The 230,686-nt window shown below is 60.3% G+C and carries 193 protein-coding genes, 6 tRNA genes, 3 rRNA genes, 1 other RNA gene and 3 pseudogenes (2 of these 206 only partly in view); 127 read left to right on the top strand and 79 right to left on the bottom strand.

All coding sequences use genetic code 11. The annotated features are described in order from the left end of the window. The 14 genes and pseudogenes from tsaE to PVV54_RS02700 form a co-directional block, all read left to right on the top strand. On the top strand, positions 1–133 hold the 3' portion of the coding sequence (gene tsaE / locus PVV54_RS02635; RefSeq protein ID WP_446731449.1) for a tRNA (adenosine(37)-N6)-threonylcarbamoyltransferase complex ATPase subunit type 1 TsaE. Its footprint begins 320 nt before the window's first position; only the last 133 of its 453 coding nucleotides appear in the window; its start codon lies beyond the left edge, outside the window; the stop codon is at positions 131–133. Between the two features lie 11 nt (positions 134–144). Then, the gene (locus tag PVV54_RS02640; RefSeq protein WP_274908475.1) at positions 145–1,575 is read left to right on the top strand and encodes an N-acetylmuramoyl-L-alanine amidase; all 1,431 of its coding nucleotides are present in this window, start codon (positions 145–147) and stop codon (positions 1,573–1,575) included. Further along, complete coding sequence (mutL, locus tag PVV54_RS02645; protein WP_274908476.1) at positions 1,575–3,473, top strand: DNA mismatch repair endonuclease MutL; 1,899 nt, start codon at positions 1,575–1,577, stop codon at positions 3,471–3,473. The genes PVV54_RS02640 and mutL overlap by 1 nt, the downstream gene beginning before the upstream one ends. A 1-nt stretch (position 3,474) precedes the next feature. Further along, entirely contained in the window at positions 3,475–4,446 is a 972-nt protein-coding gene (miaA, locus tag PVV54_RS02650; RefSeq protein ID WP_274908477.1) for a tRNA (adenosine(37)-N6)-dimethylallyltransferase MiaA, read from the top strand. A 94-nt stretch (positions 4,447–4,540) separates the two neighbouring features. Then, on the top strand, positions 4,541–4,801 hold the full coding sequence (gene hfq / locus PVV54_RS02655; protein WP_274908478.1) for an RNA chaperone Hfq: 261 nt from the start codon (positions 4,541–4,543) through the stop codon (positions 4,799–4,801). 12 nt (positions 4,802–4,813) lie between these two features. After that, positions 4,814–6,115, top strand: coding sequence for a ribosome rescue GTPase HflX (gene hflX / locus PVV54_RS02660; protein WP_274908479.1), 1,302 nt, complete (start codon positions 4,814–4,816; stop codon positions 6,113–6,115). A gap of 96 nt (positions 6,116–6,211) precedes the next feature. Next, complete coding sequence (gene hflK / locus PVV54_RS02665; protein WP_274908480.1) at positions 6,212–7,393, top strand: FtsH protease activity modulator HflK; 1,182 nt, start codon at positions 6,212–6,214, stop codon at positions 7,391–7,393. Next, positions 7,393–8,262, top strand: a complete 870-nt coding sequence (gene hflC, locus PVV54_RS02670) for a protease modulator HflC (RefSeq protein WP_274908481.1) — start codon at positions 7,393–7,395, stop codon at positions 8,260–8,262. Before hflK ends, hflC begins: the two co-directional genes overlap by 1 nt. Before the next feature lie 302 nt (positions 8,263–8,564). Beyond that, entirely contained in the window at positions 8,565–9,752 is a 1,188-nt protein-coding gene (locus PVV54_RS02675; RefSeq protein WP_274908482.1) for an ATP phosphoribosyltransferase regulatory subunit, read from the top strand. Between the two features lie 56 nt (positions 9,753–9,808). Beyond that, on the top strand, positions 9,809–11,101 hold the full coding sequence (locus PVV54_RS02680; protein WP_016489441.1) for an adenylosuccinate synthase: 1,293 nt from the start codon (positions 9,809–9,811) through the stop codon (positions 11,099–11,101). A 199-nt stretch (positions 11,102–11,300) separates the two neighbouring features. After that, positions 11,301–13,235, top strand: coding sequence for a methyl-accepting chemotaxis protein (locus PVV54_RS02685; protein WP_274908483.1), 1,935 nt, complete (start codon positions 11,301–11,303; stop codon positions 13,233–13,235). Between the two features lie 161 nt (positions 13,236–13,396). Continuing rightward, a pseudogene (locus PVV54_RS02690) lies at positions 13,397–14,361 on the top strand (IS110 family transposase). Positions 14,362–14,895: 534 nt separating this feature from the next. Continuing rightward, a complete protein-coding gene (locus PVV54_RS02695) occupies positions 14,896–15,384 on the top strand; it encodes an Hcp family type VI secretion system effector (RefSeq protein WP_274908484.1) in 489 nt (162 codons plus the stop codon). 11 nt (positions 15,385–15,395) lie between these two features. Further along, positions 15,396–16,379: a hypothetical protein gene (locus PVV54_RS02700; protein ID WP_274908485.1), complete on the top strand. Its 984-nt coding sequence runs from the start codon at positions 15,396–15,398 to the stop codon at positions 16,377–16,379. 790 nt (positions 16,380–17,169) lie between these two features. On the opposite strand, the gene PVV54_RS02705 is transcribed toward PVV54_RS02700, so the two are convergent. From PVV54_RS02705 to PVV54_RS02720, 4 genes are all read right to left on the bottom strand, one after another. Beyond that, on the bottom strand, positions 17,170–18,735 hold the full coding sequence (locus PVV54_RS02705; protein ID WP_274908486.1) for an ABC transporter permease: 1,566 nt from the start codon (positions 18,733–18,735) through the stop codon (positions 17,170–17,172). After that, entirely contained in the window at positions 18,735–19,748 is a 1,014-nt protein-coding gene (locus tag PVV54_RS02710) for an iron ABC transporter substrate-binding protein (protein WP_274908487.1), read from the bottom strand. The genes PVV54_RS02705 and PVV54_RS02710 overlap by 1 nt, the downstream gene beginning before the upstream one ends. Positions 19,749–19,905: 157 nt before the next feature. Then, positions 19,906–19,992 (bottom strand) — tRNA-Leu (locus tag PVV54_RS02715). A gap of 85 nt (positions 19,993–20,077) precedes the next feature. Further along, a tRNA-Leu gene (locus PVV54_RS02720) sits at positions 20,078–20,164 on the bottom strand. Between the two features lie 271 nt (positions 20,165–20,435). Here PVV54_RS02720 and rnr point away from each other — a divergent pair. From rnr to PVV54_RS02760, 8 genes are all read left to right on the top strand, one after another. Then, positions 20,436–23,015, top strand: a complete 2,580-nt coding sequence (gene rnr, locus PVV54_RS02725; protein ID WP_274908488.1) for a ribonuclease R — start codon at positions 20,436–20,438, stop codon at positions 23,013–23,015. Next, positions 23,012–23,758 (top strand): 23S rRNA (guanosine(2251)-2'-O)-methyltransferase RlmB, encoded by a 747-nt coding sequence (rlmB, locus tag PVV54_RS02730; protein ID WP_274908489.1) that lies wholly within the window; start codon positions 23,012–23,014, stop codon positions 23,756–23,758. The genes rnr and rlmB overlap by 4 nt, the downstream gene beginning before the upstream one ends. Positions 23,759–24,015: 257 nt before the next feature. Next, positions 24,016–24,441 carry a 30S ribosomal protein S6 gene (rpsF, locus tag PVV54_RS02735; RefSeq protein WP_013974420.1) on the top strand — a complete coding sequence of 142 codons (426 nt, stop codon included), beginning with the start codon at positions 24,016–24,018 and terminating at the stop codon, positions 24,439–24,441. A 28-nt stretch (positions 24,442–24,469) separates the two neighbouring features. Next, positions 24,470–24,700, top strand: a complete 231-nt coding sequence (rpsR, locus tag PVV54_RS02740; RefSeq protein WP_003249563.1) for a 30S ribosomal protein S18 — start codon at positions 24,470–24,472, stop codon at positions 24,698–24,700. Between the two features lie 33 nt (positions 24,701–24,733). Then, entirely contained in the window at positions 24,734–25,597 is an 864-nt protein-coding gene (locus PVV54_RS02745; RefSeq protein ID WP_274908490.1) for a hypothetical protein, read from the top strand. Between the two features lie 20 nt (positions 25,598–25,617). Continuing rightward, on the top strand, positions 25,618–26,064 hold the full coding sequence (gene rplI, locus PVV54_RS02750; protein ID WP_003249568.1) for a 50S ribosomal protein L9: 447 nt from the start codon (positions 25,618–25,620) through the stop codon (positions 26,062–26,064). A 111-nt stretch (positions 26,065–26,175) separates the two neighbouring features. After that, the gene (dnaB, locus tag PVV54_RS02755) at positions 26,176–27,573 is read left to right on the top strand and encodes a replicative DNA helicase (RefSeq protein ID WP_274908491.1); all 1,398 of its coding nucleotides are present in this window, start codon (positions 26,176–26,178) and stop codon (positions 27,571–27,573) included. Positions 27,574–27,681: 108 nt separating this feature from the next. Next, entirely contained in the window at positions 27,682–29,982 is a 2,301-nt protein-coding gene (locus tag PVV54_RS02760; RefSeq protein WP_274908492.1) for a YgiQ family radical SAM protein, read from the top strand. A gap of 120 nt (positions 29,983–30,102) precedes the next feature. On the opposite strand, the gene PVV54_RS02765 is transcribed toward PVV54_RS02760, so the two are convergent. Next, a complete protein-coding gene (locus PVV54_RS02765; protein WP_274908493.1) occupies positions 30,103–30,690 on the bottom strand; it encodes an LOG family protein in 588 nt (195 codons plus the stop codon). 346 nt (positions 30,691–31,036) lie between these two features. Here PVV54_RS02765 and azu point away from each other — a divergent pair, with 346 nt between their 5' ends. Continuing rightward, on the top strand, positions 31,037–31,486 hold the full coding sequence (azu, locus tag PVV54_RS02770) for an azurin (RefSeq protein ID WP_016501867.1): 450 nt from the start codon (positions 31,037–31,039) through the stop codon (positions 31,484–31,486). Positions 31,487–31,554: 68 nt separating this feature from the next. Here azu and nadE read toward each other — a convergent pair whose 3' ends face one another. Further along, positions 31,555–32,382, bottom strand: coding sequence for an ammonia-dependent NAD(+) synthetase (gene nadE, locus PVV54_RS02775; protein WP_274908494.1), 828 nt, complete (start codon positions 32,380–32,382; stop codon positions 31,555–31,557). Between the two features lie 3 nt (positions 32,383–32,385). Continuing rightward, positions 32,386–33,591 carry a nicotinate phosphoribosyltransferase gene (gene pncB / locus PVV54_RS02780; RefSeq protein WP_274908495.1) on the bottom strand — a complete coding sequence of 402 codons (1,206 nt, stop codon included), beginning with the start codon at positions 33,589–33,591 and terminating at the stop codon, positions 32,386–32,388. A gap of 484 nt (positions 33,592–34,075) precedes the next feature. Here pncB and PVV54_RS02785 point away from each other — a divergent pair, with 484 nt between their 5' ends. From PVV54_RS02785 to PVV54_RS02810, 6 genes are all read left to right on the top strand, one after another. Then, entirely contained in the window at positions 34,076–35,212 is a 1,137-nt protein-coding gene (locus PVV54_RS02785; protein WP_274908496.1) for a branched-chain amino acid ABC transporter substrate-binding protein, read from the top strand. A gap of 154 nt (positions 35,213–35,366) precedes the next feature. Next, on the top strand, positions 35,367–36,281 hold the full coding sequence (locus PVV54_RS02790; protein ID WP_274908497.1) for an ABC transporter permease subunit: 915 nt from the start codon (positions 35,367–35,369) through the stop codon (positions 36,279–36,281). Positions 36,282–36,283: 2 nt separating this feature from the next. Further along, entirely contained in the window at positions 36,284–37,585 is a 1,302-nt protein-coding gene (gene livM / locus PVV54_RS02795; protein ID WP_274908498.1) for a high-affinity branched-chain amino acid ABC transporter permease LivM, read from the top strand. Beyond that, positions 37,582–38,457, top strand: a complete 876-nt coding sequence (locus tag PVV54_RS02800) for an ABC transporter ATP-binding protein (protein ID WP_274908499.1) — start codon at positions 37,582–37,584, stop codon at positions 38,455–38,457. Before livM ends, PVV54_RS02800 begins: the two co-directional genes overlap by 4 nt. Further along, entirely contained in the window at positions 38,454–39,170 is a 717-nt protein-coding gene (locus PVV54_RS02805; protein ID WP_274908500.1) for an ABC transporter ATP-binding protein, read from the top strand. The genes PVV54_RS02800 and PVV54_RS02805 overlap by 4 nt, the downstream gene beginning before the upstream one ends. Positions 39,171–39,765: 595 nt before the next feature. Beyond that, a complete protein-coding gene (locus PVV54_RS02810; RefSeq protein WP_274910378.1) occupies positions 39,766–40,533 on the top strand; it encodes an SDR family oxidoreductase in 768 nt (255 codons plus the stop codon). Between the two features lie 118 nt (positions 40,534–40,651). Here PVV54_RS02810 and PVV54_RS02815 read toward each other — a convergent pair whose 3' ends face one another. From PVV54_RS02815 to PVV54_RS02825, 3 genes are all read right to left on the bottom strand, one after another. Then, the gene (locus PVV54_RS02815) at positions 40,652–41,749 is read right to left on the bottom strand and encodes an AGE family epimerase/isomerase (RefSeq protein WP_274908501.1); all 1,098 of its coding nucleotides are present in this window, start codon (positions 41,747–41,749) and stop codon (positions 40,652–40,654) included. Positions 41,750–41,822: 73 nt separating this feature from the next. After that, positions 41,823–42,455 (bottom strand): TetR family transcriptional regulator, encoded by a 633-nt coding sequence (locus tag PVV54_RS02820; RefSeq protein WP_274908502.1) that lies wholly within the window; start codon positions 42,453–42,455, stop codon positions 41,823–41,825. 122 nt (positions 42,456–42,577) lie between these two features. Then, complete coding sequence (locus PVV54_RS02825; protein ID WP_274908503.1) at positions 42,578–43,075, bottom strand: phage infection protein; 498 nt, start codon at positions 43,073–43,075, stop codon at positions 42,578–42,580. A 309-nt stretch (positions 43,076–43,384) separates the two neighbouring features. On the opposite strand from PVV54_RS02825, the gene PVV54_RS02830 reads away from it, so the two are divergent. After that, a complete protein-coding gene (locus PVV54_RS02830; RefSeq protein ID WP_274908504.1) occupies positions 43,385–45,448 on the top strand; it encodes an AsmA family protein in 2,064 nt (687 codons plus the stop codon). A 50-nt stretch (positions 45,449–45,498) separates the two neighbouring features. Here the strand turns inward: PVV54_RS02830 and PVV54_RS02835 are convergent, their stop codons facing one another. Together PVV54_RS02835 and PVV54_RS02840 are read right to left on the bottom strand one after the other, a co-directional pair. Beyond that, positions 45,499–46,815 (bottom strand): bifunctional DedA family/phosphatase PAP2 family protein, encoded by a 1,317-nt coding sequence (locus PVV54_RS02835; RefSeq protein ID WP_274908505.1) that lies wholly within the window; start codon positions 46,813–46,815, stop codon positions 45,499–45,501. Positions 46,816–46,818: 3 nt separating this feature from the next. Next, on the bottom strand, positions 46,819–47,505 hold the full coding sequence (locus tag PVV54_RS02840) for a DNA-3-methyladenine glycosylase (RefSeq protein ID WP_274908506.1): 687 nt from the start codon (positions 47,503–47,505) through the stop codon (positions 46,819–46,821). 204 nt (positions 47,506–47,709) lie between these two features. Between PVV54_RS02840 and PVV54_RS02845 the strand changes: the two genes are divergently transcribed. The 13 genes from PVV54_RS02845 to PVV54_RS02905 all read left to right on the top strand — a co-directional run bounded on the left by PVV54_RS02845 (position 47,710) and on the right by PVV54_RS02905 (position 60,109). Beyond that, entirely contained in the window at positions 47,710–48,981 is a 1,272-nt protein-coding gene (locus tag PVV54_RS02845) for a glutamate-5-semialdehyde dehydrogenase (protein ID WP_274908507.1), read from the top strand. After that, on the top strand, positions 48,950–49,642 hold the full coding sequence (nadD, locus tag PVV54_RS02850) for a nicotinate-nucleotide adenylyltransferase (RefSeq protein ID WP_274908508.1): 693 nt from the start codon (positions 48,950–48,952) through the stop codon (positions 49,640–49,642). The genes PVV54_RS02845 and nadD overlap by 32 nt, the downstream gene beginning before the upstream one ends. A gap of 45 nt (positions 49,643–49,687) precedes the next feature. Next, on the top strand, positions 49,688–50,110 hold the full coding sequence (gene rsfS, locus PVV54_RS02855) for a ribosome silencing factor (RefSeq protein WP_274908509.1): 423 nt from the start codon (positions 49,688–49,690) through the stop codon (positions 50,108–50,110). 9 nt (positions 50,111–50,119) lie between these two features. Further along, the gene (gene rlmH / locus PVV54_RS02860; protein ID WP_008090421.1) at positions 50,120–50,587 is read left to right on the top strand and encodes a 23S rRNA (pseudouridine(1915)-N(3))-methyltransferase RlmH; all 468 of its coding nucleotides are present in this window, start codon (positions 50,120–50,122) and stop codon (positions 50,585–50,587) included. A gap of 16 nt (positions 50,588–50,603) precedes the next feature. Then, complete coding sequence (mrdA, locus tag PVV54_RS02865) at positions 50,604–52,493, top strand: penicillin-binding protein 2 (protein WP_274908510.1); 1,890 nt, start codon at positions 50,604–50,606, stop codon at positions 52,491–52,493. 38 nt (positions 52,494–52,531) lie between these two features. Next, entirely contained in the window at positions 52,532–53,635 is a 1,104-nt protein-coding gene (gene rodA / locus PVV54_RS02870; protein WP_274910379.1) for a rod shape-determining protein RodA, read from the top strand. Positions 53,636–53,652: 17 nt separating this feature from the next. Next, positions 53,653–54,663 carry a lytic murein transglycosylase B gene (gene mltB / locus PVV54_RS02875; protein ID WP_274908511.1) on the top strand — a complete coding sequence of 337 codons (1,011 nt, stop codon included), beginning with the start codon at positions 53,653–53,655 and terminating at the stop codon, positions 54,661–54,663. Then, positions 54,663–55,661: a septal ring lytic transglycosylase RlpA family protein gene (locus PVV54_RS02880; RefSeq protein WP_274908512.1), complete on the top strand. Its 999-nt coding sequence runs from the start codon at positions 54,663–54,665 to the stop codon at positions 55,659–55,661. Before mltB ends, PVV54_RS02880 begins: the two co-directional genes overlap by 1 nt. Before the next feature lie 251 nt (positions 55,662–55,912). Next, positions 55,913–57,073 carry a D-alanyl-D-alanine carboxypeptidase family protein gene (locus tag PVV54_RS02885; RefSeq protein ID WP_274908513.1) on the top strand — a complete coding sequence of 387 codons (1,161 nt, stop codon included), beginning with the start codon at positions 55,913–55,915 and terminating at the stop codon, positions 57,071–57,073. Between the two features lie 75 nt (positions 57,074–57,148). Further along, positions 57,149–57,424 carry a DUF493 domain-containing protein gene (locus PVV54_RS02890; RefSeq protein WP_274908514.1) on the top strand — a complete coding sequence of 92 codons (276 nt, stop codon included), beginning with the start codon at positions 57,149–57,151 and terminating at the stop codon, positions 57,422–57,424. Continuing rightward, on the top strand, positions 57,424–58,071 hold the full coding sequence (gene lipB, locus PVV54_RS02895; RefSeq protein WP_274908515.1) for a lipoyl(octanoyl) transferase LipB: 648 nt from the start codon (positions 57,424–57,426) through the stop codon (positions 58,069–58,071). The genes PVV54_RS02890 and lipB overlap by 1 nt, the downstream gene beginning before the upstream one ends. A gap of 2 nt (positions 58,072–58,073) precedes the next feature. Further along, positions 58,074–59,090 carry a lipoyl synthase gene (gene lipA / locus PVV54_RS02900; protein WP_274908516.1) on the top strand — a complete coding sequence of 339 codons (1,017 nt, stop codon included), beginning with the start codon at positions 58,074–58,076 and terminating at the stop codon, positions 59,088–59,090. 80 nt (positions 59,091–59,170) lie between these two features. Further along, positions 59,171–60,109 (top strand): S66 peptidase family protein, encoded by a 939-nt coding sequence (locus tag PVV54_RS02905; protein ID WP_274908517.1) that lies wholly within the window; start codon positions 59,171–59,173, stop codon positions 60,107–60,109. A 114-nt stretch (positions 60,110–60,223) separates the two neighbouring features. Here the strand turns inward: PVV54_RS02905 and PVV54_RS02910 are convergent, their stop codons facing one another. From PVV54_RS02910 to leuS, 5 genes are all read right to left on the bottom strand, one after another. Beyond that, complete coding sequence (locus PVV54_RS02910; protein ID WP_274908518.1) at positions 60,224–61,540, bottom strand: lytic murein transglycosylase; 1,317 nt, start codon at positions 61,538–61,540, stop codon at positions 60,224–60,226. A 60-nt stretch (positions 61,541–61,600) separates the two neighbouring features. After that, a complete protein-coding gene (gene arfA / locus PVV54_RS02915; protein WP_274908519.1) occupies positions 61,601–61,765 on the bottom strand; it encodes an alternative ribosome rescue factor ArfA in 165 nt (54 codons plus the stop codon). Between the two features lie 113 nt (positions 61,766–61,878). Beyond that, a complete protein-coding gene (gene holA / locus PVV54_RS02920) occupies positions 61,879–62,916 on the bottom strand; it encodes a DNA polymerase III subunit delta (RefSeq protein WP_274908520.1) in 1,038 nt (345 codons plus the stop codon). Between the two features lie 37 nt (positions 62,917–62,953). Beyond that, on the bottom strand, positions 62,954–63,559 hold the full coding sequence (locus PVV54_RS02925; protein WP_274908521.1) for an LPS-assembly lipoprotein LptE: 606 nt from the start codon (positions 63,557–63,559) through the stop codon (positions 62,954–62,956). A 60-nt stretch (positions 63,560–63,619) separates the two neighbouring features. Continuing rightward, on the bottom strand, positions 63,620–66,226 hold the full coding sequence (leuS, locus tag PVV54_RS02930; protein ID WP_274908522.1) for a leucine--tRNA ligase: 2,607 nt from the start codon (positions 66,224–66,226) through the stop codon (positions 63,620–63,622). A 227-nt stretch (positions 66,227–66,453) separates the two neighbouring features. On the opposite strand from leuS, the gene PVV54_RS02935 reads away from it, so the two are divergent. Both PVV54_RS02935 and PVV54_RS02940 read left to right on the top strand, forming a co-directional pair. Then, a complete protein-coding gene (locus PVV54_RS02935) occupies positions 66,454–66,765 on the top strand; it encodes a hypothetical protein (RefSeq protein WP_274908523.1) in 312 nt (103 codons plus the stop codon). A gap of 134 nt (positions 66,766–66,899) precedes the next feature. Next, positions 66,900–67,661 carry a YdcF family protein gene (locus tag PVV54_RS02940; protein WP_274908524.1) on the top strand — a complete coding sequence of 254 codons (762 nt, stop codon included), beginning with the start codon at positions 66,900–66,902 and terminating at the stop codon, positions 67,659–67,661. 129 nt (positions 67,662–67,790) lie between these two features. On the opposite strand, the gene lnt is transcribed toward PVV54_RS02940, so the two are convergent. Genes lnt through PVV54_RS02960 form a run of 4 tightly spaced genes read right to left on the bottom strand, consistent with a single transcriptional unit; the run spans position 67,791 to position 71,646 of the window. After that, positions 67,791–69,308 carry an apolipoprotein N-acyltransferase gene (gene lnt, locus PVV54_RS02945; protein ID WP_274908525.1) on the bottom strand — a complete coding sequence of 506 codons (1,518 nt, stop codon included), beginning with the start codon at positions 69,306–69,308 and terminating at the stop codon, positions 67,791–67,793. A gap of 8 nt (positions 69,309–69,316) precedes the next feature. Further along, positions 69,317–70,156: an HlyC/CorC family transporter gene (locus tag PVV54_RS02950; RefSeq protein WP_274908526.1), complete on the bottom strand. Its 840-nt coding sequence runs from the start codon at positions 70,154–70,156 to the stop codon at positions 69,317–69,319. 25 nt (positions 70,157–70,181) lie between these two features. Beyond that, positions 70,182–70,655 carry an rRNA maturation RNase YbeY gene (gene ybeY / locus PVV54_RS02955; protein WP_274908527.1) on the bottom strand — a complete coding sequence of 158 codons (474 nt, stop codon included), beginning with the start codon at positions 70,653–70,655 and terminating at the stop codon, positions 70,182–70,184. After that, positions 70,648–71,646, bottom strand: a complete 999-nt coding sequence (locus tag PVV54_RS02960; RefSeq protein ID WP_274908528.1) for a PhoH family protein — start codon at positions 71,644–71,646, stop codon at positions 70,648–70,650. Before PVV54_RS02960 ends, ybeY begins: the two co-directional genes overlap by 8 nt. 196 nt (positions 71,647–71,842) lie before the next feature. Here PVV54_RS02960 and PVV54_RS02965 point away from each other — a divergent pair, with 196 nt between their 5' ends. After that, complete coding sequence (locus PVV54_RS02965) at positions 71,843–72,169, top strand: DUF1820 family protein (protein ID WP_274908529.1); 327 nt, start codon at positions 71,843–71,845, stop codon at positions 72,167–72,169. 6 nt (positions 72,170–72,175) lie between these two features. On the opposite strand, the gene PVV54_RS02970 is transcribed toward PVV54_RS02965, so the two are convergent. From PVV54_RS02970 to PVV54_RS02985, 4 genes are all read right to left on the bottom strand, one after another. Beyond that, on the bottom strand, positions 72,176–72,721 hold the full coding sequence (locus tag PVV54_RS02970; protein WP_274908530.1) for a tetratricopeptide repeat protein: 546 nt from the start codon (positions 72,719–72,721) through the stop codon (positions 72,176–72,178). Positions 72,722–72,931: 210 nt separating this feature from the next. Next, positions 72,932–74,215: a glutamate-1-semialdehyde 2,1-aminomutase gene (hemL, locus tag PVV54_RS02975; protein ID WP_274908531.1), complete on the bottom strand. Its 1,284-nt coding sequence runs from the start codon at positions 74,213–74,215 to the stop codon at positions 72,932–72,934. A gap of 17 nt (positions 74,216–74,232) precedes the next feature. Next, positions 74,233–74,856 (bottom strand): thiamine phosphate synthase, encoded by a 624-nt coding sequence (thiE, locus tag PVV54_RS02980; RefSeq protein WP_274908532.1) that lies wholly within the window; start codon positions 74,854–74,856, stop codon positions 74,233–74,235. A gap of 14 nt (positions 74,857–74,870) precedes the next feature. After that, on the bottom strand, positions 74,871–75,668 hold the full coding sequence (locus PVV54_RS02985) for a hydroxymethylpyrimidine/phosphomethylpyrimidine kinase (RefSeq protein ID WP_274908533.1): 798 nt from the start codon (positions 75,666–75,668) through the stop codon (positions 74,871–74,873). A gap of 265 nt (positions 75,669–75,933) precedes the next feature. On the opposite strand from PVV54_RS02985, the gene PVV54_RS02990 reads away from it, so the two are divergent. From PVV54_RS02990 to PVV54_RS03005, 4 genes are all read left to right on the top strand, one after another. Beyond that, entirely contained in the window at positions 75,934–77,925 is a 1,992-nt protein-coding gene (locus tag PVV54_RS02990; RefSeq protein WP_274908534.1) for a sensor histidine kinase, read from the top strand. Positions 77,926–78,034: 109 nt separating this feature from the next. Next, the gene (locus PVV54_RS02995; RefSeq protein WP_274908535.1) at positions 78,035–79,687 is read left to right on the top strand and encodes an acyl-CoA dehydrogenase family protein; all 1,653 of its coding nucleotides are present in this window, start codon (positions 78,035–78,037) and stop codon (positions 79,685–79,687) included. A gap of 81 nt (positions 79,688–79,768) precedes the next feature. Further along, positions 79,769–81,232: an AMP nucleosidase gene (gene amn / locus PVV54_RS03000; protein WP_274908536.1), complete on the top strand. Its 1,464-nt coding sequence runs from the start codon at positions 79,769–79,771 to the stop codon at positions 81,230–81,232. A gap of 6 nt (positions 81,233–81,238) precedes the next feature. Next, a complete protein-coding gene (locus PVV54_RS03005; protein ID WP_274908537.1) occupies positions 81,239–81,880 on the top strand; it encodes a pseudouridine synthase in 642 nt (213 codons plus the stop codon). A 55-nt stretch (positions 81,881–81,935) separates the two neighbouring features. Here the strand turns inward: PVV54_RS03005 and PVV54_RS03010 are convergent, their stop codons facing one another. Continuing rightward, on the bottom strand, positions 81,936–82,139 hold the full coding sequence (locus PVV54_RS03010; protein WP_023378567.1) for a DUF2788 domain-containing protein: 204 nt from the start codon (positions 82,137–82,139) through the stop codon (positions 81,936–81,938). Between the two features lie 18 nt (positions 82,140–82,157). Beyond that, positions 82,158–82,634, bottom strand: coding sequence for an Lrp/AsnC family transcriptional regulator (locus tag PVV54_RS03015; RefSeq protein WP_016712159.1), 477 nt, complete (start codon positions 82,632–82,634; stop codon positions 82,158–82,160). Positions 82,635–83,026: 392 nt separating this feature from the next. Here PVV54_RS03015 and PVV54_RS03020 point away from each other — a divergent pair, with 392 nt between their 5' ends. Then, a complete protein-coding gene (locus tag PVV54_RS03020) occupies positions 83,027–83,812 on the top strand; it encodes a DUF6515 family protein (protein WP_274908538.1) in 786 nt (261 codons plus the stop codon). 2 nt (positions 83,813–83,814) lie between these two features. Here the strand turns inward: PVV54_RS03020 and PVV54_RS03025 are convergent, their stop codons facing one another. Further along, positions 83,815–84,234, bottom strand: coding sequence for a polyribonucleotide nucleotidyltransferase (locus tag PVV54_RS03025; protein WP_274908539.1), 420 nt, complete (start codon positions 84,232–84,234; stop codon positions 83,815–83,817). A gap of 116 nt (positions 84,235–84,350) precedes the next feature. Here PVV54_RS03025 and hrpB point away from each other — a divergent pair, with 116 nt between their 5' ends. The 5 genes from hrpB (at position 84,351) to dsdA (ending at position 92,388) form a co-directional block, all read left to right on the top strand. Then, positions 84,351–86,879: an ATP-dependent helicase HrpB gene (gene hrpB, locus PVV54_RS03030; protein WP_274908540.1), complete on the top strand. Its 2,529-nt coding sequence runs from the start codon at positions 84,351–84,353 to the stop codon at positions 86,877–86,879. Positions 86,880–87,129: 250 nt separating this feature from the next. Then, on the top strand, positions 87,130–88,368 hold the full coding sequence (locus PVV54_RS03035) for an MFS transporter (protein ID WP_274908541.1): 1,239 nt from the start codon (positions 87,130–87,132) through the stop codon (positions 88,366–88,368). An 80-nt stretch (positions 88,369–88,448) separates the two neighbouring features. Further along, entirely contained in the window at positions 88,449–89,357 is a 909-nt protein-coding gene (locus tag PVV54_RS03040) for a LysR family transcriptional regulator (RefSeq protein WP_274908542.1), read from the top strand. A gap of 121 nt (positions 89,358–89,478) precedes the next feature. Next, positions 89,479–90,999 carry an amidase gene (locus PVV54_RS03045; RefSeq protein WP_274908543.1) on the top strand — a complete coding sequence of 507 codons (1,521 nt, stop codon included), beginning with the start codon at positions 89,479–89,481 and terminating at the stop codon, positions 90,997–90,999. A 36-nt stretch (positions 91,000–91,035) separates the two neighbouring features. After that, positions 91,036–92,388, top strand: a complete 1,353-nt coding sequence (dsdA, locus tag PVV54_RS03050; protein ID WP_274908544.1) for a D-serine ammonia-lyase — start codon at positions 91,036–91,038, stop codon at positions 92,386–92,388. A 16-nt stretch (positions 92,389–92,404) separates the two neighbouring features. Here dsdA and PVV54_RS03055 read toward each other — a convergent pair whose 3' ends face one another. From PVV54_RS03055 to PVV54_RS03065, 3 genes are all read right to left on the bottom strand, one after another. Next, positions 92,405–92,887, bottom strand: coding sequence for a hypothetical protein (locus PVV54_RS03055; RefSeq protein WP_274908545.1), 483 nt, complete (start codon positions 92,885–92,887; stop codon positions 92,405–92,407). A gap of 44 nt (positions 92,888–92,931) precedes the next feature. After that, positions 92,932–93,444 (bottom strand): hypothetical protein, encoded by a 513-nt coding sequence (locus PVV54_RS03060; RefSeq protein ID WP_274908546.1) that lies wholly within the window; start codon positions 93,442–93,444, stop codon positions 92,932–92,934. Positions 93,445–93,535: 91 nt separating this feature from the next. After that, positions 93,536–94,192, bottom strand: coding sequence for a YciC family protein (locus PVV54_RS03065; protein ID WP_274908547.1), 657 nt, complete (start codon positions 94,190–94,192; stop codon positions 93,536–93,538). A gap of 155 nt (positions 94,193–94,347) precedes the next feature. On the opposite strand from PVV54_RS03065, the gene PVV54_RS03070 reads away from it, so the two are divergent. Both PVV54_RS03070 and PVV54_RS03075 read left to right on the top strand, forming a co-directional pair. Next, a complete protein-coding gene (locus PVV54_RS03070) occupies positions 94,348–95,091 on the top strand; it encodes a DUF2076 domain-containing protein (RefSeq protein ID WP_274908548.1) in 744 nt (247 codons plus the stop codon). Positions 95,092–95,156: 65 nt separating this feature from the next. Next, positions 95,157–95,636 (top strand): LabA-like NYN domain-containing protein, encoded by a 480-nt coding sequence (locus PVV54_RS03075; protein WP_274908549.1) that lies wholly within the window; start codon positions 95,157–95,159, stop codon positions 95,634–95,636. Positions 95,637–95,700: 64 nt separating this feature from the next. Here PVV54_RS03075 and PVV54_RS03080 read toward each other — a convergent pair whose 3' ends face one another. Further along, positions 95,701–96,168 (bottom strand): Lrp/AsnC family transcriptional regulator, encoded by a 468-nt coding sequence (locus PVV54_RS03080; protein ID WP_274908550.1) that lies wholly within the window; start codon positions 96,166–96,168, stop codon positions 95,701–95,703. 153 nt (positions 96,169–96,321) lie between these two features. On the opposite strand from PVV54_RS03080, the gene yedA reads away from it, so the two are divergent. Both yedA and PVV54_RS03090 read left to right on the top strand, forming a co-directional pair. Beyond that, a complete protein-coding gene (gene yedA / locus PVV54_RS03085) occupies positions 96,322–97,242 on the top strand; it encodes a drug/metabolite exporter YedA (RefSeq protein ID WP_274908551.1) in 921 nt (306 codons plus the stop codon). Positions 97,243–97,297: 55 nt separating this feature from the next. Next, positions 97,298–98,629, top strand: a complete 1,332-nt coding sequence (locus PVV54_RS03090) for a DEAD/DEAH box helicase (protein ID WP_274908552.1) — start codon at positions 97,298–97,300, stop codon at positions 98,627–98,629. A 179-nt stretch (positions 98,630–98,808) separates the two neighbouring features. Here PVV54_RS03090 and PVV54_RS03095 read toward each other — a convergent pair whose 3' ends face one another. Further along, complete coding sequence (locus PVV54_RS03095) at positions 98,809–100,050, bottom strand: TIGR03862 family flavoprotein (protein ID WP_274908553.1); 1,242 nt, start codon at positions 100,048–100,050, stop codon at positions 98,809–98,811. Positions 100,051–100,200: 150 nt separating this feature from the next. Then, positions 100,201–101,115, bottom strand: coding sequence for a histone deacetylase family protein (locus PVV54_RS03100; RefSeq protein WP_274908554.1), 915 nt, complete (start codon positions 101,113–101,115; stop codon positions 100,201–100,203). Positions 101,116–101,227: 112 nt separating this feature from the next. On the opposite strand from PVV54_RS03100, the gene PVV54_RS03105 reads away from it, so the two are divergent. From PVV54_RS03105 to PVV54_RS03120, 4 genes are all read left to right on the top strand, one after another. Then, positions 101,228–101,800 carry a GNAT family N-acetyltransferase gene (locus PVV54_RS03105; protein WP_274908555.1) on the top strand — a complete coding sequence of 191 codons (573 nt, stop codon included), beginning with the start codon at positions 101,228–101,230 and terminating at the stop codon, positions 101,798–101,800. Positions 101,801–101,889: 89 nt separating this feature from the next. Next, positions 101,890–102,759 carry an acyl-CoA thioesterase II gene (gene tesB, locus PVV54_RS03110; RefSeq protein ID WP_274908556.1) on the top strand — a complete coding sequence of 290 codons (870 nt, stop codon included), beginning with the start codon at positions 101,890–101,892 and terminating at the stop codon, positions 102,757–102,759. After that, positions 102,756–103,346, top strand: coding sequence for an HAD family hydrolase (locus PVV54_RS03115; protein ID WP_274908557.1), 591 nt, complete (start codon positions 102,756–102,758; stop codon positions 103,344–103,346). Before tesB ends, PVV54_RS03115 begins: the two co-directional genes overlap by 4 nt. Positions 103,347–103,475: 129 nt before the next feature. Next, positions 103,476–104,486 carry a zinc-dependent alcohol dehydrogenase family protein gene (locus PVV54_RS03120; RefSeq protein ID WP_274908558.1) on the top strand — a complete coding sequence of 337 codons (1,011 nt, stop codon included), beginning with the start codon at positions 103,476–103,478 and terminating at the stop codon, positions 104,484–104,486. Positions 104,487–104,495: 9 nt separating this feature from the next. Here the strand turns inward: PVV54_RS03120 and PVV54_RS03125 are convergent, their stop codons facing one another. After that, complete coding sequence (locus PVV54_RS03125) at positions 104,496–105,194, bottom strand: FadR/GntR family transcriptional regulator (protein WP_274908559.1); 699 nt, start codon at positions 105,192–105,194, stop codon at positions 104,496–104,498. 264 nt (positions 105,195–105,458) lie between these two features. Here PVV54_RS03125 and PVV54_RS03130 point away from each other — a divergent pair, with 264 nt between their 5' ends. Both PVV54_RS03130 and gudD read left to right on the top strand, forming a co-directional pair. Further along, positions 105,459–106,811: an MFS transporter gene (locus PVV54_RS03130; RefSeq protein WP_274908560.1), complete on the top strand. Its 1,353-nt coding sequence runs from the start codon at positions 105,459–105,461 to the stop codon at positions 106,809–106,811. Between the two features lie 19 nt (positions 106,812–106,830). Then, positions 106,831–108,186, top strand: a complete 1,356-nt coding sequence (gene gudD, locus PVV54_RS03135; protein WP_274908561.1) for a glucarate dehydratase — start codon at positions 106,831–106,833, stop codon at positions 108,184–108,186. Positions 108,187–108,277: 91 nt separating this feature from the next. Here the strand turns inward: gudD and PVV54_RS03140 are convergent, their stop codons facing one another. Further along, positions 108,278–109,165 carry a LysR substrate-binding domain-containing protein gene (locus PVV54_RS03140; protein ID WP_274908562.1) on the bottom strand — a complete coding sequence of 296 codons (888 nt, stop codon included), beginning with the start codon at positions 109,163–109,165 and terminating at the stop codon, positions 108,278–108,280. Between the two features lie 102 nt (positions 109,166–109,267). Here PVV54_RS03140 and PVV54_RS03145 point away from each other — a divergent pair, with 102 nt between their 5' ends. From PVV54_RS03145 to PVV54_RS03160, 4 genes are all read left to right on the top strand, one after another. Next, entirely contained in the window at positions 109,268–110,221 is a 954-nt protein-coding gene (locus tag PVV54_RS03145; protein WP_274908563.1) for a 2-hydroxyacid dehydrogenase, read from the top strand. A gap of 70 nt (positions 110,222–110,291) precedes the next feature. After that, positions 110,292–111,635: an MFS transporter gene (locus PVV54_RS03150; RefSeq protein WP_274908564.1), complete on the top strand. Its 1,344-nt coding sequence runs from the start codon at positions 110,292–110,294 to the stop codon at positions 111,633–111,635. Positions 111,636–112,018: 383 nt separating this feature from the next. Beyond that, positions 112,019–113,410: a GABA permease gene (gene gabP, locus PVV54_RS03155; protein WP_274908565.1), complete on the top strand. Its 1,392-nt coding sequence runs from the start codon at positions 112,019–112,021 to the stop codon at positions 113,408–113,410. 233 nt (positions 113,411–113,643) lie between these two features. Further along, on the top strand, positions 113,644–116,043 hold the full coding sequence (locus tag PVV54_RS03160) for a TonB-dependent siderophore receptor (protein WP_274908566.1): 2,400 nt from the start codon (positions 113,644–113,646) through the stop codon (positions 116,041–116,043). 68 nt (positions 116,044–116,111) lie between these two features. Here the strand turns inward: PVV54_RS03160 and PVV54_RS03165 are convergent, their stop codons facing one another. After that, on the bottom strand, positions 116,112–116,375 hold the full coding sequence (locus tag PVV54_RS03165) for a DUF3077 domain-containing protein (protein WP_274908567.1): 264 nt from the start codon (positions 116,373–116,375) through the stop codon (positions 116,112–116,114). Positions 116,376–116,483: 108 nt separating this feature from the next. After that, positions 116,484–116,726, bottom strand: a complete 243-nt coding sequence (locus PVV54_RS03170) for a hypothetical protein (protein WP_274908568.1) — start codon at positions 116,724–116,726, stop codon at positions 116,484–116,486. A 1,001-nt stretch (positions 116,727–117,727) separates the two neighbouring features. Here PVV54_RS03170 and PVV54_RS03175 point away from each other — a divergent pair. Together PVV54_RS03175 and PVV54_RS03180 are read left to right on the top strand one after the other, a co-directional pair. Next, positions 117,728–120,268 carry a DEAD/DEAH box helicase family protein gene (locus PVV54_RS03175; RefSeq protein WP_274908569.1) on the top strand — a complete coding sequence of 847 codons (2,541 nt, stop codon included), beginning with the start codon at positions 117,728–117,730 and terminating at the stop codon, positions 120,266–120,268. A gap of 44 nt (positions 120,269–120,312) precedes the next feature. Then, positions 120,313–122,346 carry an N-6 DNA methylase gene (locus tag PVV54_RS03180; protein ID WP_103443753.1) on the top strand — a complete coding sequence of 678 codons (2,034 nt, stop codon included), beginning with the start codon at positions 120,313–120,315 and terminating at the stop codon, positions 122,344–122,346. Between the two features lie 204 nt (positions 122,347–122,550). On the opposite strand, the pseudogene PVV54_RS03185 reads toward PVV54_RS03180, so the two are convergent. From PVV54_RS03185 to PVV54_RS03235, 11 genes and pseudogenes are all read right to left on the bottom strand, one after another. Continuing rightward, positions 122,551–122,883 (bottom strand): annotated as a pseudogene (locus tag PVV54_RS03185) (hypothetical protein). Next, positions 122,880–123,860 (bottom strand): integrase domain-containing protein, encoded by a 981-nt coding sequence (locus PVV54_RS03190; protein WP_182408761.1) that lies wholly within the window; start codon positions 123,858–123,860, stop codon positions 122,880–122,882. The pseudogene PVV54_RS03185 and the gene PVV54_RS03190 overlap by 4 nt, the downstream one beginning before the upstream one ends. A 320-nt stretch (positions 123,861–124,180) precedes the next feature. Beyond that, complete coding sequence (locus PVV54_RS03195) at positions 124,181–125,578, bottom strand: YfjI family protein (RefSeq protein WP_103443756.1); 1,398 nt, start codon at positions 125,576–125,578, stop codon at positions 124,181–124,183. A gap of 964 nt (positions 125,579–126,542) precedes the next feature. Continuing rightward, the gene (locus PVV54_RS03200; RefSeq protein WP_274908570.1) at positions 126,543–127,799 is read right to left on the bottom strand and encodes an integrase domain-containing protein; all 1,257 of its coding nucleotides are present in this window, start codon (positions 127,797–127,799) and stop codon (positions 126,543–126,545) included. Between the two features lie 187 nt (positions 127,800–127,986). After that, positions 127,987–128,378: a transfer-messenger RNA gene (ssrA, locus tag PVV54_RS03205) on the bottom strand. 99 nt (positions 128,379–128,477) lie between these two features. Next, positions 128,478–128,774 (bottom strand): hypothetical protein, encoded by a 297-nt coding sequence (locus PVV54_RS03210; protein WP_274908571.1) that lies wholly within the window; start codon positions 128,772–128,774, stop codon positions 128,478–128,480. A gap of 202 nt (positions 128,775–128,976) precedes the next feature. Continuing rightward, positions 128,977–129,225 (bottom strand): DUF3077 domain-containing protein, encoded by a 249-nt coding sequence (locus PVV54_RS03215; protein WP_274908572.1) that lies wholly within the window; start codon positions 129,223–129,225, stop codon positions 128,977–128,979. A 4-nt stretch (positions 129,226–129,229) separates the two neighbouring features. After that, positions 129,230–129,499, bottom strand: coding sequence for a hypothetical protein (locus tag PVV54_RS03220; RefSeq protein WP_274908573.1), 270 nt, complete (start codon positions 129,497–129,499; stop codon positions 129,230–129,232). A gap of 449 nt (positions 129,500–129,948) precedes the next feature. Then, on the bottom strand, positions 129,949–132,759 hold the full coding sequence (locus PVV54_RS03225; protein ID WP_274908574.1) for an FAD-binding and (Fe-S)-binding domain-containing protein: 2,811 nt from the start codon (positions 132,757–132,759) through the stop codon (positions 129,949–129,951). Between the two features lie 75 nt (positions 132,760–132,834). Then, positions 132,835–133,980, bottom strand: a complete 1,146-nt coding sequence (gene lldD, locus PVV54_RS03230; protein ID WP_274908575.1) for an FMN-dependent L-lactate dehydrogenase LldD — start codon at positions 133,978–133,980, stop codon at positions 132,835–132,837. Between the two features lie 63 nt (positions 133,981–134,043). Continuing rightward, entirely contained in the window at positions 134,044–135,714 is a 1,671-nt protein-coding gene (locus PVV54_RS03235) for a lactate permease LctP family transporter (protein WP_274908576.1), read from the bottom strand. A 255-nt stretch (positions 135,715–135,969) separates the two neighbouring features. Between PVV54_RS03235 and PVV54_RS03240 the strand changes: the two genes are divergently transcribed. Beyond that, on the top strand, positions 135,970–136,737 hold the full coding sequence (locus tag PVV54_RS03240; RefSeq protein WP_274908577.1) for an FCD domain-containing protein: 768 nt from the start codon (positions 135,970–135,972) through the stop codon (positions 136,735–136,737). 103 nt (positions 136,738–136,840) lie between these two features. On the opposite strand, the gene smpB is transcribed toward PVV54_RS03240, so the two are convergent. Then, complete coding sequence (gene smpB / locus PVV54_RS03245; protein ID WP_152955908.1) at positions 136,841–137,323, bottom strand: SsrA-binding protein SmpB; 483 nt, start codon at positions 137,321–137,323, stop codon at positions 136,841–136,843. 163 nt (positions 137,324–137,486) lie between these two features. On the opposite strand from smpB, the gene PVV54_RS03250 reads away from it, so the two are divergent. Then, complete coding sequence (locus PVV54_RS03250) at positions 137,487–137,921, top strand: type II toxin-antitoxin system RatA family toxin (RefSeq protein WP_274908578.1); 435 nt, start codon at positions 137,487–137,489, stop codon at positions 137,919–137,921. Positions 137,922–137,986: 65 nt separating this feature from the next. Here PVV54_RS03250 and bamE read toward each other — a convergent pair whose 3' ends face one another. Continuing rightward, positions 137,987–138,523, bottom strand: a complete 537-nt coding sequence (gene bamE, locus PVV54_RS03255) for an outer membrane protein assembly factor BamE (RefSeq protein WP_274908579.1) — start codon at positions 138,521–138,523, stop codon at positions 137,987–137,989. Between the two features lie 97 nt (positions 138,524–138,620). Here bamE and fur point away from each other — a divergent pair, with 97 nt between their 5' ends. Further along, a complete protein-coding gene (gene fur / locus PVV54_RS03260) occupies positions 138,621–139,025 on the top strand; it encodes a ferric iron uptake transcriptional regulator (RefSeq protein ID WP_008096237.1) in 405 nt (134 codons plus the stop codon). Positions 139,026–139,085: 60 nt separating this feature from the next. Here fur and recN read toward each other — a convergent pair whose 3' ends face one another. After that, the gene (recN, locus tag PVV54_RS03265; protein ID WP_274908580.1) at positions 139,086–140,759 is read right to left on the bottom strand and encodes a DNA repair protein RecN; all 1,674 of its coding nucleotides are present in this window, start codon (positions 140,757–140,759) and stop codon (positions 139,086–139,088) included. Between the two features lie 191 nt (positions 140,760–140,950). Here recN and grpE point away from each other — a divergent pair, with 191 nt between their 5' ends. The 8 genes from grpE to PVV54_RS03305 all read left to right on the top strand — a co-directional run bounded on the left by grpE (position 140,951) and on the right by PVV54_RS03305 (position 151,320). Then, complete coding sequence (grpE, locus tag PVV54_RS03270) at positions 140,951–141,505, top strand: nucleotide exchange factor GrpE (protein ID WP_274908581.1); 555 nt, start codon at positions 140,951–140,953, stop codon at positions 141,503–141,505. A gap of 101 nt (positions 141,506–141,606) precedes the next feature. Next, on the top strand, positions 141,607–143,532 hold the full coding sequence (gene dnaK / locus PVV54_RS03275; RefSeq protein ID WP_274908582.1) for a molecular chaperone DnaK: 1,926 nt from the start codon (positions 141,607–141,609) through the stop codon (positions 143,530–143,532). Positions 143,533–143,734: 202 nt separating this feature from the next. Continuing rightward, on the top strand, positions 143,735–144,859 hold the full coding sequence (gene dnaJ, locus PVV54_RS03280; RefSeq protein WP_274908583.1) for a molecular chaperone DnaJ: 1,125 nt from the start codon (positions 143,735–143,737) through the stop codon (positions 144,857–144,859). Between the two features lie 13 nt (positions 144,860–144,872). Continuing rightward, complete coding sequence (gene dapB / locus PVV54_RS03285; protein ID WP_274908584.1) at positions 144,873–145,676, top strand: 4-hydroxy-tetrahydrodipicolinate reductase; 804 nt, start codon at positions 144,873–144,875, stop codon at positions 145,674–145,676. A gap of 273 nt (positions 145,677–145,949) precedes the next feature. Then, positions 145,950–147,086 carry a glutamine-hydrolyzing carbamoyl-phosphate synthase small subunit gene (gene carA / locus PVV54_RS03290; protein ID WP_274908585.1) on the top strand — a complete coding sequence of 379 codons (1,137 nt, stop codon included), beginning with the start codon at positions 145,950–145,952 and terminating at the stop codon, positions 147,084–147,086. Positions 147,087–147,192: 106 nt separating this feature from the next. Then, entirely contained in the window at positions 147,193–150,414 is a 3,222-nt protein-coding gene (carB, locus tag PVV54_RS03295) for a carbamoyl-phosphate synthase large subunit (protein ID WP_274908586.1), read from the top strand. Further along, complete coding sequence (gene greA, locus PVV54_RS03300) at positions 150,411–150,893, top strand: transcription elongation factor GreA (RefSeq protein WP_189654514.1); 483 nt, start codon at positions 150,411–150,413, stop codon at positions 150,891–150,893. The genes carB and greA overlap by 4 nt, the downstream gene beginning before the upstream one ends. Further along, positions 150,871–151,320 carry a hypothetical protein gene (locus PVV54_RS03305; RefSeq protein WP_012053750.1) on the top strand — a complete coding sequence of 150 codons (450 nt, stop codon included), beginning with the start codon at positions 150,871–150,873 and terminating at the stop codon, positions 151,318–151,320. Before greA ends, PVV54_RS03305 begins: the two co-directional genes overlap by 23 nt. A 12-nt stretch (positions 151,321–151,332) precedes the next feature. Here PVV54_RS03305 and yhbY read toward each other — a convergent pair whose 3' ends face one another. After that, the gene (gene yhbY, locus PVV54_RS03310; protein WP_003249945.1) at positions 151,333–151,641 is read right to left on the bottom strand and encodes a ribosome assembly RNA-binding protein YhbY; all 309 of its coding nucleotides are present in this window, start codon (positions 151,639–151,641) and stop codon (positions 151,333–151,335) included. Between the two features lie 102 nt (positions 151,642–151,743). On the opposite strand from yhbY, the gene rlmE reads away from it, so the two are divergent. The 16 genes from rlmE (at position 151,744) to PVV54_RS03390 (ending at position 167,714) form a co-directional block, all read left to right on the top strand. Continuing rightward, entirely contained in the window at positions 151,744–152,370 is a 627-nt protein-coding gene (gene rlmE, locus PVV54_RS03315; RefSeq protein WP_274908587.1) for a 23S rRNA (uridine(2552)-2'-O)-methyltransferase RlmE, read from the top strand. Positions 152,371–152,573: 203 nt separating this feature from the next. Then, on the top strand, positions 152,574–154,478 hold the full coding sequence (ftsH, locus tag PVV54_RS03320; RefSeq protein WP_274908588.1) for an ATP-dependent zinc metalloprotease FtsH: 1,905 nt from the start codon (positions 152,574–152,576) through the stop codon (positions 154,476–154,478). 8 nt (positions 154,479–154,486) lie between these two features. After that, positions 154,487–155,338, top strand: coding sequence for a dihydropteroate synthase (gene folP / locus PVV54_RS03325; protein ID WP_274908589.1), 852 nt, complete (start codon positions 154,487–154,489; stop codon positions 155,336–155,338). A gap of 16 nt (positions 155,339–155,354) precedes the next feature. Beyond that, positions 155,355–156,695 (top strand): phosphoglucosamine mutase, encoded by a 1,341-nt coding sequence (glmM, locus tag PVV54_RS03330; protein ID WP_274908590.1) that lies wholly within the window; start codon positions 155,355–155,357, stop codon positions 156,693–156,695. A gap of 66 nt (positions 156,696–156,761) precedes the next feature. After that, entirely contained in the window at positions 156,762–157,517 is a 756-nt protein-coding gene (gene tpiA / locus PVV54_RS03335; RefSeq protein ID WP_274908591.1) for a triose-phosphate isomerase, read from the top strand. A 4-nt stretch (positions 157,518–157,521) separates the two neighbouring features. Beyond that, positions 157,522–157,917, top strand: a complete 396-nt coding sequence (secG, locus tag PVV54_RS03340) for a preprotein translocase subunit SecG (RefSeq protein ID WP_274908592.1) — start codon at positions 157,522–157,524, stop codon at positions 157,915–157,917. Between the two features lie 21 nt (positions 157,918–157,938). Beyond that, positions 157,939–158,024: transfer RNA gene (locus PVV54_RS03345), tRNA-Leu, on the top strand. 100 nt (positions 158,025–158,124) lie between these two features. Continuing rightward, positions 158,125–158,201, top strand: a tRNA-Met gene (locus PVV54_RS03350). 130 nt (positions 158,202–158,331) lie between these two features. Next, on the top strand, positions 158,332–158,790 hold the full coding sequence (gene rimP, locus PVV54_RS03355; RefSeq protein WP_274908593.1) for a ribosome maturation factor RimP: 459 nt from the start codon (positions 158,332–158,334) through the stop codon (positions 158,788–158,790). Between the two features lie 59 nt (positions 158,791–158,849). Continuing rightward, positions 158,850–160,331 (top strand): transcription termination factor NusA, encoded by a 1,482-nt coding sequence (gene nusA, locus PVV54_RS03360; protein ID WP_274908594.1) that lies wholly within the window; start codon positions 158,850–158,852, stop codon positions 160,329–160,331. A gap of 27 nt (positions 160,332–160,358) precedes the next feature. After that, a complete protein-coding gene (gene infB / locus PVV54_RS03365; protein ID WP_274908595.1) occupies positions 160,359–162,893 on the top strand; it encodes a translation initiation factor IF-2 in 2,535 nt (844 codons plus the stop codon). A gap of 116 nt (positions 162,894–163,009) precedes the next feature. Then, positions 163,010–163,408 carry a 30S ribosome-binding factor RbfA gene (rbfA, locus tag PVV54_RS03370; RefSeq protein WP_274908596.1) on the top strand — a complete coding sequence of 133 codons (399 nt, stop codon included), beginning with the start codon at positions 163,010–163,012 and terminating at the stop codon, positions 163,406–163,408. Positions 163,409–163,411: 3 nt separating this feature from the next. Next, positions 163,412–164,329 carry a tRNA pseudouridine(55) synthase TruB gene (gene truB, locus PVV54_RS03375; protein WP_274908597.1) on the top strand — a complete coding sequence of 306 codons (918 nt, stop codon included), beginning with the start codon at positions 163,412–163,414 and terminating at the stop codon, positions 164,327–164,329. 150 nt (positions 164,330–164,479) lie between these two features. After that, the gene (gene rpsO, locus PVV54_RS03380; protein ID WP_016391796.1) at positions 164,480–164,749 is read left to right on the top strand and encodes a 30S ribosomal protein S15; all 270 of its coding nucleotides are present in this window, start codon (positions 164,480–164,482) and stop codon (positions 164,747–164,749) included. 249 nt (positions 164,750–164,998) lie between these two features. After that, complete coding sequence (gene pnp / locus PVV54_RS03385) at positions 164,999–167,104, top strand: polyribonucleotide nucleotidyltransferase (protein ID WP_274908598.1); 2,106 nt, start codon at positions 164,999–165,001, stop codon at positions 167,102–167,104. A 259-nt stretch (positions 167,105–167,363) separates the two neighbouring features. Then, a complete protein-coding gene (locus tag PVV54_RS03390; protein ID WP_105948687.1) occupies positions 167,364–167,714 on the top strand; it encodes a BON domain-containing protein in 351 nt (116 codons plus the stop codon). Positions 167,715–167,793: 79 nt separating this feature from the next. Here the strand turns inward: PVV54_RS03390 and PVV54_RS03395 are convergent, their stop codons facing one another. Continuing rightward, entirely contained in the window at positions 167,794–168,096 is a 303-nt protein-coding gene (locus PVV54_RS03395; RefSeq protein ID WP_274908599.1) for a putative quinol monooxygenase, read from the bottom strand. Between the two features lie 60 nt (positions 168,097–168,156). Here PVV54_RS03395 and PVV54_RS03400 point away from each other — a divergent pair, with 60 nt between their 5' ends. Beyond that, on the top strand, positions 168,157–168,570 hold the full coding sequence (locus PVV54_RS03400; RefSeq protein ID WP_274908600.1) for a VOC family protein: 414 nt from the start codon (positions 168,157–168,159) through the stop codon (positions 168,568–168,570). 118 nt (positions 168,571–168,688) lie between these two features. On the opposite strand, the gene PVV54_RS03405 is transcribed toward PVV54_RS03400, so the two are convergent. The 13 genes from PVV54_RS03405 to dksA form a co-directional block, all read right to left on the bottom strand. Beyond that, on the bottom strand, positions 168,689–171,619 hold the full coding sequence (locus PVV54_RS03405; protein ID WP_274908601.1) for a DUF748 domain-containing protein: 2,931 nt from the start codon (positions 171,617–171,619) through the stop codon (positions 168,689–168,691). Between the two features lie 78 nt (positions 171,620–171,697). Then, positions 171,698–172,567: an oxygenase MpaB family protein gene (locus tag PVV54_RS03410; protein ID WP_274908602.1), complete on the bottom strand. Its 870-nt coding sequence runs from the start codon at positions 172,565–172,567 to the stop codon at positions 171,698–171,700. Positions 172,568–172,607: 40 nt separating this feature from the next. Continuing rightward, on the bottom strand, positions 172,608–174,542 hold the full coding sequence (acs, locus tag PVV54_RS03415; RefSeq protein ID WP_274908603.1) for an acetate--CoA ligase: 1,935 nt from the start codon (positions 174,540–174,542) through the stop codon (positions 172,608–172,610). A 175-nt stretch (positions 174,543–174,717) separates the two neighbouring features. Beyond that, a complete protein-coding gene (gene pgi, locus PVV54_RS03420; protein ID WP_274910380.1) occupies positions 174,718–176,382 on the bottom strand; it encodes a glucose-6-phosphate isomerase in 1,665 nt (554 codons plus the stop codon). A 176-nt stretch (positions 176,383–176,558) separates the two neighbouring features. After that, the gene (gene panC, locus PVV54_RS03425; protein ID WP_274908604.1) at positions 176,559–177,422 is read right to left on the bottom strand and encodes a pantoate--beta-alanine ligase; all 864 of its coding nucleotides are present in this window, start codon (positions 177,420–177,422) and stop codon (positions 176,559–176,561) included. Next, positions 177,419–178,219, bottom strand: coding sequence for a 3-methyl-2-oxobutanoate hydroxymethyltransferase (panB, locus tag PVV54_RS03430; protein ID WP_274908605.1), 801 nt, complete (start codon positions 178,217–178,219; stop codon positions 177,419–177,421). Before panB ends, panC begins: the two co-directional genes overlap by 4 nt. 251 nt (positions 178,220–178,470) lie before the next feature. After that, positions 178,471–178,950 carry a 2-amino-4-hydroxy-6-hydroxymethyldihydropteridine diphosphokinase gene (folK, locus tag PVV54_RS03435; RefSeq protein WP_274908606.1) on the bottom strand — a complete coding sequence of 160 codons (480 nt, stop codon included), beginning with the start codon at positions 178,948–178,950 and terminating at the stop codon, positions 178,471–178,473. After that, positions 178,947–180,335, bottom strand: a complete 1,389-nt coding sequence (locus tag PVV54_RS03440) for a polynucleotide adenylyltransferase PcnB (protein ID WP_274908607.1) — start codon at positions 180,333–180,335, stop codon at positions 178,947–178,949. The genes folK and PVV54_RS03440 overlap by 4 nt, the downstream gene beginning before the upstream one ends. Before the next feature lie 712 nt (positions 180,336–181,047). Further along, the gene (locus tag PVV54_RS03445) at positions 181,048–182,493 is read right to left on the bottom strand and encodes a sigma-54-dependent transcriptional regulator (protein WP_274908608.1); all 1,446 of its coding nucleotides are present in this window, start codon (positions 182,491–182,493) and stop codon (positions 181,048–181,050) included. Between the two features lie 4 nt (positions 182,494–182,497). Continuing rightward, positions 182,498–185,473 carry a sensor histidine kinase gene (locus tag PVV54_RS03450; RefSeq protein WP_274908609.1) on the bottom strand — a complete coding sequence of 992 codons (2,976 nt, stop codon included), beginning with the start codon at positions 185,471–185,473 and terminating at the stop codon, positions 182,498–182,500. Continuing rightward, a complete protein-coding gene (locus PVV54_RS03455; RefSeq protein WP_003250005.1) occupies positions 185,457–185,633 on the bottom strand; it encodes a hypothetical protein in 177 nt (58 codons plus the stop codon). Before PVV54_RS03455 ends, PVV54_RS03450 begins: the two co-directional genes overlap by 17 nt. A 226-nt stretch (positions 185,634–185,859) precedes the next feature. Continuing rightward, positions 185,860–186,747 carry a tRNA glutamyl-Q(34) synthetase GluQRS gene (gene gluQRS / locus PVV54_RS03460; protein WP_274908610.1) on the bottom strand — a complete coding sequence of 296 codons (888 nt, stop codon included), beginning with the start codon at positions 186,745–186,747 and terminating at the stop codon, positions 185,860–185,862. A gap of 63 nt (positions 186,748–186,810) precedes the next feature. Continuing rightward, positions 186,811–187,257: an RNA polymerase-binding protein DksA gene (gene dksA / locus PVV54_RS03465; protein ID WP_274908611.1), complete on the bottom strand. Its 447-nt coding sequence runs from the start codon at positions 187,255–187,257 to the stop codon at positions 186,811–186,813. A gap of 210 nt (positions 187,258–187,467) precedes the next feature. Here dksA and PVV54_RS03470 point away from each other — a divergent pair, with 210 nt between their 5' ends. Next, a complete protein-coding gene (locus PVV54_RS03470) occupies positions 187,468–188,640 on the top strand; it encodes a pyridoxal phosphate-dependent aminotransferase (protein WP_274908612.1) in 1,173 nt (390 codons plus the stop codon). After that, positions 188,640–189,353, top strand: coding sequence for a DNA/RNA nuclease SfsA (gene sfsA, locus PVV54_RS03475; RefSeq protein ID WP_274908613.1), 714 nt, complete (start codon positions 188,640–188,642; stop codon positions 189,351–189,353). The genes PVV54_RS03470 and sfsA overlap by 1 nt, the downstream gene beginning before the upstream one ends. Here the strand turns inward: sfsA and PVV54_RS03480 are convergent. Beyond that, positions 189,343–189,660 (bottom strand): Rieske (2Fe-2S) protein, encoded by a 318-nt coding sequence (locus tag PVV54_RS03480; protein ID WP_274908614.1) that lies wholly within the window; start codon positions 189,658–189,660, stop codon positions 189,343–189,345. The genes sfsA and PVV54_RS03480 overlap by 11 nt on opposite strands. Positions 189,661–189,809: 149 nt before the next feature. On the opposite strand from PVV54_RS03480, the gene PVV54_RS03485 reads away from it, so the two are divergent. Genes PVV54_RS03485 through PVV54_RS03500 form a run of 4 tightly spaced genes read left to right on the top strand, consistent with a single transcriptional unit; the run spans position 189,810 to position 193,395 of the window. Beyond that, complete coding sequence (locus tag PVV54_RS03485) at positions 189,810–190,694, top strand: heme/hemin ABC transporter substrate-binding protein (protein ID WP_274908615.1); 885 nt, start codon at positions 189,810–189,812, stop codon at positions 190,692–190,694. A 50-nt stretch (positions 190,695–190,744) separates the two neighbouring features. Beyond that, complete coding sequence (locus PVV54_RS03490; RefSeq protein WP_274910381.1) at positions 190,745–191,728, top strand: FecCD family ABC transporter permease; 984 nt, start codon at positions 190,745–190,747, stop codon at positions 191,726–191,728. After that, positions 191,728–192,495 (top strand): heme ABC transporter ATP-binding protein, encoded by a 768-nt coding sequence (locus PVV54_RS03495; protein ID WP_274908616.1) that lies wholly within the window; start codon positions 191,728–191,730, stop codon positions 192,493–192,495. The genes PVV54_RS03490 and PVV54_RS03495 overlap by 1 nt, the downstream gene beginning before the upstream one ends. A gap of 12 nt (positions 192,496–192,507) precedes the next feature. Then, entirely contained in the window at positions 192,508–193,395 is an 888-nt protein-coding gene (locus tag PVV54_RS03500; protein ID WP_274908617.1) for a ChaN family lipoprotein, read from the top strand. A gap of 170 nt (positions 193,396–193,565) precedes the next feature. On the opposite strand, the gene PVV54_RS03505 is transcribed toward PVV54_RS03500, so the two are convergent. Together PVV54_RS03505 and PVV54_RS03510 are read right to left on the bottom strand one after the other, a co-directional pair. Next, a complete protein-coding gene (locus tag PVV54_RS03505; protein ID WP_274908618.1) occupies positions 193,566–193,844 on the bottom strand; it encodes a TfoX/Sxy family protein in 279 nt (92 codons plus the stop codon). 179 nt (positions 193,845–194,023) lie between these two features. Beyond that, the gene (locus PVV54_RS03510) at positions 194,024–195,586 is read right to left on the bottom strand and encodes a bifunctional aminoglycoside phosphotransferase/ATP-binding protein (protein WP_274908619.1); all 1,563 of its coding nucleotides are present in this window, start codon (positions 195,584–195,586) and stop codon (positions 194,024–194,026) included. A gap of 117 nt (positions 195,587–195,703) precedes the next feature. Between PVV54_RS03510 and mrcB the strand changes: the two genes are divergently transcribed. From mrcB to recD, 17 genes are all read left to right on the top strand, one after another. After that, complete coding sequence (gene mrcB, locus PVV54_RS03515; RefSeq protein ID WP_274908620.1) at positions 195,704–198,025, top strand: penicillin-binding protein 1B; 2,322 nt, start codon at positions 195,704–195,706, stop codon at positions 198,023–198,025. Positions 198,026–198,040: 15 nt separating this feature from the next. Next, positions 198,041–198,829: a tetratricopeptide repeat protein gene (locus PVV54_RS03520; RefSeq protein ID WP_274908621.1), complete on the top strand. Its 789-nt coding sequence runs from the start codon at positions 198,041–198,043 to the stop codon at positions 198,827–198,829. Further along, on the top strand, positions 198,829–199,161 hold the full coding sequence (locus tag PVV54_RS03525) for a YqcC family protein (RefSeq protein WP_274908622.1): 333 nt from the start codon (positions 198,829–198,831) through the stop codon (positions 199,159–199,161). The genes PVV54_RS03520 and PVV54_RS03525 overlap by 1 nt, the downstream gene beginning before the upstream one ends. A 408-nt stretch (positions 199,162–199,569) precedes the next feature. Further along, entirely contained in the window at positions 199,570–201,294 is a 1,725-nt protein-coding gene (locus PVV54_RS03530) for an acetolactate synthase 3 large subunit (protein ID WP_274908623.1), read from the top strand. A gap of 1 nt (position 201,295) precedes the next feature. Further along, positions 201,296–201,787 (top strand): acetolactate synthase small subunit, encoded by a 492-nt coding sequence (gene ilvN, locus PVV54_RS03535; RefSeq protein ID WP_003250040.1) that lies wholly within the window; start codon positions 201,296–201,298, stop codon positions 201,785–201,787. A gap of 55 nt (positions 201,788–201,842) precedes the next feature. Next, positions 201,843–202,859: a ketol-acid reductoisomerase gene (gene ilvC / locus PVV54_RS03540; RefSeq protein ID WP_003250043.1), complete on the top strand. Its 1,017-nt coding sequence runs from the start codon at positions 201,843–201,845 to the stop codon at positions 202,857–202,859. 150 nt (positions 202,860–203,009) lie between these two features. Then, positions 203,010–203,852 carry a CDP-diacylglycerol--serine O-phosphatidyltransferase gene (gene pssA, locus PVV54_RS03545; RefSeq protein WP_274908624.1) on the top strand — a complete coding sequence of 281 codons (843 nt, stop codon included), beginning with the start codon at positions 203,010–203,012 and terminating at the stop codon, positions 203,850–203,852. Positions 203,853–203,930: 78 nt separating this feature from the next. Next, positions 203,931–204,944 (top strand): protein-methionine-sulfoxide reductase catalytic subunit MsrP, encoded by a 1,014-nt coding sequence (gene msrP / locus PVV54_RS03550; RefSeq protein ID WP_274908625.1) that lies wholly within the window; start codon positions 203,931–203,933, stop codon positions 204,942–204,944. Beyond that, positions 204,944–205,552, top strand: a complete 609-nt coding sequence (gene msrQ / locus PVV54_RS03555) for a protein-methionine-sulfoxide reductase heme-binding subunit MsrQ (RefSeq protein WP_274908626.1) — start codon at positions 204,944–204,946, stop codon at positions 205,550–205,552. Before msrP ends, msrQ begins: the two co-directional genes overlap by 1 nt. A gap of 476 nt (positions 205,553–206,028) precedes the next feature. Next, a 16S ribosomal RNA gene (locus PVV54_RS03560) occupies positions 206,029–207,565 on the top strand. 85 nt (positions 207,566–207,650) lie between these two features. Beyond that, a tRNA-Ile gene (locus PVV54_RS03565) sits at positions 207,651–207,727 on the top strand. A 23-nt stretch (positions 207,728–207,750) separates the two neighbouring features. Then, positions 207,751–207,826: transfer RNA gene (locus tag PVV54_RS03570), tRNA-Ala, on the top strand. A 238-nt stretch (positions 207,827–208,064) separates the two neighbouring features. Then, positions 208,065–210,956 (top strand): 23S ribosomal RNA (locus PVV54_RS03575). 147 nt (positions 210,957–211,103) lie between these two features. Beyond that, positions 211,104–211,219: ribosomal RNA gene (rrf, locus tag PVV54_RS03580) — 5S ribosomal RNA — on the top strand. Together the 16S, 23S and 5S rRNA genes with 2 tRNA genes alongside form the textbook arrangement of a ribosomal RNA operon. A 111-nt stretch (positions 211,220–211,330) precedes the next feature. Beyond that, positions 211,331–214,786, top strand: coding sequence for an exodeoxyribonuclease V subunit gamma (gene recC, locus PVV54_RS03585; RefSeq protein ID WP_274908627.1), 3,456 nt, complete (start codon positions 211,331–211,333; stop codon positions 214,784–214,786). Then, positions 214,783–218,454, top strand: a complete 3,672-nt coding sequence (gene recB / locus PVV54_RS03590) for an exodeoxyribonuclease V subunit beta (RefSeq protein ID WP_274908628.1) — start codon at positions 214,783–214,785, stop codon at positions 218,452–218,454. The genes recC and recB overlap by 4 nt, the downstream gene beginning before the upstream one ends. Beyond that, positions 218,451–220,526, top strand: a complete 2,076-nt coding sequence (gene recD, locus PVV54_RS03595; protein WP_274908629.1) for an exodeoxyribonuclease V subunit alpha — start codon at positions 218,451–218,453, stop codon at positions 220,524–220,526. The genes recB and recD overlap by 4 nt, the downstream gene beginning before the upstream one ends. Positions 220,527–220,541: 15 nt before the next feature. Here the strand turns inward: recD and PVV54_RS03600 are convergent, their stop codons facing one another. Beyond that, complete coding sequence (locus PVV54_RS03600; protein ID WP_274908630.1) at positions 220,542–221,495, bottom strand: LysR family transcriptional regulator; 954 nt, start codon at positions 221,493–221,495, stop codon at positions 220,542–220,544. A gap of 132 nt (positions 221,496–221,627) precedes the next feature. Here PVV54_RS03600 and PVV54_RS03605 point away from each other — a divergent pair, with 132 nt between their 5' ends. Together PVV54_RS03605 and mmsB are read left to right on the top strand one after the other, a co-directional pair. Continuing rightward, the gene (locus PVV54_RS03605) at positions 221,628–223,154 is read left to right on the top strand and encodes a CoA-acylating methylmalonate-semialdehyde dehydrogenase (protein ID WP_274908631.1); all 1,527 of its coding nucleotides are present in this window, start codon (positions 221,628–221,630) and stop codon (positions 223,152–223,154) included. A 10-nt stretch (positions 223,155–223,164) separates the two neighbouring features. Continuing rightward, on the top strand, positions 223,165–224,055 hold the full coding sequence (mmsB, locus tag PVV54_RS03610) for a 3-hydroxyisobutyrate dehydrogenase (protein ID WP_274908632.1): 891 nt from the start codon (positions 223,165–223,167) through the stop codon (positions 224,053–224,055). 499 nt (positions 224,056–224,554) lie between these two features. On the opposite strand, the gene PVV54_RS03615 is transcribed toward mmsB, so the two are convergent. Together PVV54_RS03615 and PVV54_RS03620 are read right to left on the bottom strand one after the other, a co-directional pair. Further along, a complete protein-coding gene (locus PVV54_RS03615; RefSeq protein WP_274908633.1) occupies positions 224,555–225,526 on the bottom strand; it encodes a hypothetical protein in 972 nt (323 codons plus the stop codon). A gap of 10 nt (positions 225,527–225,536) precedes the next feature. After that, positions 225,537–226,025, bottom strand: coding sequence for an Hcp family type VI secretion system effector (locus PVV54_RS03620; RefSeq protein WP_274908634.1), 489 nt, complete (start codon positions 226,023–226,025; stop codon positions 225,537–225,539). A gap of 320 nt (positions 226,026–226,345) precedes the next feature. Between PVV54_RS03620 and PVV54_RS03625 the strand changes: the two are divergent. Then, a pseudogene (locus PVV54_RS03625) lies at positions 226,346–226,486 on the top strand (3-hydroxyisobutyrate dehydrogenase); the annotation flags it as partial. Between the two features lie 72 nt (positions 226,487–226,558). On the opposite strand, the gene PVV54_RS03630 reads toward PVV54_RS03625, so the two are convergent. The 5 genes from PVV54_RS03630 to dmeF all read right to left on the bottom strand — a co-directional run bounded on the left by PVV54_RS03630 (position 226,559) and on the right by dmeF (position 230,096). Then, positions 226,559–226,951, bottom strand: coding sequence for a hypothetical protein (locus tag PVV54_RS03630; protein WP_274908635.1), 393 nt, complete (start codon positions 226,949–226,951; stop codon positions 226,559–226,561). Beyond that, positions 226,948–227,925 (bottom strand): hypothetical protein, encoded by a 978-nt coding sequence (locus PVV54_RS03635; protein WP_274908636.1) that lies wholly within the window; start codon positions 227,923–227,925, stop codon positions 226,948–226,950. Before PVV54_RS03635 ends, PVV54_RS03630 begins: the two co-directional genes overlap by 4 nt. 10 nt (positions 227,926–227,935) lie before the next feature. Next, the gene (locus PVV54_RS03640; RefSeq protein ID WP_274908634.1) at positions 227,936–228,424 is read right to left on the bottom strand and encodes an Hcp family type VI secretion system effector; all 489 of its coding nucleotides are present in this window, start codon (positions 228,422–228,424) and stop codon (positions 227,936–227,938) included. A gap of 298 nt (positions 228,425–228,722) precedes the next feature. Continuing rightward, positions 228,723–229,067 carry a cupin domain-containing protein gene (locus PVV54_RS03645; RefSeq protein ID WP_003258412.1) on the bottom strand — a complete coding sequence of 115 codons (345 nt, stop codon included), beginning with the start codon at positions 229,065–229,067 and terminating at the stop codon, positions 228,723–228,725. 96 nt (positions 229,068–229,163) lie between these two features. Next, entirely contained in the window at positions 229,164–230,096 is a 933-nt protein-coding gene (dmeF, locus tag PVV54_RS03650; protein ID WP_274908637.1) for a CDF family Co(II)/Ni(II) efflux transporter DmeF, read from the bottom strand. Between the two features lie 70 nt (positions 230,097–230,166). Between dmeF and PVV54_RS03655 the strand changes: the two genes are divergently transcribed. Then, positions 230,167–230,442: a metal/formaldehyde-sensitive transcriptional repressor gene (locus tag PVV54_RS03655; RefSeq protein WP_274908638.1), complete on the top strand. Its 276-nt coding sequence runs from the start codon at positions 230,167–230,169 to the stop codon at positions 230,440–230,442. 15 nt (positions 230,443–230,457) lie between these two features. Here the strand turns inward: PVV54_RS03655 and PVV54_RS03660 are convergent, their stop codons facing one another. Continuing rightward, positions 230,458–230,686, bottom strand: partial view of a phosphatidate cytidylyltransferase gene (locus PVV54_RS03660; RefSeq protein ID WP_274908639.1) — the 3' portion only. 704 nt of this gene lie beyond the right edge of the window; 229 of the gene's 933 nt are visible here — the last part of the coding sequence; its start codon lies off the right edge, out of view — the gene reads right to left on this strand; its stop codon occupies positions 230,458–230,460.

Raw genomic sequence — 230,686 nt, forward strand, 5'->3', positions numbered from 1 at the left:
GGGCGTTTTGCCAAAGCCCGACCTGACCATTACCATAAGCCCCCAAGCGGGCGGACGCTCGCTGATCCTTTCGCCGCAGGGGGCTCGCGGCGAGGCCTGGTGCACTGCGCTGGCCGAACACAATAAACAGTAAGTGGGGTAGGTATGCGCATACGCGCACTGGTCGCTGTGGTTGGGCTGCTGCTGACAGCGGTGACCGTTGACGCTCTGGCCGTCACGCAAGTCAAGAGCATGCGCCTGTGGCGCGCACCAGACAACACACGGCTGGTCTTCGACCTGTCCGGTCCTGTGCAGCATAGCGTCTTCACCCTGAGTGCGCCTGATCGGTTGGTCATCGACATCAACGGTGCGACGCTGGCTGCGCCGCTGAATGTCTCTACATCCAACACCCCGATCAACAGCGTGCGCTCTGCCCAGCGCACGCCCACCGACCTGCGTGTGGTGGTTGACCTGAAAAAATCGGTCACGCCCAAAAGCTTCACGCTTGCGCCCAATGCGCAGTACGGCAACCGCCTGGTAGTCGACCTGTACGACCAAGAAGCCGACGCCATTGCCGCCACCGCGCCGGTCACGCCGCCGACGCCCCCGGCAACGCCAGCGACCACGCCAGCCGTACCTGTATCGCCGGCCCAGCCTGCTATCAAGCTGCCGCCCGCGCCAAGTGGCAAACGCGATATCGTGGTTGCTATCGATGCGGGGCACGGCGGTGAAGACCCGGGTGCTTCGGGCTCGCGTGGCCAGCACGAGAAAGACATCGTGCTGCAGATCGCCAAGGAGCTGCAGCGCCAGATCAACACCGAAAAGGGCTACCGCGCCGAGCTGACCCGCACCGGTGACTATTTCATCCCGCTGCGCAAACGCACCGAGATCGCCCGCAAGAAGGGCGCCGACCTGTTCATTTCCATTCACGCGGACGCTGCACCTTCCCGTGCTGCGTTCGGTGCGTCGGTGTTCGCCCTGTCGGACCGTGGCGCCACCTCGGAGACGGCGCGTTGGCTGGCCGACACGGAAAACCGCTCTGACCTTATTGGCGGTGCCGGCAACGTAAGCCTGGATGACAAAGACCGCATGCTTGCAGGTGTGCTGCTCGACCTGTCGATGACCGCCACCCTCAGTTCCAGCCTCAACGTCGGGCAAAAAGTGCTTGGCAACATGGGGCAGGTCACTTCGCTGCACAAGCGCCGCGTCGAGCAGGCCGGGTTCATGGTGTTGAAGTCGCCAGACATTCCGTCGATCCTCGTCGAAACCGGGTTCATTTCCAACAACAATGAAGCCGCCAAGCTGGCCACGCGCAGCCACCAGCAGGCATTGGCCCGCTCGATCCACACGGGCGTGCGTCAGTACTTCCAGCAAAACCCGCCACCAGGCACCTACATCGCCTGGCTGAAAGACAGCGGCAAAATTGCCCAGGGTCCGCGTGAGCACACCGTGCGCCCGGGTGAAACCTTGGCGATGATCGCCGTGCGCTATCAGGTCAGCGTGGCCAGCCTGCGCAGCACCAACAGCCTCAAGAGTGATGAGCTGAAGGTCGGCCAGCAGCTGGATATCCCCGCCACCACCTTGGCCTCGCAATAATGAGTGGCGGTTCGCGTATTCAGCTGCTCAGCCCGCGGCTGGCCAACCAGATTGCCGCCGGTGAGGTGGTCGAGCGCCCGGCCTCTGTGGCCAAAGAGTTGCTGGAGAACAGCCTCGACTCCGGTGCCCGGCGTATTGACGTGGAAGTCGAGCAGGGTGGCGTGAAGCTGCTGCGTGTGCGTGATGACGGCGGCGGCATTTCGGCAGACGACTTGCCGTTGGCTTTGGCCCGTCACGCCACCAGCAAGATTCGCGAACTGGAAGACCTTGAAGGCGTGCTGAGCCTTGGCTTCCGGGGTGAGGCGCTGGCTTCGATCAGCTCGGTGGCCCGCCTGACCCTGACATCGCGTACTGCCAATGCCGGTGAAGCCTGGCAGGTTGAAACCGAAGGCCGCGACATGACCCCGCGTGTGCAGCCTGCTGCACACCCTGTGGGCACCTCTGTTGAAGTGCGCGACCTGTTCTTCAATACCCCGGCACGGCGCAAGTTCCTCAAGGCCGAGAAGACCGAATTCGACCACTTGCAGGAAGTCATCCGGCGCCTGGCGCTTGCCCGCTTCGATGTTGCCTTCCACTTGCGCCACAACGGCAAGAGCATCCTTAGCCTGCACGAAGCCCATGACGACACCGCGCGTGCCCGGCGCGTCGGCGCCATCTGTGGCCCCGGCTTCATGGAGCAGGCGCTACCGATCGATGTGGAGCGCAATGGCCTGCGTTTGTGGGGCTGGGTTGGCCTGCCGACGTTTTCGCGCAGCCAGGCAGACTTGCAGTATTTCTTCGTCAATGGCCGTGCGGTGCGAGACAAGCTGGTTGCCCACGCAGTGCGCCAGGCCTATCGGGACGTATTGTTCAATGGTCGTCACCCGACCTTTGTGCTGTTCCTGGAGCTAGAGCCGAACGGCGTCGACGTCAACGTCCACCCTACCAAGCATGAAGTGCGCTTCCGTGAGGGGCGTTCGGTGCACGACTTCCTCTATGGCACGTTGCACCGTGCATTGGCCGATGTGCGCCCGGAAGATCAGCTTGCTGCCCCGGCCGCCGCGGCCGAGATCGTGCGCCCTACAGGCCAGCAGGCCGGTGAGTTCGGGCCTCAGGGTGAAATGCGCCTGGCCTCGCCCGTGCTGGAACAGCCTCAGGCAGCGCGGCCTTCGATTTCCAATGGTGGCAGCGGTGCCGGTTATCAGTATCAGTACACGCCGCGTCCGTCTCAGCCGCTTCCCGCCGCGGAAACTCAGGCTGTTTACCGCGAGTTCTACAAGCCTCTGGACGGCAGTGCTGCTGTACCCAATGCGCTACCGGAAAGCCAAGGCGACATTCCGCCGTTGGGCTACGCACTGGCGCAGCTCAAAGGGATCTACATCCTCGCCGAAAACGCCGTCGGCCTGGTGCTGGTAGACATGCATGCCGCCCACGAGCGCATCATGTACGAACGCCTCAAGGTAGCCATGGCCAGCGAAGGCCTCAGCGGCCAGCCGCTGCTGGTGCCGGAAACCCTGGCCTTAAGCCAGCGCGAAGCCGACTGCGCCGAAGAGCATGCCCAGTGGTTCCAGCGCCTTGGCTTCGAGTTGCAGCGCTTGGCCCCCGAGACGTTGGCCATTCGCCAGATCCCGGCATTGCTCAAGCAGGCCGAAGCCAATCGCCTGGTGCAGGATGTGCTCGCCGACCTGATGGAGTATGGCACCAGCGACCGCATTCAGGCTCACCTGAACGAACTGCTCGGCACCATGGCCTGCCACGGCGCGGTGCGTGCCAATCGCCGCCTGGCCATCCCTGAAATGAATGCCCTGCTGCGTGACATGGAAAACACCGAGCGCAGCGGCCAGTGCAACCATGGCCGCCCGACCTGGACCCAAATGGGCCTGGACGACCTGGACAAACTTTTCCTGCGCGGTCGATGACATGAGCAGCAAGCCCCCAGCAATATTCCTCATGGGCCCGACCGCGGCCGGCAAGACCGACCTCGCCATCGAGCTGACCAAGGTGCTGCCCTGCGAGTTGATCAGCGTCGATTCGGCACTGGTCTACCGCGGCATGGACATCGGCAGCGCCAAGCCTTCAAAGGAAATCCTGGCAGCCCATCCACACCGGCTGATCGATATCCTCGACCCGGCCGAGAGTTATTCCGCTGCGCAGTTTCGCGCCGATGCCCTGGAGGCCATGGCCGATATCACCGCGCGCGGAAACATTCCGTTGCTGGTTGGTGGCACCATGCTTTATTACAAGGCATTGCTGGAAGGCCTGGCCGACATGCCTGCCGCCGATGCCGCCGTGCGTGCGGAGCTGGAGGCTCAGGCCGAGGCGCTTGGCCTGGCCGAGTTGCACCGGCAGTTGGCCGAGGTAGACCCGGTTTCGGCCGCCCGCATCCACCCCAATGACCCTCAGCGGCTGATCCGTGCCCTTGAGGTCTACCGGGTAAGTGGCGAAAGCATGACGGCCCATCGCCAGCGTCAATTCGCGGAAAGTAGCGGCGCAGACGCAGGCGCTGACACACATTTGCCCTATACTGTCGCGAGTTTGGCGATTGCTCCTACAGATCGTCACATTTTGCATCAGCGAATTGCGTTACGATTTTCGCAGATGCTGGAACAGGGCTTCGTCGACGAGGTCCGATCGCTGCGAGCCAGAAGTGACTTGCACGCCGGGCTGCCGTCTATACGGGCAGTGGGGTATCGGCAGGTCTGGGATTACCTGGACGGCAAGCTGACTGAGAATGAGATGCGTGAACGCGGTATCATTGCTACCCGGCAGCTGGCCAAGCGGCAGTTCACCTGGTTGCGTGGCTGGCCCGACGTACACTGGCTGGATAGCCTGGCCTGCGACAATCTGTCCCGCACCTTGAAATACCTTGGGGCCATCTCCATATTGAGCTGAGTCCCTGCTGATTGCCGTCTATTCTTGCGAAGGGGCGGCCTAACTTATCGATTTCCTTGATTTTCTATTATTTATCCTTACAGGAGTGCGGCATATGTCAAAAGGGCATTCGCTACAAGACCCTTACTTGAACACCTTGAGAAAAGAAAAGGTCCCGGTTTCGATCTATCTGGTCAACGGGATCAAGCTGCAGGGCTCGATCGAATCTTTCGACCAGTTCGTGGTGCTGTTGAAAAACACCGTCAGCCAGATGGTCTACAAGCACGCCATTTCGACCGTCGTACCTGCTCGTCCGGTTCGCCTGCCAAGCCCGTCCGATGCCGACGGCAGCGACAGCGAGCCAGGCAACGCCTGATAGGAGCCTGCATTGTTCTTTGAGCGCCACGGTGGTGGTGAGCGGGCGATGCTCGTTCACTTGGAAGGTCAGAACCCTGAGGCGCGCGAAGACCCGCAGGAGTTTCAGGAACTGGCATTGTCGGCCGGGGCCGACATCGTTACGTTGGTCACGGTTGCAAGGCACCAGCCTACAGCCAAATACCTGATTGGCAGCGGCAAGGTCGAGGAATTGCGCGACCTGGTCAAAGCCGAACAGGTAGACCTGGTGATTTTCAATCACACCCTCACGCCCAGTCAGGAGCGCAACCTCGAACGTGTCTTCGAGTGTCGCGTGCTCGACCGCACGGGGCTGATCCTCGACATCTTCGCCCAGCGGGCGCGTACCCATGAAGGCAAGCTGCAGGTTGAACTCGCCCAGCTCGACCACATGAGCACGCGGCTGGTACGCGGCTGGACCCACCTTGAGCGTCAAAAGGGTGGTATCGGCTTGCGTGGCCCGGGTGAAACACAGCTCGAAACCGACCGCCGCCTGTTGCGCGTGCGTATTCGCCAGATCAAATCACGTCTTGAGAAGGTGCGCAGCCAGCGCGAGCAGGCTCGCCGTGGGCGCAAGCGCGCGGACATTCCTTCGGTGTCGCTGGTGGGTTACACCAACGCCGGCAAGTCCACGCTGTTCAACGCCCTGACCGAATCCGAGGTTTATGCGGCCGATCAGTTGTTCGCCACCCTCGACCCGACCTTGCGCCGGCTTGAGTTGGCCGACCTGGGGCCGATCGTGCTGGCAGACACCGTGGGCTTCATTCGCCACCTGCCGCACAAGCTGGTTGAAGCTTTTCGGGCTACGCTCGAAGAGTCGAGCAACTCTGACCTGTTGCTGCATGTGATCGACTCCCACGAGCCTGAGCGCATGGAGCAGATCGAGCAGGTGTTGGCGGTGTTGGGCGAGATCGGTGCCGAAGGCTTGCCGATCCTTGAGGTCTATAACAAACTCGACCTGCTCGAAGATGTCGAGCCGCAGATCCAGCGTAACGCCGACGGCAAGCCGGAGAGGGTCTGGGTATCGGCACGCGATGGGCGTGGTCTGGAGCTGGTTGGCCAGGCGATTGCCGAGTTGCTGGGGGATGATCTGTTTGTCGGTACCCTGTGTCTGGAGCAGCGTTTTGCCCGCTTGCGCGCGCAATTCTTTGCCTTGGGTGCCGTGCAAAGTGAGGAGCATGACGAAGAAGGGCGCAGCCTGCTGAGTGTGCGACTGCCCATGGTCGAGTTGAATCGCCTGGTCAGCCGTGAAGGCATGGAGCCGCAAGTGTTTGTCGAGCAACACACTTTGCAATAAAAGCCCGGCGAGGTTGCCGGGCAGCAATGGTAGGCATTCTGTAGCATTGGACGGCGCGCCGTGGGCGCGTCTTTGCTTTATCAGATGGAGAGCGCTATGGCTTGGAACGAGCCGGGTGGCAACTCGAACAATCAGGACCCCTGGGGCGGTCGTCGCGGTGGCGGCGGCGGTGGTGGCGACAAGAAAGGCCCACCAGATCTGGACGAGGCCTTCCGCAAACTGCAGGACAGCCTCAATGGCATGTTCGGCAGTGGCAAGAAACGTGGTGGCGGTGACCGCAATGTCGGCAAAGGTGGCGGCTATGGGCTGCTGGGCATTGGCCTGGTCGTGCTGGCGGCTATCTGGCTGTACAGCGCCGTGTATGTGGTCGACGAACAGGAGCAGGCCGTGGTGCTGCGCTTCGGTAAGTACTATGAGACGGTCGGTCCCGGCCTGAACATCTACTTCCCGCCGATTGATCGCAAGTACATGGAAAACGTCACGCGTGAGCGTGCCTACACCAAGCAGGGCCAGATGCTGACCGAAGACGAGAACATCGTCGAGGTGCCGCTGACCGTCCAGTACAAGATCAGCAATCTTCAGGACTTCGTGCTCAACGTCGACCAGCCTGAGGTGAGCCTGCAGCACGCGACCGACAGTGCCCTGCGCCACGTGGTGGGTTCCACCTCGATGGACCAGGTGCTGACCGAAGGCCGTGAGCAGATGGCCGTGGATATCCGCGAACGCCTGCAGCGCTTCCTCGACAACTACCGTACCGGTATCACCGTCACCCAGGTCAACGTACAAAGCGCGGCAGCCCCGCGTGAAGTGCAGGAAGCCTTCGACGACGTGATCCGTGCCCGCGAAGACGAGCAGCGTGCCCGCAACCAGGCTGAGTCCTACGCCAATGGCGTGGTGCCGGAAGCCCGTGGTCAGGCGCAACGCATCATCGAGGACGCCAACGGTTACCGCGACGAAGTCATCGCCCGCGCCAAGGGTGAGGCTGATCGCTTCACCAAGCTGGTCGCCGAGTACCGCAAGGCGCCTGACGTGACCCGCCAGCGTCTGTACCTGGAGACCATGCAAGAGGTGTACAGCAACACCAGCAAGGTCATGGTGGCCACCAAGGACGGGCAGAACAACCTGCTCTACCTGCCACTGGACAAGATGGTCGAAGGCAGCCGCAACGCGTCGGCGCCGGTCAGCAGCGTATCGCCATCGGCCAACGATGCCGCCGCGCGCGCCGCGCAAGACCTGCAACAGCAACAGCAGCAGCTGCGTACTAGGGAGAGCCGCTGATGAGCAATAAATCGCTGATCGCCCTGATCGCCGCTGTGGTTCTGGGCATTGTTGCCTGGAACAGCTTCTACATCGTGTCCCAGACCGAGCGTGCGGTACTGCTGCGCTTCGGTAAGGTGGTCAAGGCGGATGTCCAGCCTGGCCTGCATGTGAAGATTCCGTACGTCAACCAGGTGCGCAAGTTCGACGCCCGCCTGATGACCCTCGACGCCCCGACCCAGCGGTTCCTGACCCTGGAGAAGAAAGCGGTGATGGTCGACGCCTACGCCAAGTGGCGCGTCAAGGACGCCGAAATCTTCTACACCGCAACCTCCGGCATGAAGTCGATCGCCGACGAGCGCCTGTCTCGCCGACTGGAAAGCGGCCTGCGTGACCAGTTCGGTAAGCGCACCCTGCACGAAGTGGTCTCCGGTGAGCGTGATGCGTTGATGGCTGACATCACCGCATCGCTGAACCGTATGGCCAGCAAGGAGCTGGGTATCGAGGTCATCGATGTGCGCGTCAAGGCCATCGACCTGCCGAAAGAAGTAAACCGCAGCGTGTTCGACCGTATGAGCACCGAGCGTGAGCGTGAAGCCCGCGAGCACCGCGCAAAGGGTAACGAGTTGGCCGAAGGTATTCGCGCCGATGCCGACCGTCAGCGCCGTGTGCTGTTGGCTGAAGCCTATCGTGAAGCTGAAGAAACCCGCGGTGATGGCGACGCACAGTCGGCTGCCATTTACGCCAAGGCCTACACCCAGGACGCTGACTTCTATGCGTTCTACCGTAGCCTGCAGGCGTACCGCGAAAGCTTCTCCAGCAAGAGCGACGTGCTGGTCCTGGACCCGAAGAACGAGTTCTTCCGGTACCTGGACAAGAGCAGGCCGTAACGCGCAGCACCCGTTTCACCTTCGCGAGCGCCCCGCCTGGCAGCTAAAACACCAGGCGGGGTGCATCCTGAATGAAAAGGGGTGTATGATGCGGCAGCCGGGAAATTTCCCGGCTTTTTTGCGTCTGAAAGGTTGATTGGCAAAACGCCAGTTGACGGTTTGGTCAGGTCGCAAGGCAATTCGAGGGTATTGGGTACGGTGGCTGCGCTGGGATCAGTGCTGCCCGCTGCTGTGCGCCAGTGCCTGCTTTACTGACGGCTCGCCTGCTGGCAAGCCGCCCGGACCAGAGGGGAAATGGCGTAATGGCAACGGTAGACCGCTGGCTGCTGCCAGATGGCATCGAGGAAGTACTGCCACCTGAAGCTGCGCGCATCGAAATCGCGCGCCGCCAGGTGTTGGACCTGTTCCAGAGTTGGGGATACGAGCTGGTCGTCACCCCGCATATCGAGTACCTGGAGTCGCTGCTGACCGGCGCCGGCCAGGACCTGGATCAGCGCACCTTCAAGGTAGTCGACCCGCAGTCGGGCCGCCTGATGGGCTTCCGCGCCGACTTCACCCCGCAGGTGGCGCGCATCGACGCCCATACCCTGCGCCGTGAGGGCCCGAGCCGCCTGTGCTACGCCGGCAGCGTGCTGCATGCGCAGCCACGTGCCCTGTCCACCTCGCGCAGCCCGATTCAGTTGGGTGCCGAGCTGTACGGCGACGCCAGCCCTACCAGCGATGTCGAAGTCATCAGCCTGATGCTCGCCACGCTGCAACTGACCGATGTACCAGATGTACACATGGACCTCGGCCATGTCGGTATCTACCGCGGCCTGGCCCGTGCCGCAGGCTTGTCTGGCGCAGTCGAGCAGCAGTTGTTCGACGCGCTGCAGCGCAAGGCTGTGGATGAAGTCGAGGCGCTGACCGCTGACCTGCCGAAAGACCTCGGCAACATGCTGCGCGCGTTGGTAGAGCTGTGCGGTGGCCGCGAAGTGTTGAACGAAGCTCGCGTGCGCCTGGGCCGTGCCCCGGCCAGCGTGCTGGCTGCGCTGGACGACCTGCTGGCCATCGCTGACCGGTTGGCATCGCGCTTCCCGGAGCTGCCGTTGTACTTCGACCTCGGCGAGCTGCGCGGTTACAACTACCACACCGGCGTGGTGTTCGCCGTGTTCGTGCCGGGCGAAGGCCAGTCCATCGCCCAAGGCGGGCGCTATGACGACATCGGTGCCGATTTTGGCCGGGCACGCCCGGCCACCGGATTCTCCACGGATTTGAAGACCCTGGTCACACTGGGGCGAGCGGAGGTCGTATTGCCAACTGGCGGCATCTGGATGCCCGACAGTGGTGACGCGGCCCTCTGGCAGCAGGTCTGCCAGTTGCGCAACGAGGGCCAGCGTGTGGTCCAGGCTCTGCCTGGCCAGCCGTTGAGTGCTGCTCTCGAGGCGGATTGTGATCGGCAATTGATTCAGCAAGACGGGCGCTGGCAGGTTCTGCCACTGGCCCAGTGAGTTTCTGCGTCGGCAGTAGGCCGGCAACCAAGTTTGCGTGAATGAGGACCAATGTAATGGGTAAGAATGTCGTCGTCCTGGGCACCCAGTGGGGTGATGAGGGCAAAGGCAAGATCGTCGATCTGCTGACCGAACATGCTGCCGCCGTCGTGCGCTACCAAGGTGGCCACAACGCGGGCCACACCCTGGTGATCAACGGTGAAAAAACCGTTCTGCACCTGATTCCGTCCGGCATCCTGCGTGAAGGCGTACAGTGCCTGATCGGCAACGGCGTGGTCGTTGCCCCGGATGCCCTGATGCGTGAAATCACCAAGCTGGAAGAGAAGGGCGTGCCTGTGCGCGAGCGCCTGCGCATTAGCCCGGCTGCTCCGCTGATCCTGTCGTACCACGTGGCGCTGGACCAGGCCCGTGAAAAAGCTCGTGGCGAAGCCAAGATCGGCACCACCGGCCGCGGCATCGGCCCAGCCTACGAAGACAAGGTTGCGCGTCGCGGCCTGCGCGTTGGCGACCTGTTCCACCGCGAGCGTTTCGCTGCCAAGCTGGGTGAGCTGCTGGACTACCACAACTTCCAGCTGGTGAACTACTACAAAGAGCCGGCCATCGACTTCCAGCAAACCCTGGACGAGTGCATGGCCTACGCAGAACAGCTCAAGCCGATGATGCTCGACGTCACCGCCGAGCTGCACAACCTGCGCCGCGCCGGCAAGGACATCATGTTCGAAGGTGCCCAGGGCTCGCTGCTGGACATCGACCACGGTACCTACCCGTACGTGACCAGCTCCAACACCACTGCCGGCGGTATCTCCACCGGTTCCGGCGTTGGCCCGATGTACCTGGACTACATCCTCGGTATCACCAAGGCCTACACCACCCGTGTTGGTTCCGGCCCGTTCCCGACCGAGCTGTTCGATGAAACCGGCGCTACCTTGGCCAAGCGTGGCCACGAGTTCGGTTCCACCACCGGCCGTGCTCGCCGTTGCGGTTGGTTCGACGCCGTCATCCTGCGCCGCGCCATCGACGTCAACAGCATCTCGGGCATCTGCCTGACCAAGCTGGACGTACTGGACGGCCTGGAAACCATCAACATCTGCGTTGGCTACAAAAACGAGAACGGTGCCGTTATCGACGCGCCTTCCGATGCCGACAGCTACATCGGCCTGGAGCCGGTGTACGAAGAGATGCCAGGCTGGAGCGAGTCGACCCTGGGTGCCAAAACGCTTGAAGAGCTGCCGCAGGCCGCGCGCGATTACATCAAGCGCATCGAAGAGCTGGTTGGTGCGCCGATCGACATCATCTCCACCGGCCCGGACCGCAACGAAACCATCGTGCTGCGTCATCCGTTCGCCTGATCTGCCTGACAGGCTGATCTGACGCCGTAGCCCTGCAAGGGGCTGCGGCGTTTTCATTTGCGGAACTTGCCCGCGGACAGGCGCCCCTGGTTGCTCAACCTTGGCGCATATCCCTGCTGCCCCCGGCACAACCCTTGCTGTAAGAAAGCTCTGTAGATGCCATCAAAATAATGGCGCCAGAAAGCACGAGGGTTTCACCGTGTCTGCCATCCTTTCACTGTTACGAAGCCGCCTGTTGCGGCCTGTGTTTGTTGCCCTGGGTATCGCCCTTTTGGTGCAGGTGCTAGTTGCGGTTGCGCTGACCCGAAGCACAATCACTTCCCTTGAGGCCGACCTGGGCGAACGCCTGGGCAATGACAGCCGCAAGCTTGCCGGGGATCTTGAGCAAGCCGGGCAGGACGTCCGGGCCGGGCTCGATAGCTTGTCCAGCAACACTCGGCAGCGCCTGGGTGAAGGGCTGTCCACGCGCTTGCAGCAAGAGCAGCAGCAATTGCGTGCAACGCTTGAGAAAAACCTCAAGGATTCCGCCAACGACATGGCCGAGCTGCTGGCTTCGGTCGCCCCGCGGGCGATCTGGGACAACGACGTCCCCACGCTGTCCGACTTTGCCCGCCGTGCCCAGCGCAATCCAAACGTGCTGTTCGTGATCTACGACGATGCCCAGGGCCAGCACCTGACGCGTTACCTCAACCGGCAAAATCCGATCAACCAGGCATTGATGGAGAAAGGCCAGGGCGAGCGTGCCTTGGACAAAGTGCTCGACGCCGCCCGCCGTGATCCATCCGTGTACTTTGTCGAGGCGCCGATCAGCCCCAATGGCGCGGAAATCGGCAAAGTCTTGATGGGTGTATCCACTGCCGGGGTCGAACAGGAGCTCAAAGCGCTGGATCAACGGTTCAATGCCCTGATCGCCAGTGGTGGTCAGTTGGTGGGCGATAGCCTGGGGGCGGCAGCCGCAGAGAGCGGAAAAGCTTTGCGCGAGCGCCTGGAAACTGCCCAAGGCAGTGCAGCGGCCATGCAGGCAAATACGGCACAAACCGTGCGCGAGGCAGCAGCTGAACTGCGCTGGCGTATTGGCCTGGGGCTGGTGATTGTGGGCTTGGGTGTGCTGCTGGTGGTGGCCGTGGTGCTAGGCCGCCGTGTGCTGAGCAAGTTGCGATTGCTGATCGTAGCCCTCAATGACTTGGCCGCTGGCGAAGGGGATTTGACCAAGCGCGTGAACCTGGACAGCCGCGATGAAATCGGCGACATGGCCTCGGCGGTCAACCGTTTCGTCGACAAGTTGCAGCCTATTGTTCGCGAAGCTGGCGAAGTGGCTCAGCGCACCGGTGTGGAGATCGGTGCCATGGCGCAGCGCAATGCCGGTGCCGATGCCGCTGCAGCCCTGCAGCGCGACGAAGTGGCCGCCAGCCTGCGTGACCTGTCGAGCATGGCTGACGAGGCCCAAGCCGAAAGCCATGCCATGCAGGCGGCGCTGCAGCAGGTGGTGGACATCCGCCAAGCGACCGATGACAACAGCCGCTCTTCGACGCAACTGGCCGGCCTTATCGAAAACCTGGCCGGGCAGGTGGATGCCGGTTCGCAGGTCATCGAGCGCCTAGCCAAGCAGAGCGAGCAGATCGAAGTGGTGCTCACCGTGATTCATGGCATCGCCGAGCAGACCAACCTGCTGGCACTCAACGCTGCCATCGAGGCGGCACGGGCGGGTGAGACCGGCCGCGGCTTTGCCGTGGTGGCAGACGAAGTGAGAGCGCTGGCGAGCAAGACGCAAAGCTCCACCGGCGACATCCAGGCACACATCGCGGCCCTTCAAAAAGGCGCCAAGGAAGCCGTGGCCACCATCAGCCAGGCGGGCATCAAGGCCAATGAGGGCCTGCTGGTGCTGCGTGACAACGAGCGCCGCCAGCAGTCGGTGCAGGTCGCGGTCGAGCAGGTGCATGCGGCCATTGGCCTGGCGACCCGGGCGGCCGAACAGCAGGCGCATGGTGCACAGGCAGTACGTGGGCGGGTGGAGAACATTCATGCCCAGGCCGAACGGTCGGCCGAGGTGGTGATGCAGACCACGGCCAGCAGCAAGGTGCTGGATGACCTGGCGGCGCAGCTGCGGGCAAGCCTTGGGCAGTTCCGCGCCTGACCAGTGCTCAGCCCCTGAGTTTCACGCGGCACCTGTAATCGATGGACTCGCCCCCGCCGAGGCATCACAGTGCCACGGTGGCGTTCGAAGAAGCCAACGGCAGCGAGGGCGAGACCATGAAAAAGCATAGTTCGAAGCACGATTCCCTGTCTTCCACTGATGTGGAGCTTTGCACAACCATCTGCGTAGACCTGGCCAAACAGGTCTTCCAGTTAGCAGGCGAGGATGCTACCGGTCGGGTGATCTACGAAGATCGCATCAAATCCCGACAGGCTTTCCATGATTTCCTACTCAAGGTGCCAGTGACGGCGTGGCCGAGCACCGCAGTGGCGCCAAGAACGACCGTAACGACGCTCATGCCATTTTGCGCGCTGGTCGCGACAGCAGCATCGCCTCGATACCGGTCAAGAGCACCACAGCACTGACTATTCAGGCGCTGCACCGTATCCGGCGCGGCAACATCAAGCGACATACAGCGCTGGGTAATCAGATGCGTGGCTTGCTGCTTGAGCATGGTGTATCCATGCCCCAAGGTGATACCGCGATCAGTACACATGTACCGCGAGCTCTTGAGGATGCCTCCTTGCCCCTGCCTGATTTGTTGCGCGAGTTGCTCGATGAACTGCTAGCTGACTGGCTCTTTCTGAGTGAGCGCATTGCGACGCTAAGTGCGCGGCTCGAAGCGACAGCCCAAGAGGATAAGGTCGCACAACGGTTGATCACCATTCGTGGTGTCGGCCCCATCATCGCCACGGCGATCGTGGCGAAAGAGACAGAACCTGCACGCTTCGCCAGTGGCCGGATGTTTTCTGCTTTCTTCGGTGTCGTGCCCGACCAGCACAGCAGCGGAAACAAAATCAGGCTGGGCAGAATGAGCAAGCGAGGTGACGGCTACATACGCAGCTTGATGATTCAAGGCGCGCATGCTGTCTTGAGTCAGCTAAAGCCTGATTCCGATCAGCCAGATGATCGCCGCCTCTTGCGCTGGCTATCCCGCCTTGGGCGCAAGGAGGCGGCGATCAGACTGGCTAATCGAAATCTGCGCATTATTTGGTCACTGCTGCAAAGTGATCAGGTTTATCAACGCAAACCGAAAGGTCATGAGGAGGCTGCCATGAGCAGCTGATCAACCGAGCAATGCCACCGGGGCGCTGCGCGCCCCAACCCCTGCTAGTGAACATTGCCCCTTGGTAAGACCGTCGCAGAGAAATGCCTCCGCTCCTACAGGCCCGGCAACATTATGGCCTCAATGTAAACGGCAAACTGCGAGCTCACCACGATGTTGGCCAGAAGCGAAAAGCTTCCTCGAATAGGCCTGATACATAGATGCAACCGGGTTCCTATGTTCAAAAAGCAGCTAGACAGTGTGGGCGAGTCCATACATTAGGAGCGGCCTTGCCGGGGCGCCGGACCGGTCGGAAAGGGGGGCGAAGCGCCCCCAAGATTTGCGCATCACGCTGGTATTTTCGGGGCCGCTCTGCGGCCCTTTCCGACCGGTCCGGCGCTCCGGCAAGGCCGCTCCTACACAGAGCGTGTAACAGGATGAGTAAAAATGTAGGAAATTTCTGAAATAGGCGTCGATCTCCTTGAAACCATTGCGACTGCTGTCCCCAAGGCCTAGCCTCGTCAGCTCACCAATCGTTTACAAGGAACAGTAACCATGGCCTTCGACGCCTACCTTCAAATCGCCGAAATAGCCGGTGAGTCCAAAGACGCCCAGTACCCCAACTGGATTGAAATCCTCGGCTATACCTTCGGCACCAGCCAAAGCACCTCCGCCACCGCCAGCTCCGCAGGGGGCGCCACGTCAGGGCGCATTGCCCTCAGCAATCTCACCTTCACCAAATACCTCGACAGCGCCAGCTGCAAACTGCTCCAGGCCAGTTGCACTGGGCAGCACCTCAAAGAGGTAAAGCTGGTGATCTGCCGCGCCGGTGGCGACAAACTCAAGTACTACGAAGTGGTGCTCGAAGAAGTGATCATCGCCGACTACGCCCAAAGTGCCCACAACGGCGTACCCACCGAAGTCGTGCAGCTCGACTACGGCCGTATCAAAACCACCTACACCCGCCAGCAGCGCCGCGATGGCAGCGGGGGCGGCAACATCACCGGCGGCTGGGACCGCATCGGCAACAAGACCTTTGCGTGAGGGAAAACGCCATGGCCGAAGCACGCAGTTTCATCAACCCCATCGCGCAGAACTACGCAACGCTCAAGCGCAACACCCCGATGAACGCCAATCAAGCCACCAAATTCGATGTGCTGAACGCGCACATCGTCAACACGGTGGTGTTCGCCGGTGAGCTGGTGATCGTCGGCGACCCCAGTACCCCGTCCTGCACCAGCCATGAGGCGTACCTCATGGCCAAGGCGGTGAGCATTCACCACGACATCGTGTTCAACGGCGGCGGCGTTGACGGGTTTCTGCTGGATAACTTCGAAATGCTGCAGAGCTTGTTGGCCCATGCCTCCATGGGGGTGGGGATTGCCACCGATGGCTGGGCCAAACACCTGAAGGCGATCGAGAAGACGCTGGAGCAGATCGAGCAGTTGCATCGACAGTACATGGGCAGCGGCACCCTCCGCGCGCGTGATGAGTTTTATGCCAAGCGCACGGCGCTGTTCATGCAGCTGGATGAGCAGCTTGGGAAGTTGGCCGCTTATGGTTCCGGGCTGCGCAGGCAGGGTGCGACGAAGCGGATACTGCAGATATCGACCAAGCGGTATTTGAGTGCGGGAGAGATAAAAGGGTATGCCGAGAAGATGACGGGGGTGGCGAGGGCGGCCAACTTGGTTCAGAAGGGGCTGTACGTTGGATTGGCGCTGGATGTGACTGCAACCGCACTTTCGATTCGCAAGGCATGTACTGAAGGGCGTGAAGAGGAATGCAGGAGAGCTAGGTACGTTGAGGTAAGCGCGTTGGCCGGAGGTTTAGGCGGAACCTCCCTTCTTGGTGCCTTAGGAGGCGCGGCAGCGACTACAGTGTGTTCATTTGTACTCGGCATTCCGACAGTCGGGGCAGGAGCCTTGGCATGTGGGGTTGTAGGTGGTCTCGTAGGGGGAGCCGTAGGGGGTGACAAAGGCAAGGAGGCAGGTGAATGGTTTGGAGAGGTAATTTACGAGGCGGTATACGACAATGACTGATTTTGCGATGAATATGACGACTGTGGTTTTTCTACTGACGGGAGTAGTCGCGCTGCTACTCTTTGTATTTGTAGGTGTGCGCTATCTTGACCAAATCGAAGGCGTGCTGTCGAGAAGCAAGTTTGTGTCAGGAAATAAGAGCCTGTACTCAAGCGCGGGGCTCATTGGGAAAATCATGCGGATATGCACAGTCTCAGTGTTGTTATCTATGCCTCGTATATTTGCGCGCAAGGGGTTGGTGGAAATTGAGCAGATAACTAAACTTCCTGGGTTTTTGAGGGGGTTCTTAGTTTTGAATTGGTGGATTTTGTTTGTTTCAGGGGTGGCCTTTCTGTGTTTTTCTTCGTTCTAAAGGTTCCTTGAGTGTTTAATCTATGTATGGGCTAGCCTTACATTGCAAGGCTGATCAAGGGGGCGCAGTACTGCATAAGCGCCCATGACCTCAGCAGGAATCATTAGGCCAAATATCATGAGCGCGAACCACCCAGGATGGCGCTTAGAGTCCTGGTAGATCTTGGCGAGGTAGAGCGCTTTGCGATTAAGTGGAAAGGGATGCTAATTGCTCTCAATATATTAGCGTTTTCCTTGTTGTCTGCTGCGTTTGTGCTTGGCGGTTGGATATTTTTTACGATAGCCATTGTTCGAAAGTTTAGGTGTAAGTTTTGGATGTTTTTTGGTGCCAGGTAGTGTTGTGGCGGGACTGGGATAGTTCGGCTGAGAAATGCTGGTTGCGTTTTTTAAGGATTAGCAAGAATCTGCCCCGGGCCGGATGGTAGCTCGGGGCGTTTTCTCAAGCCTTATTCAAATACATCCGCGTAGTCAGCAGATACACCGGCAACCCCGAAACCACAATCAACAACGCCGCATACGGCGCCGCCGCCGCGAACTCAACGTTGGCAGTATGCGCCCAGACCTCGGTGGCCAAGGTGGTCATGCCGGTCGGGCTGAGCAGCAGGGTGGCGGTCAGTTCCTTCATGGCGTCTAGGAACACCAGTGCGAAGGCGGCCGCCATGGCCGGGAAGATGATCGGCAAGGTAACACGGCAGAACGCTGCGAAACTGCTGGCGCCCAGTGTGCGCGCGGCTTCTTCGAGGGTAGGCGAAGCCTTGTTCAGCGCAGTGCGCACCGGTGCCTGAGCCAGTGGCAGGAACAGCAGCGCATAGGCCAGCAGCAACAGCGCGGTGGTCTGGTACAGCGCTGGCACGTAGTGCAGCGAGAACACCACCAGCGACAGGGCGATTACCAGGCCGGGCAGGGCATGCAGCAGGTAAGGCAGGCGTTCGGCCCATAGGGCCAGGCGGCCTTTATAGCGCACCACCAGGAAGCTGATCGGAAGGGCCAGCAGTACACAGAACCCGGCACCTCCCAGCGACACCGACAGTGAAGTCAGCAGAGCTTGGGCAATTGCGCCCACCGGGAAGGCAGCGGACGAACCGACGCTCAACCAGTAGCCGAGCATGGCCAAAGGAATGCCGCTACCCAGTATCGCCAGCCCCAGGCAGAAGAGTTGCGCCAACGGCATCCAGCCGCGCAGCCGTACCGGTTGCCCGCGACGTGCCACGCCCTGGCCAATGCGCACATGGCGGGCTTTGCCGCGCACGCGCAGCTCCAGCCACAGCATCAGCAGGCACAGCGCCAGCAACACTGCCGAGAGCATCGCCGCGTTGGCGTTGCTGAACTCCAGTTCGAACTGCTGGTAGATCGCCGTGGTGAAGGTTTGCAGGCCAAGAATCGACAGTGCGCCGAACTCGACCAGCATGTGCAGGGCGATCAACAGCGCGCCGCCGAGGATCGAAGGCCACAACAAGGGCAGGGTGATCTTGACGAACACGCCCCAGCGGCTACAGCCCAGCGTGCGCGCCGACTCTTCAAGCGAAGTGTCGAGGTTGCGCAGGGTGGCCGCCACCGGCAGGAACACCAGCGGGTATTTGGACAGGGCCATGACCATGATTGCCCCGCCCAAACCTTCAAAGTCCGAGCTCAGCGAAACCCAGGTGAAGCTGCTGACAAACGATGGCACGGCAAACGGCAGGCACAGCACCACGCCCCACAGCCTGCGGCCTGGCAGGTTGCTGCGCTCCAACAGCCAGGCCAGCGCCAGCCCGACCACCATGCACGCCAGTGTCACCCCTGCCATCAGCATCAGGGTGTTGCGCATCAGGCCCCATACAAACGGGCGCCAGAGCAGGTGAAAAGCCTCCCGCCAGCCGGCTTCCCAGGCTTTCATGGCCACGTACAGCAAGGGCAGCAAGCTCATTGCCACCAGGAAAAGCACAGGCAGCACCACCCAGATGGAGGGGCGCTTGCGGCGCGGTACGAAGCGTACCGGCACCGGCTCGGACAGGGCGGCAGTCATCAGAGCAGACCGACCTCACGTTCAAGTTCGATGGCTTCCTCGGCATTGCCCAGGTCGGCCGGCGAAATTTTCGGCGGGCGCAGGTCTTCGAACGGCTTCAGCCCACGGTCGGACACCATGCCTTTGTGCAGCGGGTACTCGGCGGTGGTCTGGGTGATCACGCGCTGGCCTTCTTCGCTGGCCATCCAGTTGAGCAGGGCCTGGGCTTCTTTCGGGTGCTTGCTGGCCTTGACCACGGCGGCACCGGAGATGGTCACCAGGTTGCCGGCATCACCGTCGGCCAGGTAGTACAGCTTGGAGTCCAGCTTGCCGCGCTCACGCTCCAGTGCGTACCAGTAGTAATTGTTCACCAGCACGGCATCCACTTCGCCTTTTTCGACGGCTTTGAGGGCAACCATGTTGTTGGTGTAGGTCTTGCCGAATGCCTTGAGGCCGGTCAGCCATTCTTCAGTGGCTTCGCGCCCGTGCATCTTCAGGATGGCCACGGCCTGCTCCTGGAAGGCACCGCTGGTCGGCACGTAGCCGACGCGGCCTTCCCACTCAGGGCTCGCGAAGTCCATCACGGTGGTCGGCAGGTCTTTTTCGTCGACTTTCTTCGGGTTGAACACCACGATGCGGGTGCGGGCGGTGATGCCCATCCAGGTGCCGTTGGCGCCTACGTATTCCTTGGGCATCATGTTCAGGGTGGCATCATCGATCTTGGCCAGCAGGCCCACTTCACCCAAGTTGTTCAGGGGTGGTGATTCCTCGGTGTAGATGATGTCGGCAGGCGAGCGGTCGCCTTCTTCGATGATCTGGCTGGCCAGCTGGTTGCTGCTGCCCTTGCGGATATTGATGTGGATGCCGGTCTTGGCCTCGTAGGCCTTGGCAATGGCGTCGCCGATTTCTTTGTGCTGGCCGTTGTACATGGTCAGCGTGACCGGTTCGTCTGCCAGGGCGGCCGGAGCGCCGATCACCAGGCTCAGAACAGCGGCGGCCAGGGTGCGCATCAGCGGTTGCGGGCGGATCGTCATGCGGGTACTTCCTCGCTTACGGCTACATATTTGGAAACAATGGTAAACGAAATCGTTTCTCAAGTGGCCGGGTGACAAGAAATTCATGGGCGAATGGGGGAGGGGTAATAAAACGCAGGCAAGAAAAAACCCACTAGCAAGCTAGTGGGTTTTTGTATGGTGCCCAGGAGAAGACTCGAACTTCCACGACCGTTAAGTCACTGATACCTGAAACCAGCGCGTCTACCAATTCCGCCACCTGGGCAAAGCTTTGCAACATCTGTTGATGCGATCATCGATCGCTTCACACAGTAGTAACAGATCCTTGGTCATCTGTTACTTGAAAATTTTGGTGCCCAGGAGAAGACTCGAACTTCCACGACCTTGCGGTCACTGATACCTGAAACCAGCGCGTCTACCAATTCCGCCACCTGGGCACACATTCGAGATTACAAGATGCTTTACAGCGCCGTTCATCTCTACTACAACTTCGGGGTTGTCCGTCGTTGTGGTGCGCACTATACGGACGAGCCTGAGGGCTGTAAAGCCCCCAATCAAAAAAAAATTCAAAAAATTCAACTTGTTGATTCCATGGGCCTATTGCCGCACCCCGACCTTGCTGCCGGGGCTGTCCAAGGCTGACATTTCCGGTTTCAATACGCCTATGCCAGAATTCCTATCTATATACCCCAAGGTGAACCCCTTCTGATGGCCGATTGGCAATCCCTCGATCCCGAGGCCGCTCGCGAAGCGGAAAAATACGACAACCCTATCCCCAGCCGTGAGCTGATCCTGCAGCGCCTTGCCGACCGTGGCGAACCGGCCGCACGCGAGGAGCTGGCGGCCGAGTTCGGTCTTTATGAAGAAGACCAGATCGAAGCCCTGCGCCGCCGCCTGCGTGCCATGGAGCGTGACGGCCAGCTTATCTATACCCGGCGCGGCACTTATGCCCCGGTAGATAAACTGGACCTGATCTGTGGCCGTGTGTCGGGCCACCGCGACGGTTTCGGCTTCCTTATCCCTGACGACGGCAGTGAGGACCTGTTCCTCAGCCCCTCGCAGATGCGCCTGGTGTTCGACGGTGACCGTGGTTTGGCCCGTGTATCCGGCGTAGACCGCCGTGGCCGTCGCGAAGGTGTGCTGGTCGAAATCATTTCCCGCGCTCACGAAAGCGTGGTCGGCCGCTACTTTGAAGAAGGTGGCATCGGCTACGTAACGCCGGACAACCCGAAGATCCAGCAGGAAGTGCTGGTGACTGCCGGGCGTAACGGCGGTGCCAAGATCGGCCAGTTCGTCGAAATCAAGATCACCCACTGGCCAACCCCGCGCTTCCAGCCGCAGGGTGATGTGGTCGAAGTGATCGGCAACTACATGGCGCCGGGCATGGAAATCGACGTGGCGCTGCGCAGCTACGACATTCCGCACGTCTGGCCGAAAGACGTGATCAAGGAAGCGCGCAAGTTCCGCTCTGAGGTCGAAGAAAAAGACAAAGAGAAGCGCGTCGACCTGCGCCATCTGCCGTTCGTCACCATCGACGGCGAGGATGCCCGCGATTTCGACGACGCCGTTTATTGCGAACCGCTCGGCAAGCTGCGCCTGTTCTCGGGCGGGTGGCGCCTGTACGTGGCCATTGCAGACGTGTCCAGCTACGTGCGCCTGGGCTCGGCCCTGGACGTGGAAGCACAGAATCGCGGTAACTCGGTGTACTTCCCCGAGCGCGTGGTGCCGATGCTCCCCGAAGAGCTGTCCAACGGCCTGTGCTCGCTGAACCCGCACGTCGACCGGCTGGCCATGGTCTGTGAAATGACCATGAACAAGCTCGGCCAGATGGTCGATTACCAGTTCTATGAAGGTGTGATCCACTCTCATGCCCGCCTGACCTACAACAAGGTCAGCAGCATGCTCGAACATGCCCGTACCCGCGAAGGCAAGGCGCTGCGCGAGGAGTACAAGGAAGTCCTGCCGGACCTCAAAAACCTGTACAACCTCTACAAAGTGCTGGTTGATGCCCGTCACACCCGCGGTGCCATCGATTTCGAGACCCAGGAAACCCGCATCATCTTCGGTGACGAGCGCAAGATCGCGGAAATCCGCCCGACCGTGCGCAACGATGCCCACAAGCTGATTGAGGAATGCATGCTGGCGGCAAACGTCGCCACCGCGGCGTTCCTGCAGAAGCATGGGGTGCCAGCCCTGTACCGTGTGCATGATGGCCCGCCGCCGGAGCGCCTGGAAAAGCTGCGTGCGTTCCTGGGTGAGCTGGGTTTGACCCTGCACAAGGGCAAGGACCCGTCGCCGAAGGATTACCAGGCGCTTCTGGCGAGCATCGCAGGGCGCCCGGACTTCCACCTGATCCAGACCGTGATGCTGCGTTCGCTGAGCCAGGCGGTGTACAGCACCGACAACAATGGCCACTTCGGTTTGAACTACGAGGCGTATACCCACTTCACCTCGCCGATCCGCCGTTACCCGGACCTGCTGGTGCATCGGGCCATCCGCAGCATCATCCGTTCCAAGGTCGATACCCCGCACGTCAAGCGTGCTGGCGCCATGAGCATCCCCAAGGCGCGCATCTACCCGTATGACGTAAACACGCTCGATCAGCTAGGTGAACAGTGCTCGATGACCGAGCGCCGTGCCGACGAGGCCACCCGCGACGTAGTCAACTGGCTCAAGTGCGAGTTCATGAAAGACCGCGTCGGCGAGACTTTCCCGGGCGTGATTACTGCAGTGACCGGCTTCGGTTTGTTCGTCGAACTGACCGACATCTATGTGGAAGGCCTGGTGCACGTCAGTGCGCTGCCGGGCGACTACTACCACTTCGATCCTGTGCACCACCGCTTGTCGGGCGAGCGCACCGGGCGCAGCTTCCGCCTGGGCGACACTATCGAAGTCAAAGTCATGCGCGTCGACCTTGACGAGCGCAAGATCGACTTCGAAGTGTCCCAGCAGCAGCTCAGCGCGCCGATTGGCCGCAAGGGGCGTGGCGCCGCTGCTGCTCCGGAGCAGGCCGAGCCGCAACCGGAAGTGCAAGCCAAGGCAACGCCGAAGCCACGCAGCCGCAAGAGCGAAACCGCCGAAGCGTACTTCCCGAAAGACGCCGTGCAGCGTAACGCCGAAGTGCGCAAGAGCCGCGAAATGAAGAAGGCGCTGATGAGCGAGGCGCGCACTGGCGGCCACGCCGGCAGCAAGTCGGAAAAAGGCGCCAAGCCTTCCGGCAAGCCGACCAAGCACCGTAAAGGCCCGTCGAAGTCCGGCGCGCCACGCAAGAGCAAGAAACAGTCATGAGTCAGCTGGAAAAAATCTACGGCGTGCACGCTGTGCAGGCCTTGCTGCAGCATCACCCCAAGCGGGTCAAGCAGATCTGGCTGTCGGAAGGGCGTAGCGAACCTCGCGTGCAGGCTCTGCTGGCGCTGGCCGCGGAGAACCGCGTGCCGGTCGGCCAGGCTGAGCGCAAAGAGCTGGATGCCTGGGTCGAGGGCGTGCACCAAGGCGTGGTTGCCGAGGTGAGCCCGAGCCAGGTGTGGGGTGAACTGATGCTCGAAGAGCTGCTTGATCGCACCGAAACCCCGCCGCTGATCCTGGTGCTCGATGGCGTCACCGACCCGCACAACCTTGGCGCTTGCCTGCGTACCGCCGATGCTGCCGGTGCCACGGCGGTGGTGGTGCCCAAGGACAAGTCGGCGACCCTGACGCCGGTCGTGCGCAAGGTGGCTTGCGGCGCCGCGGAAGTGATCCCGCTGGTGGCCGTGACCAATCTGGCGCGCACGCTGGAGAAGTTGCAGCAGCGCGGGCTTTGGGTGGTTGGTACCGCCGGCGAGGCCGAGCAGGAAATTTACCAGCAAGACCTCACCGGCCCGCTGGTGATGATCATGGGTGCAGAAGGGAAGGGCATGCGCCGCCTGACCCGCGAGCACTGTGATTTTCTGGTGAAGTTGCCGATGGGCGGTAGCGTGAGCAGCCTGAACGTTTCTGTGGCGACCGGCGTTTGCCTGTTCGAGGCCGTGCGCCAACGTCAAGCCAAGCGCTGATCCGGACAAATCCGCTCCTGCACAAATCGTGTAGGAGCGGATTCATCCGCGATACAGGCGACGCGGTCGCCAATATGTTTCAGGCTGTTCAAATATTCGCCAATTGCCTTGCTTGTAGGCCCCGCCTTCTCTACAATTGCGCCCCTTGCCGAGCTGGCAGGCGCGTATGTGCCTCCCCTCCGTGCAAGACATACAGTGTCATTCACTCCTTGTCTGACCAGATTCGCTGGCAGACTACTAACCCGTAAGGAGCATTCATGCGTCATTACGAAATCATCTTCCTGGTTCACCCGGACCAGAGCGAGCAAGTCGGCGGCATGGTTGAGCGTTACACCAAGCTGATCGAAGAAGATGGTGGCAAGATCCACCGCCTGGAAGACTGGGGCCGTCGTCAGCTGGCCTACGCAATCAACAATGTTCACAAGGCTCACTACGTGATGCTGAACGTTGAGTGCACCGGCAAGGCCCTGGCCGAGCTGGAAGACAACTTCCGCTACAACGATGCCGTTATCCGTAACCTGGTCATCCGTCGCGACGAAGCCGTTACCGGCCAGTCCGAGATGCTGAAGGCTGAAGAGAACCGCAGCGAGCGCCGTGAGCGTCGTGAGCGTCCTGAGCATGCTGAATCCGCCGACGGCGACGACAGCAATGACAGCGACTCCAGCGATAACGCTGACGAGTAATCCACGGACCTTTAGAGGAGCCTATTAAATGGCACGTTTCTTCCGTCGTCGTAAATTCTGCCGCTTCACTGCTGAAGACGTGAAAGAGATCGACTTCAAAGATCTCAACACCCTGAAAGCTTACGTATCCGAAACCGGCAAGATCGTTCCAAGCCGTATCACCGGTACCAAAGCTCGTTATCAGCGTCAGCTGGCTACCGCTATCAAGCGCGCCCGCTTCCTGGCCCTGCTGCCCTACACCGACAGCCACGGCCGCTGAGACCGGGTCGTCGACAAGTAGTAAGGGATAAGCATGCGAGCGTTGGCAAGTTTCATCATGCGCGGTCGTGTGCAGGCCACCCTGGTGGTGGTCATCAGCGCGGTATTGCCGCTGCTGTTCTGGTTGAGTGCCGCCGCCGGTAGCCTTGTGCTGCTGCGGCATGGTTTCAGGAATGCTTCAACGGTCATCGCCGGCGGCCTGCTGGCCGGGCTGGCCGTATGGTTCATGGGCGACCCCATCACCTTCATGGTGATCGCGGGTGCCTTGGGCCTGGCCGCCATGTTGCGTGCCGAGCAACCCTGGAGTCGTGTGTTGGTAGCCAGTGCTGTCTTTGCCGTGGCTTTCAGCCTCGTGCTCGACCAGGCATTGGCCCAGACCTTTGATGTGCTGGCCAAGGCATTTGCCGAAGCCATGCCGAAGATCGAAGGGCAACCGGTGCTCTCCGATGAGCTGATCCGCCCTGTGCTGGTCGCTTCAACGGCAGTGACAGTGCAATTGTTCAGTGTGCTGGCCTTGGTGCTGGCGCGCTACTGGCAGGCAGCGTTGTACAACCCTGGAGGCTTCGGCCGCGAATTTCGCGCGCTGAGGTTGCCAAAGCAGACCATGGCGGTCTTGGTGGCAGTGATGGTGGTGGCCCCGTTCATCGGGACGCAGTTCATCATCCTGGCATCGGCATCAAGCCTGGTTCTGGTGCTGGCCGGCATCGCTTTGATGCATGGGCTGGTGGCACAGGGGCGACTGGCCGGTTTCTGGCTGGTGGGCATGTACGTGACGTTGCCGCTGATCATGCAGCTGATTTATCCGTTACTCGTGGTTTTGGCCATTGTCGACAGCCTGATTGATTTTCGCGGTCGCAAATCCCCTCAGGGGGATGATTCCGCGAACGGTGAAGGTTAAAAGTTAAGAGGTTTTACCAAATGGAACTGATCCTGCTGGAAAAAGTCGCTAACCTGGGCAACCTGGGCGACAAAGTAAAAGTTAAGGCTGGTTACGGCCGTAACTTCCTGCTGCCATTCGGCAAGGCCACCGTTGCCAACGCCGCTAACCTGGCTGCATTCGAAGAGCGTCGCGCCGAGCTGGAAAAAGCCGCCGCTGACAAGAAAGCTTCGGCTGAAAGCCGCGCTGCCCAACTGGCCGAGCTGGAAGTGACCATCACTGCCACCGCTGGCGACGAAGGCAAGCTGTTCGGTTCGATCGGCACCCACGACATCGCTGACGCCCTGACCGCCTCCGGCGTTGAAGTGGCCAAAGCTGAAGTTCGTCTGCCGAACGGCACCATCCGTCAGGTTGGCGAATACGACGTAGCCGTGCACCTGCACAGCGACGTTGAAGCCACCGTACGTGTGGTTGTCGTAGCTGCCTAAGCTGCGCTGATCGGCTGGTCCCTTTCGGGATAGCCGGTTAACATCGGGCACGGTCCTGTTTTACAGGCCGTGCCCTTTGTCTTTTTCATCCTCCAGAATTCTTTCGTGGCCATGAACGAGATCACCAACCCCGAACAGCTCGACCTGCAGACCGCTGCCCTGAAGGTGCCGCCGCATTCCATCGAGGCCGAACAGGCCGTGCTCGGTGGCCTGATGCTGGAAAACAGTGCCTGGGAGCGGGTGCTGGACCAGGTTTCGGATGGCGACTTCTATCGGCATGACCACCGCCTGATCTTCCGCGCCGTACAGAAGCTTGCGGACGCCAACCAACCGTTTGATGTGGTAACCCTGCACGAACAGTTGGACAAGGAAGGCGTATCTACCCAGGTCGGTGGCCTGGCCTACTTGGCCGAGCTGGCCAAGAACACGCCGTCGGTGGCCAACATCAAGGCGTACGCCGCGATCATTCGCGAGCGCGCCACGCTGCGCCAACTGATCAGCATCAGTACCGACATTGCCGACAACGCCTTCAACCCGCAAGGGCGCAACGCCGCAGAGATCCTCGACGACGCTGAGCGGCAGATTTTCCAGATCGCCGAGGCCCGGCCAAAAACCGGTGGCCCGGTGGGTGTCAACGAACTGTTGACCCTGGCCATCGACCGTATCGACACGCTGTTCAATTCCGACAGTGACATTACCGGTGTCTCCACCGGCTTTACCGACCTGGACGAGAAAACCAGCGGCTTGCAGGCTGCCGACCTGATCATCGTCGCGGGCCGTCCGTCGATGGGTAAAACCACCTTCGCCATGAACCTGGTGGAAAACGCCGTGTTGCGTACCGACAAAGCGGTATTGGTGTTCTCCCTCGAGATGCCAGGTGAATCGCTGATCATGCGTATGCTTTCGTCGCTTGGCCGCATCGACCAGACCAAGGTGCGTTCCGGCCAGCTCGACGATGACGACTGGCCGCGGTTGACCTCGGCAGTGAACCTGCTCAATGACCGCAAGCTGTTCATTGACGATACCGCCGGTATCAGCCCGTCTGAAATGCGCGCACGTACCCGCCGCCTGGCCCGTGAGCATGGCGAAATCGCGATGATCATGGTCGACTACCTGCAGCTGATGCAGATCCCTGGGTCGGCGGGCGACAACCGTACCAACGAAATTTCCGAGATTTCCCGCTCGCTCAAGGCCCTGGCCAAGGAATTCAACTGCCCGGTCATTGCCCTGTCGCAGCTGAACCGCTCCCTTGAACAGCGGCCCAACAAACGCCCGGTCAACTCCGACTTGCGTGAATCGGGTGCAATCGAGCAGGACGCCGACGTGATCATGTTCGTGTACCGGGACGAGGTGTACCACCCGGAGACCGAACACAAGGGTGTGGCGGAAATCATCATCGGCAAGCAGCGTAACGGCCCCATCGGTTTCGTGCGCCTGGCGTTCATCGGTAAGTACACCCGCTTCGAGAACCTCGCGCCGGGCATGTATAACTTCGACGACGACGAGTAACGGGGCTTCAGGCCCCTGAGAAATCCGACAGTCACCGTCGGATTTGGTCAAAATTTGTGCTATATTCCGCGCCCGCGATTTTCCTGCACACCAGAACCGGTCACTGACATGCAAGCAGCCAAACCACTCTACGACTATCCCAAGTACTGGGCCGAATGCTTCGGGCCAGCACCCTTCCTGCCGATGAGCAGGCAGGAGATGGATCTGCTCGGCTGGGATTCCTGCGACATCATCATCGTGACCGGCGATGCGTACGTCGACCACGCGTCGTTCGGCATGGCCATCATCGGCCGCCTGCTGGAGGCCCAGGGCTTCCGCGTGGGCATCATTGCCCAGCCGAACTGGCAGTCGAAAGAAGACTTCATGAAGCTTGGAGAGCCGAACCTGTTCTTCGGTGTCGCCGCCGGCAACATGGACTCGATGATCAACCGCTACACCGCCGACAAGAAAATCCGCTCCGACGACGCCTATACCCCGGGCGGCCTGGCCGGCAAACGCCCGGACCGCGCCAGCCTGGTGTACAGCCAGCGTTGCAAGGAAGCCTACAAGCACGTACCAATCGTGCTCGGCGGCATCGAAGCCTCGCTGCGTCGCATCGCGCACTATGACTACTGGCAGGACAAGGTTCGCCATTCGATCCTGATCGATGCCAGCGCCGACATTCTGCTGTATGGCAACGCCGAGCGGGCCATCGTCGAAGTGGCCCAGCGCTTGTCGCAAGGTGAAAGCATCGAGTCCATCACTGACGTACGCGGCACCGCGTTCGTGCGCCGTGACACGCCGCAAGGCTGGTATGAGATCGACTCCACGCGCATCGATCGCCCTGGCCGCGTCGACAAGATCATCAACCCGTACGTGAACACCCAGGACACCCAGGCCTGTGCCATCGAGCAGGCCAAGGGCGACCAGGAAGACCCGAACGAAGCCAAGGTCGTCCAGATCCTCGACAGCCCGAGCGTGACCCGTGAAAAATCGGTGATCCGCCTGCCATCGTTCGAAAAAGTGCGTAACGACCCGGTGCTGTATGCCCACGCCAACCGCGTGCTGCACCTTGAAACCAACCCGGGCAACGCCCGTGCACTGGTGCAAAAGCATGGCGAAGTGGATGTGTGGTTCAACCCGCCACCCATCCCCATGACCACCGAAGAAATGGACTACGTGTTCGGCATGCCTTACGCCCGTGTGCCGCACCCGGCCTATGGCAAGGAGCGCATCCCGGCCTACGAGATGATCCGCTTCTCGGTGAACATCATGCGTGGCTGCTTCGGTGGTTGCACCTTCTGCTCGATCACAGAGCACGAAGGCCGCATCATTCAGAACCGCTCCCACGAGTCGATCCTCAACGAGATCGAGGAGATGCGCGACAAGGTGCCAGGCTTTACCGGCGTGGTGTCCGACCTTGGTGGCCCGACCGCGAACATGTACCGCATCGCGTGCAAGAGCCACGATATCGAGAAGCACTGCCGCAAGCCGTCCTGCGTGTTCCCCGGCATTTGCGAAAACCTCAACACCGACCACAGCTCGCTGATCGAACTGTACCGCAAGGCCCGCGCCTTGCCGGGTGTGAAGAAGATCCTGATCGCTTCGGGCCTGCGCTACGACCTGGCGGTAGAGTCGCCGGAATACGTCAAGGAGTTGGTAACCCACCACGTTGGCGGCTACCTGAAGATTGCCCCGGAGCACACCGAGCGTGGCCCGCTGGACAAAATGATGAAGCCGGGTATCGGCACCTACGACCGCTTCAAGCGCATGTTCGAGAAGTTCTCGAAAGAAGCGGGCAAGGAGCAGTACCTGATCCCGTACTTCATCGCCGCGCACCCGGGCACCACTGACGAAGACATGATGAACCTGGCCCTGTGGCTTAAGGGTAACGGCTTCCGTGCCGACCAGGTGCAGGCGTTCTACCCGTCGCCGATGGCCTCGGCCACGGCCATGTATCACTCGGGCAAGAACCCGCTGCGCAAGGTTACGTACAAGAGCGAAGGCGTGGAAATCGTCAAGAGCGAGGAACAGCGCCGCCTGCACAAGGCGTTCCTGCGCTACCACGACCCGAAAGGCTGGCCGATGCTGCGTGAGGCCTTGGAACGCATGGGCCGCGCCGACCTGATTGGCCCGGGCAAACACCAGCTGATTCCGCTGCACCAGCCGCAGACCGACAGCTACCAGAGCGCTCGCCGCAAGAACTCGACCCCGGCTGGCAGCCACAAGGTGGGCAAGGACCAAAAAATTCTTACCCAGCACACTGGCCTGCCACCGCGCGCCAGCGATGGCAGCAAGCCGTGGGACAAGCGTGAGAAGGCCAAGGCTGAGGCGTTTGCGCGCAACCAGCAGGCGGCCAAGGAGCGTAAGGAAGCGGCCAAGGGTGGTGGCAAGGGCAAGAAGCCACGCCAGCCTGTCATTCCGCGCTAATTGGTCCATTTGGGGCTGCTTTGCAGCCCATCGCGGCTAAAGCCGCTCCTACCCGAGCGTGTTCACCTTTGTAGGAGCGGATTCATCCGCGATGGGCTGCAAAGCAGCCCCATAGCAGCGTCAGTCAGGCTTCTTGTCGACCCACTTCGGCACAACCGGTGATTCAAACCGTTCCATCCCGTCCAGCAGCTCATCCGCCTGCTCGCCCAGCAGCAACATCGCCCGATGTTGCGGCCGCACAAAGCCTTCCTCGACGATATGGTCCAGGAACCCGCCGAGCTTCTCATAGAAGCCGTTGACGTCGAGCAGCCCCAGCGGCTTGGCGTGATACCCCAGTTGCCCCCAGGTCCACACCTCGAACAGCTCCTCCAGCGTGCCCAGCCCGCCAGGCAAGGCAATGAAGGCATCGCTCAGCTCAGCCATGCGGGCCTTGCGCGCATGCATGCCGTCGACCACCTCCAGGCGAGTGAGGTTTTTATGGCCGATCTCAGCGTTCATGAGGCTTTCAGGGATGATCCCGATCACCTCGCCGCCGGCTGCCATGGCGGCGTCGGCCACCGTGCCCATCAGGCCGACCGCGCCACCACCGTAAACCAATGTCAGCCCACGGCGAGCGATGGCTTGGCCCAGTGCAACGGCCGCTTCGCGGTAAGCAGGGTTGGCGCCGACACTGGCGCCGCAGAACACACAAACGGAACGTACAGGCATTGCTCATCTCCAGTCACATGCGTGCACAGGGTAAGGCCGATGCCTGCCGGTTCCAAGGGGTGTTCACTCCGGGCGGGAGAACTCGCACGCGGCGCCGGTAGCGCCGTGAGCATAGGCAGCGAGCAGGCTGTTCATGAAACTTGAAAGGGACATTGCAGTTGCTCCTAAATGAGAGGTTGTCCCATCGTCTATTAAAAGGGCATGATGTGCCCTTGGATTGTTTGTATACAATCGATTGAACAATTCTACTGGCTGGCCACTTGACACCCCTTTGACGCATATCAGCGAGGGGGGCAAGGGTTTCAGGCAGTCTCGCAATTGATAAACCCTGCCAAGGAGATTCATGATGTTTGCGAAAGCTGTAGCGGTATCCCTGCTGACCCTCGCCAGCGCCTCTGTCTTCGCTGCCGAGTGCTCGGTGACTGTCGAATCGACGGACCAGATGTCCTACACCACGAAGGAATTTACCGTCGACAAGAGCTGCAAAGAGTTCACTGTCAAGCTGACCCACTCCGGCAACCTGCCGAAAAACGTCATGGGCCATAACCTGGTGATCAGCAAGACTGCCGACATGCAGGGCATTGCCACCGAAGGCATGACCCAAGGCATCGACAAAGGCTATTTGAAGGAAGACAACGCCAACATCATCGCCCACACCGCGATGATCGGCGCGCCTGAGAAAGAAACCGAAGTGAAGTTCGACACTTCCAAGCTGGAAGCCGGTGGCGATTACAGCTTCTTCTGCACCTTCCCGGGGCACATCTCGATGATGAAGGGCAAGGTCGTCGTCAAGTAAACGAAGGCTGACGCTGAACCCTGTGGGAGCGGCGAACCGCCGCGCCCACAGGTCTTTCTATAACCTGATCACGGCGCAAACGGCAGTTCACGCTTGTGCTGCGTCTTGCGGTAAGTCGCCACGATAATGTCGAACGCCTCCTGCTCAACCGGCAACCCATGCAGGAACGCATCGATCTGCGCGTAAGTCACGCCATGTGACGCCTCGTCCGGCTTGCCAGGCGCGAGGTCTTCCAGATCCGCAGTCGGCACCTTTTCCACCAGCGCTTGCGGTGCACCAAAGCTACGCGCTATCGCCCGAACTTGATTCTTCACCAGCCCGCTCAGCGGTGCCAGGTCGCACGCACCATCACCGAACTTGGTAAAGAAGCCCATCACCGCTTCCGCGGCATGGTCAGTCCCGATCACCAACCCTGCGCGGGCGCCGGCGATGGTGTACTGGGCCACCATGCGCATACGCGCCTTGGTGTTGCCTACCACGAAGTCGACCAGCGTCGGCGAACCGCCTTCCAGTGCCTTCACTTCGAGCGCCAGCGCACGTACCGCCGGGGCAATGTCGATCGTGTGCACTTCATCGGCCCTGATCACTTCCAGGCACGCCTGGGCATCGTGCTCGTCATGCTGTACCTGATACGGCAGGCGTACTGCAATGAAGCGGTATGCCTGGTCGCCGGTGTCAGTGCGCAGTTCGTTGATGGCACGCTGGGCAAGCAGGGCGGCGGTCATGGAATCGACGCCGCCGCTGATGCCCAGCACCAGCGTCTTGAGCCGGGCGTTGGCCAGGCAATGCTTGATGAACGCCACGCGCCGGGCGACTTCGGCTTCCAGCGCGGCGGCGTCGGCGAACGGCGGCTGCACCTTGAGCGCCTGGGCAATCTCTTGCTGAACGGCTTGCATGGGTTACTCCTTGCTGGGAACTTTGAATACGTGACGCAGGTAGCGGACGAAATTTTCGTCACGGCATTGGGTCTTGGCGGCTTCGTCCGAGATTTTCGCCACTGGCGAGCCGTTGCAGTCGGTCATTTTAAGCACGATGTTCATCGGCGCCACACCAGGGATGTCGCAGGTGAGGTTGGTGCCAATGCCAAAGCTCACATTGATGCGCCCGCGCAGGGCACGGAAGATCTCCAGTGACCGGGTGAGGTTCAAGCCATCGGAGAACACCAGGGTTTTGGTCATCGGGTCGATACCCAGCTTCTGGTAGTGGGCGATGGCCTTCTCGGCCCAGGCCACGGGTTCACCTGAGTCGTGACGCAGGCCGTCGAACAGCTTGGCGAAGTACAGGTCGAAATCGCTGAGAAACGCATCCATTGTGATGCAATCGGTCAGGGCGATGCCGAGCAGGCCACGGTACTCGCGCACCCAGCAGTCCAGTGCGGCGATCTGGCTGTCGATCAGCCGGGGGCCGAGTTGCTGGTGCGCCATGAGCCACTCGTGAGCCATGGTGCCCAAGGGCTTGATATCCAGTTTCCATGCCAGGTTGACGTTGCTGGTACCTACGAAGCGCGCGGGGAAGTCATCGCGTAGCACCCGCACCACCTCTTCCTGCACGCGGCTGGAGAAGCGTCGTCGGGTGCCGAAGTCCGCTACCTGCAGCTCGGCCAGCTCGTCTTCGTTGGCGTGGGCACGCAGCCAGTCGAACTTGCGATACAGCTGGTCGCGCGCCTCTGCCAGGCGCATGCGCGGGTGAAGGTGGCGGTTGCGTACTTCGCTGATGATCGCAAGCAGTGGCACTTCAAACAGCATCACATGCAGCCAAGGGCCTTTCAGGCGCAGGATCAGCTGATCGTTCTCGATACCGATGCGTACATAGCGCAAGTTGAAGCGGAACAGGCCGAGAAAGCGCAGGAAGTCAGGTTTGAGGAAGCTGATGCGTTCGAGGAAGGCCAGTTGGCCGGCGTCCAGCGTGAGTTCGCTGAGCAGGTCGAGCTGATGGCGGATCTCGTCGAGGTAGGGGCGCAGGTCCTCGCCATTACGGCAGCGGAACTCCCATTCCACGTCGGCGTCCGGGTAGTTGTGCAGCACGGCCTGCATCATGGTGAGTTTGTAGAAGTCTGTGTCGAGCAGGTTGTGCACGATGCGCTCGGCGAATGCGCTCTCGCTCATCTAGGGGCTCCGGAAGCGGCGTTTGGTGGACATTGTGCCAGTCTTTGGCGGTTGTTGGGGGTGTGCTGGCCCTATCGCGGATAAATCCGCTCCTACAGGTGCCGCTTAGGGGCAATTCATCCGCGACAGGGTCAAAACAGGTGTTTTTCCGTGCACGAGCTAGCCTTGAAACGGTGCCCCCTGTAGCAGTCGCGCACCAGCGGTGTGCACTTCGGTGACGTCTGCTGTTACAGGGAGGTTGCACGTAAACACTTGCCGGGGTTGCAATGATGGCACCGCTGGGTTGCTCCTTGTCTGTACGTGTGGTGGCGCCTGCCGCGTGGCAGACGGTTGCACGTGCAGTAAAGAAACGGCCGTTGGTCGTGTCAGCGCTTTCCTCACAATGTGTTACTCCAAAAGACAAAACCGATGGCACGGCCCTTGCTCGGAGCACAGGGCTGAGAAGTTGTAGTGCCAACCAAAAAAACTCTAGGAGCACCACCTCATGTCGCAGACGTTTTACAAGAAAGGTTTCCTGGCTCTTGCCGTAGCTACGGCACTGGGTGTTTCTTCGTATGTTCAGGCCGACGTCAAGATCGGTGTAGCGGGCCCCATGACCGGGGCTAACGCAGCGTTTGGCGAGCAGTACATGAAAGGTGCGCAGGCAGCGGCCGACAAGATCAATGCCGCTGGCGGCGTCAACGGTGAAAAAATCGTTCTGGTCAAAGGCGATGACGCCTGCGAACCCAAGCAGGCCGTGGCTGTGGCCAACCGTCTGGTCGACCAGGACAAGGTAGTAGGTGTCGTTGGCCACTTCTGTTCTTCCAACACCATCCCTGCTTCCGAGGTGTATGACGAGGCCGGTGTCATTGCCATTACTCCTGGCTCCACTAACCCGCAAGTTACCGAGCGTGGGTTGAGCGCCATGTTCCGCATGTGCGGCCGTGATGACCAACAGGGCATCGTTGCCGGCAACTACATCGTCGACGTGCTCAAGGGCAAGAAAGTGGTCGTGTTGCACGACAAGGACACATACGGCCAGGGCCTGGCCGATGCCACCAAGGCACAGCTCGAGAAGCGCGGCGTGAAGCCGGTGCTCTATGAAGGCCTGACCCGTGGCGAGAAGGACTTCAGTGCCGTGGTTACCAAAATTCGGGCTGCTGGCGCCGATGTGGTCTACTTCGGCGGCCTGCATCCGGAGGCCGGCCCACTTGTGCGCCAACTGCGCGAGCAGGGCCTGAAGGACGTGGCATTCATGTCTGACGACGGCATCGTGACCGACGAACTGGTAACTACCGCAGGCGGTGCTCAATACACCGACGGCGTGTACATGACCTTTGGCGCCGACCCGCGCCTGCTGCCAGACAGCAAGGTGGTGGTGGAAGAGTTCCGTAAAGCCGGTACTGAGCCTGAAGGTTACACCCTGTATGCCTATGCCTCCGTCCAGGCATTGGCCGCCGCGTTCAACGGCGCCAAGTCCAACAAAGGCGAAGACGCCGCCAAGTGGCTCAAGGCCAACCCGGTCAAAACCGTCATGGGCGAGAAGAAGTGGGACAGCAAGGGCGACCTGACCGTATCCGACTACGTGGTCTACCAGTGGGACGCCAACGGCAAGTACCACCAGCTGGATAAACAACAATAACAACGGCCAACGGCCCGGGCGCCATGCCCGGGCCAGTGCCCCGCGGTACCTGTCTTTATTCGTAGATCTGCACAGTTCTGCGCTGCGAGGGCCGCTGTATCCAAGGCCCGCCGTGGTCGGCGCTCGTGCAATCTCCATCAGGTGAGATTGCGTTATGGATGGTATTTTCCTGCAGCAACTGGTCAATGGCCTGACCCTTGGGTCGGTCTATGGCCTGATCGCCATCGGCTACACAATGGTCTATGGCATCATCGGCATGATCAACTTCGCGCACGGCGAGGTGTATATGATTTCCGCGTACCTCGCGGCAATCAGCCTGGCATTGCTGGCCTATTTCGGTATCGAGTCGTTCCCGTTGCTGATGTTGGGCACGCTGTTGTTCACCATCGTGGTCACGGGCGTTTACGGCTTCACCATCGAACGCATCGCGTACAAACCCCTGCGTAACTCCACCCGCTTGGCACCGCTGATCAGCGCCATCGGTATTTCGCTGATCCTGCAGAACTACGCGCAAATCAGCCAGGGTGCCCGCCAGCAAGGCGTACCAACCCTGCTTGAAGGTGCTTTGCGCGTCGAAGTGGGCACAGGCTTTGTGCAACTGACTTACACCAAAATTTTCATCCTTGTAGCCGCATTCGTTGGCATGGGCCTGCTCACCTATGTGATCAAGTACACCAAGCTCGGCCGCATGTGCCGTGCGACCCAGCAAGACCGCAAGATGGCATCCATCCTCGGCATCAATACCGACCGGGTGATCTCCTACGTGTTTGTCATCGGCGCGGTGATGGCTGCCCTTGCGGGCGTGCTGATCACCATGAACTACGGCACCTTCGACTTCTACGCCGGCTTCATCATTGGCATCAAGGCATTCACCGCCGCGGTGCTGGGCGGCATCGGCTCGCTACCTGGCGCGATGCTCGGGGGGATTATCCTGGGTATTTCCGAGTCGCTGTTCTCTGGCCTGATCAACTCCGATTACAAGGACGTGTTCAGCTTCTCGCTGCTGGTGTTGATCCTTATTTTCCGCCCACAAGGCCTTCTGGGTCGCCCGCTCGTGGCTAAGGTGTGAACATGTCCGCTGCCAATACTGCCGTCGTTAGCGAAACCAAAGGTTTCGACCTTAAACGCAGCCTGCTGGAGACCATTGTCGCCGGCCTGCTGGCACTCATCGTGTTTGGCCCGGTCGTCGGCGTGGTGCTCGACGGCTACAGCTTCAACGCCGAACCCCGCCGTGTGGCCTGGCTGGTCGGCGGGGTGATGCTCGGGCGCTTCGTGCTCAGCCTGTTCCTGCAAACCGCTGCCGGGCAGCGTATGCTGCAAGGCTTCGATAGCGGTGGCTCGGGCGTGCATGTGAACGCGCCGGACTACAAGTCGCGCCTGCGTTACATCATCCCTGCGCTGATCGTGATCGCCATCGTGTTCCCGATCTTTGCCAATAAATACCTGCTCACCGTGGTCATTCTCGGGCTGATCTACGTACTGTTGGGCCTGGGCCTGAACATCGTGGTAGGCCTGGCAGGCCTGCTCGACCTGGGTTACGTGGCGTTCTATGCCATTGGTGCCTACGGCCTGGCGTTGGGTTACCAATACCTCGGGCTGGGTTTCTGGACCGTGCTGCCGCTGGCGGCCATTGCTGCCGCGTTGGCGGGGTGCATACTCGGGTTCCCGGTTTTGCGCATGCACGGCGACTACCTTGCCATCGTGACCTTGGGCTTTGGTGAAATCATCCGCCTGGTGCTGAACAACTGGCTGTCGTTCACCGGCGGCCCTAACGGCATGCCGGCGCCGTCGCCAACCTTCTTCGGCCTGGAGTTCGGCCGCCGTGCCAAGGACGGCGGCGTGCCGATCCACGAGTTCTTCGGGTTCGAATACAACGCCAACCTCAAGTTCGTGTTCATCTATGCCGTACTGTTCCTGGTCGTGCTGGCGGTGCTGTACGTTAAGCACCGGTTGACCCGCATGCCGGTAGGGCGTGCCTGGGAAGCGCTGCGCGAAGACGAAATCGCCTGCCGATCGATGGGCCTGAACCACGTGCTGGTCAAGCTCTCGGCCTTCACCCTCGGCGCCTCCACCGCAGGTTTGGCCGGGGTGTTTTTCGCAACCTACCAAGGCTTCGTCAACCCTTCGTCATTTACCTTCTTCGAGTCGGCGCTGATCCTGGCCATCGTGGTGCTGGGCGGCATGGGGTCCACCGTGGGCGTGGTGATTGCCGCCTTCGTGCTGACCGTGGCACCGGAGCTGCTGCGCAGCTTCTCGGAATACCGGGTGCTGCTGTTTGGTGTGCTGATGGTGCTGATGATGATCTGGCGACCGCGGGGGCTGATCCGCATCAGCCGTACCGGTGTGACCCCACGCAAAGGAGTGGCGCCATGAGCGACGAAGTCATTCTCTCGGTCGACAACCTGATGATGCAGTTTGGCGGTATCAAGGCGCTCAGCGATGTCAGCCTGAAGGTCAAACGTAACCAGATCTTCGCCTTGATCGGCCCTAACGGCGCAGGCAAGACCACGGTGTTCAACTGCCTCACCGGCTTCTACAAGGCCAGCGGCGGGCGTATCGAACTGAACGTGCGTGGCAGCCACACCAATGTCATCCAGTTGCTGGGCGAGCGCTTCCAGCCAGCAGACTTCATTTCGCCCGCCCGCTTCGTCAACCGCATGTACTACAAGATGTTCGGCGGTACCCACCTGGTCAACCGCGCAGGTTTGGCCCGCACGTTCCAGAACATTCGCCTGTTCAAGGAAATGTCGGTGGTTGAAAACCTGTTGGTGGCCCAGCACATGTGGGTGAACCGTAACCTGCTGTCGGGTGTGCTCAACACCAAGGCTTACCGCAAAGCTGAAAGCGATGCGCTGGATCATGCCTTCTACTGGTTGGAGGTGGTTGACCTGGTCGATTGCGCCAACCGCCTGGCTGGCGAACTGTCCTACGGCCAGCAGCGCCGCCTGGAAATTGCCCGGGCCATGTGTACGCGGCCGAAGATCATCTGCCTGGACGAGCCGGCCGCCGGCCTCAACCCGCAGGAAACCGAAGCACTGAGCCGCATGATCCGCGTGCTGCGTGACGAGCACGACATTACCGTGGTGCTGATCGAACACGACATGGGCATGGTCATGAGCATTTCCGACCACATCGTCGTGCTCGACCACGGCAATGTGATCGCAGAAGGTGCGCCACAGGATATTCGCAACAACCCGACGGTGATCGCCGCCTACCTGGGTGCCGATGAAGAGGAGCTGGTATGAGTGCGCCCATTCTCGAGTTGAAGGACCTGGACGTGTTCTACGGGCCGATCCAGGCCTTGAAGAAGGTCTCGATGCACATCAACGAAGGCGAGACGGTGAGCCTGATTGGCGCCAACGGTGCCGGCAAGTCGACCCTGCTGATGTCGATTTTTGGCCAGCCGCGTGCGGCGGCCGGGCATATCGTGTATCGCGGCACCGACATCACCCGCAAATCCTCCCATTACATTGCTTCCAACGGCATCGCCCAGTCGCCGGAGGGCAGGCGGGTTTTTCCCGACATGACCGTTGAGGAAAACCTGATGATGGGTACCATCCCGATTGGCGACAAACACGCTGACGAAGACATGCAGCGCATGTTCGAACTGTTCCCGAGGTTGAAGGAGCGGCGTAACCAGCGGGCCATGACCATGTCGGGTGGCGAGCAGCAGATGCTGGCTATTGCCCGGGCGCTGATGAGCCGGCCGAAGCTGTTGCTGCTGGACGAGCCTTCGCTGGGGCTGGCGCCGATCGTGGTGAAGCAGATCTTCTCGACCCTGCGCGAGCTGGCCAAGACGGGGATGACCATTTTCCTGGTTGAGCAGAACGCCAACCACGCGCTGAAGCTGTCGGATCGGGCTTATGTGATGGTCAACGGGCAGATCCGCATGACGGGGACGGGGCAGGAGTTGCTGGTCAACGAAGAGGTGCGTAACGCCTATCTGGGCGGGCACTGAGTTTTATGGAGGGCCGCTTTGCGGCCCTTTGCATATGTGGACAAGTTGTCGCATAGCTTTCTTAAGTTTCTGCACAATCCTCTCGCAAACCATTGTTTCCACAGCCCGTATGTTTTCCACGATTAATGTGGAACCGCCTGTGGAAAACATGGTTGCATCTTCACCAAAGCCTTTAACTGCGGGGCCTTCAAGGTGTTGATCATTATTTGATCGAATAGCGTTTGTGCCCGATTCCCGTGAGGTTTCAAGTGAATAGCCTCACCCCTGAATTACGCCTTAAAGGCTGTGGATAAGTCTGTGGGAAAGCCTTGGACAGTCCGCTGCAGGCGGCATGCTTGCAAGCCTAGGGCCATCACGGAAAAGGCGCCCCGCGACCATGGAGAGCTGAAAGGGTTCCGCCGCACAGACAAGTTGCCCCCAATCTGTGGGGAAAGCCTTGTGGATAAGGTGCGCATAGCTATGTTCAGGCCTTCTAGCGCGGGCCTTTCAGGCTTATGAACAAAAAATGACCAGTTGCTTGAATGGCTTGCCCCGAACGCCTGTGGAAGGCATGCTGCAAACCCTGCCGATGATTATCCACAGCGAGGAACAGAGCATGACGTCCACCGTATTCATCACGGGTGCCACATCCGGGTTTGGCGAAGCTACTGCTCGCCGCTTCGCCGAAGCTGGCTGGAAGCTGGTGCTCACGGGGCGGCGCAAGGAGCGGCTGGATGCGTTGTGCGCCGAGCTGTCGGAAAAGACCGAGGTGCATGGTCTGGTGCTGGATGTGCGGGATCGCCAAGCAATGGAGCAAGCGATTGCCAACCTGCCGGCCGGCTTCGACAAGCTGCGCGGCCTGGTCAACAACGCTGGCCTGGCGCTGGGCGTGGACGCGGCGCAGAACTGCAGCCTCGACGACTGGGAAACCATGGTCGATACCAACATCAAGGGCCTCATTTACACCACTCGGCTGCTGCTGCCACGCCTGATTGCCCATGGCCGTGGGGCTTCGATCCTCAACGTTGGGTCAGTGGCGGGCAACTACCCGTACCCGGGCAGCAACGTGTATGGCGGCACCAAGGCCTTCGTAGGCCAGTTTTCCCTGAGCCTGCGCTGTGACCTGCGTGGAACTGGCGTGCGCGTCAGCAATATCGAGCCGGGCCTGTGCGAGAGCGAGTTCTCACTGGTGCGTTTCGGTGGTGACCAGGCCAAGTACGATGCGACTTACGCAGGTGCAGAGCCGATCCAGCCGCAGGATATTGCCGAGACCATTTTCTGGATCTTGAACCAGCCGGCGCACATCAACATCAACAGCCTGGAACTGATGCCGGTGAGTCAGGACTGGGCTGGGTTCTCGATTGATCGGTCGGTCAAGGGCTGAAGATAAGCTTGGAAGCCGATCGCGGCGGTCCGACGCCTCGGTAAATCCGCTCCTACAGGTGCTGCACCCCAACCTGTAGGAGCGGATTTATCCGCGACGTCGGACCGCCGCGAAGGCATCAGGCCAGGCGCTGCAAACCTTCCAGGCAGGTCGCCAGGTGATAGGGCGTTGTCGAAGGCATGTCATGTCGGCTTACCGTCCCCTCGCCATCCCGGCATTCATACCAGCCACCGTCATGCAAAAAACGCTGTTCCAAGGCGCTCAGTTGCGCGGCCAGTTTTGCATCGGACCCCGAACGTAACCCCAGCGCCCGCAGATACTCCGCCTGCGCCCAGATCCGCTGCGTGGCATCCAGCACTGTGCCATCCGCTTCCAGCGCTGCCAATACAGCCCCATCCCTCACGCCACACTGTTCGGCATACCCGAACGCACGGTCGACGGATTCATGCAATGGCGTGCCGCGTAGCAGCGGCGAGGTGTCCAGCAAGTAGAACCACTCGAACTGATGCCCCGGTTCAAACCAGTTATCCACAGTACCGCGTGGTTTTTCCAGCATCAGCCCGTGTTCAGGGTCGATAAAATCTGCCTGAAGTGCGTCGCAGAGTGTCAACAGCGCCTGCTTCGCGCCGTCATCTTCACGCACCGCCAGCACTTGCAGGAAAGCTTCGGCCAAGTGCATCTGCGGGTTCTGCAGCGGGCCGCTGCCAAGATCCGACCAGTCTTCGCCCAAGCTGGCTTCGTACAGGCCGTCATCCCGGGCAAACTGCTCAGCAACGATTTCCAGCGCCGCGTTCAGCGCCGACTCCACGAGGCCCTCACGCACTTTGCCCCAGTAATGCGCGCAGGCAAACACGATGAACGCGTGGGTGTACAAGTCTTTGCGCCGGTCCAACGGTTTGCCTTCAGCGTCGATGCTGTAGAACCAGCCGCCGTGCTCGGCATCATGGAAATGCCGCTGCAGCGAACGGAACAACGCCGCGGCACGTTCTGCGGCGCCGGGTTGTTCGATGCGGCTGCTGAACAGGTACAACTGGCGGGCGCACGCCATGGCCCGGTAGCGCTGCACGGGCAGCGGGTTGTGCTGGGCGTCCAGGGCCTCATAGGGCAAGGCCATGTCAGCATTCCAGCCCGGGCCCTGCCACAGCGGCACGATACGTTCGGCAAAGTGCTGGTTGAAACGGGCCAGTGCGGGCGGGGTGGGGCGGGCGTTGGGCATGAAAGCGCTCGTCAGGGTCGGGCAGTGCGCCATGGTAGCAGAACTGGGGTTGAGGGTTGCTGTGCGGGCCCGATCAGCCGGGATTGCCCAATCCTTGCCAATGCCGCGCACCTACGAAGATAAAGCGCAGTTGCTGGGTAATCTTTTCCTGCGCGGTCAATGCCTGAGGATAACCCGTCTCCGGGTTATCAATCAGCTCAGGCAGCGTGGCGAACACGGTTTTCACCACCAGATCCGCCATCACCGCCAATGCAGCATTGTCCAGGTGCTGCCAGCGCTTCATGCGCGCAAGGTCGGTAGCCAGGTCGTCGCTGATGTCCTGACGCAGGCGTGCAATGGCTTGGCGCACCGCTTGCGAGCCACCGTACTGCTCGCGGGCGAGAAACAGGAACTGTGTGCGGTTGGCGGCCACCACATCAAGGAAGATGCGCACCGATGCGTCGGTGATGCCACCCAGTTCGAATTCGTTATGCCGCACCAAGCGGATGGTCTGGCGGAATGTGGCATCGATCTCCGCCACCAAGGCAAGGCCCAAGGCGTCCATGTCGGGAAAGTGGCGATAGAAACCGGTGGGCACGATACCGGCGGCCTTGGCCACTTCACGCAGGCTGATGCTGCCAAAGCCGCGACCGCTCTCCATGAGCAGGCAGGCAGCGTCAAGCAAGGCCTGGCGGGTTTGTAGCTTCTGTTCGGCGCGCGGCAGCATGGGGAAGAATTCTGAGGCGGTAAAGCTGGGCACTCTAGATAAAAAAACGAAGCCCGGTCAATGGACCGGGCTTGGAGGGGAGCAGGCGCTGTGACATCGGTTGTTCTTTTCGGCCATGGCGATCAGCTCACGCGGCTGATTTCAACCAGACGATCCGAGCCACCTTCAGCGACGCGGCCAGTGCGTTCGATCAAGCGATCCGAGCCACCTTCAGCGACGCGGCCAGTGCGTTCGATCAAGCGATCCGAGCCACCTTCAGCGACGCGGCCAGTGCGTTCGATCAGGCGATCCGAGCCACCTTCAGCGACGCGGCCAGTGCGTTCGATCAGGCGATCCGAGCCACCTTCAGCAACGCGGCCAGTGCGTTCGATCAGGCGATCCGAGCCACCTTCAGCAACGCGGCCAGTGCGTTCGATCAAGCGATCCGAGCCACCTTCGGCAACGCGGCCAGCACGCTCTTGCAGGCGATCAGCACCGCCTTCGGCAACAGTTTTCAGCGGTTGGGCAATTTCAGCGGCGCTGGAGCGCGATTCGGCGGTCAGGTGCTGATCAGCAGCTGGCAGGGCGAAAGCGTTGGCAGCGAGTATGGACAGGGTCAGGGTCAGCAGTGGGCGTTTCATGGTTCGGTGCTCCTCTCGGGGGCTGGAAAGTGGGTACGGAGCCAATGCTACGCCCGGCACCGCCAGAGAGAAGTTCATATGGGTAATGGTAACAATCGACGTTATTAATGGAGGTTCAAGAAGGCTCTGTTTCAACTGTTTCGGGTTGGTTTGTGGCTATTTGATGGCGCGCTTGTTGAATAATCTGCAACTTGGCATTCAAGAGAAATGGCCCAAAAAACTTCGCTATCATGTGGGCGATTGGATAAAACCCCACGGGTTTTCATCAGTCCGAGTTAGTGAGTGCACGCCCGTCAGGAGACCCACGCAATGACGCGTCCCGCCAGAATTTTCGTCTGGACCCTTACCAGCCTGCTGACCCTGCTGGCGATACTGGTGGTGATCATCGCCACCTTCGACTGGAACCGCGTCAAGCCGCTGCTCAACGAGAAAGTCTCCGAAGCGTTGCACAGGCCGTTCGCCATCAATGGCAACTTGGCCGTGCAATGGCGCACCGAGCCGGAGGAAGGGGGCTGGCGTGCCTGGGTGCCGTGGCCGCACTTCATTGCCGAAAACCTGACCTTGGGTAACCCCGACTGGCTGAAAGAGCCGCAAATGGTAGGCCTTGAGCGGGTAGAGTTTCGCCTGGCCCCCTTGCCACTGATGTTCCAGCAGATTGTTATCCCTCGTATTGACCTGAAAAAGCCTACCGCCAGCCTCACGCGCCTCGCAGACGGGCGTGCCAACTGGACGTTCGACTTCGGCCCCAAGGATGAAAACGCCGAGCCTTCCAACTGGCAACTGGATATTGGTGCGATCGGTTTTGACCAGGGCAACGTCAGTTTTGACGACCAGACCCTCAAGACCAGCATGAAGGTACAGGTCGACCCGCTCGGCAAGCCGATCCCGTTCAGTGAAATCGTCGGCAAGGCCAGCGCGGACAAGGCCGGTGCCCAGGATTATGCGTTTGGCTTCAAGGCCCAAGGCCGCTACAAGGGCCAGCCGGTGTCCGGGAACGGCAAGATCGGCGGCTTGCTGGCGCTACAAGATGCCAAACAACCGTTCCCCTTGCAGGCTGATGTGCGCATTGCCGATACCCACGTGGTGCTCGCCGGCACCCTGACCGACCCGCGCAACCTCGGCGCACTGGACCTGCGGCTGCGCCTGTCCGGTGCCAGCCTGGGCAACCTCTACCCGTTGACCGGTGTGACCTTGCCTGACACACCGGCCTATTCCACCGACGGCCACCTCACCGCCAACCTGCACGCTGCCGAAGGCGCGACCTTCAACTACCAGAACTTCAATGGCAAGATCGGCGACAGTGACATCCATGGCGACCTCGCGTTCGTTGCCAGCCAGCCACGGCCCAAGCTCTCGGGCAAACTGGTCTCCAACCAGTTGCTGTTCAAAGACCTGGCACCGCTTATCGGCGCCGACTCCAACGCCGAGCAGAAGGCCCGCGGCGGAGCCAGCAAACAACCTGCAAACAAAGTGTTGCCGGTGGAAGAGTTCCGCACCGAACGCTGGCGGGCCATGGATGCCGACGTCACCTTTGCAGGCAAACGTATCGTCCACAGTGAGAAGCTGCCCTTCAACGATTTGGCTGCCCATGTGATCCTCGAAGACGGCTTGCTGCGCCTGGAACCGCTGCGCTTTGGCGTGGCCGGGGGGAATCTGGCGTCCAACATTCGCCTTGATGGCCGAAGCGTGCCGCTGCAAGGGCGTGCCCAGCTGACGGCGCGCGGGTTCAAGCTCAAGCAACTGTTCCCCACCTTTGCCCCCATGCAAACCAGCTTTGGCGAGCTGAACGGCGATGCCGACATCAGTGGCCGAGGCAACTCGGTGGCCGCTTTGTTGGGCACCGCCAATGGCGACCTGCGCATGTTGATCAACGATGGCGCCATCAGCCGTGGCCTGATGGAAATTGCCGGGCTCAATGTGGGTAATTATGTGGTCGGCAAGCTGTTTGGCGATGAAGACGTGCAGATCAACTGTGCGGCAGCCGATATCGGCATCAAGGACGGGTTGGCGACAACGCGGTTGTTCATCTTCGATACCGAAAACGCCATCATCTACATCAATGGCACGGCCAATTTCGCCACTGAGCAGCTGGATTTGAAGGTCAACCCTGAATCCAAGGGGGTAAGGCTGTTCTCTTTGCGTTCGCCGCTATATGTGCGCGGGCCGTTTGCCAAGCCCAGCGCCGGGGTTCAGGCGTTGCCGCTGGCCCTGCGTGGCGCGGGGATGGTGGCGCTCGGGGTAGTTGCCGGGCCTGCGGCCGGGCTGCTGGCGCTGGTGGCACCCAGCAGTGGGGATGAGCCGAACCAGTGCACGCCCCTGTTGCAGCAGATGAAGGCAGGCAAGGCGCCGGCGGCGGTGAAGGGGCGTAAATAGAGGGTGGCAGTACTGGCCCTTTCGAGGCGCCAGTACATACCGCCTCGCTCTCAGTACTGATACCTCAGCAATGCCTGTGGCAACGCATGCAGTGCAAAGAACGCCAGTAATGCCACACAGGCCGGCAACACCAGCCACCACACCCGCTGGGGCAGGGCATTCAATGGCTCGCGGTATTGCACCAGCGTCAGGCTCACCGCCGACACGCAACAGGCCAGTAGTGCACCGGCAATAATGTCCGTTGGCCAGTGCACCCCCAGGTACACCCGCGACAACGCGATCGCCAGCGCCGGAATGCAACCCAGCAGCACCCAGGTCAGGCGCATGCGTGGCGGTTGACCGCGCCCGGCAAGCAAAGCCAGCACAATAAAGAACGCGAACGAGGCCGAACTGTGCCCGCTTGGCATGCTGTAACTGGTGAGCGGTTCTGTCAGCACCTCCGGGCGAGCCCGGGCGAACAGCCACTTCAGCGTGCCGTTTGCCAGGGCTGTGCCCATCAGCGCGCCACCGGCGAACAGGGCATGACGCCACTGGCGGGCGAGTAGCAGCAAGCCGGTGAGCAGGCCGCCAAGGAAGAACTGCGTGCGGAAATCGCCCAGGCGGGTCACCAGTACGACGATGCCGTCGATGGCTTGGCTGCGGTGCTCCTGTACCAGGGTCATAACCCCTTGATCGAACTCATGCAGGTAGGGCCAACCGAGGAACAATGCCAGCAGCGCCAGGAAGCTCAAGCCAGCAATCAAACGGGTGCCATGGCGCTGGTCGCGGATGCTGCTGTTCAGCCCCAGGCCGACAAGCACGGCCAGCGTGCCGGCGATGATGCCAGCATCCAGCCAGAAACCTTCGGGCAGCGGCAGGCGCATGGCTGCGCCGGTGGCCCAGCCCGGCAACAGGTAAGCAACCGACCAACCGGCCCCCGCCACGATGCTGACGGCGATGAAGCGCGGCAGAGGCATGTCGAACATGCCTGCGACCATTGGCAGCATCGGCCGCAGCGGGCCGATGAAACGGCCTACCAGCAAGCTGGCGATGCCATACCGCTGGAAGTAAGTCTCGGCGCTGCCGATCCATTCGGGGTGGTGGCGCAGCAGCGGCAAGCGGCGGATGTTCTGGTGGAAGTACTTGCCGATGGTGTACGACAGCGCGTCACCCAACAAACCACCCAGAAACCCAAGCAACAGCGTTTCGCCCAGGCTGAATGCACCGCTACCGGCCAGCACGGCAACGGCAAACAACAGTACCGTACCCGGTACGATGATGCCGGCAATGGCCAGGCATTCGATGCAGGCCACCAGGAAAATTGCCAGGCCAAGCCACTGCGGGTTCGCGCCAAGCCAGCCGGTCAGGCTGTCGAGCCATTGGCCCATGGTTCAGCTTCCTTCTTCGATGATGGAGAAATCCTGCCCTTCGACTTGCCCCCGGCGTAGCGGGTTCCGGGTGCAGAAGCGGGCGTACTCGGCGTCGACGAACCGGTAGGGCAGGTGCTCGTCGCGGCCGTGGGGAATGCCCAGGCGAGCCGCCTGGATCACGCGGGGCACGGCAATGCCGCAGTCTTCGACATACAGCCGCTCAGGGTCAAAACGTTGAGCGTCCCAATGGGGAACCTTCAGGCCCATGGCACGGCACAGCAGGGTCTGGCCGGCGCACAGGCGCTGCGCCGGGCGCAGGTTGCCGCTGGCGTCGGGGTTGTTCAGCTGCATTTGCGCCAGGCTATTGGCATCGGAGATGGCATCGATCCAGGGATAGGCCGATTTGATCAGTACCGCGTTGCCGGGGCCATGGGCGCTGAAATTGAGCGAGTCGCCACCCCGGGCGTAATACATATAGATGTGCCCGCCATCAAGAAACAGCGCCTTGCGCTTTTCCGTGTAGCCCAACGACGCGTGGCTGCCTTTGTCGGCCAGATAATAGGCCTCGGTTTCGATGATTCGCGCGGCTAGCCACAGTTCGCCGTGGCGATGGCGGATGACTTTGCCCAGCAGGGCCTTGGCCAGCGTCTGGGCATCGCGGTCGAAAAAGCTGTCGGGCAGGGCGCGGCTGGGGCAGGGGGCGGGCATGCTTACAGTTCGTGGCGATAAAGGCAGGGATGATAGCAACGAATGACTTAATCAAGGCTGAATCAGGACACTTCGATACCCGCCGTTACATCTTTCCTATGGCTTGCGGCAGCTCAATTTCGACCATCCGCCACCCGCCGCTGGGCGTATACCTGCGCGACAGTTATAATCAGCCGATTTCCCCTTCGCCAAGACACCGAACCCATGACTGAGTCCGTTCTTGACTACATGACCCGCTTGGGTCGCGCCGCTCGCCAGGCCTCCCGGGTGATCGCCCGCGCCAGCACCGCGCAGAAAAACCGCGCCCTGCAGGCCGCCGCCGATGCCCTGGACGCCGCGCGCGCCGAGCTTGCCGCAGCCAACGAACAGGACCTGGCCGCCGGCCGTGCCAACGGCCTGGAGCCCGCACTGCTGGACCGCCTGGCCCTGACGCCAGCGCGGATCGACGGCATGATCACCGGCCTGCGCCAGGTGGCCAGCCTGCCGGACCCGGTCGGCGCCATCCGCGACATGAGCTATCGCCCGTCGGGCATTCAGGTCGGCAAGATGCGCGTGCCGCTGGGGGTGATCGGGATCATCTACGAGTCGCGCCCCAACGTGACCATCGACGCCGCGAGCCTGTGCCTGAAGTCGGGCAATGCCACCATTCTGCGTGGCGGCTCCGAGGCCATTCACTCCAACCGCGCCATCGCCACCTGCATTCAGCGTGGCCTGGCCGAGGCCGGTTTGCCTGCGGCGGTGGTGCAAGTGGTCGAAACCACCGACCGTGAAGCAGTCGGCGCGCTGATCAGCATGCCCGAGTTCGTCGATGTGATCGTACCGCGCGGCGGCCGTGGCCTGATTGAGCGCATCAGTCGCGATGCCCGCGTGCCGGTGATCAAGCACCTGGACGGTATCTGCCATGTTTACGTGGCCGAACACGCCGACCTGGACAAGGCCTGGAACGTGGCATTCAACGCCAAGACCTATCGTTATGGCATTTGCGGCGCAATGGAAACCCTGCTGGTCGACCAGCGTGTGGCCGAGGGCTTCCTGCCGGAAATGGCCCGTCGCTTCCATGAAAAGGGCGTAGAACTGCGCGGTTGCGAGCGCACGCGTGCAATCGTCGATGCCAAACCGGCCTCGGAAGACGATTGGCACACGGAATACCTCGACGCCATCCTGTCGATCCGCGTGGTCGACGGCCTGGACCAGGCCATCGAACACATCAACCACTATGGCTCGCACCACACCGATTCGATCATCACCGAACACCAGGGCCAGGCCCGGCAGTTCATGGCTGAAGTCGATTCGGCGTCGGTGATGCTCAACACCCCAACCTGCTTCGCCGACGGCTTCGAGTACGGCCTGGGTGCGGAGATCGGCATCTCTACCGACAAGCTGCACGCTCGCGGCCCGGTCGGCCTGGAAGGCCTGACCTGCGAGAAGTACGTAGTGATCGGCGATGGTCAACTGCGCGGCCAGGGGTCCTGCTGAGTTGAGCAAAACCCCGGCAGCCCGGCGCATCGGCATTCTTGGCGGTACGTTCGACCCCGTGCACATCGGCCACCTGCGCAGCGCGCTGGAAGTGGCCGAGTTCATGGGGCTGGACGAGCTACGCCTGCTGCCCAACGCCCGGCCGCCTCACCGCGACACCCCGCAGGTGGCGGCCCAGGCCCGGCTGGCCATGGTGCGCGAAGCCGTGCAGGGCGTTGAACGCCTGAGCGTGGATGCCCGTGAGCTGGAGCGCGACAAGCCGTCGTACACCATCGATACGCTGGAGTCCATTCGCGCCGAACTGGCTGCCGATGACCAATTGTTCCTGGTGCTGGGCTGGGATGCCTTTTGCGGCCTGCCGGGTTGGCACCGCTGGGACGAGTTGCTGCAACACTGTCACATCCTGGTGCTGCAACGCCCGGATGCCGACGTTGAACCCCCTGATGAGCTGCGCAACCTGCTGGCTGCGCGCTCCGAGAGCGATCCCACCGCCATGTCCGGCCCGGCGGGGCATATTTCGTTCGTCTGGCAGACACCGCTTGCGGTGTCGGCTACACAGATCCGACAGCTGCTGGCCAGCGGCAAATCGGTGAGGTTCCTGGTGCCGGACGCCGTACTGGCCTACATAGAGGCGCACGAACTGTATCGTGCACCTAACTGACGGTGCCTGCGGGTGCCTCATCCAAACGAGTTGAAAGAGTTTTATATGAGCAAGCAGAAAATCAATGGCGAAGATCTGGTCAAACTGACCATCAGCGCGCTGGAAGACGTCAAGGCCCAAGATATCCAGGTAATCGACGTGCGCGAAAAGCACAGCCTGACCGACTACATGATCATTGCCACCGGTACCTCCAACCGCCAGATCAACGCGATGCTGGAAAAGGTCCGTGAAACGGTCAAGAAAGAGGGCGCGCAGCCACTGGGCGAAGAAGGCAAGGGCGACAGCGACTGGGTACTGCTGGACCTGAACGACGTCATCGTGCACATGATGACTGCCGCCGCTCGCCAGTTCTACGACCTGGAGCGCCTGTGGCTGGGTGCCGAGCAAAGCCGTGCCGCCGATGCCAAGCACCACAGCCCGGAAAACGCCAGCGACTACTTCACCGACAAGCTCAAAGACCGGGAATAAGGAAACGTCGTGCGTCTGCGCCTGATCGCGGTCGGCTCGCGCATGCCCAAGTGGGTGGAGGAAGGCTGGCATGAATATGCCAAGCGCCTGCCCCAGGAGCTGTCGCTTGAGCTGGTGGAAATCCCGCTGAACACCCGTGGCAAGAATGCCGACGTCGCCCGCCTGATCCGTCAGGAGGGCGAGGCCATGCTGAGCAAGGTTCAGCCTGGGGAACGCATTGTCACCCTCGAGGTCCATGGCAAGCCCTGGAGTACCGAGCAGCTGGCAACCGAGCTGGACCGCTGGCGCCTGGACTCGCGCACGGTAAATTTGATGGTGGGCGGCCCGGAAGGGCTGGCGCCTGAGGTGTGCGCGCGTGCCGAGCAACGCTGGTCGCTGTCGCCGCTGACCCTGCCGCACCCGTTGGTAAGGATACTCATCGGCGAGCAGATTTACCGCGCCTGGACGGTTTTGTCCGGGCACCCTTACCACAAATGAGCCTGTAAGCAGTCCGATGTCGCAGCCGATTCGTCTCAAGGACCACGAGAAAGACGCCCGCCTGGTGCGTAACCGCGTCGTGGTCGGCGCGGTGGCGATCATGCTGCTTATTTGCGTGCTGATTGCCCGGCTGTACTACCTGCAGATCATCCAGTACGACTATCACTCCACGCTTTCGGAAAACAACCGGGTGCATGTGCAGCCGATTCCGCCTACGCGTGGGCTGATCTTCGACCGCAACGGAGTGATCATCGCCGACAACCGGCCCAGCTTCAGCCTGTCGATGACCCGCGAACGTGCGGGTAACTGGCAGCAAGTGCTGGACAGTATCGTCGAAGTGCTGGAGTTGACGCCGGAAGACCGCACGCTGTTCGAAAAGCGTATGCGGCAGGGTCGTAGGCCGTTTGAGCCCGTGCCGATTCTGTTCGAGCTGAACGAAGAGCAGATCGCACGCGTGGCGGTAAACCAGTTCCGCCTGCCCGGTGTGGAGGTGGTGGCGCAACTGGTGCGTCACTATCCGCAGGGTGCGCATTTTGCCCATTCGGTCGGTTATGTGGGGCGCATCAACGAGAAAGAGCTGAAAAGCCTCGATCCGGTGAATTACAGCGGCACCCACCATATTGGCAAAACCGGCATCGAGCGCTTCTACGAAGACGAATTGCACGGCCAGGTGGGTTACGAAGAGGTCGAAACCAACGCCCGGGGCCGCGTGCTGCGGGTGCTCAAACGCACCGACCCCAAGCCCGGCAAGGACATCGTGCTGAGCCTGGACATCAAGCTGCAGGAAGCCGCCGAAGCCGCGCTGGCTGGCCGCCGTGGCGCAGTGGTGGCGCTGGACCCGCGTACGGGCGAGGTGCTGGCGATGGTCAGCCAACCGAGCTTCGACCCTAACCTGTTCGTGACCGGTATCAGCTTCAAGGCCTACGCCGAGCTGCGCGACTCGATCGACCGGCCCTTGTTCAACCGCGTGTTACGCGGCCTTTATCCGCCGGGTTCGACCATCAAGCCCGCGGTAGCCATTGCAGGCCTGGACAGCGGTGTGGTCAATGCAGGTAGCCGGGTGTTCGACCCGGGCTATTACCAACTGCCCAATTACGACCACAAATACCGTAACTGGAACCGCAGCGGTGACGGCTGGGTGGACCTGGATACCGCGATCATGCGCTCCAACGACACCTACTTCTACGACTTGGCTCACAAAATGGGCATCGATCGGTTGTCGAGCTACATGAACAAGTTCGGCATCGGCCAGAAGGTTGCCCTCGACATGTTCGAAGAGTCGGCAGGCCTGATGCCGTCCCGCGAATGGAAGCGCGCCACCCGTCGACAGGCCTGGTTCCCGGGGGAAACCCTGATTCTGGGGATCGGTCAGGGCTACATGCAGGCCACCCCGCTGCAGCTCGCCCAGGCCACCGCGCTCATCGCCAACAAGGGTGTGTGGAACCGCCCGCACCTGGCCAAGACCATCGAAGGCCTGCCGCCGGTAGACCCGAACCCGATGGAAAACATCGTCCTGCGCGACAGGTCGGACTGGGCCAAGGTTACCCATGGCATGGAGCAGGTGATGCACAACGCCCGTGGTACAGCGCGCAAGGCTGCGCTCGGCGCCCAGTACCGCATCGCCGGCAAGAGCGGCACCGCCCAGGTCGTGGCGATCAAGCAAGGCGAGAAGTACGACCGCAACAAACTTCAGGAACGCCACCGCGACCACGCGCTGTTCGTTGCCTTCGCCCCGGCTGACGATCCGAAGATCGTGGTATCGGTGATGGTTGAGAACGGTGAGTCCGGCTCTGGCGTTGCCGCCCCCGTGGTTCGGCAGATCATGGACGCCTGGCTGCTCGATGAGAGCGGCCGGCTCAAGCCCGAATTCGCTCCTGCCACCGTTGCCCAGGAAACGGCCCCGTGATGAACAACTTCGATCGCATGCTCTCCAGCGAGGACGTGATGCGTCGGCGCGCCAGCTTCCTGCAGCGCATCCATATCGACGGCCCCTTGCTGATCATCCTGCTGACCCTCGCGGCTGGCAGCCTGTTCGTGCTTTATTCGGCCAGCGGCAAAAACTGGGACCTGCTGCTCAAGCAGGCTACCTCGTTCGGTATTGGCCTGGTGTCGATGTTCGTCATTGCCCAGCTCGAGCCACGCTTCATGGCGCGGTGGGTGCCGCTGGCCTACCTGGCCGGGGTGTTCCTGCTGGTGGTGGTGGACGTCATGGGCCACAACGCCATGGGTGCCACGCGCTGGATCAACATCCCCGGGGTGATCCGGTTCCAGCCCTCGGAATTCATGAAGATCATCATGCCAGCGACCATCGCCTGGTATCTGTCCAAGCGTACGTTGCCACCGCAGCTTAAGCACGTGGCCATCAGCCTGGTGCTGATCGGCGTGCCGTTCATCCTCATCGTGCGCCAGCCTGACCTGGGCACTGCACTGCTGATTCTGGCCTCCGGTGCCTTCGTGCTGTTCATGGGCGGGCTGCGCTGGCGCTGGATCATCAGCGTGCTGACAGCTGCCGTACCCGTGGCAGTGGCCATGTGGTTTTTCGTGATGCACGACTACCAGAAGCAGCGCGTGCTGACCTTCCTGGACCCCGAGAGTGACCCGTTGGGCACAGGCTGGAACATCATCCAGTCCAAGGCGGCCATCGGTTCGGGTGGCGTGTTCGGCAAGGGCTGGCTGCTGGGCACCCAGTCGCACCTGGACTTCCTGCCTGAAAGCCATACCGACTTCATCATTGCGGTGCTGGGCGAAGAGTTCGGCCTGGTCGGCATCTGCCTGTTGCTGATCGTCTACCTGCTACTGATCGGTCGCGGGCTGATGATTACTGCCCAGGCGCAGACCCTGTTCGGCAAGCTGCTGGCGGGCAGCCTGACCATGACCTTCTTTGTGTACGTATTCGTCAATATCGGCATGGTGAGCGGCCTGCTGCCCGTGGTGGGCGTGCCGCTGCCCTTCATCAGTTATGGCGGAACTTCGTTGGTGACGCTGCTGTCAGCGTTTGGCGTTTTGATGTCAATCCATACCCATCGAAAATGGATTGCACAGGTTTGAAAAAGGTGAAGACATTCATGCAAGCAGTGCGTAACTGGGCTGCCCGTTGTGCGCCGTGGATCGGTGCGGTGGGCCTGTTCGGCGCTGTCCAGCAGGCCAACGCCGGCGACTATGACGGCTCGCCCCAAGTGGCCGAGTTTGTTGGCGAAATGGTCCGCGACTACGGCTTTGCCGATGAGCAATTGATGGGCGTGTTCCGCGAGGTACAGCGCAAGCAGTCGATCCTGGACGCCATTTCGCGCCCGGCCGAGCGTGTCAAACCGTGGAAGGAATACCGGCCGATGTTCATCACCGACGCGCGCATTGCCCGTGGTGTGGACTTCTGGCGCCAGCATGAAGCCGTGCTGGCCCGTGCCGAGCAGGAATATGGTGTGCCGGCGCAGTACATTGTCGCGATCATTGGCGTTGAAACGTTTTTTGGCCGCAATACCGGTAACTTCCGCGTGATTGATGCCTTGTCGACACTGGGCTTCGATTACCCGCCCCGTGCCGAGTTCTTCCGCAAGGAACTGCGTGAGTACCTGCTGCTGGCGCGCGATGAGCAACTGGACCCGCTTACCCTCAAAGGTTCCTACGCAGGGGCAATGGGCCTGCCGCAGTTCATGCCCAGCAGTTTCCGTAATTACGCCGTGGACTTCGACGGTGACGGCCACATCAATATCTGGAATAACCCCGACGATGCCATCGGCAGTGTTGCCAGCTACTTCAAGCGCCACGGCTGGGTGGCAGGCCAAGGCGTGGTCAGCCGCGCCCAGGTCAGTGGCACACGGGCCGACGAAGGCCTGACCACAGGCATCGAGCCTGTGAAAACGGTGGGAGAGTTGCGGGCGCTGGGCTGGTCGAGTCATGATGCGCTGCGCGATGATCTGCCGGTAACCGCCTTCCGCCTGGAAGGCGACAACGGCCCCGAATACTGGATGGGCCAGAAGAACTTCTACGCGATCACTCGCTACAACCGCAGCGTGATGTATGCCATGGCGGTGCATCAGCTTTCGGAACAGCTGGTCCAAGCACGGGGCGTCAAGTAATGCGCGCAATTTTCTCTGCCAATACCTTCAAGCTGATGGCCTGCATGACCGTTGGCATGCTGCTGGTCAGTTGCTCGTCCAGCCGCCCGCCTGCCCAGCAGAGCGGCAACACGGTGCGCTCGCAGCCGGGGTTGGACATCAACCGGGCCCACAAGGACGGCGCGCCGTGGTGGGATGTGGATGTAAACAAGATCCCGGATGCCACGCCGACTGTGCACACAGGCAACTACAAGGCCAACCCATACACGGTACTGGGCAAAACCTATTACCCCATGCAGGACTCGCGCAACTACCGCGCCGAGGGCACCGCATCGTGGTACGGCACCAAGTTCCATGGCCAGAACACTGCCAACGGTGAGCTTTATGATCTGTATGGCATGAGCGCGGCGCACAAGACCTTGCCGCTGCCGGCTTATGTGCGGGTGACCAACCTGGCCAATGGCCGCAGCGTGATCCTGCGTGTCAACGACCGTGGCCCGTTCTATTCCGACCGCATCATTGACCTGTCCTATGCCGCTGCCAAGAAGCTTGGTTATGCCGAGAGCGGTACTGCGCATGTGCGCGTCGAGGGTATCGACCCGCAGCAATGGTGGGCCCAGCGTGGCCAGCAGCCGCCGCTGATGCTCAAGGAGCCGCAGGCCGCCCAGACGCAGGCGATTGCCGCCAATACCGGGCGTGTCGAGCAATGGACGCCACCGCCGCAACAGCATGCGGCACCAGTGGTGCCGGTGCAGGTGGGCGGTAACAATGTGCCAGCCAGCAACGGCGGCAGCTTCCTGCAGGTGGGCGCTTTCGCCAACCCGGACGCGGCCGAATTGCTGCGCTCCAAATTGAGCACCATGGTCAGCGCGCCGGTGTTCATCAGTTCGGTCGTGCGTAACCAGCAAACCCTGCACCGCGTACGCCTTGGGCCAATCAACAGCCAGGGCGAAATCCAGCAGGCGCAAAACAGCATCCGCCTGGCGAACCTTGGCCAGGCCAAGCTGGTCACAGACTGACTCGACCTGCAAGCTGCAAGATAAGAGCGGGCCAATAATGGCTTGGCTCTTCGCTTGTGGCTTGAAGCTCCAAGCTGTCGGTTTTGTCATGAATTGCCCTGCGCAGCCATGTACAATGTCGGCTTTTGCCCGCAGCGACATCCTGTCGCACTTTGCAGGCCCGGCCTCAGGCCGCAAAAACTAGACTGACTGGCGCTGGGCACACGATGTGGCCCACGAAACATCAGACCATTAGCGATTTAGAGAGACGGATGAACATCACCAAACTTGCCAAACGACTTTGCCTGCCCGTATTGCTGCTGATCACGCCGGTTGCGTTCGCCGCCGAGCAGATGATGCCTGCTGCACCGCAACTGGCCGCCAAGTCCTACGTACTCATGGACGCGTCCAGCGGTAACGTGCTGGTCGAGAACAACGGTGACGAGCGTCTGCCGCCAGCCAGCCTGACCAAGCTGATGACAGCCTACATCGCCACCCTGGACATCCGCCGTGGCCAGATCGGCGAAAACGACCCGGTCACCGTCAGCGAAAACGCCTGGCGCACCGGCGGTTCGCGCATGTTCATCAAGGTGGGCAGCCAGGTTACCGTCAGCGACCTGCTGCACGGCATCATCATCCAGTCGGGTAACGACGCCTCCGTCGCCCTGTCCGAGCACATCGCCGGCAGCGAAGACGCGTTCGCCGACATGATGAACAAGACCGCCGCCGACCTGGGCATGAGCAACAGCCACTTCATGAACCCGACCGGCCTGCCGAACCCGGAGCACTACTCTTCGGCTCACGACATGGCCCTGCTGGCCCGTGCGATCATCAACATCGATCCGGCGCACTACGCCATCTACTCGCAGAAAGAGTTCTTCTGGAACAACATCAAGCAGCCGAACCGCAATCTGCTGCTGTGGCGTGACAAGACGGTCGACGGCCTGAAAACCGGCCACACCGAAGAAGCTGGCTACTGCATGGTCGCTTCTGCCGTACGTGATGGCCAGCGCCTGATCGCCGTGGTGTTCGGCACCAACAGCGAGCAGTCCCGTGCTGCCGAAACCCAGAAGTTGCTGACCTACGGCTTCCGCTTCTTCGAAACCCAGACCTTCTACCAGAAGGGTACCGAGCTGACCAAAGCCCCGGTATGGAAGGGCGCCACCAGCGAAGTCAAGGCTGGCCTGGCCAACGACCTGACCATGACTATGCCTAAAGGCCAATTGAAGCGCCTGCAGGCTTCGATGACCATGAACCCGCAACTGACCGCGCCAATCGCCAAAGGTGACGTGATCGGTAAAGTGGAAGTCAAACTGGACGAGAACGTGGTTCACAGCGCCGACCTGATCGCCCTCGATGGCGTTGAGGAAGGTGGTTTCTTCCGCCGTATGTGGGATAGCATCCGTCTATTCTTCTACGGGTTGTTCAACTGATATCGTGACCTGCACGCCCCCGCATGATCTGGCGGGGGCGTTGTTGTTGCCACGGCTTACGAGGCCGTTTCCGCCATGAGCGAACCTGACGTCAAGTCGCACAAAATCGAATTCCCCTGCGCCGATTACCCGATCAAGGTCATCGGCGATACCGTTGTCGGCTTCAAGGACACGGTTATCGAGATCCTGAGCAAGTACGCCAAGGTCGACCTTTCCACCCTGGCCGAGCGCCAGAGCAAGGAAGGCAAGTACACCACGGTGCAATTGCACATCATTGCCGAAAGCGAAAACCAGCTGCACGACATCAACAGTGCCTTGCGCGCGACCGGCATCGTGAAAATGGTGCTTTGATGTCGCTTTGTCTCGGTTTTCGCGATCTTGGCCTGCAGCCCTATGAACCGGTGCTGGAGGCCATGCGTCGCTTCACCGAGCAGCGCAGCCCGGACAGCCAGGATGAAATCTGGCTGGTCGAGCACCCCGCGGTCTTCACCCAGGGCCAGGCCGGCAAGGCAGAGCACCTGCTGGTACCGGGCGACATCCCGGTGGTCAAGACCGACCGCGGCGGCCAAGTGACGTACCATGGCCCCGGGCAGCTGGTCGCCTACTTGCTGCTGGATGTACGCCGCCTGGGCTTTGGCGTGCGCGAGCTGGTAAGCCGCATCGAGCAGACGCTGATCGACTTGCTCGCCAGCTATGGCGTCACTGCTGCCGCCAAGCCCGATGCGCCGGGTGTCTATGTCGATGGAGCGAAAATCGCCTCCCTCGGCCTGCGAATCCGCAACGGCCGTTGTTTCCACGGCCTTGCTCTGAACGTGGACATGGACCTTGCGCCATTCCGCCGAATCAACCCCTGTGGGTATGCGGGGCTGGCCATGACCCAGCTACGTGACCTGGCAGGCCCGATCGAACTCGACGAGGTCAGGACAAGGCTGCGCGGACAGCTGGTCAAGCACCTCGACTATGCTGAGCAGACGACCCTGACGGGCGGAATCGACTGAATATGACAACTGTGCAAGAAGCCGTGCCGAACCTGATACCCACCCAGGATGCCACCCCGCGCCCCGCGCCGAAGAAGGTGGAAGCTGGTGTAAAACTGCGTGGCGCCGACAAGGTCGCGCGTATTCCGGTGAAGATCATCCCAACCGATGAGCTGCCGAAAAAGCCTGACTGGATTCGCGTGCGCATTCCGGTTTCCCCGGAAGTCGACCGTATCAAGCAACTGCTGCGCAAGCACAAGCTGCACAGCGTGTGCGAAGAGGCCTCCTGCCCGAACCTGGGTGAGTGCTTCTCGGGCGGCACTGCAACCTTCATGATCATGGGTGACATCTGCACCCGTCGCTGCCCGTTCTGCGACGTTGGCCATGGCCGGCCAAAACCGCTGGACCTGGACGAGCCGAAGAACCTGGCCGTGGCGATTGCCGACCTGCGCCTGAAGTACGTGGTAATCACCTCGGTGGACCGCGACGACCTGCGTGACGGCGGTGCCCAGCACTTTGCCGACTGCATCCGCGAAATCCGTGCGCTGTCGCCGGGCGTGCAGCTCGAAACCCTGGTGCCGGACTACCGTGGCCGCATGGACGTAGCGCTGGAAATCACCGCGCAGACGCCGCCGGACGTGTTCAACCACAACCTGGAAACCGTACCGCGCCTGTACAAGGCCGCGCGCCCGGGTTCGGACTACGACTGGTCGTTGGACCTGCTGCAGAAGTTCAAGCAAATGGTCCCGCATGTTCCGACCAAATCGGGCCTGATGCTCGGCCTGGGTGAAACTGACGAAGAAGTGATCGAAGTGATGCATCGCATGCGCGAGCATGAGATCGACATGCTGACCCTCGGCCAGTACCTGCAGCCGTCGCGTAGCCACCTGCCAGTACAACGCTTCGTGCACCCGGATACCTTTGCCTGGTTTGCCGAAGAAGGCTACAAAATGGGCTTCAAGAACGTCGCGTCGGGCCCGCTGGTGCGCTCGTCCTACCATGCCGACCAGCAGGCGCACGAAGCCAAGATCAAGCTCTGATCCTGGCGTGAGCCGTACATGCCGATGCGCGTCGAAAGGCGGCATCGGCATTTTTGTTTCTGCAGCTGCAAGGAGTTGCGATGAACTGCGTCGAAGACCATGAAACCCTGCTGCCCAAGGCGCTACCGGCCAATGCCTGTTTTGCCATCGTTGCCCCGGCCGGATCCGCGCGGCTTGACGCGCAGAAGGCCAGCCAGTGGTTTGCCGACCGGGGGTACCGTTGCTGCATCTACCCGGGCGTTGACCATGCCCAGGGTTACCTGGCAGGTTCTGATGAGCAGCGCCTGAAAGACTTGCACGCAGCCTTTGCCGACCCTGATGTCGATGCCATTTTGTGTATGCGCGGCGGTTACGGCAGCATGCGTTTGCTTGACGGGCTCGATTTTGAGCTGATTCGGCGCAACCCCAAACCGCTGATCGGATACAGCGATATCACCGCGTTGCATACGGCCATCCTGCGGCATGCCGGGTTGATAGCCTTCCACGGTGCAATGTTGAATGCCGATTTGCTGGGCGCCAAGCTACAGCCGACCGAGTCGTCGCTGATTGCGCAGCTTGGTGGGCATCTGGGGCAGGGCGATGAAATTGTCCATCCGGCTGATTTCCCCCTCAGTTGTATAGTGCCAGGTGTGGCCAGTGGGCGGCTGGTGGGCGGTAATCTGTCGATGTTGGGGGCGACGCTGGGGACGTTGGCTGAAGTGGCTACGCAGGGCAGCATTTTGTTCATCGAGGACGTCAACGAGCCGCTTTACCGGGTGGACCGGTTGCTGACCCAGTTGCGCCTGGCGGGCAAGCTGCAGGGCATCAAGGGTGTGCTGGTGGGGGATTTTGCCGGGATCACGGTGGCGGCGTTGAGGCCGTTGCTTGTGGATATCTTTGGGCCGCTGGGCGTGCCGGTGCTGGCCGGGTGGCGCAGTGGGCATTGTGATCCGAATGTGTGTTTGCCGTTGGGGGCTGAGGTGAGTCTGGACAGTGAGCGGATGGCGTTGGTGTTGCTGCAGGATTTGTTCAGGGCTTGAGGTTTTTGGGGCCGCTTTGCGGCCCATCGCGGATGAATCCGCTCCTACAAAGGCGCAGCCCACCCTGTAGGAGCGGATTCATCCGCGATGGGCTGCAACGCAGCCCCAGGTCCATCAACGCTTGCGCAGGCTATCCAGCAGCTTGTGCGTCGGATACCCATCCGCCGGCCACCCCAGCGCCTGCTGGGCATTGCGGATCGCTTTACGGGTATTGGCCCCAATGATGCCATCCGGGTTACCCGCCTCATGCCCGCTGGCATTCAGCAAATTCTGCAACTCCAACCGCTCGCTACGGCTCAGCGGCAGGTCATCCTTCGGCCAGCTACCGGCAATGAAGCCCCAGCCGGTAAAACGATCCCCCAGCAAACTCACCGCCAGTGCGTACGACGACGAATTGTTGTACTTGAGGATGGCGCGGAAGTTGTCCAGTACCAAAAACGCCGGGCCACGGGCGCCAGCTGGCAGCAGCAGGGCGGCCGAAAGTTGGCTGCTGTTCGCTGGCAACTGAGTGCCTGCCGGCAGTTTTACGCCCAGTTGCATCCACTCGCTGACCGGCTTGCGTTGCGCGCCATCAGCCAGCCACCAGTCGAAGCCTGCCGGCACCTGAACTTCAAAGCCCCACGGTTGGCCGCGCTTCCAGCCCGAGCTTTGCAAGTAGTGGGCGGTAGATGCCAGGGCGTCAGGGGTGCTTTTCCAGATATCCCGGCGGCCGTCGCCGTCGAAGTCCACCGCATGGGTGTTGTAGGTAGTCGGGATGAATTGCGTCTGGCCCATGGCGCCGGCCCAGGAACCGAGCATGGCTTCGGGCTGGATGTCACCGTGCTGGATGATCTGCAGGGCAGCAATCAGCTGGTCCTGCGCGAACTGCGGGCGACGCCCCTCGTAGGCCAGGGTTGCCAGCGAGCGGATGACCGATTTGCTGCCCTGGAACTGGCCAAAGTTGCTCTCCATGCCCCACACCGAAACCAGCACCTGCCGGTCGACGCCGTAGCGTTGTTCGAGGCGGCTGAGCAGTTCGGCATTCTGCTCCAGCAGCTTCTTGCCATTACGCACACGCAGCGGCGACAGGGCGCCATCGAGGTATTCCCACACCGGGCGGGTGAATTCGGGCTGGCTGCGGTCGGCTTTGATCACGTCCATGTCTGGCGTGACGCCAAGGAATGCGCGATCGAACGTGGAGGCTGAGATGCCGGCTTGCAAGGCCTGCTGGCGGAACCCGGCCTGCCATTGGGCGAAGGTTTGCAGCGGCTGGATTTCGGTGCTCACGTCTGGCGTGGCGGTGGGCAGGGTTACCACGGGTGCGGGCTGGGCAGGGGCCAGCGGCAGGGCGTCGGCGGCGGTGGGTTTCTCCGCGCAGGCGACGAGCAGGATGAAGCTGGAGGCCGCGATCAGTTGGCGGGATTTCCAACGGGGGAGGAGACTCAATGGCATGCACAGATCCAGAAATTCAGGTCAGGTGACGACCATATCATGCCTGCGCTTTCGATGCTTTCATGCGGCCAAAAAGTAAGAAACCTCCCAGTCTCTCGACTGGAAGGCTTCGCGGCGGTAGCTGCCTTTGCCCTTTTCTGGCCGTTCCTGGCGGCAACGGAACAGCGGTTGGGCGATGATGGATTTGGCCTTGTTGGGGCCGTGCTTTTTCGGCTTTTTGCTCATGGTGGTGCTCCCGCGGGTGGGTGAATTGCGGGGCGGACTTTAGGGCTTGGCGCAGGGTGGGGCCAATTGATTGTGTGTATGGCTGAAATCATGGGGCTGCGAAGCGGCCCCAGCTATTCTGAAGGCAACACCAACCGCTGCCCTGCCATCAAAAGAGTCAAGCGCGACAACCCGGTCCAAGGCGAGCCTTCCGCCTGCCCCTTGATCTGCGCATCGATGCGCTGGGCATCCTGCAGCAACTGCGCCCACCGCTGTGCCGACAAACGTTGCAGGGCTTTACTGACCAACGGTCGGCGTTTGTCCCACACGGGCGGCCGGGCCTGGCTGAAAGCCTTGTCCAGCGGCACACCTTGGCTGAACTGCTGCGCCAAACCCGCCAACAGCCGCAATTCACGGGCCAGGGCCCAAAGAATCACAGGCGGCTCCACCCCCTCACCACGCAGGCCTTCAAGCATGCGCAAGGCATGGGCGGCCTCACCATTGAGAATGGCATCGACCAGGCCGAATACGTCAAAGCGTGCGCTGTCGGCCACGGCTGCCTGCACCGTTTCAACGGTGATCTGATTGCCTTCGGCCAGCAGTTTGAGCTTTTCGATTTCCTGGGCAGCGGCCAGCAGGTTGCCTTCGACCCGGGCGGCAATCAGGTCGACCGCATCACGCTGGGCACTAAGGCCCGCCTGGGACAGGCGCTGATTGATCCACTGCGGCAACTGCTGGGCGTCCACCGGCCAGATCTGGATGAATTGGCAGTGGCTACCTTCGATCAGTGCCTTGCCCCACTTGGTCTTCTGCGCGCTGCCGTCGAGCTTGGGCAGGCTGATCAGCAGCAGGGTGTCTTCGGCGGGGTTGGCGCAATATTCCATCAGTGCCGCAGCACCTTTGTCCCCCGGCTTACCGGAGGGCAGGCGCAGTTCCAGCAGGCGGCGCTGGGCAAACAGTGACAGGCTGGCACCGGCCTGGAGCAGGGTACCCCAGTCGAAGTTGGCGTCGGCGCTGAACACCTGGCGTTCGTCGAAGGCTTGCTGGCGCGCGGCGTTGCGGATGGCGTCGGCAGCTTCCTGGCACAGCAGCGGGTCGTCGCCACTGACCACGTAGACCGGGGCCAAAGTGCCTTGCAGGTGCTTGTTGAGTTGGGCGGGGGCGAGTTTCATGGGAAACAGACGGGGCACCGAAGTGCCCCGTACGGGCTTATTTGCCCAGGATTTCCAGCGGCGACTGCTGCGGCGTTTCCGCCTGTTGACGGCGTGCAGCCTCCAGCGCCGCGGCCTCGGCCTGGGCGCGTTCGTCGGCTTTACGCTGCAACTCGTCCAGCTGAGCCGGGTTGAGGTTTTGCAGGCGGGTCATCATCGCCTGTACCAGGTCGCGGCGCATGACTTCGCGGGCCTGGGTGGCCTCTTGGTCGGAACCGGTGATGTTGCCACCGTCACGCACGTAAATCTTGCGCACTTCCACCTTGTCGCTCAGCAGTTCGAGGTCGTTCAGGCCCAGAATGCTGTAGTTGAGAGTGGTGGTGAGCTCGTACTCGGCGGTGCGGCTGCCGCTGGCGTAGCTGGCTGAACGCTCGTCTTCACGCTCGTTGGTCAGGCGCAAGCGGTATGGTGCACCGGTGTGCACGTTCACGCCGCTGCGTTCGAGGGCCGCGCGCAGCTGGGCCACGGTCTGGCCGTAGGCATTGCGTGCGCTGACGTCCATTTCCTTGATGCTCAATTCGTTGGTGCCGGTGCCGCGCAGCTGGAAACCGCAGGCGCTGAGCATGACCGCCAGGCCTATTACCAGCAAATTGCGTTTGATCATGTTGTTGCTCCCTTGTGGGCCTTGACCGCCCACCCGCATCGTTACGGGTGGGCGTTGCCATCAGTTGGCTACGATGTTGACCAGCTTGCCCGGTACCACGATGACCTTGCGGATGGTCAGGCCATCGATGAAACGCAGGACATTTTCGTTGCTGCGGGCGGCGGCTTCGATTTCTTCGCGGCTGGCGGCGGCCGGCATTTCGACCTGGCCACGCAGCTTGCCGTTGACCTGAACCACCAGGGTAACGGTGTCCTGTACCAGCGCAGCTTCATCGACTGCAGGCCAGCCAGCGTCGATCACGGCTTGATCGTGGCCCAGCGCCTTCCACAGCTCGTGGGAGATGTGCGGGGTGATCGGGGCCAGCAGCAGGGTCACGGCCTCCAGGCCTTCCTGCAGCAGCGCACGGTCCTGTTCGGTGCCCTGCGGGGCCTTTTCCAGCACGTTCATCACGGTCATCACTTGAGCGATGGCTGTGTTGAACTTGTGGAACTGGCCCACGTCGGTGCTGGCCTGCTTGATGGCGGCGTGGATAGCACGGCGGATGGCCTTCTGCTCGTCGCTCAGGGCGGCGATGTCCAGTTTGCCCGGCAGCCCTTGGCTGACGTGGGCCTGGGCCAGGCGCCAGACACGGCGCAGGAAGCGGCTGGCACCTTCTACGCCAGAGTCGGACCATTCCAGGCTCATGTCGGGCGGCGAGGCGAACATCATGAACAGGCGGCAGGTGTCGGCACCGTAGGCGTCGATCATCGACTGCGGGTCGACGCCGTTGTTCTTCGACTTCGACATCTTCTCGGTGCCGCCGATTTCCACTGGCAGGCCGTCGGTTTTCAGGCGTGCGCCAATGATCTTGGCCTTGGCATCACGCTCGATTTCGACATCGGCCGGGTTGAACCAGTCCTTGCCGCCGTTGCTGGCCACGCGGTAGTAAGTCTCGGCGACCACCATGCCTTGGGTCAGCAGATTCTTGAACGGCTCGTTGGAGGTGACCAGGCCCTCGTCACGCATCAGCTTGTGGAAGAAGCGTGCATACAGCAGGTGCAGGATCGCGTGCTCGATACCACCGATGTACTGATCGACCGGCAGCCAGTGGTTGGCCGCTTTCGGGTCGACCAGGCCTTTGTCGTAGTTCGGCGAAGCGTAGCGGGCGAAGTACCAGGACGATTCCACGAAGGTGTCCATGGTGTCGGTTTCGCGCTTGGCTGCAGTGCCGCATTTAGGGCAAGTGCAGTCGTAGAACTCTGGCATGCGCGCCAGCGGCGAACCGGCGCCGTCCGGCACCACGTTTTCTGGCAGCGTGACTGGCAGTTGGTCTTCCGGTACTGGCACGTCGCCGCAGGACGGGCAGTGGATGATCGGGATCGGGCAGCCCCAGTAGCGCTGGCGGCTGATGCCCCAGTCGCGCAGACGGAACTGGGTACGCGATTTGCCCAGTTCCTTGCGGATCAAGGCCGCTTCGATGGCGTCGAAGGCGCCCGCGAAGTCCAGGCCGTCGAACTCGCCGGAGTTGATCAGTTGGCCATGCTCGCCATAGGCAGCCAGCCACTCGCTGCCGACTTCGTCGCCCGCGCTGGTGCGCACCACGGCTTTGACCGGCAGGTTGTACTTGTGGGCGAACTCGAAGTCACGCTCGTCGTGGGCCGGCACGGCCATTACAGCGCCATCACCGTAGTGCATCAGCACGTAGTTGGCTACCCATACCGGCAGCTTCTCGCCGGTCAGCGGGTGCTCGACCAGCAGGGAAGTGGCCATGCCTTTCTTCTCTTGCGTGGCCATGTCGGCTTCGGCAACGCTGCCGCTTTTGCATTCGTCGATGAACGCCTGCAATGCCGGGTTGCCCTGGGCTGCCTGAGTGGCCAGCGGGTGCTCGGCGGCGACGGCGACGTAGGTGGCGCCCATCAGCGTGTCTGGGCGGGTGGTGAAGACCTTCAGGGCACCCTCGTGGCCGATGGTCGCCTGGTCGTACGGGAACTGCACTTCCATGCCGCGCGACTTGCCGATCCAGTTGCGCTGCATGGTCTTGACCTGTTCAGGCCAGCCCGGCAGCTCGTCGAGGCTTTCCAGCAGCTCGTCGGCGTAGTCGGTGATGCGGAAGTAGTACATCGGGATTTCGCGCTTCTCGATCAGCGCGCCCGAACGCCAGCCGCGGCCATCGATGACCTGCTCGTTGGCCAGTACGGTCTGGTCCGCCGGGTCCCAGTTCACGGTACCGTTCTTGCGGTAGATGATGCCTTTTTCGAACAGGCGGGTGAACAGCCACTGCTCCCAACGGTAGTAGTCAGGCTTGCAGGTGGTGACTTCACGTGCCCAGTCGATGGCAAGGCCCAGGCTCTTGAGCTGGGTCTTCATGTAGTCGATGTTTTCGTACGTCCACTTGGCCGGGGCGACGTTGTTCTTCATCGCCGCGTTTTCCGCGGGCATGCCGAAGGCGTCCCAGCCCATCGGTTGCAGGACGTTTTTGCCCAGCATGCGCTGGTAGCGGGCAATCACGTCGCCGATGGTGTAGTTGCGCACGTGGCCCATGTGTAGCTTGCCGCTCGGGTACGGGAACATCGACAGGCAGTAGTACGTGTCCTTGCCTGGCTGTTCGGTAACAGCGAACGATTGTTGCTCGTCCCAGAACTTCTGGGCGGCGGCTTCGATATCACGGGGCGTGTATTGTTCGTGCATGGCTACTTTTTGGCTGAGAGAAAAGAGACCTTGATCCAGGCAGCGGAACCTCGCTGCGTCCGGCACTCCGGTGTCGTGAGAGTGAACGCCGTAGCATACAGCAGCGCCGCACATCGTGGGAAACCCTGATTGCGAATGCCCGCTGGTCGCGGCGCCCGGCTGCTTTTTTCAGCAACGCTAAGCTCAGGTGTGGGGGGAGATATTCTTACCTTCAATGAGGTGAACGGATGGGAGAGACGCAGCTACCCGCAAACAAACCGGAGCTTTACGAACGCCTGATCGACCGTCTTGGCTTGGCGCTGGAAACTGCCAGGACATCGGTGCGATTGCGCGACGAGATGCCAGCCGAGCTGGAGTTGCGTGGCCTGAGCCGCGCAGAGTTCGACGTGATCAAGGCCTACCTGGAGTCACTCCCGGAACGCCGCCATGCCTGTGCCGGAACATTCCCGCAAGCGGAACCGGCAACGGCAAAGATCATCTGGCTCAAGGACAAGAAACGCACCGCCACCACGGCGAGTTCCAGGACGCTGCATCGCTAGCCGTTCAGGGCGCCAGACGCTGGTTTATGCGCGCCGGTTCTTCACTACACCTTCTTGCGATCGACGCCGGCCGGCGTACTTGTTGACCGGTGTCGATCCACTTAGGCTGCACGCCTGCCAAGGAGGTGTGGCCGATGCCGCTCAGATATTTCATCAAACAATGGTTGATGCCGCCTGGCGTCCTGTTTCTGCTGTTGCTGGCTGCCTGGTGGCTGCGCGCGCGGCGGCCACGGCTGGCGGCGTTTTGCTTTGCCATCGGGTTAGGCGGTTTGTGGCTGATGAGTTTGCCGCTGGTGGTGCAGGAAAGTGCCCGTCTGCTGGAGACTGAGCCGGCGCTGGCGGTTGATGAGTGGGCTGGGTTGGCAGGCCGGGCGGATGCAATCGTTGTGCTTGGGGCTGGGCGCGAGCGTGGCGACCCGGCCTGGGGCGGCGAAGACCAGCCCGCCGCCACGGCACTTGAACGTATGCGCTTTGCCGCCCATTTGGCGAAGGCTTCGGGCCTGCCGTTGCTGACCAGTGGCGGGTTGCACTACGGGACGCCGCCCAGTGAAGCGCAGTTGATGGCTGATCGCCTGAAGGAAGATTTTGCCGTGGAGGTGAAATGGAAGGAGCAGGCCAGCCGCACTACGTGGGAGAACGCACGGTTCAGTGCGGATGTGTTGCAGCCACTGGGTATTCGCCGAGTGGTGGTGGTTACCCAGGCGTGGCACATGCCCCGTGCGCGCTGGAGCTTTGAGCAGGCCGGTTTCGAGGTGGTGCCGGCACCGGTGGGGTTCCTGGGCCGGGACCATGCGCGGCCGTTTGGCGGGTTGTTGCCGGAGAGCAGGGCCATTTGGCAGAGCGGGCAGTTGTTGAACGAGTGGGTGGGTTTGGTGGGGTATCGGGTGTTTTATTGAGTTTTGGGGTGCTTGGGATGGCCTCTCGCGGATAAATCCGCTCCTACAGGGGGCCGTTGCGGATGAGCTCGTTTCGGCGACATCCTGTAGGAGCGGATTTATCCGCGATGGGCCGCAAAGCGGCCCCTATTACACAGTCTTGGCTATCCGCCCCGCCGCCAACGCCCACCCCAGCAACAACACACAAACGATCGCCAGCGGCCACGACCGCCACTGCAGATACGGCGTCAATTGCTGCATCGGCACCACTTCGCCATACAACACCGCCCGCTGGAACTGCGGAACTTCTGCCGTAATCCGCCCAAACGGGTCAATCAGCGCCGTCACGCCATTGTTGGTGGCCCGGATCATCCAGCGGCCGGCCTCCAGCGCGCGGAACTGGGCCATCTGCAAGTGCTGTAGCGGGCCGATGGAGGTGCCAAACCAAGTGTCGTTGCTGATGGTCAGCAACAGATCGCTGCGCGCAGCCAGGCCCGCTGCGAACTCGGGGTACACCACTTCGTAGCAGATGTACGGTGCAATCTGATAGCCCTTGGCCTGCAGCAGAGGCTGGTCTTCCGGCCCGCGGGCAAAGTCCGACATCGGCAGGTTGAAAAACTCGATCAGGCCGCGCAGCACATCTTGCAGCGGCACGTACTCGCCAAATGGCACCAGCTTTTGCTTCAGGTAGGTCCCATCGCCTTCGCCAGTCACAGTGACGCCGTTGTAGTACCGGCGCTGGTGGTGCACCACTTCACGTACCGGGACGCCGGTGATCAGGGCTGAATGCCGGTCGGCGGCGAAGCGGCCCATTACGTCGATGTAGCCTTGCGCCTGGTCCTTGAGTACCGGTACGGCCGTTTCTGGCCACACCAGCAAATCCACAGGTTTTGAGCTGAAACTCATGTCGCGGTACAGCGCCAGTTGCGCGTCGATGTGCGCCGGGTCCCATTTCAGGTCCTGTTCGACGTTGCCTTGCAGTGCCGCCACCTTGAGCGGCTCGCCCGCAGGCTTGGTCCAGGCATGCTGTTTGAGCGCAAGGCCGGTGACCCAAGGGGCAAGCAGCAACACTACGCCAATGGCCAGGAACGACGGCCGGGCGCGCAGGCGGTGCAGGTTGCACAGCAGCGCGGCGGTCAGCGCCAGGGCGAAGGACACCAGCCACACACCGCCCACTGGCGCCAGGCCAGCCAACGGGCCGTCCAGCTGGCTGTAACCGGCATACAACCAAGGGAAACCGGTCAGGAACCAACCGCGGAAGGCTTCTTGCAGCAGCCACAGTGCCGCGAAGCACAAGGCGTCAGCCAATGGCGCCTCGCTGCGGCGCAACCAGCGTGCCCACAGCCAGGTGGGCAGAGCGAAGAACCAGGCAAGCGCCGCGAAGAATGCCAGCAGCAGCACGATCGCCAGCAAGGGCGAAGCGCCGCCGTAGGTGGTCATGCTGACGTAGATCCACCAGGTGCCGGCGCCATACAGGCCGAAACCGAAGTGCCAGCCGCGCCACATGGCCTGGCGCGGGCTGAGCTCGCGCAGGCCAAGGTAGAGCAGGGCGATGGACAAGATGGCCAGCGGCCAGATGTCGAACGGCGCCAGGGCCAGGAGGGTGGATGCGCCGGCCGCCATGGCCAGCAGGTTACCGGGCCAGCCGGGGCGGGTGATCCAACGCATGTTAGTCCTTAACGGGTGACCGGAGTCAGGCGCAGCAAGTGTATCCGCCGGCTGTCGGCGTTGAGAATGCGGAACTTGTAGGCGCCGATCTCGGTAGTTTCATTGCGCTTGGGCAAGTGACCGAAGGCACTCATCACCAGGCCGCCGACCGTGTCGAACTCATCGTCGGAGAATTCGCTGTCGAAGAACTCGTTGAAGTTGTCGATCGGGGTCAGCGCCTTGACCAGGAAGTCGCCGCTTGGCAGCGGCTTGATGTAGCTGTCTTCCTCGACGTCATGCTCGTCCTCGATGTCGCCGACGATCTGCTCGAGCACGTCTTCGATGGTCACCAGGCCCGCCACGCCGCCGTATTCGTCGATGACGATGGCCATGTGGTTGTGGTTGGCGCGGAACTCGCGCAGCAGCACGTTCAGGCGCTTCGACTCGGGCACGAAGGTGGCCGGGCGCAGCAGGTCCTTGATGTTGAAGCTGTCGCCGTTCTCTTTGAGGATCAGCGGTAGCAGGTCTTTGGCCAGCAGGATCCCGAGCACATCGTCGTGGCTTTCGCCGATCACCGGGTAGCGCGAGTGGGCGGCGTCGATGACGGCCGGCAGGAACTCGCGTGGCGACTGGGTAGCCTTGATGCTGATCATTTGCGAGCGCGGGACCATGATGTCGCGCACCTGCAGGTCGGCGACCTGGATGGCGCCTTCGACGATGGTCAGCGCTTCGCTGTCGAGCAGCTTGTTCTGATGGGCTTCGCGCAGCAGCTCCAGCAGCTCCTGGCGGTTTTTCGGCTCATGGGCAAAAGCCTGGGTCAGTTTACCCAGCCAGGACTTTTGCCCGTTGCTCGATCGATCTTCGCTCATGGCGGTTCTCGTGATCCTTGCAGTATCAGTGTGTGAAAGATTCGTTTTCATCATCGGCATACGGGTCGGGGTGACCCAGTTCTGCCAGCAATTCCCGTTCCAGTGCTTCCATTTCCTCGGCTTCCTCATCTTCGATGTGGTCATAGCCAAGCAGGTGCAGGCAGCCGTGAATGACCAGGTGTGCCCAGTGTGCTTCGAGCGATTTGCCCTGTTCGGCGGCTTCGCGCTCCACCACCTGCACGCAGATCACCAGGTCGCCCAGCAGCGGAATGTCGAGTAGGTCGTCGGGGACGTCGGCCGGGAAGGACAACACATTGGTTGCGTAGTCCTTGTGCCGGTAGGTGTGATTCAGCTCGCGGCCTTCGGCTTCGTCGACCAGACGAATGGTCATTTCCGAATCGGCAGTGCGCTGGCGCAAGGCCAGCTCACACCAGCGGCGGAAGGCAGCGTCATCCGGGGCGGCAGCGTCCGTGGCCCGTTGCAGATCGAGTTCAAGCATCTTTGCCGGGCGCCTCGGGCTTGGCCTGCTGGGCTTCGAAGCGGTCATAGGCTTCGACAATGCGCTGCACCAGTGGGTGACGAACCACATCTTTGGGTTGGAAGTGGGTAAAACTGATACCCGGTACATCCTTGAGCACCCCGATCACATGAGCCAAACCCGACTTGGTGCCACGCGGCAGGTCGACCTGGGTGATGTCACCGGTGATCACCGCCGTGGAGCCGAAGCCGATACGGGTGAGGAACATCTTCATCTGCTCAAGCGTGGTGTTCTGGCTTTCGTCGAGGATGATGAAGCTGTTGTTCAGCGTACGGCCGCGCATGTAGGCCAGCGGGGCGATCTCGATCACCTGGCGCTCGATGAGCTTGGCCACGTGCTCGAAGCCGAGCATTTCATACAGGGCGTCGTACAGCGGGCGCAGGTACGGGTCGATCTTCTGGGCCAGGTCGCCGGGCAGGAAGCCAAGCTTTTCGCCAGCCTCGACCGCCGGGCGCACCAGCAGGATGCGGCGTACTTGCTCGCGCTCCAGCGCATCGACCGCGCAGGCCACTGCCAGGTAAGTCTTGCCGGTACCTGCCGGGCCAATGCCGAAGTTGATGTCGTTGGCGAGGATTTCCTTGACGTAACGCTGCTGGTTGACCCCGCGCGGGCGAATGTTGCCTTTGCGCGTGCGCAGTGAAACGCTGACCTCGTTAACCGCCGGGTTGTCGATGTTCTCGACCGTGGATTCCTGCAGGTACAGGTGCACGGTTTCCGGCGACAGCTCGCTGCCCTTGGCCTCGCGGTAGAGGCGGCGCAGCAGTTGCTCGGCAGCGGAGGTGGTCTTGGGTTCGCCGATCAGTTCGAACTGATTGCCACGGTTGCGGATTTCGATGGCAAGGCGCTGTTCGATCAGGCGCAGGTGCTCGTCGAACTGGCCGCACAGGTTGGCGAAACGGTGGGCCTCGAAAGGTTCGAGGATGAAACGATGGGGTTGTATGGGTGCGTTCAAGGTCGTTTTTAGCCGCTCGACGGCAATGAAGGTGAACTCAAGAATAACCCTTGAAGGGCAGTGGCGAAAGCACTGAAACGATCAAGGGTATTTACAGCCTGTTACGGCCGCTTTGCGGGAGGCTTGCGCCTACAGCGAAGAGGCTGGCACTGCTATGATGCCCCCCTTTTCTTACGCATGTGTTATCCCGCCCGCCATGACCAAACGCGAACCCGCCATCTACAAAGTGATCTTCCTCAACCAGGGGCAGGTCTTCGAGATGTATGCCAAGCAGATTTACCAAAGCGACCTGTGGGGGTTTCTGGAAATCGAAGAGTTCGTCTTCGGCGAGCGCACCCAGGTGGTGGTTGACCCGAGCGAAGAAAAACTCAAGAACCAGTTCGAAGGGGTTATCCGCAGCTTCGTGCCGATGCACTCGATCGTGCGCATTGATGAAGTGGAGCGCCTGGGCACGGCCAAGATCAGCGAAGCCAAGGGCGGCGGCAATGTGATGCCGTTCCCGATGCCGATGCCGGAAAAGTAAGGCGAGTCAGGGAAGGGGCGAGAACGGTGTACGCCCTTCGGCGTTCTGCAGCTCCAGCAGGTATTTGCGGAAAATCTGGCCGAGTACCTGAGTGGCGTGTTCCAGCTCGTCGCGGGGCATCTGCTCGGTGACTTCGTCAGCCATGTCCAGCGCGTCTTCCGCGCCGTTGACCGCAGCCATTTTCAGCAGGATGTAGGCCTGAACATTGTTGGCCTTGACCCCTTCGCCATGGAAGAACATGGCACCCAGGCGGTACTGGGCTTGGGCATGGCCCTGCAGCGAGGCCTTTTCGAACCAGTCGAGGGCCTTTTTCAAGTCCTTGGGCGTTTGCGTGTAGTAGTGCTCGCCCAGCTCGAACTGCGCTTGGGCGTCCCCGGTTGCTGCCGTTTCTTCGCAGGCCTTCAGCGCAACCGCCATGTCCTCTGGCTGGACATTGAGCGTGCAGCGGCCCGTTGCCGGAATCAGCAACGAGTTACCACCCTCTGCCAGTGCCAGCAGGGGCTGAAGAAGCAACAGGCAGCCCATGGTCAGGGCGCGGCCGGTGCGGTTCATGGGGATCGACTTACCTCTGCAAAGCTGCGGCCAATGTCTCTGGTGGCACATTATGGGATAAGCAGCGCCAACCTTACAAAGTTTTACTCGAAAATCTGTGTTGGTGGGGGAAAGGGCTGAAGGGATTTGTTGGCTGTGCGGGCCTCTCGCGGATGAATCCGCTCCTACAGGATTGGTGTAGGAGCGGATTTATCCGCGATGAAGCTAACCTTACTTCAACTTGGCAAACGCCTTCTCAGCCGCATCCAGCGTGATCTGCAACTCTTTCTCACCGTGCGCAATCGACGTGAAACCAGCCTCGAACGCACTCGGCGCCAGGTACACACCACCTTCAAGCATCAGGTGGAAGAAGCGCTTGAAGCGCTCGGCATCGCTGGCCATCACGTCGTCGAAGGTGACGATGTCGTCGGCACCGCTGAAATACAGGCCGAACATCGCGCCCGCCTGGGTAGTGACGAACGGCACGCCAGCGGCATCGGCGCGCTGCTGCAGGCCATCGAGCATGCGGCTGGTGTAAGCGCTGAGTTCGTCGTGGAAGCCTGGGCGGCTGATCAGTTTGAGGGTGGTCAGGCCGGCGGCCATGGCCAGCGGGTTGCCCGACAAGGTGCCGGCCTGATAGACCGGGCCGAGCGGGGCGATGCAGCCCATGATTTCACGCTTGCCGCCGAAGCAACCGACCGGCATGCCGCCGCCGACGATCTTGCCGAAGGTCGACAGGTCCGGGGTGATGCCGTAGTAGCCCTGGGCGCCGCCCAGCGAAACGCGAAAGCCGGTCATCACTTCGTCGAAGATCAGCACCACGCCATGCTTGTCGCACTGCTCGCGCAGGCCTTCAAGGAAGCCTGGCGCCGGGGGGACGCAGTTCATGTTGCCGGCCACCGGCTCGACGATGATGCACGCCACGGTCTGGCCGACTTCGGCCAGGGTCTTCTCGACCGCGGCGATGTCGTTGAACGGCAGGGTCAGGGTGTGCTTGGCAAAGTCGGCAGGTACGCCGGCCGAGCTCGGTACGCCCTGGGTCAACAGGCCGGAACCGGCTTTGACCAGCAGGCTGTCGGAGTGGCCGTGGTAGCAGCCTTCGAACTTGATGATGGCATCGCGGCCGGTGTAGCCACGGGCCAGGCGAATGGCGCTCATGGTGGCTTCGGTACCGGAGCTGACCATGCGCACCATTTCCATGGATGGCACCAGCGAACAGACCAGGTCGGCCATCTCGGTTTCCATGGCGGTCGGCGCGCCGTAGGACAGGCCGTGCTGCAGTTGGTTGCGCACCGCATCGAGCACGTCCGGGTGGCCGTGGCCGAGAATCATCGGCCCCCAGGAGCCCACGTAGTCGACATAGCGCTTGTCATCTTCGTCGACAACATAGGCGCCTTCGGCGTGTTTGAAGAACAGCGGAGTGCCGCCAACGCTCTTGAAAGCGCGGACCGGCGAGTTGACGCCGCCCGGGATGTGCTTCTGGGCTTGGGCGAACAGGGATTCGGAACGGGACATGGGGTCTTCTCTCGAAATCAGGAAGCGAACAGGGCGTTGAAGGCGCGAGCGCGGCGGGTGACTTCCTGCGCGCTGTCTGCACCAAACAAGCCGTGGATCACCGCCAGCAGGTCGGCGCCGTGGGCGACCAACGGGGCGGCGTTGTCGAGGGTGATGCCACCGATCACGGCGATCGGCAGTTTGACCTGGGCGCGGGCCTGCTCCAACAGTTCTACGTTGGCGGCCGGTGCACCGGGTTTGGTCACGGAATTGAAGAAGCGGCCAAAGGCAACGTAGCTGGCGCCTTCGCTGGCGGCTTGTCGGGCCAGTTCAAGTTGCGCGTGGCAGGTCGAGCCGATGATGGCCTTGCGGCCGAGGAGGGCACGGGCCGGAGTCAGCGGCCCGTCGGTCTGGCCCAGGTGCAGGCCGACGCCCAGGCGTGCCGCCAGTTCGGCATCATCGTTGATGATCAGCTGGGTGCCGTAGCGTTCGCACAGCTTCATCAGCGCTTCGGCTTCACGCAGGCGGCGGGCCTCGTCGTCGCTCTTGTCGCGGTATTGCAGCAGGCATACGCCGCCTTCCAGCGCGGCCTCGACGTGGGACAGGAAGCGGCCGGCCAGCAGTTGGCTGTCGGTAATCGCGTACAGACCGCGTAGCTTCATGTGAAAGCCTCGTATCAGGAACAGAAATCCAGGGGCAGGCGGCGCGGTACGAACTGGCCTTTGCCAAGCTGTTCTGCGTCGCGCAGGGTGCGCCAGGTGTAATCCAGGGCGCTGCGTACAGCGCTTTTCAGTTCTTCGCCCAGTGCAAGGCGGCCGGCCAGGGCGCTGGCGAGCGTGCAACCCGAACCATGGTAGCTGCCCGGCAAGCGCTGGCAGGTCCAGGTGTGTTGCTGGCCATCGCGGCTGTACAGGCGGTTGTGGATTTCGTCCTCGTCGCCGTGGCCACCGGTAATCAACAGGTGTTTGCAGAACGGCAACAGTTTTTCGGCACACTCGTCGGCCGTGCCTTCGGGCAGTTCGGCAAGAATACGGGCTTCGGGCAGGTTAGGGGTGGCGATGGTGGCCAGTGGCAGCAGGCGTTCGCGCAGGGCATAGCCCACTTCGTCCTTGCCCAGCCGGCCACCGCCACCGGCGCGCAGTACCGGGTCGCATACCAGCGGCAGGTGCGGGTGCGCAGCCAGCAGTTCGGCGACGGTATCGACCATCTGGATCGAGCCGAGCATGCCCAGCTTGACGGCGGCCACGGTGGAGTCGGCAAGCACGGCATTGGCCTGGGCCAATACCCACTCGCGGTCGAGCACGCGGAAGTCGGAAACGTTGACGGTATCCTGAACGGTCAGGGCGGTCACCGCGGGTGCGGCGTGGCATCCTTGGGCGATCAGGGCTTCGATATCTGCCTGCAAGCCGGCACCGCCACTTGGGTCGTGGCCGGAGAGACAGAGGACAACGGGGCGGGAGCTGTAGGTATTCATGGTCGGCGAGCTTACCACCAAAGCGATTTGCGCGGATCGTCCTACAAACGGATTTTGTTGATCGAGCGGTCAGTTTAATGATTGTGACTGCTCTGAAAGTGCTGTTCTAGAGCGTTTTTCGCCAATTTTGAGGTGGCTGAGTGCGAGGCGGTGAAGCTATGCTAGAGTGCTCGGACAATTCGATAAACGGGCTTTGCCGGGTTTCGTCGCCTCAAAGGGATTGGGGGCCATTGCGACGCGACCGGACAGACCATGCTGGGGCTGTATGCGCTATTTGCTGATTTTGCTTCTGGGCATGCTGCCCATGCTGGCTGGCGCCGTCGAGCTCGACGCGTCCACACGGCACCTTCCGCTGGGCAAGGTCATGCAGGTCTTCGAGGACCGCGATGGCAGTGCCAGCATTGCCCAGGTCAGCGCGCCCATCTTCGCCAGCCGGTTCCGTACCCACAATGACGATGTGCTGAACGCAGGCTATTCGACGTCGGTGTTCTGGCTGAAAGTCGACCTGCGTTACCTCGCTGCCGCCAACTCCCCTTCTCGCCAGTGGTTGCTGGAGCTGGCCTATCCACCACTGGACCACCTTGAACTCTACCTGCCAGGCAGTGATGGCGTGTACCGCCTTGCCCAGCGCACTGGCGACGCCTTGCCCTACGACAGCCGCCAGATCCGTCAGAATAATTACCTGTTTGAGATACCCCTGGCCCCAGGGCAAGCAACCACCGTGTACCTGCGTGTGCACAGCCAGGGGTCAGTACAGGTGCCGCTGGCGCTGTGGTCAACCGATGCCTACATGGAAGATCAGCCTACCCGGCTTTATGTGTTGGGGATGATCTACGGCGTGCTGCTGGTGATGCTGGTGTACAACCTGTTCATCTACCTCAGCGTGCGGGATGTCAGTTACCTGTACTACATCCTCTACATTGCTTCGTTCGGCTTGTATCAAGTGTCGGTAAACGGTGCCGGGGTGGCGTATTTCTGGCCAGACAGCCCCTGGTGGGCCAATGCGGCCACGCCTTTGTTCATTGGTGCGGCAGGCCTGTTTGGTTGCCAATTCGCTCGCCACTTCCTGCAACTGGGCAAGACCAGCCGGCCTTTCGACCGGCTGCTGCAGTTGTTGATGCTGGGCGGCGCAGTGGTGATGGTGCTGGCAGTGAGCATGCCGTACGGGATTGCCCTGCGCATGGCCACGGTGCTGGCGCTGTTGTTCACCGTGAGCATCTTCGCGGCGGGGCTTTACACCTGGTCCCGCGGGTTGCGCGTGGCGCGCTGGTTCATCATTGCCTGGACCGCATTTCTGCTGGGTGGGTTGGTCAACACCCTGATGGTGCTGGGCTACCTGCCCAATGTGTTCATCACCATGTATGCCAGCCAGCTGGGTTCGGCGTTGGAAGTGGCACTGCTGTCATTGGCGCTGGCCGACCGCATCAACAGCATGCGCGAGCAGCAAGCCAGTACCCTGCGCGACACCGGGCGTACGCTGGAGCAACTGAACCAGCAACTGGCCCGAAGCAACCACCTCAAGGACGAATTCCTCGCCACGGTTACCCATGAGCTGCGAACCCCGATGAACGGTGTGATCGGTTCGCTGGAGCTGATGCAGACGCTGCCCATGGGCGCCGAGATGGCGCAGTACCACCGTACTGCGGTCGGTTCGGCCCAGGGCATGATGGACATGGTCGACGACATCCTCACCCTGACCGAGTTGCAGGCCGGGCGCATGCGCGTGCAGCCGGTGCCTTTCAGCTTGCGACGTCTGCTTCAGGACCTGCGTGCCGGTTACGCTGGCAATGCGCTTGGCAAAGGCTTGTACCTGAGCCTGGACATCCCCGCCGAGCTGCCGGACGAGTTGCTGGGCGATGAGCAGAAGCTGACCCGTTGCCTGAGTTGCCTGGTGGATAACGGCCTGAAGTTCACCCATCAAGGTGGCGTGATGGTGCAGGTACGTGGCCGCCGAGTGGGGCCGGGCAGCCTGGCCTTGACGTTTACCGTCAGTGACAGCGGCATCGGCTTTGATGACCTGGACCATGCGATTCTGTACCAGCGGTTCTTCCAGGTGGATGGCTCCATGACCCGGCGGTATGGCGGGTTGGGGATTGGCTTGTCGATTTGTCGGCAGTTGGGGGAGCTGTTGGGGGGCAAGTTGTCCCATGAGTCGACGCGGGGGTTGGGTAGCCGGTTTGAGTTGAGCTTGAATGTGGCGATTGCGCAGGCGCAGATGCCGGCGGGTGTGGCGGCTTTGGGGGGCACGCGCCTCTAACCGTCTGGCTGGGTACGGCAACAGGTTTAGTCATTTATGCCACTTTGACTCCCCGTCACGGAGTGCTTCACTGGGGGTTCTCAGGCATACCCGGCCCCAGGAGCTTGCGATGAACCTGCATCAGTACGCAGAAACCCACGAAGTCACCAACCAGCCTCCTTCGCTCGACGGCGCTAACCTGTACCGCCTCGACCTGCCGCTGCAAGAATGGTCGCGGCGCTTTGGTGCTGGCTGGGCCGAGTCGCGTATCGATGCCTATGGTGCGCTTGCCGGTGGCCCGCTGATGGCCGCCGGTTTTCTGGCCAATGCGCACAAGCCGGAATTCAGCAGCCATGACCGCTATGGCCACCGCATCGACCTTGTGGAGTTTCACCCCACTTACCATGAGCTGATGCGAACCGCCGTGGAGCACGGCCTGCCTTCGCTGCCTTGGGCCGAGCCACGGCCTGGCGCGCATGTGGCCCGAGCGTCGATGACGTACCTGCACAGCCAGGCCGAAGCTGGCAGCGGTTGCCCGCTGACCATGACCTTTGCGGCAGTCCCGGCACTCCGGCTGCAGCCGGAACTGGCCGAATACTGGCTGCCGAAGATCCTGGCGCGAGAGTACGACCCGCGCAATGTCGGTGATCGCCACAAGGCAGGCGTGACCATCGGCATGGCCATGACCGAAAAGCAGGGCGGCACCGATGTGCGCGCCAACACCACCCGTGCCTACCCGGTTGGCTCGCCCGGCCCGGGCCAGGCGTATGAGCTGGTGGGGCACAAGTGGTTCTGCTCGGCGCCGATGTGTGATGCCTTCCTCACCCTGGCGCAGACCGACAAGGGCCTGAGCTGTTTCCTGCTGCCACGCCATCGTCCGGACGACAACCGCAACCAGTTCTATATCCAGCGCCTGAAGAACAAGCTTGGCAACAGCTCCAACGCGTCCAGTGAAGTGGAGTTCAGGGGGGCGCTGGCGTGGATGGTGGGCGAGGAGGGCCGGGGTGTGCCGACCATCATCGAAATGGTGGCCATGACCCGCTTCGACTGCATGGTCGGCTCCAGCGCGCTGATGCGCCAGGCCCTGACCCAGGCCAGCCATCATTGTGCCCACCGCAAAGTGGGTGGCCGGGTGCTGAACGAGCAGCCGTTGATGCAGAACGTGCTGGCCGACCTGGCCCTGGAAAGCGAGGCAGCGTTGGCCTTGAGCCTGCGCATGGGCCAGGCCCTGGAGCAACTCGATGACCCGCAACAGGCCCATTTCGCGAGGCTGGTGACGGCCGTAGGCAAATACTGGATCTGCAAACGCGCCCCGGCCATGATCAACGAGGCCGCCGAATGCCTGGGCGGTGCGGGTTATGTCGAAGACAGCATCTTGCCACGCCTGTACCGCGAAGCACCGGTCAACTCCACTTGGGAAGGCTCCGGCAACGTGCAATGCCTTGATGTGCTGCGCGCGCTGTCCAAGGAACCAGGCGTGCTGGATGCCCTGTTCGCCGAGCTGGGCGATGGCCACGGCGACCCACGCCTGGCCGCGTACATTGGCAACCTCAAAGGCGCTTTCGCCGATACCAGTGACATCCAGTACCGCGCCCGGCAGTTGACCGAAGACATTGCGCTCGCCTTGCAGGCCAAGCTGCTGTTGGAAGCGGGCAATGCAGCGGTCAGCGATGCTTTTATCGGCAGCCGGCTGACGGGCGGCGGGCGCGTATACGGGGCTTTGCCACGGGGTGTAGACGTGGAAGCGCTGGTGGCAAGGGCGACGCCTGACTGGCCAATCTGAGAGCGGGTAATCAATGGGGGTGTTTTTACCGCAGAAGGCAGGCAAGATGGCTGACATGCATGTCCAGACAGGAAGCACAGTGTGAGCCACGCGTTTGAAGTCGTTGATACCCCCAAACAGGCCGTCGACCGTCTGGCGGCCCTGCATGATCAGGCCACCGTGGCCCTCAGCCAGGCCCTCAAGCGTTACCTCAAAGACCGCACGCAGCCCAGTGATGACGAGCGTGTGCTGTTCCGCTACCCCGCGCTGCGCCTGACCTACTACAGCCACGGCGAAGTGGCCGCCACTACCCGCGCCTATGCCAAGGTGCAGGTGGCCGGCACCTACAGCGTCACCGTCACCCAGCCTGCGGCGTTTCGCAGCTATCTGCTGGAGCAGCTGCGCCCGCTGATGCACGACTACACGGTGACCGTGGAAGTGGGCGTGAGCGAGCAGAACATTCCGTACCCCTACGTGGTCGAGCAGGGCGACGAACTGGCCGGTACCGGCATCACTGCCGCCGAGCTGGCGCGCGTGTTCCCCAGCACTGACCTGTCCGCCGCCACCGACAACATCGCCGACGGCCTGTATGATTGGGGCAATGCCGAAACCCTGCCACTGGCGCTGTTCGACGCTGCCCGGGTGGATTTCTCGCTACGCCGCCTGGTGCACTACACCGGCAGCGACTGGCGCCATGTTCAGCCATGGATCCTGCTGACCAACTACCACCGCTATGTAGACCAGTTCATCAGCCATGGCCTGGAGCAACTGCGTGAAGATCCGCGCTTCGTGCGTATGGTGCTGCCGGGCAACGTGGTGATCGAAAAGGGCATGGACCATGGCGAAGCGCAGGCCCTGGTAGCCAGCGTGGTATGGCACCGCTTCCAGATGCCCGCCTATCACCTGATTGCCGCCGACGGTGATGGCATTACGCTGGTCAACATCGGTGTCGGCCCGTCCAATGCCAAGAACATCACCGACCACCTGGCCGTATTGCGCCCACACTGCTGGCTGATGATCGGCCACTGCGGCGGCCTGCGCCAATCGCAGACCATCGGCGACTACGTGCTGGCTCACGCCTACATGCGCCGCGACGGCATCCTCGACCGTGTGGTGCCGCCGAACATCCCGATCCCGGCCCTGGCCGAGGTGCAACTCGCGCTGCAGGAAGCGGCCGCCCAGGTTACCGGCGAGCGTGGTGAAGATTTGAAGAAGCGCCTGCGTACCGGCACCGTGCTGACTTACGACGACCGTAACTGGGAGCTGCGCTGGGCCCAGGAGCGCCCGTTGATCAACCTGTCGCGCGCCGTTGCGGTTGATATGGAAAGCGGCACCATCGCCGCACAGGGCTACCGCCTGCGGGTACCTTATGGCACCTTGCTGTGCGTATCCGACAAACCGCTGCACAGCGAAATCAAGCTGCCAGGCTCGGCCAATGCCTTCTACAACCGTGCGGTCAGCCAGCACCTGAAGATCGGCATTGCCGCCCTCGACCTGCTACGAACCGAGCTCAACTCGCTGCACTCGCGTAAACTGCGCAGCTTCGATGAGCCGCCGTTCCGCTGAGGATCCATGCCACTGCCACCCCGTTCCAAGCCGCGCCGCCCCCAGGCGCGGCCTTCCGGCCCACGTCGCCAGGCGAAGGCACCGCCGGCCGAGCCCCGCCTGATCCTGTTCAACAAGCCGTTCGATGTGCTGACCCAGTTCAGCGACGGGGAAGGGCGCGCCACGCTTAAAGACTTCATCGATATCCCGGGCATTTACCCGGCAGGGCGGCTGGACCGCGACAGCGAAGGCTTGTTGCTGCTGACCAACGACGGTGGCTTGCAGGCGCGCATTGCCGACCCCAAGCACAAGCTGGCCAAGACCTACTGGGTGCAGGTGGAAGGTGAGGCGAGCGATGAACAATTGCAGCGCCTGCGCGATGGCGTGCAGCTCAATGACGGGCCAACCTTGCCAGCCGAGGCTCGGCGCCTGGAAGAGCCACAGCTGTGGCCGCGCAACCCGCCGGTACGGTTTCGCAAAAGCGTGCCCACAAGCTGGTTGGAACTGGTGATCCGCGAAGGACGCAACCGTCAGGTGCGGCGCATGACGGCGGCGGTAGGCTTACCGACTTTACGCCTGGTGCGGGTGCGCATCGGCGATTGGGCGCTGGATGGCTTGGAGCAGGGTTGCTGGCGCGAGGTCAAGGCAGAGCTGCCCCGCCCCCTGTAGGAGCGGCTTCAGCCGCGAACACCGGCAACGCCGGTGCCATCCTCCCCGGCGGCCGCTACACCCCTTCCAGAAACCCCACCACCACGCTCTTGATGATAAAGGCCAGTACACCCAGCCCCAGCACAAAGAACAGAATCAGCGTACCAAAGCGCCCCGCCTTGGACTTCTTGGCCAAGTCCCAGACGATGAAACCCATGAAGCCGATCAGCACAGTGACCAGCACAATCATCATCCACTCTTCGAATACGGCAGGATCCATCGGTGTGCTCCAGGGCAATCAGCGAAGGTGAGTCAATGGCATTTCGGTACTGGCCAGCACTTGGTTGAGCACAAAGCTCGAGCGCACGCTGGTGACGCCCTCGATGCGGGTCAGGCTGCCTAGCAGCAGTTTCTGGTAATGGTCCATGTCCGGCACCACCACCTTCAGCTGGTAGTCGGCATCCATACCGGTGACCAGGCTGCATTCAAGTACCTGCGGCAAATTGCGGATGGCCGCTTCGAAGGTTTCGAAGCGCTCCGGTGTGTGCCGGTCCATGCCGATCAGTACGTAGGCGGTCAGGCTGAGGCCAAGCTTCTTGCGATCCAGCAACGCCACCTGGCGGGAGATGTAGCCGTCGTCTTCCAGTTGCTTGACCCGACGCGAGCACGGCGATGGCGACAGGCCGATGCGCTCGGCCAGTTCCTGGTTGGAAATGCGCGCGTCGCGCTGCAATTCGGCGAGGATGCTCAGGTCGTAGCGGTCAAGCTTGCTCATGGAAATGGCCTTTTCTGTTCGGATTGCTGTGAATTATCGATCCAGGGTTAAAAATTGCGCAAGTGCTATTTATCTGAGCAATCTTCGCAATCCTCTGCTGCCACCTGTCCCGTATCGTTACACACAGAATCACTGCCCGGACATCAGTCCACGGCGGCGCGCCCTAGGCGGGCGGTCGCGGCCAGCGCTCCAACAGGAACCGCCAGGCCCCCGGGCTACGCACCGTCCAGAAGACGGGGTGAGGTGAGCCGGCATCACAAGTGCCGAGCACGGACGACAATTCCCAAAGGGAGGCCCAATGGCCTCCCTTTTTTCATGGCCGCGATTTCATCCGGATGCGCCAAGGGCGCGGTAGACTGGCGCATGCCGTTTTGGTCATCGAGAGGAACAACATGAAGTCGCGCATCTGGCAGTTGGCAGGTGTTGGTTTGCTGGGGCTGGGTTTGAGTGTGGCCGCTCAGGCGCAAGGGCCGGGAGAAGGCCACGGCCATCAGGACCCCAACGGCCCGGGCGGTTCGCCGCTCAATTCCCGTGATGAAGTGCGCCAGACCCAGCCGCCGCGTCAGGGCTACTACCAGGACATCCCGCGCCAGCAAGGCGACAACCGCCACTGGCAAGGCCGCCCGGACGGCCATGGCAACGGCTGGGGCCCCGGCCCGCAGTACCGGCCCGGGCAAACCGTCGACCGCTTCCCGGACCGCTACTGGAAAGTGCCATACCGTGGGGACGACTACTTCTATTCCGGCGGCTACTGGTACCGCCCGCATGGGGGGAGCTACATCGTGGTGGCGCCGCCCTATGGCGTGCGGGTCAGTTACCTGCCGTCGTACGCGCGGGAAGTCTGGCTGGGCGGAGCGCTGTTCTTCCTGGTGGCTGACACCTACTACCAATACCTGGCTGACAGCCAGGAGTACGTGGTGGTCAACCCGCCGGCAGCGGCCCCGGCACCCGTACCTGTCGCCCCTGCAGGCAACGTCTATGACGTGGTGGCCTACCCGATGTATGGGCAAGGGCAGGAGCAACAGGAACAAGACCGCTACCAGTGCCACCGCTGGGCGGTAAGCCAGTCCGGCTTCGACCCCGCCACCGCCACTTATGCGCCGCCGGCCAATATTGCAGACAACTACCGACGTGCGCTGGGTGCGTGCTTCAGCGGGCGGGGCTACAGCATCAACTAGTCTCAGGCCGCTGGTTTGAAGCCGTACGCTGCCAGCTGCTCGACGCTGCCGCGGTGCTGAATCAGGCGTGGGTCATTCAGCGGCACGCGCTGGCCCAGCTCGCTTTCGATGATCGCCTGCAGTTTGAGGTTGTCGACCTTGCCATCGGCGGTAACGGCTTCGCGCAGTTTCTCTGGCGCCACCTGGGCCGTGGTGCCGCCCGGGTAATAGATGGCACCGGTGGCGAAGTCGACGCCGAAGGCAATCAGGCCGGGGATCACGTAGAACAGAATGCCGATGGCATCGAGGGCGACGATCACCGGGTCGACCTTACCTTCGATCTGGCCGCGACGGTCAGGGTAGAAAAGGGTGCCGCAGGCCGTCAGCTGGGTCAGCAGGGTGGCGATGAGGGCGCCACCAATGACGCGGGAAGGGATGCGCATGTAAATCTCCGGAAAGGTATTCGGCAGGGCCAGCAAAACGCCAGCGCCTGAAACTAAGACCATGATAAGGCAGGCTCGGTTCGCCGTTATACTCGCGCGACTGTTCGAGGACCACCATGATTTCTTTACCAATCGATGCCGTGTTGCCCGCCCTGCGCCAGGCCTTGCAAACCCGTGATGAAGCTGTGCTTGAAGCGCCTCCCGGTGCGGGCAAGACCACCCGTGTTCCGCTGGCGCTGCTGAACGAGCCCTGGCTGGCCGGGCAGCGCATCCTGATGCTCGAGCCACGGCGCCTGGCAGCCCGTGCCGCCGCTGAACGGCTGGCCAGTGAGCTGGGTGAGAAGGTGGGTGAAACCGTAGGCTATCGCATCCGCCTGGACAGCAAGGTCGGGCCGAACACCCGCATTGAAGTGGTCACCGAAGGCATCCTGACCCGCCGTTTGCAGGCGGACCCTGCGCTTGAGGGCGTGGGCTTGCTGATCTTCGACGAATTTCACGAACGCAGCCTCGATGCCGACCTTGCGTTGGCGTTAAGCCTCAATGGCCGGGAGCTGCTGCGTGATGACCCACCGCTGAAAATCTTGCTGATGTCCGCCACGCTTGAAGGCGAGCGCCTGTCGCGTTTGCTCGACGACGCACCGGTGGTGAGCAGCGAAGGCCGTATGCACCCTGTGGATATTCGCTGGGGCCGGCTCTTCCAGCCAGGTGAGTTCATCGAGCCCAAGGTTGTCGACAGTGTGCTTCACGCGCTGGCAGAGCAGCCCGGCAGCCTGTTGGTGTTCCTGCCGGGGCAGGCGGAAATCCGCAGGGTTCACCAGAGCCTGGAAGCAGCGCTGGGCCAACGCGACGATGTGTTGCTGTGCCCCTTGCACGGCGAACTCGACCTCAATGCCCAGCGCGCGGCCATCGACCCCGCCCCCAAAGGGCTGCGCAAAGTGGTGCTGGCCACCAACATTGCCGAAACCAGCCTGACCATCGATGGCGTGCGTGTCGTCATCGATGCAGGCCTGGCCCGCGTACCGCGTTTTGACCCCGGCAGCGGCATGACCCGGCTCGATACCCAGCGCATTTCCCGCGCCAGCGCCACCCAGCGCGCGGGCCGTGCCGGGCGTTTGGAGCCGGGCGTGTGCTACCGCCTGTGGTCCGAGGCGCAACATGACCAACTGGCCGCCCACGGCAGCGCCGAAATCCTGCAGGCAGACCTTGCCGGCCTGGCCTTGCAGCTTGCCCGCTGGGGCGTCACGCCCGACCAGTTGCGCTGGCTGGATCATCCCCCCTCTGCAGCATTTGCCCAGGCGCAAGACTTGCTCGCAAGGCTCGGCGCCTACAAGGCCGGCAGCCGCGACAACCTCAGTGACCATGGCCAGGCCATGGCAGAGCTGCCCGCCCACCCTCGCATTGCACACTTGCTGCTGCGTGGCCATGACCTGGGCCTGACCGCAATGGCCTGCGATGTGGCCGCCTTGCTGGGCGAGCGCGATATTCAGCGCGGTGGCGGTGCCGACCTGCACAGCCGGCTGGCGCTGCTCAGCGGTGAACACAAAACCGGCCGTGGCGGGCAGGGCGGGGTGCAGCGGGCCAGGCAACTGGCGCGGCAGTATCGCAGCCTGCTGCGCGGCAAGCCCGGTAACGCGGCCAACGAGCCCGACCACCCGCGTTGGCTGGGTGCATTGCTGGCGCTGGCTTACCCCGACCGGGTTGCCCAGCAGCGCCGGGCCGGGGGCGCCGAGTACCGCTTGGCCAACGGCCGCGCTGCGCTGTTTGCCGAGGTGGATGCACTGATGAAATGCCCTTGGTTGGTGATCGCCGACCTGGGCAGCCGCCAAGGGCAAAGGGAAGAACGTATCTACCTGGCTGCGGAGTTCGACCCCGCGTTGCTGGACGATGTGCTGGCCGAACAGGTCGAACGCATCGACCTGCTCGATTGGGATGAGCGCGAGCAAGTGTTGCGTGCTGAGCGGCAAACCAAGGTGGGTGAGCTTGTGCTCAGCCGTGAACCGCTGCCTGGCCTGGACGACGATGCCCGCGCCCGTGCGTTGCTTGGCTTGGTGCGTCGCAAAGGCTTGAACCTGCTGACCTGGACCCCGGAACTGCGCCAATGGCAGGCGCGGGTTGCCCTGCTGCGCCAGCTTGACCTCGCCAAGGACGGCCACAGCGAATGGCCCGACCTGGGCGACGAGGCCTTGCTGGCCACCTTGGAACACTGGCTGCAGCCATACTTGGGCAAGGTTTCGCGTTTGAGCCATTTTGCTGCGCTCGACCTGCCTTCGATCCTGCGCAACCTGTTGCCCTGGCCGCTGCCCCAGCGCCTTGACGAGTGGGCGCCAGCTCACCTGGCCGTGCCGTCCGGCTCGAACATACGGCTGGACTACAGCGAAACACCCCCGATTCTGGCGGTGCGGATGCAGGAGCTGTTCGGCCTGCCGGATACCCCGTCCATTGCCCAGGGCCGGCAGAAGGTCAAGTTGCACTTGCTGTCGCCGGCCCGCCGCCCGGTGCAGGTCACGCAAGACCTGGCCAACTTCTGGCGCACGACGTATGCCGAAGTGAAGAAAGACCTTAAAGGGCGTTACCCGAAGCATTACTGGCCAGATGACCCGCTGGTGGCCGAGGCCACCGCACGGGCCAAACCACGGGGCACTTGATGGTTGTGTGAGTACGCGTCGAATTATTTTCAACGGTCAAAGACGGAAAAACTGCCCGGCATTGGCACGCCGATGGTGCAGAAGCGCCAGGGAATGGCGAGTTTGAGCGCCCTAAACAAGTGCTTCTGCACCAACGCCGTGCTGTGACTTTTTTGGATGGCTCGGCTCTAAATCTGTCACTTGTGACACTGCGCAACGCGCTCCTAGGATGGCGCAAAGGCCTCTTGGTGACCCACAGGTGTGCAGAACTATGAAAACTACAAACGCGTTGCACAAACCGACTATCGTCTTTGTTCTTTTGTACTTGGGCTATGTCATTTCTTATATTGACCGCTCGGCCATTTCGTTGGCACTTTCGCATATCGGCAAAGACTTCAATCTGGGTGCCGGTGAATTAGGCGTTGTACTCAGTGCGTTTTATCTGGGTTATGCCGCCATGCAAATTCCAGGTGGCTGGTTGTCTGACCGTTTTGGTGCCAAACGGGTAGTGATTGTTTCCATTGCCCTGTGGTCGGTGTTCACCTTGATGACCGGGCTGGCCTGGTCGCTGGCGTCGCTGTTGATCATTCGCTTCCTGTTTGGCCTGGGTGAGGGCAGCTACCCTTCCGCGGCGGTCAAAGGCGTGGCTGAAGTCTACGCCCGCAAAGACCGGCCGAAGATGGCCAGCTTGCTCATTTCGTCCAACTACACCGGCAGTTTCGCAGCGCCACTGATCATTACCCCACTGTTGCTCTGGCTCGGCTGGCGCGATGTGTTCCTGGCCATTGGTGTGGCCGGCATCCTGTTCGCCATTGCCTTTGCTTTCGTGGTCAAGCGGCCTGAGGCCTACGGCAACTTCCAGCCCGAGCCTGCCGTCAGCAACACCGGCAAAGTCAGCACCAAAGAGCTGCTGCGCATGCCGCTGCTGTGGAAAATCGTGCTGGTGTGGTTCGCGCTCGGCCTGGTCAACAAGGGCCTGGATGCCTGGATGCCCATGTACCTGCTGACCGCTCGCGGCCTGGATATCAAGACTGTCGGCATGCTGGTGCCCTTGCCCTTCATCACCGCCAGCATCGCCACCGCCATGGGCGGCTGGCTGATGACCAAGTATTTCGACGGCAAGGAAAAGCTGCTGATGACAGGCAGCTGCGCGCTGACCGGCCTGTTCATGTATGGCATGTATACCTCGCAGACCACCGCAGAAGTCATCACCTACCAGGCAATCGTCTACTTCTTCAAGTCGTTCGTGTTCGCCACCGCATTCGCCTTGCCCACCAAGATCCTCGCGCAGCGCCTGGTGGGTACCGGCATCGGCATGGTCAACTTCGGCGGGCAGGTGGCAGGCTTTGTGTCCCCGATGGTCATCGGCTTCCTGGTGGCGCACTACGGCACTTACGAATCGGCCTTCCTGTTCCTGGTGTGTGCCACGGTGGCGGCAACCCTGATCAGCCTGTCCATCAGCGGCCGCAAGGTGCTGGCCGTGCAGCAAGCCAACGCTCATGAGGCCTGACCCTGATGGTGCGCGTGGTCGGCAGTAACAAGGTGAATGTTTTAGACTCGGTGCCACACCGGCCTGAGAAGTTCGTCACCATGAGTGCCCGTACCTTGAGTGAAACCGCTGTTCGCTACTTCCTGCAGGTGGTCAACAGCGGCTCCATCAGCGAGGCCGCAAGCCGCCTGCACGTGGTGCCTTCGGCAGTCAGCCGGCAAATCAGCCGGCTGGAAAGCGAGCTGGATGCCACGCTTTTCGAGCGCCAGTCCCGGGGGGTGGCGCTTAGCCCTGCAGGGGAACTGCTTGCCGCTTATGCGCGGCGTACCTTGCTAGATGCCGAACAGGTCAGCCACGAGATAAGGGCGCTGCGCGAACAGTCCGATGCGTTGATCAGCATTGCCTGTACCGAAGGATTTGCCTCCCAGTGCCTGCCCAGGGCGATCGCCGACTTTCGCCAGAACGCCAGCTGTACGTTTCGCATCACGGTGGCCACCGCCGCCGAGGTAACGCGGATGGTGCGCGAAGCCGAGGTGGATATCGGCTTTTCGTTCAGCCTGGGCGTGGCCAAGGACATCAGTGTGGCGTACAGCCAGCCAGCGCCGGTGCTGGCGCTGGTGGCGCCGCAGCATTCACTGGCGGCCCAGGGGTGTGTGCCACTGCATGAACTGATGGCGCACGCCTTGGCCCTGCCGGGCCCGCACACCACCATTCGCCAGTTGCTGGATGTGTACAGCAGCCGCGAAGGCCTCAACTACCGCAGCATCCTGGACACCGACCACCTGGAAACACTGCTCAACTTCTGCATGCTGGGGCAGGCCATCACGTTTTGCGGCGAATTGTTCGTGCGCGAGCGCTTGCAGGCCGGGCAACTGGTGGCCCTGGAAGTGCCCGAGTTGTGCGGCAGCGAACGCTCGATCGAAATACAAACCATGGCCCGTCGGCCACTGAGCCAGCCCTTGCAGGCATTTATCGATTACATGAAGGGTGTTTTACCCGCCGGTAACTAATTCAAGTACTTGCCCGGTTATTCGGGCATCTCTAAATGGCAAAGCTGCCATCTGAAAAAGTCGATTGTTGTGCCCGGCTGCACTTTTTATATTGCGTTTAACCCGACTCAGGAAGTATTCCATGCACAACGCCCAAGACTTGCTTGAAAAAAGCGCGGTAGAACTCAAGCAACTAATCGATGCCCGTGATGTGTCCCCGGTTGAATTGCTGGATGCTTGTGTCGAGCGTATTGAACGCTTGAACCCGAAGATCAACGCGTTCTGCGCTACGTCTTTCGAGCGTGCTCGCGACGAAGCCAAGGCTGTTGAACAGGCAATTGCCAAAGGCCAGCCACGGGGCCTGCTCAGCGGCTTGCCGATCGGCATCAAGGACCTGGAAGAAACCGAAGGTTTGCTGACTACGTACGGCTCGCCGTTGTTCCGCGGTAACGTGCCGAGCAAGGACAACGAACTGGTACGCCGCCTGCGCGCCGCGGGTGCCATCGTTGTGGGCAAAACCAACGTGCCGGAAATGGGCGCAGGTGCCAATACCCGTAACCCGGTGTGGGGCGCCACTGGTAATCCCTTCAACCCGAACCTCAATGCCGGCGGCTCTTCCGGCGGCGCGGCGGCGGCTCTGGCGGTGGACATGGTGCCGCTGTGCAGCGGGTCCGACACCGGTGGTTCGCTGCGCATCCCCGCAGCCAAGTGCGGCATCGTCGGTTTGCGCACTTCGCCAGGCTTGGTGCCGAGTGAGCGCAAGCTGTTGGGCTGGACGCCAATTTCCGTGGTTGGCCCGATGGGGCGCAACGTCGATGACACCTGGCTGCAGCTGGCAGCCACTGCCGGTGTGGCGGACAACGACCCGCTGAGCTACGAATTTGCGATGCCAGGCGCGATTGCCGGCCAACTCGACCTGTCGAAGTTGCGTATTGGCTACACCGAAGATTTTGGCGTATGCGAGGTCGATGACGGTATTCGCCAGGTGTTCCGCAACAAGATCGCCGCGCTCAAGCCGCTGTTCGCGGTGTGTGAAGAAGTGCGCATCGACATGCCAGAGGCACACCGCTGCTTCGACGTGCTACGTGCCGAGGCGTTCGTAGGCAGCTTGCAGGCAGCTTACGAAAAAGACCCGGATTCCCTTGGGCCGAACCCCCGCGCCAACTACGAGATGGGCGCCAAGATGTCGCTCAAGGACTGCGTGTGGGCCGGCGCCGAACAAACCCGCATCTTCCGCCGCTTCCAGCAACTGTTCAGCCAGTACGACCTGATCCTGTCGCCGACCACGCCAGTGTCGGCCTTCCCGTGGGAGCAGCCGTACCTGACCCACGTCAACGGCGTCGAACTGGAGAACTACTACCGCTGGCTGGCGCTGACCTATGTGGTGACCCTGGCCACCAACCCGGCGTTGTCCATGCCGATGGGCGTGGACCACTGCGGCATGCCGTTCGGCATGCAGGTAATCGGCAAATTCCGTGGTGACCTGGAGTTGCTGATCGCCGCACGTGCGCTGGAAGCCTATTGTGAGCAAACCACCGACCTGTGCCGCCCGCGTCCAGACCTTGAAGCCTTGGCAGCCAGCCAGGTCAACTTGCACACACCGGTGACCCACCCACCGCTGGACGAGCCTGCTACCAGCAGCGCCGGCCTGTCGGCGGTCTGACCTTTTCCCTTATCAGAAGCCCTCGCGGAGTGCTCCATGAACACCACGGTGTATGGCAAAGACCTGCAAGCCTGGCAGGCTGAATACCCTTTGATGGCTCCCCTGCTGCGGCTTGAGCCGGTCAGCTGGTTCAACCCCGCCATTGCCCCGCTGGCGCAGGCCTTGGGCGATATTGTGTTGAGCGCCACCGACGTACAGCAGGCCAGCCAGCGCTTGCAGCGCTTTGCGCCATTCCTGGCGCAGGCGTTCCCGGAGGTCGCGGCTACCGGCGGAATTATCGAGTCCGAACTGGTGGAGGTACCGGCTTTTGCCCGGGTGCTGAGCGAGCGCTATGGCGTGCATCAGCCGTTTCGCCTGATGCTGAAAAAGGACAGCCACTTGCCGATTTCCGGCTCGGTAAAAGCCCGGGGCGGCATTTATGAAGTGCTGTTTCACGCCGAACAACTGGCCATCGATGCAGGCTTGCTGAGCGTCGAGGACGATTACCGCAAGCTGGCCGAACCCGCGTTGCAGGCCCTTTTCGCCCGGCACAAGATTGCGGTTGGGTCCACCGGCAACCTGGGCATGTCGATCGGCATTGCCAGTGCCCGCCTGGGCTTTGAAACCACGGTTCACATGTCGGCCGACGCCAGGCAGTGGAAGAAGGACAAACTGCGGGCTCACGGTGTGAAGGTGATCGAGTATGCCGGTGACTACGGCCAGGCCGTCGAACAGGGCCGCAAAGAGGCCGAAGCCGACCCTGCCTGCCATTTCATCGACGATGAAAATTCCACCACGCTGTTTCTGGGGTATTCGGTTGCAGGTGAACGCCTGAAAGCGCAGTTCGAGGCGCAAGGCATTCGGGTAGACGCCGAGCACCCGCTGTTCGTGTATTTGCCATGTGGTGTTGGCGGCGGCCCTGGCGGCATCGCGTTTGGCCTCAAGCTGGCATTCGGTGACCACGTGCACTGCATCTTCGCCGAGCCCACCGAATCACCGTGCATGCTGATGGGGGTGTACACCGGCCTGCATGAGCAATTGGCTGTGCAGGATTTCGGCATCAGCAACAAAACCGTTGCCGACGGCCTTGCGGTCGGGCGCCCGTCAGGGTTTGTCGGGCGCTCGATGCAGCGCATGCTCGATGGCTACTACACCGTCGCCGATGACGAGTTGATGCGCCTGCTGGCATTGCTGCACCGCAGCGAGGGCATTGCCCTTGAGCCCTCGGCGCTGGCTGGCGCACCGGGCGTGCACCATGTATTGCACGAGCGGCAAGGTTACCAACAGCGCCTGGGGTTCAGCCAAGAGATACTGGCCAATGCCACCCACTTGATCTGGGCCACCGGCGGCGGCATGGTGCCTGAGCAAGAGATGCGCAGCTACCTGAGCAAGGGGGCTGCGCTGCTTTGATCGTTGGGCTTCGGCGTCAGGCGCGAACGATCAGGTATTCCTGCATTTGCCCTTCGCCAACCGTCAGGTAGGCGGCTTCGTCGTCGCTGAGCGCTGGTGTCGCAAACGCCTTTACCTGATGGCCCAAGTGGTCACGCAAGCGGCAACGAATGGCTTGGTCCGTTACTTCCAAGGGCTCGAGTTTGAAGAACTCGCCCTGCACGATGGGCAGGTACAGCCCAAGGAATCCGTTGTCGCTGATCATCAGCTGCCGTTTCACGGCGTAGTGGGTGCTGTAGATGTGATAGTGCAAACGGTCTTCAGTGCGGGAGTGGTAGTTGAAGGCGAATTTGGTGGCTTTGCTGCCGCCGGACATGAGCCAGTCATTGGCGATAAGGCTTGCCACGGGAATGTCAGTGGCCTTGCTGAGGTGAATGGGGACTTGCTGATCGTCCCGCAGCATGTAGATCCTGCCGTTAAAGTGGTTTTCAAACCAGTTGCTTTCAGTGGCACCGTTCATGGTGGGGTCCTTAAGTTGCCAAGGGGGCGTTAGGCTGTGCAAGGTCAGGAGACGGGTTTGAGCAGGAAAGGCAGGACTTCGCCTTCATCTACGTTGAGCAGGGAGAACTCCCCCCTTTCAAAATGTGGAGAGTCCTTTACGGCGCCCACCCGATACCCACGATGGTCGCGCCAGTGACAAATCAGGCCTGCGGCGGTCATTTGTAACGGCTCGATTTTCCAGTAGTCCGTAACGTCGGTAACCCAGTAGAAGCCCAGGTACCCGTTGCGGCTGACGCCCAGTTTTTTAGGCACCGGATCGCCAGGGATGGTCTTGCGAGGGCCGGGGATGGTGATGTGGTAATGCAGCCGGTCTTCAGATGCTGAGTCGAAGTGGAAGCTGAAGGTAGGGGAGTCCTGATTGCCACCGGCTTGCAGCCAGTCTTTTTCAGGCGTGACTCCCCAACTCCACTTGTCATCGGAGCGGCTCAGGCGCAGGGGGGTATTGGCAGAAGCCTTGCGCAGGTACAACTTGCCTCGGAACGAGCGGCAAAAAGCACTTTGAATGTCAGGATCCATGAGAACTGCCTCGACGGTAACTGGGGGTGTCACACCCTAGTGCCGAGGCAGCCCATCAGTGGAGGTCGAAAGCTTTCCTACGTGGCAGTAATTACACCGGCGCTTCACTTTCCAGCAGCATGAACAGCCGATACAACACCACCGTGCTGAACAGCTGCAGGAAGCCGATCAGGCTGTCCATGGCCAGCTCCATGGCAGGGCCAGGCTCGGGAAACGCCATCAGCAGCAGCCCGTCGATCAGCCAGATCGGCGCCAGCACCGCCACCACGCACACCATGATGCGCATGAAATGCCCGGTGGTCATGCGCGCGCTCTCGCGCATCGATTGCACCACTGGCAAGCCGCGCAGCACCAGCAGGTATTCGGCGAACACCAGGTTGATCATGATCCACACGCCCGGGAAGATGAACAGTGCCAGGCCCGCCATGATCAGCAGCGAGCTGATCATGATCAGCAGCGCCAGTTGCGGCCACAGTTGCACGGCACGGGCAAACAGGTCGCGCCTGGAGATGTCCTGGCCATTGCTGCGGGTGTCGAGGTAAAGGATCAGTGCCGCGCTGTACAACGGGTAGAACAGCAGGCTGACCAGCATGCCGTAAATGGGGGAGGCTTCATCGCCCATCTGCCGATACAGCAGTTGGGTCAGCAGCGCTTCGAGCACCACCAGCGGCAGGCACAGCGGGATGATGCTGGGCAGGTGGCGGCGGAAAAAGTACAAGGAGTCGCGCAGAACGCTCAGCGGATTCATCAGTCAACATCGCATGGCAGTAAAAGCAGGGGCATAACTTTAGCCCAGTGCGGTCATTTGCTGAAAAAAGTTTCACCGGCCAACTGATTGAATCCGCCGCCCGGGCGCCCCATCTTTGACACGTCCGATGTCCCGCTTCCCCATGAGGTAGCCCAATGAACACTGAAGAGCAAACCCTGATCGACGGCCTGTTTGGCCGCATCAAGCAAGCCGAAGACCCGAGCCAGCCGCGTGATGCGCAAGCGCAGGCGCGCATTGAAGAGCATCTGCGCCAGCAGCCTGCAGCGCCTTACTACATGGCCCAGGCAATTCTGGTTCAGGAGGCCGCGCTCAAGCGCCTGGATGAGCAGAACAAGCAGCTTGAAGCGGAGTTGAAGCAGGCACGTGCCCAGGCCGAAGCCGGCCGCCCGAGCGGCGGTAGCGGTGGGGGCTTTCTGTCCAGCATCTTCGGTTCGAATGCGCGCAACCCCGAGCCGGCACCTCAGCCACAGCGCGCGCCTGCCCCTGTTGCGTCGGCTGGTGGCTGGCGCGAGCCAAGCGCGCCGGGTTTCCCGCAACCTCAGGCCGTTCAACCAGGCTTTGGCGCAGCGCCGGCCCGTGGCGGTGCCAGCAGCTTCCTTGGCGGGGCAATGCAAACCGCTGCAGGCGTGGCCGGGGGTGTGTTGCTGGCACAGGGCATCAGCAGCCTGTTCAACCACCATTCGCAGCCTGAAGAGGTGGTCGAAGTCATCAAGGAAGAACCCGCGCCTGCCAGTGATACCGGGGGCTGGAACGACCAGGGTGCACAGCAGCAAGTGACCGACAATGGCGGCTGGGGCAATGATCAAGGCGGTTTTGCCGATACAGACTACGGCAACGATGACGGCGGCTTCTTCTCGGACGACGACACCTTCGTCTGACGGCTCTGGCATACTGCTGGCATTTCGAGGGGCGTTGATGCGCCCCTTCTGGTCGAGGGTATGCCGTGAAGAAAATCGCCCTGTTCGCTGATGTGCAAAACCTCTACTACACCGTGCGCCAGGCCCACGGTTGCCACTTCAACTATGCCGCGTTGTGGGCCGATGTCAGCCGTGAAGGCGAAATCGTCGAGGCCGTTGCCTACGCCATTGACCGGGGCGACAGCAAGCAGCAGCAATTTCAGCAGATTTTGCGCAACCTGGGTTTTGACGTACGCCTCAAACCGTACATCCAGCGCAGTGACGGCTCCGCCAAGGGCGACTGGGATGTAGGGATCACGCTGGATGTGATCGACGCCGCCAGCCGGGTTGACCAAGTGGTGCTGGCCTCGGGGGATGGCGATTTTGACTTGCTGATGGAACGTGTGATTCAGCGGCATGGAGCCGAGGCGGTGGTGTATGGCGTGCCTGGGCTCACTGCATTGTCATTGATTCGTGCTGCGAGCCGGTACGTACCGATTGAAGGGCGGTTACTGCTGCGGCACTAGCGCGTGTGTAACATCAGCATGTTTGCGCGTTTGCGTAGCGCTTGCCTCGCGAAAAGGCGTGCCTTTATGCAGTAGCGCTCTTCTTGCCGCTGGCATTCAGCTGCTCCAGCGGTACGCGGCGCTCCACTGCGCTGGACAAAATGATCGAAGTTTTGCTGAAGCCCAGCAGTGATACCCGGTTGATCAAGGCTTCCAGCTCATTCATCGACGCCACGGCAGCTTGCATGATCACGCAGGGGTCGCCCGTGACCCGATGACACTCGGTCAAAGCCGGGATGCGCATCAGCTCATCATAGGCCTGCTGATTACCATGGCTGGCCAGGCGAAGTTCGATCACGCATTGAATGGGCAAACCGATTTTTTCCAGATCGACTTTTGCTGCGTAGCCGGTAATCACCCCGCTGGCTTCAAGTTTCGCGACCCGCTCGGCCACTGCGGGGGCCGACAGGTTCACTTGCCGGGCCAGTTGCGCGAAAGTGGCGCGGCCGTTTTCGAGCAGGGCTGCGAGCAGCATGCGGTCGTACTTGTCCATGGTTTCTCGTTCCGCCTTCGAATCAATGGGAAATGCCCTTAACAACCGTGCTTTGCAAACTGTTAAGGCCTCTTAAAGTTGTTTTGTAACTTAAGTTTGCGCAGGTGCCTTTCTAAACTAAGCCACCCGTAAACGGATTTCGAGTCTTTTCCCATGCCTGCCTCCCGTCGTATCCCGTTAGTGCTCATCGGTGCCTTCCTGGCCTTGTACCTGGTCTGGGGTTCCACTTACCTGTTCATCCGGATTGGTGTGGAGTCCTGGCCGCCCATGTTGATGGCGGGGGTGCGTTTCGTGATTGCCGGGAGCCTTTTGTATGGTTTTCTGCGCTGGCGCGGTGTGCCTGCGCCGACCTGGCCTCAGTGGCGTGCAGCCGGTGCAATCGGCTTTTTGCTGCTCAGCTGCGGCAATGGCGGCGTCACGGTTGCCGAGCACGCCGGCGTGGCGTCGGGCGTTGCAGCGTTGGCAGTGGCCACGGTGCCGTTGTTCACCCTGTTGTTCGGCCTGCTGTTCGGGCACCGCAATTCGCGGCTGGAATGGGCGGGCATTTGCCTTGGGCTGGTGGGCATCGGGCTGCTCAACCTCGGCTCCAACCTGCAGGCCAGCCCCATCGGCGCAGCGCTGATCCTGTTCGCCGCTGCATCCTGGGCGTTCGGCTCGGTGTGGAGCAAAAGTTTGCCATTGCCAGCGGGCCCCATGGCCAGTGCTGCCGAAATGCTGGTTGGCGGCGTGGTGTTGCTGTTGGGCAGCGCGCTGTCGGGCGAACGCATGACTCAGATGCCGACGGCTGCCGGTTGGGGAGCGTTGGCTTACCTGGTGTTCTTCGGTTCGATCCTGGCCTTCAGCGCCTACATGTACCTGCTCAAGCATGTGCGCCCGGCGGCTGCCACCAGCTATGCCTACGTCAACCCGGCAGTGGCGGTGTTGCTGGGTATCGTGTTCGCCGGTGAACAGATTGGCGCGGAAGAATGCGTGGCAATGGCGGTGATCATTGGCGCCGTAGTGCTGATCGGCCTGCCGCAGTGGCGCAAGGCACCGGTAGCTGCCGTACCGCTGAAGGGCGAAATCTGCAAGTAGGGCGGGGGGATGCGGTAAACTTGCCGCCTTCGCTGAACCCCCTGACGGTATTGCCATGAATTTCGCCAAACTCGGCCTGATCGAACCGTTGCTGCGCACCCTGCAGCAACTGGACTACACCACCCCGACCCCGGTCCAGGCCCAGGCCATCCCTGCGGTGCTGGCGGGGCGCGACCTGATGGCCGCGGCGCAGACCGGTACTGGCAAAACCGCCGGTTTTGCCCTGCCGGTGCTGCAGCGCCTGGCGCTGGAAGGGGAAAAAGTCGCCAGCAACTCGATCCGTGCCTTGGTGTTGGTGCCAACCCGCGAATTGGCCGAACAGGTTCATGCCAACGTGCGTGAGTATGCCGAGAACCTGCCGCTGAGCACTTATGCCGTGTACGGTGGTGTCAGCATCAACCCGCAGATGATGCGCCTGCGCCGTGGCGTCGACCTGTTGGTGGCCACGCCGGGCCGGCTGCTGGACCTGTTCCGCCAGAACGCGGTGAAGTTCAACCAGGTGCAAACGCTGGTGCTCGACGAAGCCGACCGCATGCTCGACCTGGGCTTTGCCGAAGAGTTGCAGTCGGTGTACGCCGCACTGCCGCGCAAGCGCCAGACGTTGCTGTTTTCCGCGACCTTCTCCGACCAGATTCGCATGCTGGCCGGCCTGGCGCTGAATGACCCGCTGAGCATCGAAGTGAGCCCGCGCAACGCCGCAGCCACCACGGTCAAGCAGTGGCTGGTGCCGGTAGACAAGAAACGCAAGGCCGACCTGTTCTGCCACTTGTTGCGCAAGCAGCGCTGGAAGCAGGTGCTGGTGTTTGCCAAAACCCGCAACGGTGTGGACCAGCTGGTCGAGCGCTTGCTGGCCGAGGGTGTGAACGCCGACGGCATTCATGGCGACCGCCCGCAAGCCACGCGCCAGCGGGCGCTGGACAGCTTCAAGGCACGTGAGGTGCAGGTGCTGGTGGCCACCGATGTGGCGGCCCGAGGCCTGGACATTGACGACCTGCCGTTGGTGGTCAACCTTGACCTGCCGATCGTGGCCGAAGATTACGTGCACCGCATCGGCCGCACTGGGCGAGCCGGCAACAAAGGCGAGGCGATTTCGCTGGTGTGTGCGGATGAAGTGCAATTGCTGGCGTCTATCGAAACGCTGATTCGCCAGACCTTGCCGCGCCATGAAGAGCCCGATTTTATCCCCGACCACCGGGTGCCGATGACCGATGCCAGCGGCCAGGTAATCAAGAAGCCGAAGAAGCCCAAAAAGCCGAAAGAGAACAGCGCCAAGCGTGGGTTGGGGCGCTGGATGGATAGTGCCGAGGCGGGTGCTTCAGAGGCACCGGTGAAGGCGGTGCGCAAAGTACCGAGCTTCAACGGTGGAGCGCGCAAGCGTAAACCTTGAAATTGCCGGGGCCGTGTTGCGGCCCGTTCCGACCGGTCCGGCGTCCCTGCAAAGCCGCTCTGATGGAACTGCACTTAACGTACTGAATTAGAAGGGACATGTAGGAGCGGATTTATCCGCGAACACCGGCGAAGCCGGTGCCAGGCACCGCGTTGCTTGCTTCGCGGCTAAAGCCGCTCCTACAGGGGGCGCGCCAACCATTTGGCTGCCGCTTGCCCTGCCCGCAACCCGCTGGCAAAGCAGGCGGTCAGCAAGTACCCGCCCGTCGGTGCTTCCCAATCCAGCATCTCGCCAGCGCAGAACACCCCGGGCATGCCTTTGATCATTAGCCCGTCGTCCAGCCCCTCGAAGCGCACTCCACCGGCGCTGCTGATTGCTTCGTCCAATGGCCGTGTACGTACCAGCGTGATGGGCAAGGCCTTGATCGCCCGTGCCAACGCTGCATTGTCGGCAAAGGTGGCCTGATCGGTCAGCTCGCGCAGCAACGCCGCCTTCACCCCGTCGATCCCTAACTGGCTGTGCAAATGCTTGGCCATGGAGCGCGCCCCCCTCGGCTTGGCCAATGCCTGGGCAATCTTGTCCGCAGGCTTGTCTGGCAGCAGGTCGAGCAACAACGTGGCATGGCCGTCGCAGTTGATCGCTTCACGCAGCGGTGCCGACCAGGCATAGACCAGGCTACCCTCTACACCCTGTGCAGTCAGGATGAATTCACCTTTGCGCGGTGCTTTGCCTGGCACGCTCAGGGCAATGTTTTTCAGTGGGGCTCCGGCAAACTTGCCTTTGAGCAGGTCACTCCAGGCTTCGACTTCAAACCCGCAATTACTTGGCTGCAACGGCGAGATATCCACAGCCCGTTCCGCCAGCAACGGCTGCCAGCTACCGTCAGAACCCAATCTGGCCCAGCTGCCGCCGCCCAGCGCCAATACCACGGCGTCCGCTTTTACCTGCAACTCGCCCTGTGGATAAGCAACCCGCAAGCTGCCATCGTTGTTCCACCCCAGCCAGCGATGGCGGGTGTGGATAACTACGCCAATTTCGCGCAGGCGCTTGAGCCAGGCGCGCAGCAGCGGTGCGGCCTTCATGTCGGTAGGGAACACGCGGCCTGACGTGCCGACGAAGGTTTCGATGCCCAAACCATGAATCCACTGGCGCAGGGTGTCGGCATCAAAACCTTGCAGCAACCCGTCAATCGCTTGCTGGCGCTCGCCGTAACGTGAAACGAACGCTGGGTAGGGCTCGGAATGGGTGATGTTCATGCCGCCCACGCCAGCCAGCAGAAACTTGCGGCCCACCGACGGCATGGCATCGAACACCTCTACGGCCAGGCCTGCCTGGGCCAGGGCTTCAGCGGCCATCAAGCCGGCAGGGCCGCCACCGATCACGACGGCGAGGGGAGAAGAGGCGGGGCGATGTTCGGACATGGGCGGGCAACAGGCTGTGAATAAGAGTGCGCATTCTAGCGCAATGCCCTTACCTCAAGCACTGTACAAAAAATAAACAGAAGGCTGCAGGCCATGAGTACAAAGGCCTGCAGAAGCTTTCTCGCAGGTTATCCACAAGCGGTTCCACAGTCATTGTGAACAACCCATGACATTTGCTGCGGTGTGATGAAGGATCCCATGGCGCCTGGCCAATGCCTCGCGGTCCTTGCTGTACCCGCCACCTATCACCCCAACCACGGGAATGTCTCGGCCAAGGCACTGGCGCATCACCATCTCGTCGCGTGCGGCCAGGCCTGCATCGGTCAGTTGCAGATAGCCGAGGGCATCGTCCTTGTGCACGTCGACGCCCGCGTCGTACAGCACCAGGTCGGGTTGATACAGCGGCAACAGGTAGTTGAGCGCATCTTCCACCACCTTCAGGTAAGCCGCATCACCCATGCCTCGCGGCAGGGGGATGTCCCAGTCGCTGTGCGCCTTGCGTGCCGGGAAGTTCTGCTCGCAGTGCAGCGAGACGGTGATGGCCTCCGGGGTGTCTTGCAGAATGCGTGCGGTGCCGTCGCCTTGATGCACATCGCAGTCGAAAATCAGCACCCGGTGCACGCGGCCTGCTTCAAGCAGGTAGCGGCTGATCACGGCCAGGTCGTTGAAAATGCAAAAGCCCGCCGGGTGGTCGTAGTGGGCGTGGTGCGTGCCGCCGGCAAGGTGGCAGGCCAGGCCATGCTGCAGGGCCATCTCGGCGGTGAGCAGCGAGCCGCCCACGGCGCGCACGGTGCGCCGGGCGAGGGCTTCGCTCCACGGCAGGCCAAGGCGGCGCTGGTCTTCTCGCGCCAGTTCACCGTGCATGTAGCGCTCGATGTAATCACGGTCGTGGGCCAGGGCGAGGATGTCGTTGGGGCAGATTTCCGGGCGCAACAGGGCCTGGTCGGTGGTCAACCCGCTGTCGACAAGGTGGTCGCGCAGCAGGCGGAACTTGTCCATCGGGAAACGGTGCTCGGGCGGGAACTCCGGGCTGTAGTCTTCGTGGTATATCAGCGGCAGGGGCATGGGGACATCGCGCGTTGAACGAACCCTGATCTTGCCATCAGAGGCCGCTGGGAGAAAAGCGCAGGCACGCCTAAGCTTTACACTGCAAGGCCGAGCAACCGGAGCACAACTGATGACCCCCATCCCCCACCTGGAAAGCGCCCGCCTGGTGTTGCGCCAATGGCAGGACGACGACCTGCGCGAGTTCGCCGCGATGTGCGCCGACCCGCAGGTGATGCGCTACTTTCCGGCACCCATGACGCGGCTGGAGGCAGCGGCGCTGATCGGCAGGATTCGCGGGCATTTCAATGAGTACGGGTTTGGCCTGTGGGCATTGGAGCGTAAGGACAGCGGCGCCTTCATCGGCATGACCGGCCTGCTGAACGTAAATTTCGACGCCCCCTTCACGCCTGCAGTGGAGATTGGCTGGCGCCTGGCGCGTCGGCACTGGGGCCTGGGATTTGCCAGCGAAGCCGCCTGGACTTGCCTGCGTTGCGCGTTCGCTCAACTGCGCCTTGATGAGGTGGTGTCGTTCACCAGCGAAAGCAATTTGCCGTCGCAGAAAGTGATGCAGGCCATTGGCATGGTCCAGGACCTTGACGGTAGCTTCGATCACCCCCGCCTGCCTGCTGGGCACGCGTTGCGCCCGCATGTGCTTTATCGCATCAATCGCGCCCGTTGGGAGCAGACCCTGCGCACTGAATAGCGCACCATGCGCGGCGCCAATGACAAACCCTGTATCATTTGCCCCATGAGCGTGCCTTAGCGCTGTGATGCTTTGCTAGGAGAACCCCGATGAGTCATGTGTTGGACGACCTGGTCGACCTGTTGAGCCTCGAATCGATCGAGGAGAACCTGTTCCGTGGCCGCAGCCAGGACCTGGGCTTCCGCCAGCTGTACGGTGGCCAGGTGCTGGGCCAGTCGCTGTCGGCGGCCAGCCAGACGGTTGAAGACGCGCGCCACGTGCACTCGCTGCATGGCTACTTCCTGCGCCCGGGCGATGCCAGCTTGCCGGTGGTCTATTCGGTCGACCGTGTGCGCGATGGCGGCAGTTTCAGCACTCGGCGGGTAACCGCCATTCAGAAGGGCCAACCGATTTTCACCTGCAGTGCGTCGTTCCAGTACGACGAAGAAGGTTTTGAGCACCAGGCGCAAATGCCGGATGTGGTCGGGCCGGAAAACCTGCCCACCGAAGTCGAACTGGCCCGCACCATGGCAGCCCACTTGCCCGAACGCATTCGTGACAAGGTGCTGTGTGCCAAGCCTATCGAAATTCGCCCGGTGACCGAGCGTGATCCGTTCAACCCCAAGCCGGGCGACCCGGTGAAGTACGCCTGGTTCCGCGCCGACGGCAACTTGCCGGACGTGCCAGCGCTGCACAAGTACCTGCTGGCCTATGCGTCCGACTTCGGCTTGCTGACCACCGCTTTGCTGCCCCATGGCAAGTCGGTGTGGCAGAAGGACATGCAGATCGCCAGCCTGGACCACTCGCTGTGGTTCCACGCCAACCTGCGTGCCGATGAGTGGCTGCTGTACGCCACCGACAGCCCTTGGGCCGGCAATGCCCGTGGTTTTTGCCGGGGCAGCATTTACAACCGTGCCGGGCAACTGGTGGCGTCGTCCAGCCAGGAAGGGCTGATCCGCCACCGTAAGGACTGGGCATGAAGCTGGGCGAGATTCGCAACTGGGTGTTCGATATGGATGGCACCCTGACCGTGGCCGTGCATGATTTTGCCGCCATTCGCGAAGCGCTGGAGATCCCGGCCGAGCATGACATTCTCACCCACCTTGCAGCCTTGCCGGCGGCGGAGGCGGCCGCCAAGCATGCCTGGCTGATGAGGCACGAGCGTGATCTGGCGTTGGCTTCCAGGGCCGCTACCGGGGCAGTGGAATTGGTGCGCGAGTTGGCCGGGCGAGGCTGCCGATTGGGCATCCTGACGCGCAATGCCCGGGAGCTTGCGCATGTGACGCTGGAGGCGATCGGCCTGGCGGACTGCTTTGCCGTCGAGCACGTGCTCGGGCGGGACGAGGCAGCGCCCAAGCCCAGCCCGGACGGATTGCTGAAGATTGCCGATGCCTGGGGCGTTTCGCCAGGCGAGATGGTGATGGTTGGCGATTACCGTTTTGACCTGGACTGCGGGCGGGCTGCTGGCGCACGTACGGTCTTGGTTAACCTGCCGGACAATCCCTGGCCGGAGCTGGTGGATTGGCATGCGGCGGATTGCCGGGCTTTGCAGGTTTTGTTGGGCTGACGGCCTTATCGCGGATGAATCCGCTCCTACAGGTTGGGGTGCGCTGTTGTAGGAGCGGATTAATCCGCGATGAGGCCGGCACTGACTATGCTGAACCCCAGTCTTTCCCCAGAACTGGAGTCACCAGCCATGCCCAGCAAAGCCATCTTCGTACAACCCGGCGGCGGCTACGACAAGGTCGAAATCGGCACCTGCGAGGCTGCCGCACCCAAGCCCGGCGAAATTACCGTACGCCTGCACGCCAGCTCCCTGAACTACCATGACTTCGCCGTGGTCAGCGGCATGTGGGGCCCGAGCGAACGGCGTATCCCTATGGCCGATGGTGCCGGTGAGATTACGGCAGTTGGCGAGGGCGTTACCGAGTTCAAGGTGGGCGACAGCGTTGTGAGCACCTTCTTCCCCGACTGGCTGGGTGGCGACGCCAACGTCGAAGGTTTTGCCCGCGTGCCCGGTGACGGCCTCGATGGTTATGCGCGCGAACAGGTGACCACTCGTGCCAGTGCCTTCACGCTGGCACCCAAGGGTTACAGCCATGCAGAGGCCGCTACCCTGACCACCGCAGGCCTCACCGCCTGGCGTGCGCTGATGAGCGATGACCACCTCAAGCCAGGTGACACGGTGCTGGTGCAGGGCACCGGCGGGGTGTCGATTTTCGCCCTGCAATTCGCCAAGCTGGCTGGCGCCACGGTAATCGCCACCTCCTCCAGCGATGCCAAGCTGGAGCGCCTGAAGACGCTGGGCGCTGATCACCTGATCAACTACAAACGCACGCCGGCCTGGGGCGAGAAAGTGCGCGAGCTCACGGAAAACCGTGGCGTAGACCATGTGATCGAAGTGGGCGGGCCGGCGACGCTGGAGCAATCGATGATTGCTGCGCGCATTGGCGGGCATGTGTCTTTGATCGGCATCCTTACTGGTGTGGCAGGGCAGTTGCCGCTGGTGCAGGCGCTGGTTCGGCAAATCCGCCTGCAGGGCGTGTTGGTGGGTAGCCGGGCGCAGCAACAAGCGATGGTGCGGGCGATCGATGCCAATGGCCTGCGGCCGGTGGTGGACAAGCACTTTGAGCTTGAACAGATTGTGGATGCCTTCAAGTATCAGGAAAGCAACCGGCATTTCGGCAAGATCTGCCTGACCTGGTAGCGGGGGCTGCTAATCCGGCAATAACCGGTCACGGCTGTTGGACAGGTGCAGGCAGATGGCTGCACGCGCCGCGTCCGGGTCTTGCCGGCGGATGGCGTTCAGAATGGCCTCGTGCTCAAGGTTGGCGAGGTACGCATGGCGCGCCAGGTTGGCCCCTGAGCGTTCGGACAGGGCCATGCGGTTGCGCGGGATGAGGCCGTTGCCCAGTTGCGCCATCATCTCGCTGAAGTACAGGTTACCCGTGGCTTCGGCGATCAGCAGGTGGAAGCGCCGATCTGCCTCGATGCAGCTGTCGCCAGCTGCGGCCAAGTCCTGGTAGTCATCCAGTGCCTGGCGCATGCGGGCCAAGTGTTCGTCGCTGCGGCGAATGGCGGCGAGGGCGGCAGCCTGGCCTTCCAGGCCGATGCGCATTTCCAGCAGGTCACGCACGCTTGCGGCGTTCTCTGCACCTACCCGCAGGCCGGCCTGCAACTGGCGCTCCATAACGAAGGTGCCGATGCCGTGGCGCGGCTCCACCAATCCTGAAGCCTGCAACTTCGACAGCGCTTCGCGCACGACCGTACGGCTGACCCCGTGCTCGCGTACAAGCGTGTTCTCTGACGGCAACTTGTCCCCTGGCTTGAAGGTGCCCAGCAAGATCTGCTGGGTCAGGCTGGAGACCAGATCGTGGGCGCGGCTGTGGCTGCGTTTATGCACTTGTTGGGTCATGGGTAGGCACCTGGCAGACGGGGTTGCTTGTACGACAAGTTAATCGAAGAAAATAATTTTTGCCCGTATTTTCTGCGCAGGCTGTAACCATTGCTGCGCAGTTTAACGTTTTTTAGCTGCTTTTATGCGGTTTATAAGCTTGTATTTTGTATTTTTGCCGATGTTGAAGGTCTTGTCGTACAACCTTGCCAAGCCTATGCTTTGCCTCACTGCCATGTCAGACAACCCCGGCCCGCACAAAAACAATTAGTGGGAGATTCACAAGTGAACGACACCCTCAATCCGTCAACCCGGACTGAAGGCGACGCGCTTGCCAGCGCTGTAGCCAAAGTCAAACGCCACGTCCTGCCGCTGTTCGTCATCATGTTCATCGTCAACTACCTCGACCGGGTCAACATCGGTTTCGTCCGCCCGCACCTGGAAAGTGACCTGGGCATCAGCGCCGCTGCCTTTGGCTTCGGTGCCGGCCTGTTCTTCATTGGTTATGCCGTGTTCGAAGTGCCATCGAACATGCTGCTTCAGCGCGTGGGTGCGCGGCTGTGGCTGACCCGCATCATGTTCACCTGGGGGCTGGTGGCCACGGCCATGGCCTTCGTGCAGAACGAAACCCAGTTTTACATCCTGCGATTCCTGCTGGGCGTTGCCGAAGCGGGCTTTTTCCCGGGTGTGATCTATTACTTCACCCGTTGGCTGCCGGCTGCCGAACGCGGCAAGGCAATCGCCATCTTCCTGAGCGGTTCGGCACTGGCCTCGCTGATTTCAGGCCCGCTGGCCGGGGCGCTGATGCAGATTCAGGGCATGGGCATGCACGGCTGGCAGTGGATGCTGTTCATCGAAGGCATGGCCTCAGTGATTTTGTGCTTCTTCGTGTTCTTCTGGCTCGACTCCAAACCCCACGATGCCAAGTGGCTGAGCAAGGCCGAGCAGGATGCCCTGGTCGAGACGATCGACCGCGAGCAGCGTGAGCGTGAAGCCAACGGTGTGGTCAAAACGTCGTCCTGGAGCCTGCTCAAGGACCGCCAGATCGTGCTGTTCTGCGTGATCTACTTCTGCATCCAGCTGACCATCTACGCCGCCACCTTCTGGCTGCCGAGCATCATCAAGCGCATGGGCGACCTGACCGATTTGCAGGTCGGCTTCTTCAACTCCATCCCTTGGCTGATCTCGATTCTGGCCATGTATGCCTTCGCTGCAGGTTCGGCGCGCTGGAAGTTCCAGCAGGCGTGGGTTGCCGCTGCGCTGGTAGTGGCCGCCATCGGTATGTTCATGTCCACCACCGGTGGCCCGGTGTTCGCCTTTGTGGCTGTGTGCTTTGCCGCCATCGGCTTCAAGTCGGCGTCGTCGCTGTTCTGGCCGATCCCGCAGGGTTACCTGGATGCACGCATCGCGGCGGCCGTGATTGCCCTGATCAACTCGGTCGGCAACCTTGGCGGTTTCGTTGCCCCCACCACATTCGGCCTGCTTGAGCAGCACACCGGTTCGATCCAGGGCGGGCTGTATGGCCTGGCCGTGACCTCGGTGCTGGCTGCCATTGCCGTGTTCTTCGTACGCACTCGCCCAAAGGGTGCAACCACTCCTGATGCCAAGGCGCCTGGCGCCCTGGGCCAGACCCACTGATGACTGCGAGACAACAACCATGAATATGCAGACGACCCCCGCCCTCCACACAGGCACCCCAGTGGTTACCGACCTGCGTGTGATCCCCGTGGCCGGCCACGACAGCATGCTGCTCAACCTCAGTGGTGCGCACGGCCCGTTCTTTACCCGTAACGTGGTGGTGCTGCGTGACAGCGCTGGCAACACTGGCCTGGGCGAAGTGCCCGGTGGCGAGAAGATCCGCCAAACCCTCGAAGACGCTCGCAGCCTGGTGGTCGGCCAGCCAATCGGCCACTACCAGCGTGTGCTCAATGCCATGCGCCAGACCTTCGCCAACCGCGACTCGGCTGGCCGTGGCCTGCAAACCTTCGACCTGCGCATTACCGTGCACGCCGTAACTGCCATCGAGTCGGCACTGCTCGACTTGCTCGGCCAGCACCTGAACGTGCCAATGGCCGCGCTGCTTGGTGAAGGGCAACAGCGTGATGCGGTGAAAATGCTGGGCTATCTGTTCTACATTGGCGACCGCCAGCAGACTGACCTGGCCTACCGCAACGAGGCCGAAGCCGACAACGACTGGTTCCGCCTGCGCCACGAAAAAGCCCTCACCCCAGAGGCTGTGGTACGCCTGGCCGAAGCGGCGGAGCAGCGTTATGGCTTCAGCGACTTCAAGCTCAAAGGCGGCGTACTGCGCGGCGAAGAAGAGATGGAAGCCGTGACCGCCCTGGCCGAACGCTTCCCGCATGCGCGCATCACCCTCGACCCGAACGGCGCCTGGTCGCTGAAGGAAGCAATTGCCCTGTGCCGCGACAAGCACGATGTGCTGGCTTACGCCGAAGACCCGTGCGGCGCCGAAAACGGTTACTCCGGCCGTGAAGTGATGGCCGAGTTCCGTCGTGCAACCGGCCTGCCGACCGCCACTAACATGATCGCCACCGACTGGCGCCAGATGGGCCATGCCATCCAGTTGCAGTCGGTGGACATTCCGCTGGCCGACCCGCACTTCTGGACCTTGCAGGGTTCGGTGCGTGTGGCGCAAATGTGCAATGACTGGGGCCTGACCTGGGGCTCGCACTCGAACAACCACTTCGACATTTCGCTGGCCATGTTCACCCAGGTGGCGGCTGCGGCGCCGGGTGACATCACCGCAATCGACACACACTGGATCTGGCAGGACGGCCAGCGCCTGACCCGCGACCCGCTGCGCATCGTCGACGGCCACGTACGCGTGCCGGAGCGCCCGGGGTTGGGTGTGGAGCTGGATGAAGACCAGTTGGCCAAGGCCCATGAGTGCTACCGCAACATGGGGCTGGGTGCGCGTGATGACAGCGTGGCGATGCAGCTTTTGATTCCAGGCTGGAGCTTCGATAACAAACGGCCTTGCCTGGTGCGTTAAGGCATCTGGCCCTATCGCGGCTGAAGCCGCTCCTACAGGGAGTATGCAACCCCTGTAGGAGCGGCTTTAGCCGCGATGAGGCCGGCACAGGCTACCCGCCCTCGAAAAACGCCCGTGCCATCGCCACAAAAGCCCCGAGCACCGGGTTCGGATTATCCCGGCAATACGCCAGAAAAATCTCCGCCTGCTGGTCCGTCCCCGCCAGTGGCTTGAACACCACGTTCTCCAGCCGCAATGCCTGCGCCGAAGCCGGCACTACTGCGCACCCCAGCCCCACATTCACCAGCCCGAGGATCGAATGCGTCTGCCCCAGCTGGTGCTGATAGCGCGGCTTCACTTCATGGCGGGCGAACAGGTTGGCAATGCGGTCGTGGAAGTAGCGCCCCTCGTTGGCGCTGTACATCACGAACGGCTGATCGTCGAAATCCCCAGGTTTGATGCGCTCGCGTGCGGCCAGCGGATGGCCAGCGGGCAGGGCCGCCAAAAAGGGTTCGCGATGGATCGGCAGGTATTCCACCCGTGCGCTCGGCAACACCTGACGCACCAGGCCGACATCGATCAGGCCGGCTTCCAGGTCATGCACCTGAGTGGCCGAAATACGCTCGCTGAGCACCAGTTCGATGTCTGGCAGTGTGTGCCCGGCATGTACCAGCAACCGCGGGATCATGTTGTACGCACCCACCGCCGTGAAGCCCAACGTCAGCCGGCCGGCCTCGCCGTGGGCGATGCGCCGCGCGGATTGGCTGGCCGATTCCGTGATTTGCAGGATACGCCGGGCATCTTCCAGAAAGCTCTGCCCAGCCAGGGTAAGCCTTGCCTGGCGGTTGTTGCGTTCAAGCAGCAGCACGCCGAGGGCATGTTCCAGCAGTTGAATCTGGCGGCTCAGTGGCGGTTGGGTCATGTGCAGGCGGGTGGCGGCGCGGCCGAAATGCAGCTCTTCGGCCACCGCGACGAAGCAGCGCAGCTGGTGCAGCTCCATGATTCAATTCCTGAATTATTCGATCCAGTATCTATATTAGACCTGTATCAAAAGCCAGCCTAGGATCGACCCAAGACTTTCAAAACTGCCGGATGCAAAGCCATGAATAATCACAACAAGGCACCCGTCGACATTTTGCTGACCCAGCCTGTGCCAGAGGCCATCGATGCCGAGCTGGTCAGTGCCTATGCCGTGCATCGCCTGTACCAGCACGCCGAGCCGCAGCAACTGCTGCGCGAAGTGGGCCCGCGCATTCGCGGTGTCGTCACCGGTGGTGCCAAGGGCTTGTCCAACGCGCTGATGGATCAACTGCCCGCCCTGCAAATCATCGCCATCAGCGGCATCGGTACCGATGCTGTCGACCTGCGCCATGCGGCAAGCCGTGGCATCCAGGTCACCACCACACCGGGTGTGCTCACCGATGACGTTGCCGACATGGCACTGGGCCTGATCATCAACACCCTGCGCCGTATGGGCGAAGGGGAGAGGTTGGTGCGCGATGGTTTGTGGGGCACGGTCAACCTGCCGCTGGCGCGCAAAGTCAGTGGCATCGAACTGGGTATCGTCGGGCTGGGGCAGGTGGGCAAGGCCATTGCCCAGCGTGCGGCGGCATTCAACATGCGCATTGCCTATAACGGCCGCCGCGAACAGCCCGAGAGTGGTTACCGTTACGAGCCTGACCTGGTCGAGCTGGCGCGTTCAGTGGATGTACTGGTGCTGGCCGCCTCTGCGGACGGCGGGCAGGTGCTGGTGACCGCCGAAGTGCTTGAGGCGCTAGGCCCCGAGGGTTATCTGGTCAACGTCGCGCGCGGCAAGCTGGTGGATGAAGCGGCGCTGGTCGAGGCCCTGCGCGAACAGCGCATTGCCGGGGCCGGGCTGGATGTGTTCGTCGACGAGCCGAACGTGCCGGAGGCGCTGCGTGATTTGAACCATGTCAGTTTGCAGCCGCATCGCGGTAGCGCCACCCAGCAGACCCGGCTGGAGATGGGGCGGATGGTGCTGCAAAACCTTCAGGCATCCTTCCGAGGTGAGCTGCCGCCCAATCGGGTGATTTGATTCGAGGCCCACAGGCCGAACCTTCTCTGCACAAAAACAATCGCTTCCATCGAGAAGCAAGAGGGTCACCATGAACAGCAAATCCGCCACCGCCGCTTCGCAGGCCGTGGCCGGGATCGGGCGTCATCGCTTCCTGGTCCTGGCACTGATTTTCGTCATTACTGTCATCAACTACGCCGACCGCGCCACGCTGTCGATCACCGGCACCGAGGTGCTCAAGGACCTGGGCCTGGACCCGGTCATGCTGGGCATGATCTTTTCTGCTTTCGCCTGGGCCTACGCCCTTGGTCAAGTGCCCGGCGGCTGGCTGCTCGACCGCTTTGGCGCACGCCGGGTGTACGGCATCAGCCTGATCCTCTGGTCACTGTTCACCTTGCTGCAGGGCACGGTTGGCTGGATGGGCCTGGCGGGAGTGTCGGCAGCAGTGGCGTTGTTCTCCATGCGCTTCATGCTCGGCTTGGTGGAGTCGCCAGCCTTCCCGGCCAACTCACGCATCGTCAGCTGCTGGTTCCCCACCAGCGAGCGCGGCACGGCCTCCGCTTTGTTCAACTCGGCGCAGTACATGGCAGTGGTGGTGTTTGCCCCGCTGATGGCCTGGATGACGCATGCGCTTAGCTGGGAGCAGGTGTTCATCTGGATGGGCGTGCTGGGCCTGCTGCTGAGCGTGGTGTGGTTCAAGCTTTACCACGAGCCACACAATGCGCCGGGCCTGAGCCGCGAAGAACTCGACTACATGCGTGAAGGCGGCGCACTGGTCGACCTGGAGAAAGAACGCAAGACTGCCAAGGCCAAACCGACCCGCGCCGAGGTGGCGCAACTGTTCACCAGCCGCAACCTGTGGGCGGTGTACATGGGCCAGTACTGCATCACTGCGCTCACCTACTTCTTCATCACCTGGTTCCCGATCTACCTGATCAAGGGCCGCGGCATGACCATCATGGAAGCCGGCTGGGTTGCTGCGCTGCCGGCCATCTGCGGGTTCACCGGGGGCATTCTGGGAGGGTTCATTTCCGACTGCCTGATCCGCCGTGGGGTGCATCCGTCCAAGGCACGCAAAACCCCGTTTGTGATCGGTATGGCGCTGTCCACCACGCTGGTGCTGGCCAACTATGTCGACGGCAATGCTGCAGTGATTGCGCTGATGACCCTGGCCTTCTTCGGCAAAGGCTTGGCGGCGGTGGGCTGGGCGGTGCTGTCGGATGTGGCACCGAAGAAAATGGTCGGCCTGTGTGGTGGCGTGTTCAACGGCATCGGCAACGTTGCCGGCATCGTCACCCCGCTGGTGATTGGTTATGTGGTGGCCAGCACTGGCTCGTTCCACAACGCACTCTGGTTCGTGGCCGCCCATGGCGTGCTGGGGATCCTCGCTTACCTGTTGCTCGCCCGGCGCTTCGAGCGTACCGGACAGGCGTAGGCAGACGCCTGAGCAACAGAGGCCCCGGGAGACCGGGGCTTTTTTGTGGGTGTAGAAAAAGGCCGACACAGGCAAACCACACCCAGGTAAAAAACAAAACCTCCAAACGCCCACCTGGCGCGATCAGGCATGCCATCCCCCGCATCTGGCGTTAATGGAAATGCCCTGTCGTGATCGAACAGTTCCGGGGCGTTCTCGTGTAATTTCCTACAGCCCCACGCAGCTTAAATGAACCCCGAACTGCGCTGGTACGTTGCTCTGTGACGCGTTTAGAAGTTCAACAACAGAGCGCGAGTAACGTGTCGACTTATTGATTTGAAAGGAGATATTTTCGCCTACGCCTGCCCGTCCTTCCTTGTGTCAGCAAAAAGAGAACAACATCAATGAACACCGTGGGATCTGATGGCAACCTTGCGCAAGGGTTCAAGCCACGTCATGTAACGATGCTGTCCATCGCGGGCATCATCGGCGCCGGTCTTTTCGTAGGCTCCGGGCACGCCATTGCGGCGGCCGGGCCAGCCACCATAATTTCCTACTTCGTGGCCGGCACCCTGGTGGTACTGGTCATGCGCATGCTCGGCGAAATGGCCGTGGCGCACCCCGATACCGGTTCGTTCTCCACCTACGCCGACCAGGCCATCGGCCGTTGGGCCGGGTACACCATCGGCTGGCTGTATTGGTGGTTCTGGGTGTTGGTGATCCCGATCGAAGCATTGGCGGCGGGGCATGTGCTCAACGCCTGGTTCCCCGATATCCCGAGCTGGATCTTTGCCTTGGCATCGGTGCTGTTGCTGGCAGGCACCAACCTGTTCAGCGTGGCCAAGTACGGCGAGTTCGAGTTCTGGTTTGCAATCCTGAAGGTAACTGCGATTCTGGGCTTTATCGGCCTGGGCTTCGCAGCCCTGATGGGCTGGTTGCCGAACCGAGAGGTCAGCGGCCTGAGCACCCTGATGGCTGAGCATGGCGGCTTTGCGCCCAAGGGTTGGGCGGCGGTGGTGGGGGCGTTCATCACCGTGATGTTCAGCTTTATCGGCACCGAGGCAGTGACCATCGCCGCCTCCGAGTCCAGCGACCCTTCACGCAACATTGCCAAGGCGACCCGCTCGGTGATCTGGCGTATCAGCACCTTCTACATCCTGTCGATCTTCGTGATCATCTCGGTGGTGCCGTGGAATGACCCACAGCTGGCGGTGGTCGGCTCGTACCAGCGCGCACTGGAAATCATGAACATCCCCAACGCCGGCTTCATGGTCGACCTGGTGGTGTTGGTGGCCGTGACCAGCTGCATGAACTCGTCGATCTACATCGCCTCGCGGATGATGTATTCGCTGGCCAAGCGCGGCGACGCCCCGGCCTTCCTCAACAAGACGTCCAAGGTTGGGGTACCGCGTGCGGCAGTGTTCGGCAGCACCCTGATCGGCGCCGCCATCGCCATCCTCAACTACTTCGCACCCAAGGGCGTGTTCGAGTTTTTGCTGGCCAGCTCCGGTGCCATCGCGCTGCTGGTGTACATGGTCATCGCCATTTCACAGCTGCGCATGCGCCGCCGCCTGGAGCGCGAGAACACCGAGCTGAAGTTCCGCATGTGGCTGTTCCCGTACCTGACCTGGGCGGTGATCATCTTCATCGCGGCGGCGTTGGCGGTGATGATGTACACGCCTGAGCACCGGGCGGAGGTGAGTTCTACGTTGGGCCTGGCGATCGTGATTTCCTTCTTGGGGATTGTCACGTCGCGGGGGCATGCGCAGGTGGTGGGGGCGCGGTCGATGGGGTAGTGGGTTTACCTTGCTGTGAAGCGAAGGGCGCCAGTGGATGGGCGCCCTTTTTTGTATCAGCACTGCTGACACATTTTTCCCGGAGAAAGTCTCACCGCTGGTGAGACAAATGATGCCGTTCTATTTTCATGAAATTAGCTGAAAATAAATGAGGTGGTTTCTCATTCTCGTACGACCTCTAGGGAAGGCCGGAATACAGGCCAGTCTGCTGACCCCCTTTACGGAGCGAGAAAATGAGTTCGTCACTGGTACCACAGCGCCATCCTTTGAACCGTGCCATTCAGGGTGCACTGTTGGGTTTGATCGTCAGCAGCAGCGCGCTGCCGGCGCTGGCGCAAGATTCGGCCGATGGCCAAAGTAGCCAGGTTCAGCAGTGGAACATTCCAGCAGGCCCACTGGCACCGGCGCTCGACCGCTTCGCGCGTGAGGCGGGTGTCAGCCTGTCCTACGACGCCGCCAGCGTCGCCAACCACACCACGCCGGGTGTGAGTGGCACGTTCGATACCTCGACCGCACTGACCCTGCTGCTGCAGGGCAGCGACCTGCAGATCGAACCACAAAGCGCCAATGCCTACCTGCTGCTGCCTCAGGCAACGGCCGCCGGCCCGCTCGAACTCGACGCAACCTCCGTGGACGACTACCGCCTCGCGCCGGTCATCATCAATGCCAAGGTCAAGGCAGAAGCCGACGACGACATCAACTCGGTTGTAGCCAAGGAATTGTGGGTTGGCGGTAAAGTCGCCACCAGCATCCTCAACACCCCGGCGTCCGTGTCCGTCGTCACCCGCAAGGAAATGGAACAGCGCAGCGTCAGCACCACCGAAGAAGCGCTGCAGTACACCCCCGGCGTGGTCAGCGACTACTACGGTTCGGACGACCGCAACGACTACTTCCTGATCCGCGGCTTCCAGGCCACCACCTACCGCGACGGTCTCACCTTGAGCTCGATGCGCGGCGTGCGCGAAGAGCCGTTCGCCTATGAACGCATCGAAATTCTGCGCGGCGCCAACTCCACCCTGTTCGGCCCGGCAGACCCAGGCGGCTCGGTGAATTTCGTGAGCAAGAAGCCGCGCTTCGAATCCTTCGGCCAAGGCTACGTGACCTACGGCTCGTACGACCATGCCGAAACCGGCATCGACGTGGGCGACGCCCTGAACGAAGACAAGACCGTGGCCGGCCGCTTCACCGCCAAGATCCAGAACAGCGACCGCGAATACGACCACTCGCAAGACGACAGCCGCTTCGTGATGGGCGGCCTCACCTGGGCGCCAACCGACTTCACCTCGGCCACCATGGTGCTGGACTACCTGAAAACCAACAGCTCGCCCAACAGCGGCGGCTACCCGCTGGACAAGGAATACGACCGCAGCGATTTCTTCGGTGAACCCGGTTACAACTTCCACGACGTCGAGCGCACCAGCCTTAGCGGCAACATTACCCACGACTTCGACAACGGCTTCGTGCTGCGCAGCAACCTGCGTTACAGCGAGTTGACCGACGATTTCGGCTACACCTACCTGAGCGACAACGCCTCCCGGGTTGGCACCACCATCCCGCGTTACATCTTCGGTACCGACACCGATGCCGACCAGTTCAACGGCAACGTGATGCTGCAATACGACGCCCAGTTCGAGAACATCGACAGCAGCACCATGGTGGGCGTGGAGTACCTCGACTCCACCACCACGCAAAGCTCCATCTACAGCCTTGCCAACTCCATCGACATTGCCAACCCGGTGTACACCGGCGTGCCTAGCGGCGTTTCGCCGTATACCCGCAAGAAGAACGATGCCAAGACCAAGGCTGTGTTCATGCAGCAGAACCTTTCGTTTTACGACCGCGTGATCGCTACCGTGGGTATGCGTAACGACTCGATGGACCTGTCTACCAAGGAATACATCGGGACATCGGGTAGCCAGAGCGACAACTTCTCCGAAACCTCCTACCGCGCTGCGCTGACCTACATCGTCAACGACGAAGTTTCTACCTACGTGAGCATGGTGGAGTCCGTTTCGCCGCCGCAGGTTGGCGTTACCCCGCAGACCGGCAAGCAGTACGAAGTGGGCGTGAAGTACTCGCCTATGGGCATGGATGCGCTGTTCTCTGCGGCGGTTTATGACCTGACTCAGGAAAACGTGACCATTGCGGTGGTGTTGCCGAGCGGGATTATCGAGCAGCAAACCGTTGGTGAATCGCGCGTGCGTGGTCTGGACCTTGAGGCCAAGGCGCAAGTCACGCAGAACGTGAGCGTGATTGGTGGGTACTCGTATATGGAGTCCGAAGTGATTCGGGGGTCTTTGTACAACGGCAGTTCGTTGAAGGGTAATGAGTTTGCTACGGCGCCGAAGCATTCGGCTTCGCTGTGGACCTACTATGATCTGCCGGGTACTGACGTGAGCGTTGGGCTGGGGGCGCGGTATGTGGGGGCTTATTACATGGATGCGGCAAATACCTCCAAAAGCGACGGCACTACGTTGTTTGACGCTGCGTTGAACTACAAGATTGCCAAAGGGACGGATTTGGCGGTGAACGTCAGCAACCTGTTTGATGAGCAGCATGTGGTGGGGTCGGGGACGGCGAACTACTACAACCCGGGGCGGGAGATTACGGCTAAGGTGAGTTATAGCTGGTAAGGGATGTGATGATATGGCCGCTACATGATTTGTCTTGTAGCGGCCAGTCAAGCACAGCGGTGACGGCTTCAGCGCCTCATGCCTAGTTCGGCATCATCCAGCAGTGCTTTGCCCAAGGCGCAAAGGTAGTGCGCGGCCCAGATCAGCTTAGGTTTGTCTTCCATCAGTCCGTCGATGGTCAAATCCCGCGCATAGCCCATAAGCTCCGAGGCCTGTTCGCGAGCGAACTGGCATGGGATGCCTGGCTCGATGCAAAACAGCGGTTGGGTTTGGTTGTCGCCTTGGAAGAACTTGGTCTTGCCAGCAGTGGTTTTCGCATTGTCTGTGGTCATTCTTCGATCCCTGAATAATCGGTTGCTTGAGCTGGCCTGATTGCCGCTTTGAACTCTGCGTGTGGGGCGCTTCAGTCGGCAATCCAGCCAACTCGTTAACGGCAAGGCCTAGTGTTGCAACCTTGAATCTGTCGGCATTTGTACTTGGGCCAATGACGACTCAAGCAATTTGCGCAAGGTTTCAAGCTCGTGCACTGCTGTCATGATCAGCAGCGAAACCGGTGATTTGGGCTGCATCAGCACCGCTTGCTGGGCGACAGTTTCTGCACACAGCGCATAGTCCAAGGCCGTGATGAGCGTGTCTTCCAAAGCGTGGAGGTAGTGCGGGGGATCGGGAACGATCTTCAGCATGGTGTGGCTCCTGTCGTGATGGAGCGGCCACCAAACGCGGCTAAACGAATAGGTGGCAGCTGTACGCGGGTTAGCCGACCGGGACGTCAGGCACCCGGCGCACCCGAAGGTGCCCCACGTACAGCCGCCATAAAGGCGCCAATGCCGATTGCTCGGTATTGCACGGCTGTGGTGTCCGACGTATTCGGGCGGCTAACCCGGTCGTTGATTGGCAACGACTGGCCGAGACTAGGTTCCACGGTATGCGTGTGCAATGGAAAACAGGCGTTGGGATTATCTTTGGGAAATGGCCTACGAGAAAGTGGTCAAATCTGACCTTTTCGGCCGCTTACCGTAACAGGTTGTTACTCTGGGCTGATCGGCAGTGCGCGAGTTACGTCGGTCTGACCAAATTCCAGGCACAAAAAAAGACGTCCGAGGATGTCTTTAATCGTAAATTTGGTGGGCCGGGGTAATTTGAATTGAGCATCTAACCACTTGAAATTAAAAGGAATAGCTCGGTTAAATTTTCTTCATGGAATACCATTTGGAATACCGGCCTTTGAAATTTCGGGATATCGACGAGCACCTTGAATTGTAAAGGACCGTTCATTTTGCTTGATCGAGACCAATTACTGATTCTGTACCTGGACCGCTGCCACGACTGTGGAGCCTGGCTTGGGCTGATCTTAAGGCTATGAAGGCGGGTTACTGTGCTGCCCTGGGCCTACCAGGTTGCCGTGAGGGCCCGCGGTGCCCTGAGGATACAGCACCGCTCCGGACGTTACGACGTTGGCGGTCGAAGTGGTAGCGGCCGTGCCCGTAACGCCGGGAGAAGGGCTACCTTGCGAGGGGCGCCTGAAAGGCCTGTAGTAGAGCGCTTCTAAAAAACAATTCGAAATCAAAAGAAGCTAGGCACTCTACTCGTAGTGTATCCTCTGCCATGCAGAAAGATTCGGAGCCCCAGGCTCAAACGTACCAGATAGGCAGCAGATAAAGGGCAGCGAAGGAGCTTTATTCACATGGCTAAGGAAGCGCAAGCGCGCATCAAGATCAATCTGCTTCTAGCTTCGGCAGGTTGGCGTTTCTTTGATAGCTCTGAAGCGAAAGCCAACGTAGCACTTGAGCCCAACGTTAAGCTCCGTCGTGACCAAATAGATGATCTGGGTCAAGACTTTGAATCTACGAAAAATGGTTTCGTAGATTTCTTGCTTCTTGATGAGCAAAGCTTTCCTCTCGTAGTGCTAGAGGCAAAAGCTGAAAGTAAGAATCCGCTTGTTGGAAAAGAGCAGGCGCGAAAGTATGCTAAGTCGCTGAACTGCAGGTTTGTAATTCTTTCGAATGGAAATCTTCATTATTTTTGGGACCTCCAGTATGGGAGCCCTCAAGTAATTACCTCATTCCCGACGCCGGAGTCATTGAGACTTCGTGGGAAATTTGAGCCGGACCAACGCCGTTTAATTACGGAACCCGTAGGGCGGGACTATATTGCTAATACTCAGTTGCCAGGGTTCGAAAAAACTGCTAGCTGGATAAACGCTGCTGAGCGCGAAGGGTTCATCAAAAAAAACAAGCTGCGCTTTTTACGTGAGTATCAGCGTAAAGCTCTAGCAGCTGTTCAAGATGCGGTAGCAGATGGTGCGACCAGATTTCTTCTGGAAATGGCGACGGGAACGGGGAAGACACTTACGTCTTCTGCAATAATTAAACTGTTTCTCCGGACGGGAAATGCTCGGCGTGTTCTGTTTCTAGTTGATCGGCTAGAGTTAGAGGAGCAGGCAGTAAAAGCATTCAAGGAATACTTAAGAAACGACTATTCCGCGGTTGTCTATAAACAGCGTCGGGATGATTGGCGAAAAGCTGAAATTGTGGTGACGACTGTTCAGTCTCTGCTTTTTAATAATAAATATTCGCGTTTGTTTTCTCCAACTGATTTTGATTTGGTTATTTCTGATGAAGCGCATAGGTCCATTGGTGGAAACGCCAGAGCCGTGTTTGAGTATTTCATTGGTTATAAGTTGGGTTTGACTGCCACGCCGCGTGATTATCTAAAGAATTTTAGTGGTGATAACTCTACTGCACGTGATCCTAGAGAGCATGAGCGTAGGGTTATGCTGGATACGTATCGAACTTTCGGATGTGATACTGGGCAACCAACTTTTAGATACTCATTGCTTGATGGGGTAAAAGAAGGCTTTTTGATCAATCCTCTAGTCGTAGATGCTCGGACCGATATCACGACGAAACTCCTGTCCGATAAAGGTTACTCTGTAATGGCGCCGGTAGGTGTCGACGGTGAACAGGAACAGAGCTTTGTATCTAAGGACTTTGAGAAAAAATTCTTTTCAGAGTCAACTAATGAAGTTTTCTGTCAAACGCTTTTGGCGCACGGTCTGCGTGATCCAATATCAGGCGAGTTTGGCAAGACAATCGTTTTTGCAGCAAGCCAGAATCATGCGTCAAAGCTAACGCAGATTCTCAACGTCCTGGCTGATAAAATCTGGCCCCATAAATATAGCTCTGATTTTGCTGTCCAAGTCACGTCTGATGTCACCGATGCCCAGCAATACACTATTAATTTTACCAATAATAATCTTTTGGGGTCTGCTAATTTCGAGGCGTTGTATAAGACTAGCAAGGCTAGGATCTGTGTGACAGTAGGTATGATGACTACGGGTTATGACTGTCCAGATATTTTGAACTTGGCCCTCATGCGTCCGGTTTATTCGCCATCGGATTTTGTTCAGATTAAAGGTCGCGGAACCCGAAAACATAATCACGTAGATTGTCTTGTGGCAGATAGTCATAATGAATATCCTGGAAATGTAGAGAAGACGCAGTTTAAGTTTTTCGACTACTTCGCAAACTGTGAATACTTTGAAGAAAAATTCAATTATGACCAGGTGTTGAAGCTCCCGGCGAGAAGCAGTGACGGGAGCGGGCAATCTGACGAAGCGACTCCGCCTCACGGAATTTACCAGTATACTGGAGATGATGCGGTTTTGCAGGTTGCAGAGCAGCAAGTCGGTTACGCGGGGATGAAAGTTGATCGGATGTTTTTCGAGAAATTCGAGAGCAAAGTTTTAGAAGATCCGATTTTGGTGCAGCAAGTGGAAAATGATCAATGGGACAGTGCGGTTTCTCATGTTATAGATCGCTTGTTTGATAAGCCTGATGAGTACTTTAATCTTGAGAAACTGCGAAGTGCCGCAGGTGTTGATCGTCGATTAAGCTTGAAGGAAATTCTTCAGAAAATATTTGGCCTCATCCCATATTTCAAAAGCAAGGATGAGCTTTTGGAGGATGAGTTTAAAGAGTTTTTGCTTGCAAATCAGGATAAGATTAAGCAGGATCAAGGAAGCGCGGTGCTGGCAATGAAATATTTTTTCAAGGCCTACGCAAGTGATGCAGCTCTCCGGGCCATTGTAGACTCTAAACGTTTCGGGGAACTCTACGTTAACCCGGCATTTGGTATGAATGACCTCGAATCCGTTCCGCCGGAGTGGCGCGGTGAAATACCTGAGTATGTAAAGGATTACGTACCGTTGAATCAATTTATGTGAAGACTTATGGCCGAACATCCCGGCTGAGTGAGAATTAAAACACCATGTTGGACACAGATACTAAAAAACGCATTGATTCTTGCCGCGATATATTGGTAGGGAAGGTGCCTGACCCTAAGAGTCAAGTTGAGCAGATTACAATTGCTCTGATTTATAAGTTCATGGATGATATGGACGCTCAATCAGAGCTGTTTGGGGGTAAGAGAGGTTTTTTTGTAAATGGCTTCCAAAAGTTTGGTTGGAGTAAGCTTCTCGCCCCTGGTTTAGGTGGGCAAGAGACATTAAATTTATACTCTGAAGCTATTAGTAAAATGACGGAAAATACCCATTTGCCGTCGCTGTTTCGAGATATTTTTAAGAACGCATACCTGCCGTACCGGGATCCTGAGACCCTCAAAGCTTTTTTGAAGGAGATTGATGGGTTTTCCTATGATCATTCTGAGCGACTGGGAGATGCGTTCGAATACTTGCTTTCAGTATTGGGAAGCCAGGGAGATGCAGGCCAATTTCGTACTCCGCGGCATATCATTGATTTTGTTGTACAAGCTGTTGACCCAACAAAAAATGAACGGATTCTTGATCCGGCATGCGGTACTGCAGGTTTTTTGATTTCAGCTTACAAGCACATTTTGCGCGAGAATTCACCTGCTATTGAGCGTCTGCGGCCCCAATTGGCTCACGGCGCATCAGTAGCTGAAACATCTATTGAAAGCCCCTCTCATTACAGTGGAAGCCTGCTAACGCCTTCTGAACGGCAGAGAATTCACGAAAGTATTAGGGGGTATGATATATCGCCAGACATGGTCAGAATCTCCTTGGTGAATTTGTATTTGCACGGGTTTCGTTCGCCGCTGGTGGAGGAGTACGATACGCTGACTCAGGAAGATCATTGGTCAGAATATTACGATACTATTTTGGCTAACCCGCCTTTTATGACGCCCAAAGGTGGGATCAAACCTCACAAAAAGTTCTCGCTACAGTCTAAGCGTGCTGAGCTTTTGTTCTTGGATTATATAGTTGGTCACTTGTCTCCGGATGGTAAGGCAGGCGTAATTATTCCTGAGGGGATAGTGTTCGTAAGTCAGTCTGCTTATACTAATATGCGGAAGCGGCTTGTTCGAGATAATGAACTTCTTGCAGTTATTGAACTCCCTCACGGCGTCTTCAAGCCGTATGCGAGTGTTAAGACTCATGTGCTCATTGTTGATAAGCAGCTGGCAAAACAGACCGATAAAGTTCTTTTTATTAATGTTAAGTCTGACGGGTATACCCAAACTGATACTAGGCAGTCTATCGACGCGGACGATTTGCCCGACGCTTTAAGGGTGCTGGAGGATTTCAAGCAAGGCTTGCTACATGTCAGTCGACCGAGCGGAGATTGCCCTTATGTCCTAGTTAGCAAGACGCATATTTTATCGTCTGCTAATTGTCATTTGGTCGGGCGATGGTACATGTTGGAGCGACGTCTTGAGGATCTTCGTGCACGTATGCCCGGAGCTAAGAGTATTGGTGAGATTTGTGAGCTACATAGAGGCCAAAACTCTAATATGAGCTCCGCACCAGGCGAGTTTCCGCTCGTAGTGCCGGCTATCGAACGAAAAACATCATTGAATTATACATTTGACTTCAAAGCTATCTGTATTCCTCTGGTTTCATCGTCAGGGCATGGTAAGGCAGATATAAAAAGGCTTCACTATCAGGAGGGGAAGTTTGCTCTGGCTGATACTATGTGCTGCCTGAAATTGAAGGATACAGAACTAGTTGAGCCAAGGTATGTGTACGAGTATCTGTCTAAATACAAAGACGAACTGCTAGTCCCGATGATGGGTGGGGCAACGAATGTTACTTTAAATGAAAGTGATATTAAAAAAATTCTTATTCCAATTCCACCAATCGACGAGCAGCGTAGGATTGTTAGAGGAATTCTGGCAGAAGAAGCTGCCCAGCGATTGATAAGTGTTCGTAGTGAAGTAGAGTTTGGTATTACACACTCTGATGAAATTGTATCTGCTTTAGATGTTCAAATCTCTAGCTTGCATGACATCAGTGTTGCTAGCCCAAGCTTGGAAATTATATGAGTTTCTATGGCGGTTGCGCTAGCTGAAAGCGTTTCCGATTTATGCCATAGGCTGCTTGTTGCGCTACTTCCCGATCGTGAGAGGGCCTCTCGATCGGGGGGGCTAAAGAAACTCTCTTGAAACCCTGTCCCGCCCTCTTTGTTTTAATACATGACATGTCGACGCTTATTTTGCGATGAGGATGAGCTGTCCTAGGCTTTTATATCAAATGCAGCGTTTCTTTTGGTTGTGCTTGAAAGAGTCTGAAGTTTTTAATATCGAAAGCAATCGTGAGGGCTCATTGTGCCCAAGCCGCTTCCAGATCAGTCTGATGGTGAGGCAATAGTAATATTTGGTGTAATCGGAATGGTTTTTCAGGTGTTGAGTGAGGAACCAATGCACATGCTTAAGCTGCCAGGACCATGGATTGCCACGTTACCAGCGTTGTTGGATAGCTTCTTGAATGAGGAGTGCTTGCCGCAGATGCCGTTCCTGCGTGGACTGTGAGCCATCCAATACACCACTCAAGAACAGCGCCATATCGAAGGGCTTGGTCATGTACGACCTCCAATATAGCTTGAAACTACATCAATACGATTATGCCCAAGCTCGCGGCTGATTTTTAAGCGAGCCTTCTGATCAAGGCTACGATCCATCAAGTAGCTATGTCCACTATGGACCGGTGCAGCGTAGTCCGTGATTTGCTCGTACCGTTCGCAGGCGTAAGCTGAACGTAATTCGTGGAATCCCTTCAGTCCGCACTCACGCAGGATTTTGCGGGCAGGAAGCACGGACTGATGTAAAAATGTGGCGTAGGTCTCTGCTCGGTCCAATAAGTTACGGCTACCGATAGGCGATGCTTTACGAGCTAACAGGAGTGCTGCGTTTACTTGCTCATTCGCGATGATCCAACGCTGTGCTGATGCTCCTGATCGGCCACCTTTGGTGCCATCCTGGATATTGATGCGGCCTAGGCGTTCGGCTTCGCTGCGCAGGCGGGGTAGGTCTGCCAGAATAGCTTCGCGCAGGCGCATACCGGTTGTACGGGCCAACATGACAATCGCGGCCGCCCGCTCGTACTTCTGTTCGACCAACACCTGCGCCACGTGCCGCACTTGTTGAAGGTCTTGCCCATCTGGCGCACGCTTGCGTACGGTAGATCGCTGTTGCCCTATCGCCTCGCTTGGGCTAGCGATTTTCACGTTCTCATCACCGCGCAGCGCAGCAAGGGTGCGGTTGACGCTGCTCAGGCGGTTCTGCGCGGTGGCGATGCACAATGCGCCCTGCTGGATTTGTCGGCGCAGGTAGGCAGCGTAGTCATTTAGCGTCTGTCGATCGATCTGGCGAGCATCGTTGTAGTCAGGGCCTTCCTCCGACCGACACCAGCGAACGAAGGCTTGCCAGCGATCGCCATGCGCTTTGACGGTGGCGAAGTGGCCCCCGGCATACAGATCTTCTAGTGCCTGTCGACCGGCATAGCTCAGTTGGCGGCCATAGCCAAAGTTACGACCGTCACGCCGACCGAGCAGCGCCATCTTCTTCACCGCTTGTAGTTGTTTGTAGAAAGAGCAGCAGGGCTTTCCAGTGGGGGCTGATGCTGTCCAACTGCCCCCAGTGTGTTGGGCGGATGAGGAGGGCATTTTCGCTGTGTTGCAGCAGAGCCCCTTCCTCTCGCAACTGCTCGATGAGCCGAACGAGGTCGATTGACGTAGATGTTGGAGTGGCGACAGCGGCGACACTGGCGACGACCCCCGCCGTATCTGGATTGGCACGTGGCGACAAAGTGGTGACGGTGGTGGCGACACACCGTAGCTCGGTCGGAGAGTGATGTTGCGCCCGATAGCGGCGTACGGCCTCAGTGAGGCGGAACATGGCGCACCTCGAATGTCTTTCCGTCGGTGTTCAGCCACCGATGATCAATCAATACCACCAGCAACGCGGCGGTGTGTGGGGTGCTTTTTCGGGCAAAGCGAGGGCCTTTGCGCGTGAGGTCACGGATGTTGAAAGGAGGCCAATTCTTCTGTACTAACCAGCGCAGCAGGCAATCTGCCTCTGCGCGAAGCTTATTCAGTGGTTCCTGTTCAGTCAGTCGTTGATTCTCGGCCAGGTAGTAATCCATCAGGGTAGAGGCGCGCTGAATGTGCACTTCTTCCAACACAGTCGACTCCTCAACCACCGCCATCACGCCAGCCATGCGTAGAACGTTCGCGGCGGCTTTTCCCGCAGCCGCTTGCACGTTGACCAGCTCGCCGAATTCTCCAGACTCGCATTCAATGGTGTCGTGAATGGCAATCCATGCTTCACGGGCGCGGTTGGTTAGCTCTAGGGTTACAGGGTTGAGGCCGCCGTCTTTATGGCGTGACCAAGGCTTCTGCATCAGCGCGGCAATGCGCTGCTGGTATAGGTGCACCCTTGGATCTCGGGTCAGGTCGATGGCCTTGTATAGCCGCTGTCCAACCAGGCGCTCTGGCCAACTGATCAGGCAGCGCCCCAGGATGCCCTGATCTTTAATATCAGCATCCTGAAGCAAGCGGTCTGCCAGACGGGGTTGAAGCATCAAATGCATGCTGAGGCGGCGATCATAGGCACGCAGACTTTCCCCTGCCATCGCGCGCGACCGATCAATCGGGCTGCCGTCCCACAGGGTCGACAAGTGAGTGATCGCCTTGATCATGTTGTCCTTGCTCATGGTGCTGCTGCCCAAAAACTGTCCGCCTTCATCGCTGAACAGCCCCATGCTCGGCAAACCATGGCACAGGCCTTTGACCAGGCCTTCAATGGTTGGCTCAGCGCTGAGCAGTCTCGGTTGGACAGGTTCAGGTTGGGCGTCCAGCGCTAGCTGTGCTGACTTTCTCGAGGTCGGTGATTTCGCAGTGGTGATCATCGCAGCGCGGTGCGCCTTGAGTTGTTCGCCATAGACCATCCATTGCTGTCTCTCCCAGTCGCGTACGGCCTGCAGCGCAACATGGTCCACCGCGCTTTTGCGATCACCTGAGCAAGCCACGGTCAGCAAGTACAGCGACAACGGATAGATTCGGCCGTCGAGGTGGACATTGGCGTGCGCCTGGCTCGCCAAAGCTGCCGTGGCCAGAACGGATTGCGCGGCCATGGCGCAGGGTACGCCGATCACATCGGCCATGCGTTCCACAGCAGGCCCCAATAGATCGCCCAGCGCCGCGACCGGGTAGGGTAGGGGCGTAATCTGCTGTTCCAACAAAGGGCGTGGCGGCCCTTGAACTTCGCGCAGTTGCATAGCCTTCCTCCATAGATTGCCGACCTCTCCCCCACGTCATCCCGCCAAGAATGCTGAGTGTTATCAGGGATCAAGGCCCCTGCGACCTGTGGGGAATGTCCTCTACGCGGGACTGGCGGCTCCTTACGTCCAGGAGCAAGGGCATCTCATGATCTGGCCTCCTGAGCACCGTTACCGGTGGGCGGGTGGAGGCTGCATTGGCTGACGAGACCGGTGCCGCGAGATCCTGAGTCAGCTGCAAGCAGCAATGCGATGACCGGGGCATGCCTGACTGTCAGTCAGGTGCAGTCCATTCCTTGGTCTGCGGCACCATCATCTACAGCGCTGTTGCTGGTGACATCGGCGTTTGTCACGCCAATTGTCACGAGGGGGATTGCCGCAAAGCCATGTGCGATGAGGGCTGCAGCAGTGGTAGGAGCGCCCGTCTCTTTTCTGGAAAAAGAGACGGGCGAACGGTTGGCGCAAAACGTTGGCCGAGCAGGTTCGTTGCTGCAGGGCTAAAGGGTTAGCGGGCAGCCGCACTAGGCGGATTGTTTAGAGGGCGTCCATCATTCTGGCGAATGACCGTGCGAGCCTCCGGGCGCGAATCGCACTTTGGGATGAACCACCGGGTAAGCGGCATGACCTTGAAGGCTCTGGTCATCTGGGGTGCTGCCTAGGGCAGCGCTTTGAATCTTCGTTCTATCGGTCACCGCGGCACGGGTCAATTGGTGAAGGGCACATGGAAATGCGCCAGATTCTTACTCTGGCGTGCTTTGGAAGTCGGTGGCTGTCAGTGGCGAAGTGGCCGTTTGTCGCTTTTCTAGTGTTAGCCCGTGAGCATGGGGATGCGAAGCCTCCCCATGCTCACGGGCTTAGCCGGAGAAGCCAAAATCGAGGCGAGTTGGCGACTGTCGCCATCCGCTCAGACGGCAAGGATGTAGATTGAACGCGGTCTGTCGCCAATGTCGCCGTTGTCGCCGCCCTATCGGATGGGTACTACGTTCCGATCCCTAGCCACATTCATCGCGCTGGCCGAGAGATTGCCCGTCGACGCCTTCAGAATGTACTCGCTCCACCAAGCCATCATCGGCCGCCGTCGCTCGATGTAGTCGGCTCGGTTGTAGGCACTGCGCACCTCATCCTTGTCGACGTGCGCCAACGCCACTTCTATGAGCTCCGGGTCCCACCCATGTTCATTCAATATGGTGCTGGCCATCGAGCGCATGCCGTGGCTGACCAAGCGGTCCTGGAAGCCCATGCGTTTCAACGCCATGTTGGCGGTCTGGCTATTGGCATGAGTACGAGGGTTTCGGTCTGCCGGGAAGACGTATTCGCGATGACCACTGTGGGACTTCAGTATCTCCAGCAATGACATGGCTTGATCGCTCAACGGGATGCTGTGCGGGCGGCGCTTCTTCATCCGCTCCGGCGGGATGGTCCAGACACGCCTTTCAAAATCGATGTCTGCCCAACGAGTAGTCGCCGCCTCGACGGGGCGAGTCATCGTGTGCAACTGCCATTCGATCAGGCATCGGGTGGTGCGCTTGATACTGGCGTTCGCGATCTCCAGCATGAGCTCGGGGAGCTCTTCAGGTGGAAGCGCAGCCATGTTTTCTTTCTTCGGTTTCTTGAACACCGCACGAATTCCATTGAGCGGATTCGCGTGTATAAGGCCGGCGTTCACCCCATAGGTCATGATCTCGTTGAGTCTTTGGCTCAATCGCTTCACAGTTTCGAGGCTGCCTTTAGCCTCGATTGGGCGGAGGATTTTGATGACCATCGGGGCGCTGATTTCCGAAATCGGCGTTGTCTTCAAATCGGGGAACACGTGCAGCGTGAGCGACCGCCAAATGTCCTCGGCGTAGGCGGGGGTTACCGAGTCTTTCTTCAGCTCGAACCAGGCGGTGGCCACCTTCTCGAAGGCGTGCTCGGTCTCAGCAAGCTTGGCTTGCCTTACCTCATCACGTTGGACCTTGGGATCAATACCCAGGGCAAGCAGCTCGCGCGCCTCGACAGCTTTTTTCCGAGCATTGGCTAGTGAGAGGTCGGGGTAAGGGCCGAGTGCCATGTTGATACGGCTTCTGGTCAACGGTTCGCGGTAATTGAAGTTCCACATCATCGAGCCGCTGGCTCTGACGCGAAGCTGTAGGCCGTCACCATCGCTGAGGACGAAATCTTTACCAGTTGCCTTGACCGCCTTGAGCTGGCGGTCGGAGAGACGGCTTGCTTGAGTAGGCATGAGAGCTACCTCCGGCACCGTTTTGGTATCCTAAAAATAGCACCAGGTAGCCCGGGATACCACCTGGGATACCAAACCGTCTGGAACTCAAAAAACTTCCATGGCCCTCAAAAGAGCTGTAAGTCATTGATTTTAGTGAGTTACAGGCACAAAAAAAGACGTCCGTGGACGTCTTTTTTTGATCATTTGGTGGAGCCGGGGGGATTTGAACCCCCGTCCGCCAGTACTCCGCTGTCGGTACTACATGCTTAGCCGTGTCTACTGAGTTAATCCGCAGCCGCCCGACGGGCAGGGTGCTTTGGACGAGTTGGGTAAGTTTTAGTCGCTTTGCCCCCAACGTGCTACACGACGATCCTGTTCTGTATGACAATCATTTCGGGTTTACAGGCATCCCCTGATGATTGCTGGAGCCGAAGCTACCAGGAGAGCGGGCTCAGCTGCTTACGCAGCGAGAGCGTAACCCTCGTAGTTTTCGTCATTGGCAACTATAGAAAGTTGCAACAGTGGATTTACGAGTTCTGTTACCAACTCGGCATGCACCTAGAGTTTCGCTACCGGCGTCGAATCCTGATCGGCCCCACACTAGCTCTAAGCTAACGCACCTTACGGCACGTGAGGCGGAGTATACGCCATTGCGCGGGCGACGTCGACAGGCGGTCCCGTCGCCCGCATCAGGGCTTAAGCCCCGCCGCTGCCGCCTGCAGAGCCGCTACCTTTCTCGGTTTTTTCCAGGCGCTCCAGCACTTTGCTGGTAATGGCGATGCATTCTTTGGTGTCGCCCGAGGCTTGGGCGGCTTTGGCTTTGTCGACGTGCTCGGTGAGGGCTTTGTCCAGGCCTTCGGAGGTGGCGCCGGCGGTGGCCATGCTGTCGTCGATCTTCTGCAGGTTGGTGGTGCACAGGTCGTCGGCAGCAAACACCGGGGAAGCCAGGAGGGTAGCGGCCGCGAAGAGGGCCGAAAGCGCGGTACCTTTCATGGGTGTCTCCTTGAAGGCCTCTGGAAGGTGGGCCTGTAAGGGTGGACTGTGGCGTTTTGCCAAGGGTTCAATCGGGTTGTGTTGGGGGTATTTGGGGTTGTAGGTGCGAATTCATCCGCGAGACTGGTGACGCGGTGGGTGGCACCGGCTGTGCCGGTGATCGCGGATGAATCCGCTCCTACAAGGGGGTGTGGTTGCAGGGCTAGTTGGGTTTGTTCAGGCCTTTCTCCATATCGTCGATCAGGGCTTTGGCCATTTCGCTGAGAATGCGCGCGGCGCTACCGGCCTTGCGGTCGTTCTCCATTTCGGCTTCGGTGGTGAGGTGCTGGATGCAACCGAGCAACACCGAGAGTTGGCTGAAGGCGTGGTCGAAGGGGATGCCGGGCTGGAGGCGGAACAGGTCGAACGTCTGAGTGCCGGCGGTGGTGGCGGTTTTCAGTTTTTCGATCATGTGGTCACCCTCGCTGCTCTGGGGTGCAGAGGCTGTGTAAGGCATGCTCGATCAACGCTCTGGAGGTTTCGGAAGCGTGGGCGGCATTGCCTAGCATGTTCAGGCCGGGTTCACCGCTGTGGTTGCGGCAATGTTCGTCGATGGTTTCGGCAACGCCGCGCAGCAGTTCGCTGGCGTGGGCGAGGGCGTCCGGTGCGGGGATGTCGCTGTGCACGGAAAGGTAGGGGCTGTTGATCAGTTTGAAGCGGGGTGGGTCGGGGACGATCTTTTTCATGGTGCAGTTCCGATTTTGCTAAATGGGAGCTGCCACTCGTCTTCCTCTCACAGAATAGGGTGGCAACCGAACGCGGGGTGAGAGACCGGCAAAAATCGGTAAAACCCGGCCAGGCCGAAGCCTGCCCGCGTTACGGCTGCCATAGCAGTACTACCGAAATTTGCGGGCTCTCACACCCAAGCCGCCAAAAAATGACGACCCAGGGAAGTTAGCCCTGATGCTCATGAGCAACAACAGCGAAACGGCAGCGTGGGTCGTAGGATAATTCCCAAAGTGCTTGGTTTTGAAGCATTTGGTTGCAGGTTCGGAAATGTCTTACGGCTTCAGCGTGCTCGCAGTCCTCTGTAGGAGCGGATTCATCCGCGAACCGGGCGACGCGGTGGATGGCACCGGCTGCGCCGGTGATCGCGGCTGAAGCCGCTCCTACAGGAGTTGCGCAAGCTTTGGGCTCAGATACTGCGCGGGCGGGTGACGCGGTCTACCAGGTAAACCAGGCCGTGGTAGTCGATGCCACTGTGGCTCGACAGGCCAATTTCGCACGTGCGGCTGGTGGAAATACCTTCGCTGCAGTACTGCACCGCATCCTTCAAGCTGCGCAGCGAGTGGGCATTGAGCTCTGGTGTGGTGAAGCCTTTGTCACCGGCAAACCCGCAACAATGAATGCCCTCGGGGATGACCACCTGCTTGCTGCAGCGCCGCGCCAGGTCGATCAGCGCCTGGCTTTCGCCAAGGTGCTGGGTGCTGCAGGTGACGTGCACGGCCACCGGCTCTTCCTGGGGGGTGAACTCCAGCTTGTCCAGCAGGTGGGTGCGGATAAAGCGCACCGGGTCGTACAGGTCCAGGCGGGTGTCGCCCAGGTCTTGCGCCAGGCGCAGCGTGCAGGGGCTGGTGTCGCAGTAGATCGGGTCCAGGCCGCCGCGGCTGGCGTGCAGCAGGGCGTTAATCAGCTCCTGACGCTTGTGTTCGGCCTGTTCGGGGTAACCCTTGGAGGCGAACGGCTGGCCGCAACACAGGCTGTCGGCGTTGTCGGGGAACACGACTTGGTAACCGGCCTTTTCCAGCAGGCCACGGGTTTTGTCGAGCAGCGAGCTTTGCTCGCGGTCGGCGTAGGCCGGGCCCATCACGCGTGACACGCAGGCGGCCAGGTACACCACACGGGGGCGGGCGTCGTTGCTGGCCGGGCCGAAGGCTACCGTGCGCAGGGGCTGCGGCATGGCCGGGGTCCACTGGGGCAAGCGGCCTTTGCTGGCGTTGCTCAGGCGTGTGCTCAAGCGGCCAAGGCGCGGGGCACCGAGCAGTTTGCGGGCGGTGTTGGCGGCGGTCAGGGTCAGGCGTGCGCCGCCCAATGCGGTTTGGAAGTGGTCGGCCAGCCAGTCTGCGGCCTTGGCATGGTCGGCGGCTTGGTCGCGTAGCTTTTTCACCAATTCGCCGGTGTTGATGCCAACCGGGCAGCGCTGGGCGCACAGGCCTGTGGCGGCGCACGTGTCGATGCCTTGGTACTGGTAGGTTTGCAGCAGTTCGCGGGTGTCGGCACCGGCGCGCTTTTTAGCCTGGATATCCCGCCACATGACAATGCGCTGGCGTGGGCTGAGGGTCAGCCCTTTGGATGGGCACACCGGTTCGCAAAAGCCGCATTCGATGCACTTGTCGACGATTTCGTCAGCAGCAGGCAGCGGCTTGAGGTTTTTCAGGTGGATGTCCGGGTCGTCGCTCAGCACCACGTCGGGGTTGAGAATGCCGTTGGGGTCGAGCAGGCGTTTGAGCTTCCACATCAACTGGTAAGCATCATGCCCCCATTCCAGCTCCACGAAAGGCGCCATGTTGCGCCCGGTGCCGTGCTCGGCCTTGAGCGAGCCGCCAAACTCCACGGCCACCAACTGTGCCACGTCGTCCATGAAGGCCTGGTAGCGGGTGACTTCTTCAGCGCTGTTGAAGCCCTGGGTGAACACGAAGTGCAGGTTGCCTTCCAGCGCGTGGCCAAAAATGATCGCTTCGTCGTAACGGTGCTTGTCGAACAGCAGGATCAGGCGGTTGACGCCTTCGGCCAGTTGCTCCACGGGGAAGGTCACGTCTTCGATGATCACCGTGGTGCCGGTTTGGCGCACAGCGCCAACAGCGGGGAAGGTGTCTTTGCGGATTTTCCACAGCTGGTTGTACACCGCCGGGTCTTCGCTGAAATCTACCTTTTGCTCCAGCGGGAACTCGGCAATGGAGGCCATGACCTGATGCAGTTGTTCGTGCAGCAGGCTCTGGCTGGCCGCGCGGGACTCGATCAGCAGGGCGCAGGCGTTGTCCGACAGGCCCTTTACCCAAAGCGGCATGCCCGGCATGTTCTGCACCGAGCGCAAGCTGCGACGGTCGAGCAGCTCGACGGCAGACACCGGCTGGCGCTTGAGCACAGTTACCGCGCGGCAGCAGCTTTCCACGCTTGGGAACACCAGCAAGGCACTGGCCTTGTGCGGGTGGTCGGGCACGGTGTTGTAGGTGACGGCGCTGATGAAGCCCAACGTACCTTCAGACCCGACCAACAAGTGCTGCAGGATATCCAGCGGTTGGTCGTAGTCCACCAGCGCGTTCAGCGACAGGCCCGTGGTGTTCTTCAGCCGGTACTTGTGGCGAATGCGGTCGGCCAGCTCAAGGTTGGCGCGGGTTTCCCGGCCCAGGCGTGCCAGCGACTCAAGCAAGCCAGCATGGCTGCGTTCGAAGGCTGCCACGCTTGCTGGGTCTTCGCTGTCGAAACGCGTGCCATCGGCCAGCACCAGGCGCAGGCCGGCCAGGGTGTGGTAGGTGTTCTGGGCGGTGCCGCAGCACATGCCGCTGGCATTGTTGGCGACGATGCCGCCGATTTTGCAGGCGTTGATCGAGGCCGGGTCGGGGCCGATCTTGCGGCCGAAGGGGGCCAGCCAGGCGTTGGCCTGGGCGCCGATGACGCCGGGTTGCAGGCGGATTTGTAAACCCTGGCCGCGGATTTCCTTGCCGCCCCAGTTGTCGCCCAGCACGATCAGCACGGAGTCGGTGATGGCCTGGCCAGACAAGCTGGTGCCAGCGGCGCGGAAGGTCACCGGCACGCGGTCGCGCTGGGCCAGCTGGATCAGCCCGACCACTTCGTCTTCGGACTCGACGCGCACCACCAGCTTGGGGATCAGCCGGTAGAAACTGGCATCGGTGCCGAAGGCCAACGTGGACGTCGGGTCGTCAAAGCGGCGTGCTGGAGGGATCAGGCGCTCGACATCACGCAAAAACGCAACGGGCAGGCTCATGCAATCTCCTTGCGGGGCCATGGCGTCTGTCGCGCCACGTGCCCCGGTCATTCAGGCGGTGTTTCAGGCAGGTACTCAGGCACCCAGTTCGCGCACCAGCGAGTCGCGGGTGATTTCGCTGATGGATTTGGCGCCAGTCAGCACCATGGCCACGCGCATTTCCTTCTCGAACAGTTCCAGCAGGTTTTTCACCCCGGCCTGGCCATGCACGGCAAGGGCCCAGAGGAAGGCGCGGCCGATCAGCACGGTGTCGGCGCCCAGGGCAATCATGCGCACCACGTCGAGGCCGCTGCGGATGCCCGAGTCGGCAAGAATTTTCAGGTCGCCCTTCACCGCGTCGGCAATGGCAGGCAGGGCGCGGGCGCTGGACAGCACGCCGTCCAGCTGGCGGCCGCCGTGGTTGGACACCACGATGCCGTCGGCACCGAACTTGACCGCGTCACGGGCGTCGTCGGCGTCGAGGATGCCTTTGATGATCATCGGGCCGTCCCAGAATTCGCGGATCCACTCCAGGTCTTTCCACGAGATCGACGGGTCGAAGTTGTTGCCCAGCCAGCCGATGTAATCTGCCAGGCCGGTTGGGTTGCCACGGTACTTGGAGATGTTGCCCAGGTCGTGCGGGCGCCCCTTCACACCGACGTCCCATGCCCATTCGGGGTGGGCCATGGCTTGAAGTACGCGGCGCATCGGGCCGTTTTTGCCGCTCATGCCGGAATGGGCGTCGCGGTAGCGGGCGCCGGGCACGGGCATGTCGACGGTGAACACCAGGGTTTTAACGCCTGCTGCCTTGGCGCGCTCCAGCGCATTGCGCATGAAACCGCGGTCTTTGAGCACATAGAGCTGGAACCACATCGGCCGGTTGATGGCCGGGGCCACTTCTTCGATCGGGCACACCGACACGGTGGACATGGTGAACGGGATGCCATGGGCGGCGGCGGCTCGGGCGGCCTGCACTTCGCCACGGCGGGCGTACATGCCGGTGAGGCCGACCGGGGCCAGGGCCACGGGCATACTCAGGGTTTCGTCGAACAGTTTGGTCTCAAGGCTCAGCTCGGACATGTTCTTGAGCACGCGTTGGCGCAGGGCAATGCTGGCCAGGTCCGACACGTTATGGCGCAGGGTGTGCTCGGCATAGGCGCCGCCGTCGGCGTAGTGGAACAGGAAGGGTGGCAGCTTGCGCTGGGCCGCGGCGCGATAGTCGGTGGAGGCAGAAATGATCATGGATTCTCGCAGCGTGGGTTGAAGGAGATGCCGGGCGCTCTCGGGCGCCCGGCCCCTTTCACTTTAGTGATGAACCAGCATGCCGGTCAGCCAGTAGGCCTGAACCAGGGTGATCAGGCCGACGATGGTGGCGAAGAACAGGCTGTGCTTGACGGTGAAGCGGAACAGATCGGATTCCTTGCCGACCAGGCCGGTAGCGGCGCAGGCCACGGCGATCGATTGCGGCGAAATCATCTTGCCGGTCACGCCGCCGCTGGTGTTGGCAGCTACCAGCAGGGTGTCGCTGACGCCAATCTGGTGCGCGGTGGTGGCCTGCAGCGAGCTGAACAGGGCGTTGGACGAGGTGTCCGAGCCGGTCAGGAACACGCCCAGCCAGCCGAGGAACGGCGAGAAGAACGGGAAGGCGGCGCCCGTGCCGGCCAGTACCAGAGCCATGGTCGAAGACATGCCTGAGTAGTTGGTGACGAAGGCGAAGGCCAGCACCATGCCGATGGACAAGATCGGCCAGCGCAGCTCCCAGAACGTTTCTTTGAAAGTGGTAAGACCAGTTTTGAAATTGATCTTCAGCACCGCCATGGAAATAAGCGCGGAGAGGAAGATTGCAGTACCGGTGGCGGAAATCGGGTCCAGCTTGAACACCGCTGGCATGGCGGTCGGCGCGGTGACGATCGGCGCGGTTTTGACCACCAGTTGGTCCAGGTGCGGGATGGCGAAGTTGAACACGAAGTTGTACATCGCGCCGCCTGGGGCGAAGGCTGCCTTGAACGGTTTGAGCGTCCAGATGGTAACCAGCACGGTCAGGATCAAGAACGGCGACCAGGCTTTGAAGATTTCGCCAAAGCTGTAGGGGCTAGGCTGGCTGCCGCTTGGCTGTACGACCGCGGCGCCGACGCTACCCTTGGCTTGTGCGAACGAACGCTTGGGCTGCCAGACTTTCAGGAACAGGGTCAGGGCAATCAGGCTGGCCAGGGCAGAGGTGATGTCTGGCAGTTCCGGGCCGATGAAGTTGGATGTGAAGTACTGGGTAACGGCGAAGCTCAGGCCGGCAACCAGGGCGGCAGGCCAGGTTTCTTTCACGCCGCGCAGGCCGTCCATCATGAACACCAGCCAGAACGGCACGAACAGCGACAGCAGCGGCAGTTGGCGGCCGGTCATGGCGCCGATGTGGAAGGCGTCGATGCCGGTGACCTGGCCGGCCACGATGATCGGGATGCCCAGTGCGCCAAAGGCTACCGGGGCAGTGTTGGCGATCAGGCACAGGCCAGCGGCATAGAGCGGGTTGAAGCCCAGGCCCACCAGCAGCGCGGCGGTGATGGCTACCGGGGCGCCGAAACCGGCGGCGCCTTCGAGGAATGCGCCGAAGCAGAAGCCAATCAGCAGTACCTGCAGGCGTTGGTCGTCTGTAATCGACAGTACCGAACTGCGAATGACCTCGAACTGGCCGCTCTTGACCGTGAGTTTGTAGAGGAACACCGCGGCAACGATGATCCAGGCAATTGGCCAGAGGCCATAAAGGAAGCCATACCCGGCGGCAGCAAGGGCCATGTCCACCGGCATCTGGAAGGCAAAGATGGCCACCAGGATCGACAGGGCGAGGGTAATGCTGCCCGCAACGTGGCCTTTGAGGCGGAACACGGCGAGGGCCAGGAAGAAGAACACGATAGGGATGACCGCCGCCAGTGCGGACAGGCCGAGACTACCAAGCGGGGTATAGAGTTGTTGCCAGGTTTGCATATGGGGTGGCCCCTAATTGTTGTTGGTCAGCACTGGCATTGGATAATTGGTAAGACCAATTTACAATGGCTGGTCGCTAGGTTAAAAGCGCTGTCGTGGGTGTGTCAATTTGTCCGAGGCAAAACTTTGGTCGTGTGCCGATGAGCGGGCAGCTGTTTGCCTTGGAAAATGCGCGTCTGAATGGTGCTGGCGCAGGCTGGATCGGCGAGAATAGGCGCCCCCGGATGATTGCCAGGGGTTTGTGGAGAGCATGTGATGGTTTTTGATCAGGTCCGCCAACGGCGCCTGTCCGACGACATTGTCGATCGGTTGGAAGGGATGATTCTGGAAGGCACGCTGACCTCCGGCCAGCGGCTGCCGGCCGAGCGCGCCCTTGCCGAGCAGTTCGGTGTGTCGCGGCCGTCATTGCGTGAAGCAATCCAGAAGCTGGTGGCCAAGGGGTTGCTGGTCAGCCGCCAGGGTGGTGGCAATTATGTAGCCGAGTCGCTGGGTTCGACGTTCAGCGACCCGCTGCTGCAATTGCTGGAGCACAGCGCCGAAGCGCAGCGCGACCTGCTGGAGTTTCGTCACACGCTTGAGGCGTCATGTGCTTATTACGCAGCTCAGCGCGCGACCGAGCCTGACCGTGCGCGGCTCAAGGCTGCTTTCGATACGTTGCAAGACTGCTACTCGCGTGCGGACGAAGTGACGCGAGCGGAAGAGGGGGCTGCCGATGCGCGCTTCCATCTGGCGATTGCCGAAGCCAGTCACAATGCGGTGCTGCTGCACACCATCCGCGGGTTGTTCGACCTGCTCAAGCGTAATGTGGTGACCAATATTGGCGGTATGTACCAGCAGCGTACCGAGACGCGGGACATGTTGATCAGCCAGCATCGGGAGCTGTATCAGGCGATTGTCGAGGGCAGGGCGGACGAGGCGCGAGAGATCTCCAGCCGGCACATTTTGTATGTGCAGGAGGTGCTGGAAGAGGCGCATGAAGAAGCGCAGCGCGTGGCGCGGGCGGAGCGGCGGAGCGGGCGTTAAGTTTGCGGAGGCTTATCGCGGATAAATCCGCTCCTACAGGGTGCGTACCCTGTGTTGTAGGAGCGGATTGATCCGCGATGCAGGCGCCGCCAATCGGGAAGGCCTACTCTTCCTTCCCTTTGTTGCGCACCGCACGCTGCAACTCGCGGTTGGAATCACGTTCGCGCATGGTGTCGCGCTTGTCGAATTCCTTCTTGCCCTTGCCAAGCGCGATTTCGCACTTGATCAGGTGCTTGCTCCAGTACAGCGCCAAGGCAACACAGGTGTAGCCTTTTTGCGCCACGGCCGCCTCTACGCGCTCAAGCTCGCGCTTGTTCAGCAGCAGCTTGCGGGTGCGCATGGGGTCGGCGATGACGTGGGTGCTGGCGGCAGTCAGCGGGGTGATGTGGCTGCCGAACAGCCAGGCTTCACCGTCCTTGAGCAGCACGTAGCTGTCGGTCAGGTGGGCCTTGCCGGCGCGCAGGCTCTTTACTTCCCAGCCGGACAGGACCAGCCCGGCCTCGAACTTGTGTTCGATGAAGTAATCGTGTCGCGCTTTCTTGTTCTGCGCGATGGTCCCGGTCGGATGTTTCTTTTGTTTAGCCATAGGGGCGGCATTATAGGCAAGTCAATGCGTCGTCCGCTATGGGATTTCGGTGTGCTTGAGCCACTGCAATGAATACCGGACAATACAGGCCCTGTCATACGCACAGAACCTGTTTTCGGCACGCTGCGAAGCGCCGCCACCCAGCCTTGGAAGTGACGCCTGGATGACTACCCATATTCAACGCTCCGCCCTGCTGCCGTACCCTGCCCAGGCGCTTTACGACTTGGTCAACGATGTCGCCAGCTACCCTGATTTCTTGCCCTGGTGCTCGGCCTCGACGGTGATCGAGGCTAGCGATACGCACATGCGTGCAAAGCTTGAGGTGGCCAAGGGCGGCATGAGCCAGCAATTTGTAACGCGCAATGTGCTGGTGCCGGGGCAGTCGATCGAGATGAACCTTGAAGAAGGGCCGTTCAGCCAGTTGCATGGCGTGTGGGTGTTCAAGCCGCTGGGCGAAAAAGCCTGCAAGATCAGCCTGGATTTGTCGTTCGACTATGCCGGGCCGATTGTGCGCGCCACCTTGGGGCCGCTGTTCAACCAGGCGGCCAATACGTTGGTGGATGCGTTCTGCCAGCGTGCCAAGCAGTTGAATGGCTGACAGCCGCTAAACCCAGCGTCCACAAAAAAGCCCGGGCCATGGCCCGGGCTTTTTGTTACCTGCAATTACTGCGGCGAGGTTTCCAGCGGAGCGGGAGTCGGAACCGGCGTGGTTTCGATGGTATCGATCTCGCGCTGGATGGACTCTTCCACCGAACCTGGCTTGGCTGGCTTCTCGGCGGGTTGCGGAGTGGCCTGCTGCTCTGGTTGGGTGCCTGGGCTGACGGTAGTGTCGCTGCTGCCGCCGAGGATTTCCTGGTCCTTGCTGACGCCTGGCATGAAGTCACCCGACAGGCTGACCAATTGGTCGCTGTCGTTGAAGAAGATGCTCATGCGCTCCTGCTGGCGCTTACCGCCACCTGGCTGGATGCTGTACAGGTAATCCCAACGATTGGTGTTGAAGGTGTCCTGCAGCAATGGGTTACCCATGATAAACCTTACTTGCCGTCGGGTCATTCCGGGGCGCAATTGGTCTATCATGTCTTGCGTGACGACATTGCCCTGCTGGATGTCGATTTTGTAAACCCCGGGAAACGAGCAACCGGCGAGTGCGAGCAGTCCCACGAGGGTGAGGCTGGTTAGCAAGAGCTTGGTGTTTTGCATCGGTGGGCGACTTCCACTATCTTGGCTGGACAACGTAAACCCCGATCATACCCGTATTAAGAGAAGCTGCGAAGCAGCATCGGCGAGAAAGCTGACCATGGTTGAAAATAGCGAACTGCGCAAAGCCGGTCTCAAGGTTACCCTGCCTCGAGTCAAGATCCTTCAAATGCTCGACTCTACCGAGCAACGTCACATGAGTGCCGAGGATGTTTACAAGGCACTGATGGAGGCTGGCGAGGATGTCGGCCTGGCCACCGTTTATCGCGTACTGACCCAGTTCGAAGCAGCTGGCCTGGTGGTGCGCCACAACTTCGACGGCGGCCACGCGGTGTTCGAGCTGGCTGATGGTGGCCACCACGACCATATGGTCAACGTGGAAACCAGCGAAGTCATCGAATTCATGGATGCTGAAATCGAGCGCCGTCAGAAGGAAATCGTGGCCGAGCACGGCTACGAGCTGGTGGACCACAACCTGGTCCTCTATGTGCGTAAGAAGAAGTAACGATTTAATCGTTATGAACGACAAAGGCGACCCTAGGGTCGCCTTTGTGCTTTATGGGGCTCAGGCCTTGCCGGAAACCACCATCTTGCGTGCGTGTGCCAGCGACTCCTTGGTCAGGTCGATACCGCCCAGCATCCGCGCCACTTCCTCTACCCGCTCGCGTTTGCCCAGGCTGGCCACGGCGGTGTGGGTAGTGTCGCTGTTGCGCACCTTGTGCACGAACAGGTGGTGATGCCCCTGTGCTGCCACCTGCGGCAGGTGCGTCACGGTCAGCACTTGGCCACGCTCGCCCAGGCGGCGTAGCAACTGGCCGACGATCTCGGCCGTCGGGCCGCCGATGCCCACGTCGACTTCGTCGAACACCAGGGTTGGAATGCGTGAGGTTTGCGCGGTGATCACCTGAATCGCCAGGCTGATGCGCGAAAGCTCGCCGCCCGAAGCCACTTTGGCCAGGCCTTTGAGGGGCTGGCCCGGGTTTGCGCTGACCAGTAGTTCGATCTGCTCCAGGCCGTGAGGTGAGAGTTCGCGGCCTTCGTTTGGCGTCAGCTCGATGCAGAAGCGGCCGCCGGGCATGCCCAGGCGCTGGATTTCCTGCTCCACGGCGAGTGCCAGTTGGTGGGCAGCCTGTTGTCGCAGGGCGCTCAGCTCTGTCGCCTTCTCTTGATAATGCTGGGCGTAAGCCCGCAGTTCCTCGCCGAGTCGTTCAAGTGACTCGTCGCTGGCATTCAAGCTTTCGATTTCTTCCATCAGTTGCTGCTGCAGGTGCGGCAACTCGGTGGGGTGGATGCGGTGTTTGCGCGCCAGTGTATAGATAGTGTCGAGCCGTTCCTCCAGAGCCTGCAGGCGCATGGGGTCGGCGTCGAAGTTGTCGAGGAAGCGGTTGAGCTCGCCCATGGCTTCCTCAACCTGAATCTGCGCACTGGCAATCAGGTTGGCCGCCTCATCGAGTGCTTTGGGGGCATTGCTGGTTGCGCCCAGGCGATTAAGGCTGGAGGTAAGCGCGCTGAGTACGTTGCCCGAGTCGCTCTCGCTGCACTGGTCGATCACCTGCCGACAAATGCCGAACAACGCTTCGGCGCTGGTCAGGTTCTTGTGCTCCTGCTCCAGGTGCTCCAGTTCGTTTTCAACCAGGCCCAGGTTGTCGAGCTCTTCCAGCTGGTAGCTGAGCAGTTGATGGCGGGCGCGTTGCTCGTCGCCCGAATTGGTCAGGCGCTCGATTTCCAGGTGGGTCTGGTTCCAGCGCTTGGCGGCCAACTGAACCTGTCGGGCCAGGTCGATGGCGCCGGCGTACTCGTCTACCAGGCGGCGATGGGTGTCGGTCTTGAGCAGCGACTGGTGTTCGTGCTGGCTGTGAATGTCGATCAGCAGCTCGCCAAGTGCCTTCAAGTCGCCGAGCGGGCAGGGCGTGCCATTGATGTAGCCGCGGCTGCGCCCTTCAGCGGTAATCACCCGGCGCAGGATGCACGGGCCTTCGCTTTCCAGGTCGCGTTCGGCCAGCCAGGTACGTGCCTCGGGGATGTCCACCAGGTCGAATGTGGCGAGGATGTCTGCCTTGTCGGTGCCTGGGCGTACCACGCCACTGTCGGCACGGTCGCCCAGGGTCAGGCCGAGCGCGTCGAGCATGATCGATTTGCCCGCGCCGGTCTCGCCGGTGATGACGGACATGCCGCGGTCAATTTCGAGGTCGAGGTGCTCGACGATGGCGTAGTTGTGAATGGACAGGTGCACCAGCATGAGGGCGGCTCCCGAAGCTCAAGTCTGGTTATTTATACAGTACTTTTTTCTGGCCTGCCAATGCCTCATCAAACAATTCGTAACCCGGCTGAAAACCACCTTGCCCCTTGAACCCTGTTTTTCCGGCCCCATATAGCCGGCAGACACGGCGAGCTTTGCTCGTACAACAGAAATTGCGCAGGAGAGTACCCATGGCTGACGAACAGCTGAACGAGAAAGACCTTAACGCCGAAGAGGCTGGTGCAGCGACTGTCGATGCCCGCGTCCAGGAACTAGAGGAGCAGCTGGCCGCCGCCAAGGATCAGTCCCTGCGTGCTGTTGCCGACGTGCAGAACATTCGCCGTCGTGCCGAGCAGGATGTAGAGAAGGCGCACAAGTTCGCGCTGGAAAAATTCTCGGCAGACCTGCTGCCGATCATCGACAGCCTGGAGCTGGCCCTGGCGCACTCCAGTGCCGAGGATGAGAACGTCAAGCAAATCCGCGAGGGGGTCGAGCTGACCCTGAAGATGTTCCAGGACACCCTCAAGCGCTACAACCTCGAAGCCATCGATCCGCACGGCCAGCCATTCAATCCTGAGCACCATCAGGCCATGGCCATGCAGGAAAGCGCCAATGTCGAACCGAACAGCGTGCTGAACGTGTTCCAGAAGGGCTACCTGCTCAATGGCCGCCTGCTGCGCCCAGCGATGGTTGTGGTGAGCAAGGCGCCGGCCGCGCCGCAACCTTCGATCGATGAGAAGGCTTGAAATCCACCGGGGCATCCCCATCTAGGTGTCAAGCCTTCAAGTATTACCGCAGTTGGCCAAAGTAGTCGCTGCCACCAAATTCAAGTTTCGGGAGAGTTAACATGGGCAAAATCATCGGTATCGACCTGGGGACCACCAACTCGTGCGTCTCCATTCTGGAAAACGGTAACGTCAAGGTCATCGAAAACGCCGAAGGCGCGCGTACCACCCCTTCGATCGTGGCCTATGCCAACGACGGCGAAATCCTGGTCGGTCAATCGGCCAAGCGTCAGGCGGTTACCAACCCGCACAACACCCTGTTCGCAGTGAAGCGCCTGATTGGCCGCCGCTTCGAAGAAGATGTCGTGCAGAAAGACATCAAGCTGGTGCCTTACAAGATCGTCAAGGCAGGCAACGGTGACGCCTGGGTCGAGGCTTCTGGCAAGGAAATGGCTCCGCCGCAAATCAGCGCCGAAGTCCTGAAAAAAATGAAGAAGACCGCCGAAGACTACCTCGGCGAGCCAGTCACCGAAGCGGTCATCACCGTTCCGGCCTACTTCAACGACAGCCAGCGTCAGGCTACCAAGGATGCCGGTCGCATCGCTGGCCTGGACGTAAAACGCATCATCAACGAGCCAACCGCTGCTGCACTGGCTTACGGCATGGACAAGGCCAAGGGCGACCACACTGTCATCGTTTATGACCTGGGTGGCGGTACCTTCGACGTATCCGTGATCGAAATCGCCGAAGTTGACGGTGAGCACCAGTTCGAAGTGCTGGCTACCAACGGTGACACCTTCCTGGGTGGCGAAGACTTCGACATGCGCTTGATCGACTACCTCGTCGACGAGTTCAAGAAAGAGTCCGGCATGGACCTGAAGAACGATCCACTGGCCCTGCAGCGCCTGAAAGAAGCCGCTGAAAAAGCCAAGATCGAGCTGTCCTCGGCACAGTCGACCGACGTCAACCTGCCGTACATCACTGCAGATGCCACCGGTCCTAAGCACCTGAACGTGAAAATCTCCCGCGCCAAGCTGGAGTCGCTGGTCGAAGACCTGGTCAACCGTACCATCGAGCCTTGCCGCATCGCGCTGAAAGACGCCGGCATCGACGCCAGCAAGATCGACGATGTGATCCTGGTGGGCGGCCAGACCCGTATGCCAATGGTCCAGAAAGCCGTTGCCGACTTCTTCGGTAAAGAAGCGCGCAAGGACGTCAACCCGGACGAAGCAGTCGCCATGGGTGCTGCCATTCAGGGTGCGGTTCTGGCTGGTGACGTGAAAGACGTTCTGCTGCTCGACGTAAGCCCGCTGACCCTGGGTATCGAAACCATGGGTGGCGTGATGACTGCGCTGATCGAGAAGAACACCACCATCCCGACCAAGAAGTCGCAGGTGTTCTCGACTGCCGACGACAACCAGGGCGCTGTGACCATTCACGTGCTGCAGGGTGAGCGTAAGCAGGCTGCGCAGAACAAGTCGCTGGGCAAGTTTGACCTGGCTGACATCCCGCCAGCTCCGCGTGGCGTGCCGCAAATCGAAGTAACCTTCGACATCGACGCCAACGGCATTCTGCATGTTGGTGCGAAAGACAAGGCTACCGGCAAGACCCAGTCGATCGTGATCAAGGCCAACTCCGGCCTGTCGGACGACGAAATCGAGCGCATGGTGCGTGACGCCGAGGCCAATGCCGAGGAAGACCGCAAGTTCGAAGAGCTGGCCGCTGCCCGTAACCAGGGTGATGCGCTGGTGCACTCGACTCGCAAGATGGTCGCTGACGCAGGTGACAAGGTCACTGCTGAAGAGAAAACTGCCATTGAGGCTGCCGTTGTTGCTCTGGAAGCTGCCGTTAAAGGCGACGACAAGGCTGCCATCGAAGCCAAGGTAGAAGAGCTGTCCAAGGTGTCGGCTCCTGTTGCTCAGAAGATGTACGCCGAGCAGCCACAGCAGGCTCAGGGTGGTGCTCAGCAGCAGGCCGAACCAGAAGCCAAGCACGATGACGTGGTTGACGCCGAGTTCGAAGAAGTCAAAGGCGACGACAAGAAGTAATCGTTGCATGTTGTCGGCCAGTTCACCGCCGTTTGGCGGTGAACTGGTAGGATGTCGCCGCGCGGGGGCTTGCTCCCGCGTTGGTGTGTCTGGAATACGAGAATTTTTACAGGATCTGTCAACGCAATGAATGCTGGCAGGTCCTGCGGCACAGCGCGTAGCGCAGAGGTATGCCGAACGCCCTCAAGAGTGCAAATGACCTATGGCAAAGCGTGATTATTATGAGGTCCTGGGTGTCGAGCGTGGCGCCAGCGAAGGTGATCTCAAAAAGGCTTATCGCCGCCTGGCGATGAAGTATCACCCCGACCGCAACCCGGGTGACAAAGAGTCGGAAGAGCAGTTCAAAGAGGCCAACGAGGCCTATGAAGTGCTGTCCGATACCAGCAAGCGCGCAGCGTACGACCAGTACGGCCATGCTGGCGTCGACCCTAGCATGGGTGGCGGTGGTGCTGGCTTTGGCGGCGCCAACTTCTCCGACATCTTCGGTGATGTCTTCAGTGATTTCTTTGGTGGCGGCCGTGGCGGCTCGCGCGGCGGTGCCCAGCGCGGCAGTGACCTGCGCTACACCCTGGAACTGAACCTGGAAGAAGCGGTACGCGGCACCACGGTCAGCATTCGTGTGCCTACGCTGGTCAATTGCGCGCCTTGCGATGGTTCGGGTGCCAAGAAGGGCTCGACCCCGGCTACCTGCCCGACCTGTGGCGGTATCGGTCAGGTGCGTATGCAGCAGGGCTTCTTCTCAGTGCAGCAAACCTGCCCGCGCTGCCATGGCCAAGGCAAGATCATCACCGACCCTTGCGGCTCGTGCCACGGTGAAGGCCGTGTCGAAGAGTGCAAGACCCTGTCGGTGAAGGTGCCGGCTGGCGTCGACACCGGCGACCGTATTCGCCTGTCCGGTGAAGGCGAGGCCGGTACCCATGGTGGCCCGACTGGTGACCTGTATGTGGTGATCAACGTGCGCGAGCACTCGATCTTCCAGCGTGACGGCAAGCACCTGTACTGCGAAGTGCCGATCAGCTACACCGATGCCGCCTTGGGTGGTGAGTTGGAAGTGCCGACCCTTGATGGTCGCGTTAAGTTGAAGATCCCGGAAGGCACCCAGACTGGCAAGCAGTTCCGCCTGCGTGGCAAGGGCGTTGCCCCGGTGCGTGGTGGTGCGGCGGGAGACCTGCTGTGCCGCGTGGCGGTAGAAACCCCGGTCAACCTCAGCCGCCGCCAGCGCGAGCTGCTCGAAGAGCTGCGTGCTTCGCTTGAGGGTGACAGCACCCACTCGCCCAAGGCCAGCGGCTGGTTTGAAGGCGTGAAGCGCTTCTTCGGCGATCTCTGACAAGGAACAGGCTATGCGACGTATTGCAGTGATGGGCGCAGCAGGGCGGATGGGCAAGACCCTCGTCGAGGCTGTGCAGCAAACCCCGGGTGCCGGGCTGACGGCGGCAATCGATCGCCCGGACAGCTCGCTGGTTGGCGCTGATGCAGGTGAGTTGGCGGCCCTTGGCCGGATCGGTGTGTTGCTGTCCGATGACCTGGCGAAGGTTGTTGACGAGTTTGATGTGCTGATCGACTTCACTCATCCGTCAGTGACGCTGAAGAACCTGGCGTTCTGCCGCAAGCACGGCAAGGCGATGGTGATCGGCACTACCGGTTTCACCGTTGAAGAAAAGCAGTTGCTGGTCGAGGCGGGCAAGGACATTCCGATCGTGTTTGCTGCCAACTTCAGTGTTGGTGTCAACCTCAGCCTCAAGCTCCTGGACATGGCGGCGCGGGTGCTGGGTGATGATGTCGATATCGAGATCATCGAAGCGCACCACCGGCATAAAGTCGATGCTCCGTCGGGTACCGCGCTGCGCATGGGTGAGGTGGTTGCCAATGCGCTGGGTCGTAACCTGCAGGAGGTGGCCGTGTATGGTCGTGAGGGCCAGACTGGCGCGCGCGATTGCAAGACCATCGGCTTCGCCACTGTCCGTGCTGGCGATGTTGTAGGTGACCATACCGTGCTGTTTGCCGCTGAAGGCGAGCGCCTGGAAATCACTCACAAGGCTTCCAGCCGCATGACGTTCGCCAAAGGTGCGGTGCGTGCTGCGCAGTGGCTGGATGGGCGCGAGCCTGGCCTGTACGACATGCAGGACGTGCTCGAGCTGCGCTAACCTGCTTTTTGTGGGAGCGGCGCCCCGGCGAGGCCGCTCCTACAGGGGGTGTGCGGTGCCTTAGAGGTCGGTCTGTCGCAATCATGTGTATTAGAGACACATATGCGGTAGACCTAAAACGCACTTTTCTGTAAGCTACAGCTTTAGTGTGTCCACTAAAAGCGCGCAGCGAATTGAATTCAGCACATGAAAGCGGGGTGACGTGTCCATACGTCACTCCGCTTTTTTGCAACCTGCGATCGCCCTTTCATGCTTGATTTACGGGAGGTCTTCTTGACAAAGCCAGCCATACTCGCCCTTGCCGATGGCAGTATTTTCCGCGGTGAAGCCATTGGTGCCGACGGCCAGACCGTTGGTGAGGTGGTGTTCAACACTGCTATGACCGGCTACCAGGAAATCCTTACTGATCCTTCCTATTCGCAGCAAATCGTTACCCTGACCTACCCGCACATCGGCAACACCGGCACCACGCCGGAAGACGCCGAGTCGAACCGTGTCTGGTCCGCTGGCCTGGTCATTCGCGACCTGCCGCTGCTGGCCAGCAACTGGCGTAACACCCAGTCGCTGCCTGATTACCTGAAGGCCAACAACGTCGTTGCCATCGCTGGCATCGACACCCGCCGCCTGACCCGTATCCTGCGTGAGAAGGGCGCCCAGAATGGTTGCATCCTCGCCGGTGACAACATCAGCGAAGAAGCCGCCATCGCCGCAGCCCGTGCATTCCCGGGTCTGAAGGGCATGGATCTGGCCAAGGTCGTTTCCACCAAAGAACGCTACGAGTGGCGCTCCAGCGTGTGGGAGCTGAAAACCGACAGCCACCCGACCATCGATGCTGCCGACCTGCCGTACCACGTGGTTGCGTTCGACTACGGCGTCAAGCTGAACATCCTGCGCATGCTGGTCGCCCGCGGCTGCCGCGTGACCGTGGTGCCTGCCCAGACCCCGGCCAGCGAAGTACTGGCACTGAATCCGGACGGCGTGTTCCTGTCCAACGGCCCTGGTGATCCCGAGCCTTGCGACTATGCCATTCAGGCCATCAAGGAAATCCTGGAAACCGAGATTCCGGTGTTCGGCATCTGCCTCGGTCACCAGCTGCTGGCCCTGGCCTCCGGCGCCAAAACCGTGAAAATGGGCCATGGCCACCACGGTGCCAACCACCCGGTTCAGGACCTGGACACCGGCGTGGTCATGATCACCAGCCAGAACCACGGCTTTGCCGTTGACGAAGCCACCCTGCCGGGCAATGTCCGCGCCATCCACAAGTCGCTGTTCGACGGCACCCTGCAGGGTATCGAGCGCACCGACAAGAGCGCGTTCAGCTTCCAGGGCCACCCTGAAGCGAGCCCAGGCCCGACTGACGTCGCGCCACTGTTCGATCGTTTCACCGATGCCATGGCCAAGCGCCGCTGAGCATCCTGCATCAAGGCCCCGGGGCGGCTGTTGCCGCGCCCGGAAGCGCCTGACCCAGATTGTTCAAAGCGGCTTGCCGACTGACCCGCGGATTTGAGTGACAACCATGCCAAAACGTACAGACATTAAAAGCATCCTGATTCTCGGCGCTGGCCCGATCGTGATCGGCCAGGCCTGCGAATTCGACTACTCCGGCGCCCAGGCTTGTAAAGCCCTGCGCGAGGAAGGTTTCCGCGTCATCCTGGTGAACTCCAACCCGGCCACCATCATGACCGACCCGGCCATGGCCGACGCCACCTACATCGAGCCGATCAAGTGGCAGTCGGTGGCCAAGATCATCGAGAAGGAGCGCCCGGACGCGGTGCTGCCGACCATGGGTGGCCAGACCGCACTGAACTGCGCCCTGGACCTGGAGCGCCACGGCGTTCTGGAGAAGTTCGGCGTAGAGATGATCGGTGCCAACGCCGATACCATCGACAAGGCTGAAGACCGTTCGCGCTTCGACAAGGCCATGAAGGACATCGGCCTTGAGTGCCCGCGTTCGGGTATCGCCCACAGCATGGAAGAGGCCAATGCGGTGCTGGAGAAGCTCGGCTTCCCATGCATCATCCGCCCATCGTTCACCATGGGTGGTACCGGTGGCGGCATCGCCTACAACCGTGAAGAGTTCGAAGAAATCTGCACCCGCGGTCTGGACCTGTCGCCGACCAAAGAGCTGCTGATCGACGAATCCCTGATCGGCTGGAAAGAGTACGAGATGGAAGTGGTCCGCGACAAAAAGGACAACTGCATCATCGTCTGCTCGATCGAGAACTTCGACCCGATGGGTGTGCACACCGGCGACTCGATCACTGTAGCCCCGGCGCAGACCCTGACCGACAAGGAATATCAGATCATGCGCAACGCCTCGCTGGCGGTGCTGCGTGAAATCGGTGTGGAAACCGGCGGTTCCAACGTGCAGTTCGGTATTTGCCCGAACACTGGCCGTATGGTCGTCATCGAGATGAACCCGCGTGTATCGCGTTCGTCCGCCCTGGCTTCCAAGGCAACCGGCTTCCCGATCGCCAAGATCGCCGCCAAGCTGGCCATTGGTTACACCCTCGATGAGCTGCAGAACGACATCACTGGCGGCCGCACTCCGGCTTCCTTCGAGCCGTCGATCGACTACGTCGTCACCAAGCTGCCACGCTTTGCCTTCGAGAAATTCCCGAAAGCCGACGCCCGCCTGACCACCCAGATGAAATCCGTGGGCGAAGTCATGGCCATCGGCCGCACCTTCCAGGAATCCTTGCAGAAAGCCCTGCGCGGCCTGGAAGTCGGTGCCTGTGGCCTGGACCCGAAAGTCGACCTGGCCAGCCCGGAAGCCGCCAGCATTCTCAAGCGCGAACTGACCGTGCCAGGTGCAGAGCGTATCTGGTACGTCGCCGACGCCATGCGTTCCGGCATGACCATCGAAGAAATCTTCGAGCTGACCGGCATCGACCTGTGGTTCCTGGTGCAGATGGAAGATCTGATCAAGGAAGAGGAGAAGGTCAAGACCCTCGCCCTGTCGGCCATCGACAAGGACTACATGCTGCGCCTCAAGCGCAAGGGCTTCTCGGACCAGCGCCTGGCCAAGCTGCTCGGCATTACCGACAAGAACCTGCGCCGCCACCGCCACAAGCTGGAAGTGTTCCCGGTTTACAAGCGCGTTGACACCTGCGCCGCCGAGTTCGCCACCGACACCGCCTACCTGTACTCCACCTATGAGGAAGAGTGCGAGGCCAACCCGTCGACCCGCGACAAGATCATGATCCTGGGTGGTGGCCCGAACCGTATCGGCCAGGGTATCGAATTCGACTACTGCTGCGTACACGCAGCCCTGGCACTGCGTGAAGACGGGTACGAGACCATCATGGTCAACTGCAACCCGGAAACCGTCTCCACCGACTACGACACTTCCGACCGCCTGTACTTCGAGCCGCTGACCCTGGAAGACGTGCTGGAAGTCTGCCGCGTCGAGAAGCCGAAAGGCGTCATCGTCCACTATGGCGGCCAGACCCCGCTGAAGCTGGCCCGTGCCCTGGAAGAAGCTGGCGTGCCGATCATCGGTACCAGCCCGGATGCCATCGACCGTGCAGAAGACCGTGAGCGTTTCCAGCAGATGGTTCAGCGCCTGAACCTGCTGCAGCCGCCAAACGCCACCGTGCGCAGCGAAGAAGAAGCCATCAGCGCCGCTGGCGGCATTGGTTACCCGCTGGTCGTGCGCCCGTCGTACGTACTGGGTGGTCGCGCCATGGAAATCGTCTACGAGCTGGACGAACTCAAGCGCTACCTGCGCGAAGCGGTGCAAGTGTCCAACGACAGCCCGGTGCTGCTCGACCACTTCCTCAACTGCGCCATCGAGATGGACGTGGATGCGGTGTGCGACGGTACCGACGTGGTAATCGGCGCGATCATGCAGCACATCGAACAGGCCGGCGTTCACTCCGGTGACTCCGCGTGCTCGCTGCCACCTTACTCGCTGAGCAAGGAAGTGCAGGACGAAGTCCGCGTTCAGGTCAAGAAAATGGCCCTGGAACTGGGCGTGGTCGGCCTGATGAACGTTCAGCTGGCCTTGCAGGGCGACAAGATCTACGTGATCGAAGTCAACCCGCGTGCTTCGCGTACCGTGCCGTTCGTGTCCAAGTGCATTGGCACTTCGCTGGCAATGATCGCTGCACGCGTCATGGCTGGTAAGACGCTGAAAGAATTGGGCTTCACTCAGGAAATCATCCCGAACTTCTACAGCGTCAAGGAAGCCGTCTTCCCGTTCGCCAAGTTCCCAGGGGTTGACCCGATCCTCGGCCCTGAGATGAAATCGACCGGTGAAGTCATGGGTGTTGGTGACAGCTTCGGTGAAGCCTTTGCCAAAGCCCAGATGGGTGCCAGCGAAGTGCTGCCGACTGGCGGTACTGCCTTCATCAGTGTGCGTGACGACGACAAGCCACAAGTGGCAGGTGTCGCTCGCGACTTGATCGCCCTGGGCTTCGAAGTGGTCGCTACTGCGGGCACCGCCAAAGTGATCGAGGCGGCTGGCCTGAAGGTGCGCCGTGTGAACAAAGTGACCGAAGGTCGCCCGCATGTGGTCGACATGATCAAGAACGACGAAGTGTCCTTGATCATCAACACCACTGAAGGCCGCCAATCGATCGCTGATTCCTACTCGATTCGTCGCAATGCGCTGCAGCACAAAATTTACTGCACTACCACTATTGCGGCCGGTGAAGCCATCTGCGAGGCGCTGAAATTTGGTCCAGAAAAGACCGTTCGTCGCCTGCAAGATCTGCATGCAGGATTGAAAGCATGAGTATTACCAAATACCCGATGACCGTTCAGGGCGCTCGCGCCCTGGAAGAGGAGCACCTGTTCCTGAGCAAGACCGAGCGCCCGCGCCTGAGCCAGGCGATTGGTGAAGCGCGTGAGCTGGGTGACCTCAAGGAAAACGCCGAATACCATGCCGCCCGTGAGGAGCAGGGTATGGTTGAGGCGCGTATCCGCGACATCGAAGGCCGCCTGCAGAACTCGGTGGTGATTGACGTGACGACCATTGCCCATACAGGGAAGGTCATCTTCGGCACCACCGTGGACCTGGAAAACACCGAAACGGGTGATCAGGTGACTTACCAGATCGTTGGTGAGGATGAGGCCGACATCAAGAAGGGTAAGCTCTCGGCAGGCGCGCCGATTGCCCGTGCCATCATCGGCAAGGAAGAAGGTGATATTGTCGTCGTCAAGACGCCTAGTGGCACGGTCGAGTACGAGATTGTCGAAGTCAAGCACATCTGACCGGCGCCTGCGGGCGCCATCCCTTGAAGGGATCCTCTGGCAGCTGGCCCAGGTGTTCTGGGTTGGCGGCTTGTGGGTGTTCCACGTGGGGCTGGTGCCTGCGCTCAAGGTCAGTGGCCTGGCGCCGCTGCTAGTGCAGGATATCGCCGGGCAGATCGACCGCTGGTTGATCGGCGTGGCGTTACTTGGCTTGTTGACCCAGCTGGCTGTGCTGGCGAGGGTGGACGGCCTGGCGGCCTGGTGGCGGCAGTTTCGTGGCCAGATGCTGTTGCTCGGCTTCGGTGCCTGCGTAGGGTATTACACGTTGCGCTATGGCATTTCTGTAGGCGAGCGGTGGCAGATGTTCTGCTTCCTGGTGCTGGGCTTCTCCGGCATCGTGCTGGTGGCCCAACCGGTCCCGGTCAGGGCGCGTTCGCCGCGCCACTGACCGGAGCTACCGTTACTTGTAACGGTGGATGTTGGACAGCTGCTTGTTCGGCTGTGGGTTCTTGCGGTAGATCAGGGCTTTCTTGCCGATGGTCTGCACCAGCTCGGCACGGCCAGCCTTGCACAGTTCGGCAATGGTTTCGGCGCGTTCTTCGCGGTCTTCCGAGCGAATTTCGACCTTGATCAGTTCATGGTCGACGAGCGCGCGTTCCAGTTCGGCGATGACGCCTTCATTCAAACCGTTGCCAGCAACGATCAGGACCGGCTTCAGGTCATGACCAATGGACTTGTATTGCTTCTTCTGCTCGTTATTGAGCGGCATAATCTGACCCTTTCCGTCTGATTCTGTAAAATTGACCGGCATTTTACCCGAGGGCCACCGGCTCCGCCCAGTCAATCACGACGCATATCATCGAGGTGCCCCGTGGTACAACGTTCCAAAAGCAGCGCAAACTGGCTGCGAGAGCATTTTAACGATCCTTTTGTGAAGCAGGCGCAGAAGGACGGCTACCGTTCGCGCGCGAGCTACAAACTGCTGGAGATTCAGGAAAGGGACAAACTGATCCGCCCGGGCATGAGCGTGATCGACCTTGGCGCGGCCCCTGGTGGTTGGTCGCAGGTGACCAGTCGTCTGATTGGTGGCCAAGGCCGGTTGATTGCCTCCGACATCCTGGAAATGGACTCTATCGCCGATGTGACCTTCATCCAGGGTGACTTCACCCATGATGAAGTGCTGCAGCGAATTCTCGAGGCGGTCGGTGATTCGCACGTAGACCTTGTGATTTCCGACATGGCCCCCAATATGAGTGGTACGCCCGCGGTGGACATACCGCGTGCCATGTTCCTCTGCGAGCTGGCCCTCGATCTGGCGTCCCGCGTGCTCAAGCCCGGCGGTGACTTCCTGATCAAGATTTTCCAGGGCGAAGGTTTTGACGTGTACCTGAAGGACGTGCGCAGCAAGTTCGACAAGGTGCAGATGCGCAAGCCCTCTTCGTCGCGGGACCGTTCCCGCGAGCAGTACCTGCTTGGCAGGGGTTTCAAGGGGGCATGAAAGGCGTGAAACGGGGTGGCCGATAGTTAATTCCAATCGGCCACTACGTCAGGATCGTCCGAACTTCGTGTAGTCTAGGTTTCACAAAGGGTTACAGACGGTGCCTGCGGATGCGTGGGTAATGTAGTAAGTTAGGGCGATGAATATCATGCGAGGCACGGCTGCGTCGTGCGCCGGCCTCAGAGGGTAGCGAATTGAACGACATGGCAAAGAATCTGATCCTGTGGTTGATCATCGCGGCTGTCCTGGTGACAGTGATGAACAACTTCTCCAGCCCTAACGAGCCGCAGACCCTCAACTACTCCGACTTCATCCAGCAAGTGAAGGATGGCAAGGTCGAGCGTGTGACCGTCGACGGCTACATCATTACCGGCAAGCGCGCCGATGGCGACAACTTCAAGACCGTGCGCCCGGCCATTACCGACAACGGCCTGATCGGCGACCTGGTCGACAACCACGTGATCATCGAAGGCAAGCAGCCTGAGCAGCAGAGCATCTGGACTCAGTTGCTGGTGGCGAGCTTCCCGATCCTGGTGATCATTGCCGTGTTCATGTTCTTCATGCGCCAGATGCAAGGTGGTGCAGGCGGCAAGGGCGGGCCGATGAGCTTCGGCAAGAGCAAGGCGCGCCTGCTGTCTGAAGATCAGGTCAAGACCACCCTGGCTGACGTCGCGGGTTGCGATGAGGCCAAGGAAGAAGTGGGTGAGCTGGTCGAGTTTCTGCGCGATCCGGGCAAGTTCCAGCGCCTGGGTGGCCGTATTCCGCGCGGTGTGCTGATGGTTGGCCCACCCGGTACCGGTAAGACCCTGCTGGCCAAGGCCATCGCCGGTGAAGCGAAAGTACCGTTCTTCACCATCTCCGGTTCCGACTTCGTCGAAATGTTCGTCGGCGTGGGTGCCAGCCGTGTTCGTGACATGTTCGAACAGGCCAAGAAACACGCACCTTGCATCATCTTCATCGACGAGATCGACGCCGTTGGTCGCCACCGTGGCGCTGGCATGGGCGGCGGTCACGATGAGCGTGAGCAAACCCTCAACCAGTTGCTGGTAGAGATGGACGGTTTCGAGATGAACGATGGCATCATCGTCATCGCGGCTACCAACCGCCCGGACGTGCTTGACCCGGCGCTGCTGCGCCCCGGTCGTTTCGACCGCCAGGTGGTGGTCGGCTTGCCGGATATCCGTGGCCGCGAGCAAATCCTTAAAGTCCACATGCGCAAGGTTCCAATTGGCGAAAACGTCAATCCGGCAGTCATTGCTCGTGGTACCCCAGGTTTCTCCGGTGCCGACCTGGCCAACCTGGTCAACGAAGCCTCGCTGTTCGCCGCGCGTGCCAACAAGCGCCTGGTCGAAATGAAAGAGTTCGAACTGGCAAAAGACAAGATCATGATGGGCGCAGAGCGCAAGACCATGGTCATGTCCGAAAAAGAGAAGCAGAACACTGCTTATCACGAGGCTGGCCACGCTATCGTTGGTCGGCTGGTGCCGGAGCATGACCCGGTCTACAAAGTGTCGATCATTCCGCGCGGCCGCGCCTTGGGCGTGACCATGTTCCTGCCGGAAGAAGACCGTTACAGCCTTTCCAAGCGTGCACTGAACAGCCAGATCTGCTCGCTGTATGGCGGCCGTATCGCTGAAGAGATGACCCTGGGCTTCGATGGCGTCACCACCGGTGCTTCCAACGACATCATGCGTGCCAGCCAGATTGCGCGGAACATGGTGACCAAGTGGGGCCTGTCCGAAAAGCTGGGCCCGCTGATGTATGCGGAAGAAGAGGGTGAAGTCTTCCTCGGCCGCAGTGCAGGTAGCCAACACGCCAGCGTTTCGGGTGAAACCGCCAAGCTGATCGACTCCGAAGTGCGCAGCATCATCGACCAGTGCTATGCGACGGCCCAGCAGCTGCTGACCGACAACCGCGACAAGCTGGATGCCATGGCCGAAGCGCTGATGAAGTACGAAACCATCGACGCCGACCAGATCGACGATATCATGGCCGGCCGTACCCCGCGCGAACCGCGCGACTGGGATGACGACTCGGCTACGGGTGGCTCCGCGACTCAGGGCGACCGCCCGGAATCGCCGATCGGCGGCCCGGCGGCTCAACACTAAGGGCAGTTATGAGCTCACAGCTGTACCCAACCCGGTTGCCTTGTGGCAACCGGGTTCTTGATTTATCCCGCACCCATGTCATGGGTATTCTCAACATCACTCCCGATTCCTTCTCAGATGGCGGGCGCTTCAATCAGCGTGATGAAGCGTTGCGTCACGCAGAAGCGATGGTGGCGGCTGGCGCTACGCTGATCGACATCGGTGGCGAGTCGACTCGCCCTGGTGCGCGTGCGGTGTCGGTTACCGAAGAGCTGGAGCGCGTGGCGCCGATGGTGGAAGCCATCAACAGCCGGCTCGATGTGGTGATCTCCGTCGATACCTCCACGCCTGCCGTGATCCGTGAGTCGGCGCGCCTCGGCGCCGGGCTGATCAACGATGTGCGGGCACTGGAGCGCGATGGCGCTCTGGATGCTGCGGCAGATACCGGGTTGCCTGTGTGCTTGATGCACATGCGCGGCGAGCCGGGGAACATGCAGGACGATCCGCATTATCAGGATGTGACAGCCGATGTTACGCGCTATCTTGAACAGCGGATGGCTGCATGCGCGGCTGCCGGGATCGACGCTGACCGCATCATTCTTGACCCAGGCTTCGGCTTCGCCAAGACCTTGGCGCACAACCTCAGCCTGTTCAAACACATGGAGGCGCTCTATCGCCTCGGGCGCCCGCTGCTGGTGGGCGTTTCACGCAAAAGCATGATCGGCCTGACGCTGGATCGCCCGGTCGGCGAGCGGCTGTATGGCAGCCTTGCGCTGGCGGCATTGGCCATGACCAAGGGGGCCAGCATCCTGCGTGTCCATGATGTGGCCGAAACCGTTGATGTGGTGCGCATGATCGCTGCAGTGCAGAACGCCGAATAAGAACACTGGAGTTCCTATGAGCAGAAAATACTTTGGTACCGACGGCATTCGTGGCCGCGTCGGCGAATACCCGATCACGCCGGACTTCATGCTGAAGCTGGGCTGGGCGGCGGGCATGGCGTTCCGCAAGCAGGGTAACTGCCGCGTACTGGTTGGCAAGGACACGCGTATCTCGGGCTATATGTTCGAATCTGCCCTTGAGGCCGGCCTTTCTGCCGCCGGGGCGGATGTGATGTTGCTTGGGCCGATGCCAACACCTGCCATTGCTTACCTCACTCGTACCTTCCATGCCGAAGCTGGCATCGTGATCAGTGCCTCGCACAACCCGCATGATGACAACGGCATCAAGTTTTTCTCGGGGCAGGGCACCAAACTGCCCGATGAAGTCGAGCTGATGATCGAAGAGCTGCTGGATCAGCCCATGACGGTGGTCGATTCCAGCAAGCTGGGTAAGGTTTCCCGCATCAATGATGCCGCTGGCCGCTACATTGAGTTCTGCAAAAGTAGCGTGCCAAGCAGCACCAGCTTCGAAGGCCTCAAACTGGTGGTCGACTGTGCCCACGGTGCAACCTACAAGGTCGCACCCAGTGTGTTCCGCGAGCTGGGGGCCGATGTAACCGTGCTGCATGCGCAGCCTGATGGCCTGAACATCAACGAAAACTGCGGTTCGACCCATATCGAATCGCTGCAAGCCGCGGTGCTGATCGGCCATGCCGACCTGGGCATAGCCTTCGACGGCGATGGCGATCGTGTGCTGATGGTTGATCACACTGGCGCCATCGTTGATGGCGACGAATTGCTCTTCATCATTGCCCGGGACCTGCAGGAGCGGGGCAAGTTGCAAGGCGGCGTGGTAGGCACGCTGATGAGCAACCTTGGGCTTGAACTTGCACTCAAGGATCTGGATATCCCGTTCGTGCGCGCCAAGGTAGGCGACCGCTACGTCATGGCCGAGTTGCTGGAGCGTGACTGGTTGGTAGGTGGCGAGAACTCGGGGCATGTTGTGTGCTGCAACCACACCACTACAGGGGACGCCATCATCGCAGCACTGCAGGTGCTGATGGCGCTCAAGCGCCGCGGTGAAACCCTGGCCCAGGCCCGTCAAGCCCTGCGTAAGTGCCCGCAAGTGTTGATCAACGTGCGCTTCGCGGGTGGCGGTGTCGACCCTCTTGAGCACCCTGAAGTGAAGGCTGCCAGTGCCAAGGCAACCGAGGACATGGCTGGTCGTGGGCGTGTGCTGCTGCGCAAGTCCGGTACCGAGCCATTGGTGCGGGTAATGGTGGAAGGCGATGATGAAAATCAGGTGCGCACCCACGCCGAAGCCTTGGCCAAGCTGGTCGGCGAAGTTTGTGCCTGAAAGAGGCTTGCCAGCGCAGATCGGGTTGGGTAAGATCTGCGCCCACTTTGACCGTTGAGGTAAAGCATGCGTCGCCCCATGGTAGCTGGTAACTGGAAGATGCACGGTTCCCGCGCCAGCGTCGCTGAGCTGACCGAAGGCTTGAGTAATCTGGCCTTGCCGAGCGGAGTGGAAGTCGCGGTGTTCCCGCCGGCTTTGTTCATCAATCAAGTAGTTGATGGGCTGGCAGGCAAGGGCATTACCGTAGGCGCACAGAATTCAGCTGTAAAGCCCGAACAGGGCGCGCTGACCGGGGAAGTTTCACCGAGTCAGTTGGTTGAAGCAGGTTGCAAGTTTGTGCTGATTGGGCACTCCGAGCGTCGCCAGATTATTGGTGAAACCGAGGAAGTGTTGAAAGACAAGTTTGCAGCTGCTCAAACTAGTGGTTTAATGCCGGTGCTCTGCGTAGGGGAAACTCTCGAAGAGCGTGAGGCGGGCAAGACGCTGGAAGTTGTCGGGCGTCAACTAAGCAGTATCATCGACGCGTTCGGTGTTAAGGCTTTTGCCAATGCAGTAATTGCCTATGAGCCTGTTTGGGCGATTGGCACAGGTTTGACGGCTTCACCGCAACAAGCTCAGGATGTGCATGCTGCCATCCGTGCTCAGTTGGCGGCCGAAGACGCCGAAGTTGCCGCAAGCGTGCAGCTTCTCTACGGCGGCAGCGTGAAGGCAGCCAATGCGGCTGAGCTGTTCGGCATGCCGGATATCGATGGGGGGCTCATTGGTGGAGCGTCCCTGAACGCAGACGAATTCGGTGCAATTTGTCGCGCCGCAGGAAACTGAACAAATGCTGGAAACAGTTATCGTTGTTTTTCATCTGTTGGCAGCGCTCTCGCTAGTAGTGCTGGTGCTGTTGCAACAGGGTAAAGGTGCGGAAGCAGGTGCATCTTTCGGCGCAGGTGCTTCTAATACTGTGTTCGGAAGCCAAGGCTCTGCAACCTTCCTGAGTAAATTGACTGCTATACTCGCTGCCACTTTCTTTTTGACAGCACTTGGGTTAGGATACTTCGCGAAGCAACAAGCTCACCAGCTGAGCCAGGCGGGTCTCCCGGATCCAGCAGTACTGGAAGTGAAAGAGCAGCAAAAGCCGGCAGTTAATGATGATGTACCGGTGCTCCAAGAACAGAAGAGCAACACTACCAATGCTGGTGATGTTCCTCCTCCATCTGAAGAGCAGAAGTAACGGGTTTCAAGTAGTAGTATTGCCGAGGTGGTGGAATTGGTAGACACGCAACCTTGAGGTGGTTGTGCCCATAGGGTGTAGGGGTTCGAGTCCCCTTCTCGGTACCAATTAAAGCTTGAGAGCCCGCATTAGCGGGCTTTCTCGCAGGTGAAGGTTCGGATTTGACCCTCAGCAGGGTTCAGTCTTATACTTTCGCCCCAGCTTTGTCGCGGGGTGGAGCAGCTTGGTAGCTCGTCGGGCTCATAACCCGAAGGTCGTTGGTTCAAATCCAGCCCCCGCAACCAGCTTCAGCAGAGCCCCTTTTCAGGGGCTTTTTGCTAGCCGAACAGTTTACGGCGTCGTTGTCCAACGGCGCTTTCAGGGATGGGCGCTTCGCCCATTTTTTATTTGCACAGCATGCACGAGGGGGTTCAGGTGTCGAGCAAGCTAGAACAGTTGCAGGCCTTGTTGGCCCCGGTTGTCGAGGGCCTGGGTTATCAGTGCTGGGGGATCGAATACGTATCCCAGGGTAAGCATTCAGTCCTGCGTATCTACATCGACAAGGAAGGCGGCATTCTGGTGGAGGACTGCGAAGCGGTCAGCCGTCAGGCCAGTGCCATCCTCGACGTAGAAGATCCGATCAGCAGTGAATATACCCTTGAGGTGTCCTCTCCAGGCATGGATCGCCCACTGTTCACTCTGGAACAGTTTGCCTCGCATGCCGGCGAACAAGTGAAGATCAAGCTGCGTACGCCCTTCGACGGTCGTCGTAACTTCCAGGGCCTTCTCCGCGGTGTGGAGGAGCAGGATGTTGTGGTCCAGGTGGACAACAACGAGTACCTGTTGCCGATCGACTCGATCGACAAGGCCAATATTATTCCCAGTTTTGACTGAGACGTGCCGGGCCCGGCGGACTTTCCGGGCCCAATGGCTTGCGCAAGGCGAGGCGTACGATGAGCAAAGAAGTACTGCTGGTTGTTGAATCGGTATCCAACGAAAAAGGTGTACCGCCCGGCGTCATTTTCGAAGCGCTGGAAGTGGCCCTGGCTACTGCAACCAAAAAACGTTTTGAGGACGAAGTCGACCTGCGTGTGGAAATCAACCGCCACACCGGTAGCTACGAGACCTTCCGTCGCTGGACCGTGGTCGATGAAAACGACCTGGACGATCCTGCGATCGAAACCTGGCTGGACAAGATCAAGGACTCCCATCCTGAAGCCAAGATTGGCGACGTGATCGAAGAGAAGATCGAGTCCATCGAGTTCGGCCGTATCGCCGCCCAGACCGCCAAGCAGGTCATCGTGCAGAAGGTCCGCGAGGCCGAGCGCGCCCAGGTGGTAGACGCCTACCGCGAGCGTGTGAACGAGATCATCTCGGGCACCGTCAAGAAAGTAACCCGTGACAACGTCATCGTTGACCTGGGTAACAACGCCGAGGCCCTGCTGGCCCGCGAAGACATCATTCCACGTGAGACCTTCCGTGTTGGTGTGCGCCTGCGTGCACTGCTCAAGGAAATCCGCACTGAGAACCGCGGCCCTCAGCTGATTCTGTCGCGTACCGCGCCGCAGATGCTGATCGAGCTGTTCCGTATCGAAGTGCCGGAGATCGCCGAAGGCCTCATCGAAGTCATGGCCGCCTCCCGTGATCCGGGTTCGCGTGCCAAGATCGCTGTCCGCTCCAAGGACAAGCGCATCGACCCGCAAGGTGCCTGCATCGGCATGCGCGGTTCGCGCGTCCAGGCCGTATCCGGCGAGCTGGGTGGTGAGCGTGTGGATATCGTCCTCTGGGACGAGAACCCGGCGCAATTCGTTATCAATGCCATGTCGCCGGCTGAAGTGGCGGCGATCATTGTTGACGAAGATGCCCATGCCATGGACATCGCCGTTGGCGAAGACAACCTGGCCCAGGCCATTGGCCGTGGTGGTCAGAACGTTCGCCTTGCCAGTCAGCTGACTGGCTGGACCCTGAACGTAATGACCGAGAAGGATATCCAGGCCAAGCAACAGGCTGAAACCGGCGACATCCTGCGTAACTTCATCGATGAACTGGAAGTCGACGAGGAGCTGGCACAAGTGCTGGTCGACGAAGGCTTCACCAGCCTCGAAGAAATTGCCTACGTACCGTTGGAAGAAATGCTCAACATCGATGGCTTTGACGAGGATATCGTCAATGAGCTTCGCGCTCGGGCCAAGGACCGTTTGTTGACCAAGGCCATCGCTACCGAAGAAAAACTGGCAGATGCCCACCCGGCCGAAGACCTGCTCTCCCTTGAGGGCATGGACAAGGACCTGGCAGCGGAACTGGCGGTGCGCGGCGTGGTTAACCGCGAAGACCTGGCCGAGCAGTCGATTGACGACCTGCTCGACATCGACGGCATCGACGAAGAGCGTGCCGGCAAGTTGATCATGGCCGCCCGAGCCCACTGGTTCGAGTAATTAGGCGCGGCCTGAGGAGAGAAGTGCATGACGCAAGTCACGGTGAAAGAACTGGCCCAAGAGGTCGAGGCACCGGTAGAGCGCCTGCTGCAGCAGATGCGTGAGGCAGGTCTGCCGCACACCGACGCCGGTCAGGTAGTGACCGACAATGAGAAGCAGACCCTGCTGACTCATTTGAAGAGCAGCCACAAGAGCAAGGCGGAAGAGCCGCGCAAGATTACCTTGCAGCGCAAGACCACCAGCACCCTGCGTGTCGCCGGTAGCAAGAGCATCAGCGTAGAAGTACGCAAGAAGAAAGTATTCGTGCAGCGCAGCCCGGAAGAGATCCAGGCTGAGCAGAAGCGTGAGCTGGAAGAGCGCCGTGCGGCTGAAAATGCTGCTCGCGACAAGGTCGAGGCCGAGGTTCGCCAGCGCAATGAAGAGCAGGCACGCCGTCAGGCAGCCGAAGCGCCTGCCGCAGCACCTGCGCCAGTGGCCAAGGCAGCACCGGCTCCGGCCGCTGCCCCGGCACCCGCTCCGGTAGTTGCCGACGCCCCGGCGTCCGAAGACGCCGCTGCCCGTGCTGCCGAGCGCAAGAAAGACGAGACCCGCCGCAACGAAAGCCGCACCCGTGATGACGATCGTCGTCGTGGCGAGGCTCCGCGTGTGTCGATCAAGGTCAAGGTCAAAGAGAAAGAAAAGGCACCAACTCCGCGCGCTGCTCCACGCACTACCGACGAAGAGAGCGATGGCGCTCGTCGTGGCCGTGGTGGCAAGAGCAAGCTGAAGAAGCGTAACCAGCATGGCTTCCAGAACCCGACCGGTCCTGTCATTCGTGACGTGACCATCGGTGAGACCATCACGGTTTCGGAGCTTGCACAGCAGATGTCGGTCAAGGCCGCTGAAGTCGTCAAGTTCATGTTCAAGATGGGCACTCCGGTCACCATCAACCAGGTGCTTGACCAGGAAACCGCTCAGCTGATCGCCGAAGAACTGGGCCACAAAGTGACCCTGGTCAGCGATACCGCCCTGGAAGACTCCCTGGCAGAATCGCTGAAGTTCGAAGGCCAGACCGAGTCGCGTGCGCCGGTTGTTACCGTGATGGGTCACGTTGACCACGGTAAGACCTCGCTGCTCGACTACATCCGTCGTGCCAAGGTTGCGGCTGGCGAAGCCGGTGGCATTACCCAGCACATCGGTGCGTACCACGTGGAAACCGACCGCGGTATGGTCACCTTCCTCGATACCCCAGGCCACGCTGCGTTCACCCAGATGCGTGCCCGCGGTGCCAAGGCCACCGACATCGTCATCCTCGTGGTAGCGGCTGACGACGGCGTGATGCCACAAACCCGCGAAGCCGTTCAGCATGCCAAGGCTGCTGGCGTTCCACTGGTTGTTGCAGTGAACAAGATCGACAAGCCGGGTGCCGACCTCGATCGCATCCGCAACGAACTGGCCGTCGAAGGCGTTACCTCCGAGGACTGGGGTGGTGACACTCCGTTCGTCAAGGTTTCGGCGAAGATGGGCACCGGCGTTGACGAGCTGCTCGAAGCTGTTCTGCTGCAAGCCGAGATTCTCGAACTGACCGCCACTCCGACCGCCCCAGGTCGTGGTGTTGTGGTTGAATCGCGCCTGGACAAGGGCCGCGGCCCGGTTGCCACCATCCTGGTTCAGGACGGTACTCTGCGTCAGGGCGACATGGTCCTGTGCGGTTCCAACTATGGCCGCGTTCGCGCCATGCTCGACGAGAACGGCAAGCCTGTGAAGGAAGCCGGCCCGTCGATCCCGGTCGAAATTCTCGGCCTGGACGGTACCCCGGAAGCCGGTGACGAGCTGTCCGTGGTTGCCGACGAGAAGAAGGCGCGTGAAGTAGCCCTGTTCCGTCAAGGCAAGTACCGCGAAGTCAAGCTGGCCCGTGCTCACGCCGGCAAGCTGGAAAACATCTTCGAGACCATGGGTCAGGAAGAGAAGAAGACCCTCAACATCGTCCTCAAGACCGACGTGCGCGGTTCTCTGGAGGCTCTGCAAGGCTCGCTCGGCGGCCTGGGCAACGACGAAGTTCAGGTACGCGTGATTGGTGGCGGCGTCGGTGGTATCACCGAGAGCGACGCCAACCTGGCGCTGGCTTCGAATGCAGTACTGTTCGGCTTCAACGTGCGTGCCGATGCCGGCGCGCGCAAGATCGTCGAGCAAGAAGGTCTGGATATGCGTTACTACAACGTGATCTACGACATCATCGAAGACGTCAAGAAGGCCCTGACCGGCATGCTCGGCAGCGATGTTCGCGAGAACATTCTGGGTGTCGCCGAAGTGCGTGACGTGTTCCGTTCGCCGAAGTTCGGCGCCATCGCTGGCTGTATGGTCATCGAGGGTACCGTTTACCGCAACCGTCCGATCCGCGTACTGCGCGAGGACGTGGTTATCTTCGAAGGCGAGCTGGAATCGCTGCGTCGCTTCAAGGACGACGCTGCCGAAGTGCGTAACGGCATGGAGTGCGGTATTGGCGTCAAGAGCTACAACGACGTCAAGGTCGGCGACAAGATCGAAGTCTTCGAGAAAGTCCAGGTTGCTCGTACCCTTTAAGGGCGAGCAGGGCGCCAGCCCCCGCCCCAGGGCGGTGGGTTGCGCCTCGGTAGGTAACGCCCGGTCAGGCATCAGCCTGACCGGGCGTTTGCCGCTTTAAGTTACAGGTAGCAAGAATGGCAAAAGAATACAGCCGTACCCAACGAATCGGTGATCAGATGCAGCGCGAGCTGGCAGAGCTGATCCGCCGTGAAGTCAAAGACCCGCGCGTCGGCCTGGTGACCATCACCGCCGTCGATGTCAGCCGAGACCTGGGCCACGCCAAGGTCTTCATCACCGTCATGGGTGAAGAAACGCCGGACGCCGTGCAGCAATCGCTCAAGGCGCTGAACAGTGCCGCCAGCTTCTTGCGCCTGCATTTGGGCCGCTCGATGCAACTGCGCAGCGTGCCTCAATTGCACTTCCACTTCGATGAAAGCGTCAGCCGTGGTGTCCACCTGTCGGCGCTGATCGAGCGTGCGGTGGCCGAAGACCGCCTGCACAAGGATGCTGACAAGCCGGACACCGAGGAGTAAGCGGTGGCCCAGGTCAAACGAATCCGCCGCAATGTCAGCGGCATCATCCTGCTCGACAAGCCGCTGGGCTTTACCTCCAACGCCGCGTTGCAGAAAGTCCGTTGGCTGTTGAACGCCGAGAAAGCCGGCCACACGGGCAGCCTCGATCCGTTGGCCACCGGCGTTTTGCCTCTGTGCTTTGGTGAGGCAACCAAGTTTTCGCAGTACCTGTTGGATTCCGACAAGGGCTACGAAACCGTCATGCAGATGGGGCAGACTACGACCACGGCCGATGCTGAAGGTGAAGTGCTGCAGACTCGCGAGGTGACCGTTGGTCGCGCCGATATCGAGGCTGTGATCCCGCGTTTTCGCGGTGAAATCCTTCAGGTACCGCCGATGTACTCTGCTCTCAAGCGTGATGGCCAGCCGCTGTACAAGTTGGCACGTGCAGGAGAGGTAGTGGAGCGTGAGGCGCGTTCTGTTACTATTGGCCGCTTGGAGTTGCTTGAGTGTGAGGGCACCCGTGCGCGGCTGTCGGTTGGCTGCAGCAAAGGCACCTATATCCGCACTTTAGTGGAGGATATCGGCGAGGCCTTGGGCTGTGGTGCTTATGTCGCAGAGCTGCGTCGGACCCAGGCCGGGCCGTTCGCGCTGGCACAGACGGTGACCCTCGAGGAACTCGAGCAGGCCCATGCCGAAGGCGGCAACGAAGCGCTCGATCGCTTCCTGATGCCGAGCGACAGCGGGCTGCAGGACTGGCCACTGGTGTGCCTATCCGAGCACAGTGCTTTCTACTGGCTGCATGGCCAGGCAGTGCGTGCGCCGGACGCCCCGCAGTTTGGTATGGTCCGCGTACAAGATCACGATGGTCGCTTCATCGGTATCGGTGAAGTGAGCGAAGACGGGCGCATTGCGCCGCGTCGGCTGATTCGGTCGGAATGACCGAAACCACTGGCCAAGGCTTAGGCTGAAGCGAGTGGTACCGAGGGTGGCTGTCAGTAGGCACGGTCACACCTCATTTTATTAATACAGGGCATTGTCCCTGGCCTATTGGACCCCGCTTGCGGGATCCGTTTAATCAGGAGAAGCCTCATGGCCCTCAGCGTTGAAGAAAAAGCTCAAATCGTTGCCGACTACCAGCAAGCTGCTGGCGACACTGGTAGCCCGGAAGTTCAGGTTGCTCTGCTGACCGCGAACATCAACAAGCTGCAAGGTCACTTCAAGGCCAACGACAAAGACCACCACTCGCGTCGTGGTCTGATCCGTATGGTTAACCAGCGTCGTAAGCTGCTGGACTACCTGAAGGGCAAAGACACCACTCGTTACAGCGCCCTGATCGGTCGCCTGGGCCTGCGTCGCTAATAGCGGCCTGGTCAGTGGTGTGCATGGCGTGTCGCATGCGTCGGCAAGGCTGCTTTGCAGCGTTGCCGTCGGGCACGCCACGCGTATCTCCGAGGTTGGCAGCCTGGCTTCGCTGAGCGGATTTCCGCACAGCTGCCAGGCTCCCAGCCTCGTGTTGTATCTGGACGGTCAATGGGGCCGATTCCCCGTTCTGCCCAAGAATTCGCAAGAAACCAGTTCCCCCAGAGCCACTGAAAAAGGTAGGAAACCGTGAACCCGGTAATCAAGAAATTCCAGTTCGGTCAATCGACCGTTACTCTCGAAACGGGCCGTATTGCCCGTCAGGCGACCGGCGCTGTGCTGGTTACCGTCGACAACGATGTCACCGTGCTGGTGACCGTGGTTGGCGCCAAGCAGGCCGACCCAGGCAAGGGCTTCTTCCCGCTGTCGGTCCACTACCAGGAAAAAACCTACGCTGCCGGCAAGATCCCAGGTGGTTTCTTCAAGCGTGAAGGCCGTCCTTCCGAGAAAGAGACCCTGACCTCGCGCCTGATCGACCGCCCGATCCGCCCGCTGTTCCCTGAAGGCTTCATGAACGAAGTCCAGGTCGTCTGCACCGTGGTTTCCACCAGCAAGAAGACCGACCCGGACATCGCTGCGATGATCGGTACCTCGGCTGCCCTGGCAATCTCCGGCATTCCGTTTGAAGGCCCGATCGGCGCTGCCCGTGTTGCTTTCCACGAAAGCACCGGCTACCTGCTGAACCCGACTTACGAGCAACTGGCTGCCTCGAGCCTGGACATGGTCGTGGCCGGTACCTCTGACGCCGTGCTGATGGTTGAATCGGAAGCCCAAGAGCTGACCGAAGACCAGATGCTGGGCGCCGTGCTGTTCGCCCACGACGAATTCCAGGCCGTTATCCAGGCTGTCAAAGAACTGGCTGCCGAAGCCGGTAAGCCGACCTGGGACTGGAAACCGGCTGTTGCCAACACCGAGCTGTTCAATGCCATCCGCGCCGAGTTCGGCGAAGGCGTTTCGCAGGGCTACACCATCACCGTCAAGGCCGACCGTTATGCGCGCCTGGGCGAGCTGCGCGATCAGGCGATCGCCAAGTTCTCCGGTGAAGAAGGCCAGCCATCGGCATCCGAAGTCAAAGAAATCTTCGGCGAAATCGAATACCGCACCGTTCGCGAAAACATCGTCAACGGCAAGCCGCGCATCGATGGCCGTGATACCAAGACCGTTCGCCCGCTGAACATCGAAGTCGGCGTACTGCCGAAAACTCACGGCTCGGCACTGTTCACCCGTGGCGAAACCCAAGCCCTGGTCGTTGCGACCCTGGGTACTGCCCGTGATGCCCAGCTGCTGGACACCCTCGAAGGCGAGAAGAAAGACCCGTTCATGCTGCACTACAACTTCCCGCCGTTCTCGGTTGGCGAGTGTGGCCGCATGGGTGGTGCTGGCCGTCGTGAAATCGGTCACGGCCGTCTGGCCCGTCGCTCGGTCCAGGCCATGCTGCCTGCCGCTGACGTGTTCCCGTACACCATTCGTGTGGTTTCGGAAATCACTGAGTCCAACGGTTCCAGCTCCATGGCTTCGGTCTGCGGTGCTTCCCTGGCACTGATGGACGCCGGTGTGCCGATGAAGGCGCCGGTTGCCGGTATCGCCATGGGCCTGGTAAAAGAAGGCGAGAAATTCGCAGTTCTGACCGACATCCTGGGTGACGAAGACCACCTGGGCGACATGGACTTCAAGGTTGCCGGTACCGCCAAGGGTGTTACCGCGCTGCAGATGGACATCAAGATCAACGGCATCACCGAAGAGATCATGGAAATCGCCCTGGGCCAGGCCCTGGAAGCGCGCCTGAACATCCTCGGCCAGATGAACCAGATCATCGGTGAGTCGCGTACCGAGCTGTCGGCCAACGCCCCGACCATGATCGCGATGAAGATCGACACCGACAAGATCCGTGACGTTATCGGTAAAGGCGGCGCCACCATTCGCGCCATCTGCGAAGAAACCAAGGCTTCGATCGACATCGAAGACGACGGCTCGATCAAGATCTTCGGCGAAACCAAGGAAGCTGCTGATGCTGCCAAGCAGCGCATCCTGGGCATCACTGCAGAAGCTGAAATCGGCAAGATTTACGTGGGCAAGGTCGAGCGTATCGTCGACTTCGGCGCCTTCGTGAACATTCTGCCGGGCAAAGACGGCCTGGTGCACATCTCCATGCTCAGCGATGCGCGCGTAGAGAAAGTCACCGACGTGCTGAAAGAAGGCCAGGAAGTAGAAGTGCTGGTACTGGACGTGGACAACCGCGGCCGTATCAAGCTGTCGATCAAGGACGTTGCCGCAGCCAAGGCTTCGGGCGTCTAAACGACTGATGTAAAACAGAAAAGGGCCTTAGGGCCCTTTTTTGTTGCCTGCCAGGAACCTTTTGCGGACTTGCATCTTGCACGCAGCACTACAGCGCAGATTGCAAATTGCACGACATCCTGATTGTGATTGTTTTTATAAGTATTTGATTTATAAGGAATATAAACAAAATCAAAAGCTGGCACAGCGCGTGCAACTACCTTCATACCTGCCGCCAGGACACACGGCGCAGACCTTTCGAAAAACAGGAGTGACCCACATGAAGAAGTTCGCCATTGCTGCCGCTACTGCTACCGCTCTGACCCTGACCATGGCTAACGCGGCTTTTGCCCAACAGTCGACCCAGGCCCCGATGACGCTGGCGGCCGGTGAGGTGACCAAAGCCAAGGAAGCTACCTCCGATACTTGGATCACCACCAAGGTCAAAGCTGACCTGATGACCGAGAAAGGTGTGCCAGGCAGTGACATCAAGGTTGAAACCAACAAAGGTGTTGTGTCGCTATCGTCCGAAGTGGCCATCACCGATGCACAGAAAGAGATGGCTGTAGCCATCGCCAAGAAAATCAAAGGCGTTCAGGCCGTATCGGCTGATGGCCTGAAGTCCGAGTAAGGGATGTCCCGTCGGCCAAATGGATTTGGCCACCTATTCACGAAAAGCCCCGGCCCCAAGCCGGGGCTTTTCGTTGGTATCAGTAAACCGGGTTGCGGGCGATGACATCACTCTCGAAGCACTCTTGTTCGATGATCAGAGGTTCGACCAGCGGCCGGCTGTCGCGGAAGTGCGCCGTTTGGGTATGCGCCTCGTAGGCTGCGTCGTCCTGGTAGATTTCGTAGAGATAGATCACATCCTGGTCCAATCGGTCCTGGGACACATCGAACACCAGGCAACCCGGTTCTGAAGCCACCGACGCAGCGGCGTTGACGTTGATGGCCGATAGGAATTGATCGGCGCAACCGGGCTTAACGCGTGTCTTGATGAACAAACTGTACACAAGCAGATCCTTTTGTTTTAAATTCTAATCAGAATTGTATACAAAAATGGAGCTGCGCCAATGTCTGATTTACCTACCCGCCCTGGCCGCTTGAATGGCCTGCGTCACATTGCCTTGCTGGTACCTAACCTGGAGGAGTGCGAGCGGTTTTATGTCGATGTGATGGGCATGGAGGTGTTGAACCGTGCCAACGAAGACCTGGTGTACCTGACTTGCGGCAACGATAACCTGTCACTGGGGCGCGGCGCGGGTGCTGCGAATGGCCTGCAGACGTTGGATCACTATGGTTTTATCGTCGACAGCGTCGAGGAGCTGGAGCAGTGGTACCAGTACTTCAAGGCGGTGGGTGTTACCCTGCTGGACAGGCCGTTCAACCACGGGGATGGGGCGCGCAGTTTCCATTTGCTGGACCCGGCCGGCAACAAGGTACAGCCGCTGTATCACCCAGCGGTGTCGGGGCAGCGGTTGGCTTGAACCTGTGCCGGCCTCATCGCGGCTAAAGCCGCTCCTACAGGGATTGCGTAAACCAACGCACACGCTATCCCTGTAGGAGCGGCTTTAGCCGCGAAGAGGCCGAGCCTGCTGGCAGAAATTATTCAGCATCCAGATGCATTGGCGTAACCACACGCCCATCTTTCTCAGCCTGTCCCAGGCTGGTATCAATGAAATACACCCGGTCATCCTCCAGCTTGCCCTTGTCGACCAGGTAGTCCTTGATGCTGCTCGCCCGCTCCTGCCCCAGCGTACGCAGCAGGGCGGCACTTTCTGCCCACGACTTGATGACTGCCTCGCGCAGTTTGGTGGTGCGTTCGTCGCGGCTCAGCTCTTGCCATTCTGCCGGCGGTTGTTGCTTCAGACGGGTACGGTAGATGCCTTCGAGCATGGCTGGCTTGTCGCTGTCGTCGACCACCAGCATCGACGCGTTTGCCGGCACTTTGTCACCCCGGCGCTGCAGGATCTTGTACCAGGTGGCCTGGTATTCGCGTTCCAGGCGCTGCTGGGCAATCAGTGGCCCGTCACTGCTCTGGGCACTGGTGCCTTCGATCTCCAGGCGTAGTTCAGGGCGTTGGCTCAATGCCGCTGCAAGCTTGTCCAGCGCCGAGCGGGCATCGCCGCTAAGTTCGCTGGAACCGGGGGCGAAAGCTACGGTACCCAAGTCTTCGGAGCCACCGCCTGCAATCAGCCCGCCAATGAACTTGAATGGTGCCTGGGCTGCGCGCAGCACCAGGTTGCGCAGCGTCTGCCAAACAATCGGCATGACGCTGAATTGCGGGTTGTTGAGGTCACCGGTTACCGGCAGTTCGATCGAAATCTTGCCTTCGGTGTCTTTGAGCAATGCCACCGCCAGGCGGATGGGCAGGTCCACAGCATCCGGGCTGTCGACTTTCTCACCCAGTTGCAATTGCTCGACCACCACCTTGTTTTCGGCCTTCAGCTGGCCGTTGGTGATCAGGTAATGCAGGTCCAGATTCAGCCTGCCCTTGCGGATGCGGAAACCGGCGAATTTGCCGGAGTAGGGCGTCAGCGTGGTCAACTCGACCCGCTTGAAACTGGTGGCGATGTCCAGGCTGGCCAGCGGGTTGAACGGGTTCAGCGCACCTTTGATGGTGACCGGTGCATAGCGGTCCACCTTGCCTTTGATATCGACCTTGGCAGGCGCCGGCTTGCGGTTGTCGATGGTGCCGATCTGGCCGTTGAGCTGTTGCACAGCGGTGGCGAAATTAGGTGTGAGCGTGAGGTCGGCAAAGTTGGCTGAACCGTCGTTGATGCTGATCTGGCCGATGCGGATGCCGAGTGGCTTGCTGGCACTGACGGATTTGCTCGAATTGGCGGCCGGGGCGCTTGCCGGTTGTGGAATCAGCAGGTCATCGACGTTGGTGGTGCGGTCTTCGTTGATGATGAAGCGGGCGTAAGGTTGTAGCAGGGTGACCTTGTCGATGGCCAAGGCATCGCCATGCACGTAGGAAATGCCATCCACATCCACCTGCTGCCATTTGACGAAGTCGCGGTCTTTGATCGTATCCAGGGTGTGCAACTGGCTGACCTGGGCCTTGCCGCCCACAGTGAATGCCAGCGGTTCGGTGCTTTTGAGGTCGACCTTGAGGTCGCTGGCAAACATGCCGCTGCGCAGCTCCAGGCGGATGAACGGGCTGATGTACGCTTGGGCGATACGCAGGTCGATGTCGCGGGTGCTAACATCCAGCTTGGCCGTGACCGGCGCCAGGTTGACTTGGCCAGCAGCCTGCAGTTTGCCCTGTTTGCCAATACCCGTGTCCAGCTTGAGGGTGAAGGGCGACTGGTTGAGGCTGTCGAAACCCTGCATGTCGAGGTTCAGCGGGCCGACATCCAGTGCCACCGGCTCTTTCTGGCTGCGGTCGGCCAGATGCACGAGGTAGTTGCGCAGTTGCACGTCTTTCAGCAGTACTTGCCAGGGTTTGCTGGGCTCTTTGGCAGCCTTTTCCTCGGACGTGGGCTCGGCGGCGGCCGGTTCGGCCTTTTCCGCCGGTGTGGCCTTGGACGGTTGGCTGGCGAACAGCTTTTGCCAGTCGAGCTGGCCGTCAGCTTCCAGTGCTGCCCAGGTTTCAAGCTTTTCACTGTGGACTTTGCCCACCGTCACCAGCTGTTTGGCCAAGTCGATGGACGTTTCGCTCACCTCAAGGTTGGCCAGGCGTGCCAATGGCCGCCCGTCAGGCGCTTTGATAGCGAAGGGGGCGATGCGTAACGAGGTTTTATCCAGCAGCAGCTCGGTGGTTTTGGACAGGTTTAGCTTGTAGTGGGTGTCGAGGTTGAATACGCCATCTTCAAGTACCAGCGGCACGGCATCCCGAACATAGGGCCAGAACAGCTTCATCTTGCCGTCGGTGACCTTGAGCGTGCCTTCCGACGCAATAGGGGCCAGGCTCAACGTGCCGCTCCAGTCGACTTGCCCGCCGTTGGGGCCCTTGGCCACCAGCGTCATGTCGGCGTTGTCGTCTGGCAGGGTGCTGAGGTTTTTCAGCTCCAGGTTCATGTCGTCGTAGATGAATTCGATCGGCTCGCTCGGGCGCTGGTCAGCAAAATGCAGGTAGCCGCCACTGAGCTTGATGCTGCCGATGCGCAACGGGAATGGGTCGCTTGGCGGCGCTTCGGGTTTAGCTTCGCTGGGGGGCAGTTTGAACAGTTGCGTGAGGTTGAGCGTGCCATCTTTGGCAAAGACCACCTCGTTGCGTGGCTTGTCGAGTTCGACAGCCTGCAGGTGCAGGGCACCGCTCCACAGGCTGTCGAGGGCCAGGTTGGCATACAGCCGCTCAAAGCCCACCTGTTCCTTGCCGGGTTCGCCGATCTGCAGGCCCCACAAGGTCAACTCAAGGCTGAAAGGGTTGAGTTCAATGCGTTGCAGCTGTGCAGGCACCGTGGCGTATTGAGCCAGTTGCTGGTTGGTGATGCGCAGGGCGACACCGGGAAGAATGAAGAAACCAAGCAGGCTGTAGAGCGCTACCAGAGCCAGCACGGCGCCGAGGGCGCGAGTCAATCCTTTGTACATGTGTCGCATCGTCTGTCGGAGCAGGAGTGCTTGGAGTATGGCACGTTAAATCGGTTCCGCTGAGGCGACCAATTCCGATCATTCAATGCCCATTCGACGCTTCGCACGGTGGGCGGAGCCGTCACGCATGGCCCAGCGCAGTATGGGGGCGGTGCGTTTCAGGCCCAGGCGGATCATGCGCTGCTGCAGTGGGCTGTACTGGAGGCCCAGCATGGTTTGCGCCCATTCCGGCATCAGGTCGATACCTGCTTGCAGCATCAGTTTGCCCACCGGTTCGGCAAGGCGGCTGGGCGCTGGGGCCTTGAGCAGGATGTCGACCACCTCAAGGCTGCGCGCGTCGCAACGCAGTTGTGGGCGCATGCATTGCATGTACGCTTCGACCTGTTTGCGGGAGCGCGGCACGTCCCTGGCCCCCAGGCGTACGGCGATCAGGGCGATTTCATCGTAATAGGCGTCTTGATCGGCGAGCGACAAATGAGGGTCTTGGTAGCGCAGGTGGGCTGCCAGGAAGCTGCTGACCTCGGCCACATGCACCCAGGTCAGCAAATCGGGGTCGCTGGCAGCATAGGGCCGTCCATCCAGTGCGGTCCCTGTGACCTGCAGGTGAATGGTGCGCACCTTCTCGATCAGCCATTCGGCATCGCGGGTGGAGCCGAAGGTGGTGCCGGAAATGAACTGGCTGGTACGGCGCAGGCGCCCGAGCAGGTCTTCACGGAAGTTGGAGTGGTCCCACACACCCGCGAGTGCAAGCGGATGCAGCAGTTGCAGCATCAGCGCGCTGATACCGCCAACCAGCATGCTCGGGAAGTCACCATGCACCCGCCAGCTGATGCTGTGCGGGCCGAACAGGCCCGGGTCGCCTTTGGGGGACTCCAGGTCGAGCTGGCCGAGGGCCAGCCCGGTAAGGCTCATGACCTGGGTTTCAATGCGGCGGCGTAGGGCTTCCATGGCGACCTGTCGTTCAGGGCGGGCATGGGGGCGCCGCCAGCTATTGATTGAGGCGTTTGTCGATCAACCCTTGAACCACACTGGGGTCGGCCAAGGTCGACGTATCGCCCAGGTTGTCGAGTTCGTTGCAGGCGATCTTGCGCAGTATACGCCGCATGATCTTGCCCGAGCGGGTCTTGGGCAGAGCCGGCGCCCACTGGATCAGCTCGGGCTTGGCGAAACTGCCTATTTCCTTGCTGACCAGAGCCAGCAGTTCGGCCTTCAGCGCGTCGTCCGGTGTAACGCCGTTCATGGTCGTGACGAAGGCGTACACGCCCTGGCCCTTAAGGTCGTGGGGGTAGCCGACCACGGCCGCCTCGGCCACGCTGTCGTGCAGCACCAGCGCACTTTCCACCTCGGCTGTGCCAATGCGGTGGCCGGATACATTGATCACATCATCAATACGCCCAGTGATCCAGTAATCGCCATCCTCGTCACGGCGGGCCCCGTCTCCGGTGAAGTAGTAGCCGGGCATGGGTTTGAAGTAGGTATCCACCATGCGCTGGTGGTCACCATAGACGCTGCGTATCTGCCCGGGCCAACTGGCCTTGATAGCCAGCAGGCCAGCCCCGGGCCCTTCAATCAGTTTGCCCTTGTCGTCCAGCAGCACCGGCTGCACGCCAAACATCGGCTGTGTGGCGCAGCCGGGCTTGAGCCGTTCCGTACCAGGCAGCGGGGTCAGCATAATGCCGCCGGTCTCGGTCTGCCACCAGGTATCCACGATGGGGCAGCGCTTTTGCCCCACTTCTTCGAAGTACCACTCCCAGGCTTCCGGGTTGATCGGTTCGCCGACGCTGCCCAGCAGGCGCAGGCTCTTGCGCGAGGTGCTTTGCAAAGGGCCGGAACCTTCGCGCATCAATGCGCGCAGGGCAGTGGGGGCCGTGTAGAAAATGTTCACCTGGTGCTTGTCGACTACCTGCCAGAAGCGCGATGTGTCGGGGTAGTTGGGCACCCCTTCGAACATCAGTGAAATGGCGCCATTGGACAGCGGGCCGTAGACGATGTAGCTGTGGCCCGTAACCCAACCCACGTCGGCGGTGCACCAGAACACCTCGCCGTCGCGGTAGTCGAAAACCACCTTGAAGGTCATGGTGGCTTGCAGCAGGTAACCGGCTGTTGTGTGCAGCACGCCTTTGGGTTTGCCGGTGCTGCCGGAGGTGTAGAGGATGAACAGCGGGTCTTCGGCATCCATCGGCTCGGGCGGGCAATCGTCGCCGGCATTTTCGGTGGCTTTGTGATACCAGAGGTCGCGCCCCTCGCTCCAGGCCACATCGCCACCGGTGCGCTGCACCACGAACACACTGCTGACCGCCGGGCAACTGGCCAGTGCTTTGTCGACGTTCTGTTTGAGTGGGATGCGCTTGCCCCCACGAATGCCCTCATCGGCAGTGATGACGGTGCGGCAGTCGGCATCAAGAATGCGGTCACGCAGGGCGTCCGGTGAGAAGCCACCGAACACTACCGAGTGAATGGCGCCGATACGCGTGCACGCCAGCATCGCGTAGGCGGCTTCTGGGATCATTGGCATGTAGATGCACACCCGGTCGCCTTTCTTCACCCCGCGTGCTTTCAGGGCATTGGCCAGGCGGCAGACTTCGCGATGCAGCTCGCGGTAGGTGACGGGTTTGGAGTCCTTGGGGTCGTCGCCTTCCCAAAGCAGGGCTGTTTGTTCACCGCGCTTGGCCAGGTGGCGGTCAATGCAGTTGTAGCTGACGTTGAGCTGACCGCCGTCGAACCAGCGGGCCATGCCTGTTTTCAGGTCGCTTTGCTGCACGCTCGACCAGGGTTTGATCCAGTCCAGGCGTTTGGCCTGCTCGGCCCAGAAGGTGTCCGGGTGATCGACTGACTGGCGGTAGAGGCGGCGGTAGTCGTCGTCGGAGAGGGTGGCCGACTGGCTGACGGCCAAGGCCTGGGGGTACTGCTTGATATCGAACATGGCGGGTGGTCCTGCTCTTGTGAGGGGCGATGGACAGCAACGGCTATTCGATAAGACAGTGTAGTGCGTGGGGGTGTTCCGATGGTTATATGTAGGCAGGTCAGGCCTCATCGCGGCTGAAGCCGCTCCTACAGGAAACGCGCAAGCCTGTAGGAGCGGCTTCAGCCATCACAGGTCAACCGCGATGGCGGCCGCGGAAGTAGTTGATCAGGCCTTGAGTAGAGCCATCTTCGGCACTGTCTTCCAGGCTGCCGACCAGGCGCTGGTAAACACCTTTGCCCAGCTCTTTACCCAGCTCCACACCCCATTGGTCGAAGGCGTTGATGCCCCAGATGACGCTCTGCACGAACACCTTGTGCTCATACATGGCCACCAGTGCGCCCAGGCGACGTGGGCTGATACGCTCGACTACCAAGGTGTTGCTCGGGCGGTTGCCCGGGATCACCTTGTGCGGGGCCAGCTTCTCGATGTCTGCCTCGTTCAGGCCCTTCTGGCGCAGTTCTGCTTCGGCCTCTTCGCGCGTCTTGCCCTGCATCAGCGCCTGGCTCTGCGACAGGCAGTTGGCATAAAGCCACTGATGGTGGTCAGCCACCGGGTTGAAGCTCACCACCGGGACGATGAAGTCCGCCGGGATCAGCTGGGTGCCTTGGTGCAGCAACTGGTGGTAAGCGTGTTGGCCGTTGCAACCTACGCCGCCCCAGATTACCGGGCCGGTATCGGTTTTCACCGGTGTGCCGTCGGTCAGTACACTTTTGCCGTTTGACTCCATGTCCAACTGCTGCAGGTGCTTGGTGATGTTGCGCAGGTAGTGGTCGTACGGCAGGATCGCGTGGCTCCGGGCGCCCCAGAAGTTGCCGTACCAAACGCCAAGCAGGGCCAGCAGCACCGGCATGTTCTTGTCGAACGGCGCGGTCTGGAAGTGCTGGTCCATGGTGTAGGCGCCCGACAGCAGCTCCTTGAAGTTGGCAGTGCCAATGGCCAGTGCAATCGGCAGGCCGATGGCCGACCACAGCGAATAGCGCCCGCCTACCCAGTCCCACATCGGGAAGATGTTCTCTTCACGGATGCCGAAGGCCACCGCCGCGGCCTTGTTGCTGGAAACGGCAATGAAGTGGCGATACAGCTCGGCTTCCGAACCACCCTGAGCCAGGTACCAGGTACGTGCGGCCATGGCGTTTTTAAGGGTCTCGAGCGTGTTGAACGACTTCGACGACACGATGAACAGTGTGGTTTCGGCGCGCAGGCTGGCCGACAGCTCATGGAACTCACTGCCGTCGATGTTCGCCAGATAGTGGCAGCGCACACCGCGCTGGGCGTAAGGCAGCAGGGCTTCGGACACAAGCTCAGGGCCGAGGAACGAGCCACCGATACCGATGTTCACCACGTCGGTGATCGGCTTTTCGCTGTAGCCACGCCACAGGCCGTCGTGGATGCGGCCCACCAGCTCGGTGATCTGGTTGAGCACCTTGTGCACTTCCGGCATCACGTTCACGCCGTTGACGCTGAGCTTGTCGCCCACCGGGCGGCGCAGGGCGGTGTGCAGAACCGGGCGGCCTTCGGAGCCGTTGATGATTTCACCGCTGAACATCGACTTGATCGCGTCCTGCAGGCCGACCTCTTCGGCCAGCTTCACCAGCAGCTCACGGCTTTCTTCGGTGATGAGGTTTTTCGAATAGTCGAGGAACAACCCGCAGCTGCTCAGGGAGAACTGGTCGAAGCGCTTGGCATCGGCAGCGAAGGCTTCGCGCATGCTGAAGCCTTGCATGGCGTCGCGGTGTTGCTGGAGTGCCTGCCAGGCAGGCAGGGCCGTAACATCGTGGGGTGTACGGTAATACGCCATTGCGCAGAATTCCTTGATGCGTGGTGTGGCCTTGGACAGGGCAGTGGTTGCCGGGTTCAGGCTGGCCATCATTATAGGCAAAGGTCTGGCGCTGGGAATGGGGGGGAGGGAATTTGGTGGCTTTGCGTAATGCCAGTCAGTTAAGCCGATTGGGGCCGCAGAGCGGCCCCATGACCTTATGCGGTCTTCTCGTCCAAATGCAGATATAGGTTGTCGATCAACCGAGTGTTACCCAAATAAGCGGCTACCAGAATGACGAGATCCCGATCGCCAAAGGCCGCAGGGCGCAGGTTGACCGCATGCCGCACCTCCAGATAGTCCGGGCGCAAGCCGGCGGCGACCAGCTGTGCCTTGCCTTCTTCAATCAATGCCGGGAAATCCACCTGCCCATGGGCGATGGCGTTACCGATGTGCTTGAGTGTGCGATACACCACAGGCGCCGTGGCACGTTGCTCGGGCGTCAGGTAACCGTTGCGCGACGACAGCGCCAAACCGTCCTCGGCACGCACGGTCGGCTCGCCGATGATTTGGATCGGCATGTTCAAGTCACGCACCATGGCGCGAATTACCGCCAGTTGCTGGTAGTCCTTTTCACCAAACACGGCAAGGTCTGGCTGCACCATGTTGAACAGTTTGCTGACCACGGTTGCCACGCCTTCGAAATGACCCGGTCGGCTGGCGCCACACAGGCCTTCGGACAGGTTGGGCACGCTGACGCGGGTCTGCACGCTCATGCCATCCGGGTACATCTCTTCGACGGTAGGCGCGAAGAGCAGGTTGCAACCGGCTTCTTGCAAGCGCTGCTGGTCGGCAGCCAGGGTGCGTGGGTACTTGTCCAGGTCTTCGTTGGCGCCGAATTGCAGCGGGTTGACGAAGATGCTGGCCACCACGAAGTCGGCCCGCTGGGCGGCCCGGGTCACCAGTGTGGCATGGCCATTGTGCAGATTGCCCATGGTCGGCACGAAGCCGATGTGCTTGCCTTGCCCGCGCGCTTGCGCAACGGCTGCGCGCAGCTCGTGGACGGTGTTGACTGTGATCATGCGCTGAACCCGTGTTCGATGCCCGGGAAGCTGACCTCTTTGACCGCTTTGACGTAAGCGGCGAGTGCGCCCTGGATGTCAGGCTGGCCAAGCATGAAGTTTTTGACGAACTTCGGTACCCGGCCACTGAGCGACAGGCCGAGCATGTCGTGCAGTACCAGCACCTGGCCATCGGTGGCGCTGCCTGCGCCAATGCCGATTACCGGAATACCCACTGCCTGGGTGATTTCCGCAGCCAGCTCGCTGGGCACGCATTCAAGCAGCAGCATGGCAGCGCCAGCCTGTTCCAGTGCGATGGCGTCGGCGCGCATCTGGCGGGCTTGTGCCTCCTGGCGGCCTTGTACCTTGTAGCCACCCAGCACATTGACGGTTTGTGGGGTCAGGCCCATGTGCGCGCACACCGGCACGCCTCGTTCGGCCAGCAGGCGAATGGTTTCGGCCAGCCAGGCAGCGCCTTCGAGCTTGATCATCTGGGCGCCGGCCTGCATCAACGTGGCGCAGTTGGCAAAGGCTTGTTCAGGCGTGGCATGGGCCATGAACGGCAAATCGGCGAGGATCAGCGCGCCGTCGTTGCCGCGTTTGACGCAAGCGGTGTGGTAAGCCATTTCTGCCGTGGTGACGGGCAGGGTGCTGTCATGGCCCTGCAGGACCATGCCAAGGGAGTCACCCACCAGCAACACTTCGACACCGGCCTGGCTGGCAGCTTTGGCGAAGGTCGCGTCGTAGCAGGTCAGCATGGTGATCTTTTCACCCTTGGCCTTGAGGCCGTGCAGGGTGGTCAGGGTAACGTCAGGCATGTAGGAAAATCCTCGTTCAGGCGCTATAAAAAACGACTGCAAACAACGGGTGTAGTCATCTTCCGGAGCGGCACATCATCGTGTGTGATGTTCGGGCTCAGGTCCGTCCGGGCCTAAATACGGGTATGCGGCACTTTGGTGCCACACGGGACGCCTATAGTCGTGAGCGAGGTGTGGGAAGTCAATCACCCTGTTACCGCATTGTTACTAACAAGGTGTTACTGGCGTTACCGGCCTGCGAAACGCCCGTATTACAGGCGTTCCAGCCCGACGAACGGGCAATTTTGCAGTAACTGCGCGAGGGCGCGACCGTCGGCCAGCAGGAAATCGGCGGGTACTAGTTCGGCCAGCGGGTACAGCACGAACGGGCGGGCATGCATGTGGTAATGCGGCACTTGCAGGCGCGGTACGTCGATGACCTGATTACCGAACAGCAGGATGTCCAGGTCGAGTGTGCGTGGGCCCCAGCGCTCCATACGCACACGGCCCTGGTCATTTTCGATGGCTTGCAGCGCATCGAGCAGGGCCAGCGGTTCAAGCGATGTATCCAGTGCGGCGACGGCGTTGGTGTAGCGAGGCTGGCCAGGCAGCAGCGATTCGCTGGTGTACAGCGCCGAGGCTGCCGCCAGGCGAGAGCCGCTCACCTGGTCGAGCGCCTGCAGTGCACTGCGCAACTGTTCGGCAGGTTCGTCCAGGTTGCTGCCCAGGCCAATGAAGGCGCGCGTGGTCACTCGAATGCCTCTTCGCCACCACGTTTACGCTTGCTGCCACTGCGCTTGCGTTTGCGCGGGCCGGCACCGGTGCCTTCATCACGGCTGCCCAGCTCGCGGATCATCTCGCGGCGCTCGCTGTCGTGGGCGTCCTGATAGTCGGTCCACCACTGGCCGAGGTCATCGGTTTCTTCCCCGGCGCTTTCGCGCAGTAGCAGGAAGTCGTAACCGGCACGGAAACGCGGGTTGTCGAGCAACACATCGGCGCGTTTGCCGCTGCGCCGTGGCAGGCGCTCCTGCATGTCCCAGATTTCGCGGATAGGCAGGGTGAAGCGCTTGGGGATGGCAATGCGTGCGCACTGTTCGGCGATCAGGTCGTGCGCCGCGCCATTCATGGCGGGGATCGGCGGCACGCCTTGGCTTTGCAGGTGCAATACGCGGCTTGGCAGGGCAGGCCAGAGCAGGGCGGCGAACAGGAAGGCCGGGGTGACCGGCTTGCCTTGTTTGACGCGCAGGTCGGTGTTGGTCAGGGCCTGGCTGATCAGCGTGTGCGTGTAGGTCGGGCGCTCTTCCAGCGCGTGGGCACTGGCAGGGAACAGCGGCTCGAACAGCTCCAGGTCGACCAGCATCTCGAAGGCAATGGCGCCTTGCCCGGAGAGGAACAGCTTGAGGCATTCCTCGAACAGGCGTGCCGGCGGGATTTCGCGCAGCATCGGGGCCAGTTTGCGGATCGGCTGGAAGGTGTGCTTCTCGATGCCGAAATCGAGTTTGGCAGCGAAACGCACCGCGCGCAGCATGCGCACCGGGTCTTCCTGGTAGCGATGGGTCGGGTCACCGATCAGGCGCAGCAGGCGGTTGCGAATGTCGTGCACGCCGTTGGCGTAATCGAGAATGCGCTCGTTGACCGGACAGTAGTACAAGGCATTGATGGTGAAGTCACGGCGTTGCGCGTCTTCTTCCAGGGTGCCGTACACGTTGTCGCGCAGGATGCGGCCGCTCGCGTTGTGCGACGAGCGGTGGCTGTCACCCTGGTCCTCTTCCGAGTGAGGCGCGCGGAAGGTGGCGACTTCGATGATTTCACGGCCAAAGTGCACGTGGACCAGCTTGAAGCGGCGGCCAATGATGCGCGCATTGCGAAACTCTGCGCGTACCTGCTCTGGCGTGGCGCTGGTGGCAACGTCGAAGTCTTTGGGCGTGATGCCAAGCATCAGGTCGCGGACACAGCCACCGACCAGGTAAGCCTGGTAGCCCGCACTCTGCAGGCGCTCGACGATGTTCACCGCATGGCGGCTGAACTGGTGGCGCTGCAGCGAGTGTTGGCTCTTGTTGATCACCTCAGGCGTGGTGCGCCTGTGGTGCTGGCCCGGTACGGGAGGGCGGAACGACTGGAACAGCTTCTTCAGCATGGGATGCACTGTTTGAAGGAATGTTCGGCCAAGAATAGGAGAATGGCCGCATGATGGGCGGGGATTCTAGCATTTACTCTGGGAATGGTGTAGGCGGTAGCAGGATGGCCTGCCAGAAGGGAGAAACGACAAGGGGAGCCTAAGCTCCCCAAGAAGTCGTTGCGTGCTCTTATTGTTTTTTTGCTGGGCTTCTTGTTTTTGTTGAGTGCCCTGCCCACAAATCTCAAAGCTTGTGGACGACCCCCAATCCAGGGGTTAAGAGCAAACGGATTGCTTTGGCCGCTGATGTCATGCTGATCAATCGATCCAACCAGTTCAGGCGCTGCTTTTTAGTGCAGTTTTTGTTGTTCTCTGCCTGGTCGTGGGGCAAGCCCCAAACACGCATCCTCTCCAAAAGAATCAGTTAGCTGCGCCTCCGCCGTCTTGTTTTTATTGTGCGTGAGCCGTTTCGTCTTGTTCTTATTCTGAGTTGCAGTGCTTGTTATTGTTCTTGTACTGGATATATAGCAGATGCCGTGCCAACTTTTGCAAATTCAATGAAATCAAGGGTTTGGCGGGTTTTGGCATGCGTGTGAAGGCGGGAAAAATCAAAATTTCGTTACCGTACGCCTCGGGAACTGTTACGGCGGGGCAGGGTGGGTAACAGATTGTGCGGGGCTGGGAGGGTGTTACCGGTGTAGGCCCCTTCCTGGGCGAAGGGGCCGATACAAGCTTACTCGCTGGTGGCGTTGCTCTTGCGGCGCGGAATCCCCAGGCGCTGACGGCGTTCCCACAGGCACTTGCGGCTGACGCCCAGCTTGCGGGCCAGCTCGGTCTCGGTCATGTGGTCCTGGTGTTCGAGCACGAAATGCTGGAAGTAGTCTTCCAGAGACAGGTCTTCGGTCGGCTCGTGGCTGGCACTGCTGGCGCTGCTGCTGGCCGCGATCAGGGCGTTGTCGAGGATGTCGTCTTCTTCCAGGTCACTCAGCTCGATATCGATGCCCAGCAGCTCTGCGGAAATTTCTGCGCTCTCGCTCAGAATTACCGCGCGCTCCACTGCGTTCTCCAGCTCGCGCACGTTACCCGGCCAGCTGTAGTGACGAATGGCTTGTTCTGCCTCGGCCGAGAAATGCAGGTCGTCCCGACCAATGCGGGCGCTCTGGCGGGCGAGGAAGGCGTTGGCGATTTCGTTGACGTCGCTGCCACGCTCACGCAGGGCTGGCAGTTTCAGGGCAATCACGTGCAGGCGATAGTAAAGGTCTTCACGGAACTGCCCGGCCTTGGCCAGGTTTTTCAGGTCGCGGTGGGTGGCGGCGATCAGGCGCACATCAACCTTTTGCGACTGTACCGAGCCGACCCGGCGAATTTCGCCTTCCTGCAGTACGCGCAGCAGGCGGGCCTGGGCTTCGAGGGGCAGTTCGCCGATTTCGTCGAGGAACAATGTACCGCCGTCGGCAGCCTCCACCAGGCCGGCACGCCCGGCGCTGGCACCTGTGAAAGCGCCTTTTTCGTGGCCAAACAGCTCCGACTCGATCAGGGTTTCGGGGATGGCTGCGCAGTTCACTGAAATCATCGGCGCCTTGGCCCGGCGCGACAGGTTGTGCAGCGCACGGGCAACCAGTTCTTTACCGGTGCCGGACTCACCCTGGATGAGCACGTTGGAGTCAGTAGGCGCGACCTTGCGGATCTTGCTGTACATGTCCTGCATCGGTGGGCAGGAGCCGATGATGCCGATCTCGCCATTGGCAGCCGCAGGGCTGCTCTTGTCGGTCGGCGCCGCTTTGCCATTGCTGCGGGCCTCAGCCACAGGGGCGGAAGCCGGAGCGTTCTGGCGATCACGCAGAATGCGGGCCACCGCCTGCAGCATTTCGTCGTGGTCGAATGGCTTGGCGATGTAGTCCACCGCGCCCATTTTCATCGAGTCCACCGCCGAGCGCAGGCTGGCGTAGCTGGTCATGATCAGCACCGGTGTGCCTTGGCCGAGCTTGATCAGTTCGGTGCCTGGCGCGCCTGGCAGGCGTAGGTCGCTGACGATCAGGTCAAAGGTGGCAATGCTGAAGCGTTCCTGGGCTTCCTGTACCGAACCGGCTTCGCTGACTTGGTACTGGTTCCGTTCGAGCAGGCGGCGCAAGGCCGAACGGATGATGGTTTCGTCTTCGACGATCAGAATGTGCGGCATTGATTCAATTCTCTCGACGGTCTCGAATTTCAGGGGACGTCGCTACGACATGCCGGGGCAGGGTTACGCGAATCCGGGTGCCACGTTGCCGTTCGATATCGGCCGGGCTGTCGATGGTGATTTGCCCATAATGCTCTTCCACGATGGAATAGACCAGAGCGAGCCCCAGTCCGGTTCCCTCGCCCGGGTCCTTGGTGGTGAAGAACGGTTCGAACAAGCGGTCCATGATGTTCTTCGGTATCCCGCTGCCTTCATCCTCGACGATCAGGTCGACGGTGTGCTCGCTGACTTCACTGCGCACCCGCACCGCGCTGCCGGGCTTTGATGCGTCGCGTGCGTTGGAGAGCAGGTTGATCAGCACCTGGGCAAGGCGTTGGGGATCCCCCTCGGCCCAATGGTCCGGGTCGCAGAGGTTGAAGAACTGTACTTCGAAATTGCGCCGGTTCAACGCCAGCAGACCGATGGCGTCCTGCGCCACTTCGGCCAGGCATACCGGCTCTTCGCTGTTCTGGTGGCTGCCGCCGGCGTGGGCGAAGCTCATCAGCGACTGGACGATGCGCGACACACGTTTGGTCTGTTCAAGGATCTGGCTGGACAGCTCGATGATTTCGCCATCGCCTTCACGCTCTTCGCGCAGGTTTTGCGCCAGGCAGGCAATGCCGGTTATCGGGTTGCCGATCTCGTGGGCCACGCCCGCCGCCAGGCGGCCAATGCTGGCAAGGCGTTCGGAGTGCACCAGCTTGTCTTCCAGGGCCTGGGTTTCGGTGAGGTCTTCGACCAGCAGCACCAGGCCACTGTTACCGGGGGCGAGGGGCTCATCGATGGCGGCCTTGTGCAAGTTGAGCCAGCGAGGCTGGCCGTCCAGTGCCAGGCGTTGTTTGTGCAGGTGTTCGTCGGGGACGTTGATGAAGCCTTGCAGCAGGCCGCGCCATGGCTCGGAAATGGTCACAAGCCGCGAGCCAACCACATGCTTGGCGGCAATACCGGTCAGCTCTTCCATGGCCTTGTTCCACATCAGGATTTCCTGGTCCTTGGCCAGCGAGCACACGCCCATGGGCAGTTCTTGCAGGGTTTGACGGTGGTAGCGGCGCAAGGCGTCAAGCTCGGCGGCCAGGCCGGTCAAGCGCGAGTGGTAGTCTTCCAGGCGGCTTTCGATGAAGTGGATATCTTCGGTAACGTAGTTTTCGTTACCGGATTTGTACGGCAGGAAGGTCTCGACCATATCCTGCGCCACGCTTGGGCCCATCAGGCCCGAGAGGTTGGCCTCGATGCGATCACGCAGGCGGCGCAAAGCGTAGGGGCGGCGCTCGTCGAACGGCAAGTAAAGGTCGCGCAGCGCCTGTTCGACTTCCTTTTGCGCAGCCTTGGCGCCCAGCGGCTTGGCCAGTTGCGTGGCGAACTCCTGAGGTGAGGCGGCGTGCAGTTCGCGGCGTTGCGGGCGGCGCACGTTGTCCACGGCGCAGGCTTCGGCGGCACTGACTTCTTCGGTGCTGGCGTTGGTGAACAGCGAAATCAACGTGAACAGCAGTACGTTGGCTGCAAGCGAGGCGATTGCCGCCATGTGCCAACTGGTGTCGTCGAGCACATAGATCATGTCCAGCAGCGGAATATAAAAGCCCTGCAGGTTGCCCAGCAGCGGCAGCAGCATGGTTACCATCCACACCAGCGTGCCAGCCAGCAGGCCGGCGATGAAGCCGCGGCGGTTGGCGGTTGGCCAGTACAGTACCGACAGCACGCCAGGCAAGAATTGCAAGGTGGCGACGAAGGCGACGATACCCAGGTTGGCCAGGCTCTGGTGGTTGTTCTGGGTCAGGTAGAACATGAAGCCGGCGGCGATGATGGCGACGATCAGTGCCCGGCGGGTCCATTTCAGCCAGCGGTAAATGTTGCCTTCGGCCGGCGGCTGGTACAGCGGCAGCACCAGGTGATTGAGCGCCATGCCCGACAGCGCCAGGGTAGTGACGATGATCAGCCCGCTGGCCGCTGACAGGCCGCCAACATAGGCCAGCAGTGCCAACGCTTCGTTGTTGGCGGCGATGCCCAGCCCCAGGGTGAAGTATTCAGGGTTGGTACTGGCCCCAAGCCGCAGGCCGGCCCACAGCACCAGCGGCACGGCCAGGCTCATCAGCAGCAGGAACAGCGGCAGGCCCCAGCTGGCGCTGACCAGCGAGCGCGGGTTGAGGTTTTCGGTGAAGGCCATGTGATACATGTGCGGCATGACGATGGCTGAGGCGAAGAACACCAGCAGCAGGGTGCGCCATGGGCCTTCTTGCAGCGGTGTGTGCAGTGCCGCCAGGGCCGTCTGGTTCTGCAGCAGCCAGACTTCAAGCCCGTGCGGGCCACCAAATACGCCGTACAGTGCATACAGGCCAATGCCGCCCAGCGCCACCAGCTTGATCACCGACTCGAAGGCAATGGCAAACACCAGGCCTTCGTGCTTTTCACGGGTGGCGATGTGGCGTGAGCCGAAGAAGATGGTGAACAGGATGATCAGCACGCAGAACGCCAACGCCACCCGCGCCTTGACCGGTTCGCCGGTGAGGATGCTGATCGAGTCGGCCACGGCCTGGATCTGCAGGGCAAGCAGGGGGAGCACACCAATCAGCATGATGATGGTGGTCAATGCGCCGGCCCAGGTACTGCGGAAGCGAAACGCCAGCAGGTCGGCCAGTGATGACAGCTGGTAGGTGCGGGTAATCTTCAAGATCGGGTAAAGCAGCACGGGTGCCAGCAGAAACGCCCCGGACACGCCCAGGTAGCACGCCAGGAAGCCATAACCGTACTGGTAGGCAAGGCCCACCGAGCCATAGAAAGCCCAAGCGCTGGCGTATACCCCGAGTGAAAGCGTGTAGGTCAGAGGGTGGCGAATGATCGAGCGAGGGATCAGCCCGCGCTCGCTGATCCAGGCCACGCCGAACAGCACCATCAGGTACGCGGCGCTGATCAGGATCATCTGGGTCAGGCTAAAGCTCATCGGCATCTCGTTGGCTCTGCAGGATGAAGGTCACGACGATCAGGATCAGCCAGAGCAGGTATGGGCGATACCAGGCACCGGTTGGTTCGATCCACCAGTCCATGATGGCCGGGGAGAACAGGTAGATCCCCACGACCAGAAGCAGGACCAAACGATAGATGTACATGCTGGCCTCGATGGTTGGGCGCTGCGGGCTTGGACTTATTATTGGCGCAAATGGCTGGGGCGATGCTAGCGGGAATCGGTAGTGTTCGCCAAGGGTTTGAATTTGCTGGGCTTTTGATTTTGAGAGGTGGGTTGCCTGTTCTGGCCTTATCGCGGATGAATCCGCTCCTACAGGGCCGGAGTTACGTTGTAGGAGCGGATTCATCCGCGATGAGGCCGGGCCTGCCTTACAACAAATCAGCCTCCGGTACCGTCGCACGCTGCACGATGGCCTCCGGCCTCCAGCGCTCACGCGCAACCGCCAGCACCTCAGCTGGCGTGGCCAGCAGCAATTGCGCATCGGTCACCTGCCCCAAAGCCCGCAAAGCCCGTAACAACAAAGGCGTTGCCTGACCCTCCTCCAGCGGTGGCGAGCGATACGACTTGCCCAATTTATGACCATCCGGCTGAACGATCAGCGGAATATGCAGGTACCGCGGTTGCGAAAATCCGAGAAGCTCTTGCAGGTAAAGCTGGCGCGGCGTGTTGTCGAGCAAGTCGGCCCCGCGCACGATGTCGGTAACACCCTGCCAGGCGTCATCCAGCACCACTGCCAGCTGATAGGCATACAACCCATCGCGGCGCTGAATGATGAAGTCGCCCACCTCACGCCCCAGATGCTGCTGGAATTCACCCTGAACCCGGTCGGTGAAGCGGTAGATCAGCTCCGGCACGCGCAAGCGGATGGCAGCGCCTTCACGTGCGTGCCCGGCGTTGCGACAGGTGCCGGGGTAAATGCCGTTAAATCCCTCCAGCTGTTTGCGCGAGCAGGTGCAGGCATAGGCCAGGCCCATGTTGAACAAGCGGTCGACCACGGTGGCATAGGCATCATGGCGCTGGCTCTGGAACACCACCTCACCATCCCACGCCAGCCCGTAGCGCTCCAGCGTCTGCAGGATGGCATCACGGGCGCCGGGCATTTCCCTTGGTGGGTCGGTGTCTTCCATGCGCAGTAGCCAGCGGCCGTTGACGGCGCGTGCATCAAGCCACGAGGCGAGGGCGGCGACCAGCGAGCCGAAGTGCAGAAAGCCGCTGGGTGTGGGGGCGAAGCGCCCGATGTAACTGGAGTCGGTCATGGGCATGTGTGACATATAAATGAAACGGGGCGCTTTAAGCGCCCCGTTCGGGATGGATCAGAATCAGCCTTTACCGACTGTCTTTTCCTTTTTCTCGGCGATTTCCTTGCAGTCGAAGCACAGGTCGGCAGTCGGGCGGGCTTCCAGGCGGCGCAGGCCGATTTCGATGCCGCAGGACTCACACCAGCCGTAATCTTCGTCCTGGATCTTCTGCAGGGTTTTGTCGATCTTCTTGATCAGCTTGCGCTCGCGGTCGCGGTTACGCAGCTCCAGGGCGAATTCTTCTTCCTGGCTGGCGCGGTCGGCCGGGTCGGGGAAGTTGGCTGCTTCGTCCTTCATATGGGTCACGGTCTGATCCACGCTAGTCATCAACTCAAGCTTCCAGGCGCCCAGAAGCTTGGTGAAATGCTTGCGCATGGGTTCCCCCATGTACTCTTCGCCCTTGGTCTCTTTATAGGGCTCTACACCGTACATGGTCTGACCGGGTTTTTGCTTTTCTACGGTGGACATGAATAGACCGCCTCTCACTCATCTGATCCAATGCGCAGGATGCTCCATCTCCGGCACCCGCCGGCCCTGCGACTGCGAGCCGCCGAACTTACCAGATAGATCGGGGGTGCGCTACCCCGCCCGATTCTACGTGTTGACAGCGCCCTGAAGCGTACGTTCGGTGCCGCGCAGCGGTAGAATCACCAGTTTAGACCCATTTGAGAGAAGGTCATGGCCCACCCCTACAGTGCGCGAAGCCGCGCCATCGAACCCTTTCACGTCATGGCACTGCTGGCGCGGGCCAACGAGCTGCAGGCGGCGGGGCACGATGTTATCCACCTGGAAATCGGCGAGCCGGATTTCACCACGGCAGCGCCCATCGTCGAGGCGGGGCAGGCCGCATTGGCCGCCGGGCATACGCGCTATACCGCCGCACGCGGGTTGCCGGCGCTGCGTGAAGCAATCGCGGGTTTCTACGATACGCGTTATGGGCTGGATATCGACCCGGAACGTATTCTCATCACGCCCGGCGGCTCTGGTGCCCTGTTGCTGGCCAGCAGCTTGCTGGTAGACCCTGGCAAGCACTGGTTGCTGGCCGACCCAGGATACCCCTGCAATCGTCACTTCCTGCGGCTGGTAGAAGGTGGCGCGCAGCTGGTGCCAGTGGGGCCAGAGGTGAATTATCAGCTGACCGCCGACCTGATCGAACGCTACTGGGACAAGGACACCGTAGGCGCCTTGGTCGCTTCGCCTGCAAACCCCACTGGCACTGTGCTGGGGCGTGAGGAACTGGGCAGCCTGTCCAATGCCACCCGTGCGCGAAATGGCCATTTGGTGGTGGATGAGATCTACCACGGCCTGACCTATGGCATGGATGCGCCGAGTGTGCTTGAAGTGGACGACGAGGCTTTCGTCCTGAATAGTTTTTCCAAGTATTTCGGCATGACCGGTTGGCGGCTTGGCTGGCTGGTGGCGCCACCCAATGCGGTTGCTGACCTGGAAAAGTTGGCGCAGAACCTGTACATCAGCGCGCCAAGCATGGCGCAACATGCCGCCCTGGCGTGCTTCCAGCCCGACACCCTGGCAATTTTCGAAACGCGCCGCGCCGAGTTTGCCAAGCGTCGCGATTACCTGTTGCCTGCCCTGCGTGAGCTGGGCTTCCGCATTGCCGTGGAGCCGCAGGGGGCGTTTTACCTGTACGCCGATATCAGCGCTTTTGGCGGTGATGCCTTTGCGTTCTGCCAGCATTTTCTGGAAACAGAGCATTTGGCATTTACCCCAGGCCTGGATTTTGGCCGCCACCAGGCTGGCCATCATGTGCGCTTTGCCTACACCCAGAGCCTGCCGCGTCTGGAAGAGGCAGTGCAGCGCATTGCCCGCGGCCTGCAGAGCTGGCAGGGCTGATGGTGTTTTTTCCTCCACTTGAAGAAGGGCGCCTGCTGCGTCGGTACAAACGCTTTCTGGCGGATATCGAACTGGCCAACGGTGAGCAACTGACCATTCACTGCCCTAACACTGGCTCCATGCTCAATTGCATGCGTGAAGGGGGGCAGGTTTGGTTCAGCCGCTCAAACGACCCCAAGCGCAAGCTGCCAGGCACCTGGGAAATCAGCGAAACGCCACAGGGCCGGCTGGCTTGCGTCAATACCGGGCGGGCCAATGCCTTGGTTGAAGAGGCCTTGCGTGCGGGTGTGATTCGTGAGCTGGCCGGTTTTACTGCCCTCAAGCGAGAGGTTGCATACGGTGAGGAAGGCAGCCGCGTGGATTTTCGCCTGGAGTTCGCGCAAGGGCCGGCTTATGTCGAGGTCAAGAGCGTGACCCTGGGCTACCCGGACTCCGCCGTGGCGGCGTTCCCCGACGCCGGGACCCAGCGCGGCGCAAAGCACCTGCGTGAGCTGGCAGCACTGGCGCGGCAGGGTGTGCGCGCGGTGCAACTGTATTGCGTGAACCTTACCGGCATCGAAGCCGTGCGCCCAGCCGAAGAGATTGACCCCGCCTATGCCAAGGCACTGCGCGCCGCTGTTGCCGATGGCGTGGAAGTGCTCGCCTACGGCGCGCGCCTGGATGCCAAGCAAATTGTCATCGACCGGCCATTGCCGGTACTGATCACCCCATGAGCCAGATGCCCTGGCTGTCTTCCTGACAGCCCAGGGCCTCAAGCATCTCGCCCTCACAAGGGCCGGCAACGCATTCGCCGCTCTCGATCAGGAACAGTGCACCGTGATGGGCACAGTGGATAAGGCTGGCGCTGTCATCCAGAAAAGCATCTGCTGCCCAGTTCAGGGGGATGCCCCGGTGTGGGCAACGGTTACGGTAAAGCAGCACCTGGCCTTGGCGGCGTACGCCGAACAGTTCGGTGCCGTCTACGCTGAAGGCGCGGCTGTGGCCTTCGGCCAACGCGTCTGACGTACATAGAAAGTGCATTAATGGGGACGACTCGTGAAACAAACGGATGGCTTGACGCTTCAATGCGAATAATTATCAAATTGCCCGCATTGGCTGCGCTGGCCTTCTATGGTGCGCAGTTCCGCCGCTCGCCACAAGGCGTTTGGCCCGCCTCCAGAAGGAACCCGATGATGCGCCGTCCTGCTGCCTTGCTCGCCTTGTGCGCGGCTCTGTTAGTTTCCAACCAGGCTTTGGCCGATCAACTGCCGCAGCGTTGGGTAAGCGCGGGTGGGGCGTTGAGTGAATGGATCACCGAATTGGGTGGGCAACCGCGGTTAGTGGGTGTCGACACTACAAGCCAGAACCCGGAAGCCTTGAAAGCGCTGCCGAGCATTGGTTACCAACGCCAGTTGTCGGCCGAGGGTGTTCTCAGCTTGCGCCCGGACATACTGGTTGGCACCGAAGAAATGGGGCCGCCACCTGTGCTGGCGCAAATCCGCAAAGCGGGCGTGAGGGTAGAGTTGTTCTCCAGCAAGGCAGAAGTGGCCGCAGTGGATGAGAACCTCAAGCACCTGGGCAGCCTGCTCGGCGCTGAGCAGAAAGCTGCGCAGCTTACGGCGGATTATCATCAGCAGCTTGAGGCGTTGCAGGCGCAGATCAAGCAGGCTCAGGCGAGCAACAAGGTACCGGGCGTGTTGCTGTTGGTTGGCCACGCGGGCGCCAAACCGCTGATCGCCGGGCAGGGCACTGCCGGGGACTGGCTGTTGCGCGAGGCTGGGGCGCGAAACCTGGCCGAGCATCAGGGTTACAAGAACTTCTCCAACGAGTCGCTGGCTGCGCTGGACCCTGATGTGGTGGTGTTCTCCGATCGTGCCCTAAGCGGTGAACAGGCGTTGCAAGCCCTGCTGAAGGAAAACCCGGCACTCTCGGCCTCGCGTGCGGTACGCGACAAGCGGTTGGTGTCCCTTGATCCGACGCTGCTGGTCGGTGGCCTGGGGCCACGCCTGCCGGCGACCTTGCGCGATCTGGCTGCAGCGTTCTATCCGGCAGCCAAGGTCAGCCTCACGCAATGAGACATCGCGTTCAACCTCGTACATTGATTGTTTGCCTGAGCCTGTTGTGCCTGTTGTCGGTATGGCTGTCGCTGGCGTTGGGGCCTGTCAGCCTGCCGCTGTTCGATACCCTGCGTGCGGGCCTGCGTTTATTGGGGTTGCCAATAGCTGGCGATGGCCTGGAGCAGGCTGAAATGATCCTGGGCCAGATACGCCTGCCCCGCACACTGCTGGGGTTGGCGGTTGGCGCGGTGCTGGCGCTTTCCGGCGTGGCGATGCAGGGGCTGTTTCGCAACCCGCTGGCCGACCCTGGCCTGGTAGGGGTGTCTGCCGGGGCGGCGATGGGGGCGGCGGTGGCCATCGTGGGTGGTACCTGGTTTGGCGGCATGCCGGACGTTCTGGCGCCTTACTTGCTATCGCTGTGCGCTTTCATCGGCGGGCTTGGTGTAACTGCGCTGGTTTATCGCCTGGGGCGACGCGACGGGCAGACCAATGTTGCCACTATGTTGCTGGCGGGTGTGGCGATGACTGCTTTGGGTGGCGCTGCGGTGGGTTTGTTCTCCTACCTCGCCGATGACGCTACCTTGCGTACTTTGACGTTCTGGAACCTGGGCAGCCTCAACGGCGCCAGTTATGACCGGTTATGGCCGCTGCTGCTCGTCGTAGCTGCCGTGGCGGTTTGGCTGCCTCGCCGGGCACGAGCACTTAATGCCCTGCTGCTGGGTGAGTCAGAAGCACGCCACTTGGGTATCGAAGTGGAACGCCTCAAGCGAGAGCTGGTGTTCTGCACGGCATTGGGCGTTGGCGCGGCGGTTGCGGCAGCCGGGCTGATCGGTTTCATCGGCCTGGTAGTCCCGCATCTGGTGCGGCTGCTGGCCGGGCCTGATCATCGTGTGGTGCTGCCTGCATCGCTGTTGGCTGGCAGCGTGCTGATGCTGCTTGCCGATCTGGTCGCCCGGTTGGCGCTGGCGCCTGCCGAACTGCCGATCGGTATCGTCACTGCCTTCATCGGCGCACCGTTTTTCCTGTATTTGCTGATTCGAGGGCGCAGTTGATGTTGCAAGTCGAAGGCCTCTACCTGCGCCGGGGTAGCAATGAAGTCCTGCACGATATCCATTTGCAATTGAAGCCGGGCCAAGTCATTGGAGTGCTTGGCCCCAATGGTGCGGGCAAGAGCAGCCTGCTGGGTGTGTTGTGTGGTGAGTTGGCTCCTGACCAAGGCCTTGTGACCCTGAAGGGCAAGCCATTGGCAGACTGGGCCGGGCAAGAGCGCGCACGGATGCTTGCGGTGTTACCGCAGGTTTCCAGCCTTGGCTTCTCGTTCCGGGTAGAGGAAGTGGTGAGCATGGGGCGCATGCCACACGACAGCGGCCAGGTGCGTGACGCCGAGATTGTTGAAGAGGCGCTGCGCGCTGCAGATGCCTGGCACCTGCTGGGCCGCAGTTACCTTGCGTTGTCGGGCGGTGAGCGTCAGCGAGTGCACCTGGCGCGGGTGCTGGCCCAGCTATGGCCGGGGGAGCAGGGGACTACACTGCTGCTGGATGAGCCCACATCAATGCTCGACCCGCTGCATCAACACACCACCCTGCAAGCGGTACGCCGTTTTGCCGATCGAGGCGCCGCAGTGCTGGTGATCCTGCATGACCTGAACCTCGCCGCACGTTACTGTGATCGCATCCTGCTGCTTGAGAGCGGTCGTTGCCATGCTGTGGCATCGCCCGAGCAAGTACTGACGCCGGGGGCCCTGAAAGCCGTCTTCGGCATCGATGTACTGGTGCAGCCCCATCCGGAGCGGGGCCATCCGCTGATCATCACTCGCTAGGAGGCATTGCCCATGCGTCATCCTCGGTTGTGCGGCCCGTTGCTGTGCCTGTTGCTGATGTTGGGTGGTTGCCAGGCCAGCCTGCCACCCTTGCCCGAATGGCAGAGCACAGAGGGCCGGGACAATGCCGAGCTGGGACAAATTCACGATCTCGCCAGCGGGCAGGTCATCAGCCCTGAACAACTGGTCGAACGCCTGACCGTTGCGCAGCAGGTTCTGGTGGGGGAGAAGCATGACAACCCCGATCATCATGCCCTGCAACTGTGGTTGCTGCGGGCGCTGCAGGCGCACCGTAAACAGGGCAGCCTGCTGTTGGAAATGCTGCAGCCCGAGCAACAAGCGCGGGTAGATGCCCTGCAAGCAAAGGCACAACTGCCACATGACCTGCCCAAGGCGTTGGCCTGGCAGGCGGGTTGGGATTGGCAGCTGTATGGCCCCATTGTGCGGGAAGCCCTTCAAACGCATGTTCCGTTGCTGGCAGCCAACCTGTCCACCGATGAAATGCGCCAGGTTTATCGGCAACCTAAGCCGCTGCCGGGGGCGCATTCGAATGCGCCAGCGGTGAAGGATGCATTACTGCAGCAGGTGAAGGACGGCCACTGTGGTCTGCTGCCCGATAGCCAGTTGCCGGCGATGCTGGCGGTGCAGCAGCAACGCGATCGGCGTATGGCCGAAAGCATGCTGGCTGCGCCTGAGCCAGCATTGCTGCTCACGGGTGCCTATCACGCACGCAAGGATCTGGGCGTGCCGCTGCACTTGCATGATCTGGGGGTAAAGGGCGTGAGCAAAGTGCTCATTCTGGCTGAGGTCGGGGACACAGTAGAAGCTGGCGCGGCAGACTTCGTCTGGTATACGGCGGCCATGCCAGAGCAGGATTATTGCGCTCAACTGCTCAAGTAATTTCAGGCAAAAAAAGACCCGGCAAATTGCCGGGTCAATAACCGTGATTAGCCTGATGAGGAGATAATCTGAGAGTCCGAACCAGGGGCTCTTAGTTTATCCAACCAGTCTCGCGACCAGTTGTGATAATCATAACGATTCTCATTTCGACGTCAATCCCCTTTCTGCAATTATTTTGAATTTTTTTGTGCAAGGCTTTTGGCATCGAGTTGCTGGTTGAGGGCCTCCTTGCGCTCAGCGGGCAGATCGTTCCAATGCATGTCCAGCAATGCGCCTTCAATGGCGTACAACAGCACTTTGGAGGCTCGGAACCCTCGCGTTTTAACCGCTTGATAGGCACCCACCGCACCGAGGCGACGCAAATCCGACGCGCTGTGGATGCCTGCCGCGTGTAACCACTGCGCAGAGGTTTTGCCAAGATTCTTCAGATGCTGCAATTCATCGTTCATCGAGCCTCCTTGCGATGGCTGAACGGGTCTTGTGGGATAAATCGCGAGCAGGTCAGAAAGGAGTGTAGCGGGGGATGGGAATTGCGCGGCCTTTTGCCATCGCGGGCGACGAGAAGCAGACGTGGTACTGGTAGGGGCGGGCTTGCCTTGCGAAGAGGCCAGCCCGCCAATTACTGAACTTACAGTTCCGGGAACCGCTTGCGAATCTGGTCGATCACCTGATCCATGCTACTGGCGGTTTGGGTATCAACCTGCGTGCTCTGCGCCAATTCTTGCGCATCCAGTGGTTCACGGCTGGCCTGCTGTGCTTTGACCACATCCAGCGTCGCATCCGAGGGGTCGGTATTTTCTGCCTGGCGCTGTTCCAGCCAGCTGGCAATGACCGCCTCAGGAGCATGGCAATCAAGGATCAGGAACGGTACGCCTGTCTCGCTCGCCACGGCAGCTGCAGCTTCACGCTGTTCGCGCTTCAGATAGGTGGCGTCCAGCACCACCGGGAAGCCGGCACGCAGGATTGTGGCTGCCAGCGCATGCAGGTGTTGATAGGTTTTCAGGCTGGCATCCTGGTCATAGATGCCAGCATTCTGCCGCCCGGCGTCGATTGGATTCTGCTCCCCGAACAGCCGCTTGCGCTCCACGTCAGAGCGCACACGCACAGCGCCTAGCGCTTCAACCAGGCGCATGGCCACGTGGCTCTTGCCAACAGCCGACACGCCATGGGTGATCGCCAACAGGCGTGACGGGATGGCGCTGTAGCTCTCTGCCAGGTTGGCATAGTTGCGGTAGGTGCGCAGGGTAGTAGCGCGCTGCACACCGTCTGCATTGGCAGGCATGCTGAACAGGGCGACCTTGGCGCGAACCAGGGCGCGGTAAGCCTTGTAGAAGTTCAGCACTTCAAGCCCTTGGTAATCCCCGGTCAGTTCAAGGTATTGGCTGATGAAGCGCCGAGCCAGGCACTTCAGGCCGCGGTCTTCCAGGTCCATGGCAAGGAAGCCGGTGTCGGCCCAGACGTCGGTCATGCGGAACGGTTCGTTGAACTCGATGCAGTCGAAAATCACGACCTTGCCGTCGATCAGGGTCGCGTTACCCAGGTGGATATCACCGTGGCATTCGCGGGTGAAACCGTCGCGCTTGCGCTGTGCGAACACATCCTTGAGGCGCTCAAAGCTGCTTTGCGCCCAAGCTTGCAGGTTATCCAGCTGTTGCAGGTCGGCCTTGTCGGTGAGGAACGGGCGGATCTGCTCAAAGTTCTGCTCAACCGGTGCCATGACGCTTTCCGGTGAACCGTAGGGCTTGTCGGCACCTACTTTGGGCGTTTGCAGGTGAAACTCGGCGACTTGCCTGGCCATCTGGTCAATGTGGCCAGCATTCAGTTCTCCGTTAGCCTGCAGCGTATTGAGCATCTGGCCTTGAGGGAACTGGCGCATTTTCAGCACATACTCGATTGCCTCGCCTTCACCGCCGACTTGTGGGGCTTCAGCACTGCCGGTGATCGGTAACACATCCAGATACAGACCGTCTGTCAGGCGCTGATTCAGGCGCAATTCCTCGTTACAGAAATGCTGGCGCTGATCCAGTGCGGTGAAGTCGAGAAAGCCGAAGTTCATGGGCTTCTTGACCTTGTAGGCGTACTCGCCAGTGAGCAATACCCAGGAGATATGCGTCTCGATGAGCTGGAACCCGTCCACGGGATGAGGGTAGAGGGCAGGGTTCTGCAATGCGGTGATCAGAGCTTGGCTCACGTGAAATCCTTCCTGGGGTAGGGAATTCGAAAGCGCCATTATGGTCAATGGTGCCGCCCCTGCCTACCGCCAGAGGGCGCCTGCCCAGCCTTTACAAAGTGCGTATAATCCGCCGCCATGACTCGAACCCGAAATTCCCGTACCCCTCAGAAACGCCCGACCGGCCGCTCCCGCGCCTGGCTGGGCTGGGCTTTGAAGCTCAGCCTCGTCGGTTTGGTGATCGTTGCCGGCTTCGCGGTTTACCTCGATGCCGTTGTGCAGGAGAAGTTCTCCGGCAAGCGCTGGACCATCCCGGCCAAGGTGTATGCCCGGCCGCTGGAGCTGTTCACCGGTCAGAAACTGAGCAAGAACGACTTCCTCACCGAGCTGGACGCACTCGGCTACCGGCGCGAAAGCGCGGCCAATGGGCCTGGGGCAGCTGCAGTCAACGGTAATACCGTTGATCTGAACACCCGTGGCTTCCAGTTCTATGAAGGCATGGAGCCTGCGCAGTTCGTGCGTGTGCGCTTTTCCGGCGATTATGTCGCGGGCCTGTCGGGTGCCAACGGCGGTAAGCTCGATGTGGTGCGCCTTGAGCCGCTGATGATTGGCGGTATCTACCCCAAGAATCTCGAAGACCGCATCCTGATCAAGATCGACCAGGTGCCGCCGTACCTGCTCGAAACGCTGGTGGCGACGGAAGACCGCGATTTCTACAGCCACTTCGGTGTATCGCCCAAGTCCATCGCCCGTGCGATGTGGGTCAATACCTCGTCTGGCTCGATGCGCCAAGGTGGCAGTACGCTGACCCAGCAGTTGGTGAAGAACTTCTACCTCACCAGCGAGCGCAGCCTCAGCCGCAAGCTGACCGAAGCGATGATGGCCGTACTGCTGGAAATGCACTACGACAAGCGTGAAATCCTTGAGGCCTACCTCAACGAGGTGTTCGTCGGCCAAGACGGCCAGCGCGCCGTGCACGGCTTCGGCCTGGCCAGCCAGTTCTTCTTCAGCCAGCCGCTGTCGGAGCTCAAGCTGCACCAGATCGCCTTGTTGGTGGGCATGGTCAAGGGGCCGTCCTACTACAACCCGCGTCGTTATCCCGAGCGTGCGCTGGCACGCCGCAACCTGGTACTCGACCTGGTAGCGGAGCAGGGCGTCGCCAGCCAGGAAGCGGTGGATGCCGCGAAGAAAATGCCACTGGGTGTAACCAAGCGCGGCAGCCTGGCGGACAGCTCGTTCCCGGCTTTCCTCGACCTGGTAAAACGCCAGTTGCGCCAGGACTACCGTGACGAAGACTTGACTGAAGAAGGCCTGCGCATTTTCACCAGCTTCGACCCGATCCTGCAGATGAAAGCCGAAACCTCCATGGCCGAAACCTTCAAGCGCCTGGCTGGGCGCAAAGGGGCGGATGAGGTCGAGTCGGCGATGGTCGTGACCAACCCGGAAACCGGTGAAGTCCAGGCGCTGATCGGTAGCCGTCAGTCCGGTTTTGCCGGCTTCAACCGCGCCATCGACGCGGTGCGGCCGATCGGCTCGCTGGTCAAGCCGGCGGTCTACCTGACCGCATTGGAGCAGCCGAGCAAATACACCCTGACCAGTTGGGTGCAGGACGAACCGTTCTCGGTCAAAGGCAAGGATGGCCAGGTGTGGCGCCCGCAAAACTATGACCGCCGCCCGCACGGTACGATTTACCTGTACCAGGGGCTGGCCAACTCCTACAACCTGTCGACCGCCAAAATTGGGCTGGAAGTGGGTGTGCCCAATGTCATCAAGACTATCGGTCGCCTGGGCGTGAATGTCGACTGGCCAGCTTACCCGGCGATGCTGCTTGGCGCTGGTGGCATGTCGCCGATGCAGGTGGCAACCATGTACCAGACCATCGCCAACGGCGGCTTCAACACGCCGATGCGCGGTATTCGCAGTGTGTTGACGGCTGAAGGTGAGCCGCTCAAACGCTACCCGTTCCAGATCCAGCAAACCTTTGACCCGGGCTCGATCTACCTGGTGCAGAACGCCATGCAGCGTGTCATGCGCGAAGGTACTGGCCGGTCGGTCTACAGCGTGTTGCCAAGCTCACTGACCCTGGCGGGCAAGACCGGTACCAGTAACGACTCCCGCGACAGCTGGTTCTCTGGCTTCAGCCAGGACTTGTTGGCGGTGGTGTGGATGGGCCGTGACGACAACGGCAAGACGCCGTTCACTGGCGCCACCGGTGCGCTGCAGGTATGGACCAGCTTCATGAAGAAGGCCGACCCGCTACCGCTGGACATGCCGCAGCCAGACAATGTGGTGCAGGCCTGGATTGACCCCTACAACGGTCATGGATCCGACGGAAGCTGTCCGGGTGCCGTGCAGATGCCGTATATTCGCGGGAGCGAACCGGCTGCCGGGGCGACCTGTGGCGGTGAGCAAAACCCTGCCGAGCAGGTTATGGACTGGGTCAAGGGCTGGATGAATTAAGCACTGGCTGCATTGATGAGGTGTGAATTGAACAAGTGGCTGTTTCCTGCCGTGACGGCGCTGGCTGTGCTCCAGGGCTGCTCCAGCGTTCCGCGTGGCAACATCCCGGTTGTGGACTCGAGCACTCGCGTATCCAACAGCGAGCGCGTCACCGCCAACCGTTCTGCGGCTGGCATGAGCAACGGCACTGCCCAGGCACAATCGCTGCCTGAAGATTCCGGCGTGACCGTAATGATCCCGCAGGGTGCAGGCGCCACCGGGATCCAGACATTCCCGGCGGGCAGCACAGCAGCGCCGATCAGCAGCGCGCCGATCACGCCCGGGCCGATCACTGGCGGCCCGATGACCACCAACCCGAACCCGATTGCCGATGAACCCTTCGACATCGCATCGATGAATAGTACGCCGGCAACCAACAGCGCGCCCACCGGCATACCGCGTAGCACTGCAGCAGCAGGTGGCCTTTCTGCCGACGAGCAACTCGATGGCCCGGTGCTGGCGCTGTTGACCACTGCTCAGTCGCAGCAGGGCAGCGGTGATTTCAACGGCGCAGCCTCCAGCCTGGAGCGTGCCCAGCGCATTGCCCCACGCGAGCCGCAGGTGCTGTACCGCCTGGCGCAGGTTCGACTGTCACAAGGTGACGCGGCGCAAGCCGAGCAGTTGGCTCGCCGGGCGCTGAGTTACGCCAACGGCCGCCCAAGCCTTCAGGCTGAGCTGTGGAACACCATCGCCCAGGCTCGCGAAAAGCAGGGGGACAGCGCGGGTGCAGCACTTGCGCGGCAAAAAGCGCAGGTCAGCTCGTAATGATTGAGCAACGCATTCTCGACATCGCAGACCACCTGCTGCTTATCGAAAACGAGCTTAAGGTGCAGGGCTGGTGGGATGATGAACCTCCCAGCGATGAGGCGCTGGCCAGTACCGTGCCTTTCGCCGTCGACACCATGAGCTTCGAGCAGTGGCTGCAATGGATCTTCCTGCCCCGCATGAAAATCATTATCGAATTGGGCCACCCGCTTCCAAATGCCTCCGGCATCCTGGTAATGGCGGAAAGCGTGTTTACCGATCGTCCGGAAGAAAGTCGCGAGCTCCGCCGACTATTGGCAGCATTCGACCAATTGATAGCGCCATCCGCCTGATTTCCTCTATTTTTCCTACAAGGGCCGCTATTTGTGGCCCTTTTTTGTTGAAAACGTACTATTTCTGCTGCTGACTAGGTTTTTAGTGGTGCTGGGAATTCATCTTGAGGAAAATTTGGCAATAATTTTTCTTGACTTAATGCCTCCGAATCAGAAGAATCCAGATTCCGCTTTAGAGGGACTGCCAGAAGCAGACCCGCTAAGCAGATCATGAGGTGCACACCCGCGCCGACCTGTTACACCCCGCAACGCGTTACCTCGCGCTGGGTGGGAAAACCCCGCAACACTCTGGGGCGCTCCCAATACTTGCTCAGTCAGTGCTGACGTTCGCTCATGCTCTGCTTGGCAGTAAACCTATTAAGACCCGTCCACTAGGGACGGTATTCTGGCGTTTTAGAGGTGAACAACGTGGAGCTTTTATCTGGCGCTGAGATGGTCGTCCGCTTCTTGCGTGACGAAGGCGTTAAGCACATCTACGGGTACCCTGGTGGTGCTCTCCTGCATGTTTATGACGCGCTGTTCAAAGAACCGGAAGTGGAACACATCCTGGTTCGTCACGAGCAGGCGGCAACCCATATGGCAGACGGCTACGCCCGCGCCACCGGCAAAGCCGGTGTGGTGCTGGTAACCTCCGGCCCGGGTGCGACCAATGCCATTACCGGCATTGCCACTGCCTATATGGACTCGATTCCGATGGTCATCCTTTCCGGCCAGGTGCCTAGCACCATGGTAGGTACCGATGCCTTCCAGGAAACCGACATGATCGGTATTTCGCGGCCGATCGTGAAGCACAGCTTCATGATCAAACATGCCACCGAGATCCCGGAAGTTCTGAAAAAAGCCTTCTACCTGGCGCAATCCGGCCGTCCAGGCCCGGTCGTGGTCGACATTCCAAAAGATATGACCAACCCGGCCGACAAGTTCGAATACGTTTACCCGAAGAAGGTCAAGCTGCGCTCCTACAGCCCTGCGGTACGCGGCCATTCCGGCCAGATCCGCAAGGCCGCCGAAATGCTGCTCGCGGCCAAGCGCCCGATCATCTACGCCGGTGGTGGGGTGATTCTGGGTGGCGGCTCCGAAGCGCTGACCGAAATCGCCAAGTCGCTGAACCTGCCAGTTACCAACACCCTCATGGGTTTGGGCGGCTTCCCGGGTACTGATCGCCAGTTCCTCGGCATGCTGGGCATGCACGGCAGCTTCACTGCCAACATGGCCATGCACAATGCCGATGTGATCTTCGCTGTCGGTGCGCGTTTCGACGACCGCGTGGTCAATGGGCCAGCCAAGTTCTGCCCGAACGCCAAGATCATCCATGTCGACATCGATCCTGCTTCGATCTCGAAAATGATCAAGGCCGACGTGCCGATTGTTGGCCCGGTCGACAGCGTGCTCAGCGAAATGCTCACCATCCTCAAGGAAATTGGCGAGCAGCCAGACAAGGCCGCGCTGGCCACCTGGTGGAAGCAGATCGACGAATGGCGTGGCGACGGTGAACTGTTCCCTTACGACAAGGGCGACGGCAACGTCATCAAACCGCAGAAGGTCATCGAAACCCTGTGCGAAGTGACCAATGGCGATGCTTTCGTCACCTCGGACGTTGGCCAGCACCAGATGTTCGCGGCGCAGTACTACCGCTTCAACAAGCCTAACCGCTGGATCAACTCCGGCGGCCTGGGCACCATGGGCTTCGGCTTCCCGGCGGCGATGGGCATCAAGCTCAACTTCCCGGATCAGGACGTGGCTTGTGTGACTGGCGAAGGCAGCATCCAGATGAACATCCAGGAGCTGTCCACCTGCATGCAATACGGCCTGCCGGTGAAAATCGTCAACCTGAACAACGGTGTATTGGGCATGGTGCGTCAGTGGCAGGACATGGCCTACAACGGCCGTCACTCCCACTCCTACGTCGAGTCGCTGCCTGACTTCATCAAGCTGGCCGAGGCCTATGGCCATGTGGGCATCCGCATCACCAGCCTGAAGGACCTCAAGCCGAAGCTGGAAGAAGCCTTTGCGATGAAAGACCGCCTGGTATTCATCGACATCGCGGTTGACCGCAGCGAGCACGTCTATCCGATGCAGATCAAGGATGGCTCGATGCGTGACATGTGGCTGAGCAAGACGGAGCGTACCTGACATGCGGCACATCATCTCCCTGCTGCTGGAAAACGAACCCGGTGCTCTGTCCCGTGTGGTCGGCCTGTTCTCCCAGCGCAACTACAACATTGAAAGCCTGACCGTGGCACCGACCGAAGACCCGACCCTGTCGCGTCTGACGCTGACCACCGTTGGCCATGACGAAGTGATCGAACAGATCACCAAAAACCTGAACAAGCTGGTGGAAGTAGTCAAGCTTGTCGACCTGTCGGAAAGCGCCCACATCGAGCGCGAACTGATGCTGGTCAAGGTCAAGGCCACCGGTGCCCAGCGCGCCGAAATCAAGCGCACCACGGATATTTTCCGTGGCCAGATCGTCGATGTGACTGCCAGTGTGTACACCGTGCAACTGAGCGGCACCAGCGACAAACTGGACAGCTTCATTCAGGCCATCGGCACCGCGTCGATTCTCGAAACCGTGCGCAGCGGCGTTACCGGCATTGCCCGTGGCGACAAAGTGCTCAGCATCTAAATTCAAAAATTAGCGATGGCTCCGCAGGGGCCGAGATATAACCAGGGGTAATTTCATGAAAGTTTTCTACGATAAAGACTGCGACCTTTCCATCATTCAGGGTAAGAAAGTCGCCATCATCGGCTACGGTTCTCAGGGCCACGCTCAGGCGTGCAACCTGAAAGACTCCGGTGTAGACGTTACCGTCGGTCTGCGTAAAGGTTCGGCTACTGTTGCCAAGGCAGAAGCCCACGGCCTGAAAGTTGCCGACGTTGCCACCGCTGTCGCTGCGGCTGACCTGGTGATGATCCTGACCCCGGACGAGTTCCAGGGCGCGCTGTACAAGAACGAAATCGAGCCGAACATCAAGAAGGGCGCCACCCTGGCCTTCTCCCACGGCTTCTCGATCCACTACAACCAGGTTGTTCCGCGTGCCGACCTCGACGTGATCATGATCGCGCCGAAAGCTCCGGGCCACACCGTGCGTTCCGAGTTCGTAAAAGGCGGCGGTATCCCTGACCTGATCGCTATCTACCAAGATGCCTCGGGCAACGCCAAGAACGTCGCTCTGTCCTACGCTTCGGGCGTTGGTGGCGGCCGTACCGGCATCATCGAAACCACCTTCAAGGACGAGACCGAAACCGACCTGTTCGGTGAGCAGGCTGTTCTGTGCGGCGGTACCGTTGAGCTGGTCAAAGCCGGTTTCGAAACCCTGGTTGAAGCTGGCTACGCGCCGGAAATGGCCTACTTCGAGTGCCTGCACGAACTGAAACTGATCGTTGACCTCATGTACGAAGGCGGTATCGCCAACATGAACTACTCGATCTCCAACAACGCTGAGTACGGTGAATACGTCACCGGCCCGGAAGTCATCAACGAAGAATCCCGCAAGGCCATGCGCAACGCTCTGAAGCGCATCCAGGACGGCGAATACGCGAAGATGTTCATCTCCGAAGGCGCCACCAACTACCCATCGATGACCGCCAAGCGTCGTAACAACGCTGCTCACGGCATCGAAATCATCGGCGAGCAACTGCGCTCGATGATGCCTTGGATCTCGGCAAACAAAATCGTCGACAAGACCAAGAACTAAGTCTTATCGAAAGATTAAAAACGCGGCTTCGGCCGCGTTTTTTCGTTCTGTCGGCCAGCATCTGGTATAAAGCAGGCCAGTGGCTTGCCGTCAGCACCTGTTTCGCAGGCCCGTGTCAAACATTTTCCACCCTGTTGCAAGGTACCCTCCATGAGCGAACGTCCCGAAGAGCCGAACAAGCCCTCCGACGCCGAAAGCCTGCTACCTGTCGATGAGCACGTTGAAGAAGGGCATGACGCCGAAGGGCGCAAGGTGCGCCACCGCGGCGTTTATCTGCTGCCCAACTTGTTCACCACCGCCAACCTGTTTGCCGGTTTCTATTCCATCATCAGCTCGATGAGCGCCCTTAGCGCCGGCTCGCCGAGTGAGGCAAGCAAGTACTTTGCGCTTTCTGCCATCGCCATTTTCATTGCCATGGTGCTGGACGGCCTTGATGGCCGCGTGGCACGCATGACAAACACCCAGAGTGCCTTCGGCGCAGAATATGACTCGCTGTCAGACATGGTTGCCTTTGGTGTTGCCCCGGCGTTGCTGGCCTTCGGCTGGGCGCTGGGTGACATGGGCAAGGTCGGCTGGATGGTCGCCTTCATCTATGTAGCGGGTGCTGCTCTGCGTTTGGCGCGCTTCAACACCCAGGTCGGCACTGCCGACAAGCGCTATTTCATCGGCCTGGCCAGCCCGGCCGCTGCTGGCGTGGTTGCGGGTACGGTGTGGGCATTCAGCGACATCGGCATACAGGGCTCCAAATTGTCCTTCCTGGTGGCTTTGCTGGTGGCTGCGGCAGGCATGCTGATGGTCAGCAACATCAAGTACAACAGCTTCAAGGAGCTGGACCTTAAAGGCCGTGTGCCCTTCGTCGCGATCCTGGCGGTGGTTTTGGTGTTTGCCGTGGTGTTCAGCGACCCGCCACGCATTCTGCTGCTGATCTTCCTTGCCTACGCGGCTTCGGGGCCGATCCAGTACCTGTTGCGTATGCGTCGTCGTAAAGCGTGACAACGATTTAATGATGGAATAACCCTCCGGCTCCATAGTCTTACTGGTACATCCCTCAACCAGTGCTGTGGAGCCGCCATGCTCATCAAGCTACCCAGGTCATCCGAGTGCAAGGCATCGGAGATCACCCCTGAAGGCATTTATCTTTCTCGACGGAATCTGCTGGGCGCCTCCCTGGTAGGGCTGGCTGTGGGTGCGTTGCCGCGCCTGGGGCATGCTGGCGAGGCGTCGCGCTACGCCGATGTTGAGGCAGGTAACGCCGCGCCATGGTTCAGCGAAAAGCTGGCGGGTACCCAGTGGCAGGCAGTCACAGTGAGGGATGAGGCAATCACGCCATTCAAGGATGCAACCCACTACAACAACTTTTACGAGTTTGGCCCGGACAAGGGCGACCCGGCCGCCAATGCGGGTAGCTTGAAAACCGAGCCATGGACGGTGGTGGTGGATGGAGAGGTGGGCAAGCCGGGGCGCTATGCGCTGGAGGAATTCGTCAAACCCTATGGCCTTGAAGAGCGCATCTACCGGCTGCGTTGTGTGGAGGCCTGGTCAATGGTCATACCTTGGTTGGGTTTTCCGCTGGCGCAGGTGCTCAAGCATGTTGAGCCCACTTCGAAGGCGCGCTATGTCCGCTTCGAGACGCTGCAGGATCCACAGCACATGCCGGGCCAGCGCTCGGGTTTTGCCCTGATCGACTGGCCTTATATAGAGGGGCTGCGCATTGACGAGGCGATGAATCCGCTGGCGATTCTGGCGGTCGGCATGTACGGGCGGGAGTTACCCAATCAGAATGGCGCGCCGCTGCGGTTGGTGGTGCCCTGGAAGTATGGCTTCAAGAGTATCAAGTCGATCGTGCGCATCAGCCTGGTTGAGGAGCAGCCGCGCACTACCTGGGAAAGCATTGCACCGGACGAGTACGGTTTTTATGCCAACGTGAACCCGGAAGTGGATCACCCGCGTTGGACCCAGGCCCGGGAGCGTCGCCTGCCAAGTGGCCTGTTCAGCCCTAACGTGCGGCAGACGCAGATGTTCAATGGCTACGCTGAAGAGGTGGCATCACTTTATGCCGGGCTCGATCTGCGGAAGAACTACTGATGCGTTATCCCTGGTTCCGATTGGCCATTTTCGTCGTGGGTTGCCTGTTTCCGGTGTGGTGGTTGTATGAAGCAGCGATGAACATGCTGGGGCCAGACCCAGGGAAGATCATGATGGATCGCCTGGGGCTGGGGGCGTTGATATTTCTTCTGGTGACCTTGAGCATGACCCCCCTGCAGCGGCTGACAGGGTGGTCGGGCTGGGTGGCAGTGCGGCGCCAGCTGGGGTTGTGGTGCTTCGCCTACATCGTGTTGCACTTGCTGTGCTACCTGTTCTTTATCCTCGGTTTGGATTGGGGGCAGTTTGGTGTCGAGCTGCGCAAGCGGCCTTACATTATTGTGGGGGCGCTAGGCTTCCTTGGGTTGCTGGCGCTGGCGCTGACCTCCAATCGCTTCAGCCAGCGTCGGCTGGGTGCGCGCTGGAAGAAGCTGCACAGGTTTGTGTATGTGATCCTTGGGTTGGGGTTGCTGCACTTTCTGTGGATTGTCCGCTCCGACCTCAGAGAGTGGATGATCTATGCATCGGTTGGGGCATTGCTGATGCTGCTTCGTGTTCCGGTGATAGCGCGCGCGCTTCCTCGTCTGCGCGGGCAGGGCAGGGCACTTTGAAATTAATCAGAATAAAGTGTTGACGCGCTTTCGAATCTCCTTATAATGCGCCCCACTTCCAGCGTAGCCGGAACGAAAAACTCCTTGTTAATCAACAGGTTGAGCGATTCGGTCGAAAGTGGAAGGTTGTAAAGAGGTGGTTGACAGCGTTTTCGAATGCTGTATGATTCGCCTCCCGCTACGAGAGATCGCAGCGAGTCAAGTGTTTGAAGCTAAACGAGTTTCTCGCAAAAAACTTCAAAATAAACGCTTGACAGGCAATGAGGAAAGCGTAGAATGCGCGCCTCGGTTGAGGCGAAATGCTCTTAACCAAACGCTCTTTAACAAATTGAATCAAGCAATTCGTGTGGGTGCTTGTGAGTACGGACTGATAGTCAATAAGATTATCAGCATCACAAGTGGCCATGCGAGAAATCACATAGTCATTTGAGATTGCTGAGCCAAGTTTAGGGTTTCTTAAAAACCCAAGCAGTATTGAACTGAAGAGTTTGATCATGGCTCAGATTGAACGCTGGCGGCAGGCCTAACACATGCAAGTCGAGCGGATGACGGGAGCTTGCTCCTTGATTCAGCGGCGGACGGGTGAGTAATGCCTAGGAATCTGCCTGGTAGTGGGGGACAACGTTTCGAAAGGAACGCTAATACCGCATACGTCCTACGGGAGAAAGCAGGGGACCTTCGGGCCTTGCGCTATCAGATGAGCCTAGGTCGGATTAGCTAGTTGGTGGGGTAATGGCTCACCAAGGCGACGATCCGTAACTGGTCTGAGAGGATGATCAGTCACACTGGAACTGAGACACGGTCCAGACTCCTACGGGAGGCAGCAGTGGGGAATATTGGACAATGGGCGAAAGCCTGATCCAGCCATGCCGCGTGTGTGAAGAAGGTCTTCGGATTGTAAAGCACTTTAAGTTGGGAGGAAGGGCAGTAAGTTAATACCTTGCTGTTTTGACGTTACCGACAGAATAAGCACCGGCTAACTCTGTGCCAGCAGCCGCGGTAATACAGAGGGTGCAAGCGTTAATCGGAATTACTGGGCGTAAAGCGCGCGTAGGTGGTTTGTTAAGTTGGATGTGAAAGCCCCGGGCTCAACCTGGGAACTGCATCCAAAACTGGCAAGCTAGAGTACGGTAGAGGGTGGTGGAATTTCCTGTGTAGCGGTGAAATGCGTAGATATAGGAAGGAACACCAGTGGCGAAGGCGACCACCTGGACTGATACTGACACTGAGGTGCGAAAGCGTGGGGAGCAAACAGGATTAGATACCCTGGTAGTCCACGCCGTAAACGATGTCAACTAGCCGTTGGAATCCTTGAGATTTTAGTGGCGCAGCTAACGCATTAAGTTGACCGCCTGGGGAGTACGGCCGCAAGGTTAAAACTCAAATGAATTGACGGGGGCCCGCACAAGCGGTGGAGCATGTGGTTTAATTCGAAGCAACGCGAAGAACCTTACCAGGCCTTGACATGCAGAGAACTTTCCAGAGATGGATTGGTGCCTTCGGGAACTCTGACACAGGTGCTGCATGGCTGTCGTCAGCTCGTGTCGTGAGATGTTGGGTTAAGTCCCGTAACGAGCGCAACCCTTGTCCTTAGTTACCAGCACGTAATGGTGGGCACTCTAAGGAGACTGCCGGTGACAAACCGGAGGAAGGTGGGGATGACGTCAAGTCATCATGGCCCTTACGGCCTGGGCTACACACGTGCTACAATGGTCGGTACAGAGGGTTGCCAAGCCGCGAGGTGGAGCTAATCTCACAAAACCGATCGTAGTCCGGATCGCAGTCTGCAACTCGACTGCGTGAAGTCGGAATCGCTAGTAATCGCGAATCAGAATGTCGCGGTGAATACGTTCCCGGGCCTTGTACACACCGCCCGTCACACCATGGGAGTGGGTTGCACCAGAAGTAGCTAGTCTAACCTTCGGGAGGACGGTTACCACGGTGTGATTCATGACTGGGGTGAAGTCGTAACAAGGTAGCCGTAGGGGAACCTGCGGCTGGATCACCTCCTTAATCGACGACATCAGCCTACTGATGAGCTCCCACACGAATTGCTTGATTCAGATGTAAAGACGATGCTGTAACGCAACCCTGTTATAGGTCTGTAGCTCAGTTGGTTAGAGCGCACCCCTGATAAGGGTGAGGTCGGCAGTTCAAATCTGCCCAGACCTACCATTACATGGTTCAGCCGTAAATACGGGGCCATAGCTCAGCTGGGAGAGCGCCTGCCTTGCACGCAGGAGGTCAGCGGTTCGATCCCGCTTGGCTCCACCACTTTTGCAGTACTTGATCAGAACTTAGAAATGAGCATTCAGTTTGAATGTTGATTTCTGACTTTTGTCAGATCGTTCTTTAAAAATTCGGATATGTGATAGATATAGACTGAACACCAGTTTCACTGCTGGTGGATCAGGCTAAGGTAAAATTTGTGAGTTCTGCTCAGCAATGAGCGAAATGCGAATTTTCGGCGAATGTCGTCTTCACAGTATAACCAGATTGCTTGGGGTTATATGGTCAAGTGAAGAAGCGCATACGGTGGATGCCTTGGCAGTCAGAGGCGATGAAAGACGTGGTAGCCTGCGAAAAGCTTTGGGGAGTCGGCAAACAGACTGTGATCCAGAGATCTCTGAATGGGGGAACCCAGCCAGCATAAGCTGGTTATCTTGTACTGAATACATAGGTGCAAGAGGCGAACCAGGGGAACTGAAACATCTAAGTACCCTGAGGAAAAGAAATCAACCGAGATTCCCTTAGTAGTGGCGAGCGAACGGGGACCAGCCCTTAAGCTGGTTTGAGATTAGTGGAACGCTCTGGAAAGTGCGGCCATAGTGGGTGATAGCCCCGTACACGAAAATCTCTTGCCAGTGAAATCGAGTAGGACGGAGCACGAGAAACTTTGTCTGAACATGGGGGGACCATCCTCCAAGGCTAAATACTACTGACTGACCGATAGTGAACCAGTACCGTGAGGGAAAGGCGAAAAGAACCCCGGAGAGGGGAGTGAAATAGAACCTGAAACCGTATGCGTACAAGCAGTGGGAGCCTACTTTGTTAGGTGACTGCGTACCTTTTGTATAATGGGTCAGCGACTTATATTCAGTGGCGAGCTTAACCGAATAGGGGAGGCGTAGCGAAAGCGAGTCTTAATAGGGCGTTTAGTCGCTGGGTATAGACCCGAAACCGGGCGATCTATCCATGGGCAGGTTGAAGGTTAGGTAACACTGACTGGAGGACCGAACCGACTACCGTTGAAAAGTTAGCGGATGACCTGTGGATCGGAGTGAAAGGCTAATCAAGCTCGGAGATAGCTGGTTCTCCTCGAAAGCTATTTAGGTAGCGCCTCATGTATCACTGTAGGGGGTAGAGCACTGTTTCGGCTAGGGGGTCATCCCGACTTACCAAACCGATGCAAACTCCGAATACCTACAAGTGCCGAGCATGGGAGACACACGGCGGGTGCTAACGTCCGTCGTGAAAAGGGAAACAACCCAGACCGTCAGCTAAGGTCCCAAAGTCATGGTTAAGTGGGAAACGATGTGGGAAGGCTTAGACAGCTAGGAGGTTGGCTTAGAAGCAGCCACCCTTTAAAGAAAGCGTAATAGCTCACTAGTCGAGTCGGCCTGCGCGGAAGATGTAACGGGGCTCAAACCATGCACCGAAGCTACGGGTATCACCTCTGGTGATGCGGTAGAGGAGCGTTCTGTAAGCCTGTGAAGGTGAGTTGAGAAGCTTGCTGGAGGTATCAGAAGTGCGAATGCTGACATGAGTAACGACAATGCGAGTGAAAAACTCGCACGCCGAAAGACCAAGGTTTCCTGCGCAACGTTAATCGACGCAGGGTTAGTCGGTCCCTAAGGCGAGGCTGAAAAGCGTAGTCGATGGAAAACAGGTTAATATTCCTGTACTTCCAGTTATTGCGATGGAGGGACGGAGAAGGCTAGGCCAGCTTGGCGTTGGTTGTCCAAGTTTAAGGTGGTAGGCTGAGATCTTAGGCAAATCCGGGATCTCAAGGCCGAGAGCTGATGACGAGTTGCCTTTAGGCGACGAAGTGGTTGATGCCATGCTTCCAAGAAAAGCTCCTAAGCTTCAGATAACTGGGAACCGTACCCCAAACCGACACAGGTGGTTAGGTAGAGAATACCAAGGCGCTTGAGAGAACTCGGGTGAAGGAACTAGGCAAAATGGCACCGTAACTTCGGGAGAAGGTGCGCCGGTGAGGGTGAAGCACTTGCTGCGTAAGCCCACGCCGGTCGAAGATACCAGGCCGCTGCGACTGTTTATTAAAAACACAGCACTCTGCAAACACGAAAGTGGACGTATAGGGTGTGACGCCTGCCCGGTGCCGGAAGGTTAATTGATGGGGTTAGCGCAAGCGAAGCTCTTGATCGAAGCCCCGGTAAACGGCGGCCGTAACTATAACGGTCCTAAGGTAGCGAAATTCCTTGTCGGGTAAGTTCCGACCTGCACGAATGGCGTAACGATGGCGGCGCTGTCTCCACCCGAGACTCAGTGAAATTGAAATCGCTGTGAAGATGCAGTGTATCCGCGGCTAGACGGAAAGACCCCGTGAACCTTTACTATAGCTTTGCACTGGACTTTGAATTTGCTTGTGTAGGATAGGTGGGAGGCTTTGAAGTGGGGACGCCAGTTCTCATGGAGCCATCCTTGAAATACCACCCTGGCAACTTTGAGGTTCTAACTCAGGTCCGTTATCCGGATCGAGGACAGTGTATGGTGGGTAGTTTGACTGGGGCGGTCTCCTCCCAAAGAGTAACGGAGGAGTACGAAGGTGCGCTCAGACCGGTCGGAAATCGGTCGTAGAGTATAAAGGCAAAAGCGCGCTTGACTGCGAGACAAACACGTCGAGCAGGTACGAAAGTAGGTCTTAGTGATCCGGTGGTTCTGTATGGAAGGGCCATCGCTCAACGGATAAAAGGTACTCCGGGGATAACAGGCTGATACCGCCCAAGAGTTCATATCGACGGCGGTGTTTGGCACCTCGATGTCGGCTCATCACATCCTGGGGCTGAAGCCGGTCCCAAGGGTATGGCTGTTCGCCATTTAAAGTGGTACGCGAGCTGGGTTTAGAACGTCGTGAGACAGTTCGGTCCCTATCTGCCGTGGACGTTTGAGATTTGAGAGGGGCTGCTCCTAGTACGAGAGGACCGGAGTGGACGAACCTCTGGTGTTCCGGTTGTCACGCCAGTGGCATTGCCGGGTAGCTATGTTCGGAAGAGATAACCGCTGAAAGCATCTAAGCGGGAAACTTGCCTCAAGATGAGATCTCACTGGGATCTTGAATCCCCTAAAGGGCCGTCGAAGACTACGACGTTGATAGGTTGGGTGTGTAAGCGCTGTGAGGCGTTGAGCTAACCAATACTAATTGCCCGTGAGGCTTGACCATATAACACCCAAGCAATTTGCGCATGCCTCTGAACAAGAAGCGCCAAATTGTGGTGGTGAAGACGAAAGACCCGAAGATTCGCAACATCACAAATCGCATATCCGAATTCGCTAGGCTGTCCAGCTGGACATTCTGGCAACAGAATTTCTTGACGACCATAGAGCATTGGAACCACCTGATCCCATCCCGAACTCAGCAGTGAAACGATGCATCGCCGATGGTAGTGTGGGGTTTCCCCATGTGAGAGTAGGTCATCGTCAAGATTCATTTCGCAAAACCCCTATCTGCGCGAGCAGGTAGGGGTTTTGTCTTTTCTGGCCTTGTTGCCATGATATCGTTCCCCCTAGCCCGCAACGCCACTCAGAGAGCGCTCAATGGCCCACGCCAACCCACTGCAGCCAGGTTTCATGATCGTCCACGGCAACCGTCTCGATGATCTGCGCAGCCTGGTAGTGAGCTGGATGCGGCGTTATCCACTCGCCCCGCTGGAAAACGAAATCGCGCTGGTACAAAGCAACGGTATTGCCCAGTGGCTTAAATTGGCCCTGGCCGAAGACCCGCAGGAAGATGACCAAGGCGGTTGTGGTATTGCCGCTGCAATCGATGTGCAATTGCCCGGCAGTTTCATGTGGCAGCTCTACAGAAAGGTGCTAGGGCGCGATCAAATCCCTGAAGTGTCCCTGCTCGACAAGGCGCCCCTTACCTGGCGGCTCATGCGGCTACTGCCCAACCTGATCGAGCGCCCCCACTTCGAGCCGCTGCGTCGCTTTTTGACCGACGACACCGACCTGCGTAAACGCTACCAACTGGCTGAGCGCCTGGCCGACCTGTTTGACCAATACCAGGTCTACCGCGCCGACTGGCTCAAGGACTGGGCAAAGGGGGAGCACATCCTCAATACTGCCCGGGGCGAACGGAAGCCCCTCGCCCCCGGTAACCGCTGGCAGGCCGAACTGTGGCGCGCATTACTCGAAGACGTGGGTGAAGAGGGCATGGCCCAGAGCCGTGCAGGCGTGCACCAGCGCTTCATCGAGTGCATCAGCACGCTGGAGCAAGCGCCTGCCGGGCTGCCTGCCCGCGTCATCGTATTTGGTATTTCGTCCTTGCCCGCGCAGGCGCTGGAAGCGCTGGCCGGCCTGGCGCGTTTCAGCCAGGTGTTGTTGTGTGTGCACAACCCTTGTCGCCACCACTGGGCAGACATCGTTGCCGACAAAGACCTGCTGCGTCACCAGTACAAGCGCCAGCAGCGCAAGCAGGGCATGCCGATGCAACTGGACGACGAGTCTCTGCACCAGCACGCCCACCCCCTGCTGGCGGCATGGGGCAAGCAAGGCCGCGATTACATCAACCTGCTCGACAGTTACGATGATCCAGGCAGCTACCAGGGCGTTTTCAGCGACGGCCGCATCGATCTGTTCAGCGAAGGTGAACACAAGACGCTGCTCAACCAGTTGCAGGACGATATCCTCGAGCTACGCCCGCTGGCAGAAACACGTGAGCTTTGGCCAGCGGTCGATACGGCCAAAGACCGTTCCATGCGCTTTCATATCGCACACAGCGCCCAGCGCGAAGTAGAAATTCTGCACGACCAGTTACTGGCTCGCTTCAGCGCCGACCCTACGTTGCGCCCGCGTGATGTCATCGTAATGGTCCCGGCGATCGATACCTACGCCCCCCACATTCGCGCAGTTTTCGGCCAAGTCCCACGCAACGATCCGCGTTACATACCTTTCACCCTGACGGATCAAGGCCAACGTGGCCGAGACCCCTTGCTGATCGCCCTTGAGCACCTGCTTAAACTGCCAGACAGCCGATTCGCCGTCAGTGAAGTTCTCGACCTGCTGGACGTCCCCGCTGTACGCGCCCGTTTTGGTATACGCGAAGGCGACCTGCCAACCTTACATCGCTGGATCGAAGGCGCCGGCATACGCTGGGGTCTCAATGCCGAGCAACGCGCCACCCTGGGCTTGCCTGGGGGGCTTGAACAGAACAGTTGGCGTTTTGGCCTGCGGCGCATGTTGCTCGGGTATGCAGTTGGCGTGGGCGAAGGCTGTGACGGTATCGAACCCTATGACGAGATCGGTGGCCTGGATGCAGCCCTCATAGGCCCGCTGGTCGCCTTGCTTGATGCCTTGGATGTCGCCAACCAAGCCTTGTCCCAGCCGGCTACAGCGGCCCAATGGGGCGAGCGCCTGAATGCTTTGTTGCAAGTGTTCTTCCTGGCCGAAGGTGAGCACGATGAGTTCCTGCTGATGCAGTTGCAGGAGCTGCGAGACAGTTGGCTGCAAGTTTGCGAAACCGTTGGCCTGCAAGACCTGCTGCCCCTCACCGTGATACGCGAGGCTTGGCTCTCCGGCCTTGATCAGGGCAAGCTGTCCCAGCGCTTTCTGGCAGGTTCTGTCAATTTCTGCACCCTCATGCCCATGCGTGCCATCCCGTTCCGTGTGGTGTGCCTGCTGGGCATGAACGACGGTGACTACCCACGCGCCCAACCACCGCTGGACTTCGACCTGATGGCCAGCGATTACCGCCCAGGCGACCGCTCTCGCCGCGAAGACGACCGCTACTTGCTACTTGAAGCGCTGCTGTCTGCACGTGACCAACTCTATGTCAGTTGGGTGGGCCGAAGTATCCGCGATAACAGTGAGCGCCCGGCCTCCGTATTGATTGGTCAGCTACGTGACCATTTGGCCGCGGGTTGGCGCCTGGCGGGCGCCGATGCCCTGTTGCACGCGTTGACCCAGGAACATCCGCTGCAACCCTTCAGCCCGCGTTATTTTCAGAAGGGCAGCGCACTGTTCAGTTATGCCCACGAATGGCAGCTATTGCATCAACAGACGGCTGATGCAGTAGGGCCAGAGCTCGTGCTGCCGCCTTATGTCAGCGATGAAGCACTTACCCTGACCCAACTACAGGATTTTCTGCGCCATCCTGTACGGCACTTCTTCAGCCAGCGCCTCAAGGTCTTCTTCGAAGCACTTGAGGCACCAACGCCTGATGAGGAACCGTTTGTCCTCGACGCCCTGCAGCGTTACAGCGCCAGTGAAAGCCTGCTCGGTGCAGCCCTGAGCGACCCCGACAATGCGCAAGGTGCGCTGCAAAAGCAGGCACGCCGCCTGCAGGCATGCGGTCTGCTGCCGTTGGCTGGCTTTGGCGAGCTGTTGCAGGCCGAATTGGTCCAGCCTTTGCCCGACCTGCTGCAGCGTCATCGACAACTGCTGATGCGGTGGCCAATCGTGGTTGAAGGAGCGCTTCCCGTCCATTTCGAGCAAGGCAGTCATCGCCTCGAGGGTTGGCTTGGCCGGGTGTACCAGGCAGATGATCAAAGCCTGTTAAGTATCACCACAGTGCCAAACACCATCAGTGCAGGGCGCAACAACGTCAAGTGGCACCGCCTGATCCCCAGCTGGGTGATGCACTTGGCGGGCTGTGCAGCAGGGTACCCGCTGCACAGCGCGTTGCTGGCGAGCGACGTTACGCTGCTGCTTGGCCCTTTGCCGCAAGATCAAGCCATCGAGCAACTCAGCCAGCTGCTGGTTTCACGCCAGGCCGCGATGAATTCGCCTTTGCCGATAGCCGCCAAAACCGCCTTCGCCTGGTTGGCCCAAAGTGACCCTGACAAAGCGATCGCTGCGGCAGTACGTGCCTATGAGGGCGACGGCCGCACCAGTTTTGGTGAGCGTAGCGAGAGCATGGCTTTGGCACGCCAATTCAGAGACTTCGCAGCGCTCAGTGCTGATGAAACCTTCGAAGGGTGGTGCGAAACCCTGTACCGGCCCATGTTCAGCGCAGCCTGGCAAACCTTGGCTAACCCGGAGAGTGGCGCATGAGCCAAGACCGTCCCCTGGCACTGAGTTTCCCCCTGCACGGCAGCCAGCTGATCGAAGCCAGTGCCGGTACCGGCAAAACTTTCACCATCTCCGCGCTCTACCTGCGCCTGATTCTCGGCCATGGGGGCGAGCAAGGCTTTGGGCGTGAACTGTTGCCGCCGCAAATCCTCGTGGTCACCTTCACCGACGCCGCCACAAAAGAGTTGCGCGAACGAATTCGCACGCGTCTGGCCGAAGCTGCACGCTTCTTCCGCGGCGAACTGCCAGAGGCTGATCCGCTGTTGCACCAGCTGCGCGGCGATTACGACGAAGCACTCTGGCCGCGCTGCGCCAGCCGCCTGGAAATTGCCGTTCAGTGGATGGACGAAGCTGCGGTGTCGACCATTCACGGCTGGTGCCAACGCATGCTGCGTGAGCATGCCTTCGACAGTGGAAGCCTGTTCACCCAAAGCCTGGAAACCGACCACAGCGACCTGCTGGGCCAAGTGGTCCGCGATTACTGGCGACGCTTCTGTTACGGCATGCAAGGTGAGGCGTTGGCCTGGGTGCGTGGTAACTGGGTCAGCCCCGATGCATTGTTACCGCGTATCCGGCCGCTGTTCGGGCGTGTGAGTGCTCAGCACGACGACCTTGAGCCTCAGGCACTGATCGACGAGGCGCTGCTGCAGCGCACCGGGCAGTTGAGCCAGCTCAAAGCCCCATGGCGTCAGTGGGCCGATGAGTTGGAGCAGATTTGCCGAGATGCCGTTGCAGCCAAACAGGCCGATGGCAGAAAACTGCAGGCCCGGTTCTTCGAGCCCTGGTTTGAGAAGTTGCGCGCCTGGGCCTCGGATGATCAGGCCGCAGAGCTTGACCTTGGGACGGGTTTCACCCGCCTGACCCCAGCTGGCATGGCCGAAGCCTGGAAGGGCGATGCACCTCCCCAGCACCCGGCACTGGAGGCCATGCAGCATCTGGCGCAGCAGTTGCAGTCGCTACCCGGCCCGGAGGCCAGCGTGCTCGAACATGCCGCCGCCTGGGTGTCGGCACGCTTCGAGGTTGAAAAACGCCGGCGTGCCGAAATGGGCTTTGACGACATGTTGCTCCGCCTGGAGCGCGCCTTGGGCAGCGAGGCCGGCGAGCGTTTGGCAGGTTTGATTCGCGAGCAGTTCCCCGTAGCGCTGATTGACGAGTTCCAGGACACCGACCCGGTTCAGTACGGAATCTTCGAAAGCATCTACCGCATCAGCGAAAACCGCCCAGAGACTGGCCTGTTCATGATTGGCGACCCCAAGCAGGCGATCTACGCCTTCCGTGGTGCCGACATCTACACCTATCTGTCGGCCCGGCGGGCTACCGCCGGCCGCCTGCACAGCCTCGACACCAACTACCGCTCCAGCCAGGCCATGGTAGCTGCGGTGAATCAGGTATTCCTGCACGCAGAGGGCCGCGAGCAAGGCCGGGGTGCATTTCTGTTCCGTGAGAACAATGACAACCCCCTGCCTTTCGTGGAGGTGCACGCAAAGGGCCGCAGTGAGCAACTGCTAATCGAAGGGCAGCCTTGCTCAGCTTTGCAATGCTGGCTGCTGGAAAGCGACGAGCCGGTTTCGAATTCGGTTTACCGGCAGCGCCTGGCCGCCAGTTGCGCCAGCCATATCGTCACCTTGCTCAACAGCGGCCAGCAGGGCGTCAGTGGCTTCAACAACGCCCAAGGTGAACTTCGCCCCTGTCTGCCCTCGGACATTGCAATCCTGGTGCGTGATGGCCACGAGGCCGAGCTGATCCGCGCCGAGCTGGCGGCCCGGCACGTGCGCAGTGTGTATCTGTCCGACAAGGACTCGGTTTTTGCAGCCCAGGAGGCGCATGACCTGCTGGCCTGGCTAAAGGCCTGCGCCGAGCCTGATTCCGAACGCTTGCTCAAGGCCGCTCTGGCGAGCCTCACACTGGACCTTTCACTGGTTGAACTGGACCAGCTGAACCAGGACGAGCGGGTGTGGGAAGGCTGGGTCATGCGCTTTCGTCGCTACCGTGACACGTGGCAGCGTCAAGGCGTTTTGCCCATGTTGCGGCATCTGCTTCATGACTTCCAGTTACCGCGTACCCTCATCGGCCGCAGCGACGGTGAGCGCGTACTGACCAACCTGCTGCATCTGGCCGAGTTGCTGCAACAGGCTGCTGGCGAGCTGGACGGTGAGCAGGCGCTGATCCGCCATTTGTCCGAACACCTGGCCAATGCCGGGCAAGCCGGTGAAGACCAGATCCTGCGACTGGAAAGTGACGAGCAACTGGTCAAGGTGGTGACCATCCACAAGTCCAAGGGCTTGGAATATCCCTTGGTCTACCTGCCATTCATTTGCACTAGCAAGCCAGTGGACGGCAGCCGCTTGCCATTGGCCTGGCACGACAGCCTAGGTAATGCGCAGCTGACTCTGACCCCAGATGAAGCGCAGATAGCCTTGGCCGATGATGAACGCCTGGCCGAAGACCTGCGTTTGCTCTACGTTGCCCTTACGCGCGCCCAGCATGCCTGCTGGCTAGGGGTTGCCGACCTCAAGCGCGGCAACCAGAAGAGCTCGCAACTGCACCGCTCGGCGCTCGGTTACCTGCTGGGCGGTGGCCTGCCCCTGCAAGGGTCAGGGCAACTGGATGAGTGGCTGCAACAGTTACTGGCCAAATGCGCCCAGATCACGACCCCGGGCCTGCCCGAGGTCGACGATGTCGCTTACCGCGTGCCGCGCGCCGAGCATGAGTTGTTGCCGGCCCGCAAGCCACGGCGGGCGGCCTCCGAACACTGGTGGATCGCCTCCTACAGTGCCCTTCGGGTTGGCGAGCAGACACTCGGTGCAGACAGTTCCCAGGCGCAGCAACTGCTGGATGATGAACTGGTCGATAGCCAAACCCAGCGTGAAGTGCCGGCCGAAGGAGGGGATATTCATCGTTTCCCGAGGGGGCCAAACCCCGGCACCTTCCTTCATGGCTTGCTTGAATGGGCCGGCCGTGAAGGCTTCGCCGAAGTCGCCGCCAACCCCAAGCTGATAGAGCGTACGGTCGGCCAGCGTTGCAACCGTCGTGATTGGGCTTGCTGGATTCCTACGCTCAGTCAATGGCTGCAAACACTGTTGCAGGAACCGCTGCCTGCCGGTGGCACCACCGTCACCCTTGAGCAGCTGCAGCATTACCAGATCGAAATGGAGTTCTGGTTCGCCAGCCATCAGGTAGACGCCGTTCAACTCGACCGCCTGGTGGCGCGCCATACCCACCCTGGTTCTGCACGACCGGCCGCTGAGCCAACAGTGCTCAATGGCATGTTCAAAGGTTTCATCGACCTTGCCTTTGAACTGGAAGGGCGTTACTACGTGGCCGACTACAAGTCCAACTGGCTGGGCCCGGACATTCTGGCCTACGACCATCAGGCCATGGAAAAAGCCATCCTCGAGCACCGCTACGATCTGCAATACGTGCTCTATCTGCTTGCCCTGCATCGCCAACTGCGCACCCGGCTTGCCGATTACGATTACGACCGCCACGTGGGGGGTGCCCTGTTCATCTTCCTGCGCGGTGCCAGCAGCAGTGGTCATGGCGTGTATTTCGCCAAGCCACCCCGTGAGCTGATCGAAGCGCTGGACGCCCTGTTCCGGGGCGTCAATCAGCCTGAGCAGCAGGACCTGTTTGCCGGAGTCGCGCCATGAGCCGCACCCTCGATGACCTTTTGCCGACGCCCTTGCAGGCCGAACACTTGCAGGCGCTGGCCCCCCAACGCAACAGCGGCGACCTGTTGCAATTGCTCGACCGCTGGGTCGAACGCGGCTGGCTGCGCGCACTGGACAGGGCTTTTGTATCTTTCCTTGAAGAACGCGCGCCTGGCAGCGACCCGCTACTGCTGCTGGCTGCTGCCCTGGCAAGCCATCAGCTCGGGCACGGCCACGTGTGCCTGGACCTGCAGCAAACCCTCGCCGAGCCGGATTTTGCGCTGTCGCTACCCCCGGAAGGCGATGCGCTGACAGGCCCCTTGCTGCTGCCATCGCAACTGCTCGGCACGCTAAGCCTTGCAACCTGGCATCAGCGCATTGCGGCCAGCACGCTGGTAGCCACTGGCGATACCCCCGGCCAGCATACGCGCCCCTTGGTGCTCAGCGGTCAGCGGCTGTATTTGCGTCGCTACTGGAGCTATGAGCGGCAGATCGACCACACGCTGCGTCAACGGTTGAGCCAGCATGAGGGTGCCCCGGCAGACTTGTCGATGCGCCTGTCGCACTTGTTCGATGAAGGCGCCCTGGCCGGCCAGATCGACTGGCAAAAACTGGCGTGCGCCCTTGCGACCCGCGCCGGCTTCAGCATCATCACCGGCGGCCCTGGCACCGGCAAGACCACCACGGTAGTGCGCCTGTTGGCCCTGTTGCAGGCGCCAGCGGTTGAGCAGGGCAGGCCTTTGCGCATTCGCCTGGCTGCCCCGACTGGTAAGGCTGCCGCGCGTCTGACCGAGTCCATCGGCCAACAGGTTGAGCGCTTGCAAGTCAGTGCAGAAGTGCGCGGGCATATTCCTACCGACGTCAGCACCGTTCACCGGTTGCTGGGTAGTCGCCCGGGGTCACGGCACTTCCGCCATCACGCAGGCAACCCATTGCCGCTGGATGTGCTGGTGGTGGACGAAGCTTCGATGATCGACCTGGAAATGATGGCCAACCTGCTAAACGCGCTGCCACCCAAGGCCCGCCTCGTGCTGCTTGGTGATAAGGACCAGTTGGCATCGGTGGAAGCTGGTGCGGTACTGGGCGACCTGTGCCGCGATGCCGAGGAAGGTTGCTATTCGCCTGCCACCCAAACTTGGCTGGAGCAGGTAGGTGGGCAGTCGCTGGCTGGCAGTGGCCTGACGGCGGGTGATGCACAACGCAACCCATTGGCCCAGCAAGTGGTGATGCTTCGTTACTCCCGGCGCTTTGGCGAAGGCAGCGGCATCGGCCAACTGGCCCGCCTGGTCAACCGCCAGCAGGCGAGGGAAGCGCGTGATCTGCTTACCCTTCCTCCTGCTGATGTCTTTGGCCTGGCCTTGCGCGGCGAGCAAGACCGAGCCTTCGATCGCCTGCTGCTCGATGGCCTCAACCGCGGCACCGAAGGCCCGCAAGGCTACCGCAGCTACCTGCGCGCCATTGGCCGCTACCGTCCGGCTCCCGGTACACCCTTCGACGACCCGCGCTGGGAGCAATGGGCAGCCAAGGTCTTGCACAGCTTTGAAGATTTCCAGTTGCTGTGCGCGGTGCGCAAGGGGGCTTGGGGCGTGGAAGGCCTCAACGAGCGGGTAGCGCGGGTGCTGCACAACGCCGGGCTGATCGACAGCCAGCAGCCCTGGTACGAAGGCCGGCCAGTGCTGGTCACCCGCAACGACTACGGCCTGGGCCTGATGAACGGAGACATTGGCATTGCCCTGCGCCTGCCAGACGAGCATGGCGATGCCCTGCTGCGCGTAGCCTTCCCGCGCAACGATGGCAGTGGCGGCGTGCGCTTCGTGCTGCCCAGCCGACTGAACGAAGTGGAAACGGTGTTCGCCATGACCGTGCACAAGTCCCAGGGCTCGGAGTTCAGCCACACCGCGCTGGTGCTGCCGGACGCGCTCAACCCGGTGTTGACCAAAGAGTTGGTCTACACCGGCATCACCCGGGCCAAGCATTGCTTCAGCCTGATCGAGCCGCGTCAGGGCATTTTCGAGGAGGCTGTCATGCGCAAGGTCCGGCGTATTTCCGGGTTGATGCTGGAGCAGGTTTGACTCGCCCAGGCAACTTCAAGGCTCTTGGCCAAACCGCATCTCACGGCTATCCCCCATCAACAACGGCACATTCGCCTCCGTCACCCCGCGAATGTAATCCCACAACAACGTAATCCGCTTCAACTTGCGCAAGTCCTCGCGGCAGTACATCCAGAACTGCCGCGTCACCTCTATCTGCTCTGGCAACACCGTCACCAATCGCGGGTCCTGCGCCGCCAGGAAGCACGGCAAAATCGCCAGCCCACGCCCCTGCAACGCCGCCGTGTACTGCGCAATCACGCTGGTGCTGCGCAAATGTGCATTGGCATTGGGTATCAAGTTGGCCAAATACAACAGCTCCGAACTGAACGCCAGGTCATCCACATAGCTGATGAACGGGTGCTGCACCAAGTCGCTCACTTGCCGGATTGGCGCATGGCTGTCCAGATAACCCTGAGTCGCATACAACCGCAGCCGGTAGTCACACAGCTTGCAGCACACATATGGCCCATGCTCGGGCCGCTCCAGCGCGATGACGATGTCCGCCTCGCGCTTGGACAGGCTGATGAAGTGCGGCAGCGGCAGGATATCCACCGAAATGGCGGGGTAGGCGTCGACAAAGTGGCTCAGCTGCGGCGTGACGAAGAAACTGCCGAAGCCCTCCGTACAGCCCATGCGCACATGCCCCGACAGCGCGACACCCGACCCGGACACCTGCTCGCAGGCCATGTGCAAGGTGCTCTCGATTGACTCCGCATAACTCAGCAGGCGCTGGCCTTCTGCCGTCAGCACAAAGCCGTTGGTGCGCGACTTCTCGAACAGCAAAGTGCCCAGCGCTCCCTCCAGTGAACTGATGCGCCGCGACACCGTGGTGTAGTCGACGCCCAGCCGCTTGGCCGCGCTGCTGGCTTTGCGTGTACGTGCGACTTCAAGGAAAAACTTCAGGTCGTCCCAGTTCAGCGCACTGAGAGAGGTCAGGTCTTTTTGCATGTTGATCCGGTTTTTTTGTGCGTTCTTGTTGGATGTTTGCACATCTATACTCGAAAAAAGCCCCATGACGCCACCACGCGTTTGCCCGGCGCTGGCGATCTCGTCCTGACAATAATTCCAAGGAGAACGCAGATGAACGCACCCCAATCCCCCGACCAGACCAAGGTCGAGCAGGTCAAGCTGTTGATCGACGGCCAGTGGGTCGAGTCGAAAACCACCGAATGGCGCGACATCATCAACCCGGCCACCCAGCAGGTGCTGGCGCGGGTGCCTTTTGCCACTGTCGAAGAAGTGGATGCCGCCGTCGCTGCCGCCCAACGCGCCTTCAAGACCTGGCGCGATACCCCGATCGGCGCACGCATGCGCATCATGCTCAAATTGCAGGCGCTGATCCGCGAACACAGCAAGCGCATTGCACAAACCCTCAGCGCCGAGCAAGGCAAAACCATCGCCGATGCCGAAGGCGACATTTTCCGTGGCCTGGAGGTGGTGGAGCACGCGGCCTCCGTCGGCACCCTGCAGATGGGCGAATTCGCCGAAAACGTTGCAGGCGGTGTCGATACCTACACCCTGCGCCAGCCGATCGGCGTGTGCGCGGGCATCACTCCGTTCAACTTCCCGGCGATGATCCCGCTGTGGATGTTCCCCATGGCCATCGTCTGCGGCAACACATTCGTGCTCAAGCCATCCGAGCAGGACCCGCTGTCGACCATGATGCTGGTCGAGCTGGCGCTGGAGGCTGGTGTACCGGCGGGAGTGCTGAACGTGGTGCACGGTGGCAAGCAAGTGGTGGATGCGATCTGCACCCATCAGGACATCAAGGCCATTTCCTTCGTCGGTTCCACCGAAGTCGGCACCCATGTGTACAACCTGGCCAGCCAGCACGGCAAGCGCGTGCAGTCGATGATGGGCGCCAAGAACCACGCCGTGGTGCTGCCAGACGCCAACCGCGCGCAGGCCATCAACGCCTTGGTGGGTGCGGCCTTCGGCGCTGCGGGCCAACGCTGCATGGCCACCTCGGTTGCGGTGCTGGTGGGCAAGGCGCGTGAGTGGCTGCCAGACATCAAGGCTGCGGCGAGCCAGCTGAAGGTCAATGCTGGATGTGAACCTGGCACCGATGTGGGCCCTGTGGTTTCCAAGCGTGCCAAGGAACGTGTACTGGGCCTGATCGAAAGCGGTATCAAAGAGGGCGCCACGCTCGAACTCGATGGCCGCGGCGTGAAGGTGCCGGGTTATGAGCAAGGCAACTTTGTCGGCCCAACCCTGTTCTCGGGCGTGAAGACCGACATGCAAATCTACACCCAGGAGATCTTCGGCCCGGTGCTGGTCACCCTCGAAGTCGACACCCTCGACGAAGCCATCGCGCTGGTCAATGCCAACCCGTTCGGCAACGGCACCGGCCTGTTTACCCAAAGTGGCGCAGCCGCGCGCAAGTTCCAGAGTGAGATCGACATCGGCCAGGTCGGTATCAACATCCCGATCCCGGTGCCGGTGCCGTTCTTCAGTTTTACCGGCTCGCGTGGCTCCAAACTCGGCGACCTTGGCCCTTACGGCAAGCAAGTGGTGCAGTTTTATACGCAGACCAAAACCGTCACCGCCCGCTGGTTCGATGATGACAGCGTCAATGACGGTGTGAACACCACCATCAGCCTGCGCTAAGGAGTACGCCATGCGAATTGCATTCATCGGCCTGGGCAACATGGGCGCGCCCATGGCCCGCAACCTGATCAAGGCCGGGCACCAACTGAACCTGTTCGACCTGAACAAGACCGTGCTGGCCGAGCTTGCCGAACTGGGCGCGCAGGTCAGTGCCTCGCCCAAGGATGCGGCAGCCAGCAGTGAACTGGTGATCACCATGCTGCCGGCAGCGGCTCATGTGCGGGCTGTTTATCTCAACGAAGAAGACGGCGTGCTGGCCGGCATTCACCCCGGTACGCCAACCGTGGATTGCAGCACCATCGACCCTCAGACGGCGCGCGATGTGTCCAAAGCTGCAGCGGCAAAGGGCGTGGACATGGGCGATGCGCCGGTGTCCGGCGGCACCGGCGGCGCGGCGGCGGGCACATTGACCTTCATGGTGGGCGCCAGCAGCGAGCTGTTCGCCACCCTCAAGCCGGTGCTGGAGCAGATGGGCCGCAATATCGTGCACTGTGGCGAGGTGGGTACGGGGCAGATCGCCAAGATTTGCAACAACCTGCTGCTGGGCATCTCGATGATCGGGGTGTCCGAAGCCATGGCACTGGGCAATGCGCTGGGGATAGACACAAAAGTGCTGGCCGGCATCATCAACAGCTCGACCGGGCGTTGCTGGAGTTCCGACACCTATAACCCATGGCCGGGCATCATCGAAACCGCGCCGGCTTCACGCGGTTACACCGGCGGGTTTGGTGCAGAGCTGATGCTCAAGGACCTAGGCTTGGCCACCGAGGCGGCGCGCCAGGCACATCAGCCGGTGATTCTTGGGGCGGTGGCCCAACAGCTGTATCAGACGATGAGCTTGCGCGGGGAGGGAGGTAAGGACTTCTCGGCGATAGTTGAGGGTTATCGGAAGAAGGATTGACGAGCGAGGACTTCATCGCGGGGCGGGCGGCGTTCTCTCTGCAACTGCGCACCAGAGGGAAGACCGCACGAGCCGCGATTTTTTTGCTAATTCCGCCGCTGTATCTATTGCTGTACTTGATATCACGTCAAACGTAATAGTCTATCGGCGATGTGTAGGATGATTAAAGCGCAAAAAGATAAACCAAGACATATCCAAGTGGTTCGCAGTAGAATTTTCATTGGGTAAGGGAAGTTTTTTATCTGGTCTGCATCCGCTAATCCTCTATGGATATAGAAATTCGGTGTGGTTAGCATCCCCGCAATCATGCTCAGACGCATGGCATTTCCGAGCATGCCTGCTCTTGAATAGACTCGTTTGTTTCCCTGTATAAACTTACAGTTCGCAAGGGAGGCCTCGATTTTAGTGATGTGAAATATTGCGACATAGATTAACGTGCACACGGAAGCGCAGATGAAGGTTATCAAGATTGCTGCCGTGATAACCATTATGGTATATGTCATCGCATCACCTCATATACAAGTTCACCTGCTTTGCCTGCCCATTCTTTTCCTATTTCACCTCCCAGCATGCCACCCAATGCCCCACCAATAACTCCACATGCAAGCGTTCCCCCACCGCCTGTTGCCAAGCCAAAGGCGACGCAAACCTGACCTAGTGCGTACCCGCCCAGAAAGGCTCCGCCACTGGTACCACCAAGGGCTCCTACTAATGATGCCCCATAGACGTATTGCGCTTTCCTACACTCGTCTTCTCTACCAAAAGTGCAGGCTTTGTGAATGTCGAGGCTAGTAGCAGAAACTTCCAGTGCGACGCCTATGTAAGTTCCCTTTTTGACCAAATTAGCAGCCTTCGCCACCCCCGCCACCTTGTTCGCATACCCGGCAATCTCCCCCGTATGCAAAAAACTCTTCGTGGAAATCCCCAGCGTCCTTTTGATAGACCCAGCGTTCCTCAACCCTGAGCCATACGCCGCCAGCTTCCCCAGTTGCTCCTCCAACCTCATGAACAACGCCGAACGCTTGGCATAAAACTGGTCCCGCGCCCCCGTTGCACCAGCCCCAAGATACTGCTGATACAGCTTCTCGATCTCCATCAACGTGGCTTCGATTGCCTTCAAGTGCTTGCTCCACCCTTCACTGACTACGCCCGCGCCCATGGACGCGTGCGCAATCAGGCTTTTGAGGGTTTCGAAGTTGTCGATGAAGAAGTTATCCACACCCTGGCCGTTGCGCATCAACCCCATGTGCACTACAGCGGCCTGGCGCATCATCCAGGCCTCCTGGCTGGTACAGGACGCGGTGGTTGGGTCGCCGATGATGATCAGTTCGCCATTGCGCACGACCGTATTGGCCACGTGTGCATTCAACACGTCGAACTTATCCAGCGAGTGGCCTGTCAGCGCAAGGTCGGTCTTTAGCCGGTGGTAGTTTTGCAGCTTGAGGTTGATGAACGTGCGGGCTTCGGACATGGCGGTACCCTCACGCGTATTTCTTGTTGCCGATGCGGTCCCAGCCACCGGCGATGTTGCCGCCGCCGCTGCCATCGATGCGCTGTTGCTGGGTATAGGTGGTCTTGATGCGGCCATAGTTCAGCTGCACCACCTCCACGGGCACGCCGCTGTCCACGCTTTGCGAATACTCGGCGATGATCACTTCCTCAAGGATGATCTCGAAGTATTTGAGCTTGTCACCACCGGCGCGGCAGAGCGCCAGTTTCACCTCCTTCAGGTGCTGACCGGTGCAGCCGGCCTCCATCAGTTTGCAGCTGGCGCTGTCGAGGTATTTGGTGAAAGTGAAGTTGGTCACCGTTGTGCGGCCAGACGTAGCGCCACCGGCGGAACTTGCAGTGGCAGATGTGCTTTGGCTGATGCCAAAGTCGTAACCGAGCACTTCGATCCATTTTTTGTACTGCTGGTCCAGTGCTTCGCCTGGAATATTGTCGATCTGAATATATGCGTCGAAAGCCATGCTGACCTCTCCCTGGCAATTTAAATAGTTGGGCAATAGTGCCCGGCCAACAAACCCTAGGCCTGTATTCAATTGATGGCAATACCAGAGATGCAATTCGGAAATGGACTACAAAACTCAGGATAAATCTGATGTGCGGAGTAACAAGTTGTTGCGAGCTGTATGAGTTGTTACTTGTTTAACGTTTAAACTAAACATCATGTTTAAGTTTCCTACAAGCGCTTGCGCACACCTGTAGGATTGGCCGTGCCGGGGCGCCGGACCGGTCGGAATGGGCTGCAAAGCAGCCCCAACAACCTCAGGCAAGCATAAAATACTTATCAATAGTAACCAGCGGCGCCGTGGCGGGCACCGGGCTGATCGCGAAAATCTCCAACAACCTGCTACTGGGTATCTCGATGATCAACATATCTGAAACCATGGCGCTAGGCATCGACACCAAGATGCAGGCCGGCATCATCGCGGGGCGGGCGGCCTTCCCTCTGTAACTGCGCATCAGAGGAAAGGGTAGCTGTACTGCGTTTTTTTGCGCGCTAGGTGGGCAATGGAGGTAAATAGTGCGCGAAAATACCTAACGCTGAGAGTGCAGCAATTAAGGTTAATATTACAACTCCAATTGTAATAAGGAGAGCTTTTATTTTTGATGGTAAATTGTTGATTTCATAAAGATTAATCAGGTTTTTCCGGGTGTAGAGTCTAGGGCTGAGGAGAATGAAGGAGATATTTGTCAATCTTATGACTTTCCCGATCAAGCCGGCGTGCAGCCAAATTTTTCTTTTTCCGGTTACCATGTCGCAGTTTGGTAGAAAGCTCTCAATGTAATCAATTTTGCGATGGGCGATAAAGGCTATCGCAGCCAGGGTTGCGAAGCCTGAGGCCGTGAATATCAAGGCGCATACTAGAAAGGCTAAGTGGATAGTGGTCATCTTATTACAGCTTCATAGAGTATTTCCCCAGCTTTGACTCCAACTTGATTCCCCAGCTTACCGCCAACCAGTCCGCCTACCGCGCCACCGAATACCCCGCAAGCAAGTGCTCCGGTTCCCCCGGACACGACTCCCAAAACCACGCTGCAAGCCGTACCAATAATAATCTCACCACCCATTGCCCCAAGTGTCGTACCTACCAAACCTACGGACAAAGAGCTAATCTCGACATAAGTCGCCTTTCTGCATTCCTCCTCGCGCCCTAGCGCGCAGGCTTTATGAATTTCCAGTCCGGTGGCTGCGACGTCTAACGCAATTCCTACATGCGTCCCTTTCTTGATCAAATTAGCAGCCTTCGCTACCCCCGCCACCTTGTTCGCATACCCGGCAATCTCTCCCGTATGCAAAAAACTCTTCGTGGAAATCCCCGGCGTCCTTTTGATAGACCCAGCGTTCCTCAGCCCTGAGCCATACGCCGCCAGCTTCCCCAGTTGCTCCTCCAACCTCATGAACAACGCCGAACGCTTGGCATAAAACTGGTCCCGCGCCCCCGTTGCACCAGCCCCAAGATACTGCTGATACAGCTTCTCGATCTCCATCAACGTGGCTTCGATTGCCTTCAAGTGCTTGCTCCACCCTTCACTGACTACGCCCGCGCCCATGGACGCGTGCGCAATCAGGCTTTTGAGGGTTTCGAAGTTGTCGATGAAGAAGTTATCCACACCCTGGCCGTTGCGCATCAACCCCATGTGCACTACAGCGGCCTGGCGCATCATCCAGGCCTCCTGGCTGGTACAGGACGCGGTGGTTGGGTCGCCGATGATGATCAGTTCGCCATTGCGCACGACCGTATTGGCCACGTGTGCATTCAACACGTCGAACTTATCCAGCGAGTGGCCTGTCAGCGCAAGGTCGGTCTTTAGCCGGTGGTAGTTTTGCAGCTTGAGGTTGATGAACGTGCGGGCTTCGGACATGGCGGTACCCTCACGCGTATTTCTTGTTGCCGATGCGGTCCCAGCCACCGGCGATGTTGCCGCCGCCGCTGCCATCGATGCGCTGTTGCTGGGTATAGGTGGTCTTGATGCGGCCATAGTTCAGCTGCACCACCTCCACGGGCACGCCGCTGTCCACGCTTTGCGAATACTCGGCGATGATCACTTCCTCAAGGATGATCTCGAAGTATTTGAGCTTGTCACCACCGGCGCGGCAGAGCGCCAGTTTCACCTCCTTCAGGTGCTGACCGGTGCAGCCGGCCTCCATCAGTTTGCAGCTGGCGCTGTCGAGGTATTTGGTGAAAGTGAAGTTGGTCACCGTTGTGCGGCCAGACGTAGCGCCACCGGCGGAACTTGCAGTGGCAGATGTGCTTTGGCTGATGCCAAAGTCGTAACCGAGCACTTCGATCCATTTTTTGTACTGCTGGTCCAGTGCTTCGCCTGGAATATTGTCGATCTGAATATATGCGTCGAAAGCCATGCTGACCTCTCCCTGGCAATTTAAATAGTTGGGCAATAGTGCCCGGCCAACAAACCCTAGGCCTGTATTCAATTGATGGCAATACCAGAGATGCAATTCGGAAATGGACTACAAAACTCAGGATAAATCTGATGTGCGGAGTAACAAGTTGTTGCGAGCTGTATGAGTTGTTGCTTGTTTAACGTTTAAACTAAACATCATGTTTAAGTTTCCTACAGGCGCTTGCGCACACCTGTAGAATTGGCCTTGCCGGGGCGCCGGACCGGTCGGAATGGGCTGCAAAGCAGCCCCAACAACCTCAAGCAAATACAAAATACTTACGAACAGTCTCAACCACTTCCCAAGTCCCCTTCATCCCCGGCTCAATCACAAAAACATCCCCCGCCTTTAAATGCTTGGGTTCTTCACCTTCCGGGGTGATGATGCAATAGCCATCGAGGAAGTGGCAGAACTCCCACTTCTCGTAGTTCACTTCAAACTTGCCTGGGGTGCAAATCCAGGTACCCATGATTTTGCTGCCGTCAGCCGACAGGTAGGCATTGAGGTTGACGGTGTGCGGATCGCCGCCAATACGCTTCCACTTGGTGGCGTCCACGACCGGCGTCGGGCAGGTTTCGCGCAGGACGGTGATGAAATCAGACATGGCACAACTCCTGGTGACTGGTTGAATGACTCGTCACCATAGGGCCATCGCCCAGGGCGCAGTTGCCTGGGTTCGACGCCCAGCTGCCTGCCCGCGCTATGGCAATGCATTGATCTCCACGGTCACGTGGGCCAGTTCTTCATGCACACTCAAGGCGCGGCGCACGCTGTCGGCGCTCAGTGGCGCCTGGGTGGCCAAACTCAGGATGCAGGCATAGTGGTCCTTGCCCACACGCCACACATGCAGGTCGGTAATGGTCGCCGGTACGGGTAGCTGATCGACGACTTCGCGTATTTCCTCGACCACCGGTGCGTCCATTTCGGCATCCAGCAACACCCGGCTGGTATCGCGCAACAGGCCACGGGCCCAGGCTGCCACCAGTACGGCGCCAACCAGGCCCATCACCGGGTCCAGCCAGCCGGCGCCCCAGAATTTGCCAGCCAGCAGAGCGACGATTGCCAGCACCGAGGTCGCCGCATCGGCGATTACATGCAGGTAGGCCGAGCGCATGTTCAGGTCATGGTGGTGATGAGCGTGGTCGTGGTCGTGATGATGGTCGTGGCCATGGTGGTGGTGCTCCCCCCGCAGCAGCCAGGCGCAGGCCAGGTTCACAGCCAGGCCTACCCCTGCAATGAGGATTGCTTCGTCATAATGAATCGGCCCCGGTGCCAACAAGCGCTCGACAGACTGAAAGGCCATCAACCCGGCCACACCCAGCAGCAACAGGGCACTGGAGAAGCCACCCAGAATCTCGATCTTCCAGGTACCGAACGCAAAGCGTCGGTCAGCTGCATAGCGCCGGGCGGCGGCATAGGCCAGTAGCGACAGCCCCAAGGCCAGGGCATGTGAACTCATGTGCCAGCCGTCGGCGAGCAGCGCCATGGAATTGAAGAACCATCCGCCGGCAATTTCCGCCACCATCATCACAGCCGTAAGCCATACAGCCAGCCGCGTCTTGCGTTCGGCACCGAGGTTGCTGGTGTGGAACTGGTGGCTGTGCTGCCAGTGGTCTGTGGTTTGCGTGGCCATGGTTTATGATGCTCTCGGAAAGTCGTGAAATATACTGTACCCCAGTATACCTATGATGGCGAGAGAGCGAATGGCACATATCCACAAGAGCAAGAAGCAACTGTTGACCCGTGTGCGCAAGATCAAGGGCCAGGCAGCTGCCCTGGAAACGGCGCTGGAGCAGGAAAAAGACTGCCTGGCAATCCTGCAGCAGATAGCCGCCGTGCGTGGTGCGGTGAACGGATTGATGGCCGAAGTGATGGAAGGGCACATCCGCGAGCATTTGGTTGCGGATGGCATGACTGCCGAGCAACGGCAGGAAGAGGCGGACAAAGTGGCGGCGTTGTTGCGCTCCTACCTGAAGTGATACCCCCTGGGGGTATCAGGCCCACCAGTACCGTACGAAGTGGAAAAACACCGGCGCAGCGAAGCACACAGAGTCCATCCGGTCGAGCATGCCGCCGTGGCCTTCGATCATATGGCCCCAGTCCTTCACCCCCCGGTCGCGCTTGATCGCTGACATCACCAGCCCGCCGAAAAAGCCCATGGCGTTGACGGTCAGTGCCATCAACGCGGCCTGCCAGAAGTTGAACGGCGTGATCCAGCACAGC

The sequence above is a fragment of the Pseudomonas sp. PSKL.D1 genome, from assembly GCF_028898945.1.
Taxonomy (GTDB): Bacteria; Pseudomonadota; Gammaproteobacteria; order Pseudomonadales; family Pseudomonadaceae; genus Aquipseudomonas.

Excerpts from the sequence above, each read along its gene's own strand:
- PVV54_RS02640 (WP_274908475.1), top strand. The coding sequence starts at position 145 with ATGCGCATACGCGCACTGGTCGCTGTGGTTGGGCTGCTGCTGACAGCG.
- mutL (WP_274908476.1), top strand. The coding sequence starts at position 1,575 with ATGAGTGGCGGTTCGCGTATTCAGCTGCTCAGCCCGCGGCTGGCCAAC.
- miaA (WP_274908477.1), top strand. The coding sequence starts at position 3,475 with ATGAGCAGCAAGCCCCCAGCAATATTCCTCATGGGCCCGACCGCGGCC.
- hfq (WP_274908478.1), top strand. The coding sequence starts at position 4,541 with ATGTCAAAAGGGCATTCGCTACAAGACCCTTACTTGAACACCTTGAGA.
- hflK (WP_274908480.1), top strand. The coding sequence starts at position 6,212 with ATGGCTTGGAACGAGCCGGGTGGCAACTCGAACAATCAGGACCCCTGG.
- hflC (WP_274908481.1), top strand. The coding sequence starts at position 7,393 with ATGAGCAATAAATCGCTGATCGCCCTGATCGCCGCTGTGGTTCTGGGC.
- PVV54_RS02675 (WP_274908482.1), top strand. The coding sequence starts at position 8,565 with ATGGCAACGGTAGACCGCTGGCTGCTGCCAGATGGCATCGAGGAAGTA.
- PVV54_RS02680 (WP_016489441.1), top strand. The coding sequence starts at position 9,809 with ATGGGTAAGAATGTCGTCGTCCTGGGCACCCAGTGGGGTGATGAGGGC.
- PVV54_RS02695 (WP_274908484.1), top strand. The coding sequence starts at position 14,896 with ATGGCCTTCGACGCCTACCTTCAAATCGCCGAAATAGCCGGTGAGTCC.
- PVV54_RS02700 (WP_274908485.1), top strand. The coding sequence starts at position 15,396 with ATGGCCGAAGCACGCAGTTTCATCAACCCCATCGCGCAGAACTACGCA.
- PVV54_RS02705 (WP_274908486.1), bottom strand. The coding sequence starts at position 18,735 with ATGACTGCCGCCCTGTCCGAGCCGGTGCCGGTACGCTTCGTACCGCGC.
- PVV54_RS02710 (WP_274908487.1), bottom strand. The coding sequence starts at position 19,748 with ATGACGATCCGCCCGCAACCGCTGATGCGCACCCTGGCCGCCGCTGTT.
- rnr (WP_274908488.1), top strand. The coding sequence starts at position 20,436 with ATGGCCGATTGGCAATCCCTCGATCCCGAGGCCGCTCGCGAAGCGGAA.
- rlmB (WP_274908489.1), top strand. The coding sequence starts at position 23,012 with ATGAGTCAGCTGGAAAAAATCTACGGCGTGCACGCTGTGCAGGCCTTG.
- rpsF (WP_013974420.1), top strand. The coding sequence starts at position 24,016 with ATGCGTCATTACGAAATCATCTTCCTGGTTCACCCGGACCAGAGCGAG.
- rpsR (WP_003249563.1), top strand. The coding sequence starts at position 24,470 with ATGGCACGTTTCTTCCGTCGTCGTAAATTCTGCCGCTTCACTGCTGAA.
- PVV54_RS02745 (WP_274908490.1), top strand. The coding sequence starts at position 24,734 with ATGCGAGCGTTGGCAAGTTTCATCATGCGCGGTCGTGTGCAGGCCACC.
- rplI (WP_003249568.1), top strand. The coding sequence starts at position 25,618 with ATGGAACTGATCCTGCTGGAAAAAGTCGCTAACCTGGGCAACCTGGGC.
- dnaB (WP_274908491.1), top strand. The coding sequence starts at position 26,176 with ATGAACGAGATCACCAACCCCGAACAGCTCGACCTGCAGACCGCTGCC.
- PVV54_RS02760 (WP_274908492.1), top strand. The coding sequence starts at position 27,682 with ATGCAAGCAGCCAAACCACTCTACGACTATCCCAAGTACTGGGCCGAA.
- PVV54_RS02765 (WP_274908493.1), bottom strand. The coding sequence starts at position 30,690 with ATGCCTGTACGTTCCGTTTGTGTGTTCTGCGGCGCCAGTGTCGGCGCC.
- azu (WP_016501867.1), top strand. The coding sequence starts at position 31,037 with ATGTTTGCGAAAGCTGTAGCGGTATCCCTGCTGACCCTCGCCAGCGCC.
- nadE (WP_274908494.1), bottom strand. The coding sequence starts at position 32,382 with ATGCAAGCCGTTCAGCAAGAGATTGCCCAGGCGCTCAAGGTGCAGCCG.
- pncB (WP_274908495.1), bottom strand. The coding sequence starts at position 33,591 with ATGAGCGAGAGCGCATTCGCCGAGCGCATCGTGCACAACCTGCTCGAC.
- PVV54_RS02785 (WP_274908496.1), top strand. The coding sequence starts at position 34,076 with ATGTCGCAGACGTTTTACAAGAAAGGTTTCCTGGCTCTTGCCGTAGCT.
- PVV54_RS02790 (WP_274908497.1), top strand. The coding sequence starts at position 35,367 with ATGGATGGTATTTTCCTGCAGCAACTGGTCAATGGCCTGACCCTTGGG.
- livM (WP_274908498.1), top strand. The coding sequence starts at position 36,284 with ATGTCCGCTGCCAATACTGCCGTCGTTAGCGAAACCAAAGGTTTCGAC.
- PVV54_RS02800 (WP_274908499.1), top strand. The coding sequence starts at position 37,582 with ATGAGCGACGAAGTCATTCTCTCGGTCGACAACCTGATGATGCAGTTT.
- PVV54_RS02805 (WP_274908500.1), top strand. The coding sequence starts at position 38,454 with ATGAGTGCGCCCATTCTCGAGTTGAAGGACCTGGACGTGTTCTACGGG.
- PVV54_RS02810 (WP_274910378.1), top strand. The coding sequence starts at position 39,766 with ATGACGTCCACCGTATTCATCACGGGTGCCACATCCGGGTTTGGCGAA.
- PVV54_RS02815 (WP_274908501.1), bottom strand. The coding sequence starts at position 41,749 with ATGCCCAACGCCCGCCCCACCCCGCCCGCACTGGCCCGTTTCAACCAG.
- PVV54_RS02820 (WP_274908502.1), bottom strand. The coding sequence starts at position 42,455 with ATGCTGCCGCGCGCCGAACAGAAGCTACAAACCCGCCAGGCCTTGCTT.
- PVV54_RS02825 (WP_274908503.1), bottom strand. The coding sequence starts at position 43,075 with ATGAAACGCCCACTGCTGACCCTGACCCTGTCCATACTCGCTGCCAAC.
- PVV54_RS02830 (WP_274908504.1), top strand. The coding sequence starts at position 43,385 with ATGACGCGTCCCGCCAGAATTTTCGTCTGGACCCTTACCAGCCTGCTG.
- PVV54_RS02835 (WP_274908505.1), bottom strand. The coding sequence starts at position 46,815 with ATGGGCCAATGGCTCGACAGCCTGACCGGCTGGCTTGGCGCGAACCCG.
- PVV54_RS02840 (WP_274908506.1), bottom strand. The coding sequence starts at position 47,505 with ATGCCCGCCCCCTGCCCCAGCCGCGCCCTGCCCGACAGCTTTTTCGAC.
- PVV54_RS02845 (WP_274908507.1), top strand. The coding sequence starts at position 47,710 with ATGACTGAGTCCGTTCTTGACTACATGACCCGCTTGGGTCGCGCCGCT.
- nadD (WP_274908508.1), top strand. The coding sequence starts at position 48,950 with ATGGTCAACTGCGCGGCCAGGGGTCCTGCTGAGTTGAGCAAAACCCCG.
- rsfS (WP_274908509.1), top strand. The coding sequence starts at position 49,688 with ATGAGCAAGCAGAAAATCAATGGCGAAGATCTGGTCAAACTGACCATC.
- mrdA (WP_274908510.1), top strand. The coding sequence starts at position 50,604 with ATGTCGCAGCCGATTCGTCTCAAGGACCACGAGAAAGACGCCCGCCTG.
- rodA (WP_274910379.1), top strand. The coding sequence starts at position 52,532 with ATGCGTCGGCGCGCCAGCTTCCTGCAGCGCATCCATATCGACGGCCCC.
- mltB (WP_274908511.1), top strand. The coding sequence starts at position 53,653 with ATGCAAGCAGTGCGTAACTGGGCTGCCCGTTGTGCGCCGTGGATCGGT.
- PVV54_RS02880 (WP_274908512.1), top strand. The coding sequence starts at position 54,663 with ATGCGCGCAATTTTCTCTGCCAATACCTTCAAGCTGATGGCCTGCATG.
- PVV54_RS02885 (WP_274908513.1), top strand. The coding sequence starts at position 55,913 with ATGAACATCACCAAACTTGCCAAACGACTTTGCCTGCCCGTATTGCTG.
- PVV54_RS02890 (WP_274908514.1), top strand. The coding sequence starts at position 57,149 with ATGAGCGAACCTGACGTCAAGTCGCACAAAATCGAATTCCCCTGCGCC.
- lipB (WP_274908515.1), top strand. The coding sequence starts at position 57,424 with ATGTCGCTTTGTCTCGGTTTTCGCGATCTTGGCCTGCAGCCCTATGAA.
- lipA (WP_274908516.1), top strand. The coding sequence starts at position 58,074 with ATGACAACTGTGCAAGAAGCCGTGCCGAACCTGATACCCACCCAGGAT.
- PVV54_RS02905 (WP_274908517.1), top strand. The coding sequence starts at position 59,171 with ATGAACTGCGTCGAAGACCATGAAACCCTGCTGCCCAAGGCGCTACCG.
- PVV54_RS02910 (WP_274908518.1), bottom strand. The coding sequence starts at position 61,540 with ATGCCATTGAGTCTCCTCCCCCGTTGGAAATCCCGCCAACTGATCGCG.
- arfA (WP_274908519.1), bottom strand. The coding sequence starts at position 61,765 with ATGAGCAAAAAGCCGAAAAAGCACGGCCCCAACAAGGCCAAATCCATC.
- holA (WP_274908520.1), bottom strand. The coding sequence starts at position 62,916 with ATGAAACTCGCCCCCGCCCAACTCAACAAGCACCTGCAAGGCACTTTG.
- PVV54_RS02925 (WP_274908521.1), bottom strand. The coding sequence starts at position 63,559 with ATGATCAAACGCAATTTGCTGGTAATAGGCCTGGCGGTCATGCTCAGC.
- leuS (WP_274908522.1), bottom strand. The coding sequence starts at position 66,226 with ATGCACGAACAATACACGCCCCGTGATATCGAAGCCGCCGCCCAGAAG.
- PVV54_RS02935 (WP_274908523.1), top strand. The coding sequence starts at position 66,454 with ATGGGAGAGACGCAGCTACCCGCAAACAAACCGGAGCTTTACGAACGC.
- PVV54_RS02940 (WP_274908524.1), top strand. The coding sequence starts at position 66,900 with ATGCCGCTCAGATATTTCATCAAACAATGGTTGATGCCGCCTGGCGTC.
- lnt (WP_274908525.1), bottom strand. The coding sequence starts at position 69,308 with ATGCGTTGGATCACCCGCCCCGGCTGGCCCGGTAACCTGCTGGCCATG.
- PVV54_RS02950 (WP_274908526.1), bottom strand. The coding sequence starts at position 70,156 with ATGAGCGAAGATCGATCGAGCAACGGGCAAAAGTCCTGGCTGGGTAAA.
- ybeY (WP_274908527.1), bottom strand. The coding sequence starts at position 70,655 with ATGCTTGAACTCGATCTGCAACGGGCCACGGACGCTGCCGCCCCGGAT.
- PVV54_RS02965 (WP_274908529.1), top strand. The coding sequence starts at position 71,843 with ATGACCAAACGCGAACCCGCCATCTACAAAGTGATCTTCCTCAACCAG.
- PVV54_RS02970 (WP_274908530.1), bottom strand. The coding sequence starts at position 72,721 with ATGAACCGCACCGGCCGCGCCCTGACCATGGGCTGCCTGTTGCTTCTT.
- hemL (WP_274908531.1), bottom strand. The coding sequence starts at position 74,215 with ATGTCCCGTTCCGAATCCCTGTTCGCCCAAGCCCAGAAGCACATCCCG.
- thiE (WP_274908532.1), bottom strand. The coding sequence starts at position 74,856 with ATGAAGCTACGCGGTCTGTACGCGATTACCGACAGCCAACTGCTGGCC.
- PVV54_RS02985 (WP_274908533.1), bottom strand. The coding sequence starts at position 75,668 with ATGAATACCTACAGCTCCCGCCCCGTTGTCCTCTGTCTCTCCGGCCAC.
- PVV54_RS02990 (WP_274908534.1), top strand. The coding sequence starts at position 75,934 with ATGCGCTATTTGCTGATTTTGCTTCTGGGCATGCTGCCCATGCTGGCT.
- PVV54_RS02995 (WP_274908535.1), top strand. The coding sequence starts at position 78,035 with ATGAACCTGCATCAGTACGCAGAAACCCACGAAGTCACCAACCAGCCT.
- PVV54_RS03005 (WP_274908537.1), top strand. The coding sequence starts at position 81,239 with ATGCCACTGCCACCCCGTTCCAAGCCGCGCCGCCCCCAGGCGCGGCCT.
- PVV54_RS03010 (WP_023378567.1), bottom strand. The coding sequence starts at position 82,139 with ATGGATCCTGCCGTATTCGAAGAGTGGATGATGATTGTGCTGGTCACT.
- PVV54_RS03015 (WP_016712159.1), bottom strand. The coding sequence starts at position 82,634 with ATGAGCAAGCTTGACCGCTACGACCTGAGCATCCTCGCCGAATTGCAG.
- PVV54_RS03020 (WP_274908538.1), top strand. The coding sequence starts at position 83,027 with ATGAAGTCGCGCATCTGGCAGTTGGCAGGTGTTGGTTTGCTGGGGCTG.
- PVV54_RS03025 (WP_274908539.1), bottom strand. The coding sequence starts at position 84,234 with ATGCGCATCCCTTCCCGCGTCATTGGTGGCGCCCTCATCGCCACCCTG.
- hrpB (WP_274908540.1), top strand. The coding sequence starts at position 84,351 with ATGATTTCTTTACCAATCGATGCCGTGTTGCCCGCCCTGCGCCAGGCC.
- PVV54_RS03035 (WP_274908541.1), top strand. The coding sequence starts at position 87,130 with ATGAAAACTACAAACGCGTTGCACAAACCGACTATCGTCTTTGTTCTT.
- PVV54_RS03040 (WP_274908542.1), top strand. The coding sequence starts at position 88,449 with ATGAGTGCCCGTACCTTGAGTGAAACCGCTGTTCGCTACTTCCTGCAG.
- PVV54_RS03045 (WP_274908543.1), top strand. The coding sequence starts at position 89,479 with ATGCACAACGCCCAAGACTTGCTTGAAAAAAGCGCGGTAGAACTCAAG.
- dsdA (WP_274908544.1), top strand. The coding sequence starts at position 91,036 with ATGAACACCACGGTGTATGGCAAAGACCTGCAAGCCTGGCAGGCTGAA.
- PVV54_RS03055 (WP_274908545.1), bottom strand. The coding sequence starts at position 92,887 with ATGAACGGTGCCACTGAAAGCAACTGGTTTGAAAACCACTTTAACGGC.
- PVV54_RS03060 (WP_274908546.1), bottom strand. The coding sequence starts at position 93,444 with ATGGATCCTGACATTCAAAGTGCTTTTTGCCGCTCGTTCCGAGGCAAG.
- PVV54_RS03065 (WP_274908547.1), bottom strand. The coding sequence starts at position 94,192 with ATGAATCCGCTGAGCGTTCTGCGCGACTCCTTGTACTTTTTCCGCCGC.
- PVV54_RS03070 (WP_274908548.1), top strand. The coding sequence starts at position 94,348 with ATGAACACTGAAGAGCAAACCCTGATCGACGGCCTGTTTGGCCGCATC.
- PVV54_RS03080 (WP_274908550.1), bottom strand. The coding sequence starts at position 96,168 with ATGGACAAGTACGACCGCATGCTGCTCGCAGCCCTGCTCGAAAACGGC.
- yedA (WP_274908551.1), top strand. The coding sequence starts at position 96,322 with ATGCCTGCCTCCCGTCGTATCCCGTTAGTGCTCATCGGTGCCTTCCTG.
- PVV54_RS03090 (WP_274908552.1), top strand. The coding sequence starts at position 97,298 with ATGAATTTCGCCAAACTCGGCCTGATCGAACCGTTGCTGCGCACCCTG.
- PVV54_RS03095 (WP_274908553.1), bottom strand. The coding sequence starts at position 100,050 with ATGTCCGAACATCGCCCCGCCTCTTCTCCCCTCGCCGTCGTGATCGGT.
- PVV54_RS03100 (WP_274908554.1), bottom strand. The coding sequence starts at position 101,115 with ATGCCCCTGCCGCTGATATACCACGAAGACTACAGCCCGGAGTTCCCG.
- PVV54_RS03105 (WP_274908555.1), top strand. The coding sequence starts at position 101,228 with ATGACCCCCATCCCCCACCTGGAAAGCGCCCGCCTGGTGTTGCGCCAA.
- tesB (WP_274908556.1), top strand. The coding sequence starts at position 101,890 with ATGAGTCATGTGTTGGACGACCTGGTCGACCTGTTGAGCCTCGAATCG.
- PVV54_RS03115 (WP_274908557.1), top strand. The coding sequence starts at position 102,756 with ATGAAGCTGGGCGAGATTCGCAACTGGGTGTTCGATATGGATGGCACC.
- PVV54_RS03120 (WP_274908558.1), top strand. The coding sequence starts at position 103,476 with ATGCCCAGCAAAGCCATCTTCGTACAACCCGGCGGCGGCTACGACAAG.
- PVV54_RS03125 (WP_274908559.1), bottom strand. The coding sequence starts at position 105,194 with ATGACCCAACAAGTGCATAAACGCAGCCACAGCCGCGCCCACGATCTG.
- gudD (WP_274908561.1), top strand. The coding sequence starts at position 106,831 with ATGAATATGCAGACGACCCCCGCCCTCCACACAGGCACCCCAGTGGTT.
- PVV54_RS03140 (WP_274908562.1), bottom strand. The coding sequence starts at position 109,165 with ATGGAGCTGCACCAGCTGCGCTGCTTCGTCGCGGTGGCCGAAGAGCTG.
- PVV54_RS03145 (WP_274908563.1), top strand. The coding sequence starts at position 109,268 with ATGAATAATCACAACAAGGCACCCGTCGACATTTTGCTGACCCAGCCT.
- PVV54_RS03150 (WP_274908564.1), top strand. The coding sequence starts at position 110,292 with ATGAACAGCAAATCCGCCACCGCCGCTTCGCAGGCCGTGGCCGGGATC.
- gabP (WP_274908565.1), top strand. The coding sequence starts at position 112,019 with ATGAACACCGTGGGATCTGATGGCAACCTTGCGCAAGGGTTCAAGCCA.
- PVV54_RS03160 (WP_274908566.1), top strand. The coding sequence starts at position 113,644 with ATGAGTTCGTCACTGGTACCACAGCGCCATCCTTTGAACCGTGCCATT.
- PVV54_RS03165 (WP_274908567.1), bottom strand. The coding sequence starts at position 116,375 with ATGACCACAGACAATGCGAAAACCACTGCTGGCAAGACCAAGTTCTTC.
- PVV54_RS03170 (WP_274908568.1), bottom strand. The coding sequence starts at position 116,726 with ATGCTGAAGATCGTTCCCGATCCCCCGCACTACCTCCACGCTTTGGAA.
- PVV54_RS03175 (WP_274908569.1), top strand. The coding sequence starts at position 117,728 with ATGGCTAAGGAAGCGCAAGCGCGCATCAAGATCAATCTGCTTCTAGCT.
- PVV54_RS03180 (WP_103443753.1), top strand. The coding sequence starts at position 120,313 with ATGTTGGACACAGATACTAAAAAACGCATTGATTCTTGCCGCGATATA.
- PVV54_RS03190 (WP_182408761.1), bottom strand. The coding sequence starts at position 123,860 with ATGGCGCTGCTCGGTCGGCGTGACGGTCGTAACTTTGGCTATGGCCGC.
- PVV54_RS03195 (WP_103443756.1), bottom strand. The coding sequence starts at position 125,578 with ATGCAACTGCGCGAAGTTCAAGGGCCGCCACGCCCTTTGTTGGAACAG.
- PVV54_RS03200 (WP_274908570.1), bottom strand. The coding sequence starts at position 127,799 with ATGCCTACTCAAGCAAGCCGTCTCTCCGACCGCCAGCTCAAGGCGGTC.
- PVV54_RS03210 (WP_274908571.1), bottom strand. The coding sequence starts at position 128,774 with ATGAAAGGTACCGCGCTTTCGGCCCTCTTCGCGGCCGCTACCCTCCTG.
- PVV54_RS03215 (WP_274908572.1), bottom strand. The coding sequence starts at position 129,225 with ATGATCGAAAAACTGAAAACCGCCACCACCGCCGGCACTCAGACGTTC.
- PVV54_RS03220 (WP_274908573.1), bottom strand. The coding sequence starts at position 129,499 with ATGAAAAAGATCGTCCCCGACCCACCCCGCTTCAAACTGATCAACAGC.
- PVV54_RS03225 (WP_274908574.1), bottom strand. The coding sequence starts at position 132,759 with ATGAGCCTGCCCGTTGCGTTTTTGCGTGATGTCGAGCGCCTGATCCCT.
- lldD (WP_274908575.1), bottom strand. The coding sequence starts at position 133,980 with ATGATCATTTCTGCCTCCACCGACTATCGCGCCGCGGCCCAGCGCAAG.
- PVV54_RS03235 (WP_274908576.1), bottom strand. The coding sequence starts at position 135,714 with ATGCAAACCTGGCAACAACTCTATACCCCGCTTGGTAGTCTCGGCCTG.
- PVV54_RS03240 (WP_274908577.1), top strand. The coding sequence starts at position 135,970 with ATGGTTTTTGATCAGGTCCGCCAACGGCGCCTGTCCGACGACATTGTC.
- smpB (WP_152955908.1), bottom strand. The coding sequence starts at position 137,323 with ATGGCTAAACAAAAGAAACATCCGACCGGGACCATCGCGCAGAACAAG.
- PVV54_RS03250 (WP_274908578.1), top strand. The coding sequence starts at position 137,487 with ATGACTACCCATATTCAACGCTCCGCCCTGCTGCCGTACCCTGCCCAG.
- bamE (WP_274908579.1), bottom strand. The coding sequence starts at position 138,523 with ATGCAAAACACCAAGCTCTTGCTAACCAGCCTCACCCTCGTGGGACTG.
- fur (WP_008096237.1), top strand. The coding sequence starts at position 138,621 with ATGGTTGAAAATAGCGAACTGCGCAAAGCCGGTCTCAAGGTTACCCTG.
- recN (WP_274908580.1), bottom strand. The coding sequence starts at position 140,759 with ATGCTGGTGCACCTGTCCATTCACAACTACGCCATCGTCGAGCACCTC.
- grpE (WP_274908581.1), top strand. The coding sequence starts at position 140,951 with ATGGCTGACGAACAGCTGAACGAGAAAGACCTTAACGCCGAAGAGGCT.
- dnaK (WP_274908582.1), top strand. The coding sequence starts at position 141,607 with ATGGGCAAAATCATCGGTATCGACCTGGGGACCACCAACTCGTGCGTC.
- dnaJ (WP_274908583.1), top strand. The coding sequence starts at position 143,735 with ATGGCAAAGCGTGATTATTATGAGGTCCTGGGTGTCGAGCGTGGCGCC.
- dapB (WP_274908584.1), top strand. The coding sequence starts at position 144,873 with ATGCGACGTATTGCAGTGATGGGCGCAGCAGGGCGGATGGGCAAGACC.
- carB (WP_274908586.1), top strand. The coding sequence starts at position 147,193 with ATGCCAAAACGTACAGACATTAAAAGCATCCTGATTCTCGGCGCTGGC.
- greA (WP_189654514.1), top strand. The coding sequence starts at position 150,411 with ATGAGTATTACCAAATACCCGATGACCGTTCAGGGCGCTCGCGCCCTG.
- yhbY (WP_003249945.1), bottom strand. The coding sequence starts at position 151,641 with ATGCCGCTCAATAACGAGCAGAAGAAGCAATACAAGTCCATTGGTCAT.
- ftsH (WP_274908588.1), top strand. The coding sequence starts at position 152,574 with ATGGCAAAGAATCTGATCCTGTGGTTGATCATCGCGGCTGTCCTGGTG.
- folP (WP_274908589.1), top strand. The coding sequence starts at position 154,487 with ATGAGCTCACAGCTGTACCCAACCCGGTTGCCTTGTGGCAACCGGGTT.
- glmM (WP_274908590.1), top strand. The coding sequence starts at position 155,355 with ATGAGCAGAAAATACTTTGGTACCGACGGCATTCGTGGCCGCGTCGGC.
- tpiA (WP_274908591.1), top strand. The coding sequence starts at position 156,762 with ATGCGTCGCCCCATGGTAGCTGGTAACTGGAAGATGCACGGTTCCCGC.
- secG (WP_274908592.1), top strand. The coding sequence starts at position 157,522 with ATGCTGGAAACAGTTATCGTTGTTTTTCATCTGTTGGCAGCGCTCTCG.
- nusA (WP_274908594.1), top strand. The coding sequence starts at position 158,850 with ATGAGCAAAGAAGTACTGCTGGTTGTTGAATCGGTATCCAACGAAAAA.
- infB (WP_274908595.1), top strand. The coding sequence starts at position 160,359 with ATGACGCAAGTCACGGTGAAAGAACTGGCCCAAGAGGTCGAGGCACCG.
- rbfA (WP_274908596.1), top strand. The coding sequence starts at position 163,010 with ATGGCAAAAGAATACAGCCGTACCCAACGAATCGGTGATCAGATGCAG.
- rpsO (WP_016391796.1), top strand. The coding sequence starts at position 164,480 with ATGGCCCTCAGCGTTGAAGAAAAAGCTCAAATCGTTGCCGACTACCAG.
- PVV54_RS03390 (WP_105948687.1), top strand. The coding sequence starts at position 167,364 with ATGAAGAAGTTCGCCATTGCTGCCGCTACTGCTACCGCTCTGACCCTG.
- PVV54_RS03400 (WP_274908600.1), top strand. The coding sequence starts at position 168,157 with ATGTCTGATTTACCTACCCGCCCTGGCCGCTTGAATGGCCTGCGTCAC.
- PVV54_RS03405 (WP_274908601.1), bottom strand. The coding sequence starts at position 171,619 with ATGTACAAAGGATTGACTCGCGCCCTCGGCGCCGTGCTGGCTCTGGTA.
- PVV54_RS03410 (WP_274908602.1), bottom strand. The coding sequence starts at position 172,567 with ATGGAAGCCCTACGCCGCCGCATTGAAACCCAGGTCATGAGCCTTACC.
- acs (WP_274908603.1), bottom strand. The coding sequence starts at position 174,542 with ATGTTCGATATCAAGCAGTACCCCCAGGCCTTGGCCGTCAGCCAGTCG.
- pgi (WP_274910380.1), bottom strand. The coding sequence starts at position 176,382 with ATGGCGTATTACCGTACACCCCACGATGTTACGGCCCTGCCTGCCTGG.
- panC (WP_274908604.1), bottom strand. The coding sequence starts at position 177,422 with ATGATCACAGTCAACACCGTCCACGAGCTGCGCGCAGCCGTTGCGCAA.
- panB (WP_274908605.1), bottom strand. The coding sequence starts at position 178,219 with ATGCCTGACGTTACCCTGACCACCCTGCACGGCCTCAAGGCCAAGGGT.
- PVV54_RS03440 (WP_274908607.1), bottom strand. The coding sequence starts at position 180,335 with ATGCTGAAGAAGCTGTTCCAGTCGTTCCGCCCTCCCGTACCGGGCCAG.
- PVV54_RS03445 (WP_274908608.1), bottom strand. The coding sequence starts at position 182,493 with ATGCCGCACATTCTGATCGTCGAAGACGAAACCATCATCCGTTCGGCC.
- PVV54_RS03450 (WP_274908609.1), bottom strand. The coding sequence starts at position 185,473 with ATGCCGATGAGCTTTAGCCTGACCCAGATGATCCTGATCAGCGCCGCG.
- PVV54_RS03455 (WP_003250005.1), bottom strand. The coding sequence starts at position 185,633 with ATGTACATCTATCGTTTGGTCCTGCTTCTGGTCGTGGGGATCTACCTG.
- gluQRS (WP_274908610.1), bottom strand. The coding sequence starts at position 186,747 with ATGACCGACTCCAGTTACATCGGGCGCTTCGCCCCCACACCCAGCGGC.
- dksA (WP_274908611.1), bottom strand. The coding sequence starts at position 187,257 with ATGTCCACCGTAGAAAAGCAAAAACCCGGTCAGACCATGTACGGTGTA.
- PVV54_RS03470 (WP_274908612.1), top strand. The coding sequence starts at position 187,468 with ATGGCCCACCCCTACAGTGCGCGAAGCCGCGCCATCGAACCCTTTCAC.
- sfsA (WP_274908613.1), top strand. The coding sequence starts at position 188,640 with ATGGTGTTTTTTCCTCCACTTGAAGAAGGGCGCCTGCTGCGTCGGTAC.
- PVV54_RS03480 (WP_274908614.1), bottom strand. The coding sequence starts at position 189,660 with ATGCACTTTCTATGTACGTCAGACGCGTTGGCCGAAGGCCACAGCCGC.
- PVV54_RS03485 (WP_274908615.1), top strand. The coding sequence starts at position 189,810 with ATGATGCGCCGTCCTGCTGCCTTGCTCGCCTTGTGCGCGGCTCTGTTA.
- PVV54_RS03495 (WP_274908616.1), top strand. The coding sequence starts at position 191,728 with ATGTTGCAAGTCGAAGGCCTCTACCTGCGCCGGGGTAGCAATGAAGTC.
- PVV54_RS03500 (WP_274908617.1), top strand. The coding sequence starts at position 192,508 with ATGCGTCATCCTCGGTTGTGCGGCCCGTTGCTGTGCCTGTTGCTGATG.
- PVV54_RS03505 (WP_274908618.1), bottom strand. The coding sequence starts at position 193,844 with ATGAACGATGAATTGCAGCATCTGAAGAATCTTGGCAAAACCTCTGCG.
- mrcB (WP_274908620.1), top strand. The coding sequence starts at position 195,704 with ATGACTCGAACCCGAAATTCCCGTACCCCTCAGAAACGCCCGACCGGC.
- PVV54_RS03520 (WP_274908621.1), top strand. The coding sequence starts at position 198,041 with ATGAGGTGTGAATTGAACAAGTGGCTGTTTCCTGCCGTGACGGCGCTG.
- PVV54_RS03525 (WP_274908622.1), top strand. The coding sequence starts at position 198,829 with ATGATTGAGCAACGCATTCTCGACATCGCAGACCACCTGCTGCTTATC.
- ilvN (WP_003250040.1), top strand. The coding sequence starts at position 201,296 with ATGCGGCACATCATCTCCCTGCTGCTGGAAAACGAACCCGGTGCTCTG.
- ilvC (WP_003250043.1), top strand. The coding sequence starts at position 201,843 with ATGAAAGTTTTCTACGATAAAGACTGCGACCTTTCCATCATTCAGGGT.
- pssA (WP_274908624.1), top strand. The coding sequence starts at position 203,010 with ATGAGCGAACGTCCCGAAGAGCCGAACAAGCCCTCCGACGCCGAAAGC.
- msrP (WP_274908625.1), top strand. The coding sequence starts at position 203,931 with ATGCTCATCAAGCTACCCAGGTCATCCGAGTGCAAGGCATCGGAGATC.
- msrQ (WP_274908626.1), top strand. The coding sequence starts at position 204,944 with ATGCGTTATCCCTGGTTCCGATTGGCCATTTTCGTCGTGGGTTGCCTG.
- recC (WP_274908627.1), top strand. The coding sequence starts at position 211,331 with ATGGCCCACGCCAACCCACTGCAGCCAGGTTTCATGATCGTCCACGGC.
- recB (WP_274908628.1), top strand. The coding sequence starts at position 214,783 with ATGAGCCAAGACCGTCCCCTGGCACTGAGTTTCCCCCTGCACGGCAGC.
- recD (WP_274908629.1), top strand. The coding sequence starts at position 218,451 with ATGAGCCGCACCCTCGATGACCTTTTGCCGACGCCCTTGCAGGCCGAA.
- PVV54_RS03600 (WP_274908630.1), bottom strand. The coding sequence starts at position 221,495 with ATGCAAAAAGACCTGACCTCTCTCAGTGCGCTGAACTGGGACGACCTG.
- PVV54_RS03605 (WP_274908631.1), top strand. The coding sequence starts at position 221,628 with ATGAACGCACCCCAATCCCCCGACCAGACCAAGGTCGAGCAGGTCAAG.
- mmsB (WP_274908632.1), top strand. The coding sequence starts at position 223,165 with ATGCGAATTGCATTCATCGGCCTGGGCAACATGGGCGCGCCCATGGCC.
- PVV54_RS03615 (WP_274908633.1), bottom strand. The coding sequence starts at position 225,526 with ATGTCCGAAGCCCGCACGTTCATCAACCTCAAGCTGCAAAACTACCAC.
- PVV54_RS03620 (WP_274908634.1), bottom strand. The coding sequence starts at position 226,025 with ATGGCTTTCGACGCATATATTCAGATCGACAATATTCCAGGCGAAGCA.
- PVV54_RS03630 (WP_274908635.1), bottom strand. The coding sequence starts at position 226,951 with ATGACCACTATCCACTTAGCCTTTCTAGTATGCGCCTTGATATTCACG.
- PVV54_RS03635 (WP_274908636.1), bottom strand. The coding sequence starts at position 227,925 with ATGTCCGAAGCCCGCACGTTCATCAACCTCAAGCTGCAAAACTACCAC.
- PVV54_RS03640 (WP_274908634.1), bottom strand. The coding sequence starts at position 228,424 with ATGGCTTTCGACGCATATATTCAGATCGACAATATTCCAGGCGAAGCA.
- PVV54_RS03645 (WP_003258412.1), bottom strand. The coding sequence starts at position 229,067 with ATGTCTGATTTCATCACCGTCCTGCGCGAAACCTGCCCGACGCCGGTC.
- dmeF (WP_274908637.1), bottom strand. The coding sequence starts at position 230,096 with ATGGCCACGCAAACCACAGACCACTGGCAGCACAGCCACCAGTTCCAC.
- PVV54_RS03655 (WP_274908638.1), top strand. The coding sequence starts at position 230,167 with ATGGCACATATCCACAAGAGCAAGAAGCAACTGTTGACCCGTGTGCGC.